The organism is uncultured Marivita sp. (assembly GCF_947488135.1).
Classification (GTDB): domain Bacteria; phylum Pseudomonadota; class Alphaproteobacteria; order Rhodobacterales; family Rhodobacteraceae; genus Marivita.
Genome location: NZ_CANKYW010000001.1, coordinates 338,939 through 564,097 on the forward strand (window position 1 = coordinate 338,939; position 225,159 = coordinate 564,097).

At 61.9% G+C, this 225,159-nt stretch carries 212 protein-coding genes, 3 tRNA genes, 1 pseudogene and 2 riboswitches (2 of these 218 only partly in view); of the genes and pseudogenes, 100 read left to right on the forward strand and 116 right to left on the reverse strand.

The window, feature by feature from the left end:
• The 3 genes in view from rpoD to Q1B16_RS01690 are tightly spaced (at most 19 nt apart) and all read left to right on the forward strand, a layout consistent with a single transcriptional unit that may run on beyond the window.
• Positions 1 to 650: the end of an RNA polymerase sigma factor RpoD gene (gene rpoD / locus Q1B16_RS01680; RefSeq protein WP_299784291.1), read on the forward strand. 1,336 nt of this gene lie to the left of the window's left edge; only the last 650 of its 1,986 coding nucleotides appear in the window; its start codon lies off the left edge, out of view; the stop codon is at positions 648 to 650.
• Between the two features lie 3 nt (positions 651 to 653).
• Positions 654 to 932 (forward strand): HlyU family transcriptional regulator, encoded by a 279-nt coding sequence (locus Q1B16_RS01685; protein ID WP_299784293.1) that lies wholly within the window; start codon positions 654 to 656, stop codon positions 930 to 932.
• A 19-nt stretch (positions 933 to 951) separates the two neighbouring features.
• A complete protein-coding gene (locus Q1B16_RS01690) occupies positions 952 to 1,188 on the forward strand; it encodes an RND transporter (RefSeq protein ID WP_299784295.1) in 237 nt (78 codons plus the stop codon).
• A 32-nt stretch (positions 1,189 to 1,220) separates the two neighbouring features.
• Here Q1B16_RS01690 and Q1B16_RS01695 read toward each other — a convergent pair whose 3' ends face one another.
• The 3 genes from Q1B16_RS01695 to yghX all read right to left on the reverse strand — a co-directional run bounded on the left by Q1B16_RS01695 (position 1,221) and on the right by yghX (position 3,094).
• Positions 1,221 to 1,418 carry a hypothetical protein gene (locus Q1B16_RS01695; RefSeq protein WP_299784297.1) on the reverse strand — a complete coding sequence of 66 codons (198 nt, stop codon included), beginning with the start codon at positions 1,416 to 1,418 and terminating at the stop codon, positions 1,221 to 1,223.
• An 11-nt stretch (positions 1,419 to 1,429) separates the two neighbouring features.
• Positions 1,430 to 2,104: an SDR family oxidoreductase gene (locus tag Q1B16_RS01700; protein ID WP_299784298.1), complete on the reverse strand. Its 675-nt coding sequence runs from the start codon at positions 2,102 to 2,104 to the stop codon at positions 1,430 to 1,432.
• Between the two features lie 84 nt (positions 2,105 to 2,188).
• Positions 2,189 to 3,094 carry a YghX family hydrolase gene (gene yghX / locus Q1B16_RS01705; protein WP_299784299.1) on the reverse strand — a complete coding sequence of 302 codons (906 nt, stop codon included), beginning with the start codon at positions 3,092 to 3,094 and terminating at the stop codon, positions 2,189 to 2,191.
• Between the two features lie 88 nt (positions 3,095 to 3,182).
• Here yghX and Q1B16_RS01710 point away from each other — a divergent pair, with 88 nt between their 5' ends.
• The 3 genes from Q1B16_RS01710 (at position 3,183) to ribD (ending at position 5,350) form a co-directional block, all read left to right on the forward strand.
• Entirely contained in the window at positions 3,183 to 3,587 is a 405-nt protein-coding gene (locus Q1B16_RS01710) for a secondary thiamine-phosphate synthase enzyme YjbQ (RefSeq protein WP_299784301.1), read from the forward strand.
• 161 nt (positions 3,588 to 3,748) lie between these two features.
• Positions 3,749 to 4,228, forward strand: coding sequence for a transcriptional regulator NrdR (nrdR, locus tag Q1B16_RS01715; protein ID WP_299784303.1), 480 nt, complete (start codon positions 3,749 to 3,751; stop codon positions 4,226 to 4,228).
• A gap of 9 nt (positions 4,229 to 4,237) precedes the next feature.
• Positions 4,238 to 5,350 carry a bifunctional diaminohydroxyphosphoribosylaminopyrimidine deaminase/5-amino-6-(5-phosphoribosylamino)uracil reductase RibD gene (ribD, locus tag Q1B16_RS01720; protein WP_299784305.1) on the forward strand — a complete coding sequence of 371 codons (1,113 nt, stop codon included), beginning with the start codon at positions 4,238 to 4,240 and terminating at the stop codon, positions 5,348 to 5,350.
• On the opposite strand, the gene Q1B16_RS01725 is transcribed toward ribD, so the two are convergent.
• The 3 genes from Q1B16_RS01725 to Q1B16_RS01735 all read right to left on the reverse strand — a co-directional run bounded on the left by Q1B16_RS01725 (position 5,326) and on the right by Q1B16_RS01735 (position 9,918).
• Complete coding sequence (locus Q1B16_RS01725) at positions 5,326 to 7,353, reverse strand: capsular polysaccharide biosynthesis protein (RefSeq protein WP_299784307.1); 2,028 nt, start codon at positions 7,351 to 7,353, stop codon at positions 5,326 to 5,328. The two genes, ribD and Q1B16_RS01725, sit on opposite strands and share 25 nt — an antisense overlap.
• An 8-nt stretch (positions 7,354 to 7,361) precedes the next feature.
• Positions 7,362 to 8,510 (reverse strand): polysaccharide biosynthesis/export family protein, encoded by a 1,149-nt coding sequence (locus Q1B16_RS01730; protein WP_299784309.1) that lies wholly within the window; start codon positions 8,508 to 8,510, stop codon positions 7,362 to 7,364.
• Positions 8,511 to 8,610: 100 nt separating this feature from the next.
• A complete protein-coding gene (locus Q1B16_RS01735) occupies positions 8,611 to 9,918 on the reverse strand; it encodes a capsule biosynthesis protein CapA (RefSeq protein ID WP_299784311.1) in 1,308 nt (435 codons plus the stop codon).
• Positions 9,919 to 10,025: 107 nt separating this feature from the next.
• Between Q1B16_RS01735 and Q1B16_RS01740 the strand changes: the two genes are divergently transcribed.
• Entirely contained in the window at positions 10,026 to 10,616 is a 591-nt protein-coding gene (locus tag Q1B16_RS01740) for a riboflavin synthase (protein ID WP_299784312.1), read from the forward strand.
• Positions 10,617 to 10,642: 26 nt separating this feature from the next.
• Here the strand turns inward: Q1B16_RS01740 and Q1B16_RS01745 are convergent, their stop codons facing one another.
• Positions 10,643 to 11,830 carry an MFS transporter gene (locus tag Q1B16_RS01745; RefSeq protein WP_299784314.1) on the reverse strand — a complete coding sequence of 396 codons (1,188 nt, stop codon included), beginning with the start codon at positions 11,828 to 11,830 and terminating at the stop codon, positions 10,643 to 10,645.
• Positions 11,831 to 11,933: 103 nt separating this feature from the next.
• On the opposite strand from Q1B16_RS01745, the gene Q1B16_RS01750 reads away from it, so the two are divergent.
• The gene (locus tag Q1B16_RS01750) at positions 11,934 to 14,381 is read left to right on the forward strand and encodes a ligase-associated DNA damage response DEXH box helicase (RefSeq protein ID WP_299784316.1); all 2,448 of its coding nucleotides are present in this window, start codon (positions 11,934 to 11,936) and stop codon (positions 14,379 to 14,381) included.
• Positions 14,382 to 14,524: 143 nt separating this feature from the next.
• Here the strand turns inward: Q1B16_RS01750 and Q1B16_RS01755 are convergent, their stop codons facing one another.
• The 3 genes from Q1B16_RS01755 to glyA form a co-directional block, all read right to left on the reverse strand.
• On the reverse strand, positions 14,525 to 15,382 hold the full coding sequence (locus tag Q1B16_RS01755) for a DMT family transporter (protein WP_299784318.1): 858 nt from the start codon (positions 15,380 to 15,382) through the stop codon (positions 14,525 to 14,527).
• Positions 15,383 to 15,639: 257 nt separating this feature from the next.
• Positions 15,640 to 17,202, reverse strand: a complete 1,563-nt coding sequence (locus Q1B16_RS01760) for a 2-isopropylmalate synthase (RefSeq protein ID WP_299784320.1) — start codon at positions 17,200 to 17,202, stop codon at positions 15,640 to 15,642.
• A 349-nt stretch (positions 17,203 to 17,551) separates the two neighbouring features.
• Complete coding sequence (glyA, locus tag Q1B16_RS01765) at positions 17,552 to 18,847, reverse strand: serine hydroxymethyltransferase (protein ID WP_299784322.1); 1,296 nt, start codon at positions 18,845 to 18,847, stop codon at positions 17,552 to 17,554.
• Between the two features lie 171 nt (positions 18,848 to 19,018).
• Between glyA and Q1B16_RS01770 the strand changes: the two genes are divergently transcribed.
• Complete coding sequence (locus Q1B16_RS01770; RefSeq protein ID WP_299784324.1) at positions 19,019 to 19,780, forward strand: NAD kinase; 762 nt, start codon at positions 19,019 to 19,021, stop codon at positions 19,778 to 19,780.
• Between the two features lie 87 nt (positions 19,781 to 19,867).
• On the forward strand, positions 19,868 to 20,680 hold the full coding sequence (locus tag Q1B16_RS01775) for a serine protease (protein WP_299784326.1): 813 nt from the start codon (positions 19,868 to 19,870) through the stop codon (positions 20,678 to 20,680).
• Between the two features lie 10 nt (positions 20,681 to 20,690).
• Here Q1B16_RS01775 and Q1B16_RS01780 read toward each other — a convergent pair whose 3' ends face one another.
• Entirely contained in the window at positions 20,691 to 21,173 is a 483-nt protein-coding gene (locus Q1B16_RS01780; RefSeq protein ID WP_299785960.1) for an Lrp/AsnC family transcriptional regulator, read from the reverse strand.
• A 112-nt stretch (positions 21,174 to 21,285) separates the two neighbouring features.
• Between Q1B16_RS01780 and hppD the strand changes: the two genes are divergently transcribed.
• Positions 21,286 to 22,380 (forward strand): 4-hydroxyphenylpyruvate dioxygenase, encoded by a 1,095-nt coding sequence (hppD, locus tag Q1B16_RS01785; RefSeq protein WP_299784328.1) that lies wholly within the window; start codon positions 21,286 to 21,288, stop codon positions 22,378 to 22,380.
• Positions 22,381 to 22,416: 36 nt separating this feature from the next.
• On the opposite strand, the gene Q1B16_RS01790 is transcribed toward hppD, so the two are convergent.
• Positions 22,417 to 22,797, reverse strand: coding sequence for a DUF805 domain-containing protein (locus Q1B16_RS01790; RefSeq protein ID WP_299784330.1), 381 nt, complete (start codon positions 22,795 to 22,797; stop codon positions 22,417 to 22,419).
• 75 nt (positions 22,798 to 22,872) lie between these two features.
• Positions 22,873 to 24,534 carry an NAD+ synthase gene (locus Q1B16_RS01795; RefSeq protein WP_299784332.1) on the reverse strand — a complete coding sequence of 554 codons (1,662 nt, stop codon included), beginning with the start codon at positions 24,532 to 24,534 and terminating at the stop codon, positions 22,873 to 22,875.
• Between the two features lie 155 nt (positions 24,535 to 24,689).
• Here Q1B16_RS01795 and Q1B16_RS01800 point away from each other — a divergent pair, with 155 nt between their 5' ends.
• Positions 24,690 to 26,087 (forward strand): 2-isopropylmalate synthase, encoded by a 1,398-nt coding sequence (locus tag Q1B16_RS01800; RefSeq protein ID WP_299784334.1) that lies wholly within the window; start codon positions 24,690 to 24,692, stop codon positions 26,085 to 26,087.
• Positions 26,088 to 26,135: 48 nt separating this feature from the next.
• On the opposite strand, the gene Q1B16_RS01805 is transcribed toward Q1B16_RS01800, so the two are convergent.
• Positions 26,136 to 26,528, reverse strand: coding sequence for a metallopeptidase family protein (locus Q1B16_RS01805; protein ID WP_299784336.1), 393 nt, complete (start codon positions 26,526 to 26,528; stop codon positions 26,136 to 26,138).
• Positions 26,529 to 26,570: 42 nt separating this feature from the next.
• Positions 26,571 to 27,500 carry an MBL fold metallo-hydrolase gene (locus Q1B16_RS01810; protein WP_299784338.1) on the reverse strand — a complete coding sequence of 310 codons (930 nt, stop codon included), beginning with the start codon at positions 27,498 to 27,500 and terminating at the stop codon, positions 26,571 to 26,573.
• 164 nt (positions 27,501 to 27,664) lie between these two features.
• On the opposite strand from Q1B16_RS01810, the gene gltX reads away from it, so the two are divergent.
• Entirely contained in the window at positions 27,665 to 29,002 is a 1,338-nt protein-coding gene (gene gltX / locus Q1B16_RS01815) for a glutamate--tRNA ligase (RefSeq protein WP_299784340.1), read from the forward strand.
• On the opposite strand, the gene Q1B16_RS01820 is transcribed toward gltX, so the two are convergent.
• Both Q1B16_RS01820 and Q1B16_RS01825 read right to left on the reverse strand, forming a co-directional pair.
• The gene (locus Q1B16_RS01820) at positions 28,999 to 30,243 is read right to left on the reverse strand and encodes a DUF2254 domain-containing protein (protein ID WP_299784342.1); all 1,245 of its coding nucleotides are present in this window, start codon (positions 30,241 to 30,243) and stop codon (positions 28,999 to 29,001) included. The two genes, gltX and Q1B16_RS01820, sit on opposite strands and share 4 nt — an antisense overlap.
• Entirely contained in the window at positions 30,243 to 30,806 is a 564-nt protein-coding gene (locus Q1B16_RS01825; protein WP_299784344.1) for a gamma-glutamylcyclotransferase family protein, read from the reverse strand. Before Q1B16_RS01825 ends, Q1B16_RS01820 begins: the two co-directional genes overlap by 1 nt.
• A 93-nt stretch (positions 30,807 to 30,899) precedes the next feature.
• Between Q1B16_RS01825 and Q1B16_RS01830 the strand changes: the two genes are divergently transcribed.
• The 5 genes from Q1B16_RS01830 to Q1B16_RS01850 all read left to right on the forward strand — a co-directional run bounded on the left by Q1B16_RS01830 (position 30,900) and on the right by Q1B16_RS01850 (position 37,072).
• Positions 30,900 to 31,370, forward strand: a complete 471-nt coding sequence (locus Q1B16_RS01830; RefSeq protein ID WP_299784346.1) for an Rrf2 family transcriptional regulator — start codon at positions 30,900 to 30,902, stop codon at positions 31,368 to 31,370.
• A gap of 36 nt (positions 31,371 to 31,406) precedes the next feature.
• A riboswitch (glycine riboswitch) is annotated at positions 31,407 to 31,493 on the forward strand.
• Positions 31,494 to 31,496: 3 nt separating this feature from the next.
• A riboswitch (glycine riboswitch) is annotated at positions 31,497 to 31,563 on the forward strand.
• Positions 31,564 to 31,651: 88 nt separating this feature from the next.
• Positions 31,652 to 32,776 (forward strand): glycine cleavage system aminomethyltransferase GcvT, encoded by a 1,125-nt coding sequence (gene gcvT, locus Q1B16_RS01835; protein WP_299784348.1) that lies wholly within the window; start codon positions 31,652 to 31,654, stop codon positions 32,774 to 32,776.
• Between the two features lie 19 nt (positions 32,777 to 32,795).
• Positions 32,796 to 33,155, forward strand: coding sequence for a glycine cleavage system protein GcvH (gene gcvH, locus Q1B16_RS01840; protein WP_299784350.1), 360 nt, complete (start codon positions 32,796 to 32,798; stop codon positions 33,153 to 33,155).
• A gap of 133 nt (positions 33,156 to 33,288) precedes the next feature.
• On the forward strand, positions 33,289 to 36,132 hold the full coding sequence (gcvP, locus tag Q1B16_RS01845) for an aminomethyl-transferring glycine dehydrogenase (protein WP_299784351.1): 2,844 nt from the start codon (positions 33,289 to 33,291) through the stop codon (positions 36,130 to 36,132).
• A 298-nt stretch (positions 36,133 to 36,430) separates the two neighbouring features.
• Complete coding sequence (locus Q1B16_RS01850) at positions 36,431 to 37,072, forward strand: NAD(P)-binding oxidoreductase (RefSeq protein WP_299784353.1); 642 nt, start codon at positions 36,431 to 36,433, stop codon at positions 37,070 to 37,072.
• A 22-nt stretch (positions 37,073 to 37,094) separates the two neighbouring features.
• On the opposite strand, the gene Q1B16_RS01855 is transcribed toward Q1B16_RS01850, so the two are convergent.
• The 3 genes from Q1B16_RS01855 to Q1B16_RS01865 all read right to left on the reverse strand — a co-directional run bounded on the left by Q1B16_RS01855 (position 37,095) and on the right by Q1B16_RS01865 (position 41,295).
• Positions 37,095 to 37,967: an inositol monophosphatase gene (locus Q1B16_RS01855; RefSeq protein ID WP_299784355.1), complete on the reverse strand. Its 873-nt coding sequence runs from the start codon at positions 37,965 to 37,967 to the stop codon at positions 37,095 to 37,097.
• Positions 37,968 to 38,074: 107 nt separating this feature from the next.
• Complete coding sequence (locus tag Q1B16_RS01860; protein WP_299784357.1) at positions 38,075 to 40,603, reverse strand: FtsX-like permease family protein; 2,529 nt, start codon at positions 40,601 to 40,603, stop codon at positions 38,075 to 38,077.
• Positions 40,603 to 41,295, reverse strand: a complete 693-nt coding sequence (locus Q1B16_RS01865; protein WP_299784359.1) for an ABC transporter ATP-binding protein — start codon at positions 41,293 to 41,295, stop codon at positions 40,603 to 40,605. The genes Q1B16_RS01860 and Q1B16_RS01865 overlap by 1 nt, the downstream gene beginning before the upstream one ends.
• A gap of 18 nt (positions 41,296 to 41,313) precedes the next feature.
• Here Q1B16_RS01865 and Q1B16_RS01870 point away from each other — a divergent pair, with 18 nt between their 5' ends.
• Together Q1B16_RS01870 and Q1B16_RS01875 are read left to right on the forward strand one after the other, a co-directional pair.
• Positions 41,314 to 41,988 (forward strand): arylesterase, encoded by a 675-nt coding sequence (locus Q1B16_RS01870; protein WP_299784360.1) that lies wholly within the window; start codon positions 41,314 to 41,316, stop codon positions 41,986 to 41,988.
• Positions 41,988 to 42,599, forward strand: a complete 612-nt coding sequence (locus Q1B16_RS01875) for an SOS response-associated peptidase (RefSeq protein WP_299784362.1) — start codon at positions 41,988 to 41,990, stop codon at positions 42,597 to 42,599. The genes Q1B16_RS01870 and Q1B16_RS01875 overlap by 1 nt, the downstream gene beginning before the upstream one ends.
• A gap of 6 nt (positions 42,600 to 42,605) precedes the next feature.
• Here Q1B16_RS01875 and Q1B16_RS01880 read toward each other — a convergent pair whose 3' ends face one another.
• Positions 42,606 to 42,812, reverse strand: coding sequence for a cold-shock protein (locus tag Q1B16_RS01880; protein WP_299784364.1), 207 nt, complete (start codon positions 42,810 to 42,812; stop codon positions 42,606 to 42,608).
• A 248-nt stretch (positions 42,813 to 43,060) separates the two neighbouring features.
• Between Q1B16_RS01880 and Q1B16_RS01885 the strand changes: the two genes are divergently transcribed.
• Positions 43,061 to 43,324, forward strand: a complete 264-nt coding sequence (locus Q1B16_RS01885) for a hypothetical protein (RefSeq protein WP_299784366.1) — start codon at positions 43,061 to 43,063, stop codon at positions 43,322 to 43,324.
• Positions 43,325 to 43,377: 53 nt separating this feature from the next.
• On the opposite strand, the gene Q1B16_RS01890 is transcribed toward Q1B16_RS01885, so the two are convergent.
• The 3 genes from Q1B16_RS01890 to Q1B16_RS01900 form a co-directional block, all read right to left on the reverse strand.
• On the reverse strand, positions 43,378 to 43,557 hold the full coding sequence (locus Q1B16_RS01890) for a hypothetical protein (RefSeq protein WP_299784368.1): 180 nt from the start codon (positions 43,555 to 43,557) through the stop codon (positions 43,378 to 43,380).
• Between the two features lie 133 nt (positions 43,558 to 43,690).
• On the reverse strand, positions 43,691 to 44,251 hold the full coding sequence (locus tag Q1B16_RS01895) for a L,D-transpeptidase (protein ID WP_299784370.1): 561 nt from the start codon (positions 44,249 to 44,251) through the stop codon (positions 43,691 to 43,693).
• Between the two features lie 256 nt (positions 44,252 to 44,507).
• On the reverse strand, positions 44,508 to 44,714 hold the full coding sequence (locus Q1B16_RS01900) for a cold-shock protein (RefSeq protein WP_299784372.1): 207 nt from the start codon (positions 44,712 to 44,714) through the stop codon (positions 44,508 to 44,510).
• Positions 44,715 to 44,954: 240 nt separating this feature from the next.
• Between Q1B16_RS01900 and Q1B16_RS01905 the strand changes: the two genes are divergently transcribed.
• From Q1B16_RS01905 to Q1B16_RS01915, 3 genes are all read left to right on the forward strand, one after another.
• Positions 44,955 to 45,302, forward strand: coding sequence for a DUF3140 domain-containing protein (locus Q1B16_RS01905; RefSeq protein ID WP_299784374.1), 348 nt, complete (start codon positions 44,955 to 44,957; stop codon positions 45,300 to 45,302).
• Positions 45,299 to 45,940: a Rho termination factor N-terminal domain-containing protein gene (locus Q1B16_RS01910; RefSeq protein WP_299784376.1), complete on the forward strand. Its 642-nt coding sequence runs from the start codon at positions 45,299 to 45,301 to the stop codon at positions 45,938 to 45,940. Before Q1B16_RS01905 ends, Q1B16_RS01910 begins: the two co-directional genes overlap by 4 nt.
• A gap of 79 nt (positions 45,941 to 46,019) precedes the next feature.
• Complete coding sequence (locus Q1B16_RS01915) at positions 46,020 to 46,442, forward strand: thioredoxin domain-containing protein (RefSeq protein WP_299784378.1); 423 nt, start codon at positions 46,020 to 46,022, stop codon at positions 46,440 to 46,442.
• Positions 46,443 to 46,595: 153 nt separating this feature from the next.
• Here the strand turns inward: Q1B16_RS01915 and ettA are convergent, their stop codons facing one another.
• The 4 genes from ettA to putA all read right to left on the reverse strand — a co-directional run bounded on the left by ettA (position 46,596) and on the right by putA (position 52,923).
• Entirely contained in the window at positions 46,596 to 48,251 is a 1,656-nt protein-coding gene (gene ettA / locus Q1B16_RS01920) for an energy-dependent translational throttle protein EttA (protein ID WP_299784380.1), read from the reverse strand.
• Positions 48,252 to 48,360: 109 nt separating this feature from the next.
• Positions 48,361 to 48,729, reverse strand: a complete 369-nt coding sequence (locus Q1B16_RS01925) for a GFA family protein (protein ID WP_299784383.1) — start codon at positions 48,727 to 48,729, stop codon at positions 48,361 to 48,363.
• Entirely contained in the window at positions 48,726 to 49,469 is a 744-nt protein-coding gene (locus Q1B16_RS01930) for a rhomboid family intramembrane serine protease (RefSeq protein WP_299784385.1), read from the reverse strand. The genes Q1B16_RS01925 and Q1B16_RS01930 overlap by 4 nt, the downstream gene beginning before the upstream one ends.
• Before the next feature lie 31 nt (positions 49,470 to 49,500).
• Complete coding sequence (putA, locus tag Q1B16_RS01935; RefSeq protein ID WP_299784387.1) at positions 49,501 to 52,923, reverse strand: bifunctional proline dehydrogenase/L-glutamate gamma-semialdehyde dehydrogenase PutA; 3,423 nt, start codon at positions 52,921 to 52,923, stop codon at positions 49,501 to 49,503.
• Between the two features lie 111 nt (positions 52,924 to 53,034).
• Here putA and Q1B16_RS01940 point away from each other — a divergent pair, with 111 nt between their 5' ends.
• From Q1B16_RS01940 to Q1B16_RS02000, 13 genes are all read left to right on the forward strand, one after another.
• Positions 53,035 to 53,505 carry an Lrp/AsnC ligand binding domain-containing protein gene (locus Q1B16_RS01940; RefSeq protein ID WP_299784389.1) on the forward strand — a complete coding sequence of 157 codons (471 nt, stop codon included), beginning with the start codon at positions 53,035 to 53,037 and terminating at the stop codon, positions 53,503 to 53,505.
• A gap of 30 nt (positions 53,506 to 53,535) precedes the next feature.
• Positions 53,536 to 54,081, forward strand: a complete 546-nt coding sequence (locus tag Q1B16_RS01945; protein WP_299784390.1) for a tetratricopeptide repeat protein — start codon at positions 53,536 to 53,538, stop codon at positions 54,079 to 54,081.
• 71 nt (positions 54,082 to 54,152) lie between these two features.
• Positions 54,153 to 54,238, forward strand: a tRNA-Leu gene (locus Q1B16_RS01950).
• A 247-nt stretch (positions 54,239 to 54,485) separates the two neighbouring features.
• The gene (locus Q1B16_RS01955; protein ID WP_299784392.1) at positions 54,486 to 55,514 is read left to right on the forward strand and encodes an ABC transporter ATP-binding protein; all 1,029 of its coding nucleotides are present in this window, start codon (positions 54,486 to 54,488) and stop codon (positions 55,512 to 55,514) included.
• A complete protein-coding gene (locus Q1B16_RS01960) occupies positions 55,511 to 56,620 on the forward strand; it encodes a dipeptide ABC transporter ATP-binding protein (protein WP_299784395.1) in 1,110 nt (369 codons plus the stop codon). The genes Q1B16_RS01955 and Q1B16_RS01960 overlap by 4 nt, the downstream gene beginning before the upstream one ends.
• Positions 56,621 to 56,623: 3 nt before the next feature.
• On the forward strand, positions 56,624 to 58,201 hold the full coding sequence (locus Q1B16_RS01965) for an ABC transporter substrate-binding protein (protein WP_299784397.1): 1,578 nt from the start codon (positions 56,624 to 56,626) through the stop codon (positions 58,199 to 58,201).
• 1 nt (position 58,202) lies between these two features.
• On the forward strand, positions 58,203 to 59,147 hold the full coding sequence (locus Q1B16_RS01970) for an ABC transporter permease (RefSeq protein ID WP_299784398.1): 945 nt from the start codon (positions 58,203 to 58,205) through the stop codon (positions 59,145 to 59,147).
• A 1-nt stretch (position 59,148) separates the two neighbouring features.
• The gene (locus tag Q1B16_RS01975; protein WP_299784400.1) at positions 59,149 to 60,042 is read left to right on the forward strand and encodes an ABC transporter permease; all 894 of its coding nucleotides are present in this window, start codon (positions 59,149 to 59,151) and stop codon (positions 60,040 to 60,042) included.
• Between the two features lie 12 nt (positions 60,043 to 60,054).
• Positions 60,055 to 61,836, forward strand: coding sequence for a gamma-glutamyltransferase family protein (locus tag Q1B16_RS01980; protein WP_299784402.1), 1,782 nt, complete (start codon positions 60,055 to 60,057; stop codon positions 61,834 to 61,836).
• On the forward strand, positions 61,833 to 62,582 hold the full coding sequence (locus tag Q1B16_RS01985) for a DUF1028 domain-containing protein (RefSeq protein ID WP_299784403.1): 750 nt from the start codon (positions 61,833 to 61,835) through the stop codon (positions 62,580 to 62,582). Before Q1B16_RS01980 ends, Q1B16_RS01985 begins: the two co-directional genes overlap by 4 nt.
• A 1-nt stretch (position 62,583) precedes the next feature.
• A complete protein-coding gene (locus tag Q1B16_RS01990; protein ID WP_299784405.1) occupies positions 62,584 to 63,324 on the forward strand; it encodes a GntR family transcriptional regulator in 741 nt (246 codons plus the stop codon).
• 21 nt (positions 63,325 to 63,345) lie between these two features.
• Positions 63,346 to 64,512: a M20 aminoacylase family protein gene (locus Q1B16_RS01995; RefSeq protein ID WP_299784407.1), complete on the forward strand. Its 1,167-nt coding sequence runs from the start codon at positions 63,346 to 63,348 to the stop codon at positions 64,510 to 64,512.
• On the forward strand, positions 64,509 to 65,441 hold the full coding sequence (locus Q1B16_RS02000; protein ID WP_299784408.1) for an acetamidase/formamidase family protein: 933 nt from the start codon (positions 64,509 to 64,511) through the stop codon (positions 65,439 to 65,441). Before Q1B16_RS01995 ends, Q1B16_RS02000 begins: the two co-directional genes overlap by 4 nt.
• 48 nt (positions 65,442 to 65,489) lie before the next feature.
• On the opposite strand, the gene Q1B16_RS02005 is transcribed toward Q1B16_RS02000, so the two are convergent.
• The 7 genes from Q1B16_RS02005 to Q1B16_RS02035 form a co-directional block, all read right to left on the reverse strand.
• Positions 65,490 to 66,455 (reverse strand): MvdC/MvdD family ATP grasp protein, encoded by a 966-nt coding sequence (locus tag Q1B16_RS02005; protein ID WP_299784409.1) that lies wholly within the window; start codon positions 66,453 to 66,455, stop codon positions 65,490 to 65,492.
• A 56-nt stretch (positions 66,456 to 66,511) separates the two neighbouring features.
• Positions 66,512 to 68,050, reverse strand: coding sequence for a trypsin-like peptidase domain-containing protein (locus Q1B16_RS02010; protein WP_299784410.1), 1,539 nt, complete (start codon positions 68,048 to 68,050; stop codon positions 66,512 to 66,514).
• Between the two features lie 101 nt (positions 68,051 to 68,151).
• Positions 68,152 to 70,689: a trypsin-like peptidase domain-containing protein gene (locus Q1B16_RS02015; RefSeq protein WP_299784411.1), complete on the reverse strand. Its 2,538-nt coding sequence runs from the start codon at positions 70,687 to 70,689 to the stop codon at positions 68,152 to 68,154.
• Between the two features lie 75 nt (positions 70,690 to 70,764).
• Positions 70,765 to 72,558 carry a heme peroxidase family protein gene (locus tag Q1B16_RS02020; RefSeq protein ID WP_299784412.1) on the reverse strand — a complete coding sequence of 598 codons (1,794 nt, stop codon included), beginning with the start codon at positions 72,556 to 72,558 and terminating at the stop codon, positions 70,765 to 70,767.
• A gap of 111 nt (positions 72,559 to 72,669) precedes the next feature.
• Positions 72,670 to 74,736: a S8 family serine peptidase gene (locus Q1B16_RS02025; protein ID WP_299784414.1), complete on the reverse strand. Its 2,067-nt coding sequence runs from the start codon at positions 74,734 to 74,736 to the stop codon at positions 72,670 to 72,672.
• 3 nt (positions 74,737 to 74,739) lie between these two features.
• Positions 74,740 to 75,858 (reverse strand): phosphatase PAP2 family protein, encoded by a 1,119-nt coding sequence (locus Q1B16_RS02030; protein ID WP_299784416.1) that lies wholly within the window; start codon positions 75,856 to 75,858, stop codon positions 74,740 to 74,742.
• 23 nt (positions 75,859 to 75,881) lie between these two features.
• Positions 75,882 to 77,498 (reverse strand): hypothetical protein, encoded by a 1,617-nt coding sequence (locus Q1B16_RS02035; RefSeq protein WP_299784417.1) that lies wholly within the window; start codon positions 77,496 to 77,498, stop codon positions 75,882 to 75,884.
• A 158-nt stretch (positions 77,499 to 77,656) separates the two neighbouring features.
• Here Q1B16_RS02035 and Q1B16_RS02040 point away from each other — a divergent pair, with 158 nt between their 5' ends.
• On the forward strand, positions 77,657 to 77,848 hold the full coding sequence (locus Q1B16_RS02040; RefSeq protein WP_299784418.1) for a hypothetical protein: 192 nt from the start codon (positions 77,657 to 77,659) through the stop codon (positions 77,846 to 77,848).
• A 69-nt stretch (positions 77,849 to 77,917) separates the two neighbouring features.
• Here Q1B16_RS02040 and Q1B16_RS02045 read toward each other — a convergent pair whose 3' ends face one another.
• Positions 77,918 to 78,694 carry a transporter substrate-binding domain-containing protein gene (locus Q1B16_RS02045; RefSeq protein ID WP_299784419.1) on the reverse strand — a complete coding sequence of 259 codons (777 nt, stop codon included), beginning with the start codon at positions 78,692 to 78,694 and terminating at the stop codon, positions 77,918 to 77,920.
• A gap of 127 nt (positions 78,695 to 78,821) precedes the next feature.
• Here Q1B16_RS02045 and Q1B16_RS02050 point away from each other — a divergent pair, with 127 nt between their 5' ends.
• From Q1B16_RS02050 to Q1B16_RS02060, 3 genes are read left to right on the forward strand one after another with little or no spacing between them, the layout of a single operon-like run.
• The gene (locus tag Q1B16_RS02050) at positions 78,822 to 79,562 is read left to right on the forward strand and encodes an amino acid ABC transporter ATP-binding protein (protein WP_299784420.1); all 741 of its coding nucleotides are present in this window, start codon (positions 78,822 to 78,824) and stop codon (positions 79,560 to 79,562) included.
• Positions 79,563 to 79,572: 10 nt separating this feature from the next.
• The gene (locus Q1B16_RS02055; RefSeq protein ID WP_299784422.1) at positions 79,573 to 80,343 is read left to right on the forward strand and encodes an amino acid ABC transporter permease; all 771 of its coding nucleotides are present in this window, start codon (positions 79,573 to 79,575) and stop codon (positions 80,341 to 80,343) included.
• Between the two features lie 23 nt (positions 80,344 to 80,366).
• Positions 80,367 to 80,723 (forward strand): carboxymuconolactone decarboxylase family protein, encoded by a 357-nt coding sequence (locus Q1B16_RS02060; RefSeq protein WP_299784424.1) that lies wholly within the window; start codon positions 80,367 to 80,369, stop codon positions 80,721 to 80,723.
• An 8-nt stretch (positions 80,724 to 80,731) separates the two neighbouring features.
• Here the strand turns inward: Q1B16_RS02060 and Q1B16_RS02065 are convergent, their stop codons facing one another.
• Complete coding sequence (locus Q1B16_RS02065; protein WP_299784426.1) at positions 80,732 to 81,316, reverse strand: TetR/AcrR family transcriptional regulator; 585 nt, start codon at positions 81,314 to 81,316, stop codon at positions 80,732 to 80,734.
• Between the two features lie 97 nt (positions 81,317 to 81,413).
• Between Q1B16_RS02065 and Q1B16_RS02070 the strand changes: the two genes are divergently transcribed.
• The 5 genes from Q1B16_RS02070 (at position 81,414) to Q1B16_RS02090 (ending at position 86,079) form a co-directional block, all read left to right on the forward strand.
• On the forward strand, positions 81,414 to 81,695 hold the full coding sequence (locus tag Q1B16_RS02070; protein ID WP_299784428.1) for a hypothetical protein: 282 nt from the start codon (positions 81,414 to 81,416) through the stop codon (positions 81,693 to 81,695).
• Between the two features lie 75 nt (positions 81,696 to 81,770).
• Complete coding sequence (locus Q1B16_RS02075) at positions 81,771 to 83,057, forward strand: homoserine dehydrogenase (RefSeq protein WP_299784430.1); 1,287 nt, start codon at positions 81,771 to 81,773, stop codon at positions 83,055 to 83,057.
• A gap of 85 nt (positions 83,058 to 83,142) precedes the next feature.
• Complete coding sequence (glpX, locus tag Q1B16_RS02080; protein ID WP_299784434.1) at positions 83,143 to 84,108, forward strand: class II fructose-bisphosphatase; 966 nt, start codon at positions 83,143 to 83,145, stop codon at positions 84,106 to 84,108.
• Positions 84,109 to 84,118: 10 nt separating this feature from the next.
• Positions 84,119 to 85,867, forward strand: a complete 1,749-nt coding sequence (recJ, locus tag Q1B16_RS02085) for a single-stranded-DNA-specific exonuclease RecJ (RefSeq protein ID WP_299784436.1) — start codon at positions 84,119 to 84,121, stop codon at positions 85,865 to 85,867.
• Between the two features lie 137 nt (positions 85,868 to 86,004).
• Positions 86,005 to 86,079: transfer RNA gene (locus Q1B16_RS02090), tRNA-Glu, on the forward strand.
• A gap of 80 nt (positions 86,080 to 86,159) precedes the next feature.
• Here Q1B16_RS02090 and Q1B16_RS02095 read toward each other — a convergent pair.
• From Q1B16_RS02095 to Q1B16_RS02130, 8 genes and pseudogenes are all read right to left on the reverse strand, one after another.
• Entirely contained in the window at positions 86,160 to 87,311 is a 1,152-nt protein-coding gene (locus tag Q1B16_RS02095) for a hypothetical protein (protein ID WP_299784438.1), read from the reverse strand.
• Between the two features lie 501 nt (positions 87,312 to 87,812).
• Positions 87,813 to 88,277, reverse strand: a complete 465-nt coding sequence (locus tag Q1B16_RS02100; protein WP_299784440.1) for a hypothetical protein — start codon at positions 88,275 to 88,277, stop codon at positions 87,813 to 87,815.
• Positions 88,274 to 88,615 (reverse strand): hypothetical protein, encoded by a 342-nt coding sequence (locus Q1B16_RS02105; protein ID WP_299784442.1) that lies wholly within the window; start codon positions 88,613 to 88,615, stop codon positions 88,274 to 88,276. Before Q1B16_RS02105 ends, Q1B16_RS02100 begins: the two co-directional genes overlap by 4 nt.
• Positions 88,616 to 89,465: 850 nt before the next feature.
• Positions 89,466 to 91,091 (reverse strand): S8 family serine peptidase, encoded by a 1,626-nt coding sequence (locus Q1B16_RS02110; protein ID WP_299784444.1) that lies wholly within the window; start codon positions 91,089 to 91,091, stop codon positions 89,466 to 89,468.
• A 12-nt stretch (positions 91,092 to 91,103) separates the two neighbouring features.
• Entirely contained in the window at positions 91,104 to 92,042 is a 939-nt protein-coding gene (locus Q1B16_RS02115; RefSeq protein ID WP_299784446.1) for a phospholipid phosphatase, read from the reverse strand.
• A 4-nt stretch (positions 92,043 to 92,046) separates the two neighbouring features.
• The gene (locus tag Q1B16_RS02120) at positions 92,047 to 93,696 is read right to left on the reverse strand and encodes a hypothetical protein (RefSeq protein WP_299784448.1); all 1,650 of its coding nucleotides are present in this window, start codon (positions 93,694 to 93,696) and stop codon (positions 92,047 to 92,049) included.
• A gap of 229 nt (positions 93,697 to 93,925) precedes the next feature.
• Positions 93,926 to 94,201, reverse strand: a complete 276-nt coding sequence (locus Q1B16_RS02125; RefSeq protein WP_299784450.1) for a hypothetical protein — start codon at positions 94,199 to 94,201, stop codon at positions 93,926 to 93,928.
• A gap of 470 nt (positions 94,202 to 94,671) precedes the next feature.
• Positions 94,672 to 95,597 (reverse strand): annotated as a pseudogene (locus tag Q1B16_RS02130) (IS110 family transposase).
• Between the two features lie 495 nt (positions 95,598 to 96,092).
• Between Q1B16_RS02130 and Q1B16_RS02135 the strand changes: the two are divergent.
• Together Q1B16_RS02135 and Q1B16_RS02140 are read left to right on the forward strand one after the other, a co-directional pair.
• Complete coding sequence (locus Q1B16_RS02135; protein ID WP_299785962.1) at positions 96,093 to 97,448, forward strand: trypsin-like peptidase domain-containing protein; 1,356 nt, start codon at positions 96,093 to 96,095, stop codon at positions 97,446 to 97,448.
• Between the two features lie 3 nt (positions 97,449 to 97,451).
• Positions 97,452 to 98,756: a replication-associated recombination protein A gene (locus tag Q1B16_RS02140; RefSeq protein WP_299784452.1), complete on the forward strand. Its 1,305-nt coding sequence runs from the start codon at positions 97,452 to 97,454 to the stop codon at positions 98,754 to 98,756.
• 4 nt (positions 98,757 to 98,760) lie between these two features.
• Here Q1B16_RS02140 and Q1B16_RS02145 read toward each other — a convergent pair whose 3' ends face one another.
• Positions 98,761 to 100,125, reverse strand: a complete 1,365-nt coding sequence (locus Q1B16_RS02145; protein ID WP_299784454.1) for a multicopper oxidase family protein — start codon at positions 100,123 to 100,125, stop codon at positions 98,761 to 98,763.
• 101 nt (positions 100,126 to 100,226) lie between these two features.
• Here Q1B16_RS02145 and crcB point away from each other — a divergent pair, with 101 nt between their 5' ends.
• The 7 genes from crcB (at position 100,227) to Q1B16_RS02180 (ending at position 107,139) form a co-directional block, all read left to right on the forward strand.
• Complete coding sequence (crcB, locus tag Q1B16_RS02150; RefSeq protein ID WP_299784455.1) at positions 100,227 to 100,607, forward strand: fluoride efflux transporter CrcB; 381 nt, start codon at positions 100,227 to 100,229, stop codon at positions 100,605 to 100,607.
• On the forward strand, positions 100,604 to 101,650 hold the full coding sequence (locus Q1B16_RS02155) for an RluA family pseudouridine synthase (protein ID WP_299784457.1): 1,047 nt from the start codon (positions 100,604 to 100,606) through the stop codon (positions 101,648 to 101,650). Before crcB ends, Q1B16_RS02155 begins: the two co-directional genes overlap by 4 nt.
• Before the next feature lie 97 nt (positions 101,651 to 101,747).
• Positions 101,748 to 102,470 (forward strand): ATP12 family protein, encoded by a 723-nt coding sequence (locus Q1B16_RS02160; protein ID WP_299784459.1) that lies wholly within the window; start codon positions 101,748 to 101,750, stop codon positions 102,468 to 102,470.
• A gap of 175 nt (positions 102,471 to 102,645) precedes the next feature.
• A complete protein-coding gene (locus tag Q1B16_RS02165) occupies positions 102,646 to 103,665 on the forward strand; it encodes an amino acid ABC transporter substrate-binding protein (protein ID WP_299784461.1) in 1,020 nt (339 codons plus the stop codon).
• A 128-nt stretch (positions 103,666 to 103,793) separates the two neighbouring features.
• Complete coding sequence (locus Q1B16_RS02170) at positions 103,794 to 105,008, forward strand: ABC transporter permease subunit (RefSeq protein ID WP_299784463.1); 1,215 nt, start codon at positions 103,794 to 103,796, stop codon at positions 105,006 to 105,008.
• 1 nt (position 105,009) lies between these two features.
• Positions 105,010 to 106,305, forward strand: a complete 1,296-nt coding sequence (locus Q1B16_RS02175) for an amino acid ABC transporter permease (protein ID WP_299784465.1) — start codon at positions 105,010 to 105,012, stop codon at positions 106,303 to 106,305.
• Between the two features lie 48 nt (positions 106,306 to 106,353).
• Positions 106,354 to 107,139, forward strand: coding sequence for an amino acid ABC transporter ATP-binding protein (locus Q1B16_RS02180; protein WP_299784467.1), 786 nt, complete (start codon positions 106,354 to 106,356; stop codon positions 107,137 to 107,139).
• A 54-nt stretch (positions 107,140 to 107,193) separates the two neighbouring features.
• Here Q1B16_RS02180 and Q1B16_RS02185 read toward each other — a convergent pair whose 3' ends face one another.
• From Q1B16_RS02185 to Q1B16_RS02235, 11 genes are all read right to left on the reverse strand, one after another.
• Positions 107,194 to 107,697 carry a histidine phosphatase family protein gene (locus Q1B16_RS02185; RefSeq protein ID WP_299784469.1) on the reverse strand — a complete coding sequence of 168 codons (504 nt, stop codon included), beginning with the start codon at positions 107,695 to 107,697 and terminating at the stop codon, positions 107,194 to 107,196.
• Between the two features lie 29 nt (positions 107,698 to 107,726).
• Positions 107,727 to 108,377 carry a ferredoxin gene (locus Q1B16_RS02190; RefSeq protein WP_366140125.1) on the reverse strand — a complete coding sequence of 217 codons (651 nt, stop codon included), beginning with the start codon at positions 108,375 to 108,377 and terminating at the stop codon, positions 107,727 to 107,729.
• A 2-nt stretch (positions 108,378 to 108,379) separates the two neighbouring features.
• Positions 108,380 to 109,249, reverse strand: coding sequence for an acetylglutamate kinase (argB, locus tag Q1B16_RS02195; protein ID WP_299784473.1), 870 nt, complete (start codon positions 109,247 to 109,249; stop codon positions 108,380 to 108,382).
• 91 nt (positions 109,250 to 109,340) lie between these two features.
• Positions 109,341 to 109,991, reverse strand: coding sequence for a ribosome biogenesis GTP-binding protein YihA/YsxC (yihA, locus tag Q1B16_RS02200; RefSeq protein WP_299784475.1), 651 nt, complete (start codon positions 109,989 to 109,991; stop codon positions 109,341 to 109,343).
• A gap of 1 nt (position 109,992) precedes the next feature.
• Positions 109,993 to 110,736 carry an MOSC N-terminal beta barrel domain-containing protein gene (locus Q1B16_RS02205; protein ID WP_299784477.1) on the reverse strand — a complete coding sequence of 248 codons (744 nt, stop codon included), beginning with the start codon at positions 110,734 to 110,736 and terminating at the stop codon, positions 109,993 to 109,995.
• Complete coding sequence (gene yidC / locus Q1B16_RS02210; RefSeq protein ID WP_299784479.1) at positions 110,733 to 112,547, reverse strand: membrane protein insertase YidC; 1,815 nt, start codon at positions 112,545 to 112,547, stop codon at positions 110,733 to 110,735. Before yidC ends, Q1B16_RS02205 begins: the two co-directional genes overlap by 4 nt.
• A gap of 133 nt (positions 112,548 to 112,680) precedes the next feature.
• Complete coding sequence (locus Q1B16_RS02215; RefSeq protein ID WP_299784481.1) at positions 112,681 to 114,210, reverse strand: bifunctional diguanylate cyclase/phosphodiesterase; 1,530 nt, start codon at positions 114,208 to 114,210, stop codon at positions 112,681 to 112,683.
• A gap of 58 nt (positions 114,211 to 114,268) precedes the next feature.
• Positions 114,269 to 115,138: a tRNA 2-thiocytidine(32) synthetase TtcA gene (ttcA, locus tag Q1B16_RS02220; RefSeq protein ID WP_299784484.1), complete on the reverse strand. Its 870-nt coding sequence runs from the start codon at positions 115,136 to 115,138 to the stop codon at positions 114,269 to 114,271.
• 41 nt (positions 115,139 to 115,179) lie between these two features.
• On the reverse strand, positions 115,180 to 117,630 hold the full coding sequence (gene hrpB, locus Q1B16_RS02225) for an ATP-dependent helicase HrpB (RefSeq protein WP_299784486.1): 2,451 nt from the start codon (positions 117,628 to 117,630) through the stop codon (positions 115,180 to 115,182).
• A gap of 40 nt (positions 117,631 to 117,670) precedes the next feature.
• The gene (locus tag Q1B16_RS02230) at positions 117,671 to 118,048 is read right to left on the reverse strand and encodes an excinuclease ABC subunit B (protein ID WP_299784488.1); all 378 of its coding nucleotides are present in this window, start codon (positions 118,046 to 118,048) and stop codon (positions 117,671 to 117,673) included.
• A 104-nt stretch (positions 118,049 to 118,152) separates the two neighbouring features.
• A complete protein-coding gene (locus Q1B16_RS02235) occupies positions 118,153 to 118,623 on the reverse strand; it encodes a hypothetical protein (RefSeq protein ID WP_299784490.1) in 471 nt (156 codons plus the stop codon).
• Positions 118,624 to 118,745: 122 nt separating this feature from the next.
• Between Q1B16_RS02235 and Q1B16_RS02240 the strand changes: the two genes are divergently transcribed.
• Positions 118,746 to 119,036 carry a zf-TFIIB domain-containing protein gene (locus Q1B16_RS02240; RefSeq protein WP_299784492.1) on the forward strand — a complete coding sequence of 97 codons (291 nt, stop codon included), beginning with the start codon at positions 118,746 to 118,748 and terminating at the stop codon, positions 119,034 to 119,036.
• Between the two features lie 212 nt (positions 119,037 to 119,248).
• A complete protein-coding gene (locus Q1B16_RS02245; RefSeq protein WP_299784494.1) occupies positions 119,249 to 119,797 on the forward strand; it encodes a transposase in 549 nt (182 codons plus the stop codon).
• Between the two features lie 196 nt (positions 119,798 to 119,993).
• Here the strand turns inward: Q1B16_RS02245 and Q1B16_RS02250 are convergent, their stop codons facing one another.
• Positions 119,994 to 120,374, reverse strand: a complete 381-nt coding sequence (locus tag Q1B16_RS02250; RefSeq protein ID WP_299784496.1) for a DUF305 domain-containing protein — start codon at positions 120,372 to 120,374, stop codon at positions 119,994 to 119,996.
• Between the two features lie 115 nt (positions 120,375 to 120,489).
• Entirely contained in the window at positions 120,490 to 122,673 is a 2,184-nt protein-coding gene (gene uvrB / locus Q1B16_RS02255; RefSeq protein WP_299784498.1) for an excinuclease ABC subunit UvrB, read from the reverse strand.
• A gap of 408 nt (positions 122,674 to 123,081) precedes the next feature.
• Here uvrB and Q1B16_RS02260 point away from each other — a divergent pair, with 408 nt between their 5' ends.
• A complete protein-coding gene (locus Q1B16_RS02260) occupies positions 123,082 to 123,393 on the forward strand; it encodes an ETC complex I subunit (protein ID WP_299784500.1) in 312 nt (103 codons plus the stop codon).
• Positions 123,390 to 123,857: a GNAT family N-acetyltransferase gene (locus Q1B16_RS02265; protein ID WP_299784502.1), complete on the forward strand. Its 468-nt coding sequence runs from the start codon at positions 123,390 to 123,392 to the stop codon at positions 123,855 to 123,857. Before Q1B16_RS02260 ends, Q1B16_RS02265 begins: the two co-directional genes overlap by 4 nt.
• Here the strand turns inward: Q1B16_RS02265 and Q1B16_RS02270 are convergent.
• Positions 123,849 to 124,379: a superoxide dismutase family protein gene (locus Q1B16_RS02270; protein WP_299784504.1), complete on the reverse strand. Its 531-nt coding sequence runs from the start codon at positions 124,377 to 124,379 to the stop codon at positions 123,849 to 123,851. The genes Q1B16_RS02265 and Q1B16_RS02270 overlap by 9 nt on opposite strands.
• 108 nt (positions 124,380 to 124,487) lie before the next feature.
• Between Q1B16_RS02270 and Q1B16_RS02275 the strand changes: the two genes are divergently transcribed.
• From Q1B16_RS02275 to Q1B16_RS02295, 5 genes are all read left to right on the forward strand, one after another.
• Positions 124,488 to 124,564, forward strand: a tRNA-Arg gene (locus Q1B16_RS02275).
• A gap of 207 nt (positions 124,565 to 124,771) precedes the next feature.
• Complete coding sequence (locus Q1B16_RS02280; protein WP_299784506.1) at positions 124,772 to 126,427, forward strand: mechanosensitive ion channel domain-containing protein; 1,656 nt, start codon at positions 124,772 to 124,774, stop codon at positions 126,425 to 126,427.
• 217 nt (positions 126,428 to 126,644) lie between these two features.
• Positions 126,645 to 128,153, forward strand: coding sequence for a flavin monoamine oxidase family protein (locus Q1B16_RS02285; protein WP_366140126.1), 1,509 nt, complete (start codon positions 126,645 to 126,647; stop codon positions 128,151 to 128,153).
• A gap of 21 nt (positions 128,154 to 128,174) precedes the next feature.
• A complete protein-coding gene (locus Q1B16_RS02290; RefSeq protein ID WP_299784508.1) occupies positions 128,175 to 128,615 on the forward strand; it encodes a cytochrome c in 441 nt (146 codons plus the stop codon).
• A 4-nt stretch (positions 128,616 to 128,619) separates the two neighbouring features.
• Complete coding sequence (locus tag Q1B16_RS02295) at positions 128,620 to 129,366, forward strand: c-type cytochrome (protein ID WP_299784510.1); 747 nt, start codon at positions 128,620 to 128,622, stop codon at positions 129,364 to 129,366.
• Positions 129,367 to 129,380: 14 nt separating this feature from the next.
• Here Q1B16_RS02295 and Q1B16_RS02300 read toward each other — a convergent pair whose 3' ends face one another.
• The 5 genes from Q1B16_RS02300 to Q1B16_RS02320 all read right to left on the reverse strand — a co-directional run bounded on the left by Q1B16_RS02300 (position 129,381) and on the right by Q1B16_RS02320 (position 137,799).
• Positions 129,381 to 131,429 (reverse strand): GH32 C-terminal domain-containing protein, encoded by a 2,049-nt coding sequence (locus Q1B16_RS02300; RefSeq protein WP_299784512.1) that lies wholly within the window; start codon positions 131,427 to 131,429, stop codon positions 129,381 to 129,383.
• On the reverse strand, positions 131,429 to 132,850 hold the full coding sequence (locus Q1B16_RS02305; protein WP_299784514.1) for a glycoside hydrolase family 68 protein: 1,422 nt from the start codon (positions 132,848 to 132,850) through the stop codon (positions 131,429 to 131,431). Before Q1B16_RS02305 ends, Q1B16_RS02300 begins: the two co-directional genes overlap by 1 nt.
• 115 nt (positions 132,851 to 132,965) lie before the next feature.
• On the reverse strand, positions 132,966 to 133,337 hold the full coding sequence (locus Q1B16_RS02310) for a response regulator (protein WP_299784516.1): 372 nt from the start codon (positions 133,335 to 133,337) through the stop codon (positions 132,966 to 132,968).
• Positions 133,334 to 136,876, reverse strand: a complete 3,543-nt coding sequence (locus Q1B16_RS02315) for a chemotaxis protein CheB (RefSeq protein ID WP_299784518.1) — start codon at positions 136,874 to 136,876, stop codon at positions 133,334 to 133,336. The genes Q1B16_RS02310 and Q1B16_RS02315 overlap by 4 nt, the downstream gene beginning before the upstream one ends.
• Positions 136,877 to 137,217: 341 nt before the next feature.
• Positions 137,218 to 137,799, reverse strand: a complete 582-nt coding sequence (locus tag Q1B16_RS02320; protein ID WP_299784520.1) for a VTT domain-containing protein — start codon at positions 137,797 to 137,799, stop codon at positions 137,218 to 137,220.
• A 200-nt stretch (positions 137,800 to 137,999) separates the two neighbouring features.
• Here Q1B16_RS02320 and Q1B16_RS02325 point away from each other — a divergent pair, with 200 nt between their 5' ends.
• A complete protein-coding gene (locus Q1B16_RS02325) occupies positions 138,000 to 138,869 on the forward strand; it encodes a formate/nitrite transporter family protein (RefSeq protein WP_299784522.1) in 870 nt (289 codons plus the stop codon).
• A gap of 85 nt (positions 138,870 to 138,954) precedes the next feature.
• Here Q1B16_RS02325 and Q1B16_RS02330 read toward each other — a convergent pair whose 3' ends face one another.
• From Q1B16_RS02330 to Q1B16_RS02355, 6 genes are all read right to left on the reverse strand, one after another.
• The gene (locus Q1B16_RS02330) at positions 138,955 to 139,752 is read right to left on the reverse strand and encodes an SDR family oxidoreductase (RefSeq protein ID WP_299784524.1); all 798 of its coding nucleotides are present in this window, start codon (positions 139,750 to 139,752) and stop codon (positions 138,955 to 138,957) included.
• Positions 139,753 to 139,820: 68 nt separating this feature from the next.
• On the reverse strand, positions 139,821 to 140,819 hold the full coding sequence (locus Q1B16_RS02335) for a Gfo/Idh/MocA family oxidoreductase (RefSeq protein WP_299784526.1): 999 nt from the start codon (positions 140,817 to 140,819) through the stop codon (positions 139,821 to 139,823).
• Positions 140,820 to 140,823: 4 nt separating this feature from the next.
• Complete coding sequence (locus Q1B16_RS02340) at positions 140,824 to 141,948, reverse strand: mechanosensitive ion channel domain-containing protein (protein WP_299784550.1); 1,125 nt, start codon at positions 141,946 to 141,948, stop codon at positions 140,824 to 140,826.
• Between the two features lie 6 nt (positions 141,949 to 141,954).
• Positions 141,955 to 143,556, reverse strand: coding sequence for a sodium:solute symporter (locus tag Q1B16_RS02345; protein WP_299784552.1), 1,602 nt, complete (start codon positions 143,554 to 143,556; stop codon positions 141,955 to 141,957).
• 12 nt (positions 143,557 to 143,568) lie between these two features.
• Positions 143,569 to 143,841: a hypothetical protein gene (locus Q1B16_RS02350; RefSeq protein ID WP_299784554.1), complete on the reverse strand. Its 273-nt coding sequence runs from the start codon at positions 143,839 to 143,841 to the stop codon at positions 143,569 to 143,571.
• Between the two features lie 167 nt (positions 143,842 to 144,008).
• On the reverse strand, positions 144,009 to 145,040 hold the full coding sequence (locus tag Q1B16_RS02355) for a sodium:calcium antiporter (protein ID WP_299785966.1): 1,032 nt from the start codon (positions 145,038 to 145,040) through the stop codon (positions 144,009 to 144,011).
• 100 nt (positions 145,041 to 145,140) lie between these two features.
• Between Q1B16_RS02355 and Q1B16_RS02360 the strand changes: the two genes are divergently transcribed.
• Genes Q1B16_RS02360 through Q1B16_RS02400 form a run of 9 tightly spaced genes read left to right on the forward strand, consistent with a single transcriptional unit; the run spans position 145,141 to position 154,640 of the window.
• Positions 145,141 to 145,830 (forward strand): gluconate 2-dehydrogenase subunit 3 family protein, encoded by a 690-nt coding sequence (locus Q1B16_RS02360; RefSeq protein WP_299784556.1) that lies wholly within the window; start codon positions 145,141 to 145,143, stop codon positions 145,828 to 145,830.
• A gap of 3 nt (positions 145,831 to 145,833) precedes the next feature.
• The gene (locus Q1B16_RS02365) at positions 145,834 to 147,618 is read left to right on the forward strand and encodes a GMC family oxidoreductase (RefSeq protein ID WP_299784558.1); all 1,785 of its coding nucleotides are present in this window, start codon (positions 145,834 to 145,836) and stop codon (positions 147,616 to 147,618) included.
• An 11-nt stretch (positions 147,619 to 147,629) separates the two neighbouring features.
• The gene (locus Q1B16_RS02370; RefSeq protein WP_299784560.1) at positions 147,630 to 148,454 is read left to right on the forward strand and encodes a c-type cytochrome; all 825 of its coding nucleotides are present in this window, start codon (positions 147,630 to 147,632) and stop codon (positions 148,452 to 148,454) included.
• 5 nt (positions 148,455 to 148,459) lie between these two features.
• Positions 148,460 to 148,957 (forward strand): c-type cytochrome, encoded by a 498-nt coding sequence (locus Q1B16_RS02375; RefSeq protein ID WP_299784562.1) that lies wholly within the window; start codon positions 148,460 to 148,462, stop codon positions 148,955 to 148,957.
• The gene (coxB, locus tag Q1B16_RS02380; protein WP_299784564.1) at positions 148,954 to 149,901 is read left to right on the forward strand and encodes a cytochrome c oxidase subunit II; all 948 of its coding nucleotides are present in this window, start codon (positions 148,954 to 148,956) and stop codon (positions 149,899 to 149,901) included. Before Q1B16_RS02375 ends, coxB begins: the two co-directional genes overlap by 4 nt.
• Positions 149,898 to 152,447: a cytochrome c oxidase subunit I gene (ctaD, locus tag Q1B16_RS02385; RefSeq protein ID WP_299784566.1), complete on the forward strand. Its 2,550-nt coding sequence runs from the start codon at positions 149,898 to 149,900 to the stop codon at positions 152,445 to 152,447. Before coxB ends, ctaD begins: the two co-directional genes overlap by 4 nt.
• A complete protein-coding gene (locus tag Q1B16_RS02390) occupies positions 152,444 to 152,773 on the forward strand; it encodes a hypothetical protein (protein WP_299784568.1) in 330 nt (109 codons plus the stop codon). Before ctaD ends, Q1B16_RS02390 begins: the two co-directional genes overlap by 4 nt.
• 17 nt (positions 152,774 to 152,790) lie before the next feature.
• The gene (locus Q1B16_RS02395) at positions 152,791 to 153,507 is read left to right on the forward strand and encodes a cytochrome c oxidase assembly protein (protein ID WP_299784571.1); all 717 of its coding nucleotides are present in this window, start codon (positions 152,791 to 152,793) and stop codon (positions 153,505 to 153,507) included.
• Positions 153,508 to 153,563: 56 nt separating this feature from the next.
• Complete coding sequence (locus Q1B16_RS02400) at positions 153,564 to 154,640, forward strand: AI-2E family transporter (RefSeq protein WP_299784573.1); 1,077 nt, start codon at positions 153,564 to 153,566, stop codon at positions 154,638 to 154,640.
• 6 nt (positions 154,641 to 154,646) lie between these two features.
• Here the strand turns inward: Q1B16_RS02400 and Q1B16_RS02405 are convergent, their stop codons facing one another.
• The gene (locus tag Q1B16_RS02405; protein WP_299784575.1) at positions 154,647 to 154,955 is read right to left on the reverse strand and encodes a hypothetical protein; all 309 of its coding nucleotides are present in this window, start codon (positions 154,953 to 154,955) and stop codon (positions 154,647 to 154,649) included.
• A gap of 133 nt (positions 154,956 to 155,088) precedes the next feature.
• On the opposite strand from Q1B16_RS02405, the gene Q1B16_RS02410 reads away from it, so the two are divergent.
• From Q1B16_RS02410 to Q1B16_RS02420, 3 genes are read left to right on the forward strand one after another with little or no spacing between them, the layout of a single operon-like run.
• Positions 155,089 to 156,708: a GMC family oxidoreductase gene (locus tag Q1B16_RS02410; protein WP_299784577.1), complete on the forward strand. Its 1,620-nt coding sequence runs from the start codon at positions 155,089 to 155,091 to the stop codon at positions 156,706 to 156,708.
• The gene (locus tag Q1B16_RS02415) at positions 156,705 to 157,370 is read left to right on the forward strand and encodes a c-type cytochrome (protein WP_299784579.1); all 666 of its coding nucleotides are present in this window, start codon (positions 156,705 to 156,707) and stop codon (positions 157,368 to 157,370) included. The genes Q1B16_RS02410 and Q1B16_RS02415 overlap by 4 nt, the downstream gene beginning before the upstream one ends.
• On the forward strand, positions 157,363 to 157,779 hold the full coding sequence (locus Q1B16_RS02420) for a sugar dehydrogenase complex small subunit (RefSeq protein ID WP_299784582.1): 417 nt from the start codon (positions 157,363 to 157,365) through the stop codon (positions 157,777 to 157,779). Before Q1B16_RS02415 ends, Q1B16_RS02420 begins: the two co-directional genes overlap by 8 nt.
• 49 nt (positions 157,780 to 157,828) lie before the next feature.
• Here Q1B16_RS02420 and Q1B16_RS02425 read toward each other — a convergent pair whose 3' ends face one another.
• The 8 genes from Q1B16_RS02425 to xylB all read right to left on the reverse strand — a co-directional run bounded on the left by Q1B16_RS02425 (position 157,829) and on the right by xylB (position 166,990).
• Positions 157,829 to 159,337 (reverse strand): mannitol dehydrogenase family protein, encoded by a 1,509-nt coding sequence (locus tag Q1B16_RS02425; RefSeq protein WP_299784584.1) that lies wholly within the window; start codon positions 159,335 to 159,337, stop codon positions 157,829 to 157,831.
• Positions 159,325 to 160,098, reverse strand: coding sequence for an L-iditol 2-dehydrogenase (locus Q1B16_RS02430; protein ID WP_299784586.1), 774 nt, complete (start codon positions 160,096 to 160,098; stop codon positions 159,325 to 159,327). Before Q1B16_RS02430 ends, Q1B16_RS02425 begins: the two co-directional genes overlap by 13 nt.
• Positions 160,095 to 161,099, reverse strand: a complete 1,005-nt coding sequence (locus Q1B16_RS02435) for an ABC transporter ATP-binding protein (RefSeq protein WP_299784588.1) — start codon at positions 161,097 to 161,099, stop codon at positions 160,095 to 160,097. The genes Q1B16_RS02430 and Q1B16_RS02435 overlap by 4 nt, the downstream gene beginning before the upstream one ends.
• A 25-nt stretch (positions 161,100 to 161,124) precedes the next feature.
• A complete protein-coding gene (locus Q1B16_RS02440; protein ID WP_299784590.1) occupies positions 161,125 to 161,955 on the reverse strand; it encodes a carbohydrate ABC transporter permease in 831 nt (276 codons plus the stop codon).
• A 2-nt stretch (positions 161,956 to 161,957) separates the two neighbouring features.
• Positions 161,958 to 162,824: a sugar ABC transporter permease gene (locus tag Q1B16_RS02445; protein WP_299784592.1), complete on the reverse strand. Its 867-nt coding sequence runs from the start codon at positions 162,822 to 162,824 to the stop codon at positions 161,958 to 161,960.
• A 139-nt stretch (positions 162,825 to 162,963) separates the two neighbouring features.
• Positions 162,964 to 164,271, reverse strand: a complete 1,308-nt coding sequence (locus Q1B16_RS02450; protein ID WP_299784595.1) for a sugar ABC transporter substrate-binding protein — start codon at positions 164,269 to 164,271, stop codon at positions 162,964 to 162,966.
• Positions 164,272 to 164,361: 90 nt separating this feature from the next.
• Positions 164,362 to 165,393, reverse strand: a complete 1,032-nt coding sequence (locus Q1B16_RS02455; RefSeq protein ID WP_299784597.1) for a LacI family DNA-binding transcriptional regulator — start codon at positions 165,391 to 165,393, stop codon at positions 164,362 to 164,364.
• 160 nt (positions 165,394 to 165,553) lie between these two features.
• Positions 165,554 to 166,990: a xylulokinase gene (xylB, locus tag Q1B16_RS02460; RefSeq protein ID WP_299784599.1), complete on the reverse strand. Its 1,437-nt coding sequence runs from the start codon at positions 166,988 to 166,990 to the stop codon at positions 165,554 to 165,556.
• Between the two features lie 114 nt (positions 166,991 to 167,104).
• Between xylB and Q1B16_RS02465 the strand changes: the two genes are divergently transcribed.
• Both Q1B16_RS02465 and Q1B16_RS02470 read left to right on the forward strand, forming a co-directional pair.
• Positions 167,105 to 168,319 carry a pyridoxal phosphate-dependent aminotransferase gene (locus Q1B16_RS02465; protein WP_299784601.1) on the forward strand — a complete coding sequence of 405 codons (1,215 nt, stop codon included), beginning with the start codon at positions 167,105 to 167,107 and terminating at the stop codon, positions 168,317 to 168,319.
• Positions 168,316 to 169,119 carry an aspartate dehydrogenase gene (locus Q1B16_RS02470; protein ID WP_299784603.1) on the forward strand — a complete coding sequence of 268 codons (804 nt, stop codon included), beginning with the start codon at positions 168,316 to 168,318 and terminating at the stop codon, positions 169,117 to 169,119. Before Q1B16_RS02465 ends, Q1B16_RS02470 begins: the two co-directional genes overlap by 4 nt.
• 5 nt (positions 169,120 to 169,124) lie before the next feature.
• Here Q1B16_RS02470 and Q1B16_RS02475 read toward each other — a convergent pair whose 3' ends face one another.
• The 3 genes from Q1B16_RS02475 to Q1B16_RS02485 are packed head-to-tail and all read right to left on the reverse strand — an operon-like array spanning position 169,125 to position 171,734.
• Positions 169,125 to 169,253, reverse strand: coding sequence for a hypothetical protein (locus Q1B16_RS02475; RefSeq protein ID WP_299786038.1), 129 nt, complete (start codon positions 169,251 to 169,253; stop codon positions 169,125 to 169,127).
• Positions 169,250 to 170,554, reverse strand: a complete 1,305-nt coding sequence (locus tag Q1B16_RS02480) for a c-type cytochrome (RefSeq protein WP_299784605.1) — start codon at positions 170,552 to 170,554, stop codon at positions 169,250 to 169,252. The genes Q1B16_RS02475 and Q1B16_RS02480 overlap by 4 nt, the downstream gene beginning before the upstream one ends.
• 1 nt (position 170,555) lies before the next feature.
• Positions 170,556 to 171,734 (reverse strand): formate dehydrogenase subunit gamma, encoded by a 1,179-nt coding sequence (locus Q1B16_RS02485; protein ID WP_299785968.1) that lies wholly within the window; start codon positions 171,732 to 171,734, stop codon positions 170,556 to 170,558.
• 269 nt (positions 171,735 to 172,003) lie between these two features.
• Between Q1B16_RS02485 and cls the strand changes: the two genes are divergently transcribed.
• Both cls and Q1B16_RS02495 read left to right on the forward strand, forming a co-directional pair.
• Complete coding sequence (cls, locus tag Q1B16_RS02490; RefSeq protein WP_299784607.1) at positions 172,004 to 173,407, forward strand: cardiolipin synthase; 1,404 nt, start codon at positions 172,004 to 172,006, stop codon at positions 173,405 to 173,407.
• On the forward strand, positions 173,407 to 174,084 hold the full coding sequence (locus Q1B16_RS02495) for an endonuclease/exonuclease/phosphatase family protein (RefSeq protein WP_299784609.1): 678 nt from the start codon (positions 173,407 to 173,409) through the stop codon (positions 174,082 to 174,084). The genes cls and Q1B16_RS02495 overlap by 1 nt, the downstream gene beginning before the upstream one ends.
• Before the next feature lie 529 nt (positions 174,085 to 174,613).
• Here the strand turns inward: Q1B16_RS02495 and fdh3B are convergent.
• The 6 genes from fdh3B to Q1B16_RS02525 form a co-directional block, all read right to left on the reverse strand.
• The gene (gene fdh3B / locus Q1B16_RS02500) at positions 174,614 to 175,207 is read right to left on the reverse strand and encodes a formate dehydrogenase FDH3 subunit beta (RefSeq protein WP_085640627.1); all 594 of its coding nucleotides are present in this window, start codon (positions 175,205 to 175,207) and stop codon (positions 174,614 to 174,616) included.
• Positions 175,208 to 175,221: 14 nt separating this feature from the next.
• Positions 175,222 to 178,188 carry a formate dehydrogenase subunit alpha gene (locus tag Q1B16_RS02505; protein ID WP_299784612.1) on the reverse strand — a complete coding sequence of 989 codons (2,967 nt, stop codon included), beginning with the start codon at positions 178,186 to 178,188 and terminating at the stop codon, positions 175,222 to 175,224.
• A 102-nt stretch (positions 178,189 to 178,290) separates the two neighbouring features.
• Positions 178,291 to 178,482: a twin-arginine translocation signal domain-containing protein gene (locus Q1B16_RS02510; RefSeq protein ID WP_299784614.1), complete on the reverse strand. Its 192-nt coding sequence runs from the start codon at positions 178,480 to 178,482 to the stop codon at positions 178,291 to 178,293.
• A gap of 79 nt (positions 178,483 to 178,561) precedes the next feature.
• Entirely contained in the window at positions 178,562 to 179,170 is a 609-nt protein-coding gene (locus tag Q1B16_RS02515) for a molecular chaperone TorD family protein (RefSeq protein WP_299784615.1), read from the reverse strand.
• Positions 179,171 to 179,172: 2 nt separating this feature from the next.
• Positions 179,173 to 179,856, reverse strand: coding sequence for a DUF3306 domain-containing protein (locus Q1B16_RS02520; RefSeq protein ID WP_299784617.1), 684 nt, complete (start codon positions 179,854 to 179,856; stop codon positions 179,173 to 179,175).
• Positions 179,853 to 180,419 (reverse strand): DUF3305 domain-containing protein, encoded by a 567-nt coding sequence (locus Q1B16_RS02525; protein WP_299784619.1) that lies wholly within the window; start codon positions 180,417 to 180,419, stop codon positions 179,853 to 179,855. The genes Q1B16_RS02520 and Q1B16_RS02525 overlap by 4 nt, the downstream gene beginning before the upstream one ends.
• A 126-nt stretch (positions 180,420 to 180,545) precedes the next feature.
• Here Q1B16_RS02525 and Q1B16_RS02530 point away from each other — a divergent pair, with 126 nt between their 5' ends.
• Positions 180,546 to 182,516, forward strand: a complete 1,971-nt coding sequence (locus tag Q1B16_RS02530) for a 4Fe-4S binding protein (protein WP_299784621.1) — start codon at positions 180,546 to 180,548, stop codon at positions 182,514 to 182,516.
• Positions 182,517 to 182,594: 78 nt separating this feature from the next.
• Here Q1B16_RS02530 and Q1B16_RS02535 read toward each other — a convergent pair whose 3' ends face one another.
• The gene (locus Q1B16_RS02535) at positions 182,595 to 183,356 is read right to left on the reverse strand and encodes a hypothetical protein (protein ID WP_299784623.1); all 762 of its coding nucleotides are present in this window, start codon (positions 183,354 to 183,356) and stop codon (positions 182,595 to 182,597) included.
• Between the two features lie 99 nt (positions 183,357 to 183,455).
• Between Q1B16_RS02535 and Q1B16_RS02540 the strand changes: the two genes are divergently transcribed.
• From Q1B16_RS02540 to Q1B16_RS02555, 4 genes are read left to right on the forward strand one after another with little or no spacing between them, the layout of a single operon-like run.
• A complete protein-coding gene (locus tag Q1B16_RS02540; RefSeq protein ID WP_299784625.1) occupies positions 183,456 to 183,647 on the forward strand; it encodes a DUF6494 family protein in 192 nt (63 codons plus the stop codon).
• A 2-nt stretch (positions 183,648 to 183,649) separates the two neighbouring features.
• Positions 183,650 to 184,714 carry an Mrp/NBP35 family ATP-binding protein gene (locus Q1B16_RS02545; protein WP_299784627.1) on the forward strand — a complete coding sequence of 355 codons (1,065 nt, stop codon included), beginning with the start codon at positions 183,650 to 183,652 and terminating at the stop codon, positions 184,712 to 184,714.
• A complete protein-coding gene (locus tag Q1B16_RS02550) occupies positions 184,711 to 185,418 on the forward strand; it encodes a biotin/lipoate--protein ligase family protein (protein ID WP_299784629.1) in 708 nt (235 codons plus the stop codon). Before Q1B16_RS02545 ends, Q1B16_RS02550 begins: the two co-directional genes overlap by 4 nt.
• Positions 185,415 to 185,894, forward strand: coding sequence for a DUF6505 family protein (locus Q1B16_RS02555; RefSeq protein WP_299784631.1), 480 nt, complete (start codon positions 185,415 to 185,417; stop codon positions 185,892 to 185,894). Before Q1B16_RS02550 ends, Q1B16_RS02555 begins: the two co-directional genes overlap by 4 nt.
• Positions 185,895 to 185,978: 84 nt before the next feature.
• Here Q1B16_RS02555 and Q1B16_RS02560 read toward each other — a convergent pair whose 3' ends face one another.
• Entirely contained in the window at positions 185,979 to 186,683 is a 705-nt protein-coding gene (locus Q1B16_RS02560) for a DUF1194 domain-containing protein (RefSeq protein ID WP_299784633.1), read from the reverse strand.
• A gap of 136 nt (positions 186,684 to 186,819) precedes the next feature.
• Here Q1B16_RS02560 and Q1B16_RS02565 point away from each other — a divergent pair, with 136 nt between their 5' ends.
• On the forward strand, positions 186,820 to 187,227 hold the full coding sequence (locus Q1B16_RS02565) for a cytochrome c (RefSeq protein ID WP_299784635.1): 408 nt from the start codon (positions 186,820 to 186,822) through the stop codon (positions 187,225 to 187,227).
• 1 nt (position 187,228) lies between these two features.
• Here Q1B16_RS02565 and pepT read toward each other — a convergent pair whose 3' ends face one another.
• The 4 genes from pepT to Q1B16_RS02585 form a co-directional block, all read right to left on the reverse strand.
• Positions 187,229 to 188,467 carry a peptidase T gene (gene pepT, locus Q1B16_RS02570; RefSeq protein WP_299784637.1) on the reverse strand — a complete coding sequence of 413 codons (1,239 nt, stop codon included), beginning with the start codon at positions 188,465 to 188,467 and terminating at the stop codon, positions 187,229 to 187,231.
• 141 nt (positions 188,468 to 188,608) lie between these two features.
• A complete protein-coding gene (locus Q1B16_RS02575; protein WP_299784639.1) occupies positions 188,609 to 189,160 on the reverse strand; it encodes a GNAT family N-acetyltransferase in 552 nt (183 codons plus the stop codon).
• Between the two features lie 183 nt (positions 189,161 to 189,343).
• Positions 189,344 to 189,571, reverse strand: coding sequence for a DUF1127 domain-containing protein (locus Q1B16_RS02580; RefSeq protein WP_299784641.1), 228 nt, complete (start codon positions 189,569 to 189,571; stop codon positions 189,344 to 189,346).
• Positions 189,561 to 189,785 carry a DUF1127 domain-containing protein gene (locus Q1B16_RS02585; RefSeq protein ID WP_299784643.1) on the reverse strand — a complete coding sequence of 75 codons (225 nt, stop codon included), beginning with the start codon at positions 189,783 to 189,785 and terminating at the stop codon, positions 189,561 to 189,563. The genes Q1B16_RS02580 and Q1B16_RS02585 overlap by 11 nt, the downstream gene beginning before the upstream one ends.
• On the opposite strand from Q1B16_RS02585, the gene Q1B16_RS02590 reads away from it, so the two are divergent.
• Positions 189,784 to 190,827 carry a LysR family transcriptional regulator gene (locus Q1B16_RS02590; protein WP_299784645.1) on the forward strand — a complete coding sequence of 348 codons (1,044 nt, stop codon included), beginning with the start codon at positions 189,784 to 189,786 and terminating at the stop codon, positions 190,825 to 190,827. The two genes, Q1B16_RS02585 and Q1B16_RS02590, sit on opposite strands and share 2 nt — an antisense overlap.
• A gap of 289 nt (positions 190,828 to 191,116) precedes the next feature.
• Here Q1B16_RS02590 and Q1B16_RS02595 read toward each other — a convergent pair whose 3' ends face one another.
• The 11 genes from Q1B16_RS02595 to Q1B16_RS02645 form a co-directional block, all read right to left on the reverse strand.
• Positions 191,117 to 192,217 (reverse strand): BMP family ABC transporter substrate-binding protein, encoded by a 1,101-nt coding sequence (locus tag Q1B16_RS02595; RefSeq protein ID WP_299784647.1) that lies wholly within the window; start codon positions 192,215 to 192,217, stop codon positions 191,117 to 191,119.
• Positions 192,218 to 192,279: 62 nt separating this feature from the next.
• A complete protein-coding gene (locus Q1B16_RS02600) occupies positions 192,280 to 193,212 on the reverse strand; it encodes an ABC transporter permease (RefSeq protein ID WP_299784649.1) in 933 nt (310 codons plus the stop codon).
• A 3-nt stretch (positions 193,213 to 193,215) separates the two neighbouring features.
• Complete coding sequence (locus Q1B16_RS02605; RefSeq protein ID WP_299784651.1) at positions 193,216 to 193,470, reverse strand: hypothetical protein; 255 nt, start codon at positions 193,468 to 193,470, stop codon at positions 193,216 to 193,218.
• Positions 193,467 to 194,555, reverse strand: a complete 1,089-nt coding sequence (locus Q1B16_RS02610) for an ABC transporter permease (protein ID WP_299784653.1) — start codon at positions 194,553 to 194,555, stop codon at positions 193,467 to 193,469. The genes Q1B16_RS02605 and Q1B16_RS02610 overlap by 4 nt, the downstream gene beginning before the upstream one ends.
• A gap of 153 nt (positions 194,556 to 194,708) precedes the next feature.
• The gene (locus tag Q1B16_RS02615) at positions 194,709 to 196,232 is read right to left on the reverse strand and encodes an ABC transporter ATP-binding protein (RefSeq protein WP_299784655.1); all 1,524 of its coding nucleotides are present in this window, start codon (positions 196,230 to 196,232) and stop codon (positions 194,709 to 194,711) included.
• Positions 196,199 to 197,140, reverse strand: coding sequence for a xanthine dehydrogenase accessory protein XdhC (gene xdhC, locus Q1B16_RS02620; RefSeq protein ID WP_299784657.1), 942 nt, complete (start codon positions 197,138 to 197,140; stop codon positions 196,199 to 196,201). The genes Q1B16_RS02615 and xdhC overlap by 34 nt, the downstream gene beginning before the upstream one ends.
• On the reverse strand, positions 197,130 to 199,541 hold the full coding sequence (gene xdhB, locus Q1B16_RS02625; RefSeq protein ID WP_299784658.1) for a xanthine dehydrogenase molybdopterin binding subunit: 2,412 nt from the start codon (positions 199,539 to 199,541) through the stop codon (positions 197,130 to 197,132). The genes xdhC and xdhB overlap by 11 nt, the downstream gene beginning before the upstream one ends.
• Before the next feature lie 22 nt (positions 199,542 to 199,563).
• A complete protein-coding gene (gene xdhA, locus Q1B16_RS02630) occupies positions 199,564 to 200,964 on the reverse strand; it encodes a xanthine dehydrogenase small subunit (protein WP_299784659.1) in 1,401 nt (466 codons plus the stop codon).
• Between the two features lie 202 nt (positions 200,965 to 201,166).
• Positions 201,167 to 201,628 (reverse strand): SRPBCC domain-containing protein, encoded by a 462-nt coding sequence (locus tag Q1B16_RS02635; RefSeq protein WP_299784660.1) that lies wholly within the window; start codon positions 201,626 to 201,628, stop codon positions 201,167 to 201,169.
• On the reverse strand, positions 201,625 to 201,954 hold the full coding sequence (locus Q1B16_RS02640; RefSeq protein WP_299784661.1) for a metalloregulator ArsR/SmtB family transcription factor: 330 nt from the start codon (positions 201,952 to 201,954) through the stop codon (positions 201,625 to 201,627). Before Q1B16_RS02640 ends, Q1B16_RS02635 begins: the two co-directional genes overlap by 4 nt.
• 72 nt (positions 201,955 to 202,026) lie before the next feature.
• Entirely contained in the window at positions 202,027 to 202,287 is a 261-nt protein-coding gene (locus Q1B16_RS02645; protein ID WP_299784662.1) for a hypothetical protein, read from the reverse strand.
• 234 nt (positions 202,288 to 202,521) lie between these two features.
• Between Q1B16_RS02645 and Q1B16_RS02650 the strand changes: the two genes are divergently transcribed.
• From Q1B16_RS02650 to Q1B16_RS02660, 3 genes are all read left to right on the forward strand, one after another.
• Entirely contained in the window at positions 202,522 to 204,192 is a 1,671-nt protein-coding gene (locus Q1B16_RS02650; RefSeq protein ID WP_299784663.1) for a mechanosensitive ion channel domain-containing protein, read from the forward strand.
• A gap of 75 nt (positions 204,193 to 204,267) precedes the next feature.
• Entirely contained in the window at positions 204,268 to 207,768 is a 3,501-nt protein-coding gene (dnaE, locus tag Q1B16_RS02655; protein WP_299784664.1) for a DNA polymerase III subunit alpha, read from the forward strand.
• Between the two features lie 74 nt (positions 207,769 to 207,842).
• The gene (locus tag Q1B16_RS02660) at positions 207,843 to 208,721 is read left to right on the forward strand and encodes a hypothetical protein (protein ID WP_299784665.1); all 879 of its coding nucleotides are present in this window, start codon (positions 207,843 to 207,845) and stop codon (positions 208,719 to 208,721) included.
• A gap of 32 nt (positions 208,722 to 208,753) precedes the next feature.
• Here the strand turns inward: Q1B16_RS02660 and Q1B16_RS02665 are convergent, their stop codons facing one another.
• The gene (locus Q1B16_RS02665) at positions 208,754 to 208,948 is read right to left on the reverse strand and encodes a SlyX family protein (RefSeq protein WP_299785970.1); all 195 of its coding nucleotides are present in this window, start codon (positions 208,946 to 208,948) and stop codon (positions 208,754 to 208,756) included.
• A gap of 219 nt (positions 208,949 to 209,167) precedes the next feature.
• Between Q1B16_RS02665 and hisS the strand changes: the two genes are divergently transcribed.
• Genes hisS through hisG form a run of 3 tightly spaced genes read left to right on the forward strand, consistent with a single transcriptional unit; the run spans position 209,168 to position 212,438 of the window.
• Positions 209,168 to 210,652: a histidine--tRNA ligase gene (gene hisS / locus Q1B16_RS02670; protein WP_299784666.1), complete on the forward strand. Its 1,485-nt coding sequence runs from the start codon at positions 209,168 to 209,170 to the stop codon at positions 210,650 to 210,652.
• A complete protein-coding gene (locus tag Q1B16_RS02675; RefSeq protein ID WP_299784667.1) occupies positions 210,652 to 211,749 on the forward strand; it encodes an ATP phosphoribosyltransferase regulatory subunit in 1,098 nt (365 codons plus the stop codon). Before hisS ends, Q1B16_RS02675 begins: the two co-directional genes overlap by 1 nt.
• The gene (gene hisG / locus Q1B16_RS02680; RefSeq protein ID WP_299784668.1) at positions 211,746 to 212,438 is read left to right on the forward strand and encodes an ATP phosphoribosyltransferase; all 693 of its coding nucleotides are present in this window, start codon (positions 211,746 to 211,748) and stop codon (positions 212,436 to 212,438) included. The genes Q1B16_RS02675 and hisG overlap by 4 nt, the downstream gene beginning before the upstream one ends.
• Positions 212,439 to 212,492: 54 nt before the next feature.
• Here hisG and Q1B16_RS02685 read toward each other — a convergent pair whose 3' ends face one another.
• The 6 genes from Q1B16_RS02685 to Q1B16_RS02710 all read right to left on the reverse strand — a co-directional run bounded on the left by Q1B16_RS02685 (position 212,493) and on the right by Q1B16_RS02710 (position 216,740).
• Positions 212,493 to 213,812 carry an AarF/ABC1/UbiB kinase family protein gene (locus Q1B16_RS02685; protein WP_299784669.1) on the reverse strand — a complete coding sequence of 440 codons (1,320 nt, stop codon included), beginning with the start codon at positions 213,810 to 213,812 and terminating at the stop codon, positions 212,493 to 212,495.
• 41 nt (positions 213,813 to 213,853) lie between these two features.
• Positions 213,854 to 214,636, reverse strand: coding sequence for an SDR family oxidoreductase (locus Q1B16_RS02690; RefSeq protein ID WP_299784670.1), 783 nt, complete (start codon positions 214,634 to 214,636; stop codon positions 213,854 to 213,856).
• Between the two features lie 75 nt (positions 214,637 to 214,711).
• Positions 214,712 to 215,578, reverse strand: a complete 867-nt coding sequence (yghU, locus tag Q1B16_RS02695) for a glutathione-dependent disulfide-bond oxidoreductase (protein WP_299784671.1) — start codon at positions 215,576 to 215,578, stop codon at positions 214,712 to 214,714.
• 95 nt (positions 215,579 to 215,673) lie between these two features.
• Complete coding sequence (locus tag Q1B16_RS02700) at positions 215,674 to 216,105, reverse strand: DUF1489 domain-containing protein (protein WP_299784672.1); 432 nt, start codon at positions 216,103 to 216,105, stop codon at positions 215,674 to 215,676.
• An 80-nt stretch (positions 216,106 to 216,185) separates the two neighbouring features.
• Positions 216,186 to 216,413 (reverse strand): hypothetical protein, encoded by a 228-nt coding sequence (locus Q1B16_RS02705; RefSeq protein ID WP_299784673.1) that lies wholly within the window; start codon positions 216,411 to 216,413, stop codon positions 216,186 to 216,188.
• A 120-nt stretch (positions 216,414 to 216,533) separates the two neighbouring features.
• The gene (locus Q1B16_RS02710) at positions 216,534 to 216,740 is read right to left on the reverse strand and encodes a cold-shock protein (RefSeq protein ID WP_299784674.1); all 207 of its coding nucleotides are present in this window, start codon (positions 216,738 to 216,740) and stop codon (positions 216,534 to 216,536) included.
• Positions 216,741 to 217,075: 335 nt separating this feature from the next.
• Here Q1B16_RS02710 and Q1B16_RS02715 point away from each other — a divergent pair, with 335 nt between their 5' ends.
• The 4 genes from Q1B16_RS02715 (at position 217,076) to Q1B16_RS02730 (ending at position 220,992) form a co-directional block, all read left to right on the forward strand.
• The gene (locus Q1B16_RS02715; RefSeq protein ID WP_299784675.1) at positions 217,076 to 219,367 is read left to right on the forward strand and encodes an adenosylcobalamin-dependent ribonucleoside-diphosphate reductase; all 2,292 of its coding nucleotides are present in this window, start codon (positions 217,076 to 217,078) and stop codon (positions 219,365 to 219,367) included.
• Positions 219,368 to 219,702: 335 nt separating this feature from the next.
• Positions 219,703 to 219,984, forward strand: coding sequence for an integration host factor subunit beta (ihfB, locus tag Q1B16_RS02720; protein WP_299785972.1), 282 nt, complete (start codon positions 219,703 to 219,705; stop codon positions 219,982 to 219,984).
• 6 nt (positions 219,985 to 219,990) lie between these two features.
• Positions 219,991 to 220,341 (forward strand): LapA family protein, encoded by a 351-nt coding sequence (locus Q1B16_RS02725; RefSeq protein ID WP_299784676.1) that lies wholly within the window; start codon positions 219,991 to 219,993, stop codon positions 220,339 to 220,341.
• A 9-nt stretch (positions 220,342 to 220,350) separates the two neighbouring features.
• Positions 220,351 to 220,992, forward strand: coding sequence for a phosphoribosylanthranilate isomerase (locus Q1B16_RS02730; RefSeq protein WP_299784677.1), 642 nt, complete (start codon positions 220,351 to 220,353; stop codon positions 220,990 to 220,992).
• A 76-nt stretch (positions 220,993 to 221,068) separates the two neighbouring features.
• Here Q1B16_RS02730 and Q1B16_RS02735 read toward each other — a convergent pair whose 3' ends face one another.
• Entirely contained in the window at positions 221,069 to 222,115 is a 1,047-nt protein-coding gene (locus Q1B16_RS02735) for a quinone-dependent dihydroorotate dehydrogenase (RefSeq protein ID WP_299784678.1), read from the reverse strand.
• The gene (locus Q1B16_RS02740) at positions 222,112 to 222,447 is read right to left on the reverse strand and encodes a DUF952 domain-containing protein (RefSeq protein WP_299784679.1); all 336 of its coding nucleotides are present in this window, start codon (positions 222,445 to 222,447) and stop codon (positions 222,112 to 222,114) included. Before Q1B16_RS02740 ends, Q1B16_RS02735 begins: the two co-directional genes overlap by 4 nt.
• Before the next feature lie 163 nt (positions 222,448 to 222,610).
• On the opposite strand from Q1B16_RS02740, the gene Q1B16_RS02745 reads away from it, so the two are divergent.
• Positions 222,611 to 224,170 (forward strand): bifunctional metallophosphatase/5'-nucleotidase, encoded by a 1,560-nt coding sequence (locus Q1B16_RS02745; protein ID WP_299784680.1) that lies wholly within the window; start codon positions 222,611 to 222,613, stop codon positions 224,168 to 224,170.
• A gap of 60 nt (positions 224,171 to 224,230) precedes the next feature.
• Here the strand turns inward: Q1B16_RS02745 and Q1B16_RS02750 are convergent, their stop codons facing one another.
• Positions 224,231 to 224,647: a helix-turn-helix domain-containing protein gene (locus tag Q1B16_RS02750; RefSeq protein ID WP_299784681.1), complete on the reverse strand. Its 417-nt coding sequence runs from the start codon at positions 224,645 to 224,647 to the stop codon at positions 224,231 to 224,233.
• 73 nt (positions 224,648 to 224,720) lie between these two features.
• On the opposite strand from Q1B16_RS02750, the gene Q1B16_RS02755 reads away from it, so the two are divergent.
• A protein-coding gene (locus Q1B16_RS02755) for a cation diffusion facilitator family transporter (RefSeq protein ID WP_299784682.1) crosses the window boundary here: on the forward strand, positions 224,721 to 225,159 show its 5' portion. The gene runs 209 nt beyond the window's last position; only the first 439 of its 648 coding nucleotides appear in the window; it begins with the start codon at positions 224,721 to 224,723; the stop codon falls past the right edge of the window.

Here is a 225,159-nt window from a genome sequence, read left to right on the forward strand (position 1 = left end):
GTCTGCAATTCCTGGACCTCATTCAGGAAGGCAACATCGGCCTGATGAAGGCGGTGGATAAATTCGAATATCGCCGCGGTTACAAGTTCTCCACCTACGCGACATGGTGGATCCGCCAGGCGATCACCCGCTCCATCGCGGATCAGGCGCGCACCATCCGTATCCCCGTGCACATGATCGAGACGATCAACAAGCTGGTCCGCACCGGTCGCCAGATGTTGCACGAGATCGGCCGCGAACCGACGCCCGAGGAACTGGCCGAAAAACTCCAGATGCCGTTGGAGAAGGTTCGCAAGGTGATGAAGATCGCCAAGGAACCGATTTCGCTTGAGACACCCATCGGCGACGAAGAAGACAGCCAGCTTGGCGATTTCATCGAGGACAAGAACGCGGTGCTGCCGTTGGACGCAGCCATTCAGGACAACCTCAAGGAAACGACAACACGGGTTCTGTCGTCGCTTACCCCGCGCGAGGAGCGGGTTTTGCGGATGCGCTTCGGCATCGGCATGAACACCGACCACACGCTCGAGGAAGTGGGCCAGCAGTTCAGCGTCACACGCGAACGTATCCGCCAGATCGAAGCCAAGGCGCTGCGCAAGCTCAAGCACCCCAGCCGGTCGCGCAAGCTGCGGTCGTTCCTGGATCAGTAAGCGATGTCGTTTCTGAAAAAACTTTTCGGCGGTGGGGGCGGGGCGGACACCCCGTCCAATACCGCTGAAACCCATAACGGCTTCACGATCATTCCCGAGCCGGTCAAAGACGGCGGCGCGTGGCGCATTGGGGCCCGGATCGAGAAAGAGATCAACGGCGAGGTAAAAACCCACCGCATGATCCGCGCCGATACGCTTCAAAGCTTTGAGGACGCCGCCAAGGCATCGCTCGACAAGGCGCGGATGCTGGTGGACCAGCAGGGCGACACAATCTTCCAGTGACCGCAGTCAAGGTGACGGGATGAACCGATTGCAGAGCCTTATGGCCTATCTGCCCTGGTCCATCCTCATCGTATTGTGCGCCACGCTCGGCCTCGCCCCCTTCGTGCCAGAGCCGCATATCTGGGAAAAGCTGAAGATGCTCGTCTCCGGAGAGTTGACGCAACCGGTCGACATATTCGACTTCCTGTTCCACGGCACGCCATGGCTTCTGCTGATCCTGAAATTCGCCTTACGAGGCTCATTGCCAAGCGAATAGAAAACCCCCCGCCGATGGGCGAGGGGTTTTCTTTACGTGCGATCCGCTTGGTTGGGATCGCTGGTGGTTCCCGGACCGGTCTCGGGGTCCGGGTTCGTTTGCTTCGGTCCGGTGGACTCCTGCGGGACGTCCTTGAACTTGTCGCGTCCGGGATAACCGGTGCGATCCGCTTGGTTTGGATCGCTCGTGGTGCCGGGACCTGTTTTGGGATCGGTGTTCTCGTCTGACATCGCGTCTCTCCTTAATTCGTGGGCATCAGGAAGACTTCCTGAATGGTTGCGCGCGGGTCGGCTTCCAAGGCGAACACGACAGAGCGCGCCACGTCCTCAGGCTTGAGCTTGTCCGGCTTCTCTTCGTCGAAGAACGGCGTATCCACCATGCCCGGTGCGATCACAGTACAGCGGCCTCCGAACTCGCGCATCTCCTGCGCGACGTTGCCACCGTAGCCGTGGACGAACCACTTGGATGCACCATAGACCGACCCTTTGATATGCACGCGGCCCGCGGCGGAGCCGGTCATCAGCAAGTGCCCCTTGGATGTCTTCAAATGCGGCATCGCGGCCTTGGTCGTCCAAAGGAGACCCATGATGTTCAGATGGATCATCTGGTGCCACTCTTCGGGATCGCCCGCGTCGGTGCCAGCCGCGCTCAGACCCGTCCCGGCATTGGCATAGGCAGCGTCCACTGATCCGAAATGCTGCGCCAGTTTGTCGAGCGCGTCTGTCTGCGAATCCAGATCGGTCGCATCGCCGGGCAGCGCCAGCGCATGTTCGCCAAGCTCATCCGCCAGCTTGGCAAGCTTGTCCTCCGACCGCGCGAAAAGGCCGACGTTCCAGCCATGTTCCACGGCCGCGCGGGCCGTGGCTTCTCCGATGCCGGTCGAGGCGCCGGTGATGAATAATGTCTTGCGGGGCATGACGTGTCCTTTGTGTTGATGTCCGTGTTCAGGCCATCAACGCGAAAGGGGCCAGTCCGGGTTCCCCCGGACCGGCAAATGAGATCAACTCAGATGTTCGTTGAAGAACGCGATGGTGCGATCCCACGCCAGTTCCGCCGCTTCCTCGTCATAGCGGGGCGTGCTGTCGTTGTGGAACCCGTGGTTCACGCCCGGATAGATATGGGCGGTGTATGTCTTGCCATGTTCTTGGAGCGCCGCCTCGTAGGCGGGCCAGCCTTCGTTGATCCGCTCGTCAAGCTCTGCGTAATGCAGCAACAAAGGCGCCTGGATTTTCGGAACGTCCTCCGCACTGGCTTGCCGTCCGTAAAACGGCACCGACGCGCCCAGTTCGGGATAGGCCACCGCCATCGCATTGCACACGCCGCCGCCATAGCAGAACCCGACACAGCCCACATTGCCCGTCGTGTCGGAATGATCGGCGAGAAACTCATAGGCCGCGAAAAAATCGTTCATCAGCTTTTCGCCATCGACCGTGCTTTGCAACTCGCGTCCTTCGGCATCGTTGCCGGGATAGCCGCCGACGCTCGACAATCCGTCGGGTGCCAGCGAGATGAAGCCGGCCTTGGCCACACGGCGGGCCACGTCCTCGATATAGGGGTTCAGACCGCGGTTCTCGTGGATCACGACCACCGCCGGGGCGGTGCCTTCAAGGTTGGCCGGCTTCACCAGATAGCCGCGCACCTCGCCATGCCCGTTCGGGGACGGATAGGTGATGTATTCGGGCACGATGTCCGGATCGTTGAAACTGACCTGCTCGGCCAGTGCGTAATTGGGCGACATCATGTTCAGCAGCGCCGCCGCCGTCAGTCCGCCAACGGCGAACTTGCCTGCCCGGTCAAGAAATTCACGCTTGGTGATCTTGCCATGCGCGTAATAGTCGTAAAGCTCGAGCAACTCCTGATCGAAGTCCTTGGCCGTCATGCGTTTGGTTGGGGTAATCTCGTTCATTCTAACGCTCCCTGATCGTCCGTCCCCGGATGTGGGGTGAGGATGCAATGACGATAGCCCTCGAACGCGCCCGGGGTATAATCAAATCATGCAAACGACCTTTCACATTCGCACAAACGGCCCCGGCCTTTACGAATTTACGCGCGATGTCGCGGGATGGGTTCAGGGCACCGGTCTTTTGACGCTGTTCATCCAGCACACATCAGCCAGCCTTCTGATCCAGGAAAACGCCGATCCCGAGGTGCAGACAGACCTGACCGCGTATTTCCACCGCCTCGTGCCGCCCACCACCGACCCGTCCATGTCCTACCTCACGCACACCTACGAAGGACCGGACGACATGCCCGCCCATATCAAGGCGGCGATGCTGCCGGTCAGCCTGTCGATCCCCGTTGCGGACGGAAGGATCGCATTGGGAACTTGGCAGGGGATTTACGTCTTCGAGCACCGAAACGCGGCGCACACCCGCCGGGTCGTGGCGCATTTGGGCTGACCGGGGCGCGACAGACGCGCCGATCTGATGCAGACAGACCACCACCACTTGCGGGGTGAAATCCGGGCTACCCAAAACTTCGCGGCTGACCTATAGTGACTGTGGATAAGTGGGGTTAACCCACAGTTCGAGGCAGAGACGAAAAAAGAGGGGAACGGCCAATGCGCTGCCCGTTTTGCGGAAATATCGATTCACAGGTCAAAGACAGCCGTCCCGCAGAGGACCATGTCGCCATTCGGCGCAGACGATTTTGCCCGGCCTGCGGGGGCCGCTTCACCACCTATGAACGGGTCCAGCTGCGCGATCTCGTGGTGATCAAGTCCAACGGACGCCGCGAGGATTTCGACCGCGACAAGCTGGAACGCTCGATCCGCATGGCGATGCAGAAACGCCCGATCGATCCCGAACGGATCGACCAGATGATCTCGGGGATCGTGCGCCGTCTGGAAAGCCTTGGCGAAACCGATATCGCCTCCAAGCAGATCGGCGAAATCGTCATGGAAACGCTCGCCCGGATCGATACCGTGGCCTATGTCCGCTTCGCAAGCGTTTACAAGAACTTCCAGGAAGCCGACGATTTCGACAAGTTCGTCAGCGAATTGCGCCCATCGGAAAAAGACAAACCCAAATCAGACGAGTGACCCGGCCTCATGCGCCCGGATGATGCGCGCCATATGGAGCGGGCGTTGGAACTGGGCCGACGCGGATTGGGCAACACCTGGCCCAACCCGGCGGTCGGTTGCGTCATTGTTCAACAGGACAAGGTCGTCGGCGAAGGCTGGACCCAGCCGGGCGGACGCCCCCATGCCGAAACCGAGGCGCTGCTGCAAGCGGGCGCTGCGGCCAAGGGGGCAACGGCCTATGTCACCCTCGAACCTTGCGCCCATCACGGCCAGACACCGCCCTGCACCGATGCGCTGATCGCCGCCGGGGTCGCGCGCGTCGTGGCACCCTTCGCCGACCATGATCCGCGCGTATCAGGGCAGGGCTTTGACCGTCTGCGCGCCGCCGGGATCGAAGTGACGACGGGCGTCGGCGCCGATGCGGCAGAGGTCGATCACGCCGGGTTCTTCTGTCGTGTCGCCACCGGCCGCCCGCGTCTCACCCTGAAACTCGCCACCAGCCTCGACGGCCGCATCGCCACGGCCAGCGGAGACAGCCAGTGGATCACCGGCCCGGAAACGCGGTCCTACGTCCACAGGTTGCGCGCCTGCCATGACGCGGTGATGGTGGGGGCTGGGACCGTGCGCGCGGATGACCCGCTCTTGACTGTGCGCGGCTTCGACGTGCCGCAACAGCCCGTGCGCATCGTCATCTCGCGCCGTCTCGATCTACCGCTTGACGGCAACCTCGCCCGCACGCTGGACATTGCGCCGCTCTGGCTTTGCCACGGCGAGGATGCGCCCGAGGATGCGCGGCTTGCATGGTCGCAGATCGGGGCCAAGCTGATCCAGGTGCCGCTCGATGGTCGGCAAGTGGACATCCCGGCGCTGATGCAGGCACTGGGTGACGAAGGTCTGACGCGTGTGTTCTGCGAAGGCGGCGGTGAACTGGCCGCCAGCCTCTTGTCCGCCGATCTCGTAGACAGGCTGGACCTGCACATGGGGGGCGTTGTCATCGGGGCAGAGGGGCGTCCTGCGCTGGGCGCGCTTGGGCTGGACCGCTTGGCGGATGCGCCGCGCTTTGCCCTGACCTCGGTGCGGCAAAGCGGTGACGATGTGGTTCAAAGCTGGACCCGTCAGCGCCGCCAGAGCCACGCGTAGCTCGCCATCACACCCTGTGCCTTGGCCAAGAGGCGCAAAGGTTTCGACGTCGGCACCGATCCCGTGCGCAACCGGTCGAGCACCACTTCGATCGGACAGGCCATGCCCGTCACCGGATCGAAGTAGCGCGGATAGGCGATCAAGGCCGCATGGGCCAAAGCTTCGAGGCTGATCACCCGTCCACGGCGGTCGGGCAGGGGGCACAGGTCCGTGGTCAGGCCCCAGCCCGCGTAGAACGGCACCCCGAGCGTCGTGACCCGAACCTCGCGCAGCAGGGCCTCGAACCCGGTGAGCGAGGTCATGGTCCAGACCGCATCGACCTGGCTCAGAAGCGCCGACATGGGCGCATCCGTCACAACCTGATCCGCCCATCGCGCGGCGTCCTTCACAGCGCCGGGCCGCAAACCGGCGGTCACGTCCGGGTGCGGTTTGTAGAGGATAACCGCATCCGCATTTGCATCGCGAACCCGTTGCAGCAGGGCTGCGTTGGTTGTGATCTCCGGGCTTCCCAGCACCACCGACGCGTCGTCTTCGACCTGTCCGGGAACCAGAATGACGGACCGCCCGTCCGCCGCGGGGATCGGGTATTCCGACGCGCCAGTCGCGTATTTCGTGATCCCGCCCGCGATGATCCGGTCGATCACCCGGCGCGCACGGTTCAGGGCGTGGTCTGGCAATCCGACGCTCTCGGAAATCAGCGCCTCGAGACGCGATGGGCGGGTTGGATCGAAATAGATGCCAAGATCGTCCAGCACCAGCGACAGCGGCGGTACGAGCTCGGCACCCAGCCCCTGTGACCGGATGAACCCGTCCTCGACACTCCATTCTCCCGCACGCGCAGCGGTTCCCCAAGCCATTACGGACGGTGCATCACCCGCCCTCGGTGCGCCGAACCTCATCGGTTTCTGGCTACCGAACATCGCTTGCATGTGCGGCCGTTTCCACAGCCTGATCTTCCGCCCGGTCCAGCCCTCGCGATCCTCGATCCACGCGCGTTGCGTCGCCTCCAGCGTGCCGACAACGCGCTCCAGATCGCAAAGACGGTCGGTATAGGGATCGTACCAGACCGGATAAAGCATCATCGCCCCGGCAAAAAGCTGGGCGCGGGTCAACGTGCGCTGGCGGCGGATCAATTGGTGTTCGTCCTCGGTCAGCCCCCAGCCCGCGTAGAACGGCGTGCCGAACACGCGCGGTTTGTGGCCGGCAAGGATCGCCTCGAACCCCATCTGCGATGACAGGGTATAGACCGCGATGGCCCCTTCCAGCAGGTCCATCGGGGCGTGGGCGCCGTCGATGAACGACACCCGCCCCTGCGCCTGCTCCGCAGTGAAGTGGCCCGAACGCTTGCCCGCCAGGGTTTCGGGATGCGACCGGATCAGGATACGCTGCCCGGGGTGTTCGGTCTGCGCGTAATACAGCATCTCGGCAAACCGCGCGCGGGCCATATCCGGGCCGGGAACCGACGCGAGGACCGACGCGTCACCCTCGACCTGATCCAGGACCAGCACATAGCCCGGTTCAGGCGGTTCAAGGTCGGAGTCATATGCGCTGTATTTCGCCAACCGCCCGTCACTGATCCGCGCCATCAAATCGCGCGCCGTGTTCAGAAGGGCCGTGTCATCCAGCGGGTCTTCGATCAGCAGCGTTTCAAGGTCTGAGGGGCGGGATGCGTCGAAATGCAGGCCCGTACGATCCAGCAACAGCCCAAGCGGCGGCTCCCGCTCCACCCGACCGGGATGCAGCGATCGCAGGAACGCATCCTCGACCCGCAGCACCGGCGCGTCGCGTCCCTCGGCGACGGCCACACCGCGCTCCGAACTGGGGGCCGCGCCCCAGACGCCGACCCAATCGCCGTCGGACGGGCGTCCGATGGACACCGACCAACTGGCAAGCTGAAGGATCCGCTTGATCCGCCCCTGTGTCAGGAATCCGCTGTTGTAGACGCACAAACGCCGGGAAGTCGGCTCCCCGGCGTTTGCATGTGTGAAAGAGGACGGATGCATCACCCGTGTCACTCGCCGAGAGTGCCACCCGTCGCCGCTGTCGTGAGACCCTGCGCACCTCCAAGCGTGCCGGTGATCGACGCGATGGTGCGGTTCCACTGAACGATGGGGGCTTCGGTCACGTAGATCAGATCGCCGTCCCGGATCAGGAAATCGCGCGCCATGAAAAGACCATTGGGTTCGGTCAGATCGGTCACGTAGATCATACGCTGCGCACCGACGAGGTCGGACCGGCCCAGAACCGCGTTTGCGATCTCGGCGGGTTCGTTGCGGAACACGAAGACACCCGTCGGATCGGCCGTCGAGGCGCTCAGACCGCCGAGTTGGGCCAAGGCCTCCACCAGAGACAATGTGCGTGTGTCGAAGGTCAGCCGGGTTTGCGATCCGGCAGCCCCGAGCGCCGTGAAGGACCGCTGATCGGCTTCGACCAGAATCCGGTCGCCGTCGCGCAAGGCGATGTCCAGTTTCGGATGATCGTAAAGATCCTGGAACCAGATCGTCTCGCTGTGATTGCCACGGGTCAGCGTGATCTGCGCGATCTCGGGCGAGGTTCCGACCCCACCGGCACTGGCCAGCATCGTTCCCAGCGTGCGCGCCGGGCGGGTGATCGGGAAGATGCCCTGCACCCCGGCCGAGCCGAGGATCGACACGGTCGCCCCGTCGCCCGCCGTGCGGCGCACCTCGACCTGCGGGTCGGGCGTCTGGTCTTCAAGCTGCTGTGTGATGATCCGACGGATCGCTTCGGGCGTGTTCCCGGCGGCCTTGATGCGCCCGGCATAGGGCACGAAGATGAAGCCCGAACCATCGACCTGCACGCTTTCCAGCGCCGTCGCGTTCGACGCTTCCCCGGCCAATAGCCCGTCGTCGACGTTCTCCCAGATCGTCAGACCCAGCGTGTCGCCCGGACGAATGATATCGGCGCTTTGGATGCCGGCATTCTTGAGGCTGTCGGAAAATCCAAGCGCGGGCACAACCGCCGTGGTCCGCGTGACCCGGTCATTGACCGCCACGACAAAGGCATCCCCCTCGCGCTGAACAGAGCCCGCAAAAATCTGCTTTTTGGTCGGCCCGACGCCGGGAAGCCCGCACGACGCCAGAAAGGATGCCGAAAGCACCACGACGATGGGCGTCGCCCACCGGAATTTCGAACTGAACACTGCTCGGTCTCCTCGACCAGTTATTGACTGCCTCGGTTTATATTTTTCGGGTAAGCTACCGGAATCCAGTCAGTTTGGCCAGTACTAGGGCTGGTGCCGTTCAGCGAACGACCCGCAACTGTTGCGCCTCGGTCTCGCGGCGCTGCAACCGCAGATCGTAAGGACCCGCCGTCGAGATCATGCGGTCGATGACCTGCCTGAGCAGTTGCGCCCGCCCTTTCGCGGAATAGAAGCCGCCCGGAATCTGGCTCGTTTCAAGCAGGAACTGCCGGTAGATCGCGTAGGCGCCCGGATCGGGCGGATGAGGATCGGCGAAGAAATCGGGCAGGGTCTGATGCGACACCAGCCCCGGCTTGTCATAGACGCTTGTGCCGAAACTGCGCACCGGCAGCCCCCGCCACAGCGCCTGATGCGCCGATGTGGAATTGACCGTGACGGCGGACCGTGCGGACTGGAGCAGGTAGGCGAGCTTACCGCCGCGCACGAAGTGAACACGGTCCATGACCCCATGCGCCGCCGCACTTGCGCGGATGGCGCTTTCCAGCGGTGCGCGCCCATCCTCGAGCGGATGCGCCTTGAAGACCAGACGGTGATGCGACGGCGCGCCTTGTGCGAAGCCCGAGATCACCATCTCGATGAAATCGGTCTGCGACGCAAAACCCGAGAACGCCCGAAAGCTCGCATCGTGTTCGAGTTGCAGCAACACCACGTGATAGGGGCGCCCGCCGCGCCTGATCCGTCGGGTCACCGCCCAGCGTTCGACCATATGGCGCGGGCGTCGCACCAGGCGCAGCACGTGCAGGCGAAACTCCTCGGCGACGCTCTGGTCACGGTGCGGGCGGAAGTTCGGAAAAGCCTGGTTTCGGAACAGGACATGCCAGTGATAAAGCGCCCCGTGCACCATATGCATCCGCAGATCGCCCCAGCGGTCGGGCGGCAGCGCGGGAACATCCGCGGTCCGGGTCAGGGCGCGCTCCATCTCGTCCAGCGTGATTTCCATCAACCTGGAATGACCATTCGATCCGTTGCGCTCATAGGTCGCCCAGTAGGGCCGCAGATAGCCTTCCTCGAACACGTGAACCGTAAGGCCGGCGTCCCGCGCGGCGGAGATCGCCTCGGCGTGGTGTCGGCGCACGTCACCGTAGACGACCAGATCTGTCGCTCCGGTCGTCGCGACCCAGTCGCGAAACTGCTTCGGCCACTCCTCTGCCGTGCCGCGAAAGGCCAGAAGCGTCGACCGATCACGCCATCGCGCGCCGTCCCCCGCATTGAACGCCACGCGCCAGCAGGCGGCCCCGGTTTCCGTCAAGCGCTCGGCCAATTCGCTGAAAAACGGGCCGTGCGGCCCCTGCAAGAACAGAAACACCCGCGCGGCGGCTGTGTCAGGCTTGCCCGTTGTGTTTGTCATGGCGTCGCAGTATCCCTCGGATCAGCGCGAGGCTACCACGGATGGTGGCCCTCTGAGAATGGCATTCCGCAAGATTTGGTGCGGAAGACGGTGATAAGGGCAAGATCATGTTTACTGGCATCGTGACCGATATCGGAGAGATCCGGAGCCTCGAACACCGCGGCGACCTGCGCGCCCGTATCGGCACCGGCTACGACACAGACAGCATCGACATCGGCGCGTCCATCGCGTGCAGCGGCGTGTGTCTCACCGTGGTGCAGCTTGGCCCGGATTGGTTCGACGTAGAGATCAGCGCCGAAACGCTGGACAAGACCAATATCGGGCAGTGGACCGTGGGCCAGAAGATCAACCTCGAACGCGCCCTCAAGGTCGGCGACGAACTTGGCGGGCATATCGTGTCGGGCCACGTCGATGGTCTGGCCGAGATCGTCGATATGCGGCCAGAGGGCGACAGCGTGCGCTACACGTTCGACGCGCCCAAAGCCCTTGCGCGGTTCATCGCGCCCAAAGGCTCGGTCGCGCTGGACGGCACATCGCTGACTGTGAACGAGGTCGAAGGCACGCGCTTCGGCGTCAACATCATCCCGCACACCCAAGAGGTCACGACCTGGGGCGCGTCCAGGGTGGGCGACAAGGTCAATCTCGAGATCGACACGCTGGCCCGCTACGTGGCGCGTCTGGCGGAGATGCAGGGGTAGCGAATGCGTCGACGCATTCGCGCGTTTCAGTCGACTGAAACGCGGCCCTCTGCCATCGCGGCGACCGCCCGGCGACCGATCGCCAATGTCACCAGAATACCCACTACGTAAGCCGTGAGCAGGAACAGGAACGGCCCCAACACCGGCGCGCCCTGGTAGAGCGCGATCAAGAGCGGCGTGCCACTCAGGTTGCCGAGGTTGCCCATCTGCGCCAGCGCCCCATTGGCCAGCGCCCGTGACGGCGCATCGGCGTTGATCTGCGGCACGACTGCGAACCCTGCGCTCTGGATCAGCGCCATGCTGGCGAACAGCAACAGCACGCTCCATGTCGTGAACCCGGTCACCAGGATCACCACCGCCATCCCGGCGCACAGGGCGAAGCCCAGTGTCAGGACCGGCAGGGCCGGACGGCGGGACAGGACGAAGACCCCGACCGACAAGGCGACCGCGATGGACACCAACGGGGCCGTCGCGACGAACCATGTCGGCGCTGTGCCTTGCGTCAACAATGGCAGGGCAGTCAGCACCGATACGAAGGTCAGCGTATAGCAGAGCCACGCCAATGCAGGCGTGGCGATTCCCGGCGTCGCATAGGCGGTCAGGTGCCTTCGCAGAACCGACACGCGCGCGCTGGGCGGCACGGTCGCGATGATGGCGCGTGGCAACACGAGCATCACCGCGCCGCAAGCGAGCGCCATCCACGCCCCGTGCGCGGCGAGCACGACCGGCAATCCGCCCCAAGCGATCATCACGGGCGCCGCAACGGCCGTAAGCGCGAAGGCCACACCGAAAAACGTGCTCCACAACGTCAGCGCGGCGGGGCGGTAGCGGTCGGGCGTCGCCTCTGCGATCAGGGTCGGGGCGGCCACCACGATCAGCAGGTGCGATGCGCCTTCCAGAACGCGGCTTGCCATCATGACCGGCAGCGCGGGCAGTGTGGCCTGCCACAGCGACACGGCAGCACCCAGCGCCAGTGCGCCGACAAGCGCCTTCCGCGCCCCGATCCGGGACACCACGATTCCGGCGACCAATCCCAGGATCAGACCCACAAGGCTGATCAGCGACACGGTCAACCCGAGCAGGGTTTCGCCTTGCCCGGCATAAACCTCGGTCAGGGTGACGAAACTCACCGCCAGCTTCGAGAATTGCCCCGCCGCGCCAAGCCCCGCCAGATAGAGCGTCAGGGTCAGAAGAAGCGGATGGGGTGTGCGCATGGGTCGGGCCTTTCGGACGTGCGCGGACCATCTGCCATCCGCGCAGCACCTGCAATCCGCGCCAAGCGTTTTTCTTTGCGCGCGCGCAGCATATGTAAGGGGCATGACCGCCTTGCCCCCCTCGCTTCAGACCTGGTTCGACAGCCGTGGTTGGAGGATCCACCCGCACCAGCAACAGATGCTGGATCGCGCGACGGACCCGTGCCTGTTGCTTATCGCGCCCACGGGGGCCGGCAAGACGCTCGCGGGGTTTCTGCCGACCTTGGTCGACCTCGCCGAGACACCGCGCGACGGGTTGCACACGCTTTACGTCAGCCCGCTCAAGGCGCTGGCCGCCGATATCAAACGCAACCTGCGCACGCCGATTGACGAGGCCGGTTTGCCGATCCGGGTGGAGGACCGCACCAGCGACACCTCGGCCCATATCAAGAAACGCCAGCGCGCCGACCCGCCGCATATCCTGCTGACCACGCCGGAATCGCTGGCGCTGCTCACAAGCTACGAGGATGCGCCGCGCATGTTCAAAGGTGTGCAGCGCGTTGTGGTCGACGAAATCCACGCGCTTGCGGAATCCAAACGCGGCGACCAGTTGATGCTGGCCTTGGCCCGGTTGCAGGCCATGTGTCCCGATCTGCGCCGCGTCGGTCTATCCGCCACGGTCGATGACCCGGCAGCCATCGCGCGCCTGCTGGCCCGGCACCCGGACCCCTGCGAGATCGTGCTGGCCGATCCGGGGCCGGAGCCGGACATCTCCATGCTGGTGACGGACGAAGCGCCCCCTTGGTCCGGCGGTGGCGCGAAATACGCGATCCCGGCGGTGCTGGAACAGGTGAAACGCCATAAGACCACGCTGATTTTCCACAACACCCGCGCGCAGGCCGAGATCTTCTTTCACAACCTCTGGCTTGCCAATGAGGACGCGCTGCCCATCGGCATTCACCACGGCAGCCTTGATCGCGGGCAACGGGAAAAAGTCGAGGCGGCGATGGTCCGCGGCGACCTGCGGGCGATCGTCTGCACCGGATCGCTGGACCTTGGCATCGACTGGGGCGACGTGGACCTCGTGATCCAGATCGGCGCACCGAAGAACGTCAAACGTCTGGTGCAGCGCATCGGTCGCGCGAACCACCGCTACAACGCGCCGTCGAAGGCGTTGCTGGTGCCCGCCAACCGTTTTGAAGTGGTGGAATGCGTCGCCGCATTGGAGGCGGTCAAGGCGCATGACCTTGACGGCGAATGGCGGGGGCGGGGCCCGCGCGATGTGCTCTGCCAGCATATCCTGATCGCCGCCTGTTCCGGCCCCTTCGACGCCGATGACCTTTATGCCGAGATGACCGCCGCCGGGGCCTATGCCGACCTGAGCCGCGCCGAATTCGACGCCTGCCTGAATTTCTGCGCCACCGGCGGCTATGCCCTGCGGGCCTATGACCAGTGGCAGCGCCTCAAGCAACTGCCCGATGGCCGCTGGCAACTCCGCGATCCTCGTTCGGCGGCCCGCATCCGGCAGAATATCGGCACCATTCAGGACACCGACACGCTCAAGGTCAAATGGCGCGGGCGCGGCGGCGCGCCCTTGGGCGAGATCGAGGAGGGGTTCGCCGCCACGCTGACCCGTGGGGACACCTTCCTGATCGGCGGGCAGATCGTGCGCTACGAGGGTCTGCGCGAACTCACGGTCGAGGTGACGCGCGATGCGGGCAAGAAGCCCAAGATCGCCACCTTCATGGGCACCAAATTCGCCACGTCGACCCAGCTTTCCAACCGCATTGTTCGGATGTTTCAGCAGGATGATTGGCCCGAATTGCCGCGCCACACGCGCGACTGGTTGCACATGCAGCGCCGCGTCAGCCGCCTGCCCGAACCGGGGCGGCTCTTGATCGAAAGCTTCCCGCATGACGGGCGCGAACAACTGGTGGCCTACGGCTTTGCCGGGCGCAACGCGATGCAGACGCTCGGGCTTCTGCTGACCAAACGGATGGAGGAAGAAGGCCTTGCCCCGATGGGGTTTGTCGCCACCGATTACGCGGTGCTGATCTGGGGGCTGGACGCAGTGATCGACCCCGCGCCGCTCTTCGATATCGAGGCGCTGGAGGCGGGTCTGGAAGGCTGGCTGGCCGGGAACGCAGTGATGAAACGCACCTTCCGCGCGTCCGCGACCATCGCCGGCCTGATCGAACGCAACCTTGGCGGCCAGCGCAAGACCGGGCGGCAGGCGACCATGTCGTCGGACATCCTCTACGACACGCTCTTGAAATACGATCCCGACCACCTGCTCATGCAGATCACCCGAGAAGAAGCGATGCGCGGGCTGGTCGATTTCTCCCGCATCCGCGAGATGGCCGAACGGGTGGGCGACCGGATCGACCTTCTGCGACTCGACCGCGTGACCCCCCTTGCCGCGCCCCTGTTTCTTGAGCCGGGACGCGTGCCGGTGCGGGGTATGGCCGATGAGCGTCTGCTCGAGGAAGAGATCACGCGACTGATGGAAACTAGCGGCCTGGCGCAGGTCGAGCCCGCCCCAAGCAAGCCGAAATGGCGGGTGCCGTATTAACGATTTCCGTCAATCGCGCGCATGGGCTGAAACTGTCCCCGTGGGGACAGACGCGGACTCAAGGGGTTAGACCGCGGGGCTTTTGCCCGGCACGGTACTGTCCGTGGAAGAAAGGTTAACGTCACAGGCTTCACAGGTGCCTGTCACGCAAAGCCAAGAAGAACGACACCGCTCAGGATCACACCGGCCCACATCAGCCGTCGCCGCAAATCGCCTTCGCCCAGCAGGACGCTTCCAGCGAGGACACTTAGCAGGACGCTGACCTCGCGGATCGGCGCGACATAGGCGACCGGCGTAAAGGTCAGCGCGTAGAGCACGAGGATATAGGCCAGCGGATTGAACACCGCGATAACCAGAACGCCGCGCCGGTGGTCTCGCCATTGCTGGCGCACGATGTTCCAACGCCGCCGCGCGACGGGGGCGAGGAGCAGGATCCGACCAACACTCGATGCGTAGTCAAGAAGCAGAGGCGGCACGAGCAGGGTCGCCACTGTGTAGGCATCCCACGCCGTGTAGCTGCCGATCAGCGTGCCTGCGGCCAGCCCGAAACCAAGCGACGCGGTCAACCGCTGCCCGTCGGGCCGGAGCCCACCGGTGAGCATCAGCACGCCGAAGATGATGATCGCCGCACCAATGAGCATCTGGGATGAGACAATCTCGCCCAGCCAGATGACCGCAAAAGTCGTGGACAGGATCGGTCCGGTGGCCCGCGCGGTCGGATAGACGAGGGACAGATCGCCATGCCGATACCCGGCCTGAAGCAACAGGAAATACCCCAGATGCAGCACCGCGCTACCGAAGATGAACGCGAGCCCCGGAAGGCCGATCTGCGGTTGCTGAACCACCATGATCAACAGCGCCAAAGGCAGGTAGAGGATGACCGACAGGACGGAAAACAGCCAGATCAGCTCTGGCCCACCGTTGATACGCTTCACCTGATAATTCCAGGTGGCGTGACAAACAGCGGCAAGTAGGACGAGGATCAGACCGGCGAGCGTCATGTAAAGACCTTTCAGCAGAGGGTAAGACGTGTGTCATCACGCCCTGTCCATCCCCTCTGGTCTTTTCGCCCTCGGGTGTCTGCCACGTGGCTCTTATCGGCGCTCGGTCCTGCTTGCCGGTGGCAACGGATCCCTAGCCGCACATGGATAGGCTGGGTTCAGGATGCCCCGATTTCGCCCGCTGATGCAAGTCAGGCCGGGCTGACGCCCGGCCTGTTCACTGTCGCTGCGAAGTCCGGGCTTCAACCCGGCATCTCTCACGTCACATCGCGGTAGGAGATTTCCTTGACGTCCTTGCCCGTTTTGCCGCGCCGCACGATCAGGCGGTTGAGCGCGTGGATATAAGCCTTGGCCGACGCGACCACGGTGTCGGTATCTGCCGACTGGCCCGTGGCGATCATGCCGTTCTCTTCCAGCCGCACGGACACGGTGGCCTGCGCATCGGTGCCCTCGGTCACGGCGTGCACCTGGTAGAGTTGCAGCTTTGCCTTGTTCGGATGCAACTGCCGGATCGCCTTGAAGGTGGCATCCACCGGGCCGTCGCCCTCGCTGACGGCGGACTTGTCCTCACCGTTGATCTCCATCTCGAGCGTCGCCTCGGCCGGTCCGCCGGTGCCGCACAGCACCTTGAGGTTCACCAGTTGCAGCGCGTCGTCGCCTTCGGTCGTCGCGGTCACAAGGGCGAGGATGTCGTCGTCGAACACCTCTTTCTTGCGGTCGGCCAGATCCTTGAAGCGGACGAAGATATCCTTGAGCTGGTTATCCCCCACGTCGACGCCCAATTCCTTGAGCTTGGCGCGCAACGCGGCCCGGCCGGAATGTTTGCCAAGCGGCAGGGACGTGCCTGCGATGCCCACATCCTCGGGGCGCATGATCTCGAAGGTTTCGGAGTTTTTGAGCATCCCGTCCTGGTGGATGCCCGACTCATGCGCAAAGGCATTCTTGCCGACGATGGCCTTGTTGAACTGCACCGGAAAGCCCGACACGGTCGCCACCCGGCGTGAGATATGCATGATCTTTTTCGTATCGATGCGCGTGTGGTACGGCATAATGTCGTTGCGCACCTTGAGCGCCATCACCACCTCTTCCAAAGCAGTGTTGCCCGCGCGTTCGCCCAGCCCATTGATCGTGCACTCGATCTGCCGCGCACCCCCGGCAACGGCAGCCAGCGCGTTGGCGGTCGCCATGCCCAGATCGTTGTGGCAATGCGTGGCGAAGACCACCTCATCCGCGCCGGGCACCGTGTCGATCAGACGGCGGATGAGATCCGCGCTTTCCACCGGTGCGGTATAGCCCACCGTGTCGGGAATGTTGATCGTGGTCGCCCCCGCCTTGATCGCGATCTCCACGACGCGGCACAGGTAGTCCCATTCCGTGCGCGTGGCGTCCATCGGCGACCACTGCACGTTGTCACACAGGTTGCGCGCGTGGGTCACGGTCTGTTCGATGCGGTCGGCCATCTCGTCCTGCGTGAGGTTCGGAATGGCGCGGTGCAGCGGTGAGGTGCCGATGAAGGTGTGGATGCGCGGCTGGCGCGCGTGCTTTACCGCCTCCCAGCAGCGGTCAATGTCGGGCAGTTGCGCCCGGGCAAGACCGCAGATCACGGCATCCTTGGAGCGTTCCGCGATCTCACTCACGGCGCGGAAATCACCTTCGGAGGCGATGGGAAACCCGGCTTCGATGATGTCGACGCCCATCTCGTCCAGCAATTCGGCAATCTCGAGCTTTTCGTCATGGGTCATAGTCGCGCCCGGGGATTGTTCGCCGTCGCGCAAGGTGGTGTCGAAGATGACCACCCGGTTCTTGTCAGTCTCTGTCATGTTCTGGTCTTTCTTGTCTTGTCCCTAACCGTCGGCGCGAAGCGGTTATCCTCTGAGCGGTCGCGCCGGGACGGCCGCGCTCAGAGGCGGATTAGGAGAAGACGGCTGGCCAGCGCAAGAGGCGCGCGTGTGCGCGTGCGAATTGCGATATGGGCCAATGCGTTCATGGCTCTGACTATACAAGGCAATTCGCGAAAGAAAAGCCACCCGCGCACAAAAAGACGTCCGGGTGGCTGACGGGCATGCCGGCTTCTTTGGGCCCCAAGTACCTCGGGGGTTTGGGGGCAGCGCCCCCAAGCGTTTCCGTCAACGGAAACGGCACGATGCGTCGACGCATCGTGCGCCCGGGTCAGAGGTCGGGATAGATCGGGAAGCGGGCACAAAGTGCGGCCACTTCACCGCGCACCTTATCCTCGACCGCCGCATTGCCGTCTTCGCCATTGGCGGCCAGACCGTCGACCACCTCGATGATCCAGTCCGCGATCTGGCGGAACTCGGCTTCGCCGAAGCCGCGTGTCGTGCCCGCCGGAGAGCCAAGGCGGATGCCCGACGTCACGGTCGGCTTTTCGGGATCGAACGGCACGCCGTTCTTGTTGCAGGTGATATGCGCGCGCCCTAACGCTTTTTCGGTGGCATTGCCCTTTACGCCCTTGGGACGCAGATCGACCAGCACCACATGGGTGTCGGTGCCGTGGGTCACGGTGTCCAGACCGCCCTTGATCAGCTGATCGGACAGCGCCTGCGCGTTGCGGATGACGTTTTGCTGGTAGGTCTTGAACTCGGGGCGCAGCGCCTCGCCGAAGGCCACGGCCTTGGCGGCGATCACGTGCATGAGCGGGCCACCCTGGATGCCCGGGAAAATGGCCGAGTTGAACTTCTTGGCCAGTGCCTCGTCATTGGTGAGGATCATGCCGCCGCGCGGTCCGCGCAGGGTTTTGTGTGTGGTCGTGGTGGCCACATGCGCGTGCGGGAAGGGCGAGGGGTGTTCGCCCGCCGCCACCAGACCGGCGAAATGCGCCATGTCCACATGCAACCACGCGCCGACACTATCCGCGATCTCGCGCATCCGGGCAAAGTCGATCTGGCGCGGGATGGCAGAGCCGCCCGCGATGATGAGCTTGGGCTGGTGTTCGGTCGCCAGCGCCTGAACCTGGTCGTAATCCAGCAGGTTGTCCTCTTCGCGCACGCCGTACTGGATCGCGTTGAACCATTTGCCCGACTGGTTGGGCGCGGCACCGTGTGTGAGGTGACCACCCGCGTCGAGGCTCATCCCAAGGATCGTGTCGCCCGGCTTCAGCAGGGCGGTGAACACGCCCTGGTTCGCCTGAGAACCCGAATTCGGCTGCACGTTTGCAAACTCACATGCAAAGAGTTTGCACGCCCGTTCGATGGCGAGGTTCTCGGCCACGTCGACGAACTGACAGCCGCCGTAATAGCGGCGGCCGGGATAGCCTTCGGCGTATTTGTTGGTCATCACCGATCCCTGCGCCTCCATCACGGCGCGGCTGACGATGTTTTCCGACGCGATCAATTCGATCTCGTCGCGCTGGCGGCCCAGCTCATCGGTGATCGACTTGAAAAGGTCCGGATCGCTGTCGGCCAGCGACTTGGTGAAAAAGCCGGTTTCGCGGTGCGGGGCATTCATGGGCAGAGCCTCCTGGAAGCGGGTTTTGAGTTGGCGACTACGTATCCGAATTGTGGCAAAAGGCAAAGGTTGGAAAGCGACCACGCGCGACAAAGCCGCGCCATGGCTGGTGCGTGGCAGAGCTTTGTGCTTGTTTCGGAACGGCACGACCCCGATAGGAACACATATCTCATGTCATTGCGCATCGCCTTTGCCGCCAGTCCCGCGCCGATCGCCCAATCCGCGAGGGCCGGGCTGACACGTCGCTACGGCGATCACGCCGAGGACGGCGCCGATGTGATCGTTGCGCTGGGCGGGGACGGGTTCATGCTTTCCACCCTGCACCGCACGCAGGATCTGGCCGCACCGGTCTACGGGATGAACCGGGGCACGGTCGGCTTCCTGATGAACGAATACTCCGAACATGACCTTGAGGCACGGCTCGAGCAGGCGCAGGAAGAGGTCATCAACCCCCTGTCGATGACAGCCACACGGCAGGACGGCAGCACCCAGCGGGCGCTTGCGATCAACGAGGTGTCTCTGTTGCGGGCGGGGCCGCAGGCCGCACGGCTGCGGATCAGCGTCGATGGCAAGGTGCGCATGTCCGAACTGGTTTGCGATGGCGCGCTTGTCGCCACGCCTGCGGGCTCGACCGCCTATAACTATTCGGCGCATGGCCCGATCCTGCCCATCGGGTCGGACGTTCTGGCACTCACCGCGATGGCCGCCTTCCGACCCCGGCGCTGGCGCGGCGCGCTGCTGCCCAAGACCGCAGAGGTCACGTTCGAGGTGCTCGATCCCGACAAGCGCCCGGTCATGGCCGAAGCCGACGCCCGCGCGGTGCGGGATGTGATGCGGGTCGATATCCGGTCGGAGCCATCGATCGCGCACCGGGTGTTGTTCGATCCCGGCCACGGGCTTGAGGAACGGCTGATCCGGGAGCAGTTCGTCTAGGGCCTCGTGTCGCCGTGAAACCGCCCATTTTGTGCCATCTCGCTCCCCTAGGTTGTGCGCGATATGCCAGCCAGGGGATCGGTCTTCATGCGAATCTTTCAGCGTCTTCTCGTCGTGGGGGCTATCCTTGCTGCCGGTTTGGCCCATGCGCAGGAACGCGACCGGCTGGATCACCGCGGCGAATTGCTGGGCTGGGAAGGGGTCGGGCGGCTCGACACCGGCACGGGCACCTGTACCGGCACGCTGATTTCCAAGGATTTGGTGCTGACGGCGGCGCATTGCGTTGTCGACGCCCGCAAGGAAAACGTCCTGCCCGCCGACAAGATGCGGTTTCACGCCGGGTTGGCGCATGATTTCACCGCCGCAAGCCGCAGGATCAACAAGATCGTTCTCGCGGACGGCTATATCGGCGCGCAAGACGTGTCCCTGACCGAACAGGTCCGCACCGATCTTGCGTTGCTGCGTCTGGACGTTCCGATTTTCAGCACCGAGGCCGAGCCGTTCAAGCTCTATTCCCGGCGGGCAGAGCCGGGGCCGGTGGTTCTCGTGTCCTACGGGCAAGGGCGCAACACGTCGCTGCAACGGGAATCCGGCTGCCGCCACAAGGAGACCTTTCTCGGGGGCGTCATGACCTTTGATTGCGACGTCACTTTCGGGTCGTCCGGCGCGCCGGTGTTCGTTCGAGATCAAGGCCTATTGCGCATCATGTCGGTGATTTCGATGATGTCCGAGGCACCGGGACAGGACAAGGTGGCCATCGGCATGTCGCTGCCTTCGGTGGTCGAAGCGATGAAACGCGAGATGCGCAACGATGCGGCCCGCGCGCCGGTCAGCGCCGGGGCGCGGCGTGTCACAATCGGCGAACGGGCCGGCGGAGCGCGGTTCGTGAAGGTGGACTGAGCATACGCGCTTATGACGGCAAAGGCAGCGCGGTGTCGTCCTTGACCTGATCCATCACGATCTGGCTGTGCACTCGTCCAATGGAATCGTGGGGCAGCAGCACGTCCTGCACCAACCGGTTCAGGGCGCGCAGGTCCGTGCAATACACCCGGAAAATGTAATCGGCCTCGCCGGTCAGGGTCCAGGCGGCGACGATTTCCGGCGTGGTCGCCACAAGGCGTTTGATCGACTGGTGGGTGCCGCTGCTTTGCGACCGGGTCTCGATCTGGATGAAGGCCTGCACGGTCAGCCCCAGCTTTTCGGGGTTGAGGCGGGACGGTGTGCCGATGATGTATCCCTCGGCCTCGAGCCGTTGGCGGCGGCGACCGATCTGGGAGGCGGACATACCCAGATGGTCGGCCAGCTCCTGCGCCGGGGTTTGCGCGTCTTTCTGGAGTCGCGCGAGAAGCTGGATGTCTTTGGCGTCAAGCGAAATCATGCGGGAAATTTGCATCATTCTATCTCAGTGCGCAAGAGGCGTGCATGCGATGCAGAGATTTGGTATGACTTCGAGCGCCCATTGCACCGAAACCGTCGTATCTTTTGTGGAAACAAAGGAGGATGCCATGGGCCCGTTTCCACACGACGCACCGAAAGCCACCATTTCCGAAAAGAACCCTGCCGGAACTGACGGGTTCGAATTCGTCGAATTCGCGCACCCGGACCCGGATGCGCTGCGCGATCTGTTTGCCAAGATGGGCTACACCCACACCGCCACGCACAAGACGAAGAAGATCGAGCTGTGGCAGCAGGGCAATATCACCTACGTTCTGAACAACGAACCGGGCAGCCATGCCATGCGCTTTGTCGAGGAGCATGGTCCCTGCGCGCCGTCTATGGGGTGGCGGGTTGTCGATGCCAAACATGCCTATGACCGGGCGGTGAGCCTCGGGGCCACGCCCTATGACGGCGACGGCAAGGCGATGGACGTTCCGGCGATTGTCGGGATCGGGGGATCGCTGATCTATTTCATCGACCAATATTACGGACAGAACCCCTATAACGCGGAATTCGACTGGGTGGGCAAAGCCAATCCCGAAGGCGTCGGGTTCCACTACCTCGACCACCTCACGCACAACGTGCATCGCGGGAACATGGATGTCTGGTTCGATTTCTATGGCCGCATCTTCGGCTTCAAGGAAATCCGGTTTTTTGACATCGAGGGCAAGTTCACCGGGCTTCTGAGCCGCGCGCTCACCTCGCCCTGCGGGCGCATCCGCATTCCGATCAACGAGGATCGGGGCGAGACCGGGCAAATCGTCGAATACCTCAAGCGGTACAAGGGCGAGGGTATCCAGCACATCGCTGTGGGGGCGCGTGATATCTATGATGCGGTGGACGAGATCGCGTCACGCGGGCTCAAGTTCATGCCCGCGCCGCCTGAAACCTATTACGAGCTGAGTAAGGATCGCGTGGTCGGTCATGAAGAGCCGATCGATCGGATGAAGAAACATGGCATCCTGATCGATGGCGAAGGTGTCGTCGGTGGCGGTGAGACGCGCATCCTGCTTCAGATCTTCTCGAAAACTGTCATCGGGCCGATCTTCTTCGAATTCATCCAGCGCAAGGGCGATGACGGGTTCGGCGAGGGCAATTTCAAGGCGCTCTTCGAAAGCATCGAAGCCGACCAGATCGAACGCGGTGTGCTGAAGGCCAGCTAGGACACCGCGTCCTGCACCCGAGCCGTTCCCGGTCGCTTACCGGATCGGGAACGGCTCGGGTGCGCCGTAGGCGTTGGCGTCGGGGTCGCTGGGTTGCACGTAGAAATACAAAAGCACGAAGAACCCGACCACCGGGATGAGCGCGATCAAGAGCCACCACCCGGATTTGCCGATATCGTGCAATCGGCGCGCTCCGACGGCAATGTTGGGCAGCAAAAGCGCCAGCGACAGAAGTGCCGAGATGGGTTGGCCATCCTCCGGGCCACTTCCGAACAGGATCGCGTCGACAGCCCCTGCGATCAGTATGGTGATGAAGACCGCAAGCACCCACCACCAGAATTCTGGACGGGACGCACGGCCTGAAAAGGTCGCGTATTTCGACAGAACGATGTTTACGGCTGTCTTGATCTTTTCCATGTGAATAACTCCCTGAAAATGGTGTCAGTCACATGGTGGCCGATGGATTTCGCCTGTCAACGGGGATCAGGCACCCTAGCTCGGATCACGCCAGCGGTTAACGATGGGATAGCGCCGATCCAGCCAGAAGGCGCGTTTCGACAGGCGCGGGCCGGGGGCGGATTGGAAGCGTTTGTATTCGCTGATGTAAAGAAGGTTCTCCACCCGTTTGGCATCCTCGCGGTCATATCCCGCCGCCACGCAATCGGCGATGGAGCCGTCTTCGTCCACGAGGATGTTCAGGATGCCGTCCAACACCGGGTAATCGGGCAGCGAGTCGCTGTCCTTCTGATCCGCGCGGAGTTCGGCCGACGGCGGTTTGGTGATGATCCGGTCGGGGATCACGTCGCCTTCGGGCCCCTTCATCCAGTCACGATGGTTCGCGTTGCGCCAGCGGCAGGCCTCGAACACGCGGGTCTTGTACATATCCTTGATCGGGTTGTAGCCGCCCGCCATGTCTCCGTAGATCGTGGCATAGCCGACCGCGACCTCGGACTTGTTGCCGGTGGTCAGGAGCATCTCGCCGAATTTGTTGCTGAGCGCCATGAGCAGCAGGCCGCGAATGCGGGACTGGATGTTTTCTTCGGTCAGCCCTGCCTCGGTGCCTTCGAACAGCGGGGCGAGGGTTTCGGTCACGGCGTCGCGGGTTTTACCGATTGGTAAAAAATCGTACCGGCAGCCGAGGTTTTCGGCCACGGCCTTGGCATCTTCCAAAGAGGCTTCGGAGGTGTATTCCGAGGGCAGCATCACGCAGCGCACGTTTTCGGCGCCCAGAGCGTCCACGGCGATGGTCGCCACGATGGCGCTGTCGATCCCGCCGGACAGGCCCAACAGCACCTTCTTGAAGCCGGTCTTGGCCATGTAATCGTGCAGACCCATGACCATGACGCGGTAGTCCTGCTCCATCGCGTCGGGATGCAGGACAAAATCGCCCTTCGCCGCACGCCAGCCGGTTTCGTTGCGGTGCATATCGACATGGCTGATCATCTCGTCGAACACGGGTAGTTGCACCACCATTTCGCTGGGCGGGGTCAACACGAACGATCCGCCGTCGAAGACCTGGTCATCCTGACCGCCCACCATGTTCAGGTAGATCACGGGCAGGCGCGACTCGACCAAACGCGAGATCATGTGATTCAGGCGTGTTTCGTACTTGTCGCGGAAATAGGGGGACCCGTTGGGCACAAGGATGAACTCGGCGCCGCTTTCCTCCAGCGCCTCGACCACGTCGGGATACCATGCGTCTTCACAGATCGGCATCCCGATGCGCACACCGTTCACCGACACCGGACCCTGCATCATGTCGCGCGAGAACAGGCGGACTTCGTCGAAGACGTTGAAATTGGGCAGGAAATACTTGTGCACCACCGCCGCGATCTTGCCGCCCTGCAACGTGAAATAGCTGTTGTGCAGCTTGAGGTCCTCGCCCACGCAGGGCCCTCCGATGCACAGCGCAGGACCGTCGGCACAATCCTTGGCGAGCTGGGTGATCGCCTCATTGGCGGCGGCCACGAAGGCGGGCTTCACGATCAGATCCTGCGCCTGGTAGCCGGTGATGAACATCTCGGGCAGGGCCACGAGATCGGCCCCGGCGGCTTTGCCTTCCTCCCAGGCGGCGCGGGCCTTGGCGGCGTTGCCTGCCAGATCGCCCACGGTGGGGTTCAACTGCGCCAGAGTGATGCGAAACCGGTCCGACATGGGGCGGTCCTTCCTTTCCCGAGATCGCCGGTGACATAGCAGAACACCGCGCGAGGGAAAGCACCTTGTCGGATAAGACATTGTCTGACCCGGCCCTCTCGCTTAGGTTTCGGGCACAGGGTCATGGCAACGGACATGAGTGGGATACCAGAAAAATGAGACCGGGCATCACAGGCATTCTGGGCGCAGCCGCCGCCCTGAGCATCGCGTTTGCAGCACAGGCGCAGGACGGCGAGGTTCAGACCAAGCAATATGACGATGGCGGGGTCTACGAAGGCACGTTCCAGAACGGCTTGCAGCACGGCACCGGCACTTATCGCCTGCCCAACGGGTACGAATACACCGGCGACTGGGTCGAGGGCGAGATTCGCGGCAATGGCGTCGCGCGCTTTCCCAACGGGTCGGTCTACGAGGGCCAGTTTGCCAAGGGCAAACCCGAAGGGATCGGCAAGATCGTGTTTGCCGATGGCTCGACCTACGAAGGGTCCTGGCTGGACGGCAAGATAACCGGGCAAGGTGTGGCGCTCTACGCCAACGGCGTGCGCTACGAGGGCAGTTTCCGCAACGCGCTGCACCATGGGCGCGGCACCATGACCAGCCCCGGAGGCTATGTCTACGAGGGCGATTGGGTCAACGGCGTCAAGGAAGGCAACGGGACGATCACCTATCCCGACGGGTCCATCTACGAGGGCCGTGTCGCCGATGGCGACCGCGAGGGGCAGGGCAAGCTGACCATGCCGGATGGGCTGATCTACGACGGGATGTGGAAGGATGGCCAGATCGACGGGGTCGGCACGCTGACGCAATCGAACGGCGATGTCTATGAAGGCGCGCTTGTGGCCGGTCGTCGGGACGGGCAGGGCAAGGTCACCTACGCCAATGGCGACATCTACGAGGGCGATTTCAAGGACGACCTTCGCCATGGGCAAGGCACCTTCATCGGCACCGACGGCTATCGCTACGAAGGCGCCTGGGTTGCGGGCCAGATCGAGGGAACCGGTAAGGTCACGTACCCGGACGGCTCGGTCTACGAGGGACAGTTCCGCGGCGATCTGGCCAATGGCGAGGGCAAGATCACCTATCCGGACGGCTCCACCTACGAAGGCGATTGGGTCGATGGAGTGATCGACGGGACAGGTCGCGCGGTCTATGCCAACGGGCTGGTCTACGAGGGTGAGTTCAAGAACGCTCGCAATCACGGGGTGGGGGTCATGACCTATCCCGATGGCTACAAGTACGAGGGCGAATGGCAGGACGGCCAGCGCCACGGTCAGGGCACCGCCACCTATACCGATGGCACGGTCTATGTCGGCCAGTTCGAAAACGGACAGCGCCACGGTCAGGGCGAAATCACGATGGCCGACGGTTTCACATATGTTGGCGCGTGGCAAAACGGCGAAATCAGCGGCCAGGGTGTCGCGACCTATGCCAATGGCGATGTATACGAGGGCATGTTCCTTGACGGCAAGCGGCAAGGCACCGGGACGATGCGCTATGCTTCGGGGGAAGAAGCGACTGGCGAATGGGTCAACGGGGCACTGACGGACGGGTAGGGTTGGAGTTTGCAAACGTCCTGCACAAGTTTGCAAAGTCCTTGGGCGCTATTCCCACCAGCGGTCGATCTCGGCGATCTCGTCATCGGTCCAGCCGAAATGATGCGCGATTTCATGCACGACGATATGCGTTACGAGATCCTGTAACGTGACCGATCTCCGGTCGCGCCATTCCGCGAGGATCGGTTCGGCATAAAGCCACACCTGATCCGGGAACGGGGACGGATCGCCTGCCGATTTCTCGGTCAGGGGGATGCCGTCGTAAAGCCCGGTCAGTTCCAGCGGGTCGTCAATATCGAGTTCCGCCAGAATGTCTTTAGGTGGCCAGTCAGTGACCTGAAGCAGGACATCCCGACATAGATCCCGAAACGGCAAAGGCAGCCCGGTCAGGGCTGCCTCGGCATAGCGTGTGATGTCGTCGATATCGTCCTGCGCGGTCATGCGCGTATCAGCACCGCGCAGGGGGGCCGCGTCAAGTTGCGATCAGAGATAAAGCTGATAGCTGTGCGGCACGTAGTGGAAGCCTTCGCCACGGGTTTCGACATAGCCGACACCGGGGAACGGCATGTGGTAGCCGATGAAAGGAATACCGTCCGTGGCCAGCATGCCCAGCACGTTGCGACGCGACGCGGCGGCGGCGGCCTTGTCCATGTCGAAGCGTACTTCCCAATCGGGGCGCGCCAGCGACCAGACATAGTGGTTGGCGAGATCGGCGAAGATCAAAAGCTGCTGGTCGTCGCTGTCGAGCATGTAGGTCATGTGACCCGGCGTGTGCCCGAACGCGGCCATCGCGGTGATGCCCGAGGTCACGCTGTCGCCATCGCCGAGGAATGTCATCTTTTCCGCCAGTGGTGCGACGTTGTTGGCGAAGCCTTCGTTGTCGGTGCCGGACCAGTGGTCGAATTCGACCTGACCGGTGATGTAGGCGGCATTCGAGAAGGTCTCTGCGCCATCGGTCATCAAGCCACCGATATGATCGCCGTGCATGTGGGTCAGCACCACATGGGTGACGGCGTCCGGCGCATAGCCTGCCATCTCCACTGCCTGCGCGGTGGTCGCCCCGTTGAGGCCAGTGTCGAACAGGATCAGTTCGGACCCGGTGTTGACGAGGGTCGGAGTGAAGAAGAATTGCGTCTGGTCGACCGGGATGTGCGCCTCGTTCGACACTTCGGCAAAGGTCTCTGCATCGACATTCATGCCAAAGGTGCCTTGCGGTTCATCGGCGGTGCGGGTGCCGACGAGCAATGTCGTCACTTCGAAATTGCCGACTCCGATGCGGTTGGCGCGCGGCACTTCGGGTGCGGCCTGCATATGGCCTTCGGCGCGGGCTTTGGTGACGCCAAGCCCGCCCGCCATCGGCATGGCGGCGGCACCTGCCAAGAGTGCGCGGCGTGAAATGGAAAAGTCTGTCATTTGGATACTCCCCTCGTTGATGCTTTTGTTGTAGCAGCAGTTTACGCTGCGGCATGTCCTTTCACGGCTTCGTGACTGTGCGCAGGTGCAGGGGATTGGTGCGCGGCTTTCTGGACAAAGCCATCCCGGTATGGGAAAGCGCGACCCAACAGGAGATGCATTCCATGACCACCACCCGCTTCGCGCCGTCGCCCACCGGTTACATCCATGTCGGCAACCTGCGCACCGCCTTGTTCAACTACCTGATCGCCCGCAAATCCGGCGGCACGTTCATCCTGCGGATCGACGACACCGATCCCGAGCGGTCGAAGGAAGAATATGTCGATGCGCTCAAGCAGGATCTGGAATGGCTCGGCCTGACCTGGGACCGGGTCGAGCGGCAGTCGGAACGGCTGGACCGCTATCACGCGGCTGCCGACACGCTGCGCGAGATGGGGCGGTTTTACGAGGCGTTCGAGACGCCGACCGAGCTTGACCTGAAGCGCAAGAAGCAGCTCAACATGGGCAAGCCACCGGTCTATGACCGCGCCGCGCTGGCGTTGTCGGATGAGGAAAAGGCAAAGCTGCGGGCGGAACGTGGCGACGGTGTCTGGCGCTTCAAGCTGGATCAGGAGCGGATCGAGTGGACCGATGGGATTTTGGGCGATATCTCGATTGACGCGGCCAGCGTCAGCGACCCGGTGCTGATCCGTGCGGACGGGCAGATCCTCTACACGCTGGCATCGGTGGTGGACGACACCGAGATGGGCGTGACCCATGTGGTGCGCGGGTCTGACCATGTGACCAACACCGCGACGCAGATTCAGATCATCCGCGCGCTGGGCGGCACGGTGCCGTCCTTTGCACACCATTCGTTGCTGACCGGGCCGCAGGGTGAGTCGCTGTCCAAGCGGCTGGGCACGCTGGCGCTGCGCGATCTGCGCGAGCAGGGGGTGGAGCCAGAAGCGCTGCTCAGCCTGATGGCGCGGCTCGGGTCGTCGCAGCCGGTGGAGCTGCGCATGTCGCTGGACGAGATCGCAGAGGGGTTCGACCTGAGCCAGTTCGGATCGGCGCCGACCAAGTTCGACTTCGAGGACCTGTTCCCGCTGACCGCGCGCAAGCTGCACGCGATGGATTACGTCGCGATGAAAGGCGACCTGACCGCGCTGGGCATCCCCGAAGACAAGGCCGAGGCGTTCTGGAACGTGGCGCGCGAAAACATCACGACGCGCCGGGATATTGCGGCTTGGTGGGACCTGTGCGCCAACGGCGCCGAGCCAATGGTCGCGGAGGAAGACGAAGAGTTCATCGCCGAAGCCATGACGCTGTTGCCCGAAGGCCCGCTTGGCCCGGATGCCTGGAGCACCTGGACCAACGCCGTGAAAGAGGCGACGGGGCGCAAGGGCAAGGGGTTGTTCATGCCGCTGCGCAAAGCGTTGACGGGACAGGAGCGGGGGCCGGAAATGGCCGATATGCTGCCGCTCTTGCAGACGATCCCGGCGCGGAAACTGGCGAAGGGCTAGGCTTCGGCCTTGCCTTTCAGGCGGTCTTCGGTTTCCGGGTCGTCGATGCGACGGTCGATGATCGTGAGCGCCCGGTCCTGCGTTGCGCGCGCCGCCTCTGCCAGTTCGTTCCAATCGCTGCGCGACAGACGGCTGGTTGCGTTCAACACCTGTGACATCACGTCGAACCGTCCGCCGCCATCTTCCATCAACGCTGCAAACCCATCCTGCAACAAATCTTGCGCCGACACCTTGCCCGCAATGATGTTGGTATAGCGGGGTTCAGTGTCTCGGTCGGGATCGGTCATGCGCAGGCCAAGATCCCAAAGTACCCGTTCGAGCCGGTGAATGACGTCAATGGCTGTGCCCGGATCATTGACCCCCGGCGACAGCGCGCGGGACGCGATCTCGGACAGGATCACGAGGCCGAAACGGGCATCCTGTTCGTGGCTGCGGTCCTCTCCGATGGTGAATTGATCGGCCAGCACGCCAAGGTCGATATCGCCCGAGACCCGTGCGAGGGGCATTCCCTCGAGAACCCAGCGTCCCGGCGGGGCCAACACCCACAGTGTCGCCCCGGCCTCTTCAAGAGTTTCATCAAGCGCCGCCATGCTGATGTGCTGAACGAACCCGGACCGGCGCGCATAGACAGTGGCCGCGTCATCCGGGGCTTTGGGCGCATCTTCGGCAGGGCGGGCTCCGAGGTTCGGCGCGTCGGCCATGCGGTGCAGCGGCGGCGTCGCGGCGGTTTCCACCTTCATCAGCGTGTGGTCCATGCTGCCCAGAAGGCTGAGATGGGCGATCCAGCGCAGGATGGCGATGATGATGAGCAGGATACAAACGAGCGTCATGCCGAACACCACGACGGACGCGCCTTCGCCATAGAGACCGGCGCGGAACATCACGATGGAAGACAGCGAGAACAGGAACGCGCCGACGAAGACCGACAGCACGTTCTGCGTGGTCATGTCCTGCATCAGGATGCGGTAGGCGCGCGGCGTGGCCTGACCGGCGGCGGCCCGGAAGGCCTGAACCATGATGCCCAGCGAAAAGGTCGTCACCGCGAGCATCGACGAGGCGAGAATGTTCAGGATCGGCAGGACCGCTTCTGGCGGCAACCGCTCTTGCAGATCCGCCGGGATTGAGCGGTCGAAAAACGGGGCGAGGGCCGCGATCACGAGGGCGACGATGCCGAAAATCGAGATACGGACACCCGGCTTGTGCCACAACCGTGTCAGCCAGAGCCAGATGCGTTCGCGCATCAGGCGAAGACCCGGGCGCGCATATCGAGGAGCATGTCATCGACGAAGCTGCGTTCGCAGGCGGTCAGTACCTGCGCGCGGGGGTAGACGGGGGCCTCCCGGTCGTTGCGCACCGGCGTGTCCCAGCCTTCGGTCGTCTGGATGAAGCGGGTGGCCCCGTCTTCGCCGAATTCGCGCAGATAGCCTTGCAGGACCGCGTCGACATAGCTGAGCAGGATCGGATGATCGGCGTCGGGGCGCACCGCGTTCTCGGGGGGGATCGCGTAGATCGAGATATCGCGCACATCGGTGGCGGCGTGGTGCACCGTGTCGGTCACGGCCAGCCGGGTATAAGAAAACTCGCGCGCATCGAGCGCGACCCAGTCGTCGTTCGGCACCGGCGCGATCACCCCTTCGATCACGGCACCCGGTTCGGCGATCACCGACAGAAACGCGGCGGGACGGTTCGGAGCCCGCCGCCAGATCCGCCGCCAACCGGTGATCCGGGACGGGTGGATCGGTGCGAATTCATGGGTGTTGCGGTTGACCAGCGATCCGTAGCCAAAGAAATGCGGATGTTTCACAGGGGGATCTTGTTCTTTGCGAGTTGATGTATATCAAAGACAGCTTTGCACAAAAGATTAGCGTTGACCAACCGATCTGAAAGGATGCCTGTCTTGCGTGTCACCAAACGAACCAACATTGCGATGCGTGTCCTCATGTTCTGCGCGGCGAATACCGGGCGGCTCGTGACCAAGTCCGAAATCGCAGAGCGCTGCAACGCGTCGGAAAATCACCTCGCTCAGGTCATCAACCAGCTGGGCCAGCTTGGGTTCCTTCATACCCAGCGCGGACGCAACGGTGGGTTGTCGCTCGGTCGTCCGGCGGATGAGATCAATATCGGCGACGTGTTCCGCGTGCTCGAGGCACCAGTGCCATTGGCCGAATGTTTCGCCGATGTGGACAACACCTGTCCGCTCAAGGATGCCTGTCGGTTGCGGACGGCCCTGACCGACGCGGTCGAGGCGTTCTACCGGTCGCTCGATCCGATCACGCTCGACGCGCTGGTCTGCACGAATGTCGATCTTCTGGACATTCTGAACCCCGACCGCGCCTGCACGGCGCGCGAGGCCGCGCTCGCGGTTTGACCCTTGAGGCCGATCTGAAAACGGTCTACGACTGCCGTATCCACGATGGGAGAACCGGTTTGACCGGTGCCGAAGGAGCAACCGCCCCCGGAAACTCTCAGGCAGACGGACCGTCGCGGACATAGACTCTGGAGAGATTTCGGGCCCGACCCGGAACGCCGAAGGGATAACGATCTCAGGCGAAAGGACAGAGGGGGCATAGGACGACCGCGCGACTGCGCGGTATGGAATATGCCGGTTGTCGTTTCACAAGCACCCGGTTGAACACGAAGGGATGCCGCGTGAGCGATCTGAAACGCACTCCGCTCTACGATCTGCATGTGTCGCTTGGCGCGAAGATGGTACCGTTTGCGGGCTACGAGATGCCCGTTCAATACAAGCTTGGCGTGATGAAAGAGCACCTCCATTGCCGGACTGCGGCGGGGCTGTTCGACGTGAGCCATATGGGTCAGGTGATCCTGCGCGCCGATGATCCTGAGGCGGCAAAGGTCGCGTTGGAGCGCTTGATTCCGCAGGATGTGCTGGGCCTTGGCGAAGGGCGGCAGCGCTACGGGTTTTTCACCAATGACGATGGCGGGATCGAGGACGACCTCATGTTCGCCAACCGGGGCGATCATCTGTTCGTTGTGGTCAACGCCGCCTGCAAGGAGGCCGACGTAGCGCGGATGCGCGCGGCGATGGAGCCGGGCGTCACGGTGAAGCTTCTGGAGAACCGTGCGCTTCTGGCCTTGCAGGGCCCGAAGGCGGAAGCGGTGCTGGCGGAGCATCACCCGTCGGTGGCCGAGATGCGCTTCATGGATGTAGCGACGGTGCCGCTTGCGGGCGCCGAATGCTGGGTCTCGCGGTCGGGATATACCGGCGAGGACGGATATGAGATATCCGTCCCTGTGGCTGCCGCCACAGAATTGGCGCAGGCCTTGCTGGCGCACGAAGAGGTGGAGGCCATTGGCCTTGGCGCGCGCGATTCGCTGCGGCTTGAGGCGGGGTTGTGCCTTTACGGTCATGACATCGACAGCACGACATCGCCGGTCGAGGGCGGCCTGACCTGGGCCATCCAGAAATCCCGGCGTCGCGGTGGTGCGCGGGAAGGTGGCTTCCCCGGCGCCGCGCGTATTCTTGAAGAACTGACCGACGGCGCGGCGCGGAGACGCGTTGGGTTGCAGCCCGAAGGCCGCGCGCCCATGCGCGAAGGCACGAAGCTTTTCGCGAGTGAGACCTCGGATACCCCTGTTGGCATCGTGACCTCGGGCGGCTTTGGCCCCAGCGTGAACGCGCCGGTGGCGATGGGCTATGTCGAGACCGCCTTGTCCGACACCGGAACTGCGCTTTTTGGCGAGGTCAGGGGCAAACGCCTGCCGGTTACAGTTGCATCACTGCCCTTCGTCGCGGCAGGGTTCAAACGATAATCACACCAAGAGGGAACTCATGAAATTCACCGAAGAACACGAATGGCTGCGCGTCGAGGGCGACGAGGTGGTCGTGGGGATCACGGCACATGCGGCCGAGCAGCTGGGGGACGTCGTTTTCATCGAACTGCCCGACGAAGGTACGACCGTCAGCAAGGATGACGAGATCGTGGTGATCGAGTCGGTCAAGGCCGCGTCGGATATCCTCGCGCCGCTGGACGGCGAAATCACCGAAGTGAACGAGGCGCTGGTCGAGGAGCCGAGCAAGGTCAACGAAGACCCCGAAGGCGAGGCGTGGTTTTTCAAGATGAAGATCGAGGACATGTCGGCGCTGGACGACATGATGGATGAAGCCGCCTACAAGAAATACATCGGTTGATTTTTGAGGGGCGGTTTGGTCCGCCCTTCGCATCGCCCCGGCTGGACGGCCCTTTGGCTGCCGTAGCGCGGGCATATTTGGAAAAAGAAGAAGCAGGGGACGGCGCGCCGTTCCGAGCCGCAAGGAGAGCGACATGGGTTACGATGCCATCGACTATCTGCCATATGATTTTGCCAATCGGCGACATATCGGTCCGTCCCCTGCCGAGATGGCCGAGATGCTGGCGACGGTCGGTGTCAGCAAGCTCGACGATCTGATTTCGCAGACCGTGCCGGAAAGCATCCGTCAGGCAACGCCGCTCGATTTCGGCAAGGCGCTGTCGGAGCGGGAGCTTCTTTACCACATGCGCGAGACCGCGTCGCAAAACGTTGTTCTGACCTCGCTCATCGGGATGGGGTATCACGACACGGTCACTCCGCCCGCGATCCAGCGCAATATCTTCGAGAACCCGGCCTGGTACACCGCGTACACGCCGTATCAGCCCGAGATCAGCCAGGGGCGTCTCGAGGCGCTGCTGAACTATCAGACAATGGTCAGCGATCTGACGGGGCTGGAGATCGCCAATGCGTCGCTTCTGGACGAGGCGACGGCCTGTGCCGAGGCGATGACGATGGCGCAGCGCGTGGCGAAATCGAAGGCGACCGCGTTCTTCGTCGATGAGAACTGCCATCCGCAGAACATCTCGGTCATGAAGACCCGCGCGGCCCCTCTGGGGATCGAGGTGATCGTGGGCGATGTCGCCGACATGGACCCGGACAAGGTGTTCGGTGCGATCTTCCAGTATCCCGGCACCTATGGGCACCTGCGGGATTTCACCGACGACATCGCGCGGCTGCACGGCGCGAAGGCGATTGCGATCATGTCTGCCGATCCAATGGCGCTGTGCCTGCTCAAGGAGCCTGGCGCGATGGGCGCGGATATCGCGGTGGGCTCGACACAGCGTTTTGGCATTCCGCTGGGCTATGGCGGCCCACACGCGGCTTATATGGCGACCAAGGACGACTATAAACGCGCGATGCCCGGGCGGATCGTCGGCATTTCCATCGACAGCCACGGCAACAAGGCGTACCGGTTGTCGCTGCAAACCCGCGAGCAGCATATCCGGCGCGAGAAAGCGACGTCGAACGTGTGTACGGCGCAGGCGCTTCTCGCGGTGATGGCGGGGTTCTATGCGGTGTTTCACGGGCCGAAGGGCCTGCGCGCCATCGCGCAGCGCATCCATCGCAAGACGGTGCGTCTGGCCAAGGGGCTGGAGGCGGCAGGGTTCAAGGTGGAGCCCAAGGTATTCTTCGACACGATCACCGTGGATGTGGGCCTCTTGCAGCGCGGCGTGTTGCAGGCGGCGGTGCGCGAAGGGCTGAATCTGCGGCCGGTGGGCAAGACGAAGATCGGCATTTCGCTCGACGAGAAATCGCGCCCTGCGACCATCGAAGCGGTCTGGCGCGCGTTTGGACTGGTCAAGGCGGACGACGATCTGACGCCGGAATACCGTTTGCCGGATGCGCTGCTGCGGACCTCGTCCTACCTACAACACGACGTGTTTCATATGAACCGGGCCGAGACCGAGATGATGCGCTACATGCGGCGTCTGGCGGATCGCGATCTGGCGCTGGATCGTGCGATGATCCCGCTTGGATCCTGCACGATGAAGCTCAATTCGGCGGCGGAAATGATGCCGGTGAGCTGGCGCGAATTTGCCGATATTCATCCCTATGTGCCCGACGATCAGGTGCGCGGCTATCACAACCTGATTGCCGACCTGAACGCCAAGCTCTGCACCATCACCGGGTACGACGCGATTTCCATGCAGCCCAATTCGGGCGCGCAGGGCGAATATGCGGGGCTTTTGTCGATTGCCGGGTATCACCGCGCCAACGGGCAGGGGCATCGCAACATCTGTCTGATCCCGGTCAACGCGCACGGCACCAACCCTGCATCGGCGCAGATGGTCGGCTGGAAGGTGGTTGCGGTGAAGTGTGACGACAACGGCTCCATCGACCTTGATGATTTTCGTGCCAAGGCCGAGCAGCATTCCGAGACCCTCGCCGGCACGATGATCACCTATCCGTCGACTCACGGTGTATTCGAAGGCACGGTGAAAGAGGTCTGCCAGATCACCCACGATCACGGTGGGCAGGTCTATATCGACGGGGCGAACATGAACGCGATGGTGGGTCTTTCGCGCCCGGGCGATCTGGGCGGCGACGTCAGCCACCTGAACCTGCACAAAACCTTCTGCATTCCGCATGGCGGCGGCGGGCCGGGCATGGGGCCGATCGGTGTGAAGGCGCACTTGATTCCGCATCTGCCGTCGCATCCGTTGGAAGGCGCCGGCGCGGTGTCCGCGGCCCCCTTCGGGTCGCCATCGCTCCTGCCGATCTCTTGGGCCTATTGCCTGATGATGGGCGGCGAGGGCCTGACCCAGGCGACGCGCGTGGCGATCCTGAACGCGAACTACATCGCGACGCGGCTCGAAGGCGCGTTCGACGTGCTCTATCGCGGCGAGAAAGGCCGGGTGGCGCATGAGTGCATTCTGGATGTGCGCCCGTTCGAGAAAAGCGCAGGCGTCACGGTCGAGGATATCGCGAAACGCCTGATGGATGCGGGCTTCCACGCACCCACGATGAGCTGGCCCGTGGCGGGCACGCTGATGGTGGAGCCGACGGAGTCCGAAACCAAGGCGGAACTTGACCGCTTCTGCGATGCGATGCTGGCGATCCGCGAGGAAATCCGCGCCATCGAGGCGGGCGAGATGGACCGCGAGGTCAACCCGCTCAAGCTGGCGCCGCATACGATGGAAGACCTCGTGAAGGATTGGGATCGGCCCTACACCCGCGAACAGGGTTGTTTCCCGCCCGGTGCGTTCCGTGTGGACAAGTATTGGCCGCCGGTAAACCGGGTCGACAATGCCTATGGCGACCGGCATCTCGTTTGCACCTGCCCGCCGATGGAGGATTACGCGGAAGCGGCGGAATAACCGGATGCGGGTCTGAGCGCGTCGCATTGTCTCAAAATCGGGAAGGTCTGTCAGGGGCGAGGAGTGAGGAATTCGCCCGCCCCTGTGCAACCAAAGACCGAGTGCTACGTTGCTCAGGTATGAAACAGATACTCCGCACTCTCAGACGATTGACGACAGGACTTGGCGGCAGAGTTCTTGCCGCCGAGCAAAAGGCAATTCCCGTGGTAACGGTTGCGCCATATCGGGGCAATCTCGCGCTCAACCGTGACCGGTCACAGCACCGGCGCTACACCTCGCATTTCGAGGACATGCAGAATTGAGCGCGCCCATCCTGATCATGGGCGCAACCTCGGGCATTGGACGGTGCGCGATGGACGAAGCGGTCCGGCGCGGCCTATCGGTACGTGCCTTCGCACGCAGCGCGGACACGCTTGAGGCGACCGATCTCGTCGAGCCCTGCAAGGGCGACGCGAAGAACGCAGAGGACGTTGCCCGTGCGCTTTCCGGCGCACGCGCGGTCATCTACGCTTTGGGCATCCAGGAACGCATCGCAATGCTGTGGGAAGAGGAAACGCTCTTTTCCGAGACCACCGGCGTTCTGCTGGACGAGATGGCCAAGGCCGATACCTCACGGTTGATTGTCGTCACCGGGTTCGGGGCAGGCCGCAGCAAATCCGCGATGAGCTGGGTCGAACGGACAGGCCATCGGGCCATCCTCGGCAAGCCCTATGCTGACAAGGATCGTCAGGAAGAGATGGTCACGGCGTCGCCTCTGGACTGGACGATTGCGCGTCCGGTGATCCTTACCAAGGGCGCGCGTTCCGAAAATTACAAGGTTCTGCGCGACCCAAAGCAATGGCGGAACGGGCTCATCTCGCGCGCCAGCGTCGCGCATTACCTGATCGATGCGGGCGAACAAAATCTGGATGTGCGCGCCGACGTGGTGTTGGCGCGCTGATCCGCTATTTCCGAAACCCAGACTAGGCGGCGGAATCGTCCTGGAGCAGGAACGACATCGCATCGCGCACCCGGCCCCATGTCGCGGCGTCGGGTGCGCACAGAAGGTATCCCTCTCGCATGTGCGCACGGTATTGCGTGCCGTCGAGACACGCGACATGACCACCGGCACGCTGCACGATCAAGGCGCCTGCGGCATGGTCCCACGGGCTCAGTGCTGAGGACAGGACAAAATCGACATGACCCAAGGCCACCATGCGGAACTCATGGGCGGCACAGCGGAGCATATAAAGCCGTTGGAACCGCGTCATGAGCCCTGTCATCGCAACGCGCTTGTCTTCCGGCAGATTGTAGAGCGAGACGAAGCCGCTCAAATCCTCGACCGGTCCACCTTTGGATACCGACACGCTCCGGGGCGGACGACGCGGCGCGATGACCTGCGCAGCGCTGCCCTCATCCGCGATCAGAACTTCGTCGGTCACCGGGTCGTAGATCAGCCCGAAGATCGGCACACCGAACCGCGTCATGGCAAGGATCACGCCAAAGGTCGCGAGCCCATGCGCGAAATTCCACGTGCCATCCACCGGGTCGATGGCAAAGCCCATCTCGGCATCCGCCAATTGGGCGATCTTTTCCTCGGTCATGCTTTCCTCGCCGACAATCAGCGCGTTCGGGAACATCGCCAAAAGGCCGCGCACGATCATCTTTTCCGCTTCCTTGTCGGCTGCCGTGACGACATCCATCGGACCTGATTTCTCGTCGATCTCGCTGCTGCCGAGCGTGCGAAAGCGCGGCAGGATCTCAGCGCGGGCGGCGCGTCGCACGAGGTTGATGATCTGGGTGCGTTGGGCCGGCGTCAGCGGGGCCGGGATCGTCATGGGCAGGCTATCGGACATCTGGCGACTCGTTTATTGCGGCGTGTGCCTCTGCCCATGCCAAGGGAACGGCGTCAGGGCAAGGCGGTATATCGCCGTTCATCTGCCCGCGCGGCCCAGCGCGGCGGTTACTCGCGTGCGCGCAGGACTTGAGCGGGGCGGGCGGCCAACGGTCGCCAGGCGAACATCAAGCCCGCGAGCAAGGTCGCCAGAACGCCGCCGATGACGATGCCGAGCGCCGAGGGCCAGACGACGGCAAAGCTGGAATCCATGATGAAGGTCATGACAGCCCAACTTCCCAGAATGCCAGCCCCAATCGCGACGACCCCGGCACCGGCCCCAAGAAGCGCGGAGCGCAGGGCAAAGCTTTGCAGGATGCGGGCGCGGCTGGCCCCGAGGGTTTTGAGCACGGCGGCCTCGTAAGTCCGGGCCCCTTCGCCCGCGGCGGCTGCGCCGATCAGGACAAGAAACCCGGTCAGCAAGGTCGCGGCGGCCCCCCAGCGCACGGCGGCGCCGATCCCTTCCAGCAACAGGCTCACCCGGTCGATGGCATCCCGCACGGAAATGGCGGTGATGTTCGGGAACGCGGTGGCAAGCTCACGCAGGATGCGAGCCTCGTCCTCTGGCGGGGCGTAGACGGTCGAGATGAACGTGTGCGGCGCGCCTTGCAGGGCGTTGGGCGTCAACGTCATGACGAACCCCATCCCGGCGGTGGAAAAGTCCACGTCGCGGAAGCTTGTGATCGTCGCGGTGATATCGCGGCCGAGCACGTTGACCGTCAGCTCGTCACCAAGGTTCAGACCGATCTCCTCGGCCTCTTCGATGGCAAAGCTGATCTCGGGCGGGCCATCGTGGTCCGGCGCCCACCATTCGCCTGCGACGATTTGAGTGTTGGTGCCCGGCTCGGAGGCATAGGTCAGGCCACGGTCCCCGGTGACGACCCAGTGATCGCCAGCGACCTCGCGGGCAGGCACGCCATTGATGCGGCTGAGCACGCCGCGCAGCATAGGCGCTGTGTCGATCCGCGCGACGGCGGGATCGTTTTCCAGGATCTCGCGGAATTGCGGCATCTGTTCGGGCTGGATGTCGACAAAGAAATAGGCCGGGGCGACTTCGGGCAGGTCACGGTCGATGGCAGTGCGCAGGTTGCCGTCGATCTGGCCCACGGCGGCCAGAACCGACAGGCCAAGGCCCAACGACAGCACCACGGGTGCCGCCGCATCGCGCGGACCCCCGATGGAGGCCAGCGCCCATCGCCAGACGGGGTGTCCGCGCGTCGCCTTGGTGGAACGTTTTGCCAGCCAGCGGATCGCGATGGATGCAAAGACCAGAACGATCAGCGCGCCGATCAGGCCTCCGGCGGTCCAGAGCGTCAGGAACGGGCTGCCCGAGAAGAACGACGCAACCCCCACCAGCCCCAAAAGCAACAGAACGGTCGCGATCACGTAGCGCCACGCCGGGAGCGCCTTTGCCCCGTCCAACGCATCGCGGAACAGCATCGCCGGGCGCACCTCTTCGGTGCGTGCAAGCGGCCAGAGCGTGAACACGAGCGCGGTCAGAATGCCGTAAAGCGCGGCCTCGGTCAGCGGGGCGGGATGGATGGTGAAGATCGCGGGCACCGGCAGCGAGGCACCGATGAGCGGGCCGAAAAGGATCGGCACAAGCGCGCCCAGCACAAGCCCCATCGCGATGCCCAGCAAGCTGAGTACGCCGATCTGGATGAAATAGGTCTGGAAGATCGTCGCACGGGTCGCCCCGAGCGTGCGCAGGGTGGCGATGACGGAGGTTTTGCGCGCGAGATAGGCACGCACGGCGGCTGACACGCCGATGCCACCGACGGCAAGGCCCGACAGACCGACGAGGATCAGGAACGCACCAAGCCGTTCGACGAAACGGGCCACGCCGGGCGCTCCGTTGCGCGCATCGCGCCAGCGCAGGCCGCTGTCTGGGAATTGCGCCTGCATCGCGTCTTCGAGCGCGTCGAGATTGGGATCGGGCGGCAACAGCAGCCGGTATTCGGTTTCGTAAAGCGTCCCGGGCTGGAGCAGACCGGCATCGCGCAGCGCATCGGTCGTGACGATGGTGCGTGGCCCGAGCGAGAAGCCCGCCGCACCGCTATCGGGTTCGGTGACGAGTATCGCGGACAGGATGAAGTCACTGGTTCCCAGCCGAAAGCTGTCGCCCGCAGACAAGCCAAGCCGGTCCGCCAGCAACGGCGCCATGACCGCGCCCGGCTGCGTGCCATCGCCTCCCAGCGCCTCGGCCAGCGGCATCGCGGGGTCGAGGACGACTTCGCCGGTAAGCGGATAAGCCTCATCGACAGATTTCACCTGTGTGAGCGCACGTTCGGACACGCCATCCGGGTCCTTTACGACCATCGACCGGAAATCCGTGATCTCGGATATCTCGGTCGAGATGTTTTCGAGCCAGGCGCGTTCCTCTGGTTCGGCAAAGCGGTAGGTGAATTCGACCGAGGCGTCGCCGCCCAACAGGACCGATCCCTGCTCGGACAGACCCGCCTGAATGGCCGAGCGCACCGAGCCAACGCCCGCAATCGCGGCGACACCAAGTGCGAGACAGGCGAGGAAGATGCGAAAGCCCTTGAGGCCACCGCGCAATTCCCGGCGGGCGAAACGGGCCGCAGTTGCTAGCGCCATTATTCCGCCGCCTTCAATGCCTGGTCAGAGATATGTCCGTCGGTCAAACGGATCACGCGGTCGCATTTCGCGGCCAATTCGCGGCTGTGCGTGACCAGCACAAGTGTCGCGCCGTGGCGGTCGCGCAGTCCGAAGAGCATGTCGATAATGGCCTGACCGTTCACGCCATCCAGATTGCCGGTGGGTTCATCCGCCAGCAGGATCTCGGGGCGGGTGACGGATGCACGGGCCAAGGCCACGCGCTGTTGCTCACCGCCCGACATCTGCGCCGGGTAGTGATCGGCGCGGTGTCCAAGGCCAACCGCCTCAAGCTCTGCCGCGGCGCGATCATAGGCGTCTTTCTCGCCGGCCAATTCCAGCGGTGTGGCCACGTTTTCCAGCGCGGTCATGGTCGGGATCAGGTGGAAGGATTGAAACACGACGCCCATGTGATCGCGGCGAAAGCGCGCCATCTGGTCCTCGTCCATTGCGGTCAGGTCCTGACCCAGCGCCAGAACGCTGCCCGAGGTGGCGTTTTCCAGCCCACCCATGACCATCAGAAGCGAGGATTTGCCCGACCCGGACGGGCCGATCAGGCCCAAGGTCTCGCCCTTGTGAACGGAAAGCGTGATCCCATGCAGGATCTCGACCATTCCGGCATTGCCCTTGAGGCTGAGCGTGACATCTTTGAGGTCGAGAACTGGCTGGGTCATGGGATACGGAGCTTTATCATGTTGCATTGGTTCACATATGGGGCATCGCAGGTGTTGAGCAAGGTGCGCGTGGCGGCTGTGTGTCTTTGCACAGTGACGGCCGCGCAAGCCGAACCTGTCGAGATCCTTGCACTGGGTGACAGCCTGACCGCCGGGTACGGCCTGATCGATCAAGAAGGCTTCGTTCCGAAGATGCGGACCTGGCTTGAAGAGCAGGGACTGGATGTTCGGCTGGTCAACGCAGGCGTGTCGGGCGACACCACCGCCGGGGGGTTGTCGCGGGTCGCATGGTCGCTGACGCCATCGACCGACGCGCTGATCGTGGCGCTGGGTGGGAACGACCTGTTGCGCGGGTTGGATCCGTCCGTGTCCCGCGCCAATCTCGAAGGTATCCTGAAAGTGGCGCAGGAGAATGATCTCGACGTGCTTGTCGTGGGAATGGAGGCGCCCGGAAACTACGGCCCGGAGTACAAGGCCGAATTTGACGCAATGTACCCGGAATTGGCCGAAGACTACGGTGCGCTGTACTTCCCCCGCTTTTTCGAAGGGCTGTACAGCGTCGGCGAAACGCCTGCCGAGTTGCGCGAGGTCATGCAGTCGGATGGCATTCACCCCAATGCCGAAGGCGTGGACCTGATCGTCGAGGCGATGGGACCGGCGGTGGCAGAGCTGGTCGAGCGCGCGTCGGACTGATGCCGGGTCGGCTGTTCCTTACCCGCGATGTGGGCGAGCTAGCCGCCATTGCGGGTGTGGATGCGCCGGAGACGAACCTGCCGCGCCGCAATATCCAGCCGGGGCAGGAAATACTGACCCTGACCTTGGAGGGCTTCCAGCACATGCGCTGGGGTATGATTCCGTCGGGACGCAAAAACGCGCGGGGGCGGCCGGTGATGGAAACCATCATCAACGCACGATCCGAAACCGTATTCGATAAAACCGCCTTTGACGACATGCGCCGCGCGGTGGTGCCGGTGGATGGCTGGTACGAGTGGACCGGGGCCAAGGGGCGCAAAACCGCTTGGGCCATCACAACCAAGGATGGGCGCCCTTTGTGGTTCGCGGCGATCTACGATGTCTGGAACGGTCCGGGCGGAGTGTCGGTGCCACAAGTGGCCACGCTGACCTGTCCACCCAATCGCGATGTGCGTGACATTCACGATCGCATGGGCGTGTTGCTCTCGCCTGAAGACATCAAGCTATGGCTGACGGGCGACCCGGACGTCGCCCGCAGCTTGTTTCGGCCTTGGCCTGATGGTCGCCTTTCGGTGTCCGAAGCCAAGGATGTGGACTGGTCTCAGCCCTGATCGAAATCAGGCAAGCGCGATGTTGACCGCGGATTCCCGACCGTCACGACCCGCTTCGAGATCGTATGTGACCTTCTGATCATCCGCGAGGCCGGTCAAGCCGGACCGCTCGACCGCGGAAATATGTACGAAGACATCCTTGCCGCCGCCTTCGGGCGCAATGAAGCCGTAGCCTTTTGTCGTGTTGAACCATTTGACGGTGCCAGTGGCCATCCGTTCTACTCCTGTCTGTCTTGTCTTCCGCCGGGCAAGAAGGCGCGACGGGCGCGGTCAGTCAAAATCGCTTAACTGAGCCGTGTCGGAGCAGTGGTCGAATTTGGTAACTTTGCGCAACAATTCTTCGGGTGATTCCAAACGTGACGCAAGGGAAAATGGGGGTCGTCGCATTGATGTGAGACGGGCTTGCCTTGGGTCTGATGCGCCCCATGTTTTACTGACATTTGACCACGGGGAGAGTGAACATGTCAGGGATGGATGCACGGATGGCCGCAAAAGAAGAACAACAATCGCTCGATGCGCGCTACGCCGAAGCACGTGCCGAAATCGAGCGTAACCGTCTGATCGAAAACGGACAATCCGGCGCACTCTTGTTCGCGGCCATGGCCTATGGCGAGGCGATGGAAGAGAACAAGCTGTTCCGCACCGCATCGCATTGGGCAAAGCTTGTTTGCATCGCAGCGGTGTTCATCATCCCCAACCTGCTGGTCATTCACGTCCTGCTTTAACACCCAAAGGCATCGGCAGTTTTTTGCACGCGGGTCCGGGTTCGGTCCCGCGTTTACCCCTCTGCGGTCTCAGCTTGGCATAGGCTGGCCGCGTACAGCGTCAGCGCCGTGAATGTCAGGGAGGTGAGCAGGAACACGATCAGCGCGGTTGACGCAAGCGTGCCGATCATCAAGGCAAAGGCCGCTGCGACCCAGCCCAGGACGCTTCCCGCAATGAATGTGATTGCCGCCATGCCAAAGCCCCTTTGTCCCAGTTAGCACGCTCATTCTTAACGCCCGATTAAAGGCTGCGGATCGTGCAAGCAGTGTGGCGGCGCAGTGGAAAACCGGTGGCCGTTCTGGCGCGGCCACCGATGTGGGATTGGATCAGAGAACCGTGACCACCGTTCCGATGGGCACACGTTCGTAGAGGTCCATGACGTGTTCGTTCAACATGCGGATACAGCCGTTCGACACGGATTGACCGATCGACCTTGGCGCCGTTGTGCCGTGGATGCGGAAGAACGTGTCACGTCCGTTCTGGAACAGATAAAGCGCCCGCGCGCCGAGCGGATTGTTGGGGCCACCGGGTTCGACGTAGTCGTTGTCGACGAACTCGGAATAGGTCTGCGGCTCGCGCTCGATCATCTCGTCCGTCGGGCGCCACGTGGGCCACTCCTTCTTGACGGCGATCTCGGCGGTGCCGGTGAATTCGAGCCCCGCACGGCCCACGCCGACTCCATAGCGCCGCGCCACACCGGGCTGGGTCACATGATACAGGAAATGGGCGCGCGGCAGGATCAGGATTTGACCGGGCGCGACATCGGATTTGATGCGCACATTCTGCGGGCGATAGATGGGATCGATCTGAAAGCCTTGTGCGGTTGCAAGACTGGGCACAGCCAGTCCGGCAGCCGACGTGGCCAGGAAATGACGTCTGGAGAACATTGGCAGCACTGGTCCTTCTGATTCACGGCGTGCGTGGTGAAACGCGTCGGCAAGTTTGCCATCGCTAGGAGACGAAACAAACAAGGCGACGCCGGGTTTCGTCGCAAAACCGGAAAAAATGCGACACAAAGGTCACAAACGAGGGGGGGGTCACCCAAAGGTGACCGTTTCGTTGCCCAAAACAACCCGGCCCAAAGAAAAACCGCCCGGACGCGGAAGCGTCCGAGCGGCTGTCGATCCGAAAATCGGTGTTGGCTTACGCCAGCGCGAGGTTGATGGCGCTTTCGCGACCGTCACGGCCCGCTTCGATGTCGAAGGTCACCTTCTGATCGTCGCTGAGACCTGTGAGGCCAGACCGCTCAACAGCGGAGATGTGGACGAAAACGTCCTTGGAGCCGCCATCGGGTGCGATGAAGCCGTAGCCTTTGGTGGTGTTGAACCATTTCACTGTGCCAGTGGCCATGTGAAGTTTCCTTGTGTTGTCCGTTGCCCACGACATGCGGCAACCCGGCAAAGTCACGTCTGGATCGAAAGCTGCGTGCCGGTGTCGGAAAACAGAAGGTCGAATAGAAGATCGTTAGCGCGACTCCTATGACAGAATGCGGCATGCCTGGCAAGGGGCGGCTCTCTCGACGGGCGAAAATCCGCGGGAACCTTCGCGGCACATGCGCGCTTTTCCTGACAAAGGAAAGGACGGCGAAACATGTCATCATCGAAATCGAAAGACCAGATCTGGGACGAATGGACCGAACTCGTCAACATGACCAAATCCGAGCTGGAAGAGTGGCTGGACACCGAGGAATCGAAATCCGTCGGCGACAGCGATTCCGGCGAGAGCACGGGCCACAAGTCGGGCCGACGGATCATCGAGATCAAGGACACCCGCAAGGACGACCTGACCGATGACCAGTGGGATCACATGGCGACTGTGGTCGGCTACGTGAAGCGCCACCTGTCCCAAGGCGGTCCGGACGACGATGTGAAGCACTCGGCATGGCGCTATTCGCTGATGAACTGGGGCCACGATCCTTTGAAGGAGGACGGATCATGAGCTCGGCCAAGAAAACCGATCCCGATCTCTGGGAAGAGGTCAAAGAGGAATTCATGCAATCCGACAAGGGCGGCGACCCCGGCCAATGGTCGGCGCGCAAGGCGCAACTGGCCGTGCAGGAATACAAAAAGCGCGGTGGCGGGTACGAAGACGATGGCCCGGACCAGGAAGACACCGATCTTCACGAATGGACCGAAGAAGACTGGGGCACGAAGTCGGGCGACACCTCAGACAACACCGGCGAACGGTACCTTCCCAAGAATGTGCGGATGCTGCTGACAGAAGACGAGTACGCACGCTCGACCCAGAAGAAGAAGGACGGCGCTCAGCAATTTGTCGATCAGCCGGACGACGTCAAAGACAAGGTGTCCTACATCAAGGAAAACGGCCCGACCAAAGACATGCTCATGGAACGTGCGCAGGACCTCGGCATTGAGGGCCGCTCCTCGATGGACAAGGACGAATTGCTCGACGCGATCGAAGACGCCACTGACGAAAACGGTCGCGGCAAGGGGTCCGTCGCCGCTTTGGAGCAAAAGTCCAAGGATGAGCTTTACGAGATGGCGCAAGAGCGGGACATCGACGGTCGGTCCGACATGACGAAAGACGAGTTGGTCAAGGCTCTGTCGGACGGGTGATGTTTGAACCTGTTCCTCTTGCAGAGACCACGTTCCGCCATCATATAGAAATTGTGGAATATATGAACGGAGGCCCGTCATGGCTGGCAAGAAACTCACCTGTCTCGACTGCGGTCAGGTCAATCGCGTGCCAGAGGACCGTCTTGACGCGGGCCCCAAATGCGGCACCTGCGGCGCGGCTTTGATGCCCGGCAACGCGATCGAGGTGGATTGGCCCAAGCTCCAAAAGGCGGCCCGCACGGACGAGGTGCCCTTGGTGGTCGATTTCTGGGCGCCTTGGTGTGGCCCGTGCAAAATGATGGGCCCCGAATTTTCCAAGGCCGCCGGGACGCTGCAGGGTCGCGCGCGACTGGTGAAACTGAACACCGAGGACTTCCCGCAATCCGGCCAAACCTACGGTATCCGTGGCATTCCCACGATGATCCGCTTCGTCGGTGGCCGTGAAACCGCCCGGCAATCGGGCGCTATGCGGGCGGATCAGATCGTGGGTTGGGTGGGGTGAGTTGACGCCAATTTGACGATCCTCGGAGCGAGCTAGGCTCGCGTTCGGTAATTGGCGCTGGCGTCCATGCGCAATTCCGGTCTTCGCACACGCCTGACCTTTCAGGGGCAGCGCGCAACCGGTGGCCGGACTGTCGCCCGGCCACCGATTGTCTTATCTGGCGAACTTCTTGAACTTCACTCGCTTCGGCTCAACCGCATCCGGTCCCAAGCGGCGTTTCTTGTCTTCTTCGTAATCTTCGAAGTTTCCTTCGAACCATTCGACATGCGCGTCGCCTTCGAAGGCCAGAATGTGCGTGCACAGACGGTCGAGGAAGAAACGGTCGTGAGAGATGACCACGGCGCAACCCGCGAAGGCTTCGATGGCGTCTTCGAGCGCGCGGAGAGTTTCGACGTCCAGATCGTTGGTCGGTTCGTCGAGCAGAAGCACGTTGCCGCCTTCTTTCAACAGCCGCGCCATGTGCACACGGTTGCGTTCACCCCCGGACAGCAGCCCGACCTTTTTCTGCTGGTCGCCGCCCTTGAAGTTGAACGACCCGCAATAGGCGCGCGAATTGACCTCGGCATCGCCCAGATTGATGATCTCTGCCCCGCCGGAAATCGCCTCCCAGACGGTGTCGTCCGGGTTCAGGTCGTCGCGCGACTGATCCACGTAAGCGAGTTGTACGGTATCACCGTACGAAACGTCCCCTTCGTCCGGTTTCTCCTGCCCGGTGAGCATCTTGAACAGCGTCGATTTACCCGCCCCGTTTGGACCGATCACGCCGACGATGCCACCTGGTGGCAGGCTGAATGAGAGGTCCTCGATCAGGAGCTTGTCGCCCATCGCTTTCTTCAAGCCATTGACTTCAATCACTTTTGACCCAAGCCGCGGGCCGTTCGGAATGACGATCTGCGCCCGCCCGACACGTTCGCGTTCGGACTGCCCGGCCATCTCTTCGTAGGCCTGAATACGCGCCTTCGATTTCGCCTGCCGCGCCTTCTGCCCCTGCCGCATCCAAGCAAGCTCGCGCTCCAACGTCTTCTGCTTGGCCTTGTCCTCGCGCGCTTCCTGTTCAAGCCGTTTGGCCTTTTGTTCCAGCCACGCGGAATAGTTGCCCTCGTAAGGAATACCGCGCCCGCGATCCAGTTCGAGGATCCAGCCCGTGATATCGTCCAAGAAGTAGCGGTCGTGTGTAACGATCAGAATTGTGCCTTTGTATTCAACGAGATGGTTCTGAAGCCACGCAATGGTTTCCGCGTCGAGGTGGTTGGTCGGTTCGTCGAGCAACAGCATATCAGGCGCTTCGAGAAGCAGCTTGCACAAGGCAACACGGCGTTTCTCACCGCCCGACAGCGTGGTGACATCGGCCTCGTCCGCAGGGCAACGCAACGCCTCCATCGCGACGTCGATCTGGCTGTCCAGATCCCAGAGGTTGTTGCTGTCGATCTCATCCTGCAACGCCGCCATTTCGTCAGCGGTTTCATCGCTGTAGTTCATTGCCAACTCGTTGAAGCGATCCAGCTTGGCCTTCTTTTCGGCCACCCCCAGCATCACGTTTTCACGCACGTTCAGCGACGGATCGAGCTGCGGTTCCTGCGGCAGATACCCCACCTTCGCGCCCTCGGCGGCCCAGGCCTCGCCCGAGAAATCGGTGTCGAGACCAGCCATGATCTTGAGCAGCGTCGATTTACCCGCGCCATTGACACCCACAACACCGATCTTCACGCCGGGGAGGAAGTTCAAGTGGATGTTTTCAAATGTTTTCTTGCCACCGGGATAGGTCTTGGACACCCCGCTCATGTGGTAGACATACTGGTAGGAGGCCATGATCGCGTTCCTTTGAATTTCGGTTTTGCCGAGGGATACACGCGCAGGCGGAGCCGTGCAATCGCGCGTGTTCAGGCTTTGTTTGGAATTGGGTGCGAGACTGTGCGGATTATTGATCCGAGGGGTGATTCACGCCGTCATGCCAGCCGATTGGCTCATAATCCTTGGGGTTTACGCCCTCTATGCCGCCCATGTTGACGCCGTATTCATCGGGGTCAGACCGGCGCCGGTGATGCGTGTAAATCCCGCAGGTCTTGCAGAAATAGTGTTTCGCCGTATGGGTGCCGAACGAATAAAGCGTGAGGTTCTCAGCGCCCTTGATCACGGCCAGGTCGGTCTTGTGCACAGACGCGGTCGGGGTCCCCCGGCGGCGGCAGTAGGTACAATCACATCTGCGTGCCGCCTCCAACCTTTCGCGAAGCCGAACCGAAAGCTCGACCGCGCCACAGTGACAGGTGACTTTAAGCGTATCGTTCATTTGCGCCGGACTTTCGGAATGCGGGTCCGCGACAGCGCGTATGTCGCTTCCGGATGCGGCGGATGGCCTTCGGTCCGTGACCAGAACGCAGGTCCTCCAAGGCGCAGCCACAGCGGGATTGTCAGGGCGAGGCCGATCACGAAGCCGCCGACATGCGCCCAATAGGCAACGCCGCCTTCATCGGCCGCCGTGCCGAAACCACCGAAGATCTGCATCGCGAACCACAGCCCCAGCATGATCCAGGCCGGGATGGGAATGATGCGGAAGATGATCACGATGATGATCAGGATGTCGACCTTGGCTTTCGGAAAAAGGAGAAGGTATCCGCCCATCACACCAGCGATCGCACCCGAAGCGCCGACCGTGGGAACCGGAGAGCCCGGGGCGCTGATGTAGTGAATGAACCCTGCGCCCAAGCCTGCCGCCAGGTAAAACAGCAAAAAGCGCACGTGGCCCATTTCGTCTTCGATGTTGTCGCCGAAGATGAACAAGAACAGCATGTTGCCGATCAGGTGCATCCATCCGCCGTGCAGAAACATCGAGGTGAAAAACCCGCCGAACCCCTGGCCCTCGCTGACGAGGGCGGGGATCAGGGCGTAGTCGAAGTAAAAGCGCAGGATCTGCTGATCGCTTTGCATCAGCGGCCAATAGCTCAGGAAAATGCCCACATTCGCGACGATCAGCGCGTAAGTGACATAGGGCGTGCGGCCGGACGGGTTGTGATCGCGGATTGGAAACATGCCGCGACAGTTGTGGCAAAGCGGCGGCGCGTCAAGCCGCACCGCTCAGCAGTTGTGCGTTTCCGCCCGACGCGGTTGTGTCCACGCAGACATGGCGTTCCTGGCAGACATGCCCGGTGTCCGGCAAGCCCGTGATCAAGGGCAGGATCGGGCCGTCGCGAGCGGACAAAACCTTGCGCACTGCGCGCGCCGTGGTCTCATCCCCCCACCAAAGCACCCCGTGGACGGGCAGGTCAGTGAGCCAATCCGCGTCAATGTTGCCTTGCGCGGTGATCGCGACGCCGCCAAGGGTTTCGACCGCCTGCGCCTGCGCCTTCACCGCGTCCTGTCCGGGCCCGAGGCACAAGATGGGTCCGCGCGCCAATGTCGTCAGGACGTTCGATTCGCCAGTGGGGCCGGGCAGCGCGGTTTCCTCGACGGGCACATCGGTCTTCGCGGCTTTGGCCACCTTGACCAGACGACCGCGATCATCGGTGGTTGTCCAATCGCCACCATTCTGCGGCGCGGGATGTTTGCGGAACCGTGCGAGGTAATTCGGTCCACCAGCCTTGGGTCCTGTGCCGGACAGGCCTTCGCCGCCGAAGGGCTGGCTGCCGACGATGGCTCCAATCTGGTTGCGGTTGACATAGATGTTCCCGGCTTCGATCCGGTCCGAAATATGTTGCACCCGGTCGTCGATCCGCGTTTGCAATCCGAAGGTGAGGCCATAGCCGGTGGCGTTGATCGCATCGATCACGGTGTCGATATTCTTGGCCTTGAAGGTCGCGATATGCAGCACAGGGCCGAAGATTTCCCGCTCCATTTCGGCGATGCCATCGACCTTGATCAGCGTCGGAGGCACGAAGGTGCCGCCACCGGGCAGGGACAGACGGTGAAGCACGCGCCCATCGGTTTCGGCCGCGTCGATGTAGGAGATGATGCCGTCCCGCGCCTCAGCGTCGATGGCGGGGCCGACATCGGTGCCGTAGGTCCACGGATCGCCGATCACAAGCGCGTCCATCGCGCCGGTCAGCATCTCGATAAACGATTTGGCAATGTCTTCCTGTACATAAAGGCACCGAAGGGCCGAACAGCGTTGGCCCGCCGACTGGAAGGCGGATTCGACGATGGCCTGCACCGCCTGTTCGGGCAGGGCAGTGCTGTCCACGATCATGGCGTTAAGACCACCCGTTTCCGCGATGAGCGGCGCGCCGGGATCAAGGTGGTCGGCCATGCTGCGATGGATGATCTGCGCTGTTTCGGTGGAGCCTGTGAAGGCAACGCCTTTGACCGCGGGGTTCGAGGTGAGAGCCGCACCTACGTCGCCCGCGCCGGGCAAAAGCTGCAACGCGCTGCGGGGTACACCAGCCTCGTGCAGCAGGGTTGTTGCGCGATGCGCGATCAGCGGCGTCTGTTCGGCGGGTTTGGCCAAGACGGCGTTGCCCGTGGCAAGGGCGGCGGACAACTGGCCGGTAAAGATGGCAAGGGGGAAGTTCCACGGACTGATACAGGCAAAGACACCTTGCGGGTCAGGCCCTTCGGCGCAGGCGGCATAGTAGCGCAGGAAATCCACGGCTTCGCGCAGTTCGGCGACCGCGTCCGGCAGCGACTTGCCCGCTTCGCGCGCCAGAAGTGCGAACAATTCGCCGTAGTTCGCTTCATAAAGGTCCGCGGCGCGGTTCAGGACCGCCGCGCGTTCGCTGGCCGGTGCCGCCCATGGCTCGGCCGATGTGCAGGCGGATGCCGCAGTTTCCGCACTGGCCCAGGTGACGTGCCCCACGATATCGCCAGGACGTGCCGGGTTAATGACCTTGTCTGTGCCTGCCGTTTCGGCCTGCTGCGCAAGCAGGGGTGCCGCCGTCCACTGCGTTGACGCAAAGGGCCGACGCGCCTCTTCAATCGCGGTGCGGGTGGGGCGGTGCGTCAGATCCCAGCCTTTCGAGTTCGGCCGCTCCGGCGCGAAAAGCTCGGGCCCGGTCGGAAGCTTGGGTGTGGGCGTCGCATCGAACGGGTCCGCCGCAACTTCGGACGCGGGGACGTCTGTGTCGACGATCTGGTTCACGAACGAACTGTTGGCCCCGTTTTCAAGCAGCCGCCGCACGAGATAGGCCAGCAAATCGCGATGCGCGCCCACAGGCGCATAGATCCGGCAGCGCGTGCCCTCGGCGTCCTTGACGATGTCGTGCAACGCCTCACCCATGCCGTGCAAACGCTGGAATTCAAAGGACGTCCGGTCCTCTGCCATATGCAGGATGGCTGCCACCGTATGCGCATTGTGCGTGGCGAATTGCGGGTAGATTCGGTCGGTCATGCCAAGCAGCTTGCGCGCATTGGCGATGTAGCTGATGTCGGTGTGGTGCTTCGCGGTGAAGACCGGAAAGGCGGGAAGGCCCACAACCTGCGCGCGCTTGATCTCGGTGTCCCAGTAGGCGCCCTTCACCAACCGGACCATGATCTTGCGATCCAGCCGCGTGGCAAGGTTGTGCAACCAGTCGATCACGTGTCCCGCGCGCTGCCCGTAGGCCTGCACGACAACGCCGAACCCATCCCATCCCTTGAGCGACGGCTCGGACAGGACCGCTTCGATCACGTCGAGAGAGATCGACAGGCGGTCTGCCTCTTCCGCGTCGATGTTCAGCCCGATCCCCGCAGACCGCGCCAGCTGCGCGAGGGTCCGAAGGCGCGGCACCACTTCGTCCATCACGGTGTCGTGCTGCGCTTCCTCGTAGCGGGGATGAAGTGCCGACAGCTTGACCGAGATGCCGGGATTGTCGCGGATGTCCTTCGATTTTGCTGCCTCGGCAATGGCACTGATCGCGCGGGAATAGGACAGATGGTAGCGGCGCGCGTCGGTTTCGGTGCGCGCGGCTTCGCCCAGCATGTCGTAGGAATAGGTGTAGCCTTTCGCTTCCATCTTGGACGCCCGCGTCATGGCGGACTGGATGGTTTCGCCAAGAACGAATTGCGCGCCCATCTCCTTCATGGCGCGACCGACGGCGGTGCGGATCACCGGCTCGCCCAGCCGCTTGATCGCCCCGCGCAGATGACCAACGGGGCCGGGTGCATCGTCCTGCAACACCTTCCCGGTCAGCATGAGCGCCCAGGTCGAGGCGTTCACAAGCGGCGAGGTGCTTTCGCCCAAATGGCTGGCCCAGTTCGAGGGTGCGATCTTGTCTTCGATGAGCGCGTCGATGGTGGCAGCGTCCGGCACGCGCAAGAGTGCTTCGGCCAGGCACATGAGGGCAATGCCCTCTTCGGTCGAAAGACCGTATTCGCTCAGGAACACTTCCATCAGGCCGGGCCGGGAATCCTCGCGGATGGCGGTGACGAGCTTGGTCGCGCGGGCCTTGATGGCATCACGATCCTCTTGCGTCAGCTGCGCCGCGCCGCGCAACCGTTCTAGAACGCGCGCCTCTTCGGCATAGGTGTTTTCGTCAATCGCGGGACGCAGGTTTGGTATCTCATCACGGGGCATGGAAATCTCCGGTCATTTGCCCTAATCTAGCGGAGTTTTCGAAGTTCAAGCGTCGTATTCAGCGGAGATCGCACAGCGTTTGGACTGATTTTTCGCGATTGGGCAGGCTAAATGGATATCAGTGACCTCGATAGATTCGACAGGGCCATATTACAGGAAATGGCGCGGGACGGGCGTGTGTCGATCACCGAGCTGTCACGACGCATCGGGCTGTCGAAATCTCCCACACAGGCGCGGCTGCGGCGGCTCGAGGAAGTGGGGGCGATCCAGGGCTATAGGGCCTTGCTTGACCCGATCCGATTGGGGCTGGATCACATCGCGTTTGTCGAAGTGAAGATGACCCAGACTCGCGAGGCCGCTTTGTCTGCGTTCAACGAGGCTGTGGCCAAAATCCCCGAGATCGAACAGGCGCATTTGATTGCGGGAAATTTCGATTATCTGCTGAAAGTGCGCACCGCGAATATGCGCAGTTATCGCAAGGTGCTTGCGGAAAAGATTTCGACCCTGCCGCATGTCGCGGCGACCTCCACCTATGTCGCCATGCAGGCGGTCAAGGAAGAGACCTTCGGCAACGTGGCTTGACCGGCGTTCGAGAAGGCTACCTAATACCTCATGCGGTATTTAATTTATGTTCTCGCCTTTGTTTCCGCCCACAGCGCGGCAGCGGATGGATGCCCGGTCGCTCCGGATCATTCCGGGGAACTGGATCGCTTGTATTCGGAAGTGCAAAGCGCCCCGAACGAGATGGTCGCGCGGGCCTATTCCGATCAGATGTGGGACTTGTGGCTGGAGGCCCCGGATGAGCCTTCTCAGATGATGCTGAACTCGGCGCTGAGCGCGATGCGCGTGGGCGATTACCTGCGGGCTATGGAGCGGTTGGATACGCTTGTCGGCTACTGCCCTTTCTATGCTGAAGGCTACAACCAACGCGCTTTCGTTCACTTCTTGCGCGGCGATTTCGAGGCGGTCCTGCCGGACGTCGACCAAGCGATTAGCCTTAATCCAAGGCACACCGGAGCGTTGGCTGGCAAGGCGCTGACGCTGATCGAGCTTGGACGCAATGAAGAGGCGCAGGCCGTTTTGCGGGAGGCCGTTGCGCTGAATCCCTGGCTAAATGAGCGGTTCCTCATCATAGAGCCCGAAGGCGACGATCTGTAACGCAAGCCGTTGCGCGGCATGTCACGGAAAACATTGTTTTCACCGGTGACGCCCGCTAGGGATAGCGGCATGCGGGCGTGATGGAATGGTAGACATATCGGACTTAAAATCCGAAGGCCCTAGCGCCGTGTGGGTTCGAGTCCCACCGCCCGCACCATCCTTGATCGGACTACCGTCGTTCTCCATTTAAAACGGCTACTGCTGTCATGCTTGCCAGCCGGTATCGCGATATCTCCAACCGCTGACGTTCTGCGCTGTCCAGTTTGCTTAAATTTTGTGCGATATCTTGGCTTGCCTTGAAATCTTGCACGCCTGACTTGACAGGGAACTGTCCCTGCGCATTCTGTACCAATACAGGATTGGTTTGCCTTGGTGCAAATTTCAACGCGGGGAAATAGCGGTCAGTGGACACCAGCGGCGCGGTCATCGACAGGACGGACCAATCGGGGTTGGATGACGTGCTCGTTCTCAAGGACCTCGTGCTGCGCTTCCGCGGGCAGGAAAACGATGTTGTCGATGGCGTGTCGCTCACAGTGCGAAAGGGCGAAGTCCTGTGCGTGGTCGGAGAATCAGGCTGCGGCAAAAGTGTGACCGCGATGGCCTTGATGGGCTTGCTACCGAAGGAATCGGCGCGTATTTCCTCAGGAAATTTGACAATCGGTGTAGATCATTTCGACTTGTCGAAAGATGCCCTGCCGAACGAGATGCGTGGCAACACGGTTGCGATGATCTTTCAGGAGCCGATGACATCGCTCAACCCCGCCTTTCGGATCGGCGACCAGATCGGAGAGGCGGTGCTCCGGCATCGGGGCGGCACGCGGGCCGAGGCATTGGCCCGAGCGGAAGAGATGCTGACGCGTGTCGGGATCGCGAACCCGTCGCAACGCTTGCATGAATATCCGCACCAATTGTCCGGTGGTATGCGCCAAAGGGTGATGATCGCGATGGCGTTGGCGAACGACCCCAGCATCCTGATCGCGGATGAACCGACGACGGCGCTCGATGTCACGATCCAGGCGCAGATCCTCGATCTGATCCGCGACCTGCGGGACGAGACCGGAATGGGCACCATCATGATCACGCATGATCTGGGTGTCGTCGCGGAGATCGCGGACAGCGTTGCAGTCATGTATGGCGGGCAGGTGGTCGAGCAGGGGCCGGTTGCCGAGGTGTTCAACAATCCGCAGCATCCCTACACCATCGGTTTGATGAGCGCGATGCCACGGCTTGATCAGCCGGGTGGGCGCTTGGCCATCGTGCCGGGCACCGTTCCGACCATTGCCAATATGCCGGAAGGCTGCCGGTTCAGAAGCCGCTGCGCATTCGCCACGCCGACCTGCGCGTCGCGTCCGGCGTTGGCGGACATTGCAGATGGGCATGCGGTGGCCTGCCACTACGCACCGCTCGAAGATCACGTCGCGGTGTCGGCATGAAGAACGACGTCATCCTCGAAGCGGTCGATGTGGTCAAGCATTTCGGGGATGGCGGCGGCTGGCTGTCGCGGTCACCGGTTGTGCAGGCTGTCGACGGCGTGTCACTTCAGGTGCGGCGCGGGGAAACCTTTGCCATCGTCGGCGAAAGCGGGTGCGGGAAGTCCACACTCGCCCGGCTTCTTTTGCGCCTTCTGACCCCAACCTCCGGCAAGGTCATGTTCGACGGGCATGAAATCAGCGGGACGAAAGGGGCTGCGCTGAAAAAGTTGCGTGGCGACATGCAGTTCATCTTTCAGGACCCGTTTTCGTCGCTCAATCCGCGTATGACGATTGGCAAGCTGGTGGGCGAGCCTCTTGAGGTTCATGCACCGGATCTCAGCGCGCAGGAACGCCGGGACAAGGTTGCCGAATTGCTGCGCAAAGTCGGTTTACGCCCAGAACATGCGGGCCGCTATCCGCACGAGTTCAGTGGCGGACAGCGCCAGCGGATCGGCATCGCGCGCGCATTGGCCTCGGGGCCGAAACTGGTGATCGGCGATGAGCCGGTCTCGGCGCTCGACGTGTCGGTGCAGGCGCAGGTCATCAATCTGCTTGGCGATCTGTCGCGGGATCTTGGCCTGACACTGGTCATCATCGCACACGATCTGGGCGTGATCCGCCACATGAGCGATCGCGTCGCGGTGATGTATCTGGGACGCATCGTCGAAAGCGGCCCCACAGCCGAGGTCTACGCAAAGCCGCGTCATCCTTATACGCAGGCTCTGCTCGCGTCGATCCCGTCGATGGGTGGAAAGCCGGAAGACCATAAAGCCAACGTTCTGGGCGAAATGCCCAGTCCATCGGCGCCGCCACCGGGGTGCCGGTTCCACACGCGCTGCCCCTTTGCGCAAGCCAAGTGCAAGACCGACACACCTGTTCTGAGCGCCGCTGAAAGCGACGATCACCGCGTGGCCTGTCATTTCTGGGACACGCTGGACACCTCGGCTCCGCTTGCCGCCACCACTCAACAATCCAAGGCCGCAGAAGCCCGGTTCGCCCTTTATCGCGCTGCGACTGAGGGCGGGACCGTCACCCACAAGACCCAACAAACGACAGAGAGGACCTGACTTATGTCACATCTGAAGACCGCCATGATCTCGGCGCTGCTGGGCGCGACCGCGCTGACGGCAAGCCCCGTTGTCGCCAAGGATCTGCGTATCGCGCTACAATCCGACGCCGACGTTCTGGACCCCGACCAGTCCCGCACCTTCGTGGGCCGGATTGTCTATACCTCGCTCTGCGACAAACTGGTGGACATCACGCCAAACCTCGACATCATTCCGCAACTGGCGACCGAATGGACCACATCCGAGGACGGCACGGCGATCACGATGCAGCTGCGCGAAGGCGTCGTCTTCCACGATGGCACACCGTTCAACGCAGAGGCTGTCGCCGCCAATATCGAGCGGTCGCAAACGCTGGACGAGTCCCGCCGCAAGTCGGAACTGGCGTCGATCACATCGACCGAGGTGACCGGCGAATACGAGATCGTGCTCAATCTTGCGGGCCCCGACGCGACGCTGATGGCGCAGCTCGCGGACCGCGCGGGGATGATGGTTTCGCCGACCGCCGCTGCCGAAGCTGGTGCCGATTTCGGACTGAACCCGGTCTGTTCCGGCCCGTTCAAGTTCGAGGAGCGAGTGGCGCAGGACAAGATCGTGTTGTCCAAGTTCGATGATTATTGGAACGCAGATGAAATCCATTTCGACAGCGTAACCTTCCTGCCAATCCCGGACACCACAGTGCGTTTGGCGAACTTGCAATCGGGCGATATCGACATGATCGAGCGTCTGGCGGCAACCGACCTGCCGCAAGCCCGTGCGGCCGAGAACATCGTCGTCGATAGCGCGGTATCGCTGGGCTACCAGGGGATCACCTTCAACATCAACAATGGCGAAAAGGGCGACAACCCTTGGGGCAATGACAAGCGCCTGCGCCAGGCGCTGAGCCATGCCATCGACCGTGAGGCGCTGAACCAGGTGGTGTTCGACGGAGCCTTCGCCGCCGGGAATCAGCCATTCCCATCTTCTTCGCCTTGGTACAATCAATCCCTGCCGATCGAAGGAGCGGACATGGAAAAGGCCAAGGCGCTGCTGGCCGAAGCGGGTTATCCCGATGGTATCTCGCTTGAGGTGCAGGTGCCCAACTCCACCGAACCTCTGGCCGTGATGCAAGTGGTACAGGCAATGGCAGCAGAGGCGGGCATCGATATCAGCCTGACCTCCAAGGAATTCGCGACACTCCTCGCGGATCAATCGGCAGGCGATTACACGGCGAGCCAGATCGGTTGGTCCGGTCGCGTCGATCCGGACGGCAACAACCACCAATTCGTCACCACCGATGGCGGGATAAACGATTCCAAGTTCTCGGACCCGAAAGTGGATGAGTTGATGAATGCCGCTCGCGTCGCCTCCACGACCGAAGAGCGCAAGGCGTTGTATGACGAGGCGATGGTGATCATGCTCGATGAGCTGCCGCGCCTGTTCCTGTATCACCAGACCTGGATCTGGGCCTACAACGACGCGCTTAAGGGCTTCACCCCCTATCCCGACGGCATGTCCGTCTGGAAGGCGTCACCTGGGAAGAGTGATCTTGCCGTTCCCGCGCTGCCGACCGGGCGGCGCGGGGTTTTGAACCGAGGGGCCTGACATGCTGCCGTTCCTGTTGCGACGTATCGTGATCGCGATACCAACCATCATCCTGATCTCGATCTTCGTGTTCCTGCTGCAAAAGCTGCTGCCGGGCGATCCGCTTCTGGTGCTGGCGGGAGAGGAACGAGATCCGGAAGTGCTGGAATTCCTGCGCGAGAAATACCGCCTGAACGATCCGATCTGGCGGCAATACCTCGCGTGGATTGGAAACGCCCTGCAAGGCGATCTTGGGATTTCCCTGCGCACCAATCAGCCTGTGGTGGAACTCATGGTGCAGAAACTGCCGGTGACGATCCAGCTTGCGGTGATGTCGATGATTTTTGCGCTTCTGATCGGGATTCCGGCGGGCATCCTGTCGGCGGTCAAGAAGGGCACAGCGACGGATTATGTCGCCAATGTCGTGGCGTTGTCCGGGCTTTCCATCCCGAACTTCTGGTTGGGGATCATGCTCATCCTGCTGGTTTCGGTGAAATGGCAGCTGCTGCCCGCATCAGGTTATGTGCCGCTATCCGAGGATTTCTGGCAATCCATCAAGACCATGCTCATGCCCGCCTTCGTGCTGGGCACGGCCTTGGCCGCGACGCTGATGCGGCACACGCGGTCGTCGATGTTAGGCGTGTTGAGCGCGGACTACGTTCGTACGGCGCGGGCCAAGGGATTGACGGAACGGGTCGTCATCTTGAAGCACGCGCTGCGCAATGCACTGACACCGATCGTGACGCTGACGGCGCTTTTGTTCGGGGAACTGGTGGCGGGTGCGGTATTGACCGAGCAGATCTTTACGATCCCCGGTTTCGGCAAGCTGGTCGTGGATGCGGTGTTCAACAGGGACTATGCGGTGGTGCAGGGGATCGTCCTTGTCACGGCCGTCGGGTTCATCGTGATGAACCTGTTTGCCGACGCCATGTATTACGTCTTGAACCCGCGGTTGAGGGGGCAATGACATGACCGATGCCGCAACGCCATCGACCATCACGGCTGCCACCGACCCGGTCTTGGCTGCAAAGCCGGAAAACCGCGTCTGGAAAAAATTTCGCAGCCACAAAAGCGCGCTGTTCGGCGGGTTTCTCGTCGCGTTCTTCGTCATCATCGCACTTGCCGCGCCGATCCTGCCGATCCCCGATCCCTCCGCCACCGATTGGGGCGCGGTGCGCAAGGCGCCAAGCTGGGATCACTGGATGGGCACCGACGAGATCGGGCGCGATGTGATGTCCCGCATGATCTGGGGCGCGCAGGCGTCGTTGCTGGCGGGTGTCGTGTCCGTGGGGATCGCCGTCATGCTGGGCGTGCCTCTGGGGATCGTGGCGGGGTATTTCGGCGGGTGGACCGATGCCATCATCTCGCGCTGTACCGAAGCCGTGCTCGCCGCGCCGTTCCTGATCCTGGCCATCGCGCTGGCCGCCTTTCTTGGGCCGTCCCTGACGAATGCCATGATCGCCATCGGGATCTCTGCGACTCCGATCTTCATCCGCCTGACGCGCGGTCAGGTCATCAACATCAAATCCGAGGATTACGTCGACAGCGCCCGCGCCATCGGACTGCCGACGCCAAGGATTCTCAGCCGCTATATCCTTCCCAATGTGCTGCCGCCGATCCTTGTGCAGGCAACGCTGACGATCGCCACTGCGATCATTGCCGAAGCGTCGCTGTCCTTCCTCGGCCTTGGGCAACAGCCCCCTGCGCCAAGCTGGGGATCCATGCTCAACACGGCAAAGAACTTCCTCAACCAGGCACCCTGGATGGCCATGTGGCCCGGGCTTTCGATCTTCTTCGTCGTGCTCGGATTCAACCTTTTGGGCGACGGGCTGCGCGATGCGCTCGACCCCCGCGAACACTGATCTGGAGTAACTATGTCCGACTTTACCACTCGCCCCGAAATCCGAGGCACGTTCGGTGTCGCTACGTCGACCCATTGGATCGCATCTTCGGTCGGGATGAGCATCCTCGAGAAAGGCGGCAATGCGTTTGATGCCGCCGTGGCGACGGCCTTGGTTCTACAGGTCGTGGAGCCGCATCTGAACGGGCCGGCTGGCGATATGCCGGCGATCTTCTATTCCGCGGACACCGGCAAGGTCGAAGTGCTTTGCGCGCAGGGCGTGGCGCCCGAAGCCGCCACGATCGAGCATTACACCGAGCAGGGCCTGACCCTGATCCCGGGCTCGGGACTTTTGGCGACGGTGGTACCGGGGGCGTTCGACGGCTGGATGCTGATGCTGCGCGATCACGGCACGATGACCCTACGCGAAGTGATGCAACCCGCCATCGACTACGCCTGTGACGGGCATCCCGTGCTGCCAAGGGTGGCCAATACGATTGCCGGACTGGCCGAGTATTTCGCGGTGGAATGGCCAACCTCCGCTTCCGTCTGGACACCGGATGGCAAAGCACCTGAGCCGCACGCGCTTTTCAAGAACCCGGATCTGGCGGCGACCTATGACCGTCTGGCGTCAAGCGAAGGCGACACTCGCGAGGCGCAGATTGATGCCGCGCGCAAGGCGTGGCGCGAAGGTTTCGTGGCCGAGGCTATTTTTGACTACCTCAAGGACGCGCATGTGATGGACGTGTCCGAGGCGAAACATTCGGCGGTCTTGGCCCCCAAGGACATGGCCGATTGGCGCGCGACCTACGAGGAACCGCTGTCATACGATTACCACGGCTGGACCGTCCACAAGACGCAAGCGTGGTCGCAGGGGCCGGTGCTGTTACAGGCCCTGGCGATCCTCAAAGGGTTCGACCTCGGCGCGATGGACCCGAACGGGGCAGAGTTCGTGCACACCGTGATCGAGGCGATGAAGCTCGCCTATGCCGACCGCGAGGCCTATTACGGCGACCCGGATTTCAGCGAGGTGCCGATGGAGCATCTGCTGAGCGAGGAATACAACGCCGAACGGCGCAAGCTGATCGGTGCGAAAGCGTCGATGGAGCAGCGCCCTGGTCGCGTGCCGGGATTTGAACATCTCGCCGACGCGTACATCGAACGGTCCAAGCGTGACTTCAAGGTCGGCAATGTGGCGGCGCAGGAACCGACCATGTCGCACCTCACCGAAAAGCGCGGCGATACGGTGCATCTCGACATCATCGATCGCTGGGGCAACATGGTGGCCGCGACGCCTTCGGGCGGCTGGTTGCAAAGCAACCCCGTGATCCCCGGCCTTGGCTTCCCTCTCAATTCCCGCGCGCAGATGTTCTGGCTGGAAGACGGGCTGCCCACGTCGCTCGCCCCGGGCCGCCGCCCGCGCACGACGCTGACGCCTTCGTTGGCGGAAAAGGACGGCACGCAGCTCGTCTTTGGCACTCCGGGTGGCGACCAGCAGGACCAGTGGCAGTTGATCTGGTTCCTGCGCTTCGTGCATTTCGGAATGGGCTTGCAGGAATGTATGGACCAGCCTCTGTTTCACTCGATGCACTTCCAGGGCTCGTTCTTCCCGCGCGAGGTCAAGCCCGGCGAGATGATGATCGAACCGAATGTCGGCGAGGACGTGATCGCCGACCTGCGCGCGCGGGGCCATATCGTGACGGTGGCAGACCCCTGGACCGTGGGTCGCCTGACCGCTGCAATGCGCGAACCCGACGGGATGCTGCGCGCGGCGGCGACGCCACGGTTGATGCAAGCCTATGCGGTGGGTCGATGACCTTCTCCCTGATCGCCCGCGATACCGATGGCAGCATCGGCCTGATCGTCGCCAGCAAGTTCTTTGCCTGCGGTGCGGTGGTGCCGTATGTCTCAGACAAGGTAGCCGTCGCGAGCCAAGCGTTCTGTAATCCGATCTGGGGCACCGAAGGCCGCTCCCGCATGGAGAACGGCGAAAGCGCGGACGCGGTGCTTGCCGATCTGGTGGCGCGTGACGAAGGCCGCGCGATCCGGCAGGCGCATATGATGGATGCCCAAGGCCGGTCTGCCGCGCACACGGGCGATGATTGTGTCGACTGGGCAGGCCACCTGATCCGTGAGGATCATTCCGTTGCGGGCAACATGTTGACGGGAGCAGAGGTGATTGAGGCCACGTCTGCCGCCTACGCCGCGAACGCCGATCTGCCCTTCCCCGACCGGCTTATCGCCGCGATGCAGGCCGGTGAGGCGGAGGGCGGAGACAAGCGCGGGCGGCAGGCGGCGGGGCTGGTGATCCATCAGCGGCAGTCGCATCCGTGGCTTGACTTGCGGGCAGATGATCATGCCGACCCGTTGGGCGAATTGGCCCGGCTCTGGGACGTTGCGCAGGAACGCTATGTGCATTTCGCCAAGGGAATGCCGACCGCGGAACGGTTCTCGGGCTATCCGACACGCGACGGGATCGACGCTGACATCGCCGCTGCTGAAGCGCGCCGCAAGGCCGAAGGCCGCCCCAGCCGGTCCCATGCCGTCGAGACGGGGCTTTGACATGAACGTGATGCCGCCCTCGGGACCGACCGCACAGGTGCGCGACAGGCTGCTGGATCTGATCAAGTCGGGCGATCTTGGTTCGGATGGCAAGCTTCCGACCGAACGCGCGCTGTCCGAACGGTTCGGTGTCGGGCGGCGATTCGTGCGGCAAGCGCTGGATGCGCTTGAGGCCGAAGGCCTTGTCTGGCGCAAGCAGGGCAAGGGCACCTTCGCCGGTCAGCCTCTTGACCCGATGGGAGACCTTGCCGCGAAGATCACCGGAGAGACCAACGCGCTCGAGGTGATGGAAGCGCGTCTGTGTATCGAGCCGGAACTGGCCGCTCTTTGCGCCCAGCGGATGCAACCCGACGAGGTGGCGCGGCTACGGATGCTCGCGCAGCGTCAATGGGAGGCCGAGGACGCGCAGGCGATCGAGCTTTGGGACGGATCGCTCCACCGGCTGATCGCGCAATGCGCCCGCAACCGCCCGCTGCTCACCGCGTTCTCGTTGCTGGACAAGATCCGGTCGAACCCGGATTGGGTGGCGATCCGGGCCAAGGGGCGTGACATGGCCTCGTTGCAGGTCACGCATAATGAGCATCTCGCACTGATTGACGCCATCGCAGCGGGCCATGCTCATGCGGCGCGAACGGCAATGCGCGACCACCTCGAAACCCGCTTCAACGCGCTCCGCGGCGAGCTTGAAACCGCCGCCGCCGAACAGGGCGAGACTTTCTTCGCCGCGACGTCCAAAACCTGAAACACCCAAACCGGAGGATTTATGCCCATCCGCAATCGTTTTGCCGAATTGCACCCCGACATCACCGCCTGGCGGCGGGACCTGCACGCACATCCCGAGTTGCAGTATGACCTACCGCGCACCGCCGGCATCGTCGCCGACAAGCTGCGCGCCTTCGGCTGTGACACGGTTGTCGAAGGGATCGGGCGAACGGGTGTCGTCGCGCTGATCCAGGGCAAGACTAACACCTCCGGCAAGACCATCGCGTTCCGCGCCGACATGGACGCGCTGCCGATCTATGAGGCGACAGGGGCGGCGCACGCCTCGAAAACGCCGGGCAAGATGCATGCCTGCGGTCATGACGGGCATACGGCGATGCTGCTGGGGGCGGCGCAGTACCTCGCCGAGACCCGCAATTTCGACGGAACGGTCGCGGTTGTCTTTCAGCCCGCCGAAGAGGGCGGCGCCGGGGCCGAAGCGATGGTGCAGGACGGGTTGATCGATAAGTTCGGTATCTCCGAAATCTACGGCCTGCATAATTCACCGCTCTTGCCTCTGGGCCAGTTCGCAATCCGACCGGGCGCGTTCTACGCTGCGGTGGACAGTTTCCACATCAATGTGCGCGGCAAGGGCGGGCACGCGGCGCGGCCCAATAACACCGTGGACACGACGCTGGCGGCGTCTGCCATCGTGATGGCGTTGCAATCGGTGGTGTCACGCAACACCGATCCGCAGCAGCCGCTGGTCGTCTCCGTCACCTCTTTCCGCACGGAATCCGACGCGTTCAACGTCATTCCCGAGCACGTTCTCCTGCGCGGCACGGTGCGCAGTTTCGACATGGAGGTGCGCGGCCATACGCTTGACCGGATCGAAACCATCGCCAAGCTGACCGCCGAGAGCTATGGAGCCGACGCCGAACTGGGCTTCGATGAGGAGCCCTATCCGGTCATGGTCAACCACTATACCGAGACGCTGCACTGTATCGACGCGGCGCGCGAAGTTGCTGGCGACTGCGTCACCGACGCGCCGCGTACCACGGGTGGCGAGGATTTCGCATACATGCTGCAAGCCTGTCCTGGCGCCTACATCCAGCTTGGCATCGGGCAGGGGCCGGGGCTGCATCACCCGGAATATGATTTCAACGACGACGTGATCCCGACCGGTTGTTCCTATTGGGTGACACTCGCTGAACAGAGGCTTCCGGCATGATCATCGAGGCTGGTCCGAAAACCTGCCATTGGGGGTATTTCGACGCGACGCTCGATCCGGTGATGACGGTGGCGAGCGGTTCGGAAATCACGATGAACTCGGTGTCGGGCGGTCCGGCAATGCTGCCGGGCGACGGATATCATGTCCCGCCCGAACTGCTCGAGATCCACGCGGGCGGCGTTCCCGCCATGCCCGGACATATCCTGACCGGACCCGTCGCCATTGATGGCGCGATGCCGGGCGATGTCTTGCAGGTCGATATCCTGGACATCCAGCTGCGCCAGGATTGGGGGTACAACGTCATCCGCCCCTTGTCCGGAACGCTGCCGCTCGATTTCGACGATACGCACCACGTCACCATCCCGCTTGACCGCGCAAAGAACGAGGCAACGATGCCGTGGGGGCTCAAACTGCCGCTTGCGCCGTTCTTTGGCGTGATGGCCGTGGCACCGCCGCCTGCCTGGGGACGGATTTCCACCATCGAACCACGCGCGCATGGCGGCAATCTCGACAACAAAGAACTGGTTACGGGGACGACCTTGTATCTTCCGGTCTTTACGGAAGGCGCGCTCTTTTCCTGTGGCGATGGGCACGGCGCGCAAGGCGATGGTGAGGTTTGCGTCACCGCCATCGAAACCGCGCTGCAAGGCCGGTTCCGCCTGACTGTCCGTCGTGATTTGGACATCACCTATCCCGAAGCCGAGACCCCGACTCATTACATCACGATGGGGATGCACCCCGATCTGGACACCTGCGTCGAGATCGCCCTACGTCGGATGATCCGGGTGGTGGCAGATCGTGCCGGGATCACCCATGCCGAGGCCTACATGCTCTGTTCGCTGGCGGGGGATTTGCGGATCACCCAGACGGTGAACCGCGAAAAGGGGGTCCACATGATGATGCCGAAAGCGTATCTCGAACGGACGTGAAAACCCATGCTGGCGGAACCGCTTGGGAACAGCGGTTCCGCCAATGCGTTAGGCGACGAGATGAACGCGGTCTTCGGCAACCTTGTCGATCAGACAATCCGCGATGGCTTTGCTGATCGGCTGACCCGTCTGGTCTTCGACGAACAGCCACTGACCCGCGGGATTGATTTCGAGGAACACCTCCTCGCCGTTCGGTCTGCGCCGCAGGTCGATCGCTCCGTAGGTGAGACCGAGTCGTTTCATCAAGGCCCGGATGCCCGCCTCCGTCTGCGGGGCCAGGATGGTCGGGGTGATGTCGACATTCATGTCCATCCGGAAATCGACGCGATAGGCCGTCTTCTGGCTGTCGATGGCGGCGGCGAAGATGTGGTCGCCGACGACGGTCACGCGCAGATCGCATGTCGCTTCGATATATTCCTGGAAAATCACCGGCGCGTATTTCACCGCGTCGATCTTGTCCAACTCGTCCGCCTTGAGAAGCCGCGTTTCCCGCCAGGCATCTTCGCTGCCCTGGAATGGCTTGTAGATCGTGCGCTCCACGCCTTCGCGGTCGATGAACGCGCGTGCCGCTTGCGGATCGGTGGTGATCAGCGTTCGGGGAAGAGACAGCCCGGCAGCGCGCGCCACGTCCAACTGCCACGCTTTGCGGCTGGCGTCCTGATCGCGGCTGGGGACGTTGATCCATTTGGCATCGAGCGACAGCCACAGGCCCTGAATGGCCTCGTCGACTTCGTGAATGGCGAAATTGTCGAGCACCGGATCGGTGACATCAGGGTGCATGCCGTAGGGTTGGGGGCGGCGCCACCAGACTGACGTTACTTGCGACAAGTCGATGGGCTGGTTCCTGTAATGCAGGATCCGACGGGCGTTCGGCATCCCGGCCTCGAAAACCAGTTGCGCGTCTTTGGGAAAGTCGGCGAGGTTGAGGAGCAGCGCCTCATGGCCGCGTTCCGCGATGTGTTGCATGACGTGATGGGCGTGAATGTCATCATCGCTGGATAGAATGAGTATCATTGGAATTCTCCTGACAGGCTGGAGGGAAAGGGCGGTGACGCCCTTTCCCGTCGCGCTCAGTTCGTGGGATCGTCGAACAAGGCCTCGATCTCGGCCATCTCGGCGAGGATCTCTTCGGCCATTGCAGACAAGTCCTCATAGTAAGCGACAAGCTCTTCGATCTGGGCCGCCTCGCTATCGTCGGTGTAGGTCTGTTGTAGGCCAGCCATCGCACCAGTGGCATGGTGCGGTGTCGCCATGACGAAGGGCATCGCGCCGCCTTCACCGAACAACCCACCCCGCAGGTTGCCGAACCGATCCGGGATGCGGTCCGAGAACTGTTTGTCCAAACCACTGGCTTTGCGATCCCCGATGGGATCGGTTCCCCGGTCGGCGATGAAGCTGGTCGGTCCCTGATCCAGAAGAACACTCGTCGGACCACGATCCAGAAGGATGTTGGTCGGCCCGCGATCGTCGATGATCGAGGTCGGCCGTCGATCCCTCAGAACGTTGGTTGGCCTGAGATCATCGACCACGGTGGTCGGTCGCCGGTCTCGCAGGATGCTCGTCGGCACCTGATCAAAGGACGGGAGGGTCTGGATCCGGTCATCTCGAACCGTGGTAAGGCGATCGGCCACGACGGTGGTGATCCGGTCGGCGACCGTGCTCGTGATGATATCCCGGATCGTGTTCGTATGCGCGCCCAGCCCCTGGATCGTCGGAGAGGCGGCCCGCATCCGGGTCACCCGAAGTCCGAAGTTCGACCCGGTCATCGCAGCGTTGCAGCCTCCGTTGGTATGGATGCCGACAATGCAGCCATCACTGGCCCGCAGAATCCCCGATCCCGAATTGCCGCCCAGCGTGTCGATGTCGTTATACCGCACACGGAAGTCGTCGAAGTTGGTGATCGGCCCGGCTTCGATACGTTTCGGCTGACCGGCGGGGTGGCCGATGATGCAGATCATGTCGCCGGTCGTGCCGTCATCTTCGGCCAGCCGGGTGACACCAAACTGTTGTCCGGGATTTCCGGCCAAACGGACGATCGCGAAGTCCAGACCATCGAGACGGTATTCGATCAGCTCTTCGACGGCGAAGGAAACGGGGCTTTGCTGCACGCCAGCGCTGTTGACCTGAAAGTTGAACTCCACGTTCATCCGTGTCGCGATCTCCTGCGACGAGATGATGTTCGACGTGCCGTTCACCCGCGGCCGGTTCCAACCGCCGCCGGTCTGATCGAAACAATGACCCGCGGTCAGGAAAAGGTTGTCTGCGATCAAAGTGCCCGTGCACCAGCGGACCCCCGCGACATTGCCGGGATTGGTGTAGACGCTGGCCAGATTGGTGTGCCACCGCAGCACGCCGACCGGGCTTTGATGGGTGTCGACAAACGCGCGGGTGACGCCGAGACTGCCATCGTATTGTTCGACCGGCTGACTGTCATCCGTGGTGCCGCATATCGTTTCGCGGATATCGCCATAGTCGAGCCGATCTGGCGTCAGCGACTCTTCCGTCATCTTTTTCTTGAGGCTTTCGATCTGATCGAAATTCGGAACGAAAACCGGATCGTTCGGGCTGTCCTGTACGTGACCGACGCCCTCTTTCTTTGATTTAGCCATGTCAAAAATCCTTGTTGAAATAGTGTCTGAAATCGCGACCGGAGCGTTGTTCGGGAGAGAAACAACCTGGCCCGGTCGCCCGCCAGCCAGAGGCGCCGCCCCTAGGACGAGACTGAAAAAGGGGGGCGGTCCGAGGTTCCTATGGAAATGTCAACACGTAGCGGGATGGTGATGCTTGTCGTCTGGCCGAACTCGATGGCGCGTCTGTCCGGCGTCTGTTCGACCGGCGCGCGTTCTTCGGATGCCGAAGGACGCAACTGAAAGCCGCCGGTGTGGACCGCGTCCCGCCCGATGGCGAGCACTTCTTCGACGAGATCGGCGCCAGGCTTGCCGTCACGCGCCAGATGATCCGCCACCGTCTTGAGATGCGCCACCAGCCGCGACACGCGGATGCCTTCGTTGGCGACCCATTTGACGGTCTTCATCTCCGGGTCAGCGGACGGGTTCCAGATGCCGCCGTCGATGGTCACGTAGTGACCCGTTTCGGTCTGATCTGGCACGCCGGAGTGATGCAGCGCGATCACCTCCCAGAGGTCGCTGAATACGGGCGCGCCCGATGATCCCGGCTGCGTGTCACCGGTGTAATGCGCAACGTGATCGCTGTCCGGGGGCAGGGCGGTCAGCAGGCTTTCGCGGAAGACCACCTGTTTACGCCCTGCCAACGGGTGCTGGACGATGTTGACCGGCTGTCCCTTTCGGATCTTGCCTTCGACCCCGATCAGCGGCAGATGGCCGAAATCGGTCAGGGGAATGCCATCCTCGCTGGTCGGGGCAACCGCCACGATGGCCATGTCCAGCCGTTCATTGGCGTGAAACAGACGATGCGGCTCGAGTGTGAAGCAGTGCCCTGTCGTCTGGCGGCTGTCGATCTCGAGTTCGTAGCGAAACTGAACCGACGCGCGGCTTGCTGCGAAATCGTTTGGCAGCACGTGATGATTGGTCATCAGGACACCGGGGGCGATGAGAAATCCCGTTCCGAACCCCTGACCTGTCGAGGTCGATACGATCCGCCCCACCGCGCGCGCCGCGACCAGGGCTCGCTTGATGAACATGACGGACAGGAACTCTTCGGCTTCGCCGATCACCCGTTCGAGAACGGCCTCAATCGCTCCGGTCGGAGGCATGGCGGCCCGATCGGCGCGTTCCAGACTGTCCAAAGCGGTTTCAAGCTCGCGGCTCAGTTTGCGGCCCTGGCCATTGGCGCTTGCCGCATCGACCATCGTCAACAGACGGCGGGTGTAAGCGTCGATTCGTTCGGGCGTTTCTGCGCGCAAAGGCTTGGCCTCGTGCTGTGACTGGACCACCGACTTGCGTTCTTCGTCCGACGCTTTCCAGCGTAGGCTCGCCGCGTCGACGATGGCGCGCGGATAGGCGCTTTGGTCCGCATTGGGTGTCTCCGAAATAACCGCCCCGACCGGAGGCGCGACATCGGCCTCGCCAGACAGAAACGGACCCGCGAAATCCGTCTCGCGGAAAGGCGGCATTGCCGACAGCGTTTCGAGCCGCAGGTCCGCGCTTGTCACATCCGGCATGACGGTTTCGACCGCACGAATACGGGGGGAAGTGTCGAGCGCGTGGGTCGCACCCGTGCCAAGAAGGTCAATCGTGCCCGCGATCACATCGGACCGGTTGCAGAGCCAGCCATGTGCGCCCTCGCAGAAGTAGCGCGGCACATCGCCCATTTCGGCAAGATCGCGCGGAACGGTTCCGTCGCCATCCAGCGACCTATGGTAAACAAACCCTTCGGGCGACTTGCGCGCGCCGGTCACGGTGTCTTCACCGGTGCCGATGATCTGGTGAAAGCGGTCGTCGGGCGTGGGAAGCTCTCCACGCCCGAGCTTTGCCGCGCGCAGCGCATTGGCGGTCGGCGGGACGGCCGTGTTGGGCCAGAAGGGGCGACTGAAGTAATCCTCGTCCGGTCGCTTTTCCGCGCTGGGCATCATTTCGATCAGGCCGGGAAAGCCGCGCAGGTACTTTTCGACGATCGTCTTTCGATCCTGCGTGAGATCGGCAAATCCAAGCGGACCGAGCATTCCGTGGCTGAGATCGAAGACCTGCACCGGGGAATAGGATCCGTGATTGGGCGTGCCGATTGTGACAACGCGCGAGATAAGCGTTTTGTCCGCATCCTCAGCGGCCATCTGGCGCGCCACGAGCCCGCCCATCGAGTGACAGACCAGCGAGACGTCCTTCAAACCACGGCTCCAAATCCGGTCGATCAGCATCTTGCCAGCAACGGCCGGGGGTTGGCGCCAGTCGAATGGCATGAACTCCGCATCGAACCCGGCCAGCTTCAGCCGCAATTTCATGCGCAGATACGGGGCGAGCACAGTTCCGGTCGCCGCAACGGTTGCGCCCCATTTCAGCTTGGCGATCCCGCCCGTCGCAAGGTCGGAGGGATGGATCCAGACCAGATCGGCCTGTCCGTTGCGAATTGCGCTCAGGCGGGACCCCATGATGCCGGGCAGGATAAACGCCTTGGGTCGCAGTGCTTCCAACACTGGAGCCTCTCGGGCGATCTCCTGGGCCAGTTGCGACAGGTCCTCGTAAAGGGCGTCGCCGAATTCAGCGCGCAGGGTCTCTTGATGCTCCCCTGTCCGCAGGAAGGTTTCGATCTGAAAATCGTCATAGGGCAGCATGGCGCGTTCCTGTCATGGTGTCGGGTGTCTGGGTGGGGCCGGTCCCCGGGAGGAAAAGGACCGGCCCCGGGGCGGTCAGGCGAGGACCGCCGCAAAGCGCATCCATCTCTCGATCGTGTCGATGGGATCGCCATCCGGAGTGCGCAGTGGGCTTTGTTCGGGCGAAAACTCTCGTGACAGCGCGGAATCCGCGTCATCCATGAGTGCCCCGATAAAGGTGCTGGCCACGATCCAACTGCCCATCTCGCCAAGACCCGGTCCGGGCGTGCCTTCGGCTTCGGCCAGGCAGTAGAACCAGAGCGGCGTTGCGCTGTTGAACGCATGGCCGTCCAAGAAGGCGGCAAGGTCGGGCTTGTTGTCGAGCCACGCGCGGACGTCGTTTTGCGGGCCGCTTGTGACGGCACCGATACTCTGAAGATGCGCGTGCAAGGCTTGACCGTTGGGCAGGCGCAAGCTCTTTCCCCGGCGCAGATTGCGGCGTGCGAGATTTCGGAACAGCGCGCGCAAGGCGGCCCCATCGGGTGTTGCCGCGTCGAAATCGGCCCCTTCGTTCGCCATATCGCCAAGCGGAGGCGCGATCACCGTGTCGACTGCGCGAGCGACGCGCTGCGGTCCGCCATCGTTGAAGCTGTCGTCCGGTGTTACGAAGCGGGACCAATCGATGACCCAGTTCTTGGGGATGCTGTTGATATTCAGCCCGAACCTGGCGCCGATACCACCGCCGCCGGTGAAGGCGAAAATCTGATCGAACGGAGCCGTTCCGTTGGGCCGTCCGAACGTCCGGTTGTAGTCGTAGATATTGCGTACCATCGAGTGGCCAAAGCGATAGGCCGCGACCGAAAATTCGAGCGGAATGCAATTGCCCACGACACGCCCCGGATTGCGCGCGGCATAGTCGGCGCGGAACTGATCGTAATGCGCATTTCGGGTGTCGAGGATGCGCGAAACAACGGCGGGGTCGCAGATCTCCTTGAGATAGCCATGCACGACAAGCCACTGGTAGTGCAGCTTGGTCAGGGACTTTGCCGCGTCGAAATCAGCGATCCAGCCGGTATCGTTTTCGTTCAGGAAGTCGACCACCTTGTTGTGGAAACGAAGGAAGCTCAGGTGGAACTGCGCGATGATGATATTCTCATCGTTGCGCATGTCCCCGATCAGGGCGCGCTTGGGCAGACCTGCTTCGAACTTGGCGAAGGCCTCATCGGTCATCTGCGCGCGGGCAATATCCAACGCGGCGTCGCGCACTTTCTGCTCGACCTGATGAAACCGTGGCAGATCGCGGTGCGGGTCAAGCGTATCGTCGGGCAGGGGGCCCGGATCGACAGCGGTTCCGACGCGCATCTTGGCGGTGTGTACGGGATGGCGCAGTCCGGTGCGCAGCACCGACGCGGCGTGTTGAATGGAAGGATCGGCAAATGTGCCGACCGGCAGGCCACCATAGACCGAGTCGAGATCGAAACGCGGCGTGCGGGCGTTCTTGAGTTTGCGCTCGATGTCCTGACCGGAAGCCTTCGGCGTCGGATCGTCTATCCCAGTCATCTCGCTTTCGCGGTCGGTGCGGGCGGTCAACTCGTGGTCGAGGAACTGTCCCCAATACGTGACCACCGGTGCCATCGCGCCATCCGGCGTTGCGTCGACCGTGTCCTGGTCGGGGACCATCAGATCGCCCAACTGATCCAGATCGGCATCCGGCACGTCGGGCAGGTATTGGTCGGCAGCACCACCCGGCGGCAGCAGAAATCCGAAATCGGCAGCTTCGTCCACGGCGATATCGCCATCGGCCGGGCGCAAGGCTTCGAGCAGCTGGGGTTTTTCGGTGGGTGCGCGTTTCGCCTGCGCCCCACCGTGTGATTGCATTTGGAACGTCATTCTCTTCACTCCGAGGGATCGTGCGCGGCGCTGGCAGGGGCCGCTCGACACATTCCCTAGGGTAAAGATTTGGTTGACGTGGGGTGAGTGAGGACGCTGTGAACTCGTTTTTCACACCCCGAGGAATGGCGTCTCCTCTGATCGTTTCATGGCTTCACCGCAGACCGGAGGGACGCGGAATTTCCCCGTGCGTGCAAGCGTTTGCGCGGGCGGTGTGTCCTCGCCGTAAATCTCCGTGAACCCCGCACAGGTGGGTTGGCCGTTCAGGAAGTTGAGCGCGATGAGCCGGGTCGCCGTTGCTGCAGCCGCGCTGGTTCCGACGATACGCGCACCCGATCCTGACAGCACGCCGATCGACGGCAGGCCGGGCCGGAACCATCCTTGATCGGCGGTTGCAGTCGCACCGGGCAGGTTGGCATCCACGAATGGTACGCCTTGTGCATCCACTGCGATAGAGGCGCTGCCGCTGTAGCGCGCGGGTTTCAGTGTGGATTGCATGTACCCCGCGATCCGGAATGCCGAAGGTGCGGTCCCGATACCGTTAAGGCAGCCATAGCCTCGGACCGGCGTCAGCGCCGGAGGCTCCAACGAGCGGGGTGGTGCGGGATGCGCCAGATCGACAAGATAGCTTTGCTGCCCGCCCGTGCCGAGCTGCGTCGGATCGTCGTCCCGCTGCACCCAGATGTCGACATGCTGCTCAGGCCCGAGCGGAGTCATCCCGGTGTTTATGGTGATCGTCCACAGACCCACTGGCGCGCGCCGCCCGACCCCAAGATTGCCGGCTGTCGGGATCAGCGCCAGCATGACACGCCAGCGGTCGTTCAGGTGCTTGTCGGCCGACAGTTGGCCGATGTTCTTGCCGTCCATTTCGAGTTCGATGAACCTGCGGGGATCTCCTCCTGTCAGCGTCGGGTCGGCAGTCACCGGGATCGTGCATTCCAAACCCGCATCCGTGCCCGTAGGTGGGCTGACGGTCACGGTCCAGCCTTCCGGATCGAGATCATCGGGAAGCCAAATCTCCAGATAGCTCGACGTGCGGTCATCGGGCTTCAACTGCCAGCCGATGCTATAGGTGCCGTCCGCTATCTCTGTCGCGGAAATCCGGGCATGCATGTCGTTGTCAAAGTTATTGCCCGTGGGCATGACCAGTTCCGTGCAAGGTTGTTTCTTGCGCCGGTCCATGATCAGTCTATCGACCGCCCTCTCGAAGCTGGATTTGCCGTCGTGGCGATTGGCGCTCCAGCCGTAGCTGAAGTTGATGACGAGCGGGATCTCTTCGCCATCGAACGCCTTTGCGATCATCCGCGCACGGTTGAAGATGTATTCAACCGCGCTGAGCATCATCATCTCCTTACCGAAGCCGGACGTGTCCCATGCAATCGTATTGGGCAACTGCACGGCGAGAATGGCTGCGTCGTCGGGCATGTCCATCGCGCCGACATACGGATCATTCCCGGCGGCGATGCCTCCGATATGCGCGCCATGAGTGACATGCTGCATCAGGACCGTGTCGATTTCGGGCAGATCGCGATCAATCGCACCGGCGGCCTGATAGGCGCGAATTTCGCGCTCGCCGAAATCCGAACGCAGCGCGTCGATCTTTGTGCTTGTGATTTCGCGACCGAAGGGGACCGCGGCCGATGCCTCGGCACCTGCCGCCTGAAGCCAGCAGAGATTGATGCGGGTGTCTCCGTCGCTGTCCCTGAACGCGCGGTGCAGGAACGGAATACCGTCGTCGATCACGCCGATGATCACGCGCGGTTTGACCTTGGGCGGTTGCCATCCCTCGGGCGTCGCGTCCCTGTGATAGGTCTCGGGCCAAGTCGCTGGATCGATCGGCATGTTGAGCCGGTAGCGCGTTCCGTTCAGCGCATTCAGACAGCGCGCGAGTTCGGCGTCTTCCTGCCCGGCCGACGCCTCTGGATCGACGGCCTTATTCCACATCGCGAAAGGGGTGATCTCGGGCGCATCTTTCCAAAGCGGTGGAATGCGGATTTCCACATCGTCCGTGTCGGCGAGCATCCCTTTGCCCTCCATCAGCGCCGTAATATGCGTCGTGGGTCCCTTGCGGATTGCCGGGAACGCGAAGGGGCGACCCAGATCTTCGGAGAAGATCCAGCGTTCGTAGGGGCCGGTATACTTGTCGATGCGTTCTTCATCGTGGCGGTGCGGAAACATGGCTCAGGCTTTCTGCGCTTCGGCAACGGCGCCGGACCAGAGCCACGAGAAGGTGGGCCTGGCATCCAGAGAAACGGTTGCCCCCGTGCGCGTCAGCCCCTTCGTTGTGGCAATGGCGGGATCGCGCTGGTCCTCGTCGAAAAAGTCGTTGTCTTTGGCGCTGTAGGCCAATGCGTCGAAGGACGCACCCGCTCCTGCGCGACTAAGCACGACCTGACCGACGATGCGTCCAAGCGCAGCGCCCGCCCAGCTGTCGATCGGGTAATGCACCCCCGCCACCGTACGGTTTACCGCGATGCGTTCGGCCAGACCCCGCAGTGCGTTGATCCGCTGTGTGCCGTCGGAAAGGCTGTCCCACGCCGTGATCAGCGCTTCGAGAACGGTCAACACGGCATAGGCCTCGGTCGCGTGTGCCGAGGGAAAGCTGCCATGTCCCGGGGTCGGAATCATGGGCATCAGCCGCGCATCGAGTTGGTCTGGTCTGCGGATGGCCAGATGGTTCTTCACGATCATCGCGGCATGTGCCCCCGCGACCTGCGTGGCCGTGATCAGCTCAAAGGTCTTCTTGTTCTGGCCACTGTGCAGCCCGAGGATCATCGCGAAATACGCGGTGGGAAAACCAAGCTGCGAGGTGATTTCCGCGCTGCGATCAGCGCGCAGGGTCGCGTAGTCCGACACCAATCGGCACTGCGACCGCAAGAGCGTGTTGGACGGGCGATCGAGCGTCAGGCAGTCATGGCCATCGAACGACAAGGTGACACGATCCGGAGCGCCGCCGGTCCCCTCCTGCGCGTTCGAGCCGATCCCGGCAAGGAACTCGCTCACGTATAACGACCCACGTACCCAGGTCGCCAAACCGTTCAGGTTCGCCGGGTCGTCGAAGCCAAGTTCCTTGTCTGTCGGGGTCGTTCCACCTTCGGTCAGGTGCCGCAATCCTTCGGCCGTGGTCTGAAGCCCGTAGGTTGTCATGGGGTCGTACCCGCCGGGGTCTTCGCTGCCCAGAAATCCTCCAAGGCCGCTGAAATTGGTTCCGCCACCCAAGCCGCCCAGACCACCCAATCCACCGAGCCCGCCTAATCCGCCAAGCCCGCCCAATCCACCTAATCCGCCATACTGAGCCATGATCGTGTATCCTTTTTAATGGGTTAAGAAATTCCTGAAGCTGAAAGCGCGTTAATCACGAGTTTGCCGATCTTGCGGTCGGCCGAAGGATGCGTCTTGCGGTAGTCTTCCAAATTGAATGACGGGAAGCGCCGCATGAGGTCCTGTGCCGCTGCATGGGCCTCGTCCCCGCGATCGAGCGCGTGCAACGCGACGATCCGTGTCCGCAATGTTGAAATATGTCTGTCGTTCGACGCCAGCGAACGATCGGCCAGTTCCAAAGCCTTCTCATACTCGCCCCCGGCGAGATGCGCGGAGCTTGCCAAGCTGTCGAAATAGTATCCGAACGGATCGATGGGTGACAGGTCGCGGGCCATCGTGGTGGCCTTGATCGCCGATTGGCCTTCGTCGGAAAAGGTCATCAGAGACCCGCGAAGCAACCACGCCAGGCTTTCGCTTGGATTGATCTCTTGCGCGGCGGAGTAGCGCCGTTCCGCCAGATCCATGTTCTTGAGGATATTGCCGTGCACGAAACCATCGATGGTCAGCCCGAAGCTGGACTGCGGATCGAGGTCGAGCGCGCGAGCGGTACAGTCGAGCGCCTTCTGCGTGTCTCGCTGTCTGTCTGTGCTGTAGTACTTGAAGATGCTCAGCACGTACCATTTGCCCAGCCACGCGAACACATGCGGGTTGGCCGGGGCGCGGGCGGCAGCTTCGTCAAGGAACTGCCGGGCGCGCAGGAAATCCCCCAGTTTGGGATGATGCATCGCAGTGGCTCCGGCGATCAGGAGCTTATGGTCTGGCAGTTCTGGCAATGGTGTTTGGCGGCCTGCGTGCAGCGTCGTCTCTGCGATGGACCGTCCGACCGTCTGAACGATATTGACCAGCCATCCGGCAGCCTCTTGCGAGAAATGTCCGACGGGGCAGGACAAGTGCCGGTTCCACAAGAGCGTACCGGTCTGCACGTCGGTGAAATCCACATCCGCAATCAAAAGATCCCCTTGCCTGCGCATCGCGCCGGTCATCAGGTAGTCGACATCGAGCGTGTCGCGGACATTGACGATGTCGATAAACCGCTGCGCCATCGCCCGCCCCGACAGGTGCGAGATCACCGACAGCAGGCTGGACCGAGACATCATGCGACTGGCTTCTTCCGCGATCCAGTCTCCGGCGATGGCCAGTTCCGCATCACCGGGCGGTACGGTCAACGGCAGGGCGCAGACGCGCGGCCTGATCCGGACCGGCCCCCGCTTGTTCGAGATAAAGCACAGCGCCTTGACCGCGCTCGGATCGCTACGAATGCTGTCTCGCCAGGCGACGAATGACGGCTCGCGGACGTTGAGGTCATGTAGGAACGGGCCGTCGGACGGGTGGCCGATCACCTTGACCCGGCTCATGTCGATTTCGATTTCCTTATTCGTCACCGTCAGGATCGTGTCGAAATCCGCACCGATCTTCTTGCGCAAATCCGAAAGCGCACGGCGCAGGTTCTGATGCCCGCTTTCGTAATCGGCGAACCCCCAAAGCGTTTCCTGCAAGAAGCTGCGGGAGCGGCGGTTCAGTGGCGCCGTCACGAGCAGCGCGAAAAGCGCCCTGTGCTTGGCGCCCGTGATCTCTTCCGCAGACGCGTCAGCGCGCCGCAGAACACAGCTTCCAAACAAGGAAATTTCCAACCCGGCGGCCACCTTAGCCTCTCTCTTTACGTAGGGGGATGCTATCTTTGCTTCGCGTCAGAACCAAGCCGTTCACACTTATTTCACAGTAGCTCGCGAACCTCACCTGCTAACCTTTCGGAAAGGCAAAGGAAAAGGACGGATCCATGTCCGAAAAAAAGGCGCAAGTGGTGATTGCGGACGTTGTCGATTTCTACCGACAGTGGCCAGAGTTGAGAGAACGCGCCGAGCAATTGGTCGAAACGCGTGAGATGGCGCAAGAGGACGCCGAACTGCTCCACTGGATGATCAAGATGGTCGATATGGTCGGACCCAACGACATCATCCGCGAAAAATGAGTAGTTCGGGAAAACAAAAAACCGGCCCTGAGGCCGGTTTTTCCTGTTCTGTTTTGCGGCGGGTTCGCGTCACAAGCCCCATTTGGCGGCGGTCGCCTCGAAAAAGCCTTGCGCCTTTTTCAACTCGATCCAGCTGTTGACGTAGTTGATCCAGACCTGATCGTCCTGCGGCAGCAGCATCGCGATAGGTGTCGGCGCGCGCGGGCCATCGGTTTCGATCTGGCGCAGGTTTGGAAACTTGGTCAACAGGGTGGAGCCTTCAATATTCGACGTCACGAACACGTCCGAACGACCTGAAAGGACTTCCTGAAATCCTCGCGCGGGCGCTTCGACCACAGCGATTTCGGCCTCGGGGAACCAGTCGCGCACCATACCTTCAAAGCTCGTTCCGAGCGTCGTGGCGACCTTGACGTCGCCCGAATTGATCGACTCCCAACCCGAGAAGCGGTTGATCTTGTCCTCTGTCGTGAAGGGGAAGATCTCGACCGAGATGTAGCTGTCGGAAAACCCTGCCGCCTTCATGCGCGCCGGGCTGATCGAGGCCGAGCCGGTCATGTGGTAATTGCCAGCGACCACACCATTGACCAGCGTTTTCCAATCGGTCGGCACAAATTCCAACTCGACCCCGAGATCCGTTGCCAGCTCGGTCATGACGTCGATGTCATATCCCTGGTAGCTGTTGGTCGCGGGATCACGGACCGACATCGGGTTCCAATCGCCGGTGGTCCCGACTTTGAGAACGCCGCCGCTCAGAATATCCTGCAACGCGGACTGCGCCGTTGCGGGCGCGGCGAGAAAGGACGCGGCAAAGGCAGCGGCCAATCCCAGTGATTTCAAAAAGCGCATGGGTATTTCCTTTTCGTGGATGACTTGGTGAGGTTACATAGGCCGGAAGCTCTGATGACCATTGCGTTCCGCGAATATTCTGCGTGCGTTCCATGTTACGAGCAGCATCGACGGAACGGAGCCTCGCATGAACGCTGAACGCGTCATAGAAATTAAGTCGCTGAACAAATTCTTCGGGGATTTCCAGGTCCTGACGAATGTCGATCTGAGCGTCAGTCTCGGAGAGCGTATCGTCATCTGCGGACCTTCGGGATCAGGCAAATCCACTTTAATCAGATGTGTCAACGGATTGGAACAATTTGAGTCCGGACAAATCCGTGTGGATGGCATTTCCCTCAATGATCCTGGCGGAGTCGATCGCGTGCGCTCCGAAGTCGGGATGGTGTTCCAGCAGTTCAACCTGTTCCCGCACTTGACCGTTCTGGAGAACCTCACGCTGGGCCCGATGAAAGCTCGCGGACTGTCCCGCAAGGCAGCTGACGCACTGGCCATGCAGTTGCTCGAACGGGTGCGGATACCGGAACAGGCGCATAAACGCCCGCGCGACCTGTCGGGTGGCCAGCAACAGCGCGTGGCGATTGCGCGGTCGTTGTGCATGAAGCCGAAGATCATGCTGTTCGATGAACCGACGTCTGCGCTCGACCCAGAGATGATCTCGGAGGTGCTCGATGTCATGGTGGAGCTGGCCGAAGACGGGATGACGATGCTGGTGGTGACACATGAGATGGGTTTTGCCCGCAAGGTCGCTGATCGCATGGTGTTCATGGATGGCGGCGAGATCGTTGAGACCGGAACGCCATCGGCGGTGTTCGAAGCGCCCAAGTCACAGAGGTTCAAGGACTTCCTCGACAAGATATTGCAACATTGAGGCACCGCGGATGACACGAGGCGTGAAACTCTGGGCGCTGCTGGCAGGTATGCTGCTTCTAGCGGGATGTTCCGGCACCGGAAATTGGGGCTGGTACGTCATCGACCCCAGTACGCCACAGGGGCAATCCAATGTGAAATTCCTGATCGGCGGGTTCTGGGCCACCATTCAGCTATCCCTGATCGCGGCGGCACTGTCGATGACGATTGGACTGCTGGTGGCGTTGCCGGGCATGTCTGCAAACAGGTGGATCAGATTGCCGTCACGGGTTTATATCGAATTCGTGCGGGCGATCCCGTTGCTGCCGATGCTTTTTTGGGTGTTCTACGGTTTGCCGGTTGTGATGCGCTCGCTCGGGTTTCCCATAACGATCGACGCCTTCTGGGGCGCCATCATCACGCTCGCGATTTCCGACAGCGCATTTACCGCGGAAATCTATCGGTCCGGCATTCAGTCCATCCCCAAGGGTCAGACTGAAGCAGCCCGTACAGTTGGCCTGACATACAGCCAGACGATGCGCTACGTGGTCCTGCCACAGGCCATCCGCCGCATCCTGCCGCCCTTGGCCAACCAGTTTATCTACATCGTCAAGATGTCGGCATTTGCGTCGGTCATCGGGATGCAGGAACTCACTCGGCGCGCGAATGAATTGGTGGTCACGGAGTACCGGCCATTGGAAATCTACACGCTGTTAATACTCGAATACCTCGTGCTCGTTCTCATCATCAGCTTTTTCGTGCGCTGGCTGGAACGGAAGATGGGCGCGGACGAAAGCCGCTGAACATTTGCCAGAAGGAAAAAACCATGAGCTGGTCGGATTTCATGAAAGACACCGTGGCCCGTCTCGACGTGATGCAGAAGGAAACGCCCGAGACCTTTGCGGGCTTCAACCAGATGGGTCGCGCGGCGAGAACCAACGGGGCGCTGGACGAAAAGACCAAGGAACTGATCGCGCTCGGCATCGCGATTGCGACCCGCTGCGACAGCTGCATCGCGTTTCATGTCAAATCGCTGGTCCGGCTCAAGACACCGCGCGCCGAATTCTGCGAGGCATTGGCGATGATCGCCTATATGGGCGGCGGTCCCTCCGTTGCGTTCAGCGCAAAGGCGCTCGAGGCGTATGACGAGTTTTCCGGGGGACCGGCCGGTACGTCCGTTTGAACCGTTGCTCAAGTCACCGCTTTGCGCACCATGTCCCAATAGATCGCCTCCACCTCGGACAGCGACAGGCGTCCTGCGCTGCGATACCAGGTGTTGACGCCCGTGAGCATGGCGATGATCGCAAGTGTGGTGATCTTGGTGTCCGCCACGCGAAAGACATCGTTATCCCGCCCGTCGCGCAGGATCTTTTCGAGCTCGCTTTCATAGCGGCGGCGCAGGTCTTCGATGGTCGCGAAATTCTCGGGCGTCAGATTGCGCAGTTCCATGTAGGAAATGAACACGGCTTGCGGCCGTCCGAGGTGGAACCGGATGTGAAATCGGGTGAAGCGTTCCAGCCTGCCAAACGCATCCTCTGCTGACGGCTCCTTTGCCCAGGCGTCAAGAAGGTCATCCATGTGCCCGCGCATCAGGTCGAAAAGCAGTGACTGTTTGTCGGTCGTGTAATTGTAAAGCGCCCCGGCCTGGACGCCGACCTCTTTGGCGATCTGGCGCATGGAAACGGCGGCGTAGCCATGCCGGGCAAACAGCGTCAGCGCAGCCTCCCGCACCCGAGGGCCGGTAATGTCAGAATGTGAGCCCGCCGTTCGTGCCATGATCCGCAGGTTATCTGAACACTCGTTCAAATCAAGGCTGGAGGTTGCGCGCGCGCCTGCGCTGCGGCATGACAGAGACAGAAATGGGAGCACGCATATGTGGCGGGTTTGGATCATCCTTGGCGTGGCATTGACCGCCTGCGCGGAGTTTCCCGAGGTGGACGCCGCCCTCGCCTCCGACGGGGCCTTTGCTGAGTATCCCGACTTGCTGCCTTTCGAACAATTGCTCGATGCGCCGGAACCGCGTCTGACCGACAGCGATGATGACGCCCTGCGCGCCCGTGCCGCCGGTCTGCGGAACCGGGCAGATGGATTGCGTGGTCCGGTTATCGAACCGCAGACCCGTGACCGAATGAACGACGGCGTCGCCCAACCCTGATCACGCCCGTTGCAGCGCCGATCGCAAGGCGCTATTGCGGGCGAAATCACGCCTGACTGCATAAGGATTGCCCGAATGACTGAACCTCTGCGCCTTGGAATTGCAGGTCTGGGGACCGTCGGTGCGGGCGTCGTGAAGATCGTCCGCCAGAAGGCTGCGCTGCTGGAAACACGGGGCGGTCGTCCGATCTCAATCTCTGCTGTCTCCGCGCGCAACCGGGTCAAGGATCGCGGCGTTCCGCTTGACAGCTATGACTGGGAAGACGATCCCGTCACCCTCGCGCAGCGCGATGATGTGGACGTGTTCGTGGAACTGGTCGGCGGCAGCGACGGCCCCGCCAAAGCCTCGACCGAGGCCGCTCTGCGCGCGGGCAAGGATGTCGTCACCGCGAACAAGGCGCTACTGGCGCATCACGGTCAGGCGCTTGCCGAAGCGGCCGAGGCATCCGGCGCAGTCCTGCGGTTCGAGGCGGCGGTGGCCGGAGGCATTCCCGTCGTGAAAGCCCTAACCGAAGGTCTTGCCGCCAATGATATCCAACGCGTGATGGGCGTCATGAACGGCACCTGCAACTACATCCTGACGCGGATGGAATCCGGTGGCCTGACCTATAAAGAGGCATTCGCCGAAGCCGACGGGCTTGGCTATCTCGAGGCCGACCCGAACCTTGATGTCGGGGGCATCGACGCGGGTCACAAACTGTCGCTTCTGGCGTCGATCGCGTTCGGCACGCAGGTCGATTTCGATGCGGTGGAACTCGAAGGTATCGGCCGCGTCAGCATCGAGGACATCCGCCAGGCCGCCGATATGGGTTACAAGGTCAAGCTTCTGGGCGTGTGCCAGATGACCGGGCGCGGGCTGGAACAGCGCATGTCGCCCTGCCTTGTTCCGGCGACCTCACCCTTGGGTCAGCTCGATGGCGGCACGAACATGGTGATGATCGAAGGCGATCAGGTCGGACAGATCGTCATGAGTGGGGCCGGAGCGGGCGAAGGCCCGACGGCAAGCGCGGTGTTGGCCGACGTGATCGACATCGCGCGCGGAACCCGCGTGTCGACCTTTGGTCAGCCGTCAAGCAGCCTGATCAAACCCAGACCTGCAACGACCGCGACGCCGGCACCCTATTACCTGCGCCTCATGCTTCTCGACAAACCGGGTGCTTTGGCCAAGGTCGCCGCAGTCCTGGGCGAGGCAGGAGTTTCGATCAACCGTATGCGTCAGCGCAGCCACGATCAGAACACCGCGCCCGTCCTGATCGTCACCCACAAAACGACCCGCGCCGCGCTGGATAACGCGCTTGCTGCGATGGTCGGAACCGGTGTGGTCGAAGGCGAGCCCGTCGCCCTGCGGATCGAGCAGGTCTGAAAGCTTTAGCGCAATCAACCTTGTCAGCCCTGGGCCACAGGCTTAACAGGCTTTGGAAAGACCATTTTCGTGACTGGAGAATTTCATGACCACGCGCGCTGATTTTAACGACCGGATGTTGTCCCTGGGACTGGCGCGAGTGGCAGAGCAAGCCGCCATTGCGACTGTAAATCTCATCGGCCGTGGCGATGAGAAAGCCGCCGATCAAGCGGCTGTCAACGCGATGCGGGAGCAGTTGAACCTGCTCGACATCGCCGGTGTCGTCGTGATCGGCGAAGGGGAACGCGATGAGGCGCCGATGCTTTACATCGGCGAAGAGGTCGGCACCGGGACCGGACCCGGTGTGGACATCGCGCTGGACCCTCTTGAAGGCACGACCCTGACAGCCAAGGACATGCCGAACGCTTTGACCGTGATCGCGATGGGGCCACGCGGGTCCATGCTGCACGCACCGGACGTGTACATGGACAAGCTGGCAATCGGTCCGGGCTTTGCCGAAGGATTGGTGACGCTGGACATGACACCGCGCGAACGCGTCGCGGCGCTTGCCAAGGTCAAGGGGTGCAGCCCGAGCGACATCACCGTGTGTGTTCTCGAACGTCCGCGCCACGAAGACATGATCGCCGAAATTCGGTCGACAGGCGCCGCGATCCGCCTGATCACCGATGGCGACGTGGCCGGTGTCATGCACTGCGCAGAACCGTCTCAGACCGGGATTGATATGTATATGGGCACCGGCGGCGCACCCGAAGGCGTGCTTGCGGCGGCGGCACTGAAGTGTATGGGCGGCCAAATCCAGGGGCGGCTCGTCTTCCGCAACGACGACGAAAAAGCGCGCGCGGCCAAGGCCGGGATCACCGATCTCGACAAGATCTATTCCCGTGACGAGATGGTGACCGAAGACGTGATCTTCGCCGCCACCGGCGTGACCACCGGATCGCTCTTGGCTGGTATCAAGCGCGAAGTCGGATTCTACACCACTGAAACTCTGCTCATGCGGTCGAAAACCGGGTCGGTGCGCCGCATGACCTACCGGAACCCGATGCACTGATGAGGCACACGTGACCGGCTATCTTGGCGTTGACCGGTCGCTGACCGGGCGGCGCTGGATCGGTCCGGCGCCCGAAGTGACAAGGCAGGCCGAAGCGCTCGTGCAGCAGACGGGCCTGCCGCCCGCGCTGTGCCAGACCCTGTCGCGACTGGGTGTGGCTTCCGATGACGTGCCGACATATCTCGAGCCGACCCTGCGCGCGCTGCTTCCCGATCCGCGATCCCTGCGCGATATGGAGCGGGCTGCGGGTCGCCTCTTGCAGGCCGTCACCAAGAACGAACGCATTGCGATCTTTGCCGATTACGATGTCGATGGCGGGGCCTCGGCGGCGCTGCTGATCGACTGGCTGCGCCAGCTCGACCGCCGCGCGACGCTGTATATTCCCGACCGGATCGACGAAGGCTATGGCCCGAACGAGCCCGCGATGGCCGATCTCGCCCGCAACCACGACCTGATCGTCTGCGTCGATTGCGGAACGCTCTCGCATGGCCCTATCGCCGCAGCGGAGGGCGCGGATGTCATCGTCCTCGACCACCACCTTGGTGGAGAGACATTGCCGGATGCCTATTCGGTCGTGAACCCCAACCGTCAGGACGAGGACGGAAGCCTAGCCCATCTCTGCGCGGCGGGTGTCGTGTTTCTTGCCTTGGTCGAGGCAGGGCGGCAGATGCGAGAGGCCGGTCAAAAAGGCCCCGACCTCATGTCGATGCTCGATCTCGTTGCCTTGGCGACCGTTGCGGATGTTGCACCGCTCAAAGGCGTGAATCGCGCCTTGGTGCGGCAGGGTCTCAAGGTCATGGCACAGCGTGCGCGCCCCGGTCTGGTGGCGCTCTGCGATGTGGGGCGTCTCGACAGCGCGCCCAAATCCTATCACCTCGGCTTCGTGCTCGGACCTCGGGTGAATGCCGGGGGCCGGATCGGCAAGGCCGATTTGGGGGCGCGGCTTCTGGCCTGCACCGATCCCCACGAGGCACAGGCCATGGCCGAACGTCTGGACGCGCTCAACACCGAACGCCGCGAGATCGAGGAAGCGGTCCGCGCACAGGCGCTCGAACAGGCCGAAGACCGTGGCTTCGACGCGCCTCTGGTCTGGGCCGCTGGTGAGGGATGGCATCCGGGCGTTGTCGGTATTGTCGCGTCGCGATTGAAGGAACGCACGAACCGCCCCTCCATCGTCATCGGGTTCGACGGGAACGATGGCAAGGGATCGGGGCGCTCGGTCAGCGGGATCGACCTTGGCGCAGCGATCCAGAAACTGGCGGCAGAGGGGCACCTGCTCAAGGGCGGCGGTCACAAGATGGCCGCGGGCCTGTCCCTGACCCGGGATCAGCTTGAGCCCGCGATGGCACGGCTTTCGGAGTTGCTGGCCAAGCAGGGCGCGGACCAGCTTGGCGCATCGGACCTGCGCCTGGATGGCCCCTTGATGCCGGGGGCCGCGACGCCCGAGTTGGTGGATATGCTGGAAAACGCGGGCCCCTTCGGCGCCGGGGCGGCGGCACCGCGCTTTGTCTTCCCCGAAGCGCAGATCGGTTTCGCCAAAAGGGTTGGCGCGTCCCATCTCAAGGTGAACTTCGGTGACGGCATCGGAGCGCGCGTGGACGCTATCTGTTTTGGTGCGTTCGACGGTCCCCTCGGTCCCGCGCTCGAACAACACGCGGGCGCGCGATTCCATCTTGCCGGTCGTTTGGAAATCAACGAGTGGGGCGGCCGCCGTGCGGTTCAACTGCGCCTGGAAGATGCCGCGCGCGTCGCGGAGTAAAGCGGGCAAGCCTCTGTTTTTCAATACTTTTGGCGGGCTGTCCGCCTCGCGCGGAAACTTCCGAAAAATCCTCGAAAATCCATGAATTTCCACTTGCATGGCCGCGCGGCTTTGCCTAAACACCGCTCACCAAGCGTGGCCCGTTCGTCTATCGGTTAGGACGCCAGGTTTTCAACCTGGAAAGAGGGGTTCGATTCCCCTACGGGCTGCCACCTTCCAGATTTTTCCTTTTTTTACTGGGCTTTACAGCGCTCAGTGTCCCACTATTTTCGGTGCGTGGGACACTTCGGGCTTAAGCGGCCGCCTCGGCGCGCTCAAAAGCGCGCTCGGCGAGCTTCGCCCGGTCCACGCGCTTAGTGTAAATCGCGGCAGTTTTAGGATCACTGTGAGACAGGTAGGCCATGACTTCGTAAACCGAGCCTGACGCCTCGGCAATCTCCTCTGCGCGGCGCTTGCGGATACCATGCTGCGATCGGGTCGCACGCATCTTCGTCTTCCCATTGTCTTCCTGGATGGGGTTGCCCTCTTCGTCCACCACAGGCTCGCAGAGACCCGCCGCGATGATCCATTTACGGACAGCGTTGTCGAGCGATCCTGACGACGCAAAGGGCGTTCCCTTCTTGGTCAGAAGGTAGGCGGCAGCGTTCGCGGGAAGATTGGCCGCCTCCAGCATGAAGTCCCAAGGTAGCGGAAGTTGGACCTCCGATGAGCCCTTCTTCGACGGCTGAAAGCGAATGTAGAGACGCTCTTCGCGCGTCATCTCGTGCCTGGGTCCGAGAATGTGCATGTCGCCGATGCGACCTGCCGTCGCATTCGCGAGAAGAAACCAGCGACGGGCCATCGTGCCCGGCCTGTGGTGGGCGAGGAACTGTTCTGCGTCGGCGTCACTCCAAGGCTCTGCGCCGCCCTTCTCGACGTGTCTGCTCTTTACCTTAAAAATTGGGCTGTTGGGCGGATAGCCATGATCCTCGCCCGACTTATACGCGGCCCGGAGAGCTTTCAGGCACGTGTGAGCCGCTCCGGTCCGCACACCGAAGGAGTCGCGGATATGGGCGAAGGCTTCACGCGGAAGGTTCGCCTTCATCGCGCCCATTCGAATCTTCTTATTAGGCGAAAGGCATTCTCGCGCCTGTGTTAGACCGGTTTTGCGGCTGGCCAGAGTAAGCGGCTTCAGGTTACCGGCTTTGACCTGAACCTCCATCCACTCGATGAACTTCTCGCAGAGTTCGTCGAGCGTGTTCTTTGCCGGTTTGGGCTTCTCATTCACGATCAGCTTCAATCCGGCCCTCGCGGCCAAATAGTGGTGCTCGAAATCGTCGTGGTCGGGACCCACCGGAATGGTGATCTTCTTTGTCTTCTGCCCGTCAATGCGGACACGCCAGCGAGGTTTCCCCGCCGGCGTTTTTTCCTCACAAAGGCCTTCGTAGTTCTTGCTGATCTTCATGTTCCGTCTTCCCAAGTTGGGGCTTCGTCGGCACAGGATGCGACATTCGGCCGCTTTCGTGTTGCAGGATGCCCCCAAAGGCGCTTCATTGGAATTGTCGGCAACATCAACACTGAAAGACCCATCCGCGTTAACCCGCACAGCACCCGGCTGAAGGCCCGCCGCGATCATTGCATTGATCACGTTGGAGACTGAGGATCGGGATGGCTGAGCAGCAGGCATGTTCTTTACTTCCGTTGAGGGAAGAATAGTGGGTGGATCGCGTTCGAAAGAGTCGTCGAAATCCCAAAATAAATTGCGCCAGAGCAAGGAATCCAATCCAACCCATTGATTGAAATTGAAAATTTCTCGTTGCCTGTGCTGAGGCTTTGCTATTGGGCGTGCCGACTGGAGCAGCAAAAGGAAGGATGCCGACACGCCAGCCCCCGGTGATCCATCCGGCGGCTTGGACCCTTGAGGGTCCTCAACAGGAGGGCGCCCGCAGTGGGGCGCCGCCCAGGATCAGTATTCCAGAAGCTCATTTGCAATGCGCATGGCACGCAGACCGAAAAGCACGGCGGTTATCGCTTCTTGGACGCTTCGCAGTTCCTTTGCGCAGCGAATGAGGGCGTGCGTTGCATCGTCTGCGTAGCAGACTTCATAGCCGCCGCGGACGTGGTTTTCGTCTGCCTCCCAGCCGACATATGTCTCCGATCGGATCCTGGCAGCAAGCGTTTCGATGAATGTGTTCAGATCTTCCACAAAAGTCTCATCGAAGACTTTCCGGCGCTCGAGCCGCCGGGCGACATGCTCGGGAAAGGTCCGCCTTGCCGGCGGCCAAGCCGGTACGACTGTGTCACGCAAGCTGACGGCTGCGATCTGTGCCTTCGCGAGAGCCTCGGCGACGAGTCCAGTCAAGAGATCCTGGTTTATCTCGCCATCGAAGATATTGGCGCGGGGAGCCTCCGCTATAGTTGCGATGCTCATGCTGCCACCTGCTCTGCGAGGATCGGTTCCAGCGTTTGACGATACGTCGAAATCGCGTCATGGAGACCGTCAGCGAGAAGACAGATTGCTTCGACGACAGGGCTGGCGGGGTCAACCGTAGCGAACCGTGCGGCCTCGATCTTGTCCAAGTCGTGGACATTTTTCAGCAGCAGCAGGTCGAGCAGGTTGTCAAGTCTCCCCAGCGTGCGCCGCGAAGGGACTTGGCAGTCAGCAAGACCATCCAGAACATCCTGAGCAAGTTTGAGGCTAGGCCGGCCGCCGAGCAGGGAGGCTGCGTGGAGTAGCGCGTCGGCGTTTTTGCCGACGTGCGCGCGCAAATCTGCGCGAGCCGTGCCCTTGCTGCGGCGGCCCCATGCGTATCATCGAGATCTTCCGCCGCGGGAAAAAACCGATGTCGCGCGCCCCACCAAGGGAGCAGGCGGCATGACACACAGCCTGTCCGATGCCAGAAAACGCCACCGGCTGCCTCCAGCAGGCTCGGCCCGAACAGGCTGTGCCAGTCCATATTCGGCGCGATACACGGCAGCAATCTCGCCGCAACCAGAAGCTTTGTCGGGATCATCGAACGAGTTTGCGCCTGTCTCAGGCACCATGCGCACCTTCAACCGAACCCCTGATCCAGCCTTTGCCCCAACCCTCTGCGCACTTCCCCCATAGATTGCACCAAGACCCCCGCGGCTTCCTCCTTGGGAGGTTTTCCAACGCGGGTCGTGGTCGCGCGAGCGCGAAGCGTTCCGCCGCAACCCGCATCAGAAAACCTTCACCTGACCGGTTCTCCACACGGCAACCCAGCGCTGTATTGCGGCATCTCTAAAGCAGCCGTTTGTGATGCGCAAAGTACGGTGCCGGAACGCGTGCGCTGGCTTCTCAAACAGCGGCGTTGTCCCGGAAGACGTTTCGGCTTGCGTGTTGGAACCCTCATTTTTGCTTACCTTTGAGCGCGCTCTCCGAAGCTATCATTCGGTTGCGCGGTAACACCGTTTGGAGCGCGCTCCGAGCGGGCCCGCGGCGGCGATGCTTGTTATCGTGTGGCGCCTACGTCGGGCCGACGATAAGGTTTTGTTCGCTGGCCCCAAGGAATCGTCACTCTTACTGCCAATCTTCCCGCTGTCAGTGCTTGCCGCTCAGCCTGGAACGAGGTCTATGTCGTCGGTCAGAAAACCCCACTTATCCCGACGCATATGTGGCCGCTGTCTCGATAGCTTTTTTAGCGTCAATTGCATTCGTGATTTTGCCAGGGTGTTCCTGCAAGACTGATTGTGCATTTGGATCCGAGACGTCCTTGGCTGTCATATAGGTGCGCCTTAAAATACAACTCACCTCGCCTGCCGAAAGCCTTCTCCCTGCGGCCCGATGCATTTGAGAGACGACGCCGGCGACGATCGATGACGCTGCCGACGTGCCGCCGAACAGGGAATAGAGCGACCCTGGCCGGTTCTGCGATTGCTTTTGCTCATTCTTTGCGCCGGGGTCGATACCAGGATCGTTGAGGTCTCGGCTTTCATGGGGATCTGACGCATATCCATAAGGACCGGGTGTGTCGATTGCGAGAACCTTGTAAGGGCAGTATCGCCCGCTCCCGATCAATCCGGGCCCGCCAATCTTGCTGCCCCGCCATGACAGCTCGTCGTATCGGACATCATCTGTTGACATCTCTTCCCGATCGTCACTGGGCGCATAGATGAAAACTTCGTCTTCGATGCTTTCGCCCACGAACTGCCTTCGCCCAGCGCAATAGGTCGCGCGCTGGCCAAACGCCGTTACGGCCCCGACCACGATCAATTGCGGGGCGGCGTTGTTGTCCTGGGAAAGCCGCGCAGGGTATTCCAATGGCCCCGGGCCGGAGTTGCCGGCAGCGACGACGACAGGGATCTCTTGGCTGACGTCACGAAGTAATGCTTCGAACACATCCTTGTGCCGACCGCGCACGCGATCGTTTCGGAAGCGGGTCAGGCGCGGATCGTCGGACTCGGCCTCCCCGGGGATCATGTCCTCGACCGAACGCGGCAACAGGATCACGTCTGCGTCACAAAGCATTGCGTACAGAAGCGCGGAAGTCAGAGGCCAGTATTCGTGGCTGTAGACCGTATTTATTGGGATAATCTTGGCGAAGGGGTCGACCCCGGAATAACGAATGGCATTCGGATTCGGTTTCCTGGGTTCTGGATCCGCTTTAGCGTCCGGAGCCGGTTCTTTAACTTCATTGCATCCCATTGTCTTCTTGTCATCTTTGGCCGGCACGATGTCAGCGAAGTTCGCATTCGCGCCCACAAGACCCGCACAAGCCGTGCCATGTGCGGCGAAGCGAAAATTAGGGTCGACCGCATTGGGACGCGCGGCGGATCCTTCCGGGTCCAGCCTTGGGTCCGGCACGGGTACGCCTACCTCGATTAACTTGCGGCGCGCAGCTTTTTCGTCTCCTTCCGCGTCGAACCCGTAGCGATGAGCAAGCACCAGAAAAAAGTCTTTTTCCTTGCCAAACGGCCCGCTGACGCGAGTTTCGTTGAGCTCGCTTTCGTGCCCATAATAGGATGTCAGTGACGCCCAGCTCGAGAAGTCCGCGCGCTCCGTCATCCGCAGTCCAAGCAGGTTCGGATGCTCGTCGCAGGCTCCGTTATCTATGATCGCCACTTTGACATCGCATTTGACGCTATCCTCCGGCCGCGTACCGGCCTTGGGGAATTGTCCTTCCAAGAACTCGCCCATGTCGGTCATCAAATTGATTGCAATCAGATGCCACAGGTAGTGCAGACCAGCGTCGTCAATTTCGCATTTCTTGGCGCCTTTAGCCATCTCATCCCCCTTTCAATACCATTCCCGCTGAGCGGCGGCCATCTTGTAGCGGCATACCTGAAAAAGATACGGCGCGAACATCCGGGCAAGCTCTTCGCCTGCCCGGGTATCGGATTCGTAATGCAATCCGGCATATTCCCGATTTTCGCCAATGCGTTGTGCGACGTGAAAAAGCTCTATCGCACCGGGAATCTCGGGAATGGCGCGGTTGATCGCGTGGGCCACCGAGAACGACTGGAAGGCATGATTGCTTGGATAGGATGCATGCGGCGGATTTGGCAGGAATGGCCGCAACGTCGGATCCACTGCGTTCGGGCGAGGGCGGGCGAAACGTGCCTTGAACACGTATCCGACGCGCTCCGTGACCTGCAGAACGGTTTGAATCAGATCGATCGTCGCCGGAAACGCACTCGCAAACTCTTCGATCCCAAGCGGTCTCAGTAGATCTATCGGATCGTTTGCCGTGATTTGCCGCCGGACCTCAGACTGGCGCAAGCGGTCGCGTCGCAGCGCCCGCTCCTTTTCGTGCAGCTCGTAAATTTCCTCCGTCGTTCGCTCACGGCCCGGCGGCAAGGCCAGCGGCAGGCGCTCGTACGGGTACTTCGACGGCGTGTCACGGTCTCCACTGTCAAGAAGTGCGATCTCGCGCAGTTCGATCCATGTCGAAAGCACTGCGTCCCCAAAGGCCGGAACGCTTTGGCTGTCTGCTGCCATGGCCATCGCCATCGCGCCAGGACGCATGGCCATGGCCATCGCCTGCGGCCTACTCATGGCCATGGCCATGGCCATGGCTCTCGGACCGCCCAGCGCCCGCGCCTGGACCAGAGAGACGCTGCTGCGGTTCCCAGATAAAGGATCTTCGCCGACTTGGATCGTCACCAATGCACCCGTCCGTGTCAGGCGCAGGCTCCTGTTCTCGACATATCCAGTTCGATCTCCATCACCACTCATCTTGTCAAACCTCCACGCTCCGCAATCGCTCGAATCCGTCCAGCAACAAGGCGCGCGCACCTTCCGAAGGGATTGGAAATTCGTACTCGCGCATTTGGTCTATGCTGAAACCGCCAGCTTGTTCGTCCAGTTCGTTCAATCGGGCTCGGGCGCGCCTTATGTCGCCGCGTAGGCTGTGCGTGGCCACCAGATACCGAAGATTAGGCAGGAATTGGCTCTGACAGCCCTTCTGGGCGGCCCGCGCTGCTTCGCCAAAGCGGGCGGCCTCATCCAGTCGTCCGCTTGCCAACTCGACGATGGACCGAACCGTGAGGAGACCGTATCCGTAGGGGCCATTTCGACCGAGCGCCGCCGCGCGTTTCGCATCATGTCGGGCCGAAGACAGCCGCCCGGTGTAATATCCCAGCAGCGCGCGGCTGTGGTAATAAAGCGCATTGTCCGGCGGACAACTGTCGAGCGGGCGAATGATTGTCTCGGCACGCTCAAAGTCGCGGAACACGAAACTGTAGACATGCGTCAGAAGCGAGCGTGTAAGCGGATTATTCGGATCCTCTTCGAGCGCCCGGCGCGCCAAGGTGTCCGCGTGCGCACGGAGATCAGCTCCGCGCCTTCCGCGAGTCCGCTCGAGTTCGAAGGCGCTGAGAAACGCATACCATGCGAAATAGGTACCGCGAGGATCAATTTCGATGGCGTTGCGGAAAGACGCGGCAGACCGTTCGAGCGAGGGTTTTGTCAGTTTGAAGATAGATGCAATCCCGTCCATCGCCGCGCGCGCAGCAACCAGGCGATCATCACCCAGCACCGGCGGCACCTTTCGAAACAGGCAATCGGTGATCTGGTCCGTGATCTCGTTAACGGCGACCGCAAAGGCGCCACGTTCCGCGCCGCTTGCATTGATCTCGAAACGCCTACCCCAGAGGCTTTCGTGGTCGGCGACGCGCATGCATGAAATCGATATGACGACCCGCGATCCCCACGAAACCGATTCGAACTTCAAAAACGCGTCTGCCTCGGCTCGAGTGACCTCGGCGGCGGTGGGCCTGTCCAGCAATTTGTAAACATCGTAGGCCCGCAACGAGTCGATCACGCGCCCGCGCAGCAAGCCGCCGAACAGTTGCGCGACGTGATCGCCCCCCGCAGTCAGCGTTGGCAACACGGCCACGTGCATGCGGTGCCATTGCCTGTGCACCGTCGGCACTGCCGACTCGAGACACGGATCCCGGGACAGACCCTGGCGGGTGAGGCGGAGCCACTCCTCAAATTGAGGATCCCGGATATCGATCCCGGCGAGCAGCTCTTGTCGTGGTACTGGGGAGGCCTCGCTTGGCGGCTCATGGAATACGTCGACGCGCAGGCGATCAATAGCCAGCGCTACCGGCCCGCCGCTTGTCTGCAGCACCTCACACTCGCCATCTCTATTAAGCGCGTGCCGCAGTTCGGACAGTGCCTTTTTCAGGCTGTCGCGTCCGTGAGCAGGGCCGCGATCGCTCCATAGCAGATCCTGCAAAGCCGCCCTATTCCAGGGTTGGCCATGCGATAATGCAAGGATCGCAAGAAGTCCCTGAGCCTTTGCCGAGCGCGGTGTAACATCCACACCGTCGGGAGTGCAGAGCCTCAAAGGCCCAAAAAGCTTCAGTTTGAAATGGGTGGCCATGGCAAGGCTAATATCCGCTTCAATAACTTCGAATTACTGAGAGTACTGTCGCACGAATCGATCCCGTTGTGAAAATATTGATGACGTTGCGTCAAGAATTCCCGTTTTTTTCCCGGTTCCATAATCGTTCGATTGCCGCCCGGAGCCACTCGCGAATGCAACCTCCAAGGATTTTCTTTGAGAGCTCGGCGTGGTCGGCAATCCTTCAAGACCGCCGACCACATGAAGCTCACCGTACCGCTGTCGACGCCACGGGTGAGGCCCTCTCCTCCTCGATGATGCGGCGAACCTGATCGCGGAACGCGGCCTTCTTGCGATCGATTAACATCATGCGCAAAGCCCGCTCGTCCGACGGCGTTTGGTAAATCTGGCCGAGCTCGCTAAGCGAGTACTTCCCCGGCTCGAGATCGAGCGACTTGCGCAAAACTGCGCCGGGTTCGGCGAAGGCCGGGCTCGCGACAGCCAGAGCGACACCAACAAGGGTTGCTTTTATGAACATCATCATTCTCCTTTGCTTTCGTCGTCCAGGCACCCTGCCTGAACTGAAATCAACGATACCTTTGACGGCGGGAAGAAGCCGTGAGGCAGACGGCGACTGCGCCGGGAAAAAAATGAGAATAGGCAGTAGACTTTTTTATTGCGCTCACGTTTCCGGCAGTTGAACTCACCCTTCATGAGGCCACCAGCGCGACAATACGCCAAGCTGACCTTGCGCGCCGGCGCAGCGAATGTCGTGTTGTGGATGGCTTCCGCATAGCAAGGCTTAAATGAGATTGCAGGTACCTTTTCGAAGCTGTCTTGTGTCCGGCCTGTTTGCGCGGTTCTTACCGCTGGCCCTGATGGGATCCGCAGATAAGGTTCCAATCTGCTTCGCGGGCAATTGCGCACTGGACATTCGGCGGAGCGTCCTGATCGTTGCGGTTGAAGTGTATACCATCACATCGTTGGTCTTGCTATCTCTTGGTGCGAGCCGACTTACGCGGCGTGCAGTTTGTAGGGCTCGTCCCTTGTCAGGACCGCCCACACGATCCGGGCCGTCTTGTTCGCCATGGCGACGGTTGCAAGCCGGGCTGGCTTCCTTTGCAACAACTTCGTCTGCCAAGGATCGGCGCGCTCTGGGTGGTTGGCGACTTGCCGCACGCGCGATGTCATGCCAATGACGATGACTGGCGCAGATACCGAGCGCCCATTTTGGTGATCTTTCCCAATTGCTCCTTGCCGCCAAGGGAGTGGTTGCGCGATGTCAGCCCCAGCCACGCGGCGAATTCTTGTCCGCTTTTTGAATTGGCGGCCAAAGCCAATCGTGGCAACTACGGCATAGGCTGTCACTGGTCCCACACCAGGAATGGTCTGTACGAGTTGCGCCTGGCGTCTGAGCCGTACTTGAAAGCGCAACATGATTTCATACCAGTCGAGGCGATTGTGCAGATCGACCAGCTGTCGGCTGAGGACGCGCAGAACGTCCGTCGCGAGCTCGGACAATTGCGTATGGCTGCATTCGAGACGGACTTTGCAAACGCGATGGCACGGGCGACACCATGAGCGATGGTGATCCCGAACTCCACTGCAAGGCTCCGGACCATGTTGATCAGCTGCGTACGCTGGCGCACGACGAAATCCCGGGCGCGATGCAGCGATAGAAGTGCCTGCTGCTGCTCGGTCTAGATCTTGACAAAGCGCATGGTCGGAAGGGTCACCGCCTCGCAGATCGCCTCTGCATGAACGGTATCGGAATTGCTCTGCTTCACGCAGGGCTTGACGTACACCGGTGGCATCAGTCGAACAGTGTGACCGAGCTTAGAAAGCTTTCGGGCCCGGTGATGGCTCGATGCGCAGGCTTCGATGCCAACAAAACAAGGGTCCAGGCACTGGAATAACGCCAGGACCTGCGCCCATCTCAATGGTCGGTTGAAGGCAACGTCTTCGGTCGCGGTTACTCCATGGGCTTAAAAGATGTTCTTGGCCAGGTCGAGGCCGACGGTGGTAACTTGCATGGGGTGAACGTCTGCGCGCTATTGAGCGTGTGATGTGGGCATTCGACCGAGCGAAACAACCCGACTGACATCATTAAAAAGATTGCTGACCCTATCCGCCACGAGACGAGTGAACTAACCGACGCCGGAAGCACGATGAAGTCGGAAAGAACCTTTTTACGATATTGTCGGCATTTACCGCGTGGGACACTGTAGTCCTAACCCTTTGTTCCGCATAGATGGTGCTTACAGCATTGGTGGGACACGTCGGCCTTTATTCCTTGGGTTTTTCGGGCTGATGGCAATCCCCTACGGGCTGCCACCTTTTCCTTACAACATCGCAGACTTGCAAACGCGGGCCTTACTCGACATATCCGGGCTATGGGTGTGACAAGACGCATTCTCACGGTTCTTGCCGTTGTTCTGGCCGGATTTGCCGCGGCCGAGACATCGGACGCGCCGCGCGTGCCGACTTCGGCCGCCGAAATCAGCCTGTCCTTCGCGCCGCTGGTCAAAGAGGCGGCTCCGGCGGTCGTAAACATCTACGCCCGCCGCGTGGTTCAGGCGCGGCGTAGCCCGTTCGAGGGTGATCCGTTCTTCGGCGGCTTGTTCCGTGATTTCGGAACGACTCGCCCCCGTGTGCAGAACTCGCTTGGGTCGGGGGTGATCGTTTCGTCTGACGGCTACGTGGTTTCGAACTACCATGTGGTTGGGCAGGCTGACGACATCCGCGTGGTACTCAATGACCGCCGCGAATACCAGGCGCGCGTCCTGATCGGGGACGAGGATTCCGACCTTGCCATCCTGAAAGTCGACGCCGAGGATATGCCCTTTCTCGAATTCCGAGACAGTGACACGGTCGAGGTCGGTGAGCTTGTTCTTGCCATCGGCAATCCGTTCGGCGTGGGGCAGACCGTGTCGTCGGGGATCGTGTCGGGCCTTGCCCGATCCGGTGCGGCGACCGGCAGCGCACGGGGGTATTTCATCCAGACCGATGCGCCCATCAATCCCGGCAATTCGGGTGGCGCTCTGATCGACATTGCGGGGCGCATGATCGGGATCAACACCTCCATTCTCACCCGATCAGGCGGGTCGAACGGGATCGGTTTTGCCATTCCGGCAGCGCTGGTCGCGCAGTTTCTTGAACAGGCGCGCGACGGCAAGACGGTGTTCGAACGCCCTTGGGCGGGCGCGACGGGGCAGCCTGTTGACGCTGATCTCTCGGACGGCCTGGGCCTGTCACGACCCGAGGGCGTGATCCTCACGGCGCTGCACCCCGCCAGTCCTTTGTCAGCAGCCGGAATGACCGTAGGCGATGTCGTCGTCGAGGTCGCGGGCCAGCCCGTGAACACCCCCGCCGAGATGGTGTTCCGCATGTCGGTGCGGGGCTTAGGCAAGACAGTCGACATGGGCTACCTGCACGAGGGCGCGTTGAAGCGCGCGACGGTGGCGCTGATCGCGCCGCCCGACGATCCCCCGCGAGACGCGCGCGTTCTGGGAGAGCGCGAGGTGCTGACCGGCCTCGAAGTCGCGCGGATCAACCCGGCGGTGTCCGCAGACCTGAACCTTCCTTTGACCGCCGAGGGCGTGGTGGTCGTTGACCCGGGCCCTTTGGGGCGGCGCGTCGGGCTGCAAACCGGCGACATCCTGCGGGGCATCGGGCGCATCGCGATTACCCATCCCGATGATATCGGCCCGGCCTTGCGCCGCGCCGCTCCCAGCATCGCCATTCAGGCAGAACGCCGAGGACAACGCCTGATCCTGCGGTTCCGGGCCTGACCGGTGGCGGATCTTTTCGATACCGATGACACGCCTGACGACGCGCCGCGGCCACTGGCGGATCGGCTCCGGCCCAGGAAATTGTCCGAAGTAATCGGGCAATCGCAGGTGATCGGGCCGGAGGCGCCGCTGACCGTGATGCTCGAGGCGGGCAGCCTTGGGTCGGTTGTCTTCTGGGGGCCACCCGGCGTGGGAAAAACCACGATCGCGCGGCTGCTGGCGGATGAAACCGATCTTCATTTCGTTCAGATCAGCGCCATTTTCTCGGGCGTTCCGGAACTGCGCAAGGTGTTCGATGCGGCCAAGCAACGGCGCAAGGCAGGACAGGGGACGCTGCTTTTCGTGGACGAAATCCACCGTTTCAACAAGGCGCAGCAGGACAGCTTTCTGCCGCATATGGAAGACGGCACGATCCTTCTGGTCGGTGCCACTACGGAAAACCCGTCCTTCGAGTTGAACGCCGCTCTGCTCAGCCGGGCCCAGGTTCTGGTGCTCGAGCGGCTTGACCTGGCCGATCTTGAAAGGCTTGCGCAGAGGGCCGAAGTGGAACTGGACCGCACCCTTCCGCTTGATGGCCCGGCGCGGGAGAACCTGCTCGAGATGGCGGATGGCGACGGGCGTGCGCTGCTCAACCTGATCGAACAGGTGATGGCGTGGAAAACGGACAAAAAGCTGGATAGTGCGGCGCTGGCGCAACGTCTGATGAAGCGGGCCGCGCAATACGACAAATCCGGTGATGCGCATTACAACCTGATCTCGGCGCTGCATAAGTCGGTGCGCGGGTCCGACCCGGACGCGGCGCTCTACTGGTTCGCGCGGATGCTGGATGCGGGGGAAGATCCCCGTTACCTCGCGCGCCGCATTACCCGGATGGCGGTCGAAGATATCGGCCTTGCCGATCCGCAGGCGCAGGCGGTCTGCCTGCAAAGCTGGGAAACCTTCGAACGGCTTGGCAGCCCCGAGGGCGAATTGGCGATTGCGCAGGCGCTTGTCTACATCGCCCTGGCTCCGAAATCGAACGCCGTCTATGCCGCTTACAAAGCCGCGCGCCGTGCCGCCAAGACGACCGGATCGCTGGTGCCGCCCAAGCACATTCTCAACGCACCGACCAAGCTGATGAAAGAACAAGGCTACGGGTCGGGCTATGCCTACGATCACGACGCCGAGGATGGGTTCTCAGGACAGGACTATTTCCCCGAAAGCATGGGCCGGTCCGAGTTCTACGCACCCGTCGAACGCGGGTTCGAGCGGGACCTGAAAAAACGGCTCGACTATTTCGCGCGCCTGCGGTCCAAGCGGAACGGGTGATCCGTCACGCCGTGACCCTGATCCATGTGCCCATCCCGGCCTGATGGTGGGCCAGCATGTGACAGTGTAACAGCCAATCACCGGGATTGTGCGCCTGAAACGCGATCTCGCGGGTTTCCTGCGGGTTGAGCAAGACGGTGTCGCGCAGCGGGCCGAGCCTACCATCCTCGTATACTTCGGAGAAATGCATCCCGTGCAGATGCATGGCGTGCGGAAACGCGGTGTCATTTGCCATCCCGATACGGACGCTTTCGCCAAGGGAGAGATCCAGCAACGGCGCGTCAGGCCGCCCGGCAACACCATTGAGTGCCCAGAAAAGACCCCGCCCGGCCAAGTCTCGGGCGTCCAGTTCTTGCCCGTCCACGCGCGCGGCGCGCATGCCGCCCATCGCGCCGCCTTCGACCAACAAGGTCGCGGTGCGCGCATTGGCAAGGTCGATGGGATAGTCCGGGTTGGGCGGCAGTGCATCAATCCTGTCGCGTGTCGCGACGGCCGGGCCTGAGATCGGGAAGCGCGCGATCGCGTATCCCCCGTTGCGTTCGTAAGTCACCAGAACCGCCTCATCCTCGGCCGAGGTGACATCGACGATCAGATCAACCCGTTGGGCCGGGGCAAGGACCAGTTCCTCGGGTATCCGCTGGGGCTGGGCAAGCGGCATCCCGTCCAGCGCGACCACCCAACCCTCCACTCCCATAAGCCCCAGGGTGAAGGTGCGCGCATTGGCGGCGCTGATAAGCCGTAACCGCAGACGCTCACCGCGTTTGACGGGGTAGGCCGGGTCGATCAGACCATTGGCAAGCCACAGGTTTCCGATCCGGCCTGCATGGCTGAGATCGTGAAAATTGTCGAATGCGGCGAGTGTGCCGTCCTGGTTGAGCCGGATATCATCGAGAACGAATGTCAGATCCTGATCGACATCCGGCGGATCGGTTTCGTCGATGATCAAGGGGCCGTACAGTCCGCGCTCGACCTGCTCCATGCTCTTGGCGTGGCTGTGATACCAATAGGTGCCCGCATCGGGCAGGGCGAAATCATAGGCGAACACCTCGCCGGTCCCGATGGGCGCTTGCGTCAGGCCCGGCACACCATCCATCGCGTTGTCCAGACGCAACCCGTGCCAATGCACGGCGGTGGCTTGCGGCAGCGTATTCTCCACGTCGATGGTCAGACGATCCCCCTGCCGCGCCCTCAGCGGACGACCGGGAAACGCTGCGTCAAAGGCCCAAAGATCGGTTTCGGGATATTCTGCCGGAAGAACCTGTTGCCGATGCGGAGCCGCGATCAGTCTCTGCGTGGCTGGTTGCGCAAGTGATGCCGATGACAGCAGCGGCGCGGCTGCAAGACTGCCGATGAACTGACGACGATCCATAGATGTCCCCTTCAAAACGATGAACGAAAGGTAGCTGACGCTAGCTAAAGCGCAACGGGGCTTTGCTTGACATCCCCCAGGCCGCGCGCGACAGAGCGTGCATGTTGACCACCCTGACACTCGTGGCCCTTGGCGGCGCTCTTGGTGCGAGCCTTCGCTACCTCACCGGGCTGGGCGTTCTGCGCCTGTTCGGGCATGGCGATTTCCCGGTCGCGATCCTGACGGTCAATGTCGTCGGGTCGTTCCTGATGGGGGTCTTCGTTGTGGCCGCTGCGCATCGCGGGCTGACGCATCTGTCGCCCTTCGTGATGACGGGTGTGCTTGGCGGGTTCACCACGTTTTCGGCGTTTTCGCTGGAAACGATGACGTTGATCGAACGCGGGCAACTCGGATCAGCGGCTCTATATATCACCCTGTCGGTCGGCCTTTCGGTCGGCGCGTTGGCGGTCGGCCTTTTGGCTGCGCGGAGTGTCCTTGCATGAGCCAGGTTCAGAAAATCACAGTTGGGCCAGGGGACGCGGATCAGCGGCTGGATCGCTGGCTGAAACGGCTGTTCCCGCATCTGGGGCAGGGCCGTATCGAAAAGATGTGCCGCAAAGGCGAGCTTCGTGTAGACGGAGGCCGGGTCAAGGCCAGCACGCGACTGGCCACCGGGCAGGAGGTGCGCATCCCGCCTCTGCCGGAACCCGGTGAGGTCAAGTCCCGCCCGAAACCCAGCGTGTCCGACAAGGATGCCGCCATGATGAAGGCGTTGGTCCTATACAAGGACGACCACATCATCGCGCTGAACAAGCCACCGGGCCTGCCGACCCAAGGTGGCAGCAAGCAGACCCGCCATGTCGACGGTCTCGCCGAGGCGTTGACCTTCGGTCTCGATGAAAAGCCGCGCCTTGTACACCGGCTCGACAAGGACACGTCGGGGGTGCTCTTGCTCGCTCGCACGAGGGCAGTTGCCGGTGCCTTGACCGAAGCCTTCCGTGCGCGTGAAACCCGCAAGATCTACTGGGCCGCCGTCGCCGGCGTTCCCACCCCGCCGATGGGCACGATCAAGTTCGGTCTCGTCAAGGCGCCCGGCCACGGCAAAGGCGGCGAAAACGAGAAGATGCGCGTCCTGCATCCGCGCGAAGTGGCCACGACCGAAGGCGCAAAACACGCAACCACCGATTACGCGGTGCTGAGCGCGCTTGCCAAACGGGCGGCGTGGGTGGCGTTGGTCCCTGTCACCGGGCGGACGCATCAGCTACGCGCTCATATGGCAGCCTTGGGACATCCGATTATCGGTGACGGAAAATACGGCGGATCGGGTCAGGAGAACCTCGGCGACGGGTGGGGTGCCATGATGGGCGGCGCGGTAAGCAACAAGCTTCATCTTCATGCACGTTCGCTTTCGTTCAAGCATCCGGTGACCGGATCGAAAGTGACCATCACCGCGCCTCTGCCCGAGCATATGCAGCGCACCTGGGGGTTCCTTCAGTGGGACCCGCGCGATGTACCTGCCGATCCGTTCGAGGAAATCGACGAATGATCCTCTCGACGTCGCGTTTGACGCAGACTGTTTCCGTCACGGTCAGCTTCGGCGGACGGCCAGCTACCCAAAGACCTGCCTGAAGGGAGAACCACTCATGAGCGAATGGGCCCCCAAACGTTTCTGGAAAACCGCCGATACCGTCGAAGTCCCTGGCGGCTATGGCGTGGTTCTTGACAGTCGTCCCGTGCGAACCCCGGCCAAGGCCGTTCTTCACGTTCCGAGTGCCGCGTTGGCACAGGAAATCGCCGCCGAGTTCGACGCGCAGGAAGATCGCATCGATCCGCGCACGATGCCGTTCACCCGCATGGCGAATGCAGCTGTGGATAAGGTGTCGATCCAACGTTCCGAAGTTGCCGATATGCTCGCCGAATACGGGGACAGCGATCTTCTGTGCTACCGGGCCGACGCGCCCGACGAACTGGTCGCCCGACAGAACCAGCAATGGGATCCGCTTCTGGACTGGGCCGCGCAGGCGTTGAATGCCCGTCTGGTGCCTCGCGTTGGCGTTATCCACGAGCCGCAGGATCCGGCGGCCCTGTCCGAGCTCCGGACCAGAGTGCACAAAATGTCGGCATTCGAACTGGCGGCCTTTCACGATCTCGTGTCGATCAGTGGCTCTCTGGTGATCGGGTTTGCCGCCAAGGAACGAGCCGTCCCGGCCACCGAGCTCTGGGCAGTCTCAAGGGTCGACGAAGCCTGGCAGGAAGAGCAATGGGGCAGGGATGATGAGGCTCACGAGATGGCCGAGTTGAAGAAGGCCGCCTTTTTGCACGCCGACCGTTTCATGCGATTGATCGACAGGCAAAGCGCATCCTGACGCAAGGGAAAGTCAGAGGCTCTGGTCAAAAATTAGGCTATTCGGCTTGACCTCTGCGCGTGAATCCTAACAAAATTGACTCCATCGTCGGTAGGGTTCACCCTACTTTCGTAGCATGGGCGGACATTCGCTCGTAAACCGCGCGCAACGCGCGGGCTAACAGGAAGAGGTAAACATGAAAAAAATTGCAATTCTTGGCGCGATGACCGCGGCTGGCCTTTCGGCTGGCGTTGCGTCTGCTGCCACGCTTGACGACGTGAAGGCGCGCGGCAAGCTGAACTGCGGCGTGACCACCGGTCTCGTCGGATTTGCAGCTCCGAACGCAAACGGCGAATGGGAAGGCTTCGACGTCGGCGTTTGCCGTGCTGTTGCCGCTGCCGTTCTCGGAGACCCGACCGCGGTTGAGTTCGTCCCGACAACCGGTAAGACGCGCTTCACCGCGCTTGCTTCGGGTGAAATCGATCTGCTCGCACGTAACACAACCTGGACATTCTCGCGCGATGTCGACCTCGGCTTCGAGTTCGTTGGCATCAACTATTACGACGGTCAGGGCTTCATGGTTCCGAAAGAACTGGGCGTGTCCTCTGCCAAGGAACTCGACGGCGCGACAGTCTGCATCCAGACCGGCACCACGACCGAGCTGAACCTCGCGGACTACTTCCGCAAGAACAACATCAGCTACGAGCCGGTTCCGATCGAAACCAACGCCGAAGCGCAGCCGCTCTACCTCGAAGGGGCGTGCGACGTCTACACGACCGACGCATCCGGCCTTGCCGCGACACGCGCCGCGTTTGAAAACCCGGGCGACCACGTCGTTCTGCCGGAAATCATCTCGAAAGAACCGCTGGGCCCGCTCGTGCGTCACGGCGACAACCAATGGGGTGATATCAACCGCTGGGTCCTCAACGCGCTGATCGCGGCCGAGGAACTGGGTGTCACATCCGCAAACGTCGAAGAACTGGCATCGGCAGCGGGTGAAAACCCCGAAGTCAACCGTCTGCTGGGCACAGAAGGCACGCTGGGCGAAATGCTTGGCCTCGATGCCGACTGGGCTGTTCGCGCCATCGCTGCCGGCGGCAACTACGGTGAACTCTTCGAGAAGAACATCGGTGAGAACACACCGATCGGTCTGGCACGCGGTCTCAACGCACAGTGGACCGAAGGCGGCCTGCTCTACAGCCCGCCCTTCCGCTAAGATCGAAACTTCGGAAAAGGGCGCGGATCACTCCGCGCCCTTTTTCAAATCAAAGAACAAGCCTTCGGAGACGGCATCAGAGCACGTGAAGTGCCGCCAGCGAACTCCGGAAAAACAGGGATAAGAGAATGTCGACAATTACAGACCCACCGGCGGGGTCGTTTCGGCTGTCTATGCTGATCAACGACACGCGTTACCGGTCGTACACGTTCCAATTCATAGCGCTGGTCCTATTGATCGTGGCCTTCGCGTATCTTGGCCTGAACCTTATTGCCAATCTGCAAGCCGCCGGCCTGAATATTTCATATCAGTTTCTCGGGGAACCCGCCGGGTACGACATCAACCAGACCCTGATCCCGTATACCAGCCAGTCCACCCATTGGCAGGCGTCACTGGTCGGCGTTCTGAACACGCTGCTCGTCGCGCTTCTGGGCTGCCTCATGGCCACGGTGATCGGCGTGTTCGTCGGCGTCATGCGCCTGAGCAACAACTGGCTCGTGCGCCAGCTGATGTCGATCTATGTCGAGATTTTCCGCAACGTTCCGGTGCTGATCTGGATCCTGATCATCATGGCGATCTTCATCGCCGTGTTGCCGCAGCCCCGCGATTTCCGCGGTGAAGATGCCGAGGCGTCGATGGTGCTTGGGGCCTTCGCCTTCACAGGGCGTGGCTTCTACTCGCCGGCTCCGATCTTCGGTCCGGGCTCCGGTGTGGTGGTTGCCGTGTTCCTCGCCTCGATCGCGGGTATCTTCGCGTTCCGCAACTATGCCAAGAAAGCCCTCTACGACCGTGGCCAACTGATCCCGACACTCTGGCCGTCGATTGCGATCTTCTTTATCCCGGTCATCCTTGCCTACTTCGTCATGGGCCGACCGATCACTCTGGATTACCCGTCGCTTCAGGGCTTCAACTTCCAGGGCGGCATCTTCATGCGCAACTCCCTGATTGCGCTCTGGTTCGCCTTGTCCATCTACACCGCGGCCTTCATCGCCGAGAACGTGCGCGCCGGGATCCTTGCCGTGAGCAAGGGCCAGACAGAGGCCGCCGCATCTCTGGGCCTGCGCCCGCGTCGGATCATGAACCTTGTCGTTCTGCCGCAAGCGCTGCGTGTCATCATCCCGCCGCTGATTTCGCAATACCTGAACCTCACCAAGAACTCGTCGCTGGCGATTGCCGTGGGGTACATGGATCTCACCGGGACGCTGGGGGGCATCACGCTCAATCAGACGGGCCGCGCGATCGAAGCGATCTTCCTGTTGATGTTGTTCTACCTCGCCATCTCTCTTGCGATTTCGGCGATCATGAACGTCTACAACAACGCCGTAAGACTGAAGGAGCGCTGAGATGTCGGACACACACGCACAGACAGTTGCCTTCGTCAGGGACACCATGCTGCCCGAGCAACCGCCCCCCGCATCCGAGGCGGGCGTCATCAAATGGATGCGGGAAAACCTTTTCAAGGGCTGGTTCAACTCGCTCCTGACGATTGTCTCGCTCTACTTCATCTACAAGATCGTCAGCGGCGCGTATCCCTGGTTTGCCAACGGTATCTGGACCACCAGTTCGCTTGCGGAATGCCGCGAAATGCTGGGCGGCATGACCGGGGCCTGTTTCTCGGTCCTGACCGAACGCTGGAACCAATTGCTGTTCGGGTTCCAATACCCGTCCGACGCCTATTGGCGCCCGACGCTGGCGTTCTTCGGGCTGATCTTGGCTCTCGTTCCGGTGCTCTACCCAAAGGCAGCTCGACAGTTGTTGATCGTCACCGGCCTTTACCCGTTCGTCGCCTATTGGCTGATCTGGGGCGGGACGCTTCTTATTCCGCTGATGGTGCTGGCGGGTCTGATCGCAGGCTACTTCGCGTTCAAGCAATTCGAACGCCAAAGCTTTGCAATGGGCCTGCTCGCGGGCGCCGTGGCGACGATCGTTGTCATCTGGGCCGGGGGCATCATCCCTGCGTCGATGCCCGATGTCTTGGCACTTGAGGCCGTTCAGTCGCGCAACCTTGGGGGGTTCATGCTCAACATGATCCTCGGCACGGTCTGCGTGTCGCTGTCGCTGCCGTTCGGCATCCTTCTCGCTCTTGGGCGTCAGTCCTCAATGCCGATCATCAAATGGATCTGCGTGATCTTCATCGAATTCATCCGGGGTGTGCCGCTCATCACGTTGCTCTTCGTGGCGAACGTGGTTCTGGCCTATTTCTTCCCGCCGGGGTCGAACATCGACCTTGTTCTGCGCGTGATCATAATGATCACGATGTTCGCATCGGCCTACATCGCCGAGGTCATCCGAGGCGGCCTCGCGGCGCTTCCGCGCGGGCAGTACGAGGCGGCGGACAGCCTTGGTCTTGATTACGCGCAAGCGATGCGGCTGATCATCCTGCCACAGGCGCTGAAGATTTCCATCCCCGGGATCGTGAACGTCGCGGTGGGCCTCTTCAAGGACACCACGCTTGTGTCGGTCATTTCGATGTTCGATCTCGTGGGCATGATCCGCGGCCCGATCCTTGCCTCGACTGAATGGAACGGCGTGTATTGGGAACTCTGGGGCTTTGCGGTCTTCGTGTTCTTCATCGTCTGCTTCAGCATTTCCAAATATTCGCAGTGGCTCGAGCGTCAGCTTGCCACCGATCATCGATAAAGCCCTCAAGTCGCAAAAGCGCTAGGGTAATAATCAGGAGGCCTGACAATGGCTGAAACAATGCTTCAAAACGCCCCCGTGGATCGTACGGTCTCGGATGAGGTGGCGATCCAGATCCAGAACATGAACAAGTGGTACGGCACGTTCCACGTTCTGCGCGACATCGACCTTACGGTCTATCGCGGCGAACGGATTGTCATCGCGGGCCCGTCCGGATCCGGCAAATCCACGCTCATCCGCTGCATCAACGCGCTCGAGGAACACCAGAAGGGCTCGATCACCGTCGATGGCACCTTGCTGTCCAACGACATCAAGAACATCGACACGATCCGCTCCGAGGTCGGGATGGTGTTCCAGCACTTCAACCTGTTCCCGCACCTAACCATCCTGGAAAACTGCACGCTCGCCCCGATCTGGGTCCGCAAGACACCCAAGCGCGAGGCCGAGGAAACGGCGATGCACTTCCTCGAAAAGGTCAAAATCCCCGAGCAGGCCAACAAGTACCCCGGTCAATTGTCAGGCGGTCAGCAGCAGCGCGTGGCGATCGCCCGTTCGCTCTGCATGAAGCCCCGGATCATGCTGTTCGACGAACCGACATCGGCGCTCGACCCCGAGATGATCAAGGAGGTGCTCGATACGATGGTGAGCCTTGCCGAAGAGGGTATGACGATGCTCTGCGTGACGCACGAAATGGGCTTCGCCCGTCAGGTCGCGAACCGCGTGATCTTCATGGACGCGGGTCAGATCGTGGAGCAGAACGAACCCGAAGAGTTCTTCAACAATCCGCAGAACGAACGCACCAAGCTTTTCCTGAGCCAGATCCTAGGCCACTAAAAGACGCCACCTGTTGAACGAAACGCCCCGGAGGATGTCCGGGGCGTTTTGCGTTCAGGGCGTTCCTGTGGCAATCACTTCGCGCGGCACAGCAAAACCGTCGCATCGGCCCATGCCCATACGCACATCCGCCCAGTCATCAACGTCGAACGAAACCAGGGTAGTCGCGCAGGTCGGGTAATCCGAAAAGCGCGAATGGTCTGGCGCCGACGACACCAGTTGATGTGCGCAGTCCGCGATGCCGTAGTTGTGCCCCAGCAACAGCACCGTGTCGGCAGAGGCGGTTTGTAAGACCGACAGGATGTCCTCGGCTTCGGAGAGATACAACGCCCGCTCGAAACGCGTGGGACATTCGGGCAGATCAAGCAGATCGAGCGTCTGACGCGTGCGGGTGGCGGTCGAGCACAGAACCTCGTCCGGCACCCAACCCTGCGCAACCTGCCATGCGCCCATCGCCGGTGCGCTTTGCTGTCCACGCGTATTCAACGGACGGCTGTGATCATCGCCGGTCGCCGACCAGTCCGATTTCGCATGTCGCATGAGGATCAATCGTTTCACGAGGACGCGGCCTTTCGTTGGACGTTGGATCACTCTCCCAAAAATGCCCGCATGTGGAAAGCGGATTGTTCCGGCAGGCGCCCGAACCTTTGCGAGACCGGACAGGCCCGGCGCACCAGGCATCCCTCGCGACACGCTGCTCCCTCGGGCGACCTGATATGCGCCATGCAGGCGGGTACATCGTAGGCCTGTCCCTCGACCAAGGCTCCGACCGGGCAGGCGGTCTTGCAAGGTGTCCCGGCGCAGCTGTCGCAGGGGGCGCGGAGTGGGGATAACGGAAGTTCAATCCTCTCACGCAGTGCGAGGGCCGCGCGAAAGCTGATGAAAAGACCCGCCGTATCATGGACCAGGAGCCCCACCGGTGACGGCCAGCTCTGGCCGGTGCGCTCTGCCCAAAGCAGGAAGGGCGCGTAAGGTGGCCCGTCATAAGGAAAGATACCTGTGCCGCCAAGTGGCGTCGCAAGTTCGCTGACCACCCGCTTTGACCAGCGGTCCAACGGATGCGCTTGCCCGTCGCGATACTCTGGCGATGCTGTGAAGATCGCCCAGAAGTTGGGCTCATCGGGGCCGAGCAGGACCAGTGTACCTGTGTCTGCAGGAGCGCCATCGCCGCCGCCGGGATGAAACGCGCCCCGAACCGCCAGACCAAGCGACCGGGCGGCCGTGTCCAGTTCAGACACACTCACCGCAAGGGACGGATCAAAGACCCCGCGCCATGCTCGGTGAACAGCTCCAGAAGACAGGCATTCGGCACCCGACCGTCCAGGATAACCACCGCCCGCACGCCCTCTTCGATGGCCTTTAGCGCAGTTTCGGTTTTCGGGATCATACCGCCCGCGATCGTGCCATCCTCGATCATGGCGGTCACTTCCTCCGGGGTCATGGAGGTGACGACATTGCCGCTGCCGTCCTTCACGCCACTGACATCGGTCAACAGCAAAAGCCGGTCGGCCTTCAACGCCCCGGCAATCGCTCCGGCAGCGGTATCACCATTGACGTTGAATGTCTCGTTCGGTTGCATCCCTGTCGCGACCGGGGCCACGACCGGGATGATGCCCGCCTTGAACAGATCGCGCAGAACCTGCGGATTCATCTCGACCGGGCGGCCGACGAACCCTAGTTCCGGGTCATCCGCCTCGCAGACCATGAGGTCATCATCCTTACCCGACAGGCCTACGGCGCGTCCACCTTCGTCCATGATCGCCTGCACGATGCGCTTGTTGACCAGACCGGTCAGCACCATTTCCACGACCTGCACAGTGGCCTTGTCCGTGACCCGCTTGCCGCGCACGAATTCCGATTGGATGCCCAGCTTGGTCAGCATGTCGTTGATCATCGGCCCGCCTCCGTGCACCACGATCGGGTTGATCCCGACCTGGCGCATCAGAACGATATCGCGCGCAAATTCAGCCATCGCGTCATCGTCGCCCATCGCGTTGCCGCCGAATTTCACGACGACGACCGCCCCCGCGTAGCGCTGCATATAGGGCAGGGCCTCGGACAAGGTGCGGGCGGTTGCGATCCAGTCGTGGTTCATATCTCGGGATTTCATCTGGTTGTTCATCCTTGCCAGAACGCGGCCTGACCCTGACCTTGTGTGCGACATGCCCGATCAGGAGGCAAGCCGATTTGCAATCCCGACCCTAGCTGATCCCGGCGATGATGCTGCGCAAGGTCGCGATGCCGTCGCCCTTTTCGCTGCTCGTCAGAACCAGCTCGGGGTAGGCGGCCGGGTGTTTCGCCAGCTTGTCACGCACCTGCGCCAGCAGGCTGTCGCAATGCGACGGTTTGATCTTGTCTGCCTTGGTCAGAACCACCTGAAACGTCACGGCGCTTTTGTCGAGAAGGGTCATGATCTCCTCATCGACGGGCTTGATGCCGTGTCGGCTGTCCACCAGCACGAAAGCGCGACGCAGGCTGGCCCGCCCCGAAAGATACTGCTTGAGCAATGCCTGCCATTTTTCGACCACCTGCACGGGCGCATTGGCATAACCATAGCCGGGCAGGTCGACGATGTAGCGTTCATCGCCAAGCGTGAAATAGTTGATCTCTTGCGTCCGTCCGGGCGTGTTCGACGCACGGGCAAGCGCCTTACGTCCGGTCACGGCGTTGATGAGCGACGATTTCCCCACGTTCGATCGCCCCGCGAAACAGACCTCGATCCGGTCATCCGCCGGAAGGCCGGACATCGCAACGACGCCTTTGAGGAAATCCACCTCACCCGCGAAAAGCTTGCGCCCGGTTTCACGGCTGATCTCGTCCGGCTCTTCGGCCAGAGGGAAACGAAGCTGCATGTCAGACACGGGTCACCTCATCGCCAGCTTTGATCTCGCCACCTTGGATCACCTCGGCCCGGACCGAGAAATCCTGATGCCCCCAACTGGCCAACGCGCCCAGAACATCGGCGTCCCGCAATCCCGTGTCGGGATTGCTATGCGTCGACTTGCACCGATCCGTGCGTTCCCGCACCCGCAGCACCGCGTCGCCGATGCGGATTTCACGATCGTCCCAATCGAACTCTTCCCACGGTGCAAGACCGTCGATCCAGATATTGCCCCGCCACCGCAGATGCGACAGGGGCCGACCGACGCGCTGCTCGACCGCGCGGTGCGAGGCATGGTTGCACAAGGTCACGCTGGGAAAATCGCTGTCGGTGAATGCCTGTGCCTGACCCTTGACAAGCCGGGTCGGCTGCAATGCATCATCGGGGGCAAGGGCCTTTGCCCATGTGATGAACAGGTCGCTTTCGGTTTCGGGATCGAAGGTCAGTGCGTCCTGATCCGGATGGTGCAGCGTGATCCGGCCGGATGCGGGATCGTGGCGTGCGGAGATTGCCATCAAACTTGGCAATTTCGCCACGCGGCAGAAATTACCGCACGGTGCCCAAGCGCTGCCATCTACCTTCGACCGTTCGTGCGCCACGGCCCAAAGCCGGTCCAGCGGCATCGCCTTGCCGGGTTCGAGGGTCACCGACATCAGCGCTTCCCGACCGTGGCTCTTGATCGGATGCCGCCAGATCTCGGTGACTGTCGCCGTCATTTTTCGCCCGTTTTGGCGCTGCGCTTGATGCTCGATTTGATGTTTCCGAACACGTCCGGCTTATACCCTTGCGAGCGCATGATCAGGTACTGCTGCGTGAACGTGATCGTGTTGTTCGCGATCCAGTAGACCACGAGACCGCTTGCAAAGCCGCCCAGCATGAACATGAACACCCACGGCATCCAGGCAAAGATCATCGCCTGGGTCGCATCAGTGGGCGCCGGGTTCAGCTTTTGCTGCAACCACATCGAAATGCCCAGAAGCAGCGGCAGGATGCCGATAAAGACAAGCGCCAGCAACGATCCCGGTTCCGGCGCGGCCCAGGGCAGTAAACCGAAGAGGTTGAAGATCGATGTCGGGTCCGGCGCGGACAGGTCCTGGAACGGACCGAGCCAGGGCGCGTGGCGCAGTTCCAGAGTGACGAAGATCACCTTGTAGAGCGAGAAGAAGATCGGGATTTGCAACAGGATCGGCAGGCAGCCAGAAGCCGGGTTCACCTTCTCCTTCTTGTACATCTCCATCATTTCCTGCTGGAGCTTCTGCCGGTCGTCGCCCGCGCGCTCCTTGATCTTTTCCATCTCCGGCTGAAGCTCTTTCATCTTCGCCATCGACACGTAGGATTTGTATGCCAACGGGAACAGGATGGCCTTGATGATCAGTGTCAGGCCGATGATCGCCCAGCCCATGTTGCCGATCAGCAGATTGAGATGGTGCAGCAGCCAGAAGATCGGCTTGGTCAGGAAAAAGAACCAGCCCCAGTCAATCGCGTCGATGAAACGGTCGACGCCGTTGTTCTGGTACTCGCGGATGGTTTCCCATTCCTTGGCCCCGGCGAACAGCTGTGTGGTCACTTCCTGCGTCTGACCGGGGGCGATGGTCACTGTCGGCTGCACCGCCTCGGTCTGGTAGATATTGCTGGCGTCGTTGTACTTGGCCACCTGCCGGAACGGCGTGCCGGTATCCGGAATCAGCGTCGTCATCCAGTAGTGGTCGGTAAAGCCGATCCAGCCGCTTTCCGCCACCTGCGTGACCTCGGCCCGGGCGCCCTCGGTCGGGACCACCGGGAAATCGGTCATGTCGTCGTAGTCGATCTCGGCAAGCGTGCCGTCCGCCATCGCGACGACGCCTTCGTGCAGAATGAAGAAATTCTTCAGGTCCGCAGGTTCGCCATGCCGCGCAATCAGGCCATAGGGCGCGACCGATATCGCGGTGTCGGTGGTGTTCTCGATCGATTGGGTGACGGTGAACATGAAGTCGTCGTCGACCTCGATCAATCGGCGGAAAATCGTTCCGTTGGGGCTTTCCCAGCGGAGCGTGATCGGGCTGTCCGTGGTCAGCCTGTCACCGCTTTCGACGGTCCAGTCGGTCGTGACACTGGGCACGTCCTCGAGCGTCAGGCCACCGCCGGGTGCCCAGCCGAAAAGCGCATAATAAGGGCTGGCGGTGCCGACCGGATTGAGAAGATGCACCACGTCGGAATTCGGCTCCACGCTGACCCGGTAGTCCTTCAGGGACAGGTCGTCGATCCGGCCGCCGGCAAGCGAGATCGAGCCGGTCAAACGGTCGGTTTCGATCTCCACGCGCGGCGCATCGGCGACCGCCGTGGGGCCGGCCTGCGTGGCTGTGGAGGTGTCGACCGGGGCCGCATCCGGGGTGGTTGCGATCGGCGCGGTCTCGGTCTGGCTCGCTGGCGGCAAGGCCGTTTCAGGATCGAGCGCCGGGTCCGGTGGCGGGAACAGCACAAACCAAACGAGAATGACCGCAAAGCTCAGCGCTGTCGCGATTAAAAGATTCTTGTTCTGATCGTCCATAGGGGACCGCCGCCTGTGGTTTTTGGATTACCGCTGCGTTCAACAGGCACTGTGCCTGAAGGTCAAGCGGATTCACAGGCAAGTTCGGCCTATGCGGCATTTGTTCAGCAGGTTGTGAAGCCGAGGTTGATGACTATTTGACCCGCCGTAAACGGACCCCATTGGCGGGTTCTTCGCGCCCCTGTCGTTCAGCCAGCCATGCGCCGATATCGCCTGCCGATCCCGGTTCGGCGAAAAGAAATCCCTGTGCGTGACCACAGCCAAGGTCCCGCAGGACACCGTGCTCACCCAACGTTTCGACACCGCATCCGACAGTCTGCATCTCGAGCCGGTCGGCCAGCCCGATGATCGCGCTCAGGATGCGTTGCCGATCTTCCGACAGGTCCGAGCCCATAACCAACTGCCTATCGATCTTCAGCCGCTGAAACGGAACGCTTTGCAATTGGGAGACACCGCACGTCCCGGTGCCGAAATTGTCGAGGTCGATCGCGCATCCGATCTCGGACAGGGCGATCAGGTTGCGTTGGCTGATATCGTCATTCGAGCCGCGCAAAACGGTTTCTGAAATCTCCAAGACAAGGCGATGCGCGAGGACGCCGCTTCGATCCAACGCGACCGCGATATGATCAGGCAGATCCGGATCAAGCAACTCGGCTTCGGACAGGTTGACGCTGATCGTCGGGACCGACAGGCCCGCACCATCCCAAGTCTGAAGCGCGTTCAGAGCTCGTATCACCACCGATTGGCCGAGCCTAACCATCTGTCCGGTCTCCATTGCCGCAGGAAGAAACGCCGCCGCAGGGAGGATTCCCCGTGTTGGATGATCCCATCGCGCCAGTGCTTCCATGCCGGTCACATCGCCCGTCCGAACGCTGACCTGTGGTTGAAAGAAAGCCTGTATCTGGCCCGCATCCAGCGCCCCGGCGATGTCATCCTGCAAATCGCGGCGGGCCTTGTGTCTGCGCGACAGCTTGTCCGACCAGACGCGCGTTGTCGGCGTGCCCGACTCCACCGCATCGGTCAGCGCCTGTATGGCGGAGTCGAGCCATATGTCCGCCGTCACGTTTCTCCCGAAATTCAGTGATGACGCGATTCCGATGTTCACTGTCACATACTGGCTGACGCCATTGATGGAAATCGGCTCTTCTGCGGCGAGGCGCAGTCGCTTGGCCAGATCGAGGAGGCTGTCCAGCTTGAGCCTGAATCCCGGCGCGATGAGGAGGGTGAATTGGCAATCACCCGACCGGAAGACATGGTCCGATTGCCGAAGCGCCGACGTCAGACGCGTTTCGATCACGTCGCGCGCCTCATCCGCGCGGGTCGGCCCGAAGGCGTCAGAGATCGCATCGAGCCCGGATATCCGCAGTTGGAGGCAAGCGGTTGTCTGGCCGTTGTGCAAAGCCATCGCAAGGAAATCCTCCGCGACCTCTTCGACCGAGGCCGTGTCTTCCAAATCGGTCCTGCCACCATCCGACATCTGTCCGAACCCACCGGTCAGGGCATAGACCAAGGGCGTGAGTAGGGCGCAGAACACCAACAGGACTTCGCCGCCCCCCCAGTAGGCGGCCAGCGATATGGCCGGCAGAAAGGCCAGCATTTGCGGGCCTTGCAGGCCACGCCGGATCAAAAGCTTCAGGTTCTTCGCATCAAGTCCAGGTCGCATAGCCATCGTGCCCCGAATTCGTTTCGAGGACGATGACAGAAAACCGGTGACTCAAGGTTTAACGCAGAACAGGAATTTCCGAAGAATTCTCATTATCCTGGGTTGCAGATGTCCGAAGCCCTTTGAAATCAAAGAGATCACTGTCCAGGAGATGCGACGGGCGCGCATTGGTCAAGGCCCGGAACATGACTTGCCGACGGCCCGGGCTGTTCTTTTCCCAACCATCGAGGATCGCCTTGACCTGTTGCCGTTGCAGCCCGTCCTGGCTGCCGCACAGGTCGCAGGGAATGATCGGATACCGCATCGCTGTCGCGAATTTTTCGCAATCGGCCTCGGCGACATGGGCGAGAGGGCGGTAGACGAAAAGATCGCCCTCTTCGTTGACCAGTTTCGGCGGCATGGTCGCAAGCCGTCCTCCGTGAAAAAGGTTCATGAAGAAGGTCTCTAGAATATCGTCGCGATGGTGGCCAAGCACCACGGCAGAGCACCCTTCTTCGCGTGCGATCCGGTAGAGATTGCCACGCCGAAGCCGCGAACAGAGCGCGCAGTAAGTGCGCCCCTGCGGGACCTTATCGACGACGATGGAATATGTGTCCTGGTATTCGATCCGATGGGGAACCCCCATTTTCTCCAGAAACTCGGGCAAAACCGTCGCCGGAAATCCCGGCTGCCCTTGATCGAGATTGCAGGCCAGAAGCTCCACCGGCAAAAGGCCGCGCCATTTGAGCTCGTGCAGCACCGCGAGCAGGGTGTAGCTGTCCTTGCCGCCCGACAGGCACACCAGCCAACGGGCATCGCGTTCGATCATGCCATATTGCTCGATCGCTTCGCGCACATTCTGCACGATGCGCTTGCGCAGCTTCTTGAACTCGGTGGTTTTGGGTGCACCGTAGAACAGCGGGTGAATGTCGTCGGCATCATCAAGCATGTGCTGGATCTACGTTGGAACCGGCAGGCCGACAAGTCCCGTCAGCGCGCGCGCGGTTTGGCGCGCAGGGTGGGGTCTGCCTCGGTCGGGTCTTCGGGCCAGGGGTGTTTCGGATAGGCCGCGCGCATGTCCTTGCGTACATCCGCATAAGACCCGGCCCAGAAGCCCGGCAAATCCATAGTGGTCTGCACCGGACGGCGGGCGGGGGACAACAGTGTCACACGTAACGGTGTCCTGCCGACGCAGGGGTGGGTCTTCTGGCCGAACATCTCTTGCAGGCGCAGGGCGATCTCGGGATGGTCCCCGGAATAATCAATCGGGATCTCGCGGCCCAGAGGGGTGGTGAACTTGCCCGGCACGGATTGATCCAAGGCCTGCATCTGTGGCCAGTCCAGCATGGCGCGCAGGGGACCCAAAAGGTCGAAACGTTTCCAGTCCTCGGCGCTGCGAACCCCGGTCAGGTGCGGCAGCAACCAGTCGTCCAGAGACGTCAGCAGCGCGCCATCGGACATATCCGGCAGGTCCTGCCCGGCTTCTCGAGCCAATGCCACGCGGGCAATGAAACGCCGCGCTGCATCCGTCATCGCCGGGGCAAGCCCGAGGTCGCGCACCCCGTCCAGCATCGCTTCCGCCACCGCCTCGGGAGGCGCGTCTTTCCACACCCGGTCGTCCAGCGCGATCGCACCCAGCTTTTCCTGCTGCCGCGACACCACGCGCCGGTCGCGCTTCGACCAGGCGCACAGGTCGACCCATGTGATCTGGTCGGAAAACAGCGCCCGAACCGCGCTTTCGGTGATCTGCACGGCCTGTCGGATGCGGGCTTCGCGCGGGTTGCCGTCCAGATCCGTCGCCACGATCAGGCGCGCACCGGCCAGCGCATCGCAGTCCTCCATCACCGCGCCCTTGCCGCCCGACAGTTGATAACGCGGGGCGTCGCCCTTGCGGCGCAGACCGATCCGGTCTGGATAGGCCAGTGCTGCCATTTCCGCGGAGCTCAACCCTTGGGTTGAACCAGCAGGCGCGGCATTCGCCAGCCGTTTGGTCTCGGTCCGGATCCGGTCCAGCGCGCCGCGATTGAGCGTTGCGCGCCGTGTCTCGGCAAAGCGCTTGGGATCGCGCAGCGCCTTGAGCCGCAGGGTCAGGTCAACCCCGCCGCCCTGCACCGGGTCGCGATCGGCCATTAGCGCGGCAAGCGGTGCCGCGTCTTTCCCGGCAACAGCCACCATATGAGCCAGCCTCGGGTGCAGCGGCAAACCCGACAGCATGCGCCCGTGGTCCGTGATCCGGTTCTGCCGGTCAAGCGCGCCCAGCATCCGCAGCAGCGCCTGCGCCTCGGCATAGGCCCCTTCGGGAGGCGGGGTCAGGAACGGCAGATCCGCCGGCTGTGCGCCCCAGAGCGCCAGTTCCAGCGCCAGGCCGGCCAGGTCTGCCGCTTCGATCTCTGCCGGGGGAAAGGCGCTCAGGGCGCCGTCTTCGCCCTTGGTCCACAGCTTGTAGGCCACCCCTTCGGCAACCCGCCCCGCACGTCCTGCGCGCTGCGTCGCCTCGGCCTTGGTGACCTTTTCCGTCACCAGCCGCGACATGCCAGACCCCGGATCGAACCGGGCGCGGCGGGCAAGGCCGCCATCGACCACCACGCGAATGTCCTCGATGGTCAGCGAGGTCTCGGCGATCGACGTGGCCAGCACCACCTTACGCCCATGCGGTTCGGGGCGGATCGCGTCCTGCTGTGCCTTGAAGGGCATGGCACCGAACAGCGGGCGGATATGGCAATCGCCGGGCAAACGTCCGTTCAGCGCGGCCTGCACCCTTCGGATTTCGCCTTCCCCTGGAAGGAATGCCAAGAGACCACCTTCGGTCTCCGCAATCGCCTGCGCGATCAGATCAGCAGCAGCGGTCTCAAACCGTGTCCCCTTGGGGACCGGTCTTTCGAGCCAGCGGGTGTCCACCGGAAAGCTTCGCCCTTCCGAGGTGACGATGGGCGCATCCATCAACGCCGCCACCGGCGCCGCATCGAGCGTCGCGGACATCGCCAGCAGGATCAGATCGTCCCGCAACGCGCCGGTGATTTCGAGGCAAAGCGCAAGGCCCAGGTCGGCGTTCAGTGATCGTTCGTGAAACTCGTCAAAGATCACCGCTCCTATGCCCGAGAGTGCCGGGTCGGATTGGATCATCCGGGTCAGGATACCTTCGGTCACAACTTCGATCCGGGTTTTGTTGGAAATCTTCGCCTCGCCCCGCACGCGGTAACCGACTGTTTTCCCGGCGGTTTCCCCAAGTGATTGCGCCATGCGTTCTGCCGCCGCACGGGCGGCCAGGCGGCGCGGTTCGAGCATGACGATCTTCTGCCCGGTCAGCCCGGCCTCCAGCATCGCCAATGGCACACGCGTGGTCTTGCCCGCGCCAGGTGGGGCCTGCAACACGGCCCGCCCCTTGGTGCGAAGGTGCTCCAGAAGCTCGGGCAGGACAGGGTCGATGGGAAGACGGGTCATGTCGTCTTCTAGGCCGGTGCGACGCGCCGGGGCAAGCGGATCAGCTGTCGTCTTCGGGAAGGGCTGCGATGCAGGCGGCGGCACCACGTTCGGCGGCGCGTTGCAGGCTTGGTAGATCGCGGGCCAACTGCGCATCGCGCCGTTGCAGCGTTTCGCGGTCGATGGGAACGCGGCGGGTCACGGGATAGGTTTCGCGGTCCCAACAGGGCACCCAGCCGCCCTTATGGGTCTTGCAGCGGGTAAACACGCGGCGGGTCTGGTATTCGGTGACGTAATCGAACCCGCGTGACAGTGATTTCGCGATCTCTGACCGCTCCTTGAGGGCCGCGCGATAGGGCGCTGCCGCATCGTTGATGCAGCGATCCTGCGGCGTCGCGCAGGCGGCAAGAAGCAAAAGGATCGGGATCAGGCGCAGCATCTTTCAACGCTAGCCGAAGCGCATCAACCGGGCAATGGGATTGATCGACGCGTGCCAAGGGGCGTCACGCAAGCGTTTGAAATCAAGGGCTTGATCAGCGGGATTCAGGAGTTGTTAATCTTTGTCCCCATGGGGACAAAGACAAATTGGTCCGCCGGGCAGGCGCGGAAGGCCGCGACCGCAGGGGCTGCACCGTCAAGCGATACCGAAACCTCGAGATCATCCAGCACAGCCACCGCGCGGCTGTTGAATTCGAGTCCGTTCAGAACATTGCCAAAGCCACGGTCCCGCACCGTCAACGTCTCCGGGGAGACATCGCCGACGACATGACGGTCGGTGGAAATCACTTGCCCGCTTGGGCCTTCGAAACGAAGCGAAAACACTGGCGCATCGGGCCAGCCTCCGTCCCGTTCAAGATGGATCGCGTATTCCTCGATCATTGGGTCATACGTGACCGTAACCGTCATGTCCTGTCCCCGGTGGGACAAGGTGCAGATCGGGTCGGGTGTGAACTGCCATGCCATCGCGGGGAGACCGGCACAGGCAAAGACAAAGGCAAGGGCAATCCGGTTCATGCAGGTGAGGTAGCGTACGTTTCGTACGGTTCCAACGTACGGTTGCCGACATTCATACGACAGGGGGTGAAAAACGCGGGAGACTGATTAGCTCTAGGGCAATCAAACCCGAGGAGAGCCCCATGAAATGCCCCATCGACGGAACCGCCCTTGTCATCACCGATCGCTCGGGGGTCGAGATTGACTATTGCCCGCAATGCCGAGGCGTTTGGCTGGATCGCGGGGAACTGGACAAGATCATCGAACGCAGCGCCGCCTTCGCGGCACCGCCCCCGCCGCCGCCCTCCCAGCCAGAACCGCAGCGCGGATACGAGGAGGGTTCGTATCGGGACGACGACCGGTATCGCGGGGATCAGGGCTACCGCAGGAAAAAGAAGCGCGGCGGGTTTCTCGAAGATCTCTTCGACTTCTGAGACCGGGTCGGTTAGGTCGGGCAGGCTTGTCCGACCTTGGGAGACCGTCATGCGGATATGGATCGCGATTGTCAGCCTGCTGGCCCTGACCGCCTGCGGAGTGCCGTTTGTGCCGTTTATCTAGGGGGTGACACAGACAGGGACGGGTCGTTTGGTATAAACGCCACTAGTCTGTTCACCGGGCCTTTACGAGTCTGGGTCATTGTCGGCCCATGTCCCGATACCGCCGCCTGCGCGTTCCCGGCGCAACCTATTTCTTTACCGTGACCTTGGAACAGCGTGGCTCGGCCATGTTGACGGCGGAGATTGCCGCTCTGCGCTCCGCCTATGCCGCGACAGTGGCGGAAATGCCGGTGCTTTCGGACGCTTTCGTCGTTCTGCCGGACCATCTGTACGCAGTCTGGACCCTGCCAGACGGAGACAGCGATTTCCCCGAGCGGTGGCGCAAGATCAAACATCGGTTCACGCGGGCGGTGAACAACAAGGTGGGCAGACATGCCCACCCTACGCGATCGGCCAGCAAGCTGCGCAAACGCGAGGCGGGTTTGTGGCAGCGGCGATACTGGGAACACTTGATCCGGGACGATGCCGATTACAGGGCGCATGTCGCTTATTGCTGGGGCAATCCTGTGAAACACGGTCTCGTGTCACGTGCGGTGGAGTGGCCGTATTCGTCGATCCATCGGGATATTCGTCTTGGCCGGGTCGATCCCGAATGGTGCGGGCGCTTCGCCGAAGGTCAATTCGGCGAACCTTCGTAGGGTGGGCAAGTCTTGCCCACCATGGTCGACTGGATCGCGATTGTGAGTACGTTTCCCCTGACCGCCTGCCTGTGCCTTTCGTGCCGTTCATCTGAACACCTGTCAGCCAAGCACGCGCTGGTTGTCCACTCACGCGGATCGGTGGAGCACCAGATGAGCATCGGAGGATCGGTCTGCCCCTGCGACAAGCAGCGGGTCAATGACCAAGGACGCGCAACCGTTCCTGCATCCATTCGATTTCGACCGTTTGCGCCGCGATAACGGCTTCCGCCAATTTGCGAACTTCCGGGTCGGTACCGTGTTCGAGCACAATCCGGGCCATGTCGACGGCGCCTTGATGATGCGGGATCATGCCCAACAAGAAATCCACATCGGCGTTGCCGGTATAGGTGATGGCCATGTCCCGATGCATGACATCGTTCGCTTCCATGAAGGCTTGTGTCGAGGCGGGCAGACTTTGATCCACTGCCACGCCATGCCCGGAATGCGCCGTCGCGCCTGTTTCCGTGGCGTGACCCGGATGGACCGAGGCGAAAAGCAATCCGATCAAGGCAAAAGAGTATAGGCGGCGGGCCATGGAGGTGACTCCCTCAAGGAATGTTATGCGTCAAGATCGCACTTTCCAGTGACCGAAAGGCAAGCGACGTTTGAGTGATCAAACGCACAACTGCGTGAACGGTGACGCCGAAGGATTACCGCTTCTTCCGCCGCTGCACATTGCCTCCGCGTTGTCCCGGTCTGCCTGCCGTGCTGCGCCCCGACGCCTTCACCGCGGCGTCCGCTGCCGCCTCAACCGCGGATTGGCGGGCAAGGGGATCGTCGGCGATGGCCAGATCGACCGCCTCCAGGCGCTTGACCTCGTCCCGCAGACGCGCGGCTTCCTCGAATTCGAGGTTTTCGGCCGCCTTGCGCATGTCCGCGCGCAGACCGTCCAGAACGGCTTGCAAATTGGCCCCGGCCAGCGGTTTGTCCACCTTGGCGGTGACGCGGTTAATGTCCACGTCGCCTTTGTAGAGACCTTGCAGGATGTCATCGACGTTCTTCTTGATCGTCGCGGGCGTTATCCCGTGTTCCTCGTTATAGGCGATCTGCTTGGCGCGGCGGCGGTCGGTTTCGGCGAGCGCGCGTTCCATCGACCCGGTGATCCGGTCGGCATACATGATGACCCGACCGTCGGCGTTGCGCGCGGCGCGTCCGATGGTCTGGATCAGTGAGGTTTCCGAGCGCAGGAAGCCTTCCTTATCCGCATCCAGAATGGCGACCAGCCCGCATTCGGGAATATCCAGACCCTCGCGCAGAAGATTGATGCCGATCAGCACATCGAACGCCCCCAGACGCAGATCGCGCAGGATTTCGATCCGTTCGATGGTGTCGATGTCCGAGTGCATGTAGCGCACGCGGATGCCCTGTTCGTGCATGTATTCAGTCAGGTCTTCGGCCATGCGCTTGGTCAGCGTCGTGACCAGCGTGCGGTAGCCATCGGCGGCGACCTTGCGCACCTCGTCCAGAAGGTCGTCGACCTGCATCTCCACGGGTCGAATCTCGACCATCGGATCGAGAAGACCTGTGGGACGGATCACCTGTTCGGTGAAGACACCGCCCGTTTGTTCGATCTCCCACTTGGCGGGGGTGGCGGACACGAACACCGATTGCGGGCGCATGGCGTCCCATTCCTCGAACTTGAGGGGACGGTTGTCCATGCACGACGGCAGGCGGAAGCCGTGTTCGGCCAGCGTGAACTTGCGCCGGTAGTCGCCTTTGTACATGCCGCCGATCTGCGGCACGCTGACATGGCTTTCGTCGGCAAAGACGATGGCGTGGTCGGGGATGAATTCGAACAGGGTGGGGGGCGGTTCTCCCGGCGCGCGGCCGGTGAGGTAGCGGGAATAATTCTCGATCCCGTTGCAGACGCCTGTGGCCTCGAGCATTTCCAGATCGAAATTGGTGCGCTGTTCCAGCCGCTGCGCTTCGAGCAATTTACCTTCGGCGACCAGTTGATCGAGCCGGATGCGCAGCTCTTTCTTGATGCCGATCATCGCCTGCTGCATCGTCGGTTTCGGCGTGACGTAGTGGCTGTTGGCGTAGATACGGATGCGTTCGAATGTGTCGGTCTTTTCGCCGGTCAGCGGGTCGAATTCCGTGATGCTTTCCAACTCATCGCCGAAGAAGGACAGCTTCCAGGCGCGGTCTTCGAGGTGCGCCGGGAAGATCTCGAGGCTGTCGCCGCGCACGCGGAACGACCCGCGCTGAAACGCCTGATCGTTGCGGCGGTATTGCTGGGCCACCAGGTCGGCCATGACCTTGCGCTGGTCATAGCTTTTGCCGACATGCAGATCCTGCGTCATCGCGCCGTAGGTTTCGACCGAGCCGATACCGTAGATGCAGGACACCGAGGCAACGATGATCACGTCGTCACGTTCCAGAAGCGCCCGGGTGGCCGAGTGGCGCATCCGGTCGATCTGTTCGTTGATCTGCGATTCCTTCTCGATGTAGGTGTCGGATCGCGGAACGTAGGCTTCGGGTTGGTAATAGTCGTAGTAGCTGACGAAATACTCGACCGCGTTGTCCGGGAAGAACCCTTTGAATTCGCCGTAAAGCTGCGCCGCGAGCGTCTTGTTGGGTGCGAGGATGATCGCGGGGCGCTGGGTTTCCTCGATCACCTTGGCCATCGTGAAGGTCTTGCCGGTGCCAGTCGCGCCCAGAAGCACCTGGTCGCGTTCGCCGTTCAGCACACCTGCGGACAGTTCCTTGATCGCCGTCGGCTGGTCGCCCGCCGGTTCGAATTCGGTGTTCATGCGGAACCGGATGCCACCCTCGAGCTTTTCGCGAGCACGGACATCGGGGGCCGGGGCGTGGAGGATCGGGATATCGGACATGGGTCACCGGGTGGATTCGACTGGGTGGCCAAAGACGTGCGGCCACGCGGGAGAAAGTCAAAATGGGGGGGCGGAGCCCGAATTGCAACCTAAGTCGTAGATGGCTTGAAACCGCAGGTTTTCAAAGCGTTTGGCGGGATGCGTCAGGGGGTGGTCCGGCCCAAAGTGACGCACACGGCTTTTTTTCTTTTAAAGTTGTATGAAATCTGTACCTTTTTCCTGCAAGCAGTTGGTAACACCTGTTTCGGGCGGCACTCACCCACCCCTCGCTCCCCGCCGTTCGGAGGCCGTTGATACCCTGCTTGCACCGATCTCCCGTTTGCCTGCGACACTTTCCATGTGCCGAACCGCTTGCGCGCGAGGCCAATTTTGACCATATCTGCCTCACAGACAGATCAGGTGAGAGCCATGCGCGCCCGAATTTACCAGCCATCGAGAACCGCCATGTCGTCCGGCACGGCCAAGACCCATCACTGGATCCTGGAATTCGCTCCCGAAAGCCCGCGCGAGATTGATCCGTTGATGGGCTGGACCTCGTCCTCGGACACCCAAAGCCAAGTCCGGCTCAAGTTCGACACGCTGGATGCCGCCAAGGCCTATGCCAAGGAACACGGCATCGAGGTGATTGAGTTCAGCCCGCACAAGCGCAAGCCGAATATCCGGCCGCGCGGCTATGCCGAGAATTTCGCAGTGGATCGCAGAGGCGCCTGGACCCATTGAACGGGTCGTTTCGCATTGACCCTGTCGTTGCCCTGACCTGGGACGTGGCCGATCTGGTCAATCGACATTTCGAAATGATGCGGTCGCAATCACCGGCCGAAAGCTGCCACGTGATGAGCGCCGATGACCTGTTCGCCGCCGGTGCGCATGTCTACGCCCTGCGGGACGGGGACACGATGCTGGGCATCGCGGCGCTGAAGCCGCTGGACGACACCCATGGTGAACTGAAATCCATGCACACCAAGGCCGAATCCCGTGGTCTCGGGGTGGCCTCGGCGCTGGTGATGCACATTCTATCCGAAGCGCGGAACCTTGGCATGACGCAGATCAGCCTCGAAACAGGATCGGAAGCGCCCTTCGCGCCGGCCCGTCGGCTGTACGAACGGCACGGCTTCACCTATTGCGCGCCATTCGGCGATTACGTCGAAGACCCGCTCAGCGTTTTCATGACCCGGTCAGTCTGACGCCGGGCCATCGGCTTCGGCCCGTCGCACGAATGCGCCGCACGCGATCCGGTCGCCAGCATCGCCGGAGGGTTGCGACGTGTAGTCGTCCTGACCGGAGTGGACGATGATCGCTGCGCCGTCCTCGTCGAAAATCATGTTCTCGATTTCGAGCCGGTTGTTGAAATGCTCGACATTTGCGGTGCCGTCGCTGTGTACGATGAGATTGGGCAGATCGCCGGGATGCGGTCCGTCTTCGGTCATCACACCATGCGCGGCATCACCTGCCAGATGGCCCCCCGCCGACGAGAAATCGTCAGCCGAACAATCGCCCGTTTCGTGGATGTGAAGGCCATGCCCGCCTTCGGGCAGATCGGTCAGGGCGACGATCACACGCACGTAACCCGAGGCGGTGTCGCGCAGATAGACCGAGCCGACACTTTCGCCGTCGCGGTTCTGAACCTCGGCTGCAGCGATGTCCTGAGCATGAAGCGGCGTCGCGGCTACCGCGGACAAGGAAAGTGCAAAGAGCGCATGTTTCATGGGATATCTCCTCTGATTAATTGAGAGAGTGAAACGCTGCACTCGGTGTGCCGTTCCGATTTACCCCTTTGACGAACCGACCGGTCTGTCGTAACCGATTTCCCGTGCGGTCCCTTAGCTCAACTGGATAGAGCAGCTGACTTCTAATCAGCAGGTTGAGGGTTCGAGTCCTTCAGGGATCGCCAGTTTCCGCTTTTCGAATTTCAGCGCCAAGAACATGCGCTCGCGCAGGCGCAGCTTCGGCTTTCAGGGAACTCGGCTCTTGTCAGACGGTTGGAATACCAGAGAAGCCTGTTCTGACGCCCGGAAGCCGAATGTCATTTATTTTGCCAGCATTCACGAAATTTGCACGGCGTTTCGTGACGCGAGGTGTGTGCGCGCTTGGGATGCTGTTGAGCCTACTGCTTCTTGTTGCACACGCGCAGGAGGCTCCTTCCGAATGGTATCCGGCGGATGAAATCAACGCAGGATTGCCCGATGTTCAATCCGGGCGGCTTGATCGAAGCTCACCCCGGCAGACGCTTCGCGGCTTCCTCCAAGCGACTGACGCCGGCGATTTCGGTCTGGCGGCGCACTATCTGTACCTGTCAGAGATCGACCCGGCAAACCAAAGCGACCTCGGCAAAGACGCGGCCCGTCACCTTTCTTCCGTGATCGCGCGGCAGGTCTGGATCGACTGGAGCGATCTTCCGGCGCGACCGGATGCGATGATTGAAGGAACGGCAGGATCGGATCCGCGCGAAGGTCAGCCGCGCCTCAATTTGCGCATCGCGTCTTTCGAGACAGCCAAAGCCGCCTACGACATTCGTCTGGCCCGCTACAAACCAGAGGATCAACCTGCCATCTGGCTTTTTACGCCGCAAACGGTGGACAACGCGAATGCGCTATACGAATTGTACGGCCCACGGCCTTACGAACGCTGGATTCCCGAGGCGCTGAAGCGCGAATTCGCGGGTTTGTGGTTATGGGAGTGGATCACGCTCCCGATTTTTGCATCTGCCCTGTTATTCATGGGGTGGTTGGCCCGCAAGGGCGCTTTGCGTCTTGCGGAGAAAACCGACCGCCATTGGCTCAGCAAGGGACTGGAGCGCAGCGGCTTGCCTCTTGCCATTCTCATCATGGCGGGGACGGCGCAACTTTTTCTAAGCCACGTTTTGTCGTTCTCCGGCCCTGTGCAGGCATTTTTGCGACCGGCGCTTATCATACTGATGGTCTGGGGCGTTGGCATGACGGCCTTGCGCGTTGTCGATGCTGTCCTCCAACGCATCACGGTTCGTTACGTCGGTGAGATCGACGACAAACGCGGCGTTGACGAGCGCGAGCTTTATACGTCGATCTATGCCTTGCGCCGATTGATCGTACTCTTGATGATCGGCATCGCGGTGTCGATCGTGCTGGCGCAGATGAATTTGTTCGAAAGTGTGGGCCTTACGCTTTTGGCGTCCGCCGGTGTTCTCACCGTTGTTTTCGGCATCGCGGGCCAAGCGGTGTTGGGCAACATCCTCGCATCGTTGCAAATCGCGTTCGCAAAGCCGGTAAGGATCGGCGACTCGGTTCTGTTCGAAGGCGATTGGGCCTATGTCGAAGCGGTGTTCTATACGTTCTTGCGATTGCGAACCTGGGACCATCGGCGGATCGTGGTGCCTGTGACCTATTTCGTGTCCAAGCCATTCGAGAATTGGTCGGTCGCCGAGGCACGGATGATGAAGGTTATCTCACTTCGTCTCGATCCTTGCGCGGATGTCGATGAATTGCGTGCGCGGTTCGAAGACATGGTCGGGGATGACCCGGACATCTCGGAATCGGACAGCGCTATCACTCGCACGACGGATCAATCCGCCGACGGGTTGGAGGTGAGCTTCTACGCGATGATGGACGACCCCTCGACCGGATGGACCGTGCAATGCCGATTGCGAGAGCAGTTGATGGCTTTCATCAAGAACGACCGCCCGACCTGGCTTCCGAGGGAGCGGGTGCAGGAGGTTACGCCGGGACGCGACCGCGAGTCGACCGGACTTACGGCGTCGTCGCTCACGCCGAACGGGTGATGCAGGGCGTCTTCCGCGAGATGCCGCAAGCTTCGTGGACCCAATCCGAGAAAGGCAATTTTTTTGGGAACCAAGCAGCGCCTTATCTGCGTTTTCCCTAGGTAAGTCGAATTTCTTGCCAAGGTGATCCATGTCACACGAGCCCTTTCGTCCATCCCGCCGAGCATTGTTGCAACTGATAGGCCTGACCGCAGGGTCGAGCGCCATGATGAGCGCGATGACCAGTCTTGGTCACGCCCAACAAAGTCCCTATCGCGGTCCGCCCGACCTTAACGGCGCACCCGAAGGAACAAGCGTCGTCGTGTTGGGCGCGGGTCTTGCCGGGATGTGCGCTGCGATGGAACTGCGGAACGCGGGCTATTCGGTCCAGATACTCGAATATCAGGACCGGGCAGGCGGACGCTGCTGGACCCTCAAGGGCGGAGACACCATCGAGGAATTGGGCGGCTATTCACAAAACGTCGAATTCTCCGATGGGCAGTACATCAATATCGGACCCTGGCGAATCCCGCATCACCACTTGGCGTTGCTGGATTACTGCCACCGATTGAACGTACCGCTTGAGGTATTCGTTCAGGAAAACCAAAACGCCTATCTTCACTCCACCCAGCATTTTGGCGGCAAGCCTGTCCGTTACGGTCATGCCTGGGCGGATTACGTCGGCGGGATCACCGAACTGCTGGCCAAAGCCGCCGACAAGGGGGCGCTGGAGCAAGCTGTCAGTGTCGAGGATACGGAAATCCTTTTGGAGTCGCTCAAATCCTTCGGCATCTTGGACAAAAATTATCGTTATACCGCCAGTCTCGATACCGCTGAGTATCGTGGCTACCCCGACGCGGGTGCGCCCGGCGGAGGATTGTGGGACGCCGCGCCTGAACCGTCAGAGCCGATTGCCCTCAACGAGCTTCTGCAATCGCGCTTCTGGCAATACATGCGCAACCACACCACCTACCGTCACCATGCGCCGATGTTCCAGCCGGTCGGAGGGATGGAGGAAATCGCGCATGCCTTTGAGCGCGAGGTCGGCGATCTGATCACGCACAACGCCCGCGTCACGCGCGTGGTGCAGGGCGAAGACGGTGTGACCGTGGATTATGAACCTGCGCGCGACGGTGGTGAGGGCGGCCAGGTTACGGCGGATTACTGTATCTGCACGATTCCGTTCACGGTGCTGAGCCAGCTTGACATCGACGTGTCGCCCGAGATGCGTCGCGTCATGCGTCAGTTGCACTATCACGAGGCCGTCAAGGCAGGGCTGGAAATGAAGCGGCGGTTCTGGGAGCGGGACGAGCAGATTTACGGCGGCATTACTCTCACCGATCTGCCGATCGCGGAAATCGGCTATCCGGCAAACGAAATGCATTCCGACGGTCCCGGGGTGCTGCTCGGGGCCTATGTCTATGGCCCACAAGCCTATGTCTACAATTCCATGTCGCCGCAGGAACGGCTTGAGTCGGTCTTGTCGCAAGGCGAGCAGATCCATCCGCAATACCGGGACGAGTTCTCAAGCGGTGTCGTTTTGAGTTGGCACCGCGTGCCGTGGATGCTCGGCTGCTACAGCAATTGGGACGATCGCGGGCGCGATTACGAGATCGCGGCAACGATGGATCAGCGCTTTGTTTGCGCGGGCGAGCACATCTCCTACCTGCCGGGATGGCAGGAGGGGTCCCTGCTATCGGCGCTGGATGCGGTCCGCCAGGTGCATGAACGCGCGACCAGTCAGTAACTGTCGGAAAGGATCAAGAGCATGAAACATGCAACATCTTTCGCCGTGGTGCTTCTGTTGTCAGGGGGCGCGGTTTTGGCGCAGAACGACGGAAACGAGGCTCAACAGGGTGGGCATGATCTTGGCGCAACAACCGAGAGCTTCACCGACACGGATGGAGCCACATTGTACCGACGGGCCTGTTCGGGGTGCCACGGTCCAGATGGCGGGGGTGCCTATGGCGCAGCGGCGTACCCGGCATTGGCAGGCAACGCGCGCATGGGGTCTGCACGCTATCCCATCAACCTGATGATCGAAGGTAACGGAGCGATGCCGTCATTTGCCGACTGGCTGAACGACGACCAGATCGCGGCCGTTGCGAATTTCTTGCGGAGCAATCTTGGCAATGATTACGAGGGTGAGGTCACTGCGGACGAGGTGGCGCAAATGCGCGAGGAATTTGCCGACCTGGATGGGGGCTGAGATAATGGCGGTCCGTTCTTCCAAGCGGTTTGGCTTGATTGTGGCCACGGCTGTGGCGTGCAGTGCCCCAATCTCCGTATTCTCGCAGGAGTCGCATTCGGTCGCGAGCCTTGACCCCAGGATTACCCCAGAGACCTTTTCCGAGGACCGTATCGCGACCGGACGCGACATTGCCAAGGGCGGCTCGCAAGCAGGTGGGGTGGGCATGAAGTGCATGGCGTGCCATGGGCTTCAGGGCGCAGGTGGTGGCGACATTCCACGCTTGGCGGCGTTGCCCTATGACTATCTCGTATCGCAGCTTCAATCCTATCTCGATGGTGGTCGGGTGAGCGCCGTGATGGCTCCGATTTCGGCGCAACTGACGGCGTCGGAAGCGCAGGCCGTACTGGCCTATTACGCGGATCTGCCCGCGCCCGACATCGATCCGCCGTCCGATCTGGACTGGCAGCTTGCCAAGGCCGGTGAGGTGCTGGCCTATGCCGGGCGCCGGTCTGCGAGCGGGACTGAAGTGACGGCCTGTGTGATGTGCCACAACGCGGCGGGTGATCTCGACGAAGTTCCGATTGCGCCCCCGCTGGAGGGGCAGCCTACCGGATATATCGAGGCCCAGCTCACTGCGTGGAAAACCGGTCAGCGCAGGGGCGATCCGCTTGGCACGATGGCGCGGATTGCAGAAGCGATGACCGATGAAGAAATTTCCGCCGTTGCCGCGTTCTATGCCAGTCGCAACCCGGCCGAAGTTGCAGACTAAGCGTCATCTACACGCTATCGCATCCCTTGGCTTGTGACGGTGATCGGTAAGGTCTGACCGTCATTCGCAAAGGAAATCATCACCTCATTGGCGGTCTCTAGCGTTGGAAACACCCGGAACGCCGCGCTGCCGCCGGTGTCGGTGAAGAGCGTGACGAACGACCCGTCTATGAACAGGTCGAATTCGCGGGTCTCGGACGGCAAATCGGCCCAGAGAATATCCGACCGGCTGTGCGGCGTCAGAGACGACTTCGAGAAATCGAGCGACAGACGCTGATCGTCGGGATACCAGGTGAGGATCGTCGCTTCCTCAAGGTCCGGGGTGGCACGAAGGGCGATGCGGATGGGCACTGTGCTATTGGCATCGAGCGTCAGTGTGACCCGACCGTGGTCGAGGCCCGACGCGACGCTTTGCCAGTCCGGACCAAGCATCGCCTGATCTTGCTGCGGGTCAGTGAAGAGCGAGCCGATATCGGGCATCGGGCGGTGACACAGCCGTTCGCGGCTTTCGCACAGGGACACGATCCGGGGCAGGCCGAAGCCGTGAATCCACCCCGCCTCCAACCGCTCTTCTCCGGTGCGGTTTTCCTCGGGCACGACACCGGTGGCGACATGCGAGCTGTCGTCGTAGCGGGCGAAGGTGTGGGCCAGATGGGTGCGGTACAGGTCCAGGAGCTGCGGTTTGGGGTCTTGCGGCGCGAAACGGGTGCCGTCCCAGTCGCCAAGCCAGTATTGCGTCCGTGCCGGTGTGCCGGGCTGCACCGTGGTCACGAAAAGCGCCCAGAGATCGCCGACCGGGAAAAGCTTGGGCACTTCCCAATAGACGCCGAACCGCTCGATAGAGCCTGTGTCGAGCGGCCCGGTAAAGCGCCAGTCGATCAGGTCGTCGGACCGGAAAGTGAGGATCTCCGGGCGGGTGCGGTCGGCGGTGCCGGAGCCGATGAGCATCAGCCAGCCATCCTCCTGCCGGATCAGGAACGGATCGCGCATGTCCTGATAGCCGGGGGGTGTCTTGGCGATCACCGGGTTGCGCGGGCTTTTCTGCAAGCCGGCCCCGTCATCCTGCGCCAGACCGACCCCGGCCCATTGGCCGTTGACGCCGGTATAGACCGACGTGACCGTGCCACCTGGTGCTTCGAACGTGTCGCCGACCCAGACGCCCTGGCTGTCGAAGCCCGGCGTCGGCCAAAGCGCCTGCGGGCGGGGTTCCCAGGTGATCATATCGGTGCTGACAAGATGCCCCCATTGCATGAGGTCCCACCACGGTCCGTTCGGATTGGCCTGATAGTAAAGATGCCATTCATCGCCGCTCTTGAAGAACGCATGCGGCTCGTTGGTCCACCCGGCAGGCGGGATCGGGTGGTATTCGGGGCGATTGGGGTCTCCCTCGAACCGGGAGGCGACGATGGAGAGATCAGGCTCGGAAAAGGGCAGGGGCCCGTCGTCGGTCGGTGCGCCGATCCGGATGTCGTCCATAAGTCCATTGAAATGCCCGGTCGGATAGGTCCCATCGACGAGGGCAGCATCGGGGTTGTTGCCGATGCGCAGTTCTGTGCCAAGTGTGGTGTCACCCGGCAGATCGTGGTTCCGCCGCGCCACGGTGTCGCCGTTCAGGATCAGGCGCAATTCGTCGGTGTCGACCACCAATTCGACCCTGTTCCAATCGAACAGCGTCACCGGTGTGTCGGACAGGAGCGAGATTTCCACGCCCTCAGGCGTTTCGAGATGTGCGATCGGATAGCCCCAGCGGTTCATGCCCAGCCGCAGGTTCGTGTCCCCCGTCAGACGCACCAGACCGGCAGTGTTCGGCGCGTGCGAGCGTGGCGCGATCAGCGTCGAGATGGAGACCGGCAGGGAAGGGGCGGCGATGGTCCCCAGCACCTCTGTCGAATAGCCGTCGAAATCGAAGGCCTGACCGCTGGCGCCGGGTTTCATCTCGACCGGGTGGTAGGGCGACACCACGCGTCGGTCGCTCAGGCCGGTGTCGGCGTCGAAATCGATCACCACCTCCGCCCCGGCGGGCGCGGCCAGCGCCAGACAGGCGAGAACCGCCGCGTGGCGCATCACCGGGACCCAGAGAGCGCCGTGTCGGGCGCGGCGAGCAAAGTCGATTGGCCTTCTTTCATTCCGATCTGCACCAGCGGGGCAGGGGCACCGATGAACTCTTTCTCGCTGTCGGGATCGTCGGCGAACCCGTAGGGCGTGTTGACATAGCTCATCACCTTGCCATCCGGCAGCACGAGATAGGAATAGGTCTGGTTCGGCGCGGCGGGCGGGTTGCCCAGCACCAGCCCAGTGCCGTTCATCGCGGTATAGGTGCCGCGAATGTCGCCATCGGCGTTGTAGAACCCGTAAAGCCCTTCCGGCCCGTTCAGGCCGTCGGCAAAGGTGAAACTGTGGGTCGAGAAGAACACATAAAGCCCGTCGTCGCGCACAACGACATGCGGCCGTTCAAGCTGGGACGACACGCCGGGCGCGGCGATGATCGGGCGTTGCAGGGTCCATTCCCCGTCGATCTTCTCGGCCAGTCCGACAACGCCGTTGAACGGGTCGGGCATGCCCGCGGCGTTGGCGGTGAAAAGGATGTATTCGCGGCCCGTTTCGTCATCGAGCCAGTAATGCGGATCGCGCATGCCGTAGATGACATTGCCGGGGATATAGGCGGCCTCGGTCACGTAAATCTCGCCATCGGCCTCGAGGATCATCTCGTGCTCACCGAAATCCGAGAAGGACACGCCGGTATCGCCGGCCGATACGGAGGCGGTGACCATCGCCATGCGCTGTTCGGTGTTAGGACGGCCCGCGCCGGGGTGGCTGTTGCTCATGGCGCGCGGCGGATCGTCGGCCTCGAGGCTTTCGGCATTCAGCGCCCCGACGGCGGTGTAGTAGAAGGTGATCTCGTTGCTGTCGGGATCAAAGATCGTCGAGCCCGCCCATTGCCGCGATCCCAGCGCCTCGGTCCGTTCAAAGGCCACGCCGCCGGGAATCCAGTTGCCGTCGCGGGTGTACCAGTAGCGCCAGGTCGAGCGGGTGTAGAACGGGTAGTCGGAACCCGCGTCGGTTTCGCTCGACAGGCCCACCATGAGAACCCAGTCATCGATCACCGCAACCGCCCCGTCCGGCGTGCGCACGGGCCATGCGTCCCAGACGTAGACGCCTTCTTCGAAGGGTTCCGTGTCGGGCAAAAGATAGGGGAAGGTGTTGCTGTCGTTGAGCTGGATGCCCCGCGCGGCCGATGGCGACCAGCCCGACACGTAGGTGCCCTTGAAGCGGAAAGCGTCGGGCGTCTGCTTGGCCTCGGGAATGTCGATAGTAGAGAAATCCGCGGTGCCAGCGGCGGATCCGACCTGACTGCCATCACTTACGGCGGAGGGCGGCGAGATGTCGGTGGACTGGGACGACGCATCACTTCCGGGCGAGGCAGTCACCGTCGTTCCGGCAATACAAATGCAGAAGGCGAGCAGCGCGCTGTGAGGCGAAGTCATGGCAGCAATCCTTATGACGTGATTGCAAACTCAACGCGGCCTCACGGGATTTTGTTCCGGTCGTGCCGGGCAGCCCCATCTGGTCAAGGCGCGTTGGCCGACAGGACGATCATCGTCACATGGGCGTCAGAGACCCCGCCTGTCTGATCGCTGCCATCAACTCACCTTCGTTGACGGGCTTGGTGAGGCGCTGCATGGAGGTCAGTTGTTCCGGCACATCGACCACGCTGGGCGAGTAACCGGACAAGAAGACAATCGGAACACCCATCTCATGCAGCTTGATCGCCACGGAAAAGCTGGTTTCCTCCCGACCCAGGTTCACGTCGAGCAACGCGATGTCCGGTGTGTCGTTTTCAAGAACGGTTTGCGCCTCTGCAACGGATTGGCAAGGCCCCAAGACCTTGTATCCCTGCGCTTCCAAGGTCATTTCCATGTCCATTGCGATGATTGCTTCGTCTTCGAGTAAAAGAACCTTTTGCGCGTTCATTTCTCCCCCCGTAGGTGAAAGCGTGCCGAAAAAGTTAACCCCTCGGGACCAAAATGGTTCCGTACTTCGGCCTTCAAGTCCCGGGCCAGAACCTTTTCGAAGACAACGCTGCCGAAGCCTTGCCTGTCTGGGCTCGTTTCGATTTTGGGGCCATCGATTTCGGACCAGGTGAGGAGAATCTCACTTTCGTCGTCCGAAATTTGGGACATTTCGGTTTCGATGACGACCTTTCCGTTCGGCACGGACAAGGAGCCGTACTTGGCCGCGTTTGTGGCAAGCTCGTGCAGAGTCATCCCGAGTGACAGCGCTTCGGACGCACCAAGTTCAAGGTCCGGGCCATGACGGATCAACCTTCTGTTGTTTTTCGACGAGTAGGGGGCCAGTTCCGCCTCAATCATATCGTTGAGGGATACGCCGGCCCACCTGACGCTGGTGAGCAGATTGTGCGTGCGGGCGATCGCCTGAAGGCGCTGGGTCAGACGTTTTTGATAATCGGCCGCGGAATCGTCATCCCGCAGCAATAGCTTTGAAATTGCACTGATGGTCGCAAGGGTGTTCTTGACGCGGTGTTCCAGTTCGCCAAGCAGAAGCTTCTGCTGCTCGGCCTGTTCCGACAGTTTTCGGGTAAGGCGGCGTTCATCGGTGACGTCGCGCACGCATGCCCCAACGGCGAAAACCTCGGCCCCGTCGTCAACCGGATAGTAGTCGACCAGGTATTCTCTCAAACCTGCCCCGGGGGTTGCGACTTGCACTTCGAGGTGGTTGATCGACTTCCCTGTTTCGAACACCTGGTTCAAGTATTTTATGATTTGAGCATCGGGCTCGTCGAAGACTTCATAAATCGTTTTTCCAAGGTGGTCTTCGACCGAAAAACCATTGATCTTCGCCAATGCCTCGTTGATGCGGATGTATCTCAGGTCGCGGTCCTGCAAACACAGACCGACCGGGGTCGTGTCATATAGTTTTTCCAGTTCGGCGAATTGTTCCGCCAGTTCTTGCTGATTGCGCTGGAGAGTTTCCTCGAATTTTTTTCGTTTGGTGATGTCGACGAAGGAGAGGACATAGCCGTCGATCACATTCTCGGTCGTGCGGTACGGCTTGATCCGTAGGAGGAAGGTTTCCCCCGAGGCTTTGACATGCACCTCGCGCTCTAGCCCTTGCAGGCTTTCGTCTACCTCGGCCGCGTCTTCGGCGAGTCCAGGATAATCCATCTTCGAGGACAGGTCCGAGATCGGTCGCCCTATATCGCGGCGGCGAATGCCGAAAAGCCGCGTGGTGGCCGGGGTGAAATTGCGTACGCAGAAATTGCGGTCGAGGAAAAGAACCGCAACATCGGTACTTTCGAAGAGGTTTTTCAGATCGCTGTTGGCGCGCGTCAGCAGCCGATTATTTTCCTGAAGCTCGGAGTTGACGGTTTCCAGCTCCTCGTTGATCGACTGCAATTCCTCTCGCGATGTTTCCAGTTCCTCGTTCGAGCTTTGCAGCTCTTCGTTCATCGAAAGCAATTCTTCGTTGGTGCTCTTGAGCTCCTGGCTCGATGTTTCTGATTCCTGAAGGATCGCGGAAAGTTGCCGCCGAAGATTGAAGTTTTCACTTTCCAGCATGTCCTGATCCGCGTTCTCGCGCCGTTGGACCGCGACACCAAGAGACCCCGCTTCGATGCTGCGGACGCGGTTCAGCGACAGAAGGAACAGTGACTCGTCTCGTTGCGTCGGACCAAGTTGGATATCGACAAAGGCGGCGGGGCCTTCATCGTCGATCATCACATCCTGCACGCTGACCATCTCGCCGCTGTCGCGCGCCTGTTTGAGCGCATTGCGCACCGGAAGGCGCAATTCGCGGCGCAGAAACGTGTCGATATTGCTCGATGGCACACCTGCGTTCGGCTGTACGAATTCGGTCATGCGTTCCGAAAGATAGGCGATCTCGCCGCTGCCGGTGATCAGAGCATAAGGCGCGGCGAACCGTTTAAGGTATTCACGTTCGGCGAGAGTTTCCCGCGCGATCTCGCTATGGGCGGCGGGCGCAACCTGTGTTTCGGTGATGCGGGTACGACGCCCGAGAGCTTGCAGGCGTGGCAAGGGATCGTTCAAGGCCGAATATTTGGTCGAGGCGCTGGCGTTCTTGGCGAATATCTTGTTGGTTCGGTCGACGACCGTGAATAATTCCCAATCGTCGCCGACCCCTTCCGAAGGTCCCAGCACAAGGTGGCCTTCTTCACGCAAGGCAAAGTGCATGCGAGGGATCACACGATCCTGAAGCTCTGACGAGAGATAGATCAGGAGGTTGCGGCAGGAAATGAGATCGAGCCGCGAGAAGGGTGGATCCTGCGCCAGATTGTGCGGCGCGAAAACACAGCATTCGCGCAAGGCTGGACTGGCCCGGTATTGACCGTTCTCGATCGAGAAGAACTTTTCCAGCTGGGTTTCACTCAGAGCTTCTACCGCTGAGGGAGAGAACACCCCGTAGCGCGCTGAGGTGAGGGCCGGAACGTCAATATCCGTTCCGAACACCTGCAATGTCTTGTGCTCTTTTTGCGCTTCCATTTCCTCGAGAAAAAGAATGGCGAGCGTGTAGGCCTCTTCTCCGGTCGAACAGCCGGGCACCCAAATCCGGACATGCGTCTGGTTTCGCTGCAACAAGGGGCGCACGACCTGTTTGCGAACAGCATTCCAGACTTCGGGATCGCGGAAAAACCGCGTGACCCCGATCAGGAATTCCTGCGCGAGAAGCTCGGCCTGGGCGTCATCCTCTTGCAGCTTTTCCATGAACTGGTCGACTGTCTGTGTCCGCAACAGCGCCATGCGTCGTTCTATTCGACGCACAAGGGTTCCGGGTTTGTATTCGGAAAAGTCGTTTCCCGACACTTCGGCAAGACGCTTCGCGATTCCGGGCAAATGGCGCTTTACCGCATCACGCAATTCTTCTTGCGTCTTGTCATCCATCTGTTCGCGGCGGTGATTGATGATGTCTTGCAGACGTCCCGCGATCCGCGACACGGGCAGGATGAAATCCACCAGCCCGGTCGCAACCGCGCTGTCGGGCATGCCGGGAAACCGTGCTCCGGTGCTTTCCTGAACAAGGGCGAACCCGCCTGCAGCCTTGATCGTTTTCAATCCCTCCGAACCGTCGGTGCCGGTTCCGGACAAGACGACACAATAGGCATCGCGCTTTTTGACTTGTGCCAGCGAGTTGAAGAAGATGTCGATCGGGCGAAACGCGCCTCGGTCCTTTCCGCGCTCGGACAACTTGAAATGATCGTCGGTCAATTCGAGCGTCGCGCCCGGGGGGACGATGTACACGTGATCCGGACGAGCCGCTTCGCCATCCTTGATTTGAGTGACCGGCACCGGCGACTCCGGCTGGAGGAGTTGATGCATGATCGACTCCTGATCGGCGGCCAGATGCTGTACGATAACGTAGCACGCCCCAAGGTCAGGCGGGATCGTCGCGACGAACGCCTTGAGGGCTTCCAACCCGCCGGCGGACGCACCGATACCGATTATCGGTGTACCGAATTGAACAGACCCATCACTCATACGAATAGCCCAAAGAAAGCGTACCAGAGACGCAAACGCGATCTGGCATTTCCGAATGGCAACCGTTGCATGTCAAGAATATCTGACACATTCGCGCCTGGGAGTCTAGTTGATCGCTGCCGCGCGGCGCAACCGTGAGGAGAAGATGGGCTGGATTCCCGGTTTGGTGGCCGTTCTGGTGCCGTAGCGTAATCCGATCAGTTTTTTTCGCTAAAAAAATAGGCGGTTTTGCGGCTCGTGGCGGCAAGACCGCCACGAGGTGCTTGCGCGGTCCAAGACCTGCGGTGCGCTGTATCCTTGGGCAAAAAGTCTTGGACCCGGACGGAAATTCTGGACTGTCTCTAGAACAATTGCATGATGCCCCAGACAAGCACGAAGATCAGGATCAACCCGGGGACGAGATATCGTTTGGGAATTTGGAACTCGGCTATGCGAGGGCCGACAATCTGCGCCAATACGGCAAGGCCGAAATAACGTACACCGCGGGACAGGGCGATGGCCGAAAGGAAGACGACAAAATTGCCTTTTATCGCCCCGGCACCCAAGGTCGCGAACTGCATCGGAGCGGGTGAGAAAGAAACCAGGAAAACCGTCCAGAACAGGCCATTGCCATCCAGCTTTTGGCTCATGTCGGTGAATCCCTGTTCCAGCCCGAGCGCCTCGAGCGCCGGTCGTACCACCGGTTCGGCCAGCCACGCGCCGGCAAGGTAGAACGTGATCGCACCGAGCAGACACCCAATCCAGATTGCCGTGGCGATTTTCAGAGACTGTTTCGGGTGCCCGACCATCAATGGGGCCACCACCGTCTCAAGGGGTATTGGAACCACTGTGCTTTCGGCAAAGGACATTGTAGCCAATCCGGTGCGATGTCGTGCAAGCCTGCCCAACACATCGTCTTTCGATTTTTTGAGTTCCGTCGTCACGGCAAAGCTCCAGTATTCTAAAAAATATCTTCAGACTCGAAACGCGGGAGAACTGCTTTCAGTTCATACATCTCAAGATCGACGCGAATGTTTAGCTCGCGACCATTCCGTTACGGCGCATGACAACTTGGGTTGCGCCCCCTCTTGAGAACGGCTGCTCCTGCTCATGGAACCCGTATTATGCCAGAGCGTTTACAGGCATGGCCCCAAGCGACAAAAACCAGACCGATCGCCCCACCGACACGCGGACGCAAGAAGAGGAAGCGCACGTCAAAGATGCGTCTCGCCTCTCGGCGCGGCTTATCTACGAGGTGATCCGTCGCGATGGCGAGGAAGAATTGGAGCGCCCGACGGCCTCGCTGATCTGGTCCGGGCTTGCCGCGGGCATCCTCATCAGCCTGTCTGTCATCGGCGAAGCGACTCTCCGGACGTACCTGCCGGAGACGCGCAGTGCGTTTCTGGTCGAGAACCTTGGGTATTCGCTTGGGTTTCTTGTCGTGATCCTTGGCCGGATGCAGCTTTTCACCGAAAACACGATCACAACCGTTCTTCCGGTGATGAAGCGAAAATCGCTGTCCTGTTTTCTTTCGATGCTGCGCTTATGGGCAGTTGTTCTTGTGGCCAATATCGTAGGTGCGTTCATAGCGGCGTATTTCATGACGGTATCGGGAGTTTTCTCCGCAGAGATGCAAAACTCGCTGATGAACTTGTCCCAACACGCGGTCGGAATGGGCGCGGCACAAAGCCTTCTGCGAGGTATCCCGGCGGGAGTTCTGGTGGCGTCGATCGTATGGATGATGGCGTCGTCGCATAGCGATGGATTCTTTATCATCCTGGCGTTCACCTGGATGATCGCAGCTGGTGACTTCACGCACATCATCGCGGGTTCGGTCGAGATGGCCTATCTCATCTGGCTCGGAGAGTTGGGAGCCGCGCCCGCACTGATCGATTTTTTCCTGCCGGTTCTTGTCGGCAATGTCGTAGGCGGAACAGTCATCTTCACGATGCTGGCGTGGGGGCAGGTGAAAAACGAAGTGGCCCACGGAGCCGAAGCAAACAAAGACCGTTAAATCCAACGAGGCACCGACCGGTGGACTGGCCGCGCTGGATGCTAAGGTCAGAAACGCGGTCCAGTAATCCGTAAAATGCCTTGGCTTACGTGGCCAAAGCGCCGACAGAGCCGCCGTCAACACGGTAATTTGCCCCGACAACGAAGCTCGCCTGCGCCGAGCAGAGAAACGCAATGGCTGCGGCCACTTCCTCTGGCTTTCCGCGCCGTTTGAGTTCGAGGTAAGGGCGTTCCTCGTCAAGGAAGCTTTCGACGGCCTCGTCGCGGGTCACGCCCTGCTGGTCGGCGCGCTTGTCCATCATGCCATCGGTCATCGGAGTTTCAATGAAGGCCGGGGACACAGCATTGACCAATACGCCGTTCCGGGCGGTGACACGCGACAGACCCTTCGCAAAGTTGAGCAAGCCCGCCTTGGCGACGTTATAGACCGCTTCCTCGGGGTAGGGCTGCACTGCGTTTTCACTGGTGATAACCACTGCGCGCCCCCAGCCTTTGCGTTCCATCGGTGGGATGAACTTGCGCATGGTGCGTACGACGGACATGAAATCGGTGTCCCACGCGTGTTGCCAGTCGGAGTCGTTCAGTTCAAGAGGATGACCTTTCGCCCCTGTAACCCCGGCGGCGCAGACAAGAATATCGGGCATCTGGAAACGCTCTTCGACCGAAGCGGCCAGTCCGTCAACCTGGCGCGGATCGGTGAGGTCGGCTTGCAAGGCATTGACGCCGTCTCCGAGATCGGCGGCGGCCTTGGAGACATCATCGCCCTTGAGGTCCACGAGGATTACCTTGACGCCTTCGGCTTGCAGCGCCTTGGCTGTCGCGCGGCCGATCCCCGACGCTCCACCTGTGATGAGGGCGGTTTTCCCTTCGATTCCGAAATCCATGGTGCTTCCTTCATATCTGAGATGTTGGGTTGTCCTCTCGAAAACGTTTCAGAGAAAACCGTGGTTCCCTAATCGCAAAGCCGAAGTCCCATGGCATCCAGCACCGTGTTCACACGGGCGGCCTCAGCCGCTGCCACGAGCCCCTCAGCAGGGCGGTTCGCGAGCGCGTCGAGGAATGGCTCGATCCCGGCACCTGCATCAAGGCGCTCCAGCTTCATCTGAAGATTGGGCGCTGTGCCCGCATCCCGACTTTCCCAAACAGACAGCTGGTTGTTCACAAGGCGCGCATGGCCCGACTGTCCAATGATGTCGAGTTCAAGACGCATCTCGGTATCCGTCCAACCGGCCTCGATGACGCCCGTCGCACCGTTTTCGAATTTGACGACTGCGGCGCCGTGATCGTCTACAGACCAACCGAGCGTATTCCCCGTGACGGCGTGCCCCGAGGTGATGGGGCCGACGAGCCAGGACAAGGTGTCGATGCAATGCACGGCCTCATCCACAAATCCGTCGTAACAGGCGAGACCCGGATCGGTCATCCAACAATCAAGATCAAGCCAATCCGCATAGCCTCCGTCATGGGAAAATCGCATGCGTGCATGGCTGATTGTGCCGAGACGTCGTGTCTGAAGGATGTCGTGCAATCTGCGCAAGGTCGGGTTGGTGCGCATGAAGTAGGCGGTATACAGGCCCAGACCGGCCCGTTCGGCCTGGTCCGCCATCCTGTAAGCGGCCTCGGCACTGCCGCCCAACGGTTTTTCGCAGAACACCGGCAGACCGGCGTCCAGCGCGGCGCTGACATCGTCTTCATGGTGTCGCGTCTCGCTGCACACGATCACGCCGTCGCACATCTCTGCTGTCAACGACTTGAGGTCCGTAAGCGGCTTTGCGGCGAGCGTCTCGCAAAAGGACGCACAGCGTTCCGGGACGCGATCGTGAACCCAAGCGACAGACCATCCTCGCTGTGCGATCCGGTCGAGATGGTCAGGTAGGTGGACATGGGCCGCGCCCAGAAGGGCGAGTGTCCGGGTAGGTGCTTTGGCATAGGCCGCGTCGGATCGTAGCATGGTGTCAGACCGTTTTTTCTGGCTGTGATCTGGGTGTTTTGCCGCTGTAGGTTTCCAGTTCTCCACGCAGGCGCGGCAAGGCATCGGGATATTCTTTCTGGAACCAGTCGATCATCTTCTCGCGGATTTCGCAGCGCAAATCCCACGCTTGTGGCGACGTCCGTGCGCTCATGAGTCCGCGTAGGGTGATCGTGTCCTTTTCGGTGTCAGTGACTTGCAGGTTCACCACCTGACCGTCCCAATGCGGAGACTTCTCGACCAGCTCTTCCAGCTTGGTGCGCGCTTCGCCCACGGGGACCGTATAATCGAGATGCCAGAACACTGCGCCGATGATCGACGCACTTTCGCGCGTCCAGTTCTGAAAAGGTTTTTCGATGAAGTAGGACAGCGGCACGACCATGCGTCGCCAGTCCCAGATGCGGACAACCACATAAGTCGCAAAGATTTCTTCGACCCAACCCCATTCTCCTTCCACGATGACGACATCATCGAGGCGAATGGGCTGCGTTATTGCGATCTGGATTCCGGCGATTAGGTTGGCCAGCACTGGTCGCGCGGCAAGACCAAGGATCAAACCCGCGGCACCCGCTGAGGCAAACAGGCTCACGCCGTATTTCTGCACGCTCTCGAAAGTAAGCAAGACGGCAGCCGACGTCAGAATGACGAGCATGATTACCGCCGTGCGGCGAAGGACGCGCACCTGGGTCACGTATTTTCGCGCGGCAAGGTTATCCTCCGTGTCGAGGCGATACCGCCGCATCGACCGTTCCGAGAAATGATTGACCAGAAGGATCGCTGTCCAACCGATCAGGACGATCAAAAGGATCAGAGCGATGTGCTGCAGCCCGTCACGCCATGCACCGGGCAGCCGCACCATCGGCAGGACGATGACGAGGCTCGCCAACACGAATGCAAGTCGCATCGGACGACGGGCCCGGCGCACCAGTGACCCGGCCAGCCCGACATTCGCCCGAAAAATACGTTCCAGCGTGCGAAAGACCAACCAGTAGGCCAAAAGGCCCAGGCACATCGCCAAAAGCACAACCAGAGACGGCAAGAGAAAATCGGGCAAGGACGCTGCCCGATCTCTCATCGTCTCGATGACGGCGATTACGTCATTCCAGGCCATGCGGCGTTACCAGAACCAAATGACGAAACCGGCGGTCGCTGCGATCAGGAACCCTGCCCAAAGGGTCCGGTCCTGCCAGAGGGGTGTTTCCCATTTGGTAAACACTTCAAGCGTCTCTTTTCCTGACCAGACAAGCTCGTTGATATTCTCCTTGTCCTCGCGCGACGTCATTGCCGAGATGCCGACGTGGATTACGATCCCGAGGCACATCATGATGGACGACATGATCGTGTAATGAATTTCCGGCAGACCCAGATTGGCCCAGACTTCGGTAACTTCCTTCATGATGAACAGCGGAATACCGACGACCAGCCCGAGTACGATTGTCCAGAAGGCTCCGTTGCCGTTCAGCCAAGGAATGAACAGGCCGAGGATATACACCACCACGATGGTCGGGATGATATAGCTCAGCGAGGACTGGAAATAGCTGAACAGACTCTCGAACCCGGCGATCGACGGGGCATAGATCGCGCCGAACACCATGACGACGCCGGTCACGACACGGCCAAGCCAGACCTGGCGTTCTTCGCTCACATCCCAGATGGGCTCGATGAAATCCTTTACGACGAGTGTCGACGCGGAGTTCATGGCACTGTCGAGCGACGACATGATCGCGGCGATCAGCGCCGCCATGATGAGTCCGCGCAAGCCAATGGGCATCAACTCGAACGCGAGTGTGGGGAAGGCGAGGTCAGGGGTTTCCAGTTCCGGGTACAGTTTCAAGGCGATCAGGCCCGGCAGGATCATGAGAAACAGGTTCGGCAGCTTCAGGAAACCGGCAAACAGGGCGCCGATCTGGCCTTCCTTCAAATCCTTCGCGCCCAACGTTCGCTGCACCACGAACTGGTTGATCGTCCAGTAATAGAACCCGAGCAAAACCACGCCCCAAAGGCCCGTCCACGGCAGGAAATCATCATTTGCCGGCAGGATCAGTTTGGTTTTCTCTTCGGGGATGTCGACGAACAGCTCTTGCCAACCACCGATCTCGTTGAGGCCCAGCCAAAACAGGATGGCGGCAGCGACGATGAGCAGAATGGCCTGTACCGTATCCGTCACGACGACGGCTGAAAGGCCACCGAGAATGGTGTAAATGCCCGCCACAAGCGCAAGAACTGCCACAGCCGTCCAGAGGTTGAGGTAGCCGGTCACATTCGAAATCACCAGGCCACCGGCATAAAGAGCACCAGCGGTGTCGATAAACAGGATGGCCAGAATGGTGAATAAAGAAAACGCGCGGCGCGACCGCACGTCATAGCGCTCTTCGAGGAATTGGGGAACCGTTGAGATTTTCGCTCTGAGAAAAGACGGCAGAATAAAAATGGCAAAAAGGATCAATACAAGGGCGGCCGTCCACTCGTAGTTGAAGATAACCACGCCATTTGCATACGCGCCCCCCATGAGCCCGACGAAGCTTGACCCGGACATATTAGAAGCAAAAAGCGAGAAGCCAATCAAATACCACGGGAGCGATCGTCCGGCGAGGAAGTAGTCTTCGGATCCCCCGCTCGATTTCTTGGAGACGTACACGCCATGTGCGACGACACCGATAAAATAAACGACGACGATTGCATAATCGATCCAGTGCAGATCAAACTTTGCATCACCCATGATCTTGTCCTCTTAGCTCATGAATTTAGGGGATTTAGCGCGCCGGATCGAACCTCTGCGCTGCTCGTGTACCGGAATGGGAAGGGGTGAAAGAGCTTTAGCCCTAGGATTCCGTTTTCCATCAAACGTCGGGAATGAGTTTGCAAAAACAAACTCGCAAATTTTGGAGATCACGTTGATAAGAAGATAGACGTCATATCTGAAATCTCGAAAATGTAGGGTATCCTTCAGGCGGAATTTCTGCTGCACTTCTTCCGATGTATATTTTGAAATGAGATGTCTCATGGAGAGTCCCCCTCATCAAACCAGCCGAAAGACCAATCTCCGGCCTCGCAAAGTCTTAACTCCAGCGGGCGGAATGAAGTTTCACGGGAACTTGAAAAAACGTGTCCGGGGAGCAGGGATAACGGCTACCGGCCAATAAAACCGTTTCAAAACCGTCCGGGTGCGCCTCAACCGATGCCGGTCTGGACAGCAATTGCTCCTGCGTAAATGAGGAGGATCGCAAGACTTTCGCGACCAATCCCCCCGGGCCCTTGCCGTTCGCGATAGACCAGCCCAAGCAGCATGACAGCGGTCATGAGAAGTCCGACCGTCAGCCAGAAGAGGTCGCCGGTTTCGATAGCGTGGTAGATCGAGCCCTCCCGATAGCCGATATCGGACACGGTGAGGAACAGCGTGTCGAACGTATTGCCGCCAATGATGCCGCCGACGGCCAATTGCAGCGCACCACGACGGATTGCAGCAAGTGTGGTCACAAGCTCCGGCAAGGAGGTAACGACCGCGGTCATCAAGGCGCCAACCAGGGAAGCTGACACATCAAGCCTGTCCGTCAGTTCGGCGCCGACCCTGCTGACTGTCCAGCCCGCGACACCCATGACCAGCATAAGCCCCAGAAACCGTACGATGAGACCCTTGCTGGATTTGTCGGTGTCATCGTCGTTCTCGGGCGTATCTGACCGGGTGTCCCCGGTTTGCACGGGTTGCCACATCGGGGCTTCGCGCAACCGCGAGGTGGCGACCACTCCAAAACCGTAGACCAGAACCAGAACGAGCGAGGCCGGGTGCACACCCCAGATCGCAAATTCGGGCAGGGTGTAGGCGGCCAGCGGGACGCTGAGCAGCAAAAGCAGCAATCCGCATTGAAAGACATTGGCCAATTCAGCCGCGGCATGTTCCAGGTTCGCGCGTCGGTAAAGAATGTCGGCAATGGCGAGAAACGCGGTTTGCGCGGCAATTCCTCCGATGCCGTTCGAAAATGCCAGTGATGCCCGCCCATCGAGCGCCGCGGTGATCGAAACGATCGTCCCGGAAAACGACGTCGCCGCGCCAAGCAGCACGCCGCCCACGACCGCTTCTCCCAATCCGGTGCGGTCCGCGATCTGATCTGCAAGGCCGGTCATCCGCAAGCCTGCAACGAGGATCACCGCCGATGCGGCAGCACCAAATCCTAGCAAGACGGAAAGAGAAAACGTGTCGAACATGGAACCCGAACGCAGGGACCCGGACATTTGTTCAAACCGATCTTGGAACCGAAACAGGAGGATCGCGTTTTTCCGATGCAAACTACTCGGAGCACAGAAGATGTCGCAGCTATTTTCGCGCCGTGCCGTGCTGATGCAAATTGGGAGTGCGGTCATCGCAGGCGCGTCCTCGGTTCCGCGTCACGCATTCGCCGATCTTGACAGCCAACCATGGTTTTTTCTGACCGATGACGAAGCCAGATGGCTTGCCGCAATCGTTGATGTTTTCATTCCACAAGACGAATTTCCAAGCGCCAGTCAGGCTGGCGTTGTCGATTTCATAGATTTCCAGATGGCCACCGGATACGGGCAGGGCGAAGGGCTTTATCTCAAGGGACCGTTCCCGGAAGGCACACCCCAGCAAGGGTACCAGTTGCCTATGACGCCGGCTGAAATGATGCGGGCCGGACTGACCGAGTTGCGCGGCGAAACCGATCTGACCGCGATGCCGACTGCCGATCGTGCCGCTTGGGTGGACGATCTGTCCAATCGTGACAACATGCTGGGCGACGTGCCCTCATCGACATTTTTCGAAGAACTTCTGAGTTTGACCAACGAAGGGTATTTCGCTGATCCGATCTATCGCGGCAATGCCGATTACGCTGGCTGGCGCATGGTCGGCTTTCCGGGGGCACATGCATATTACACCGAACGGGTCGGCGACAACAAACCCACCAATCAGCCGCCTATGGGCATTGCGCATGGTCAGTTGAATCAGGTGTCGCCCCGCAAAATCGAACAGGGAGGGTAGGTCATGTCGCAACGGACGCTACCGAAAACCGATGTCGTCATTGTTGGCGGCGGCTGGACCGGGCTCACTGCAGCCTATGAGTTGGCCAATGCCGGGCAACGGTGCGTCGTCCTGGAGCGCGGACGGCATCGGCACACCGCGACATCCTTCGCCGGACCCGAGGAACATGACGAGCTGAAATACGCCCTGCGTTACACGCATATGCAGGATGTCAAGAAAGAGACACTGACCTTTCGCAACAACCGCGACCAGCAGGCACTGCCGATGCGCCGCCTTGGATCGTTCCTGCCGGGCAGCGGGTTGGGCGGCGCAGGCATTCACTGGAATGGCCAGATCTGGCGGCCCTTGCCTAGCGATCTTGAAATGCGGTCTCACTACGAAGACCGCTACGGCAGCCAATTCATTTCCGATGATTTGACGATTCAAGACTGGGGAGTGACCTACGACGAACTTGAGCCGCATCTTGATTTCTTCGAACGTATTTGCGGAGCGGCGGGATATGCCGGAAACCTGAATGGCGAGACCCGCGCCGGAGGCAATCCATTTGAAGGGTCGCGCACGGCCGACTATCCCAACCCCGCAATGAAACAGCCGATTTCCAACACGCTCTTCGGCAAGGCTGCGGAAAAGCTGGGGTACAACCCGTTTCCCATGCCATCGGCGAACGTCACACAAGCCTACGAAAACCCGTATGGCGCGCAGCTTCATCCCTGCACTTATTGCGGATTTTGCGAGCGGTTCGGCTGTGGTTACTACGCCAAGGCTGATCCCATCATCTGCGTTTACGACCGCATCAAGGATCACGAAAACTTCGAAATCCGCTTTGAGGCGCAGGTGCTGCAGGTCGAGAAATCCGCCGATGGGAAAACCGCGACAGGTGTCACATATCTCGATGAAAACGGTGTCGAGGTGTTTCAGCCTGCCGATACGGTCTGCCTGAATGCCTACGCGCTCTGGAATGTGCACCTGATGCTCGTCTCCGGCCTTGGCACGCCCTACGACCCCGAAACCCGCACCGGCACGGTGGGGCGCAACTACTCCTATCAAACCATTGCGGCGGTGGATGCGTTCTTCGATGACAGCATCACCACCAATCCTTTCATGGGGGCAGGGGCGCTTGGTGTGGTGGTTGACGACTTCAACGGCGACAATTTCGACCATTCCGAACTGGGCTTTCTTGGCGGTGGCTACATCGCCTGCAAGCAGTATCACGGTCGTCCGATCAGCTATCAGCCGGTGCCCGAAGGGACGCCACGCTGGGGGGCAGAGTGGAAACGTGCGGTGCGTGAGAATTATAACCGCCACGCCGATCTCGTGATCCACGGCTCATCGGTGTCGACCCATGAAAACTATCTCGATCTGGACCCGACATGGACCGACGCCTACGGACGCCCGCTTCTGCGGATGACATTCAACTTCCCCGACAATGACCGCAAGATGAGCGATTACGTCATGAACCGCGCGGTCGAGATCGCGCGCGAGATGGACAACGTGACCTCGGTCAAATCCGTCAATCTGGCCGCGGAAGGCAATGATTATTCCGTGGTGCCTTACCAGACGACGCACAATGTCGGCGGCGCGGTGATCGGGACTGATCCGGCCACGTCCGTCGTGAACCGCTACGGCCAGATGTGGGACCACCACAATGTGTTCGTCTTCGGTGCGTGTCTGTTTCCCCAAAACCTTGGCTACAATCCAACCGGGCCGCTGATGGGTCTGGCCTATTGGACGCTCGACCACATGAAGAACGATTACCTGTCGAACCCCCGCCCCTTGATGGACGCTTGAAGGAGGACCCGATGACACAGCGCAGATTTGCAAAAACCACAGGGATTGCCGCGACCCTGGGCGCCATCATCGCGGTCCCGTTCATGGGGTGGGCGCAAAACCAGGAAACGCAGCCCGCAATAGCCGCGTTGGAGGCAAACCTGACCGATGAACGCGCGTTGTTCAACGCAACCGTGGACGCGACGGTCGATGATGACCTGCTCGAACTTGGCCAATTGGTCGCCATGGGAGGCGCCGAAAACGGTGGTTCGGGCATGGCGTGCATCACTTGTCACGGTGCCAATGGTACAGGGGACGGGTCCGGGGCGTTCCCGCGTCTTGCCGGTCAGGCGGGATGGTACACGTACAAGCAATTGGTCGACTACGCGTCCGGCGCGCGACCCAATCAGGTGATGTCCGGCATCGCGCAGCGGCTGACCGAGCGCGAGATGGAAGCCGTCGCCGCCTATTACGCCGCCATTGATGCGCCTTATCGCCCGATACCGGGTGAAGCCGATGTGTCCCTGCTGCAATGGGGCGGACAGCTGGGTGCGGTCGGGTCGGCCGAAAAGGGCATTCCGGCTTGTGTGAACTGTCACGGTCCGTCCGGTATGGGAAATCCCCCGTCGGTTCCGTATCTCGCCGGGCAATACGCCAATTACATGACCTATCAACTTCAGCTTTGGCGCGAGGGGGGCCGAGACAATGACGCAATGAACGTCATGTCCGCGATCGCCTCTAAGATGACCGACGAAGACATGCGCGCCGTGTCGGAATATTACGCCCGCGTGAGGCCCGTCGTCGATGTGGTCGAAACGGTCCCGGCGAGCATCGACACGCCTGAAATCACGGAGTGATGTCCGTGACGAAGCTGGGTTCATACACCACGGTCGCACTCGTCGGCACCGCTTGTCTTGGCGCGATGGTTTGGTCTGCCGTCAAACCCGGTGACGGGCTTGGATCGCAGACGGTTGTCATGACGCAAGACGCGATCCGTGCGACCGCCGACTGGTTCCGAAGGGGACCAGCAGACGGAAAACCCGATTGGGAGGCGGCCTCCTACGATATGTACGATGCAGACCCCGATCGCGGGGCGGCTCTGATGCTCGAGCATGGATGCGGGTCCTGCCACGCAATTCCCGGCGTGGTCGGCGCCCGTGGATCGGTCGGGCCGAGCCTGGAGGGCTTCCGCGACCGCGCCTATGTGGCGGGGGTCTTGCCCAACCAACCCGGCGGGCTCGTGCGCTGGCTCGTAAACCCGCCCATGCATTCGCCGCAGACCGCGATGCCGGACCTTGGCGTGACCGAAGACGAGGCGCGCGACATGGCTTCCTATCTCTACACGTTGCGAGGCGGATGATGGAGCCGACGTCCGACAGCTCGACCCTCGACATCTACGGGTCTCAATCGACGCTGCGACCCTCCGGTCTGGGCGCAGAATTGACCTATGACCTGACCTTGGCCATGACCATCGGTTTCGGCGTCGTTTTCGTTTTTGTCATGCTGCTCTTGTGGGTGGCGTGGCGCCGTCAGACACCTGCCGGACATTGGTGGGTCTGGTCTGGCGGCATCCTGCTTCCCGTTGCGGCCATCGTGGTTCTGATGACCGCCTCCACCGCCATCCTTGTCGCCAGCACGCGCAGCGACGACGAGGCTTTGGTCATCGACGTGACCGGGTATCAGTTTTGGTGGGATGTCGTATATGACCCGGATGGGATCGCCCTTCGCGACGCGAACGAGCTTGTTTTGCCGGCGGGCCGGCCAGTGACCCTCCGCCTGAAATCGGATGATGTGATCCACTCGTTCTGGGTGCCGTCGATCTCGGGGAAGATGGACATGATCCCCGGTCGCATCAATACGCTGACCGTTCGTCCCGAAGAGCCAGGCCGGTATCGCGGCCAGTGTGCAGAATTCTGCGGCCTCAGCCATCCGCGCATGGCCTTCGAAGTGGTGGTTCTGGAACTCGATGCGTTCGATGAATGGTTGCTGACCACGCAAGGAGAGGCCCGCGACGCGGCACAGCCCGAGCTTCTGGCCGGCAAGCAGGTGTTCATCGACGCGGGCTGTTCCGCCTGCCATGAAATTCGCGGCGTCGCCGAAGGTGGCCGTCTCGGACCGGACCTGACCCGCGTCGGAGCGCGCGCCAGCCTCGGCGCCGGTATGTGGCGTATGAACCAAGGCAATCTCGCCGGATGGATCGCCGATGTGGGCGACATGAAACCGGGGGCGCAAATGCCGTCCTACAACCACCTGAGCGGGCCGGAACTGCGCGCCGTATCCGCCTATCTGGCGAGCCTGAGATGACCGACGCCCCCTATGATAACAATCCGGTTCCCGGACCGCGTGACGATGCGTATGACATGGCGCCGAAAGGAGAGCCGGACAAAAGCTTCGAAGAGGTCTGGGCAACGCCACCCGGCGTCAAGGTGCTGTCCTCGGTCAGCCACCGTGTTGTCGGCAAACGTTTCCTGATCACCGGCTTCATCTTCTTCCTGATCGCCGGTGTTCTTGCGCTGTTGGTTCGGTTGCAGCTTTTGGTGTCGGAAAACACGTTCCTCGACAGCGAGACCTACAACCAGGTCTTCACGATGCACGGAACGATCATGATGTTCCTCTTCGCGATTCCGATGCTGGAAGGGTTCGCGGTCTACCTGATCCCGCTGATGATCGGCGCGCGCGATCTGGTCTTCCCGCGTCTGGGCGCGTTCGGGTACTACTGTTACCTCTTTGGCGGCATCATTGTCTTGTCCTCGTTTCTTTTCGACGCAGCCCCTGCGGGCGGCTGGTTCATGTACGTGCCGCTGTCGACCAGCCAATACACCGAAGGGCTGTCCGCGGATTTCTGGCTGATCGGCATCACCTTGGCCGAAATCGCCAGCGTCACCGCAGCGGTTGAGATCATCGCGGCCATCCTGTGTTCCCGCGCGCCGGGGATGAGCCTGACGAAAATGCCGATCCTCATGTGGTATCTGCTCGTCACCGCCTTCATGATCGCCATCGGCTTTCCGCCCCTCATCATCGGGTCGATCCTGCTTGAGGCCGAACGCCTGCTGGGACTGCCATTCTTCGACATTTCGCTGGGCGGAGACCCTTTGCTGTGGCAGCACCTATTCTGGCTCTTCGGCCACCCGGAGGTCTACATCATCTTCCTGCCCGCTGCCGGCATGGTGGCGACCATGTTGCCGGTCTTCGTGGGAAAGCCGCTCTTCGGGTACGGATTCGCCGTCTCGGCAGTCATCACGATGGGCTTTCTGAGCTTCGGCCTCTGGGCGCACCATATGTTCGCGACCGGCTTGCCGATCATGTCGTTGTCGCTCTTCTCGGCCGCATCGACGATGGTGGCGGTGCCGACGGGGGTGCAGATCTTCTGTTTCATCGCCACGCTCACCCTGGGTAAACCGCGCCTCACCGTGCCGATGCTTTTCATCCTGGGATTTTTGTTCATCTTCGTTCTGGGTGGGCTGACCGGTGTGATGCTGGCGGCGGTGCCGTTCAACCTTCAGGCACATGACAGCTACTTCGTCGTGGCACACCTGCACTACGTCCTGATCGGGGGCTTCGTCTTTCCGATGTTCGGCGCGCTCTATTACTGGGTGCCGCATTTCACCGGGCGCATGATGTCCGAGACGCTGGGGAAATGGGCCTTCTGGCTGATGTTCCTCGGCTTTAACCTTGCGTTCTTCATGATGCATCTGACGGGATTGCGCGGGATGCCCCGGCGCATCGCCACGTACCCCGAAGGCATCGGCTGGGACCGGCTCAACATGCTGTCCACCGTGGGCGCTTTCATTCTGGCCGCCGGGATCGCGGTGTTCATCGTCGATTTCTTCCGTCATCAGCGCAGCGGACCCAAAACCGGGCGTGATCCTTGGCGCGCGGCGACGTTGGAATGGCTCTACGAGCCCCGCACGCCGGGTTACAATTTCCGGGCGATCCCAGCGATCCGGTCGCGCGAACCGCTCTGGGATCAGCCGGAATTGACTGACCGGCCCGCCGCAGAGGTGGACGGCGCGCTCCGCATCAGCCACGACCATCGACGTGAGACGATTGGCTGCGATCCCGTGACGGGTGAGCCGATACAGATCCTGCGTCTGCCGCACCCGACCTGGTTCCCGCTGATCTCCGCTTTGGGGCTGGCCGTTCTTTTCGCCGCGACATTGGCATCGCTATACTGGCTGTCAGCCATTGGCGGTCTGATCGCGCTGATCGGGTTGACTGGCTGGATTTGGGAGCCGTCCGACAGCGGCGTCACCCGCGAGACCGGGCTTGGCGAGGGGCTGTCCCTGCCGGTGAACGTGGTCGATCGCAAAAGTCACCTGCATGTGGGCACGATCGGCACCATTCTGATCCTCTACGCCCTTTTCGCATCGTTGCTCTTCGCCGGGCTGTTTCTGTGGAACGTCCAGCCCGAATTCGCCCAAGACACCGCACGGCCCGCGCGCATCTTCGCGCTCGTCTCTGCCGCTCTGTCGGTCATTCTCTTCGCGTTGAGCTGGATGACCGGACGCCGCGCGCTGTCGCAGGGATCGCTCGCGGCGGGAATGTTGATCAACCTTTTGACCGGCGTCGCCATCGTCGCCCTTGGTCTGTCGTTCTTCTGGGCGTTGCTGCCGGTCGATCCCTACAGCACCGCCTTCGCCGCCGTCGGCTGGGCGATGGGGGCTTATGTGGCGGCGCTTCTGGCGGTGTCGCTCTATTGGACGCTGTTCAACGCGCTGCGCAAGGCAACGGGCAATGTCGTGCTGGGTCAGGGCCTTCCGGATCTGCTGCTGGCCGCGTTCGGCAAGGCAACTGCCGTCATGGCAGGTATCACAGCCGTCGCGTTCCTGGTCGCGGGGACACCGCAATGACCCGACTGGTGTTTCATATCGCGGGTCCAATCACGCTCTGGTCGCTGCACTTCATCGCCATCTACGCGCTGATCTCGGCGGCTTGCGCGCCGCGAGGATTGATGGATGTCGATGTCATGCGCGGTGTCGCGACGATCAGTACTCTGCTGATCGGGATAGCCATGCTTGCCTGGCTGGTGCTGGCGCTGCGCCGGTCGCGCCGCATCCCGGACGACGCCGAAGAACGCCCGCTGGCGATCGCAGCGCTTTGGTCGGTGGGCATTTCGTTGATGGCCATCCTGGCAAACCTCTGGCCGGTGGCGACGCTTGCCACGTGTTCCGGCTGATCAACAAGGAGGCTCTCATGGACCCCTACACACCCTTCTGCGGCACCCCTCCGCTTCCGACCGAGCTTCTGACCCGCTGGACGTTCGATCCGGTATTGATCGCGGGCTTGATAGCCGCATTCGCAATCGGCATGAGGTACACAATAGAAAGAAAGCGCTTTACGGGGGCTTGGGCCCTTGTCGCCTTTCTGTTCATCTCGCCGCTCTGCGCGGCGTCTATGGCGCTGTTTTCCGCCCGCGTCGCCCAGCATATCCTTCTGACACTCGTGGCGGCCCCTTTGCTGGCCGCAGCCTTGCCGAAACTGCGGTTGCCGCCGATGCCCGTTGCCGTGGTGTTCGCCGTGCTGTTCTGGTTCTGGCACGCGCCCGCACCCTATCAGGCCACGCTGGAAAGCGATCTGACATACTGGGCGATGCATTTGAGCCTGTTCGGCAGCGCGACGCTTATGTTCGCCGCCTTCCGCGCGACGCCTGAGCAGTCGATTCCTGCCGCTGCATTGACCGGAGCACAGCTGACCCTGTTCGCTGTCGTACTGACCCTGGCACCAACGCCCTGGCACAGTTGGCATATGTTGACGACCATTCCCTATGAGCTCGGACCGTTGGCGGATCAACAATTGGCGGGGGCCATGATGTGGGTGGCGGGGGGCCTCCTCTTCCTCGCCGTCATCGGCAAGCTGGCGTTGACGTTTCTTCAGGAGGCTGACGTTCCGCCAGCCAAGAGCAGGCCATGACCGCCACACCATCGGGTCCCGCCGAACGAAACGCATCCCCGGGCTCGGAAAGGGCCGTGTTTCGCAGAGCGCAGGTCTGGATCCTGGGTGGGTTGTTCGTGATCGCGCTGGCCGCCGCCTTGAGAGCGATGGCGCCAGTTGCGATTCCGGTCGTCTTTGCCGTGCTCATCACATTGGTCATCGCGCCTTTGCATCAAAGACTGGTGCGCGTATTGCCACCGGCACTGCGCTGGTTTGCGCATCTTGGCGCGATCCTCGTTCTTCTTACAGTGATTGCTGTATTTCTTGCGGCGTTGGTCTTCGCTGCCGAACGCGTTTTGCAGGAAATGTCGTCTTTCGACGGTAATATGGAGACGCTGCTGCCCTCCGAGTCCGAAGCAACGGCCCTCGTGGGCGGGCAACTCAAGGATTTGGTCGGCACCATCAGCAGCGCGCTCAGTGGATGGCTGGTTGAGCAGATCACCACCGTCGCACGTGCCATCGCCGGTATGACGGGGATGTTCATCACGACCCTCGTGCTTGTCTTCTTTCTAATTCTCCTCGCTTTGACGGAGCGCGGAATATGGCGGGGGAAAATTGCGGCGCTTTGGCCGGAACAGGGGCAAACGGAATGGAGGGACGCACTGGTCACGATAACGCTCAGATTGCGGAAATTTCTGATAATCCGGACCGCAGTCGGCTTTCTGCAAGCGGCTCTCTACGTCCTGTGGCTTTGGCTGTTCGGCGTCGACATGCTGGTCGTTTGGGGTGTTTTGACCTTCATTCTGACGTACATTCCCAACCTAGGGTCCGTCATCGCAGGAACGCTGCCGGTTCTCTATGCGCTGGTCACCAAGGATTTGGCGACGGCGTTCGCTGTCGCGGCTGGATTGCTGGTCATCGAGCAAGTGGTCGGCAATTTCATCGACCCCAAGCTGCTGGGCAAATACATCGTTCTGTCGCCCTTCATCATTCTGGTGTCACTGCTTTTCTGGGGATGGCTGTGGGGGATCGCTGGCGCGTTCCTCGCCACACCCATCTTGCTCAGCCTTCTTATCGCGCTCAATCACATTCCGCCCCTGCGTCCGGTGGCTTTGATCCTGAGTGACCAGCGCACATCCGAAGATCTCGACCGCGCGCTGAATCAGAAATAGGCGCTATCAGGCTGTGAGCATCCAAATGACGACCAACAGGACCGGGCCAGCCACCAGCAGCGCGATGAGCGGGCCCCGCCCGCGTTTCGGTTTGTCCTGCGGATTATCAAGGACGCGCGGCGCGGTCTGAGCACCGGCGTCGCCCGGACCCGCGCGGACCTCACCGTTGCTGTCCACGACATATGCCGCGTCTGAACGGGCCTTGCCTGCATGGGCGTCGGTCTGGACGCGGTCTTGGTCCGGACCGGTGCCATGCTCGGTCGGGTCCACCGGATCATTTGCGGGGCGGGGTTTGTGTATCGTGTTCTGTGCCATGTCTGTTGCCTTTCCTTTTGACGAAGTGACTACCAGACAAACCGACGCTCGAGATGGCTGGTTCCGGTGAAACGATGGGAACTGCGCCTGTACCACGGGCGTTCCGTTTATATTGATGAGCGGAGTCTGCACGATGGTCACAACCCTTCCCCAAACCCCTGATCTTGTCGTTGTCGGAGCAGGCGTCGCCGGAGGGCTCGTTGCGAAGCAGGCGGCCGAAGCCGGGCTTCGTGTAACGATCCTGTGCGACGGACCCACGCTTGATCGCGCCGATCTGGTGGACCGCTTCAGGCAGGCCGATCCCCAAAGCCTGATGTCGCCCTACCCGGTCGTGCCGCACGCGCCCCAGCCACAGGTCAACCGTACGGGTGATTACCTGATCCAGAAAGGCCCCGACCCCTATGATCAGCAATATATCCGCGCCGTCGGTGGCACGACCTGGCACTGGGGCGCCGCGACATGGCGCTACATTCCCAACGACATGAAGCTGAGGACGCTTTACGGCGTCGGGCGCGACTGGCCCATCGACTATGACGAGATCGAACCCTGGTATTACGAGGCCGAGGTCGAGCTGGGCGTCGCCGGCCCCGAAAACGCGCCTTTTGATGCGCCCCGGTCAAAACCCTATCCCATGCCGGAGGCCCCGTTTTCCTATCTCGACCAAGTCTTTCACGACAAGCTGACTGCCCTTGGCTATGATGTGATCCACGCCCCGCAATGCCGCAACAACCAGCAGGTCTATGATGGGCGGCCACCCTGTTGCGGCAACGCGAACTGTATGCCGATCTGTCCCATCGGCGCGCAGTATTCCGGCAATATGTCCGTTGAAAAGGCGCAGGCCGCCGGGGCCGAGCTGATCACCAACGCGGTTGCGCATCATCTTGAAGTTGGCCCCGACAAACGGATCACCGCCGTGCGCTATCTCAAACCGGACGGGTCTGAATTTCGCCTAAAGGCGCAGACCTTTGCATTGGCCGCGAACGGGATCGAAGGCCCCAAGATCATGCTGATGTCGAAACAGGAACACGCGCCCGACGGCGTGGGCAATAGCTCGGACATGGTGGGGCGCAACCTCATGGACCATCCCGGGACAATGTCCAAGTTCGACAGCAAGGACCCGCTTTGGCCGGGCCGGGGCCCGAATATCCTGTCGGGTATCGTAAACCTGCGCGATGGCCCGTGGCGTGAAAGAATGGCCGCGCGCAAGCTGATGCCCGACAACAAGACCCATGTGCACGAAGTCACGGTCGAAGCGATCGAAGAGGGTTTGACAGGCGCCGAATTACGCGAGGCGATCCGCCACCGTGCCGCGCGGCGTCAGATCGTGTTCAGCTTCAACGAACAACTGCCCGACCCGTCGAACCGGATTGTACCGTCGTCCGAAGGTCTGACCGACGCGCTGGGCCTTCCGCGTCCTGAAATCCACTACAGGATCGACGATTACGTCCATCGCGCCGCCGAAGACACCCGCCGCCGCGTCGAAGAGATGGCCGTGGCGTTCGGTGCCACGCGCGACAGCGTCTGGCATAATGACGGCTACTTGCCGAACAACCACATCACAGGAGCGACGATCATGGGCGACAACCCGAATGACAGCGTCGTGAACCGCGACTGCCGGACGCATGACCATCCGAACCTCTGGATCGCGTCGTCTTCGACCTTTCCATCCGTTTCCAGTGTCAACGTGACTCTGACCATCGCCGCCCTTGCGATCCGCATGGGCGAAGCCATCGCGGCGGAGGCACGGCCATGACACGTTTTCTCCTCGCCGCAAGTGCCTGCGTCAGCGTGATGGTCGCGCAAGGTGCCACAGGACAGGGCGCGGATGTCCTGTTGAATTGCTCGACATGCCATACCGTCGGGTCCGGCTCTTCTATGGATGCCGCAACGCAGCGTGTGCCGTCACCCTATCCCAACCTCAACGGCCAGCCGGTACGCTATCTCGAGCGACAACTTGAGGCCTATCGGACGGGCTTGCGCCAGCATCCGCAGATGCAAGCGACAGCGACTGCGTTGGGTGACGGAAGCGCAGCCATGGCGCGCATGTATGCCGATGCCGCGCCACCCAAGCTTGCGTTGCAAGGCGATGTCAGCGCCTATCTGGAGGCGCAGAAACTGATTGCCGAAGGCGACTGGTCGCGGAGTCTGCCCTCGTGCGCCAGCTGCCATGGGATCAATGAAGAGGACCGCGCGCGCCTCGCTCCGCGTCTTCATGGCCATCCGGAGGGGTACCTTGCCCGCCAACTCCGCGCATATGCCGACGGAACGCGGCAATCGGATACGATGGGCCGGATGCGCAGCTTCGCATCGAGGCTGACAGACGCGGAAATCGCGGCTCTGGCCGCCTACTATGCCGCTTGGCGTGTGGAAGGCGCAGGCAGCACCGATGAAAACGAGGACCAGCCTGATGGATAATTCGACGATCTTCTCGCGCCGAAGCTTCCTGGGGGGCGTGTCCGCTGCGGCGCTCTTGCCCGGGCTGGCCAAAGCGCAAACTCCGCTCACCTTTGAAAGCTTCGCTGCCCGTGCGCGCGCTCTTTCTGGTTTTGACGCGATCCCTCGCGCACTTCTGAGCGGCGCGCGCTCGGCTTTGGCGGATACGGAAATAGACGCTTTTGTTTCGGAAGATGGCTCGTCCGACAACGCGGACAAAACCGTTTTGAAAGCCCTCTACACAGGTATGCATGCGCCTGCGGAGGGCACACCAGAGCGGTTCGCTTACGCGCAAGCGCTCATGTACGCGACGATCGAAGACGCGGTGAATGTGCCCAGCTATTGCGGGGGGCTGCCGGGCTATTGGTCCGAGAAACCCGACAACGTCTGAACGCGCCAAGACGAACGTTCAAACTAGCCCTGGCATTATGCAGAATGTTTCAGGGATTTTCGTTATCCACATAAGCGGCAAGCGCCGCGCGGGTGCCGTCTTTCCAGATGCGCGAAAGCCAGGCGTCGAACGAGTCGGCGAAGGCTGCGTTGGTGTGCAGCTCGCCGTAGATATGCGACTGTTCGAGCCAGACGCGCGGCGTTTCGCGGGCGCTTTGCGCGGCTGTGACGAGGTCGGACCAGATCGGGTCGTTGGGGTCGATCACGCTGCCGTCTTCGCGTGTGCCAAAGCACATCCGCGCCCAGAGCGCCTCGGTCAGGGCCAGACCCGAGATGCGGGTGTCGGCCGCCAGGGCATCGCGGACGATGGGCAGAAGGAAGCCCGCATGGCGGGACGCGCCGTCAAAGGCGACGCGGCGGGTGGTGTCGTGGATCTCTGGATTCGAGAAGCGTCGTTCGATCAAGCCCAGATAGGCCGCGGGCGTGATGCCGGGAACGGCGTCGACGTGGGGCGCGATTTCCTCAAGCTCTACCTTGCGGAAGAACGCGGCGATCTGCGGATCGCTCATGCAGGCGGCAATGGTCGGCACGCCCAGGATCTCGCCCGCATTGGCAAGTACCTGATGACCGGCATTGAGCATCCGGATCTTCATGGCTTCGTAGCTGTGCACGTGCGGTGTCAGCGTCGCGCCGACCTCTTCCCATTCGGGGCGTCCGGCGCAGAAATCGTCTTCGATCACCCACTGGCGATAATTCTCGTGCGTCACCGGCACGGCGTCATTCACGCCAAGCGCGCGGGCGCGGGCCAGTTCTGCCTCTCCGGTCGCGGGAACGATGCAATCCACCATGGAATTGGGAAAGCTCGCATGCGTGTCGATCCAATCGGCAAGATCGGGATCGGTGGCCTTGGCCAGACCGACGACGGTCTGCCGAAGAATTGCGCCATTGCCCTGAAGGTTGTCGCAGGACTGGCCGGTGAACGGTCCGTGACCGGCGGCGCGGCGCGCGCGCAACGCCGCGACCATGGCACCGAACGCGGTGCGCGGGCTGTCGGGGTTGGCGATGTCGTGCTGAATGTCGGGGTGGGAGAGGTCAAGCGCGCCCTTCGCGTCCACGTAATAGCCGCCCTCGGTCACGGTGAGCGACACGATGCGGATCGCGGGATCGGACATGGAGGCGATCAGGGGGCCGTTGCCTTCGGCCACGGGCACGAAGTCGATCATCGAGCCGATGACCTCGGCCGATGTGCCTGCGGGATCAAGCTCGATCAGGGTTGTCAGGCAATCCTGCGCCAAGAGCTTTTCACGCATCTTCGCGTCGCCCGGACGCACGCCTGCGCCGATGATTGCCCAGTCATGGGCAAGCCCCTTCTGCATCAGCCGGTGCAGATACCACGCCTGGTGGCCACGGTGGAAATTGCCCAGACCGATATGCACGATCCCGGCGCGCAGGGCGCTGCGGTCGTAGGTGGGGCGGGCAATTGCCCTGGGCAGTTTGTCCAGATTGGCCTGGCTCAGCGCCACGGCCTCGGTCTGGGTGTCTTGTTTCAGCTCATCCATTGTCCGCCATCCACATTGTAGCATTGGGCGACGACATAATCTGCATCGTCGCTGGCAAGGAACACGGCCATGCCGGTCAGGTCTTCGGCGCGGCCCATTCGGCCATAGGGTACGGCTTCGCCGACCTCGCGCTTTTTCTGGCCGGGGGCCTTGTTCTCGTATTTCGCAAAGAACGCATCGACACCGTCCCAGTGTTCGCCATCGACGACACCGGGCGAGATCGCGTTCACATTGATGCCGTGCTGGATCAGGTTGAGGCCTGCCGATTGGGTCAGCGAAATGATCGCCGCCTTGGTCGCACAGTAGACCGCCACCAAAGGCTCGCCGCGGCGGCCCGCCTGGCTCGCCATGTTGATGATACGCCCCTTGATCCCGGCGTCGATCATGTGCTTCGCGACCGCCTGAAGCGTGAAGAGCGTGCCCGCGACGTTGATGTCGAAGGTGCGGGCATAGTCTTCGCGCGTGATCTCGGTGATCGGGGCGGCGGTGAAGATCGCCGCGTTGTTGATCAGGATGTCGAGCCGGCCAAGCTGTTCGACGGTTGCGGCAACCGCGGCGTCGATGCTGGCTTGGTCTGTGACATCCATCTCGACCGCAATCGCGCTGTCGCCGATCTCGGACGCCGTCTGACGGGCGCGGGCGATATCGATATCCGCGATGGCGACACGTGCGCCTTCGCGGACATAAGCCTCGGCAAAGGCACGACCGATGCCGCGAGCGGCACCTGTGATCAATGCCGTCTTGCCGTCGAGCCGTTTCATGCGATCCGCAGTCCCTGCGCGTCGAACTTGTGCATCTGGTCAAGCTGCGGCGTCAGGTAGATCGTGTCGCCGTGCTTGGCCTGAATATCGCCCGTGATCCGGACAGTGACCATGTCGGCCAAGCCCGTGTCATGCACGTGGATGAAGGTGTCGGACCCAAGATGTTCGGCAACACCGACAACGCCCTTCCAGGTGCCTTCGGTTTTCGACACGTCGATGTGTTCGGGGCGGATTCCGGCCTTTTCGCCACCGTATTTCTTGGCCTCGGCGCCGCCAAAGATGTTCATCTTCGGGGAGCCGATGAAACCCGCCACAAACTCGTTACGCGGTCTGTGGTAGAGTTCCAGCGGCGATCCAACCTGCTCGATATGGCCTGCGCGCAGAACAACGATCTTGTCGGCCATGGTCATGGCTTCGACCTGATCGTGGGTCACGTAGATCATCGTGGTTTTCAGACGCTCGTGCAGTTCGCTGATTTCCAGACGCATGCCCACACGAAGCGCCGCGTCGAGGTTCGACAGCGGTTCGTCGAACAGGAACGCCGCCGGTTCGCGAACGATCGCACGGCCAATGGCGACACGCTGACGCTGACCCCCGGAAAGCTGGCCCGGACGACGGTCCAGATAGTCGGTGAGGTTCAGAACCGAGGCCGCGCCAGAGATGCGCTTTTCGATTTCCGCCTGGTCCATGCCTGCCATCTTGAGAGGGAAGGCGATGTTCTTGCGCACCGACATATGCGGGTAGAGGGCGTAGGACTGGAACACCATGGCCAGGCCGCGCTTGGCGGGAACCAGATCGGTGGCATCCTTGCCGTCGATCTCGATATGGCCGGTGGTGATGTCCTCGAGCCCGGCAATCAGGCGCAGGAGGGTGGATTTCCCGCAGCCCGAAGGCCCGACGAAAACCGTGAATTCACCGTCTTCGATGGTCAGGTCCAGAGGCGGGATGACTTGTACGTCGCCAAAGCTCTTGGTGACCTGTTTGAGTTGGATTTGTCCCATGGGTCAGGTTCCTTATGTCAGGTCTTTATTTAACGGCGCCGAAGGTCAGGCCGCGGACAAGTTGTTTCTGGCTGAACCAGCCAAGGATGAGGATCGGTGCGATGGCCATGGTGGAGGCCGCGCTGAGTTTCGCGAAGAAGAGGCCCTCGGGGCTGGAGTAGCTCGCGATGAACGCTGTCAGAGGTGCCGCGTTTACGGCTGTCAGGTTCAGCGTCCAGAAGGCTTCGTTCCAGGCAAGGATGAAGTTCAAGAGCATCGTCGACGCGATGCCCGGAATGGCCATCGGTGTCAGGATGTAGAGCACTTCTTCCTTGAGCGTGGCGCCATCCATCCGCGCCGCTTCGAGGATCTCGACCGGGATTTCGCGGAAGTAGGTGTAGAGCATCCAGACGATGATAGGCAGGTTGATCAGCATCATCACGATGACCAGACCGGCGCGGCTGTCCAAGAGACCCAGCTGAATGAACAGCAGGTAGATCGGATAAAGCACGCCGACCGCGGGCAGCATCTTGGTCGAGAGCATCCAGAGCAGGATGTCCTTGGTCCGGCGCGAGGGCACGAAGGCCATCGACCAGGCCGCAGGAACCGCGACGATCAGGCCGAGGATGGTGGACCCACCCGCGATCAGGATCGAGTTCCAGAGGAAGCGGGCGTAGTTCGACCGCTCCATCACGACGCTGTAGTTCTCGAGCGTCCAGTCGAAGCCGAGAAAGATCGGCGGGCTGGCGATGGCCTGTGCTTCTGTCTTGAAGCTGGTCAGGATCGTCCAGAGGATCGGGAAGAAGATCAGCAGGCCAACCGCCCAGGCAAGGCCGGTGTTGATCAGTTTGCGGCGGGGTGTAACAGCGCGAGCCATGATCAGTTATCCAGGTTCTTGCCGACGATCCGCATCAGGAAGATCGCGACGATGTTTGCGAGGATGATGGCGTAGACGCCACCGGCTGAGCCAAGTCCGACGTTCTGACTTTCAAGCACACGCTGGAAGATCAGGTAGGACAGGGTACGGGTTCCGAACGCGCCGCCCGTTGTGACGAAGATCTCGGCAAAGATGGCCAGAAGGAAGATCGTCTGGATCAGGATCACGATTGTGATCGCGCGGCTGAGGTGCGGAAGGATAATGAACCAGAACCGCTTGAGGTGCGGCGCGCCGTCCATTTCGGCGGCTTCGAGCTGTTCACTGTCGAGCGATTGTATCGCGGTCAGCAGGATCAGCGTCGCGAAGGGCAGCCACTGCCAGGAGACGATCATGATGATCGACGGCGTCGCTGCATCCGACAACCAGCTTACCGGATCGGCCCCGAAGAACCGCCACAGGTGCGAGAAAAGACCGTTCACGGGATCCATGAACATATTTTTCCAGACCAGCGCCGACACGGTCGGCATGACGAAGAACGGTGCGATGACGAGGATACGGACAACGCCCTGTCCCCACATCGGCTGGTCGAGAAGGATGGCAAGCACAATACCAAGGCAGACCGTGATGATCAGAACACCGAGAACGATGACCAGGGTCGTCTGAACTGCAGGCCAGAACGCGCTGGAACTGACGAAGCGGACGTAGTTGTCGAAGCCTGCCCAGCCAAGGTCGCCACCACGCAGCGGCAGATAGGTTCTGAACGAGAACCAGAGTGTCATGATCAGCGGGACCAACATCCAGCCCAGGAGCAGGATAACTGCCGGGGCCATCATTAGTCGGGCCGCTGATCGGGATGCTTTCGTCGCCATTGGGTACATCTCCTCCGTTGCCAGCCCGCCTTAGGGTACTGCGCTGCCAGAATTAGACCACAGTGAAGTGGGGATTTGTTTGGGGTATTCTGTGTCAGAGGGCGGCGCGGGGCCGCCCTCTGGGGATCAAGACAAGCGCTTAGCGGTAGCCAGCGGCTTCCATTGTCTCGTTGGTAATCGCCTGGGCTTTCTCAAGCGCTTCTTCGACGGACTGCTGACCGGCGTAGGCGGCGGAGAATTCCTGGCTGACTTCAGTTGCCATGCCGGCGAACTCCGGGATCGCGACGAACTGGATGCCAACATACGGCACCGGCTCTACGGTCGGGTTGTTCGGATCGGCAGCGTTGATGGAGTCCAGCGTCTTCTGTGCGAACGGAACTTCCTGATACTCAGGTGTCTCATAGAGAGACTTGCGTGCGCCCGGAGGAACGTTGGCCCAGCCTTCGTTTTCCGCAACCAGCTGGATGTATTCCTTGGATGTGGCCCACTCGATGAACTCTTTCGCGGCTGCTTCTTTCTGAGTACCCGCCGGGATGGCAAGTGCCCAGGCCCAGAGCCAGTTCGCGCGCTTTTCGACGCCTTCGGCGTTCGGTGCGAGTGCGAAGCCAACGCTGTCGGCCACGGTCGAGTCGTCCGGGTTGGTCACGAAGGATGCAGCAACGGTTGCGTCGATCCACATACCGCATTTGCCCTGCTGGAACAGGTTCAGGTTTTCGTTGAACCCGTTGGTCGCGTAACCTTCAGGACCGTAGTCGTTCATCAGGTTGACGTAGAAGTTGATCGCTTCGGCCCATTCAGGCTGATCGAACTGAGCGTTCCACTCTTCGTCGAACCAACGTGCGCCGAACGAGTTGCCGGTCACTGTGATGAAGGCACCGCCTTCGCCCCAACCGGCCTTGCCACGCAGGCAGATGCCGTTGATTTCTTCTTCCGGGTTGTCCATCGCAGCAGCCGCTTCGCGGATGAACTGCCATGTCGGTGCGTCCGGCATTTCCAGACCTGCTTCTTCCATCAGGTCCGTGCGGTACATGATCATGGAGCTTTCGCCATAGAACGGTGCCGCATAAAGCGTGCCGTCGTGGCTCAGGCCGTTGCGCATCGCGGGCAGGATGTCATCGACATCATACTCTTCCGACAGATCGTCCAACGGAACCAGCCAGCCGTTCGCACCCCAGATCGGGGTTTCGTACATGCCGATGGTCATGATGTCGAACTGGCCACCCTTGGTGGTGATGTCCGTGGTCACACGCTGGCGCAGCACGTTTTCCTCGAGGGTCACCCACTCGACTTCGTGGCCGGTCTTGGCCGTGAAGTCGTCGGTATAACCCTGCATGCGGATCATGTCGCCGTTGTTGACTGTCGCGATGGTGATGGTCTCTGCCTGTGCGGCGCCGACCGAAATAAGCGACAGTGCTGTCGCTGCACGAAGTGCGGTACGAAGGTACATCCGATTCCTCCCTGGTGTTGGATACCTATGCATACAGAACACTATTTCGTTTACCCGCGTCAATAAAAAATTTACCCGCGTAAACTTTTGTCAGGCAGAGTCCCGCATGATGAGCCGGGCCGGAAACAGGGTCTCGGTGCGGGTGCCCAGATGCCCCCCGCTTTCGATCAGACGGAACAATGTGTCGACCGCGTGATCGGATACAGCGTTGTAATCATGGGCTGCCGTGGTCAGCGACGGGCAGGTGAACCGCGAGAACGGGTGGTCGTCATGCGAGGCCACGCGCAGTTGACAGTCCGGCCCGCGCCCCACCTTCACACCGCTTTCGTAGCAGGCGGAAAGAAATCCGATGGCCAGACGATCATTGCTGCACAGCACGGTGTTCGTGGGAAGCGAATCGTCCGCGAGCACTTTGAGCCCACCTTGTTTGCCGATTTCCTCGAATCCCCACCCCGTACCTTCGACCTTGACCACATGCGGTTCCAGCCCGAGCCTTTCCATCATCGAAATATACGCGATGCGGCGTTTGTTGGCATTCGGGTTGGCGGGGGTCTTCATCTCGAAAAAGCAGGGCGATTCGCCCGTTCGGCTGAGATATTCGACCGTTTGGGACACGAAGCTGTGGTTGTCCGAGCCGATGAAGGCCTCGCCCATCCCGTCGAGATTGCTGTCGAACAGGACCGTGGGCACATTCTTGCAGAAGGTCTCGATCGCCGACTTGTCCGATTGCCGTCCGAGCGGCGCCAGGAGGACACCAGCCGGTTTCATCGACCGCAAACTGTCGAGGATCTCGTTTTCATGCGCGGGATCGCCGTGCGAACTGAACAGGGACGGGGTAAACCCCGCCTCGATGCAGCGGCCTTCGATGACGCGGACGATTTCGGCAAAGAACGGATCAGCGAGGTATGGAACCACGATGCCGATATTCTTGGTCAGCTTCCGGTTCTGGTTCATCGCGTAGATGTTCGGTCGGTAGTCGTACTTGTCCAACGCCGCCTCGATCCGGCCCCGCGTGGATTTGCGGACGCTGTTGGGGTCATGGAAATACTTGGACACGGTCGGCCGCGAGATCCCGCTGACGGCCGCGAACTCTTCCATGTTCCTGATCTTGGTGTTTGACATTCCGGACCTCTGCAAATCGCACCCGTCGAAACTTGACGTCTGCTTTACAGTTTCTTATCGCGCGCAAAAAATCAATAAGTCTTGTAAAAAAGCGCGTGGAGCGGCCAAAGCCGTGCAAGGATCGCCGGTTTATCAGGCAATACTCGGCGTAAGCCGTCCGTCAGTGGAGCGGTTTGACCGCACGGTAGAGCGCGCGATACCGTTCCAGCCTGTCGTCCAGACCCGGAATTTCCAGCAGATCGAACCAATCGGTGATCTCGGGTTCCTGCCCCAAATCGGACAGGGACAGCGCACCGATGCCACACCCGGCCAGACGCGCCGCACCCATCGCGGGGCCCGCGTCCGAACCCGTCGTGCGCCCGATGCGCATCCCCGTCGCGGTCGCGATCAGGTGCAGCAGGAAGGGCGATCTGCTCCCGCCTCCGATCGCGGCGAGATGCGGCAGATCGGCGATGCTGTCGCCAAAACTTTCTGCGGCGTCCGCGAAGGTGAAGGCCACCGCTTCGAGAACGGCCCGGCACAGCGCTGCGCGGTCGGTGCTGTCTTCCAGCCCGAAGAACCCGGCGCGGATATGCGGATCGCCATGCGGACTGCGCTCGCCCGTCAGGTAGGGCAGGAAGATGGGCACCCGCACCGGATCGGCGGTTTCGGCCAGCCCCACCACATCGCCCGCGCTGATCCCCAATTGTCCGGCCAGCCACGCGATGGGCCGCGCGCCGTTCAGCATCGCCGCCATCTGGTACCAGCGATCCGGCACCGTGTGGGCAAAGGCATGCACGAACTTGGCCGGGTTGGGCCGATAGACGTCACCCGCCACAAACAACTGTCCCGATGTGCCAAGCGAAATGAATCCGCGCCCCGCCTCTGTCGCCCCCAACGACACCGCGCCTGTTGCTGCGTCACCGCCACCCGCAACGACCGGAATACCCGCAGGCAAGCCGGTCTCGGACGCGGCATCGGCGGTCACATGGCCAACGATGTCTTGCCCGTCGGCCAAAGGCGGCAGCCACTCCAACTCGGTAGCCGAAGCCTCAGCGACACGTGCGCTCCAGTCCCGCGCGGATTGGTCGAGCCACAATGTCCCGGCGGCATCCGAGCGATCCGTGGCAAGGGCACCGTGCAGGCAAAGACCGATGTAATCCTTGGGTAGCAGGACATGCGCGATGCGTGCGTGAATTTCAGGCTCTTCCCGCGCCACCCACATCAGTTTCGGCGCGGTGAAGCCGGGCAGGGGCAGCACGCCCGCGATCTCTCCGATCTCTGGCAGGGCCTCGCGCAACGTGGCGCAATCGCTCGTGGACCGGCTGTCATTCCAAAGGATCGCGGGGCGCAGAACGGTTTTCTGCGCATCCAACAGCACCGCACCGTGCATCTGACCGGACAGCCCGACGGCCGTGACCTGTGCCAGAGATACCGTCTTTCCGACCTCTGTGAGGGCCTTGCAGGTCGCCGCCCACCACGCGTTCGGGTCCTGCTCCGACCAGCCGGGTTGCGGCGATTGCACCGTCAGATCCGCGCTGGCCGAGCCATGAATCGTGCTGCCATCGGTGCAGATCACCTTGACCGCCGATGTGCCTATGTCGATGCCCAAAAACATGCCGCAGCTTTACGTCAGCGCTAACAACGACGCAAGCCGGCTCCGGGCATAGGGATCTGGTGCGAGGCCGAAAGCCGGGATAGACAGAACGGGACCAACCGGGGGAGCGACATCATGAGCAGTCTTGACGCGAAATTTGCACGGCTTGGCGCGGAGAACGCGCCGGGACAGGAGGTTCGGCAGAACGCGGACAGTTTGAAATCGGTGATGCGGGGGGATGTCCTTCCCGGCGTTCCGGTTGATTTCTCACATGGCGATGTGGATGCGTTCGAACCCACGCCCGGCGCGCGGGCCGCCTGGGAAGAGGGGTTCGAGGCCGGTGCCGCGCAGGCCTATACCGAATACCGGGGTGCTGCCGCGATCCGCGAAGACGTGGCCGCAAGCCTGGCGGGTTTCACCGGCGCGCCGGTCGATCCGGTGGACGAGCTGATTATCACCCCCGGCACACAAGGCGCGCTGTTCCTGGCGCTGGGCGCGACCGTGGATCGCGGCACCAAGGTGGCCATCATGGAGCCGGACTATTTCGCCAACCGCAAGCTGGTGGCGTTCTTCGGCGGAGAGATCCTGCCCGTCGCCCTGCATTACCAAGACGACGCGCCTCAGCGTGGACCGGACCTTGAGCAACTGGAAGCCGCGTTCAAGGCCGGGGCCGAGGTGCTGGTCTTTTCCACCCCGAACAACCCCACCGGCGTTGTCACACAAGAGGACGCGATCACTGCTATCGCCCGGCTTGCGGCGCAATACGATGTCACCGTGATCGTCGATCAGCTTTACTCCCGGCTGCTCTATAGCGGTGAAACCTATACCCATCTGCGCGCCTGTGCGGAGCGACCCCGGAACCTCATCACCATTATGGGCCCGTCGAAGACCGAGTCGCTCAGCGGCTTCCGCCTTGGTGTTGCCTTCGGGTCGGCCCCGTTGATCGAACGGATGGAGAAATTGCAGGCCATCGTGTCCCTGCGCGCGGCTGGCTATTCCCAAGCCGCGCTCAAGACGTGGTTCCACGAACCCGAGGGCTGGATGGACACCCGCATCGCCCAGCACGAAGCGATCCGCGATGACCTATTGGCGATCTTCCGCGCCGCTGGCTTTCCGACAGCCTGCCCGCAGGCGGGAAGCTATCTCTTCCCCGAATTGCCGGAACTGGTGGTCTCACCCGAGGATTTCGTGCGCCTGTTGCGCGTGCAAGCCGGGGTCACGGTCACACCGGGATCGGAATTCGCACCGCACACGGCAAACAGCGTGCGCCTGAACTTCTCGCAGGATCACGCGGCCTCGGTCGCCGCTGCGCATCGGATCGTCGAGATGGTCGAAAGGTACCGCGCATGAAGATCGGCATCGCAGGCATGGGCGCGATCGGGCTTCGGGTCGCGCAGGAACTGGATCGGGGCGGCATCCCCGGCTGTGAGTTGGCCGGGATCAGCGCCCGCAACGCCGACCGCGCCGCAGAGGCGAATGCAACGCTGTCCAAACCCGCGCCGGTCTATGCGCTGGACGAGATTGCGGACCATTGCGATGTGGTGATCGAAGCCCTGCCGCCGCAGCTTTTCATGGACCTCGCGCAGCCGGTCGTGAAGGCGGGCAAGGAACTCGTGGTCCTGTCGGCAAGTCAGCTTCTTGGGCAGCAGGCGCTGTTCGATCTGGCCGCAGAGACCGGCGCGAGGATTGTCATTCCGTCGGGCGCGATGCTCGGCCTCGACGCGATCAAGGGCGCGGCGGTGGGTGACTTGCACTCGGTCGTGATCGAAACCCGCAAACCCGTCGCGGGCCTCGCGAAAGCGCCTTACGTGGTGGACAACAAGATCGACCTGAGCAACCTGACCGAACCGATGCTCGTTCTGGGCGGAACCGTGACCGAGGTCGCCCGCGTGTTCCCGGCCAATGTCAATGTCGCCGCCGCTGTCAGCCTTGCGGGCTTTGGCCCCGACAGGACGCGGATGGAGGTTTGGGCCGATCCGGCGCTCGACAAGAACAAGCACATTGTGCGGGTCACATCGGACAGCTCGGATTTCGAAATGACGATCCAAAACCGCCCTTCCGACGAAAACCCCGCAACCGGCAAGATCACCGCACTGAGCGTGATAGCACTTTTGCGGCAGAAAACGTCGGTGCTTCAGGTCGGAACCTGACAGGGTCAGTCCAGTCTGACATTCGACGGGGACGCGCCCTGCTCCTGGGCGCTCCATCCCATCTGGTCGAGGGTGAAATCTGCGCCAACGGCGATCACGGCGATGGCGACGAACCCAAACAACATGGCTTTCACTGCGAACTCTCCTTTGGCGCGGTTTCCCGACGCAGATAGGCCACGAGATCGGCGCGGTCCTGCGCGCCGGTGATCCTCTGCATCGGCATCTTGGTTCCCGGTATGTAATGCTCTGGCCCGATATCGAAAAGAGCATCAATCGTGTCTTCGTCCCAGACGATCTCCGACCCGTTCAGAGCGTCGGAATAGCTGTAATCCTCGACCGTGCCCGCCTGTCTGCCGAACAGGTCGTAAAGGCTCGGCCCCGCGCGGCGGGCGCTGCCGGGGGTCAGCGTGTGGCAGATCGAACATTTGCGCATGAACTGCCGTTCGCCGTTGGGCATGGTGTCAGCATCGGCCAGAAAGCCGGGGGTTCCGGTGGCCATCGGATCGGCTTCTCCCATCGCGGCGATGGGCCATGAATACATCCGCGGATCAAGCCCGCCCGCGTGGATGTTGGTGCCGCCCTGCGAAAACGCCAGCGCCCAGACCGGCCCGCGTTCCGTCGCACGGAAATCACGCGCGATGCGCCAGTCCGGTGTTTCGACCACCATGATATACCCTTCGCCGTCTCCCACGGCGAGGAGGTCCCCATCCGGGCTTGTCGCCATCGACAGGATCGGGCGGCGTTCCAGCGTCAGGTCGGCCAGCGTGTCGCCTGTTCCCAGATCCAGCACCCGTGTGCCTCCATCGACTGCGCCATAGGCGAGCCAGCCTGCGGCCTCGTTCAGCTCAAGCTCGTTTACGCCGAACCCATGTTCGACCACGCGCTGACGCTCGCTTTTGGAGGCAAGATCCCAAAGCCGGATGCTGCCATCGGCTGAGGCCGAATAAAGCGCGGTCCCATCGCGCGTGAACGCGACATCGTTCACTGGCCCGCTATGCCCGGTCAGGAACGCCGGGGCGCTGCCATCGGTGGGCCACAGCCCGATGGTGCCATCCCAACTGGCCGATGCGACGGTCGCCCCATCGGGGGACAGGGCCAATGACACCACCTTGCCTTTGTGTCCGGTCCAGACGGCATGTTCGATCCCGTCCGGGGACCAGACGCGCAGGGTGAAATCATCCCCGGCAGAATAGAGCGTGCCATCGGGGCCGAAGGCGACGGCGTTCACCGCCGCGTCATGCCCATCGAACCAGACCGGATTGGACCCCGACCAAAGCCCCAATGCGTTGTCGAAACTGACCGTCGCGATCTGGTCCTCGTCGGACACGGCGATCCCCATGATCGGGCCGCCATGTCCCTGAAGCGTGAAGAATTCGTCCGCCGCGAGCGGCCCTGCGCAGAGCAGAGCCGCCGATGTAGCCAGAGCGGCGCGCATCTTACTCGGCCGGGGTTGCACCGCTGGGCGCCTTGCCTTCGCGCTGCTTGACCTCTTCGACCCACAGGCTGTGGTGTTCCTTGGCCCATTGCTCTTCGACCATACCATTGCCCATCGCATCGAACGCGCCTTCCATACCGATGGAGCCGATGTAGATATGCGCAAGAATGATCGCCATCAGAACGAAGCTGACGATGGCGTGCCACAACTGCGCATATTGCATCTCTTCATGCGGTGTCATCGTTTCCGGCAACACGCCGAAGCCCAGCATCTCGGGCAAGCCGGTGGTGTTCAGAATGGCGAAGGTCTTGGCAAACAGCGGCAATTCGAAGGGAAACAGCAGCGAAAGGCCCGATACGGAAATCGACACGCCAAGCACGATGGTCGACCAGAAGATCAACTTTTGTCCCGCGTTGAATTTCTTGGCAGGCGGGTGCCCGCCACCGAAGAGGCCGCCGCCCTTGGCCAGCCACTTGAGGTCGGTCTTGTCGGGGAAGTTGTGGATCACCCACATCACGAAGATCATCACCAACGCCAGCATGAACGCCCAGGAGACGTTGTTGTGGATCCATTTCGACCCGGTCGCGAGCCAGGCATAGGCTTCGTGCCCGAAAGCCGGGATCAGGAACTTGCGCCCCATGAGCGACACGAGGCCAGTGATCCCCAGGAGGATGAACGATCCCGCAAGCAGCCAATGGCCGAAGCGTTCGAAATTCTTGAACCGCTCGATGCGGCGACCGGTCTTTTCACCGTCGATGCGGACACGGCCGCGGATCAGGTAGAACAGGGCAAGAAAGCCGAGCGTGCCAAGAAGCAGATACCCGCCATAGGTCAGCAGCGGACCTTCGCGGAACTGCAACCACCACATGCCGCGATCCTGGATCAGCACCTCGGCGGCAGGGCCGCGCACCTGCGTCGTGACATCCGCCGCGTTGAAACGCATCCCGCGCCACAGGTCGGGGTCGGACGCGCCGCCAAGGGTACCAAGCTGCTCGCTCAGCCCCGCTGCGGACTCTGGATTGCCGACATTCTCGGCGCGGTAGTCATTGTCGACGGGCAGGCCCTGTTGCCTGCGCATGATGTCCTCGAGCGTGGTCGCGCCGCCCGTTGCAGAGCGGTCGATTTCGGCCTCGGGGGCAACTGTTGTCGCCTCTTGCGCGTTGACTGATCCCGGGGTCATCCATGACATCAGGAACATGAAGGCCAGCACGGCCATGATACAACCGAGGATGATCTTTCGTACGTCACGCATGTCAGTGCGTCCTCCCGTAATGAGCGTTCGTGACGCTCGGCCTTGCGAAACACGGTCTTATTGGGTCAGGTTTGACCAACTCAGATGGCTGTATGGCGACAAAAACATACGCCGACCATACGACTTTTTAAGGATACTCAAGATGATGCCAACGGCAAGCCATTCCGACATTTCGGCGGCAGATGGGCCAAAGCGGCATGAGTGATTTTCTGACCTTCTCGAATGCCGCCATCGCTGCCGTCCTCGGGCTGCTGGCCCTGGTCGCATCGTACCGCGCGTTGCTCACATCCCGGACACCGCAGGGATCGACCGCGTGGATTTTGCTGATCCTGCTTTTGCCGCTCGTCGGTACGCTGCTCTATCTCGTTTTCGGTCACGCGAATTACAAACGCTTCGAACGCGAACGCCGGAAGTCCGATGAAGACGTGTTCGACATGGCTTCAGGCGACCAGATCGTGCACGCGCCCTGTCGGTTGGACGCGTTCGCCAAGATCGCCCGGCTGCCCGTGACCGAGGGCAACGCGATGTCGCTGCTCATCGACGGGCAGGCGACTTACGATGCGGTGCTCGAGGCCATCCGAAGTGCCGAAACGACGCTGTTCGTGCAGTTCTACACGATCAAGGATGACGATATCGGTGAAGCCTTGCGCGACGCCCTGATCGAACGGGCCAAGGCAGGTGTGTCTGTCTGGCTGCTGCATGATGAGCTGCCGTTCTTCGGGCTGCCGGGATACTTCAAGAAGCGGCTGGAGGACGCGGGCGTTCGCCTGGCCCGTCCGAAGGGGCCGCAACGGCTCTTGGGGCCGTTCCAGTTCAACTACCGCAATCACCGCAAACTGGTGGTGGTGGACAATAAGGTCGCGTTCACCGGCGGGTTGAACGTCTCGAAAACCTATGTCGGGCGTAATCCATCCATCGGCGCGTGGCGCGATACGTTTGCGCGCTTCGAAGGTCCCATCGTGGCCCAGCTTGCCCTGCATTTCTCGTCCGACTGGATGTGGGCCACGGGCGAGGATTTGAGCCAGGTGGCCTCCGAAACACCGCCGCCTGCGGGCGACCTCAAAGCGGTGGCGCTGGCGCCGTCACCGGCCGAGGAAATCGCGGCAGGCAATCTCTATTTCATCGCGCTCGCGCATGCGGCGCAGACACGCTTGTGGATCTCGACCCCCTATTTTGTACCGGACCGGGACGTTCTGACGGCGCTGCGCTTTGCGGCGCTGCGCGGGGTGGACGTGCGTATCCTCGTGCCGGGCCGCGCCGATCACTACATCACCTATTTCGCTGGGCTGGCCTATTTCGACGATCTGCGCTCGGTCGGCGGTGAGGTCTGGATGTACGATCCGGCCTTCGTGCATCAGAAGGTTGCACTGGTGGACGATGATCTGGCCTCGGTCGGCTCGATCAATCTGGATATCCGCTCGGGCCTTCTCAATTTCGAGATTACGGTCCTGACCGAGGGAAAAAGCGCCGCGTCGGAGGTGGAGGAGATGCTTGTCACCGATTTCGGCAATGCCACGCGGATCGATACCGACCTCGACGACCGCTCGATCTTCATCGGCATGGTGGCCCGTGTGGCCCGGCTGTTCGCCCCGGTGCTCTGATGCGGATTGCGAGCTATAACATCCGCAAGGCGGTGGGTCTTGACTGGCGGCGCGATCCGCTTCGGATCATCCGGGTGCTCGAAGGTCTCAACGCCGATGTCGTGGCGTTGCAGGAAGCCGACAAGCGGCTTGGCGCGCGGCCGGCTGTCCTGCCCGAAGACGCGCTATACGATCATACCGGCTTGCGGGTTCTCAACGTGACCAACGGACCGAGCTCTGGCTGGCACGGCAACGCGCTTCTGGTGCGCGACGGCTGGCGGATCGGCGCGACGGAGCGGCTCAGCCTGCCGGGGATCGAGCCGCGCGGGGCGCTCATCGCCGATCTGGAAGGGCCGTCGGAAAAACTGACGCTGGTCGGCACGCATCTGGGCCTGCGGCGCGGATGCCGCCAGTTGCAACTGGCTCATCTGCTCGAGGAATTGTCGGCCAAGACGGACCGCGCGGTGATCGCGGGGGATTTCAACGAATGGTCCCCGCGCGTCGGCTTCGACATTCTGGAACACGCCTTCGATGTGGTCAGCCCCGGGCGCAGCTTTCACGCCTCCCGGCCCGTCGCCCCGCTGGACCGCTTTGCCGTCGGGCGCGGTCTGCGCGTGGCGCGGGCGGGGGTGTTCGAGCAGGGGGAGGCGCGACGCGCGTCGGATCATCTGCCGATCTGGATGGATCTCGCGGTCTGAGCGCCGTGGCCGCATTTTCGAAAATGCGGGGGCAAGCGGCTTCGAAGCCGCTTGCCCCCCGACCGCACGCTGCGTTGCGATATCCTTAACCGGCACAACGGCATACCCCCGCCCACGATGCGCATCGAGCGGGAAGGGTCACTCCCATGCCGCGACACTTGAACTGACATTCTCTTGATCCCCTTTGTGGGAAGACCATGAGAAACCGGTTTCAGAAGGCCCCGACAGGGGTACAGGTCCCGGGACATCCCCGGCAGATAAGAGAACGGTCAGGCCCACAAGAGCGGCGCCGCTTCTTTTCTAATTCAACCGTCATCCTCGGGCTTGACCCGAGGACCTCGGGCCAAAGAGATCCTCGGGTCAAGCCCGAGGATGACGATCTCGCATGTCATGCCGAAACTCGGGGCCAGCGAGAATCTTGGGCATGTCCAACTCTTCCAAGACCTGGCTTCAGCCCGGCACGCCCAAAGAAAAAAGCCCCGGAGACAAATCCGGGGCTTTCCAACTGTCACTTGATCAGACTGACGGATCAGCCGTCCTTCTGGTCGTAGGCCGTTCCCCAGCCCCAGGCGCCCGATCCGAAACCGCGCGCCACGACGCGTTCGCGGTAGATCGCCGACACCACGTCACCGTCACCGGCGAGCAGGGCCTTGGTGGCGCACATTTCCGCGCAGATCGGCAGCTTGCCTTCGTCGATGCGGTTGCGGCCGTACTTGGCGAATTCGGCTGTGGAGTGGTTCTCTTCCGGGCCACCGGCGCAGAAGGTGCACTTGTCCATCTTGCCGCGCGACCCGAAATTGCCCGCTTGTGGGTATTGCGGTGCGCCAAAGGGGCAGGCGTAGAAGCAGTAGCCGCAGCCGATGCAGAGGTCCTTGGAGTGCAGGACCACACCCTCTTCGTTCTGGTAGAAGCAATCCACTGGGCAGACGGCCATGCAGGGCGCGTCGGAACAGTGCATGCAAGCCACCGAGATCGACCGTTCGCCGGGCTTGCCGTCGTTGATCGTGACCACCTTGCGGCGGTTGATCCCCCACGGAACCTCATGCTCGTTCTTACAGGCCGTGACGCAGGCGTTGCATTCGATGCAGCGTTCGGCGTCGACCAGGAATTTAGCTCGTGCCATGTTTCAGGTCCTCCTCAAGCTGCCATGATTTTGCAAAGGGTGGCTTTGGTTTCCTGCATCTGGGTCACCGAGTCATACCCGTAGGTCTGCGCGGTGTTGGTCGACTCACCCAGGACGTAGGGATCGGCGCCTTCCGGGTACTTGGACCGCTGGTCCTCGCCCTGGAAATGCCCGCCGAAGTGGAAGGGCATGAAGGCCACGCCCGGTGCGACCCTTTCGGTCAGCATGGCCATGACCTTGACCTTGCCGCCCTCGGGGCCTTCCACCCAGACCTGCGCCCCGTCACGCACACCCAGATCGTTTGCGTCGCGCGGGTTGATCTCGATGAACATGTCCTGCTGCAGCTCGGCCAGCCACGGGTTCGACCGTGTCTCGTCGCCGCCGCCCTCGTATTCGACCAGACGGCCGGAGGTGAGGATGATCGGGTAGTCCTTCGAGAAGTCGTTGGCCTGGATCGACTTGTACATCGTCGGCACGCGCCAGAACTTCTTGTCCTCGTAGGTCGGGTAGTCGGCCACGAGGTCGTAGCGGTTGGTGTAGAGCGGTTCGCGGTGCAGCGGCACCGGATCCGGGAAGGTCCACACGACGGCACGGGCCTTGGCGTTGCCGAAGGGCGCGCATTCGTGCTTGATCGCCACCCGCTGGATGCCGCCCGACAGGTCGGTCTTCCAGTTCACGCCGCCCACCTTGGCCGCGTAATCAGACGGGATTTCGCCCGTCTGCGACTGCTCGCCGGTCTCGGTCTGGCCGGGGCTGACATAGCCAGCGACCTTTTCGATCGACGCGCGTTCCTCGTCGGTCAGATCACCGTCCCATCCAAGGTCGATGAGCATCTGCATGGTGAATTCCGGATATCCGTCCTGAATTTCGGAATTCGCAGAGGCCACGCCCTCGGCCAGAAGGTTGTCGCCGTCCTTTTCCACGCCGAAACGGGCGCGGAAGGTCAGGCCACCTTTGGAAACCGGCAGCGACATGTCGTAGAGGTTCGGCGTGCCGGGATGGTTCATCTCGGCGGTGCCCCAGCAGGGCCACGGCATACCGTAGTAATCGCCATCTGCCGGACCACCCACGGCCTGCAACGTCGTGCGGTCGAAGGTGTGCTGGTTCGCCATGTGCAGCTTGAGCCGCTCGGGCGACTGGCCGGTATAGCCGATCGTCCACATGCCCTTGTTGAACTCGCGGGTGAGGTCTTCGACCACCGGCGTCACGCCGTCGTCTTCCAGCGCGATGTTGCGGAAAATGCGGTCGTGGAAGCCGAATTTCTGCGCAAACAGACCCATGATCTCGTGATCGGTCTTCGATTCAAACATCGGTGCCATGACCTGATCGCGCCATTGGATCGACCGGTTCGACGCCGTGACAGAGCCACGGGTTTCGAACTGCGTCGTTGCCGGCAGCAGGTACACGCCATCGGTCCGGTCATGCAGCACGGCAGAGACGGTCGGGAACGGGTCGATCACGACCAGCGTGTCGAGCTTTTCCATCGCCGTCTTCATTTCCGGCAAACGGGTCTGCGAGTTGGGCGCGTGGCCCCACAGAACCATCACACGGGTGTTGTCGGGCTGATCGAGGTTTTCCTTGTCCTCCAGAACACCGTCGATCCAGCGCGACACCGGGATGCCCGTCAGGTTCATCATCGGTGTATCGCCGACCATCTCCTGTGAGAACTGCGCCTTGAGCCAATCGAGGTCTTCTTCCCAGACGCGCGCCCAGTGGGCCCACGATCCTTCGGCCAGACCGTAATAGCCGGGCAGGGTGTCGGCGAGAACGCCAAGGTCAGTTGCGCCCTGCACGTTGTCGTGGCCGCGGAAGATGTTGGTGCCGCCACCGGCCTGACCCATGTTGCCAAGCGCAAGCTGAAGCACGCAATAGGCGCGAGTGTTGTTGTTACCGTTGGTGTGCTGGGTGCCGCCCATGCACCAGATCACGGTGCCGGGACGGTTGTTGGCCAGCGTGCGCGCAACCCGCTCAAGCTGCGAACCGGGGGTGCCGGTGACGCGCTCGACCTCTTCGGGGTTCCACTTGGCGACTTCTTCCTTGATCTGGTCCATGCCCCAGACACGGGTGCGGATGAACTCCTTGTCCTCCCATCCGTTTTCGAAGATGTGCCAGAGGATGCCCCAGACCAGCGCCACGTCGGTGCCGGGACGGAAGCGGACATATTCATCCGCATGCGCCGCGGTGCGTGTGAAACGCGGGTCGCAGACGATGACCGGCGCGTTGTTCTGCTCTTTCGCCTTGAGGATGTGGAGCAAGGACACCGGGTGCGCTTCGGCCGGGTTGCCGCCGATCAGGAAGATCGCGCGCGACTTGTGGATGTCGTTGTAGCTGTTGGTCATGGCGCCGTAGCCCCATGTGTTCGCCACACCCGCAACCGTGGTCGAGTGACAGATCCGCGCCTGGTGGTCGATGTTGTTCGTGCCCCAATAGGCGGCGAACTTGCGCATCAGGTAGGCTTGTTCGTTGTTGTGCTTGGCCGATCCCAGCCAGTAGACCGAATCCGGGCCGCTTTCCTCGCGGACCTCGAGCATCTTGTCACCGATTTCGTTGATCGCCTGCTCCCAGGAGATGCGCTTCCACTCACCGCCCTCTTTCTTCATCGGGTACTTGAGGCGGCGTTCCCCATGGGCGTGCTCGCGGACGGCGGCCCCTTTGGCGCAGTGGGCACCCAGGTTGAACGGGCTGTCCCAGCCGGGTTCCTGGCCGATCCAGACGCCATTGCTGACTTCGGCGACGACGGTACAGCCGACGGAACAGTGCGTGCAGACCGATTTGACGGTTTCGACCGCGCCGTTGACGGCGGATTGCGCGCTGGCTTGCGTGACCGCGCCACCCGTGGCGCTGATGGCTGCAAGGCCACCGATGGCAAGGCCCGATCCGCGCAGGAACGAGCGGCGGTCGACGGATTTGTGAGCGACTTCCGAGATCAGGCCTGTCCGCGCAGCGCGTCGGGTCAGCCCTCCGGTTTTCTTTCTTAGCATGGTATCCCTCTTAAGCTACCTCGGGCAGGGTGTGCCGTCGGCTGGGTTGTGTCCTGTGACCGGACCGTGTCCGATCCGCAGGGGGGAGGTGATGTACGTGGTTTAGAACCGGGTACTGGCGAGATAGGCGCGGGTATGCGCGGTGTCCTGCATCTTGCCGTCCGCCTTGGGCGTTTCCGCGGCTTCAGCCTGGGTGCCTGACACGGCGACTGCTGCCACGGCAGCGGGTGCTGCGGTGCCTGCCAGTTTCAGAAAATCACGGCGACTTGCGGACGCCTTTGTTTTCTCAGTCATGGAAGGTTCCTCCCTTCTTAGTGTTTGGTGCGGCGGGTCTGCCGCTGGATGACGGTCACCCGCCAGGTTCTATCCCGGCTCAGGCCGGGGTCAGTCTGAACGCTTCGCGTTCGATCTTCATGAATGCCTTTCCGACCGATCCGACCGCGCTGTAGAGCATCGCGGTCTTTGCGGTTTCCAGGTCGGCATAGAAATGGCCTGCCCACGGGGCGATGTGCCGGTTGAAGAAAGTCTTTTGATCCTCGAGCGTCGATGGCGTGGAAAACCGCCCGACGATCAGCCCGCCCATCACTTCCATGAGCGTCGCAATGTTGTCCTCGGGTTCATAGACATTGGGCGCGCGTTCGATCCGGCGCGCCGACAGGTCGCTGCGCAGCACGGCCAACGGCTTTTCGTGCAGGAAGCCCGTCAGGTAGAAGCTCGCATAGGGCAGCAATTCGCCACGGCCCAGACCGATGAACAGCTTGTTGAACTCGCGTTCGGCTTGCTGCGGCGTGGTGGTTTTCGCGCAATCGGCAAGCCGGGTGATCGCCTGACCCAGGTCAGTGTCGTCGCCGGTCAGGCCAGCGGTCTGCGACAACAGAAGTTCGTCGGGCGGAGCCGACAGGATCAGGCCGAGATAGTTGTAAAGATCCGCGCGAAGGCGGTCCTCTTCCGACACCGATGGCGTAGCCTCAGCCGCGCTCATTGTCATCCTGTCTCGCTTTCTATTCTGAAACGCATCCGGCGAGGACGCGCAGGTTCCTCTGCCATTGTATCCAAAGGTGTGCCGTCGGCATATTCATCGGCGTCGCGATCATCTTCTACCTTAGTCGTAGATGCAGGTGCAGAAATTGCATGATCCTGCATATTTTCCGGAATTGATGTTTTTTCCGGCGATCTTTCCGGGGTCTGGTCGCTCAAGGCGATTTCCGACAGATTCTCTGGGGTATCAATGCCTTCGCCCGCTTGGGCCGCGATCTTCGACCGTTCCTGTTCTTCCAATGCCTGTACGTGACGCAGCAATCCCTTGCCCACCTGGTAGGCCGTTTTCACCCCCGGCGCGTCGGTCGCCGCATTGGTGAAATCGCCGTCGTAATCGTTGAGCCCATCCAGATTGGCGAGCACGGGATTGAGCTTCCACAACTGCCGCATCGCGCGTCTGCGGAGGCGTTCGGGCACCGCCTTGTGCATGAACCCCGCGATATCCTGTCCGGGCTCGAGACTGTCCGGGTCTGGCAGGCCGAACTCTTCGAGGATCTCGGCGTCGGTCTTTTCTTCAAGCTGCTGTTGCGCCGCGCGGGTTTCGACCTCTTCGGCGCGTCGAGCCTCCTCGGCTTGCTCGGCCTCCACCCGCGCCTTGCGGCGGGACCAGAAATCCGATCCCCGGCTCATGACGGGCGGGCCTTTCGGGCGCTCGTGGGCGCGCGGTAGACATCGCTCACCTGCGCGATGCGCGGATCGCCCTTGCCGTCCTCGACCTTTTCCTCGTGATACCGCTTGCGCTTGCGCTTCACGAACGGCTCTTCGACGAAGTGCCGGTCGGTCCATTCCTGCACCCAGGCCACGAGGGCGGGGGGCATCGGCACCTTTTCCACCACATCCTCGCCGCCATCTGCGTATTGCATGGCTTCGTGCGGGTTGGCGGTGATCAGTTTCACCTTGAAGGGCCATTCGTCGTCGCCCGGTTGAAGCACGACATAGGCACAGACCACCGGCTCGGCGAGGCCGATGCGATAGGCTTCGGCATCGGTGCGCCAGAGCGTCAGGTTACGCGTGCCGACATGGTACTCGGTCACATCCCCGTCCTCGCGCAGCAGTTTCCAATGCGCCGGACCTGCGCCCGGCAACAGTGCTGTTGGGGAATACGCCCATTTCTGCCAACGGGTCACGCCCGGCCGGCGCTGCATCACAACGCCCACCGGCAGTTCGATCGAACGGCTGTCAGACTTGGTCAAACTGGGCTCCTCCCGGGTCCGGCCTCACGGGCGCGGTTGACATCTGCCTAGCATAGCCCTTGGGTATGTCAAAACATCAAACCTCCGAAAAGAGACCACGCAGGCACCCGCCGCGAAAGGGCCGACATGGGAACCAGATTGCTTCTTTGCGACTGCCTTGGCAGTCAAACCGTCGACGCCACAGCCATCGGCGCTGCGACATCGCTCGAACCGTCCAAAGTCTACACGAACCTCTGCGGCGCGCAGGCGGAAACCACCGCCAAGGCGATCGAGGCGGGCGATGTGATGATCGCCTGTGCGCAGGAAAGCGCGTTTTTCGAGATGCTGGCCGAAGAGCTGGGCGTCGATGCGCCCGCGCTGGTCGATATCCGCGACCGCGCCGGTTGGAGCGATCAGGCCGCCAAGGCAGGCCCGAAACAGGCCGCGCTTGCGGCTGAGGCGGTGCTGAACCTGCCGGTGCCCAAGGTTATCGACGTGGTCAGCGAAGGCACCTGCCTGATCGTGGGCGCGGGTGACGCGGTGTTCGCGGCGGCGGCGCAGCTGTGCGACACGCTGGCGGTGACGGTGTTACAGACTGATGGGTCGGACGTGCCGGTGGACCGCCGCTTTGACGTGGTGCGGGGGCGGGTGCGCAACCTGACCGGCGCCTTGGGCCAGTTCGAGGTGCGGATCGACGGGTTTTCGCAGCTTCTTCCCGGCGGGCGCGGCGCGTTTGCGTTCAGCGATCCCAAGGACGGGGCGGTGTCGGAATGCGATCTGGTGATCGACCTCACTGGCGATCCCGCGATGGTGCCCGCGCCGCACAAGCGCGAAGGCTACCTGCGCGCCGATCCGCGTCGGCCGGTCGCCGTGGCAGCAGCGCTGGCCGAGGCCGCGCAGATGGTCGGCACGTTCGAAAAGCCGCTCTATATCGCGCTGGAACCCGCACTCTGCGCCCACAGCCGCGCAGAACAGACCGGCTGTTCCAAATGCCTCAACATCTGTCCCACCGGCGCGATCACATCGGCGGGCGATCATGTTGCCATCGACCCGATGATCTGCGCGGGCTGTGGCGCGTGCGCGGCGCTTTGCCCGTCGGGGGCCATCGCCTATGACGCGCCGCCGGTGTCGGCGGTATTCCGGCGGCTGGACGCGCTGTCGTCGACCTACCGCAAGGCTGGTGGCACCGCGCCGCGCCTGCTGGTGCATGACGCCGACCACGGGGTCGAGATGATCGGCCTTGCCGCCCGCTTCGGTCGGGGCTTGCCCGCCGACGTGATCCCCTTCGCGACGGACAGCCTCGCCGCCTTCGGTCATGCCGAGATGATGGCTGCGCTGAGCTGCGGTTTCGCGTCGGTCGATGTCCTATTGGCCCCGCGCACCGAACGCGATACGCCCGAACATGAGGCCGCATTGGCCAACGCGCTGTCGGGTGGCGGCCGGGTGCAGGTGCTCGACATGGTCGATCCCGATGCGCTCAGTGATCATCTTTATGGCGGCGAGACACCGAAGCCCGTCGCCACCCCGAGCCTGCCCATCGGCACCCGCCGCCAGGTGGCCCGCGTCGCCGCCAAGGCGATGATGCCCGAGGCCGAATTGCTGCCGCTGCCGGAAAGTGCCCCCTACGGCGCGGTTCTGGTGGACAAAGAGGCTTGCACGCTGTGCCTGAGCTGCGTGTCGCTCTGCCCCTCCGGCGCGTTGGGCGACAACCCGGATCTGCCGCAGCTTCTGTTCCAGGAGGACGCCTGCCTGCAATGCGGGATCTGCGCCACCATCTGCCCGGAGACCGCGATCACGCTGGAGCCGCGCATGAACCTCACCGACGCGGCGTTCAATCAAGTGGTGCTGAACGAGGAAGAGCCGTTTGCCTGCATCGAATGCGGCGCGCTGTTCGGGGTGAAATCGACCATCGAGAAGATCACCGAAAAGCTTGCGGGCAAACATTCCATGTTCGCGACAAGCGATGCGGCGAAGATGATTCAGATGTGCGACAATTGCCGCATCCAGGCGCAGTACCATTCGCAGAACAACCCGTTTGCAATGGGCGCGCCACGCATCCCCCGCACGACGGATGATTACCTGAAAGAAACGCCCTACTCGAAACGCAAGGATCATTGAGCGGGCAAGCGCGTTCGAACGCGCTTGTTTCGCGATTTCGAAATCGCGGTGCAACGCCATCGGAGGGGCGTTCCCGCGTCAATCCTGCATCGACTGGATCGGACGCCCCAGATCAGCCGGGGCGATGCCCTGCACGAAGGCCATGATGTTCTCCAGATCGCCAAGTGTCATTTCCACGGCGTGGATCGGAGAGGGGCGGGTCGCATCAAAAGGCTCGGTCACATCCGCGATTTGCGTAAAGGCCGGATGCGGGTTCAGCACGTAGAACGCCTGGAACCGATCCTCCCAATCGCGCAGCGTGCGCAGAACGGCGAAGGAGGGCGTCGATCCGATGGAGTTCATGCGGTTCTTGTCGCTCACCACGTGGCAGCGGCCGCAATGGGACAGCGACACCTCTTCCCCCCGCAGGGCGTCGCCGTCATAGGACACCTCGACCACGACCTTTTGGACCTCCACTTCGGAGGTGAAGACCGTCGCGCCGTCGATCTCGTAGCTGTCCACGGTGTTGCGCCCCACGTCCGAGCGCAGCCAGTCGGCAAAGCGCTGCGCGTCGGGATCCTCTCCGGCATCGAAGCGCCAGACCCTGTCCAGCCCTTCGAAGGCGATGATCCCCGACTCCCCGAACCGGGCATCGGCAGGTGCATCCGGGCCGGTCAGCGTGATCCGTGTCTGGGTCTTGAGCGTGAAGCGCGGCAGGATGTAGCCCAGCAATCCGCTTTCGACGAGCGCTGCGGGCGCGTGCAGGGTGAACGCCTTGTCCTGCGCCTTTGCGGGCAGGGCAAGCGCAAGGCTCGCCATCGCGCCGAGGACAAAAGCCGGAATAGATCGGGTCGCGGTCATTCTGGTGCGCCTCCTCGCTTGAAAGCCTAAAGGCGGTGGCTTACACCCGTCAACGCTCTAGCTCGCCGATAAAGAGCGGATGCCCAAGGGAGAAAACCGATGAGCGACGATTTCAACATGTCCATGCGCAAGTTCCTCAAGCAGGTTGGGGTCACCTCCCAGCAGGCGATCGAAGAGGCGATGCGCAACGCCGAGACCAGCGGCAAGACCTTTGACGCCAAGGTGGTGCTGACCATCGACGGTCTGGACCTCGAGCATGTCGTGACCGGTACGATCAAGGGACAAGACTGACCGTGGCACTGACGCGTGATGCGGTTCTGGCCGCACTGAAAGCCGTGACCGATCCGGTCTCGGGACAGGATATCGTGGCCGCAGGTGTCGTGCGGGCGCTCAATGTAGATGGCGACGCGGTGCGTTTCGTGGTCGAAGTGGCCCCGGACAAGGCCGAAGCCTACGGCTGGGTGCGCCAAGCCGCCGAGGATGCGGTCAAGGCGCTGGGTGCGGCCAGCGTGTCGGCGGTGATGACCGCCCATTCCGCGCCGAAACCGCCGCCTGACCTCAAGGGCGGGGCCAAGCCGAAACCGGCGGGGCCAGAGAAAATCCCCGGTGTGGATCGCATCATCGCCATTGCCTCTGGCAAGGGCGGCGTGGGCAAATCCACCGTGTCGGCGAACCTTGCCTGCGCGCTCGCCGCCGAAGGGCGGCGCGTCGGGTTGCTGGATGCGGATGTCTACGGACCCAGCCAGCCACGGATGCTGGGCGTCTCGGGGCGCCCTGCCAGCCCGGATGGCAAGACCATCCTGCCGATGCGCAATTTCGGCGTGACGATGATGTCGATGGGTCTGATGGTGAACGAAGGTCAGGCCGTCGTCTGGCGCGGACCGATGCTCATGGGTGCGTTGCAGCAGATGTTGATGCAGGTGCAATGGGGCGCGCTGGATGTGCTTCTGGTGGACCTGCCGCCCGGCACCGGCGATGTGCAGATGACCCTGTCGCAGAAGGCGCATGTTGATGGGGCGGTTGTCGTTTCGACCCCGCAGGACGTGGCCTTGATGGATGCGCGCAAGGGGATCGACATGTTCAACCAGATGAACGTGCCGATTGTCGGACTTATCGAGAATATGTCCACACATATCTGCTCCAATTGCGGCCATGAGGAACACATCTTCGGCCACGGCGGCGTTGCGGCAGAGGCGGCGAAACTCGGCGTACCTTTGCTGGCCGAAATCCCGCTGCACCTCGACATCCGCAAGGCGGCTGATGGCGGCGCTCCCATCGTCGTGTCGAAACCCGACAGCGCACAGGCGCAGGCATTCCGCGATCTGGCGCGCAAACTGATCGACGCTGGCAAGGCATGACATCAGGCCCGTCGTTTCCGCCCCTGATGCAGGGCATCAACGCGGCGGGGGCGGACCCGTTCGAGGCGGCCTGCGCCGAGGCGGCGGCGGGCTGCGACGCGGGCACGATCCTGTATGACGCATCGCCGGATCGGGTGCGTGCCGCGATCGTTTTGGCGCCCGAAGTGCCGCTGGCGGATGCGGCGGCGATGCTGCCGCTGACCGGGGTGGCGGTGCAGAACGCGCTGGGCGCGCTTGGTCCGTCAGAGCTTGCCGTGCATCTGTGCTGGGACGGGCCGATCCGGGTGAACAGAGGTCTCTGTGGCACGGTGCGCGGGGCGACGGATACCTCGGATACAGGGACAGAGCCGGGATGGCTTGTCACCGGGTTCGAACTGATCTTCGCGCGCGAAAGCACTGCGGGTGGCGAAACGCCCGACGAGACCGACCTGATGAGCGAGGGCTGCGGCGACCTGACCCCAGTCGATCTGCTGGAAAGCTGGTCGCGGCATCTGCTCAACTGGATCAGCCGCTGGGAGAGCGAGGGCATGGGGCCGCTCCACGCCGAATGGTCCGGTCTGGCGCATGGGATAGGGCAGGACGGCACGTTTCTGGGCCGCTCGGGCCATTTCCTTGGCCTCGACGAAAAGCTTGGCCTCTTGCTTCGCACCGGCGGGCAGACCATGCTTCTGCCGGTGACCGACCTTCTGGAGATCCGTTCATGAACCTCGCCCGTGCCATCCATTTCGACGAAAGCGACCAGCGCGTGTTTCATTCCCCGGCGCGGACAGGGGAGTGGTGCATCTCGGGCGGGTTCGAGTTTTCCAACTGGTCGGAGGCCGATCTCGAGGGCCGCGCGAAGCAGGCGTTCACCAATGGCTGGCTGGGGGCCGAGACCTTTGGCCGGGTCAGCTTCGTTGCCGTGACGCAGATGGAACCGGCAGAGCATAAGGCTTTGGTGCAGGGCCTCGCGCAGCATTTCGTCGATATGTACGGCGCGCCGTCGGTCGACGCCGCGCGTCCGGTGGCCGAGGCGGAGATCGCCCATATGGCCGAGCTGTGCGACGAACACGCGCCGAACACGCTGCTGACCGTGAGCCGTGAATTGACCGAGGCGGGAGTGAAAGAGGCGTTCCGCGTGATCGAACCGCAAGAGGCGGACATGACGCTGCTCGCGGTGCACGGCTCTCTGGACGAGTAGAATAAGCGAGCGGTCATCCTCGGGCTTGACCCGAGGATCTCATGGGCCAGGGGTCCTCGGGTCAAGCCCGAGGATGACGTGCACTTAACGCATCCCCGCCACATCCCGCGTTGGCATCTGCCCCGAGATCTCGAGGATCAGCTTCCGCTTCACCGCTTCGGCAAAGGAATCGCGGTTTTCGGCCGTTACGACGAACGCCCCCAGCCCCCCGATGATCTGCGCCTCGTATTGCGCCTCGAGCCCGCCTTGCGCGCGGCCCGGATCGTCGGGGCGCAGGATCGGCAAAGCGTTGATCGTCACACCGGCTGCGACCACGGTCTCGCGCGCCTCGGCGATGGATGGCCCGGAGAAATTGCCTACCGAGTCGCCGGAAAAGTCGATCACCCGCCGCCATCCGTCGAAATCGTTGGTGTCCATGAGCCGCAACCCTTCCAAAAGGGCCGCCCCGATGGCGTTGCGGCCATAGGCCTGACGCGGCTTGTTGAGCAGTTCGGCAGCAAAAAGCGTCGCGCTGTCCGGCCCGTCGATGAGCGTCCAGTCGGCGACCACGGCCTGATTGGCGGCCCATTCCACGTAGGTGACGGCGATTGATCCATAGGCGGTGCTGGCGATCGCCGCCAGAACCTCGGGGTCGGTGATCGCCTGCGCATAGCCCTGACGCTGGAAATCGATCTCGCGCTGGTCGATGGAGCCGGAGGCATCGGCCAGCAGCACCAGTTCGAGATCGGTATCTTGCGCGAACGCGGGCGTGGACAGGCAGAACAACAGGGCAAAAAGGAAATAGCGCATTGACGGATCCTCATGACTGACTTGGCCAAAGCTAGCGCGTTCCAGCCGGACCGCAAAAGGCTTGATCCGGATCAACGCGGAATTGTGCGCGGTCTGTCAGGCTTTGCTTGAAACTGCGACATTTGGAGGACCTCCCATGCGACATGCCCTTGCTTGCCTTGCCCTTTTCGGACTGACCGCAACGCCGCTGGCGGCGCAGGATGTCGATCATGGCCGCAGCCTGTTCCAGACCCATTGTGCGAATTGCCATGGGGCGGATGCCAACGGGCAGGGGCCGCTTGCCCCGGCGCTGGTGCTGCAACCGGTGGACCTGACGAGGCTGGCATCGCGCCACGACGGTGAGTTCCCGTTGGAGCGCGTGCTCAACCGGATCGACGGCACCGATCCGCTGGTCAGCCACGGATCGCCGATGCCGGTCTACGGGCCCTATTTCGAGGGCGTGGCCAACACGCCGATGAAACTACCCAGCGGTCAGCCGATTCTGGTGTCAGAGCCGATTGCCGATCTGGTGGGATACCTGCAATCGGTGCAGGTCACCGAATAGATCACACAGGCGTTGCTGCGCGTTCGGCAATGCGCAGGCAGAGCGCCGTGGCCTGTGCCATGTCCTGCACCGATACCCATTCCAGTGGGCCGTGGATGTTCTGCATGCCCGTGAAGAGGTTGGGGCAGGGCACGCCCATCTCGGTCAGGCGCGATCCATCGGTGCCGCCCCGGATCGGGACGGATTTTTCGGGTATCTCGAGATCCGTCAGCGCCGCGCGGGCAAGCTCGACCGGGGTCATGTCCTTTTCCAGCCAGTAGCGCATGTTGCGATATTGCGGTGTGATGGTGCAGGTGATCCCGGCGCGGGGTTCGGTCGCCGCGATGGTGTCGCAGACCTGCCGCAAAAGCGCGCCCTTGTCCTCCAGCCCGTCCCGTTCGAAATCGCGCAGGATGAAGCGCAGCACCATCCTGTCGGCGTTGCCCTGCATGTCGACCGCGTGGATGAAGCCCTCGGTTCCGTCGGTGGTTTCGGGTGTCATGCTGACATGCGGCAGCGTGTCCACGATTTTCGACGCTAAGTGGATCGCGTTGACCAGCTTGCCCTTGGCGTTGCCGGGATGGATGGACACACCTTCCACCGTCACGACCGCGAAATCCGCCGAAAAGGTCTCGTATACGATTTCGCCAAGCTCTTGCCCGTCGAAGGTATAGGCGAAATCCACACCCAGATCGGCGGGCAGGTTCGCATCTACGCCGCGGCCGATTTCTTCGTCCGGGGTGAAGGCGATGCGGATCGTCGGGCGCTGGATTTCCGGCGTGTTCAGAAGATGCCGCGCTGCGGTCATGACGATCGCCATCCCCGCCTTGTCATCCGCGCCAAGCAGGGTCAGCCCCGAGGCCGTGACGATATCATCCCCGACCTTTTCCGCCAGATAGGGGGAGTCCTGAGGTGTGAGCACCAGTTCGGGGTCGTCGGGAAAGGTGATGTCACCGCCGTTATAGCCCTCGATCACGCGTGGCTTGACGCCGGTTGCGTTGAACTGCGGTGCCGTGTCGACATGGGCCAGGAACCCGATCGTCGGACCGGGCGCCGTGCCTGGAATCGTGGCAATGACGGTGCCATAGCTGGTCTTCGTCACGTCGGAGGCACCGATCTCGGTCAGTTCCTTGACCATCAGGTTCAGCAGCGCGTGCTGACACTCAGTCGAGGGCGTCGACGCGCTGTCCATGTTCGACTGGGTGTCGATGGCGCAATAGCGGATGAGACGGGATTTCAGCTCTTCGTGGAAGGTGTGCATGGGCGGCTCCTGTCGCTTCGGCAAATTAGGGGCCGGAGGGGCGGGGGAGAGTCAAGAGGTGTGCGCAGGAGAGCGGGACTTTGCTGCCGTCTAACCAGACCTGATTAATGGCTTCTTTCGATCCGAACTGCGTCTAAGCGCTTACCCAAAGTGCAGATACGAGTATCCCCTGGTTTCCGCGATGATCTCTTTCGCAATGGAACACGGTGTCGGCCAGCTAGGGTGTAAGACTGCTTCAACAGTCTCACAGTCAACCAGGAGCCGCGCATTATGCTTCGCTGCGAGATGGCGCATGTGGCTGTTATCCTTCAAACACATCATTTCAATTGTCATCACACCCCTATTCCGCGCCATTGCGAACATCTGTTCAAAGAGGGCATCGCCAATCCCGATGCTTTGCCACTCTGCCTCGACAGAGAAGGCGGCTTCGGTCCTTGATGGCCAGGCATGAAAGAGGCCGCGCAGCTCCACAATTCCCCTCAGATGCCCAGAGACAAATGCGCCACATGCGATGCTGTCGTACCGAAGAAGGTTTCGGGCGTATCTCAGGACCGACTCATCGCTCGCGCCGCCGCAAAACCTTGCCCGGCGCGTCTGAACATCCAGCCGAAGAAAATGCTCGCAAATATCTTCTTGGTCGGCGGAACGGAGTCGACGGACCACGAGGTCCTGTGGGGTTCTCTTATCGCGCATCCTTCGGGGCTCCTGCTTGGCAGGTTGGTTCGGGCCAGCACCCTCGGGAGGAGATGAAGACGCTGGCTCTCTTTGCGTTGGCGCTCCCTTTTGATGTGTTCGCCACCGCCTGTGCTGGCTTACTCTGGGAGGAGCGAGAACCAGCACGTTTCGTGTCTGCTTCTGACTTGAAGGCGTGCGCCTTTATTCGTCAGCCATCAGTTTCTCGGCATATGCCGGGATTTCGGATCGGGAGATACCGATCTGAGCGAGCTGGTAGTCGCTCATATGCGAAAGCGTGGAGAGCATTCGAGCCATTTGAAGCGCCTTCAAGGCCGCCTTCGCCTTGTTCCCAACCCACGCCAACAGCGCGATTGATGTAACGACGACGCGACCGCGTTCAGGTCCGGCTGTATGGGTGCTAAAGGCCATAGGCCGCCTCCATCGCCACTCTTTGGATATTGCCGCGCGGAATGCCCAGATCTCTCAGATCACGGTCGGACAGGACCGAGAGTTCGTGACAGGTTGCGCGATAGACCCGCCGCTTGGCCTGTGCCTTGCGAAAGTGATCCAGTTTTTGATGAAAGAACGTGCGGCCAGCATCGAAAACGACATCCAGCCCACTGTTTGATCGTGTGATTGCCATGATAGTGCCTCGTATATTGCCGCAGCGCAGTATTTATGCTGCACTGCAGAAGTACGCGCATTTGGTAGCGCTCACAATCTGGCGACTTGGCAATACCCCCATGCCGGATTGGAACAGCAAAGGGCATGACATGGACATTTCTGCACAAATGCTGATCTTTGCGACAGTCGTCGAGCACGGTAGTATTTCTGCTGCTGCGAGATCAATGGGGCAGACGCCTTCGGCCGTCAGCAAACAGATCGGACTCCTTGAGGATCAGGTTCATTACCGCCTGCTCAATCGGACAAGCATCGGTGTATCGCCGACGCAAGAGGGCCAAGAGTTCTACGAAAAATGCAAGGCCATGGCTGAAAAGTTCAGAGAGGCCGAAGCGATGATCCACAACCTGGATGGTGTACCGCGCGGAGAACTCAAAATCGCATCCACAGTTGCGTTCGGTAAGTCCCAACTGATCCCTGTGCTGCCTGAGTTCATGGAAGAGTACCCGGAGGTTCAGGTCTCGTTGGACCTGACGGATAGGGAAATCGATCTTCCTGCTGAAGGATTCGACGCGGCCATTTGCTTTGCTGAGCAACGCAAGCATCCCGATATGGTTGTAAGGCGCATCATGCAGAGTCGCAGGGTGCTTTGCGCCTCGCCAACGTACCTTGAGCGGTTTGGCGTACCAACAAATTTCGCCGAACTGTCCGGACACAATTGCCTTAGAGTTGCGGGTAAAAGCCAAAGGAACGCCTGGAACAGTGTTGAACCGATGACCGGAGACAGGTTTGAAGCAAATGGGAATTTTGAGGGCAACAGCACTGATGTTGTCTTTCGGGCCGCGCTTGCAGGGATCGGGATCGCGCGACTGCCCTGCTACATGGCAAATCGGAAGTTTGAGACCGGCGAACTCGTCCATGTCATGCCAGAATATGCGCCGCCCAGCACGGATATCGTTGTGATGTTTGCCGACAGGCGCAATCTCGCTCCGAAAACGCGGGCATTTGTTGATTATCTGGTGCGGCGATTTAACAACTTCGACGCCTACCGAATGACTGGGTAATATGCGATTGAAGCATTCGGTGGTCTTCGAACTAATCGGCCCCCAATTGCCGGGAATGGTCAAAAGAGCGTCGAAGTTGCAAGAGAACTGACCGAACACCGCAATCCAATAGCGTACATTGGTCGGTTGTGAAGCATCCGTTGTTCCGGGCTCATTTTGGACCTTCGCCGCCTTCTGAATGAATGTCATCGAACCGACGGCACCGAACGGTCATCTCGGCTCCCTGTCTCAACGCAAAAACGCCCGAGGTTTCCCCCGGGCGCTGTCGTCCTTCAATGACCTGTCGAAATCAGTTCGGAATATCGCCGGTGATGCCTTCGATGTAGAAGTTCATGCCCAAGAGCGTGCCGTCATCGGCGGTCTCACCCTCGGCGAGCCATGCGCTTCCGTCCTGCTTGTTGATCGGGCCGGTGAAGGGGTGGTACTCGCCTGCGGTGATGGCGTCGATCATCGCCTGTGCCTCGGCCTTCACGTCCTCGGGGATGGCGTCGTTCATCTCGCCGATCACGACTTCGCCCTCCGGCATCCCGGCCCAGCTGTCGACCTGCTCGTAGGTGCCGTCCATCAAAGCGCCGACGCGCTTGACGTAGTAGGGCGACCATTCGTCGATGATCGAGGCCACGCGCGGACCCGGTGTGCCGTCGTCGTTGGTGGTGAAGGCAGCCATGTCGGATGCCTGGCCAAAGCCCCAGGCGCTGCCGCCTTCCTTAGCGATCTCGGCCAGCGGCGCGGTGGAGTCGGTATGCGCGGTGATCACGTCAACGCCCTGATCGAGCATCGCGCGGGCGGCGTCGGCCTCTTTCGCGGGGTCGAACCATGTGTAGGCCCAGGTCACGACCAGTTCCACATCCGGGTTCGCCATCTTGGCGTGGTGATAATAGGAGTTGATGCCCATGATCACTTCGGGGATCGGGAAGGACGCGATATAGCCGATCTTGTTGGTCTCGGTCATCTTGCCCGCGATATGGCCCACCACGGCACGGCCTTCGTAGAAGCGTGCGTTATAGGTGGAGACGTTCGGATGCTCGCGCTTGTAGCCGGTGGCGTGTTCGAACTTCACGTCCGGGAACTTGGCGGCAACGGTATTGGTCGCGTCCATGTAGCCGAAGGAGGTGGTGAAGATGATGTCACAGCCGGAAATCGCCATCTGGGTGATCACACGCTCGGCGTCGGCGCCTTCGGGCACACTCTCTTGCCAGCGGATGTTGACGGCATCCCCGTATTCTTCTTTCACGGCCAGCGCGCCCTGGTGGTGCTGGTAGGTCCAGCCGCCATCGCCGATCGGGCCGACATAGACGAAACACGCCTCAAGCGGGTCCTGCGCAAAGGCGGGGGCAGCGGCCAGCGTGGCGGCCGCGGCTGCGGTGGCAAGCAGAGTTCTGCGGATCATAGATGGTCTCCCGGTTGGTGGGGGCGGCAGATGCCCCGTTGGTATGGCAGCGCCCGCTTTTCCTAGCGGGTCGCGTGAAAGGTTTGTCCAAGGTTCGCCGGCGCGTCATGGCTGCTGCGCTTGCGGTTGGACGAGATGAAAACAAGCACGAGGATCGTTATCAGATATGGCGACATCGACAAGTACTGCACGCCCCATGTCAATCCGGCGGCTTGCAGATTCAGCTGCAACACGGTGATGCCGCCGAAAAGATAGGCTCCGACCAGAACGCGCCCCGCGCGCCAGCTTGCGAAGACCACGATGGCAAGCGCGATCCAGCCTGCACCGGCGGTCATGCCTTCCGTCCATTGCGGCACGCGCACGAGGCTCAGATACGCGCCTCCCAGTCCGGCACAGGCCCCGCCGAACATGATCGCGGCAAGGCGTACGCGGATTACCTTGTAGCCAAGCGCATGGGCGCTTTCGTGGCTTTCGCCGACGGCCCGCAGGATCAGCCCGGCACGGGTGAACTTCAGAAACGCCCAGACCGCGATGACGATGCCGAGGCTGATATAGACCATGATGTCATGGCTGAAGAACATGCGCCCCACCACCGGCAGGTCACTCAGGATCGGGATATCGAGCTTAGGTAGCGTGACGGTCTTCATGCCCTCGTAGGGCTTGCCCAGCAGCGACGACAGGCCGAGCCCCACCAGCGTAAGGCCGAGCCCGGTGGCCACCTGGTTCGACAGGAACACCTGTGTGAGCACGCCAAAGGACAGCGACAGAACCGCGCCTGCCATTGCCGCCGTGACGAACCCAAGCAAAGGCGCGCCGGTGTTGATGGCGACGATGAAGCCGATCACCGCACCGGTGATCATCATGCCCTCGACGCCGAGGTTCAGGACACCGGATTTCTCGACCACCATTTCCCCGATGGCCGCCAACAGGATCGGCGTGGCCGAAATCATGATGGAGGCGACCAGAAGGATAGGGTTGATGTTGCTCAGGTCCATGGGTCAGCCCTCCAGAAATGTGGCAAGGTTGAAGCCTAGGACGGCCCAGATCATCGCCATCTGAACCCGCCAGAGACCCGGTGTGTAGCGGGCTCGTGAAAAACGGGTCTTGGCAAAGATCCAACCGAAGATCGACAAGGTGAGGACGAGCATCGCCAGGATGGGCAAGTTTCCGAGCCAGACGGCTGAAAGCCGCAGTGCGACTCCGGCCAGAAATGCGCTGACACCCTCTAGGATGTTGGTCCAAATCTGGGTCATGCCCGCACCTCGCCACTGCCGAACCGCACCCGGTAGTTGGTGAGCACATCGACCCCCAGCAGGAAGAAAAGCAGCATCCCCTGGAACAACTGGATCGACGCGCCCGGAACGCCGAGCATCAATTGCGCCAACTCGCCACCGATATAGGTGAGCGCCATCAACAAGCCCGCCAGCAGGATGCCCACCGGGTGCAAACGGCCCAGGAAGGCCACGATGATCGCGGTGAAGCCGTAGCCCGAGCCGAAGTCGATGGTGATCTGACCGGCCGGACCCGTCACTTCGAACAGCCCGGCCATCCCGGCCAACGCACCCGCCAGGCCAAGGCAGAACAGGACCGTGCGGGCTGGCGACACCCCCGCGAATTTCGCCGCGCGCGGGGCTTCGCCGGTCAGGCGGATGTTGAAGCCCTGGATGTGACGCGTCAGCAAGACGTAGGCCAAGATCACCGCGATGAAGGCGGTCAGGACCCCGAGATGCATCCCCGTATTCGGGATCAGTTCGAGGTTCTGCGACGACGACCATTGTGCGAGGTTGCGTGAACCGGGAAAGCCCATGCCTTCGGGGTTGCGCAGGATGCCGGATGATACCGAGGCTAGCAGGTTCTCGGCGACGTAGACCAGCATCAGCGACACGAGGATTTCATTGGTGCCGAACTTCACCTTGAGAAGCGCCGGGATCATCGCCCAGGCCCAGCCACCCAATGCCCCTGCGAGGATCATCAGCGGCAGGATCAGCACCGACTCCATCGGGTAGAGCGCGAGCCCCGCACCCGCCCCGAAGATCGCGCCCATGATGTACTGGCCCTCGGCCCCGATATTCCAGATGCCTGCACGAAAGCCGATGGATAGCCCGATGGCGATCAGGATCAGCGGCCCCGCTTTCACCAGAAGCTGCGGCCGCGAAAACGCGGCGAACGTCGGATCGAACAGCGGATCCCAAAAGATCGTGCGGATCGCCTCGAAAGGGGACGTGCCGATCAGGCCGAACATGATGCCGCCGAAGATCATAGTCAGAATCACGGCAAGAATCGGTGTCGCCACGGTCCACGCCTTCGATGGTTGTGGGCGCTTTTCCAGACGGATCATTGGATGCTCCCGCGATGCAGGACGTGGCAGGTGTTGGGCCGTGCATATTTGGAAAAAGAAGAAACCTGGGGGGCAGCGCGAGCATCACGCTTCTTCTTTTCAAAAATATGCAAATTCGACTTTGCAGATTTGCAAGGATACCGGCCTGTCGCGTCAACCGTCCACATGGGCCACCTCCATGTCATGCGCGCCGCCCATCATCAGACCGATTTCTTCGATGCTCAGATCCGCCACAGGCCTCAGGGCCGACAGCCGCCCTTCGTTGAGCGCGCCGAAACGGTCCGCGATTTCAAGCAGTTCGTCGAGATCCTGGCTCACCACGAGGATCGCGGCTCCTTTGGAGGCGAGATCAAGCAGCGCCTGCCGGATCGCCGCCGCGGCGGCCGCATCCACCCCCCAGGTCGGCTGGTTGACGACGAGGATATCCGGGTCCTGCGCCACCTCGCGTCCGATGACGAATTTCTGAAGGTTGCCACCGGAAAGCGCGCGCGCCGCGACATGGGTGCCGGGGGTGCGCACGTCGAAACGCTTGATCACGTCGGCGGCGAACCGGTCCGCGCGGGTCCAGTTGATGAAGCCGTTTTTCACCAACTTCTGCCGCCTCCCCGCCGTCAGCACCGCGTTTTCGGTCAGGCTCATGTTGGGCGCGGCGGCATGGCCCAAGCGTTCCTCCGGTGCCGTCAGGAACCCGGCCGCGCGCCTGTCCACCGGCCCGTCGCGGCTCACATCCGCGCCCTTGACCCAGATCGTGCCGCGCGGGCTGGTTCGTTCGCCCGACAGCGCCAGCAGCAATTCGTCCTGCCCGTTGCCGGCCACGCCGCCAAAGCCGAGCACTTCCCCCGCGCGCAGCTCAAAGCTGATGCCGCGCAGCGGTGTGCCGAAAGCGCCGGGCGCGGGCATGGTCAGGTTGTCCACCCGCAGGAGCACGTCTCCGGGCGTCAGGTGTTTTGACGCAGGCGACGCAAAGCTCGACCCGATCATCATTTCCGCCATTGCCCGCGCCGTGGTCTCGGACGGGGTGCAAGTGGCCACCTTCTTGCCCAGCCGCAGGATCGTCGCGTGATCGCACAGTGCGCGGATCTCTTCGAGCTTGTGGCTGATATAAAGGATCGCCGTGCCTTCGGATTTCAGCTTGCGCAGGGTCTCGAACAGGATCTCGACCTCTTGCGGCGTCAGCACCGAAGTCGGCTCATCCATGATAAGCAGCTGGGGGTTCTGCAACAGGCAGCGGATGATCTCGACACGCTGCCGTTCGCCCGCCGACAGCGTGCCCACGGTGCGCGACGGATCGAGCGGCAGGCCGTAGGTTTCCGATACCTCGCGGATTTGGCGGGCCAGATCGCGGCGGGGTGGAGGGGTTTCCATCCCCAGCGCGACATTCTCGGCCACGTCCAGCGCGTCGAAGAGCGAGAAATGCTGGAACACCATCGCCACGCCGGACTTTCGCGCGGCACTCGGCTCGGGCGGCGCATAGGGGGCGCCGCGCAGGGTCATCGTGCCGCTGTCGGGTTTCACCAACCCGTAGATCATCTTGACCAGCGTGGACTTGCCCGCGCCGTTCTCGCCCAGCAACGCGTGGATCTCGCCCTCGCGAATGTCGAAGGACACGTCGTCATTGGCGACGACACCGGGATAGGCTTTGGTCAGGCCCGAGAGGCTGAGAAGTGAGTTGGACAATCGGCACCTGCTTTGGTCGTTGATAAGCTCAATAGCTGCGCTGCGACCCCGACAGCAATCGCTTGCGGGTGTTTGCCAAGGGATTTTTGCCCAATCGGACAGCAAATGCGAGATATTTGAGCGTCGGAATGGCCCAGCTTGCGCAAACGCGAGTCAAACCGCGCCCATTTCGTGTCCGACCCGATCAGCCCGGCGAAGCCGAAGCCATGCCGCAGCAGGGCGTCGCACAGGCTCAGGTCGAGGGCGTGGGAATAGGTGACGATGATATGGGCGGCATCGCTCGGCGCGTGTTGCACGACGCGCAGCGGATCGCTGGCGGGCAGGGCGTTCACGCCGTCTGGGATCGTGTCGGGAAACCGGTTCGGCGCGGTATCGACCCAGGTGAGGCTGAATTCCGGGATTGGCTCCAGTACGTCGACCAAAGCTCGCCCCACATGCCCGGCACCCCAGATCCAAACGGGGCGCATGGGCCGCGCCAAGGGCTCGACGAACCAGCCCTGCACCATGCGCGGGCGCAGATCGACGCCCTGATTGCGGGCGCAGGTTGTCAGCCGCTTGACGGCCAATGGCATCTCGCCCGGACCGCGCGCGATGATGGTTTCCCCGTCAAGCGCGGCGAGGCGATCCGCGTCATAGATTTCGGTCAGAAGCGTCACCGCGCCGCCACAGCACTGGCCGAGTTCGGGACCAAGCGGATGACGGCTGAACCCTTCGCGGTGGAACGCCAGACCCGCCGCCTGATACTCCAAGGCACCGCCGCCGATGGTCCCCGACTGCCCGTCGTCCCAGACCAGCATCGCGGCACCCACCTCGCGGGGGGAGGACCCCTGAACCTCGGCAATCACCACCCGGGCAACGCGCCCATGTGCGTCGACGGCGGCGCGCAAGGCATTGAGATCAAAGGCCATCGCGCACCCGTGTGATGGCGGCCAGCACCCGTTCCGGCGTCGCCGGTGCGTCAAGCGCCGGGTATCCCTCACCACAGGACGCAATCGCATCCGACAGCGCCAGGAACACGGACATGCCCAGCATGAAGGGCGGCTCGCCCACCGCCTTCGAGCGATAGATCGTGTCCTCCCGATTGCGTCCGTCCCACAGCGCCACGTTGAACACGCGCGGCCGGTCCGAACAGGCGGGGATTTTGTAAGTCGACGGTGCATGCGTGCGCAGCCGGCCTGCCTCGTCCCAGACCAGTTCCTCGGTTGTCAGCCAACCCGCACCCTGCACGAAGCCGCCTTCGACCTGCCCGATATCGAGCGCCGGGTTCAGCGATGATCCCGCGTCATGCAGGATGTCGGTGCGCAGGATGCGGTACTCGCCGGTCAGCGTGTCCACCGCCACCTCGCTCACGGCGGCACCGTAGGCGAAATAGTAGAACGGCCTTCCCTGACCCTTGATCCGGTCCCAGCTCAGCTTCGGCGTGCGGTAGAACCCGGTCGCGGACAGGCTGACGCGCGCTTCGTATGTCAGTTGCGCGACCTGCGCGAAGCTGTAGCTTTCGCCCTGCACGGTCACATTGCCGTCAGCGAAGTCCACATCGCGCGCGTCGCATTGATGCAAACTGGCCAGATGATTGGCCATCCTGTCGCGGATCGTGTCGCAGGCGGCCCTGACCGCCATGCCGTTCAGGTCCGATCCGCTTGATGCCGCCGTGGCCGATGTATTCGGCACCTTGCCCGTATCCGTGGCCGTGATCTTCACCATCTCCAGCGGCACGCCAAAGCGATCGGCGGCCACCTGCGCCACCTTTTGGAACAGACCCTGTCCCATCTCGGTGCCGCCGTGGTTCATGTGGATCGAACCGTCCTGGTACACATGTACCAACGCACCGGCCTGGTTGAGATGCGTGAGCGTAAACGAAATCCCAAACTTCACCGGCGAAAAGGCGAGCCCTTTTCTGATCACCGCGTTTCCCGCGTTCCACTCCGCCACAGCCGCGCGCCGTGCGTCGTAGTCCGACGAGGCCAGCAACCGGTCCGTCAGGTCGCCGAGAATGAAATCCTCGACCACCTGGCCGTAAGGCGTGGTCTGCGGCGCGTCGGCGGCCTGGGCTCCGGTGTTCTCGACAAGCTCCTCCGATCCGCGGGAGGCGATGTCCTGCTCCTTCATCTTGCCCGGTAAACTCCCGGGGGGCGCCGCAGGCGCGGGGGGCTGGCCCCCCTCGACCTCAGCCGCATAGTAATTCGCCCGCCGTACCGCGACCGAATCCAGACCCAGCTCATGCGCGATGTGGTCCATCACCCGCTCGATCCCGAGCATCCCCTGCGGCCCTCCGAAACCGCGAAAGGCGGTTGCGCTCTGGGTGTTGGTCTTGAGCCGGTGGCTCTCGATCCGAACATGGGGCAGGTGATAGGCGTTGTCGGCGTGCAGCATCGCGCGGTCGGCCACCGGCAGGGACAGATCCTGCGCCCAGCCGCACCTTGTGTAGTGTTCGAACTCGATCCCGGAAATCACGCCCCGATCATCGAAACCGACGCGGTATTCGACGCGGAAATCGTGCCGTTTGCCCGTGATCATGAAATCATCGTCGCGGTCATAGCGCATCTTGGCGGGCTTGCCGGTTGCCGCCGCTACCACGGCGCAGGCGATGGCCAAGGCGTTGCCCTGGCTTTCCTTGCCACCGAAGCCGCCGCCCATGCGACGGGTCTCCACCCGAACCGCATGCATCGGAAGGTGCAGCGCGTGCGCCACCTTGTGCTGTATCTCGGTTGGGTGCTGGGTCGAGGCGTGCACCACCATGTCGCCGCCTTCCTGCGGCAGCGCCATGGCGGATTGGCCTTCGAGATAGAAATGCTCCTGTCCGCCCATCTCGATCACGCCGCTGATCTGGCGGGGGGCGGTGTCGATGGCCTCTCCCGGATCGCCCTTTTCCCAGATGCGCGGCCCGTCCTCGAACCGGCTATCGGCGGCCATCGCCTCTTCGATGGTGAGGATCGCGTCGCGTTCGGCATAGGTGATCTTGCCCAGACGCGCCGCCTTGCGCGCGGCGAGGTGACTGGTGGCGGCGACCAGGAACACGGGCTGGCCCAGGTACTGGATCGTATTGCCCGACAGCATCGGCTCGTCGTGGTTCGAGGGCGAACAATCGCAATCGCTTGGCAGGTCCTTCGCTTCCCAGACGCCCGCGACACCGGGTGCCGCGCGCACCGCGTCGAGGTCGATGGTGGTGATGCGCCCGGCGGCGATGGTGCTCAGCCCGAAGGCCAGGTGAAGCGTGGCCCTGGGCGTCGGGATGTCGTCGACATAGCGGGCTTGCCCGGTCACGTGCAGCCGCGCGGCGTCGTGGGGCAGGGGTTTCGAAATACTCATCTGCAAACCTCTGGTTTGACCGTCATGCCGAGACCTCCAGAACATTCGATCGGGTGCCCTGATCCTCGTGCCAGTAGCGCAGCAGCATGTTTTCGGCCGTGTGCAGACGATAGCCGGCAGAGGCGCGCATGTCCGACAGCGGGGTGAAATCCTCGGCCATTTTCGCCATCGCGGCGCGCACGGTTTTCTCGGACCAGGTGGCACCGGTCAGGGCGGCTTCGACGGCGCTGGCGCGCTTGGGGATGCCTGCCATGCCGCCGAAAGCGATGCGCGCCTGCGCAACCGAGCCATCCGTCACAGTGATATTGACCGCGCCGCAGACGGCGGAGATGTCCTGATCGAACCGTTTGGACAGCTTGTAGACCTTCAGCCTCGGTGCGTGACGCGGGATCGTGACCGCTTCCACGAATTCGCCCTTGGCGCGGTCCTGCTTGCCGTAGTCGAAAAAGAAATCCTCGAGCGGCATGTCGCGCGTGTGATCGCCCGCGCGAAGGTGCAGCGTGGCCCCCATCGCGATCAGCGCGGGCGGGTTGTCCCCGATGGGAGAGCCGTTGGCGATGTTGCCGCCGATCGTCGCCGCCGCGCGCACCTGGGCCGAGCCGTAGCGGCGGATCATTTCGGCGTAGGACGGGTTCAGATCGCGCACGGCGTCCAGCACCCGGTCCATCGTCACACCGGCACCGATGCGCAGGCTGTGGTCGCTTTCCGTGATCTGCTGCAAGTCGGCGCAGCGGTTGAGGAAGATCACGTCCTCCAGTTCGCGCAGCGATTTCGTCACCCAAAGCCCCAAATCCGTCGCCCCGGCGATCAGGGTCGCGTCGGGTCGCGCTGCGTAGAGCGTGGCCAGTTCGTCCAGCGTTTCCGGGGCGTCGAGGCCGGGGGGCTGTCTGCCCCCCGGACCCCCCGAAGGTATTTTTCGGCCCAAAGAAGCAGGGGGTGTGTCCGTCATCCAATCGGGGACGGGTGTGTCGGCAGCGGCCTCTGCCGCGCGGATGATCGGGGCGTAGCCGGTGCAGCGGCACAGGTTGCCCGCCAGCGCGTCGTCGTGGTTGCGGTCGCCGTTGAGATGCGCGACAGCCATCTGCACCACGAAGCCCGGCGTGCAAAAGCCGCATTGTGAGCCGTGATGCGCGATCATCGTCTCCTGCACCGGGTGCAGCGTGCCGTCCGCGCCGCCGATGCCTTCGACCGTGCGCACGGCGCAGCCGTCGATCTGCGGCAGGAACAGGATGCAGGCGTTGAGCCCGCGTGCGCCGCGCGCATCCGTGACCATCACCGTGCAGGCCCCGCAATCGCCTTCGTTGCAGCCTTCCTTGGTGCCGGTCAGGCCGCGCTCTTCGCGCAGCCAGTCAAGCAGCGTCGCCGTGGGGGACACGTTCCGCAGCTCCACGCTCTCTCCGTTCAGAAGAAAGGTGATATCCATGTGAAATAACCTGCCGCCTTACCATCATGCCCCGGTATCAGCGCGCCCTCGATGCGGCGTAGAAGGTGCGCGGGGTATCCCTGTTATGGTGGCAGGCTAGGCAAGGGGATGCCAGTTTGGCAAGTCGAATCTGCGGACAAGGGCGTCGGAGTGCCGGTCGCTGCCCGAATTCGCGGCGAAGAGAACCTGCGCTTTTGCCCGCTTATCCGAAAGCGCCGTCCGCGATGAGCCGCTCCAACCGGTCCAGCCCGCTGGTCCATCCCTGCTGGAAATCCGAGAGCATATCGCCGTCGGTCAGCGGTGCGAGGCCGACATCGACGGTGAGCGTCGTGCCGCCATTTGATGCGGACAAGGTGTACCTCACCAATGTCACCGCAAAGCGGATGCCGCCCGCGCTGATGGTTTCGGTAAAACAGGCGAGGTCTGGCGCGGCGAGGTGATACCAATGCGTGTGCACCACGAATTCGGGGTTATCTGCCGGTCCGCATCGGTGGCGTTCTTGTCCACCATCGCGCAAATCCGCCTTGTCCAGCACAAGAACGGCGTCGTCCGATGGCCCACCCCACACTTCGCGGGCTTTCGGGTCGGTCAGCAATGACCACAACCGATCCCGAGGGACGTTGATGCTGCGAGTCAATTGAAAATGGGCACCTGGCTGGGTCATTGTGGATTCCTCTCAAGGGTTTCTGCGAGCGCTTGCAGACGGTCCAGCCGGCCCTCCCAGAGTTTGCGTTGACGGCTCAACCAGTCTTCTGCCGCGCGCATCGGGGCGGCTTCGATGTGGATCATCCGGGTGCGTCCCGTCTTTTGCGACGTGACGAGCCCCGCGTCTTCCAGCTTGCGGATATGTTTCAGGAAGGACGGCAGCGCCATGTCATGCGTGGCGTGCAGGTCGGACACCGAGGCCGGGCCGTCGAGCAACCGTTCGATCACGGCCCGACGCGTCGGGTCGGCCATTGCGGAAAAAACGGAGTCAAGTTGGTTAGCCATGTGGCTAAGTAATCTATCCGGCGCTTCGCGTCAAGATTTACCTAGCCATATGGCTAACAATCGTGAAACCGTTCAGAACGGCAAGAACCCGTCACCAAGCTCGTAGGATTTGACCGCCAGAAGCGGCTGCGCACCATCGTAGGAAAACACAAAGACATGCGCCATCTCCGCCGCCAGCGTCATGCGGCAGAAATTCGCGTCACTGTCGAAGTCCACGGGGCAGGTGGCAAGATCGACATGCTCGATCGACGCCTCGAAGACGTCGTAGGTCAGCGCGCCATTGGCGAGATAATTGCTGCCGGTGTGGTGCGTTTCGCCAGGGCCCGAAGCCATGGCTGCGCTGCTGAGTGCGAGGGTTGTGATGAGGGGGAACACTGTCCTGTGCATAATCCTGATTCCTTTTGTCGGATTTATGCGCGTATTTCTTACTTTTTTAATCGGAATTGCAAGTTCAAAAAATATCAGGCTGTTTCGGGCGTCTCTTTACCCGGAGGTGTGACGGCAACCGGGAACGCAGCGCGGTCGGGTGCGTTTGCCCGTAAGTCATTGTGAAAACGAGGTTTGAATTTGCGAAGCGCGATTATCCTGCTCTTGGTCTGGTGGGCATGTTTTTTGCCCGAGGATGCAACGGCTCAGGAAACGGTGTTCGAAGTCGAGGAATTGAATGCGGGTTTGCCTGTCAGGCCTGACGGGCTCGACATCCTGACCCCGCAAACGGCGCTTGAGGCCTTTCTGAGCGCGGCCGATCGAAATGATTTCGATACCGCGCGCCACGTGCTCAATCTCAATGGCATCGATCCAAGCGCCCAGGCGATCCGGGGCTATGACCTTGCGCGCAAGCTCGATGCGATCATCGACAGGAAACTTGTCATCTCGTGGCAAGCGTTGCTGGAACGACCCGACTCGCTCGATGCCAACGCGCCCTCGGAGAACGTGATGGCCGGGCAGCCGCGGCGCAGTTTGCTGCTTGGCGTGCTGGAACTGTCCGACAGGCCGGTTGCGGTTCGCCTCAATCGGGTCCAGCCCGCTGACGGCCCGGCAGTCTGGGTGTTCTCGAGGCAGACCGTCGATGTCATCGACCCGCTTTTCGACCGCTTCGGTCCATCGGCGCTGGAGCAGGCGCTCCCGGAAGCGATACGGGCGAAGGGACCGCTTGGGCTTTTCTGGTGGGAAGTGATCGGTATCCCGGTGCTCGTCATCGCAGCGGGTGCCGTCGGGCTGGCGGTCTGGTCCGGATTCACAAGGATCGGACAACGGGTGGGGCACAGTTTCGCCGCGGGCGTCGTTCGAGGCCTGCGGCTGCCGATGACGTTGTTCGTCGTGGCCGGTCTTGTCTGGGCGTCGACCTCGTATGTGTTCATCGTGTCGGGTCTATTGTCGAACATTCTGGAACCTTTCGTCGTGCTGGCCTTCGTCGGCGGCGTGTTGGCGATGATCGTGAATGTCATCGACGCAGCCCTCGATCGGATCATGATCGCGCGGGTCGAAGAGCTGAGCTCGCCCGAGAACGAGAACAGACGGGCCTATGCGACAACCATCCTCGCCTTGCGTCGTCTGGTGGTCGTCAACGCCGTGATCGCGGCGGCGGGGATCACCTTGACCGTGGCGAACGTCTTTCAAACGCTCGGCTTTTCGCTTCTGGCCGGGGCCGGGGCGCTGACGCTGGTTCTTGGCTTCGCGGCGCGAGAGGCCTTGGGCAATATCCTGGGCAGCCTTCAGATCTCGCTCAACCGGTCTGCGCGGGTGGGCGATCAACTGATCTTCCGCGACACGCTTTGCACCGTGGAGCGCATTCAGTTCACCTTCGTGCAGCTCAAGGTGTGGGACGACACACGCCTGATCGTGCCGGTTCTGGATTTCATCAAGAACAGTTTTGTGAATCGCACGCTCGTGGACAACGGGATGACACGGCAGGTCGTGCTGACCTTGTCTCCGCGCGCCGATGTGGAGGCCCTGCGCACGCATTATCTGGACTGGGCGAAGGCGGATCCGCGCATCGGACCGGATGACGGCCTTGAGTGCTACGTCATCGGACAGGATGAATTCGGGATGAAGGTGCGGTTCTTGGCGCCGGTAAGCGATCCGCGGGACGGTTGGAATGTCGAATGCGCGATGCGGGAAGAAATGATCTCCGCGGCGCGCGGATTGTCAGACGATACCGGTCTGGACCTTCTACCTCATCTCGGGACCGCGGATGATGGCGAAGGTGCTTTCAGCGCGGACAGTGATACCGCCTGAGCGCGACCCGCAAATATCGGGTCATACACGCATCTAGGGGTTTCTATCGCCGCACGCCCTGCATATCGTCGGTGCATGGCTGATCCCCGATTCATTCACCTCCGCGTCCATTCCGAATACTCGCTGCTCGAAGGCGCGGTTCGGTTGAAGAAATTGCCGGATCTCTGCATCGCGAAGGGTATGCCTGCGGTGGCGTTGACGGATACGAACAACCTCTTTGCCGCGCTGGAGTTTTCGGTGGGGGCGGCGGGGGCTGGTGTCCAGCCGATCATCGGCTGCCAGGTGGATCTGCGTATCGCCGATCCGACGCCCGGACAGCGCGCCGATCCGCCCGCGCCGGTGGTTCTGCTCGCCCAGAGCGAGACCGGGTACGAGCATCTGATGAAGCTCAACTCCTGCCTTTACCTGCGCCGCGACGGGGAACTGCCGCATGTCACGCTGGATGAATTGCAGCACCATTCCGACGGGGTGATCTGCCTGACAGGTGGGCCTGACGGCGCGATCGGCCGGGTCTTGCAGCAAGGCAATCGCGGCGCGGCCGAAGCGGTGATGCACCGGCTGGCCGAGATGTTCGGCGACAGGCTTTATGTTGAGTTGCAACGCCATCCCGGTGACAGCGGATTGCCCGAAAACGAGCGTCTGACCGAACGCCCGTTCATCGAAATGGCCTACGCGATGAACCTGCCGCTGGTGGCGACCAACGATGTCTATTTCCCCAAATCCGACATGTACGAGGCGCATGACGCGCTGATCTGCATTGCCGAGGGGGCGTATGTCGACCAGCAGCAACCGCGCCGCAGGTTGACGCCGCAGCATTACTTCAAGTCGCCGCAGGAGATGGTGACGCTCTTTGCCGATCTGCCCGAAGCGATAGAGAACACCGTCGAAATCGCCCGGCGTTGCGCCTTCATGGCCTATCGCCGCGACCCGATCCTGCCGAAATTCGCCGATGACGAGGTCGAAGAGCTCAAGCGGCAGGCGCGGGCAGGGCTGAAGAACAGACTCGCCGTCATCCCCCATGCCGCCTCGGTCGAAGAGTACGAGAAACGGCTCGAATTCGAACTGGGCATCATCGAAGGCATGGGGTTCCCCGGCTACTTCCTGATCGTCGCCGATTTCATCAAATGGGCGAAGGATCACGACATTCCCGTGGGGCCAGGGCGGGGGTCCGGCGCGGGCTCTCTGGTGGCCTATGCGCTGACCATCACGGACCTCGATCCGCTGCGCTACCAGCTTCTGTTCGAACGCTTCCTGAACCCGGAACGTGTGTCGATGCCCGACTTCGACATCGATTTCTGCATGGACCGACGCGAAGAGGTGATCCGCTACGTTCAGGACAAGTACGGCCACGATAAGGTGGGCCAGATCATCACCTTCGGCGCGTTGCTGTCCAAGGCCGCCGTGCGCGATGTGGGGCGTGTCTTGCAGATGCCCTACGGGCAGGTGGACCGCCTGTCCAAGATGATCCCGGTCGAGGGCGTGAAACCCGTGAGCATCGAAAAGGCGCTCAAGGATGAACCTCGTCTGCGCGAGGCGGCGCGCGAGGAAGAGGTGGTGGACCGGCTTCTGACCTACGGACAACAGGTCGAAGGGTTGCTGCGAAACGCCTCCACCCACGCCGCCGGTGTGGTGATCGGGGATCGCCCGCTGGACGAGTTGGTGCCGCTCTACCAGGACCCGCGCTCGGACATGCCCGCGACCCAGTTCAACATGAAGTGGGTGGAACAGGCGGGTCTGGTGAAGTTCGACTTTCTCGGCCTCAAGACCCTGACGGTGATCCAGTACGCGTTGGACATGATCTTCAAATCGGGTCGCGACTTGCATATCGGTGCGGATGGAACTGAACTCTACCAGCCTGCCGAGGGCGCCGAGAACGACATCGGCCATATCCCGCTGGACGACGAAACCACCTATAAGCTCTACGCCGCCGCAAAGACTGTGGCGGTGTTCCAGGTGGAAAGCTCGGGCATGATGGATGCGCTGAAGCGCATGAAGCCGACCTGCATCGAGGATATCGTGGCGCTTGTGGCGCTGTATCGTCCCGGCCCGATGGAGAACATCCCGACCTACTGCGAGGTGAAGAACGGGTTGCGGGAACGGGAATCCGTGCATCCGCTGATCGACCACATTCTTGAGGAAACCCAAGGCATCATCGTCTACCAGGAGCAGGTGATGCAGATCGCGCAGGTCATGGCGGGCTACAGCCTTGGCGGTGCGGACCTGCTGCGTCGGGCGATGGGCAAAAAGATTAAGGAGGCGATGGACGCCGAACGCCCGAAGTTCGAGAAGGGCGCGGCGGAGAATGGCGTCGAGGCGAAGAAAGCCTCCGAGGTGTTCGACCTGCTTGAGAAATTCGCCAATTACGGCTTCAACAAATCCCACGCCGCCGCCTATGCCGTGGTCAGCTACCAGACCGCGTGGCTCAAGGCGAACCATCCGGTCGAATTCATGGCCGGGGTGATGAATTGCGATATCCACCTGACCGACAAGCTCGCGGTGTATTTCGAGGAAGTTAAGAAAGGTCTGGGTCTGCCCTGGGTGCCGCCCTGCGTGAATCGGTCCCAAGCCATGTTCGACGTGGCCGACGGGGCGCTGGTCTACGCGCTGGGCGCTTTGAAGAACGTCGGTGTCGAGGCGATGAAGCTGGTGGTCGAGGGACGTGGCAGCAAGCCGTTCGCGACGCTTTTCGACGTGGCCCGCCGCGTCGATCTCAAGCGCGTCGGCAAGCGTCCGCTGGAAATGCTCGCCCGCTCCGGGGCTTTCGACCAGCTTGATCCGAACCGCCGCCGTGTGTTCGAAAGCCTCGATGCGCTGGTCGCCTATTCCGCCGCCATCCACGATCAGCGCGCCTCGGCGCAGGTGTCGCTGTTCGGCGAGGCGGGCGACGATCTGCCCGAACCGCGCCTGTCGCCGGTGAGCGACTGGTTGCCCGCCGAACGTCTGTCGGAAGAGTTCAAGGCGGTCGGCTTCTACCTCTCGGGCCACCCGCTTGACGACTACATGACTGCGCTGAAACGCAAGGGCGCGATGACGCTTGATGACGTGCTGGCCAAGGCGCAGAACGGACCCTGCGTCGTCAAGATGGCGGGTGTGGTCGCAGGTCGGCAGGAGCGCAAATCCGCGCGCGGCAACCGCTTCGCCTTTGCCCAGCTTTCCGATCCGACCGGCGCCTACGAGGTCACGCTGTTTTCGGACACGTTGGAGGCCGCGCGCGATCATCTTGAGACTGGGTCCAAGGTCATGGTCACCTGTGAGGCCACGCTGGAATCGGATCAGTTGAAACTGCTCGGCCGGTCGGTTGCCCCCGTGGATATCGCCGTCGCCGACGCGATCAGCATGGGTCTGCGCATTTTTGTCGATGAACCCGACGTGGTCCCGCATGTCGCCTCGGTCCTCAGCCGCGCGGCGGACCAGTTGCCCAAGGCCGGCAAAGGGCCGATCCGGATCTGTTGCCTTAACGCCCCCGGTCTGCCGGGTGAGGTGGATGTCGCGCTGGCGCGGGAATTCCCCGTGACGCCCGAGATCAAAGGCGCGATCAAGTCGCTGGGCGGCGTGCTGGATGTCGAAGAACTCTGACCCCGACCGCCGACGGCCGCTGGACGGTCTTTCCGGCGCCCGATAGGGTGCCGGCAGGGAGTATGAGGGAATCCATGAGTCGTTTCGCTGCGATCCTTTTCGCTGCAAGCCTGCTTGCAGGCTGTGCCACCGATCCCCTGCGTGATGTGCCGCGCTTGTCGGAGGCGGATGTCAGCGACGCCGATGCTCAGGCCGCCATCCGCGCAGAGCCCGGGGACACTCCGCTTGCCGAGACATCGACGGGTTCTGCGCAGGACAGCGCCATCGGCGGTGCCGCGCCTGACGCGCCGCGCGGCGGCTTGCTCGGCTTCCTCAGCCGCGCCGCCCGCGAGGCGCAAACGCCCGAGGGCGAGGATGCCACAGACGTCGCCGCCATCCCACCGCAAACCCAAAGCGATGCTCCCGCACCGGGACTGTTCGGCGGTGGTCGCTCTTCCAACGGCCCCAAGCCCGGAGACCCGGATTACCAGATCGTCGAGATGGGAACTGTGCTGCCCTACGGCACATTGGCGCGGGTCTGTAATGTCCCGACGCGCCAATTGGGAACGCGCGTGGAACGGTATCCCGAACGCCGGAGCACCTACGCGATATACGATTCCCAACCGGGCAACACCGCGCCGCACACCTTCTACGTGACGGGGTTCGATGACGGCTGCGCGCGCCAGTTCACTGCCGCTTTGGCGATGTTCGGCAGTCCCGAAACCCATGAACAGCTGCGCTACGGCCTGCCGTCGCAGGTTCAGCCCTATTCATCGACCGACGCCGCCTACGAGACCCTCAAATCGCGGGTTTGCCGGGTCGGCAAGGGAAAGCCTTGCGGGTCGGCCATGTCCCGACTGGCGCGGGATACCGTGTTCGTCAGTGTCTACGAACGGTTCGGATCGAACCCGGTCTGGAAGACGATCCTGCTGCATGACGGCGAAGTGGTCGAAACGGATATCCGCGGCAACTGAGACCGGGCCTTGTTCGGAACTCGACGCCGCGCCTAGTAATGCGGGGGGCGCTCGTCCCCGAGCACGATCCCGCCGCTTCCTTCCGCCTCGCGATGTGCCTCACGCTGCATCAGCATCTCGACCCGCGCGGTCAGGCGGTCGATCTCGCGCGCCTGCGCGGCAACGGTTTCGGACAGGTCGTCGGTGACGCGCAGCAGATGCGCGATGCGTTCTTCGAGGGCGGTCATATCCATGCCCGACAGATGCGCATCCGCGCGGCCCTTGGCAAGGGGCAAATAGGTCAGCATCCGCACCCCATTGTTTCGCGCGCGAAACATTGGGTCCGAACCGGGCCTATTTCCGTTTAGTTAACCCTCTCGCACGGCCCGCACCCGCGCCGCTGCTTGCCCCGCTGGGTTCCAGCGTTTAGAGGAAGCGCGACACCCCAGCCCAGACGGGAATTGACCATGGCCAAAGAGAAAAAAGCCCCCAAGCCCAAGGCACAGACGCCCAAGGGCTTCCGCGATTATTTCGGCACCGAGGTGACCGAACGCGCCGAGATGCTGACGCAGATCGCCGGGGTCTATCATCGCTATGGCTTCGACGCGCTGGAAAGCGCGGCGGTCGAGACGGTCGAGGCGCTGGGCAAGTTTCTTCCCGACGTGGATCGCCCGAACGAGGGCGTGTTCGCCTGGCAGGAGGACGAGGACGACGGCAAGGGCGATTGGCTGGCCCTGCGCTATGACCTGACCGCCCCTCTGGCGCGGGTTTACGCGCAGCACCGCAACGACCTGCCGCTGCCCTATCGGCGCTACGCGATGGGTCCGGTCTGGCGCAACGAAAAGCCGGGGCCGGGGCGGTATCGCCAGTTTTATCAATGTGATGCGGATACGGTCGGGGCTGCGTCGGTGGCGGCTGATGCCGAGATCTGCGCGATGCTTGCCGATTGTCTAGAGACCGTGGGCATCCCGCGCGGGGACTACATCGTTCGGGTGAACAACCGGAAGGTTCTGAACGGTGTTCTGGAGTCGATGGGCCTGAATGACGATGGCCAACGCGACGCGGTTCTGCGCACCATCGACAAGTTCGACAAGGTGGGAGAGGCCGGGGTGCGCGAGCTTTTGGGCAAGGGGCGACTGGATGCCTCTGGGGCCTATATCGACGGTGTGGGCCTGAGTGACGGACAGGCCGAGCCTGTTATCGCGTTCTTAACCTCCAAGGGTGAGACTGCCGCGCAGACGATTGAGAATTTAAAGGCGGCGGTTGGTGACAGCGCGATTGGGGCAGAAGGTGTGGCAGAGCTTGAGCAGATCGCTGATCTGCTGGCTGCTGGCGGCTATGGCCCCGACCGGATCGAGATTGATCCATCCGTGGTGCGCGGCCTTGGCTATTACACCGGGCCGGTGTTCGAGGCCGAGCTTACCTTTGACATCATTGACGAAAAAGGCCGCAAGCGGCAGTTCGGTTCGGTCGCGGGCGGTGGCCGCTATGACGACCTGGTCAAGCGCTTCACCGGACAGGCGGTGCCTGCCACGGGTGTCAGCATCGGTGTGGATCGTCTTCTTGCCGCGCTGCGCGAAAAGGGCCGTATTGGCAGCCAGAGCCATGGCCCAGTGGTGGTCACGGTCATGGACCGCGACCGGATGGGCGACTATCAGGCGATGGTGGCGGAGCTGCGCAACGCAGGCATCCGGGCCGAGGTCTATCTGGGGAACCCGAAGAATTTTGGCAACCAGCTGAAATACGCGGATAAGCGCGAGTCTCCGGTCGCGGTGATCGAGGGCGGCGATGAAAAGGCCAATGGTATGGTGCAGATCAAGGACCTGATCCTTGGCGCCAAGATCGCCGAGAGCGCCAGCCTTGAGGAATGGCAGGACCGCCCCAACCAGTTCGAGGTACCGCGCGATCAATTGGTCGCGAAGGTGCGCGAGATCCTCGAAAGCTATGCCTGATGCCCGTGGTCGCCCCTGACAAATCGCGTGTCCGGCACGCGGCGGAACGGATTTGCGACGGGTTCGTCGCAGAGGGCGCTGCGCGGTTCGAGACCGATATCCTGCTGTCTGCCGAGGTGCTTCTGGACCTCTACGGCGAGGACATCCGCGCGCGGGCCTACGTGACGTCGGACCCGGATAAGGGCGAGATGATGCTGCGTCCGGATTTCACCGTTCCGGTGGTTCAGTATCACATGCAGGGCGATGGCGCGCCCGCGCGCTACACCTATTTCGGAGAAGTGTTCCGCAAACAGGAAGACCATCCCGAGCGGCGCAGCGAATTCCTGCAAGTCGGGTACGAGCAATTCGGCGATACCGATCCCGCCGAGGCCGATGCCGAGGTTTTCGGTCGGTTCTCCGACGTGCTCGCTCCGCTCGGTCTCAGGGCCGCCACGGGCGATATCGGCATCCTGATCGCCATGGTGGACGGCCTGTCGACCACCGAGGACCGCCGCGCGGCGTTGATGCGGCACATCTGGCGCCCGGCGCGGTTTACCGCGCTGGTCAAGCGCTTTGCCGGCCTTGCCCCGGTGCCCGCGTCCCGCACGGCGCTGCTGGCCGCGGAGGACCCGATGCAGGACACCGGCGTCATGATCGGCCTGCGCAGCGAGCGCGAGATCGCGGCTCGGATCGACGCTTTACGCGCGGATGCGGCGGAGGCACCAATGAGCGAGGACGAAGTCGCTCTGATTTCGGCGGTGCTCGGCGTCTCGGAGACCTGCCCGAACGCATTGGAACACTTGCGCGACATCGCGGTGGACATGCCGGGCCTGCTGCCCGCGCTCGACCGGTTCGAGGCGCGGTGTGACGCGATGGCGCGACGCGGCGTCGATGTGGAAAACCTGCCCTTCGAGGCGTCCTACGGGCGCACGTCGATGGAATATTACAACGGCTTCGTCTTCGGCTTTTACTCCGAAGCGCGTCCTGATCTGCCTCCGGTCGCGACCGGTGGGCGGTATGACGCGCTGACCCGCCGATTGGGGCAAGGGCGCGAAATCCCGGCGGTGGGCGGGGTGATCCGGCCCGATCTGGTGCTCGATCTCGGGGGGCTGCCATGACGATCAAGCTGGGCGTGCCGTCCAAGGGGCGGCTGATGGAAAAGACGTTCGACTGGTTTGGCGCACGAGGCGTAACCCTGACGCGGACCGGATCGGAGCGCGAATACGCCGGCGCGGTCGAGGGGGTCGAGGGGGTCGATCTCGTCCTGTTGTCGGCAGGTGAAATCCCGCGTGAACTGGCGGCGGGACGCATTCACCTTGGCGTGACGGGCAACGATCTGATCCAGGAGAAACTGGTCCAATGGGATCAGAAGGTCGAACCTCTTGCGGCGCTGGGGTTCGGTCACGCGAACCTGATCGTCGCGGTCCCGCAATGTTGGGTCGATGTCGACACGCTCGACGATCTTGATGGCGCCGCGGCGGCGTTCCGGGCCCGGCACGGGTTCCGTATGCGGATCGCGACCAAATATCACCGGCTTGTGCGGGACTACCTGCGGCGCGGCGGTGTGGCGGATTACCAGTTGGTCGACAGCCAAGGCGCGACGGAGGGCACGGTCAAGAACCTGACCGCCGAGGCCATCGCGGACATCACTTCCACCGGTGAGACGTTGCGCGCGAACCACCTGAAAATCCTTGATGAGCCGCCGGTTCTGGAAAGCCAGGCGACCCTGTTTCGAAGCCGTGTGGCTGAACAATCCGACGATGAGCGCGCCGCCTTGCGGGGGCTGATCGATCAGCTTAAGGTATAGCGCGGGCAAATCCTTGAAAGGATTTGGCAAAACGCGTTTTCGCGTTTTGGCGCGTTACCGGTAGTGTTGGAACAAATCCCGCAGGTTGACCTGCGCGCGCAGTCGGGTGGCAAGCAAGAACAGCCCGGCTGCCTTGCGCTGAAGGTAGAGCACGTCCGTCGGCGGAATGTGCTGGATCGATCTATCCCGGCCCAGGGCCATGCCACGGTCCCGTAGGTCGGATACGAGCGACGTGTCGCCGAAATCGAAACCTGCCGGATCCAGCATCGGAGCGTTGGCGCGGGCGACCATGTCCATGATCTCGGCGCGGGTGTTTTCGGGCAACGCGTCGGCCAAGAGGCCAAGCCCCTTGAGCGCCTCGGCAAGCGCAGTCAGGTCATTGGCGAGAGCGGGTTGCAGGATGTCGCGCGCGCGCGAGACGAGGTCGGGCGACAGGCGGCGCGTTGCTCCGAAGTCGAGAAGCACCAGTTTGCCCGTATCGGGTTGCCACCGGAAATTCGCGAAGTTGGGATCGGACTGGACGAGGTGAAAGCTGAACACCTCTCGCATCATCAGGGCGATCAGGCGCTCTGCCATTCGGTTGCGCGTGTCCTGATCGGCATCCTCCAGCGTGTCGATCGGCTCTGACGGAACGAAATCCATCGCGAGGATGTCACGGTTGGAGAGGTCGTCGTGGACCGTGGGCACAATGAAATCTGGGTCGTCCTTCAGCAGATCGCCGAACTGGCGCAGACTGCACGCCTCCTGATCGTAATCGGCCTCTTCGTGCAGTTGCTGGCGTGCGTCTTCGAGCAGGGGCTTGAGGTCGAGCTCCTTGGGCACCATCCCGGACAGACGCATCAGGCTGGCAAGGTTGCTGAGGTCGCTGTCGATGCTGTCGCGGATGCCGGGATACTGGACCTTGATGGCGAGGTCGCGGCCGTCGCGGGTCTGGGCCCGGTGGACCTGCCCGATGGAGGCGGCGGCGATGGGGCGAACGTCGAATTTTTTGAACCGTTTGGTAAAATCTGCGCCCCATGCGGTGGTGAGAACCGTTTTGAGCTGCGCGGGCGGCATGAAATGCGCTTGCGACTGAAGCGGACGCAGGACCGCGGCAAGCTCGGGCGTCAGCAGATCGCCCGCTTCGAGAGACAGCAATTGTCCCATCTTCATCGCGGCGCCACGCATCTGGGACAGCTGTTGCGTCAGGCGGTGCGCGTTCGAGGGCGTGAGGAACATATCGCGCGGCGTCGGACGCCGCCCTTGCAAGAGCTGTTTCGCGCCCGCTGCGGCGGCAGAGCCGAGCAATCCGCCCGCCAAGCCTCCCATCCGGGCGGCGCGGGCGGCGCGACCCGTGGGGACGGCACGGCTTCGGGGATCATCAGCGTCGGTCATGCGCGGAAAGGTAAGCCCCGCCGCGCATTCGGCAATGCAGGTCAGGCGGACTTTTTCTGCATCTCGCCGACCATTTTCAGAACGGTCCGGCGCGGCAGCATCGGCATGACCCAGTTCATCATGAAGCTGACCTTGGGATCATTCACCGTGACCAATTCCCCCCGGCGCATGGCATCGTAGCCGTGTTTGGCCACATCCCTGGCCGTTGCACCACCAGAGGAGACAAGCTTTGTGCCGTTCAGGTTGGCGCGGTCCGCGAATTCGGTTTCGACGTAGCCCGGCGCAAGAACCGTACAGGTCACGCCCTTGTCGCGCATTTCCTGATCGATGGCCTGGCTGAAGGAATTTACAAAAGCCTTGGTCGCGAAGTAGACGGCCTGGTTCGGACCCGGCGCAAAACCAGCGGTCGAGCCGACATTCAGGATGCGGCCTCCGCCCTGTGCTGCCATCCTTGTGGCAAAGCTGTGGGTCAGGGTGACGAGGGCCTTGACGTTCAGGTCGATCATCGCGTGCTCGTCCTCCAGATCGCGATCGACATGCGCACCCTGTCCGCCGAATCCGGCGTTGTTGATGAGAATGCCAACGGTGAGGCCCGCCGCGTCGATCCGCTCGACCAGATCGGATGGGCCATCGGCTGAGGCAAGGTCGGCCGGGAAGACATGAGCGGTGATGCCCTGCTTGTCTTCCAACTCGGCCTTGAGTTCCTTGAGCGCGTCCTCACGACGGGCCGTCAGGATGACGTCACCGCCTTTGGAGGCGTGATAGCGGGCAAATTCCTTGCCGATGCCCGAGGAGGCACCGGTGATCAGGGCTGTCTTGGTCATGGGACGGGTGTCCTTTCAATTTCATTGTCATTGTCAGTGGTGTTGACAGGACAATGCGCGACAGCCCGTTCCGTTTCATTCCGCGGCTTTGATCTTGTCCTGTGTCCGCGTTTTGAAATCGGACGCGTCATGGCGTTCGTGCAGTTGTTCGCTGGGATCACCGGACACGCGGTTGACCATACGACCCCGCTTCACCGGCTCACGCGCGTCGATGCTTTCGGCCCACCGCAGGACGTTGGTGTAGCTGGTCACGTCGAGGAATTCGGCCGCGTCGTAGAGACGGCCCAGGACGAGCCCGCCATACCAGGGCCAGATCGCCATGTCGGCGATGGTGTAGTCCGGGCCGCTGATGAAGTCGCGGTCGGCCAGTTGCCGGTCGAGCACGTCGAGCTGGCGCTTTGTTTCCATCGCGAAGCGGTTGATTGGGTATTCCATCGGTTCCGGCGCGTAAGCGTAGAAATGGCCGAACCCCCCGCCCAGATAGGGCGCGCTGCCCATTTGCCAGAAGAGCCAGCTCAGCATCTCGGCGCGATTTTCCTTTGGCCCGAGGAAGGCGTCGAATTTCTCGGCCAGGTGCATCAGGATCGCGGCGGATTCGAAGACGCGTACGGGCGTGTCGCCGGACCGGTCCATCAGCGCCGGGATCTTGGAGTTCGGGTTGATGTCGACAAAGCTCGATCCGAACTGGTCGCCATCGCCGATCTTGATGAGCCACGCGTCGTATTCGGCGCCCGAGTGCCCGGCGGCCAACAGCTCTTCGAACAGGATCGTGACCTTTTGCCCGTTCGGTGTCGCAAGGCTGTAGAGCTGGAACGGGTGCTTGCCGACCGGCAGATCCTTCTCGTGGGTTGGGCCTGCGATGGGGCGGTTGGTGCTGGCGAACTTTCCGCCGTTTTCCTTGTCCCATGTCCAGACTTTGGGTGGAGTATAGCTGTCGGTCATGTGCTGTATCCTGTTGTCAGATGCGTGGATGCAAACCTATGCCTTGTGCCCGGAAACACCAGTGCGCGTGTCCGCAGGGTGTGTGTGCGACCCGTTCAGAGCACGCCGATTTCGGCGAGCGCCCCTGCAAGCTCCGGGGGCAAGGTGTCATCGTTCAGGCGCGATTTGCCAAGGTCGGGCGGCGCGTCTTCGGGTTTGAGATAGCGCCAGCCCTGGAACGGGCGTTTCGGCGCGGTCGCGGTGCGGATGATTTCGGGATCGAGAACGATGCCGCAGCGGCGGATGCCATCGTCGCCGATGATCTCTTGCAGTCCGATGATCCGCTGGCGGGCCTGTAGCAAGCCTTTGACAACCCAGTAGATCGAGCCGCCGTTCAGCAGTTCGACCTCGCGTTTGGGCCACATGCGGGTGAGGTGATAGTATTGGCCATTCGCACGCTGTTTCGAGCGATGTTTCTGCCAATCCTCGATCTGCTCTACGCTGTCGGATCCGACCGAGAGTTTGATGAGATGAATGGTCCCTGCCATGACGTCTGCCCCCTGCATCGTAGGATCATAGCGGGCTACAGGGCGGGTTCAAGCCGCGTGCTGCGACCGGGCGCTGAGGCTCAGCCCTGTGTCTTGCGCGCGCGCGGTTTTGCCTTGGGCGCGGGTGCTTCGTCGGGCGCGGAGGCTTCGCGTTCCAGCCGGGTCTTGCGCAGGCGCTGGGTCTTCGCCTCGCGCTGTTCGGTTTCGGTGTCGAGCATCTCGCGGACGATGCGGGTGGTCTTGTCCATCACGGTTTCCGCCCGTGTCTGGGTTGCCTTGAAAAGTGTGTCTTTGTTCAGCTTGGCCATCGTTCAGTCTCCTTGACGGTGGGCGGCGCTGGGGCCGGGCCCGGATGGTTGGGGGGTGCGCAACGAAAAACGGGCGCAGTCCAAGGACCGCGCCCGCTTATCAGTCAATCAAGCAGTGGCTTATACCAGAGCAAGATTTGTCGCGCTTTCGCGGCCGTCGCGGCCACTTTCGATGTCGAAGGTCACAGCCTGACCATCGTCAAGCTGGTGCAGACCAGCGCGTTCGAGCGCGGAAATGTGAACGAAGATGTCCTTCGAGCCATGCTCGGGTGCGATGAAGCCAAAGCCTTTTTGGCCGTTGAACCATTTCACGGTGCCATTTGCCATCGTGTTGTCTCCTAGTATTTAGTCGCCACCCGCAACATGCGATGGCCCGGCTCAGTGTCGTCGTAGGATCGCCTGAGGCCGTTAGGAAACAGAAGGTCATCGGAAGAATCTTTGCCCAACGGATATGGGCGCTTTGGAAGCGGAATACAAGGACTGTCCTGTGTCGGGCCGAAATGAGTGCGCGCCGGGCAGGGTGTTGTGCCTTCATTTATCCACAAGGTTCTCCACAGATGGCGCAGGATGTGGTAGGGTCTTCATCCGGCCAATCTAGACGTTGTGGATTTGCCAAGACTTGCGCTATCTTGTCCGTCTGCCGCCACAGGGGAATCGCTGACATGTCTCGCTTTACCGCTCCGATTGCTGAACAGATCTGGGATATGAAATACCGCCTGAAAGAGGCGAATGGCACCGCTTTGGACAGCACGGTCGAGGACACGTGGCGGCGCATCGCGCGATCCTTGGCTGAGGTCGAGGCAGAACCGGAGGTCTGGGAAGAGCGGTTCTACGGCGCGTTGGAAGATTTCAAATACCTGCCCGCCGGGCGGATCACCGCCGGTGCAGGTACGGCGCGGTCGGTGACGTTGTTCAACTGCTTTGTCATGGGCACGATCCCCGACAGCATGGGCGGCATCTTCGAGATGTTGAAAGAGGCGGCGCTGACCATGCAGCAGGGCGGCGGGATCGGATACGATTTCAGCACCATCCGGCCCAAGGGCGCCGATGTGAAGGGTGTGGCGGCGGATGCGTCCGGGCCATTGTCGTTCATGGATGTCTGGGACGCGATGTGCCGCACGATCATGTCGGCGGGCAGCAGGCGCGGCGCGATGATGGCGACGATGCGCTGCGATCACCCGGATATTGAGGATTTCATCGGGGCCAAATCCGACGCCGCGCGGTTGCGGATGTTCAACCTGTCGGTGCTGGTGACGGATGCCTTCATGGAGGCGGTGAAAGCGGACGGGTCGTGGGATCTCCAGTTCGACGGAACCGTCTACCGCACGGTACAGGCGCGGGATCTCTGGAACCGCATCATGCGCGCGACTTATGATTATGCCGAACCGGGCGTCATCTTCATTGACCGCATCAATCAGGCCAACAACCTGAGCTACGTCGAAACCATCGCCGCGACCAACCCGTGCGGCGAACAACCCTTGCCGCCCTATGGGGCGTGTCTGCTTGGGTCGATCAACATGGCGCGACTGGTCACGGACCCGTTCGGGGACGCGGCGGCCTTGGATGTGGACGCGTTGAACGAGTTGGTCGCGACCGCCGTGCGAATGATGGACAACGTGGTGGATGCGTCACGCTTTCCTCTGGAGGCGCAGCGGGCAGAAGCGCAGGCCAAGCGGCGGATCGGGTTGGGTGTAACCGGCTTGGCCGATGCGCTGTTGATGCTGGGCCTGCGCTACGGGTCCGATGAGGCGGCGGCACAGACCGAGGCGTGGCTGCACGCCATCGCCCGCGCTGCGTATCTGGCGTCGGTCGATCTGGCCAAGGAGAAGGGACCGTTCCCGCTTTTCGATGCCGACAAATATCTTGCGTCCGGCACCATGCAGTTGATGGACGACGATGTGCGTGACGCGATCCGCGAACACGGTATCCGCAATGCGTTGCTCACGTCGATCGCGCCCACGGGAACGATCAGCCTTTATGCCGGGAACGTCTCGTCGGGGATCGAGCCGGTCTTTGCCTATGCCTATACGCGCAAGGTCTTGCAGAAGGACGGCACGCGCACCGAGGAAGAGGTGGTCGATTACGCCGTGCAGATGTGGCGCGAGAAATTCGGCGACCGGGAGCTCCCGGACTATTTCGTGAACGCCCAAACGCTGGCCCCGCTGGAGCACGTGAAGATGCAGGCGGCGGCGCAGAAATGGGTGGATTCGTCGATCTCCAAGACGATCAACTGCCCCGAGGACATTTCCTTCGAGGCGTTCAAGGACGTCTACATGGAGGCGTTCGAGACCGGGTGCAAAGGTTGCACCACGTACCGTCCGAACGATGTGACCGGATCGGTGCTCAGTGTGTCCGAGGACAAAAAGGCCGATGCGCCCGAAGTGGTGGCGTCGTCCGAAGAAGAGCCGCAGCAGCCGCATGGTGACGTGATCTATATGTCCGAACCTCTGGATCGGCCCAAAGCGCTGGAAGGCGCGACCTACAAGCTCAAGTGGCCCGACAGCGAACATGCGATCTACCTGACGATCAACGATATCATCGTCGGCGGACATCGGCGGCCCTTCGAGGTGTTCATCAATTCCAAGAACATGGAGCATTTTGCCTGGACCGTGGCGCTGACGCGGATGATCTCGGCGGTGTTCCGGCGCGGGGGCGATGTGTCCTTCGTGGTCGAGGAGCTCAAGGCGGTGTTCGATCCGCGCGGTGGGGCCTGGGTCAATGGCAAATACATCCCGTCGATCCTGGCCGCCATCGGCGGGGTGATCGAGCAGCACATGATCGCCATCGGCTTTCTTGCTGGCGAAGGGATGGGCCTCAAATCCGATCCGCAGGCGCAGGTGGTGAATCTGGCCGGCGGACGCGGGAAGGCGTGCCCGTCCTGTGGTCAGTACGACATGCGGATGATCGAGGGTTGCATGACGTGTGGGTCCTGCGGTCACAGCAAGTGCGGGTGAGGTGCTTACGCGTGCGGAAAAATGGGAGTTGTGCGTCAATTCAAGAGCGTTGATCGCGCCCTGGTTGTCGCCGGTTTTTGGGCTTCGCGCACGATTTCTATACTTCGAGACGCAGATGCATGATCGCGAATCGTAATGTGAACTCAATACCGGCCAATCGAAGCTCCGGCCGGTTTCCGCCGGGTTTCAGACTGCCAGACTGCCCTGAACCGCTTATTTTGCCTCAACTTTCTGCCTTTCGCATCAACGCCAAGGTTTCCGTCTCGATCAGTCCTGCGTATACTCCCGGCGTGGACCAGCGTGGAATAAGCGCGCGATCAGGGGGATGCGAGACGATGATACGGTCTGAATTGATTCAAAAAATTGCCGACGATAATCCGCATTTGTATCAACGCGATGTCGAGCGCATTGTGAACACGATCTTCGAAGAGATCATCGACGCCATGGCGCGCGGCGACCGGGTTGAACTGCGCGGCTTCGGCGCGTTCTCGGTCAAGAAACGCGACGCACGTATCGGGCGCAATCCGCGCACCGGTGAGGCGGTCGAGGTAGAGGAAAAGCACGTGCCGTTTTTCAAGACCGGAAAACTGCTACGGGACAGGTTAAACGGGAAGTAAACTCTGATGCGATACATCCGCTATGCATTTCTTGCGGCGCTGGCCATTGTGCTGGTGTCGGTGGCTCTGGCCAATCGCGGCATGGTCACGCTGCAACTCTTGCCGTCAGGTCTGGCTGATCTGATCGGTATGAACCGATCCATCGAGCTGCCGCTTTTCATCGTGATCTTCGGCGGGATCGTCGCGGGGTTGCTGATCGGTTTTGTCTGGGAATGGCTGCGCGAGCACAAGCACCGCGCCGCAGCGGCCCAGCGTCAGGCGGAGGTCAAGAAGCTCGAGCGCGAATTGCGCCGGACCAAGGCGGAGCGGGACAAGGACAAGGACGAGGTCCTCGCGCTCCTGGACGAGGCGAGCTGAGCAAGTCCCATGCCCTCTGACATTCGTGTGAAAATCTGCGGGCTGACCCGGCCCGAAGACGTGACTGCCTGTGCGACTGCCGGTGCGGCCTATATCGGGTTGAACTTCTTTCCCAAAAGCCCGCGGTTCGTTTCGTTTGAAACGGCGCGCGACCTGGCCGTGGATGTGCCCATCGGCGTTGGCAAGGTCGGTCTTGTGGTGAATGCGGATGATGCGTTTCTCGATGAGCTGATCGCCAAGGTGCCGCTCGATTTCATCCAGCTGCACGGCAGCGAGCCTCCGGAGCGTGTGGCAGACGTGCGCGAACGCTACGGCTTGCCGGTGATCAAGGCGGTGGGCGTCGCGGATGCAGAGGACGTTGCGGCGCTTGATACATTTGCCGATGTTGCGGATCAGCTTCTTGTCGATGCCAAGCCGCCAAAGAACGCGGTTATGCCCGGTGGCAACGGTGTCGCCTTTGACTGGCGATTGATTTCCGCGCGGCGGTGGTCTGTGCCCTGGCTTCTGGCGGGTGGTCTGACACCCGACAATGTTGCCGAGGCGATTGCCCTGACCGGCACGCGACAGGTGGATGTGTCCTCGGGGGTCGAGTCCGCGCCGGGGATCAAGGATGCCGGATTGATCCGTCGGTTTGTCGAGGCCGCGCGTTAGGGAATGTGTCGCTGACTTCCGTTTACGGAAAATAGGCAGCCTTGCCCGAGTTAATTTCGAACCAGAGAGTGTCGGGTCAGGTGGCCGTGCCGACGGCCTCTGACACGGACCCGAAACCATCACGTTCGAGCAGGGTGTCGAGCCCGTGGGCGATGTCCGGGACAAGGCCAAGGCCCCTATACACAAGCGCCGAATAGAGCTGAACCGCAGACGCCCCGGCCTTGATCTTGGCATAGGCATCTTCGGCAGAGGCCACGCCGCCAACGCCGATGATCGGCAGCTTGCCCCCGGTCGCACGGTAAAGCTGCGCCAACACGCACGTGGATTTTTCGAAGAGCGGGGCGCCGGACAGCCCGCCTTTTTCCTGCGCGTGAGGCGAGGTCAGCCCGTCGCGGTCGAGCGTTGTGTTGGTGGCGATCAACCCGTCGATACCAGAGGACAACGCAACCTCGGCCACATCGGCGATTTCTGCATCCGTGAGATCCGGCGCAATTTTCAGGAAGATGGGGATCGTTCGGTCAAGCCCATTACGTGTTTCCATAACCCCGGACAGCAGCGCACCGAGCGCGTCCTTGCCTTGCAAATCACGCAGCTTTTCGGTGTTGGGAGAGCTGACATTGACGGTGGCGAAATCCAGATGCCCGGCGCAGGTGGCCAAAACGGTGGCGAAATCGGCGGCGCGGTTGTCGCTGTCCTTGTTGGCCCCAAGGTTCAGACCGATGATCGCGTCGCGGGGCCGGTCGGCGAGCCGCGCCGCGATGGCGTGCATGCCGTCGTTGTTGAAGCCGAAACGGTTGATCACCGCGCGGTCTTCGCTCAACCGAAAAAGGCGTGGTTTGGGGTTGCCGGGCTGAGGGCGCGGCGTGGCCGCCCCCACTTCGAGAAAGCCAAATCCCGCTCGGCTCAGCGCGCGCAGGGCGGTGGCGTTCTTGTCGAACCCGGCAGCGAGGCCCACCGGGTTGGGCAGGGCAAGACCGGCGATCGAGGTGCGCAGGCGCGGGCTGGTGATTGTGCCGGTGGTCGGGGCGAGCCCGAGTTGCAGCGCCCGCAAGGCAAGCCCGTGCGCGGTTTCGGGATCGAACGCATGCAACAGGCGCAGTCCCGCCTGCTCCAGCGCGCTCATGTCAGGTCGTCCGGGAACGCATGGCCGGACGCCTCGAGCGGCAGCGGCTTTGCCCAGACCATATCGGACAGGCGCAGCGGGCCATAGAGGTGCGGGAACAGGGCGCCGCCCCGGGAGGGCTCCCACCGTAGGTCGCCAGTGAGTGTGCTCTCGTCATAGGCCAGAAGCATCAGCCCATCGACGTCGGCGAAATGCTTGGCTGCGGTTTCGCGGACCTGCTCGGCGGTGGAAAAATGCACATAGCCATCCGCCACGTCGATCGGCGCACCTTTGGTTTCACCTTGCGCCTGAAGCGCGGCCCATTCGTCGGAGCGGAGGATTTTGTATATCATGTCCCGCGATGTGCCGCCTGATCGGCGCGGCGTCAAGCACTGTCATCTGCCTGTTGATTTTGCGGCGTAAGCGCCAATTGCACGGCGCACCTTGCGTAAGTTTTGACTCCGTTCGCGCCGCGATGCACGATCACGCCATAACAATCCGACAGAGAGGACTCACATGTCTTACAGACTTCTTACAAGTGCCGCTGCGTTGGCGCTCAGCGCTGGTGTGGCACAGGCCGATTATTCCCTGACCATCCTGCACACCAACGACTTTCACGCGCGTTTCGAGCCGATCAGCAAGTACGATTCGGGCTGCTCTGCCGAGGACAACGATGCGGGGGAGTGCTTTGGTGGCTCCGCACGTCTGATGACGGCGATCGGTGACGCCAGGGCGCGCAGCAACAATCACATCCTCGTGGATGGTGGCGACCAGTTCCAGGGCACGCTGTTTTACACCTATTACAAGGGCAAGCTGGCCGCCGAAATGATGAACCAGATGGGCTATGACGCGATGACCGTGGGCAATCACGAATTCGACGATGGCCCCGAAGTTCTGCGCGGCTTCGTCGATACGGTGGAATTCCCGGTTCTGATGTCGAATGCCGACATCTCGGGCGAGCCGCTCCTTTCGGATGCGATCCAGAAATCGGTGATCATCGAACGGGGCGGAGAGCGTCTTGGCCTCATCGGTCTGACGCCGCAGGACACGCATGAATTGGCGAGCCCAGGTCCCAACGTGATCTTCACCGATCCGGTCGATGCGGTGCAGGGCGAGGTGGATCGCCTGACGGAAGAGGGCGTGAACAAGATCATCGTCCTGTCGCACTCGGGCTATAACACCGACATTCGCGTGGCGGAAAACACCACCGGCGTGGACGTGATCGTCGGCGGCCATACCAATACGCTTCTGGGCGATATGGAGGGCGCGGTTGGATCTTATCCCACGATGGTCGGCAACACAGCGATCGTTCAGGCCTATGCCTACGGCAAGTTCCTGGGTGAGCTGAACGTGACCTTCGACGACGAGGGCAACCTGACCGAAGCGGTCGGTGCGCCGCTCATCATGGATGCGGCCGTGGCCGAGGATGAAGCCACCAAGGCGAGGATCACCGAGGCGGCTGTTCCGCTCGACGAGATCCGCAACAAAGTCGTGGCCTCCACGGCCGAGGCCATCGAAGGCAATCGTGACGTCTGCCGGGCGATGGAATGCTCGATGGGCAACCTTGTCGCCGATGCGATGCTGGAACGGGTCAAGGATCAGGGCATCGACATTGCCATCGCCAACAGCGGCGGTCTGCGCGCCTCCATTGACGCGGGCGACGTGACCATGGGCGAAGTGCTGACCGTTCTGCCGTTCCAGAACACTTTGTCCACCTTCCAGATCACCGGCGAAACCCTGATCGCTGCGTTGGAAAACGGTGTGAGCCAGGTCGAGGACGGTTCTGGTCGGTTCCCGCAGGTTTCGGGCATGAGCTTTGCCGTCGACCTCACCAAAGAGCCGGGCAGCCGCGTTTCCGACGTCATGATCGGGGGTGAGCCGGTTGAGATGGACAAGGTCTACGGCGCCGTCTCCAACAACTTCGTCCGCAACGGTGGGGACGGCTATTCCATGTTCACCACGGCGCAGAACGCCTATGATTTCGGCCCCGACCTTGCCGACGTCACGGCGGAATACCTCGCCGAGAACGCACCGTACCAGCCCTATACGGACGGTCGTATCTCGATCACCAAGTAAGCTGCTAAAGGCGAACTTGAGAAACCTTGAAAGGCCGGGTCCACGCCCGGCCTTTTGCCGTCAGTGGGGTGTCTCGCACAGTCCGTGATCGGACAGTGAGGCCAGAACATAGCAGTCGCCCGTGCGTCCATCGCCCGAACAGCCCTGCACGATCCGTTCCAGTTCCTGCTCCAACGCCTTCAGTTTGGAGATCTTGCGCGACACATCGGCCAATTGGGTGCGCGCGATGGCGCTGGCTTCGTTGCAGGATCGGTCCGGGTGGGACTGAAGCGCGATCAGGGATTTTATGTCCTCAAGCGAAAAGCCCAGATCGCGCGCGTGACGGATGAACCCAAGCCGTTCGAGCCCGTCCTGATCGTATCGCCTTTGATTGCCCTCGGTCCTCCCGGCAGAGGGCATCAGACCGACCTGTTCATAGTAGCGTATGGTCGGCACTTTGACGCCGGTGAGCCTGGACAATTGACCGATGGAAAACATGCGAAATTCCTCTTGAACCTCTAGCCGCTAGAGGGATTACATCTTCGGCTGACCAAATATCAACGAGGGTAAAATGGCAGGATGTTGTGGCTCGGAAGCCAAATTCGATGGGGTGTCGTCTGATTACAAGCGACGCTTGTGGATCGTAATCGCCCTGAATGCGGTGATGTTCGTCGTAGAGATGACAGCCGGGCAATTGGCGCAGTCGCAGGCGCTTCAGGCCGATGCGCTCGATTTTCTGGGCGATGCATTGACCTATGGCATCTCGCTTGCGGTGATCGGTGCATCCGTTCGGGTGCGGACCCTGGCCGCCCTGGCGAAAGGGGTCAGTCTGCTCGCGATGGGATTGTTCGTATTCGGATCGACGGTGTATCGGGTGTTCTATTCAGGCGTGCCGGAAGCCGGGATCATGGGCGTGGTCGGGGTGCTGGCGCTCTTGACCAACCTTGCCAGCGTGATGCTGCTTGTGCGCTACAAGGATGGCGATGCCAATGTCCGCTCGGTCTGGCTGT

What these genes read in the sequence shown, in the direction of transcription:
- Q1B16_RS02030 (WP_299784416.1), bottom strand. Translation starts at nt 75,858, where the DNA reads ATGGCTCAGTATGGCGGATTAGGTGGATTGGGCGGGCTTGGCGGATTA.
- Q1B16_RS01685 (WP_299784293.1), top strand. Translation starts at nt 654, where the DNA reads ATGTCGTTTCTGAAAAAACTTTTCGGCGGTGGGGGCGGGGCGGACACC.
- Q1B16_RS02700 (WP_299784672.1), bottom strand. Translation starts at nt 216,105, where the DNA reads ATGGCAGGGACCATTCATCTCATCAAACTCTCGGTCGGATCCGACAGC.
- Q1B16_RS02240 (WP_299784492.1), top strand. Translation starts at nt 118,746, where the DNA reads ATGAAATGCCCCATCGACGGAACCGCCCTTGTCATCACCGATCGCTCG.
- Q1B16_RS02520 (WP_299784617.1), bottom strand. Translation starts at nt 179,856, where the DNA reads ATGAGCCGGGGATCGGATTTCTGGTCCCGCCGCAAGGCGCGGGTGGAG.
- Q1B16_RS02505 (WP_299784612.1), bottom strand. Translation starts at nt 178,188, where the DNA reads ATGCTAAGAAAGAAAACCGGAGGGCTGACCCGACGCGCTGCGCGGACA.
- Q1B16_RS02580 (WP_299784641.1), bottom strand. Translation starts at nt 189,571, where the DNA reads ATGGCCTTTAGCACCCATACAGCCGGACCTGAACGCGGTCGCGTCGTC.
- Q1B16_RS02290 (WP_299784508.1), top strand. Translation starts at nt 128,175, where the DNA reads ATGAAACATGCAACATCTTTCGCCGTGGTGCTTCTGTTGTCAGGGGGC.
- Q1B16_RS01980 (WP_299784402.1), top strand. Translation starts at nt 60,055, where the DNA reads ATGTCCGACTTTACCACTCGCCCCGAAATCCGAGGCACGTTCGGTGTC.
- Q1B16_RS02660 (WP_299784665.1), top strand. Translation starts at nt 207,843, where the DNA reads ATGAGTCGTTTCGCTGCGATCCTTTTCGCTGCAAGCCTGCTTGCAGGC.
- Q1B16_RS02160 (WP_299784459.1), top strand. Translation starts at nt 101,748, where the DNA reads ATGAGCGAATGGGCCCCCAAACGTTTCTGGAAAACCGCCGATACCGTC.
- Q1B16_RS02250 (WP_299784496.1), bottom strand. Translation starts at nt 120,374, where the DNA reads ATGGCCCGCCGCCTATACTCTTTTGCCTTGATCGGATTGCTTTTCGCC.
- crcB (WP_299784455.1), top strand. Translation starts at nt 100,227, where the DNA reads ATGTTGACCACCCTGACACTCGTGGCCCTTGGCGGCGCTCTTGGTGCG.
- ettA (WP_299784380.1), bottom strand. Translation starts at nt 48,251, where the DNA reads ATGGCCTCCTACCAGTATGTCTACCACATGAGCGGGGTGTCCAAGACC.
- cls (WP_299784607.1), top strand. Translation starts at nt 172,004, where the DNA reads ATGAGTGATTTTCTGACCTTCTCGAATGCCGCCATCGCTGCCGTCCTC.
- Q1B16_RS02605 (WP_299784651.1), bottom strand. Translation starts at nt 193,470, where the DNA reads ATGACCCAGATTTGGACCAACATCCTAGAGGGTGTCAGCGCATTTCTG.
- xdhC (WP_299784657.1), bottom strand. Translation starts at nt 197,140, where the DNA reads ATGGCCTTTGATCTCAATGCCTTGCGCGCCGCCGTCGACGCACATGGG.
- Q1B16_RS02015 (WP_299784411.1), bottom strand. Translation starts at nt 70,689, where the DNA reads ATGCTGCCCTATGACGATTTTCAGATCGAAACCTTCCTGCGGACAGGG.
- yihA (WP_299784475.1), bottom strand. Translation starts at nt 109,991, where the DNA reads ATGCAGCTTCGTTTCCCTCTGGCCGAAGAGCCGGACGAGATCAGCCGT.
- Q1B16_RS01865 (WP_299784359.1), bottom strand. Translation starts at nt 41,295, where the DNA reads ATGACCCAGCCAGTTCTCGACCTCAAAGATGTCACGCTCAGCCTCAAG.
- Q1B16_RS01820 (WP_299784342.1), bottom strand. Translation starts at nt 30,243, where the DNA reads ATGCGCGAACGCATCTGGCTCTGGCTGACACGGTTGTGGCACAAGCCG.
- Q1B16_RS02415 (WP_299784579.1), top strand. Translation starts at nt 156,705, where the DNA reads ATGACACGTTTTCTCCTCGCCGCAAGTGCCTGCGTCAGCGTGATGGTC.
- Q1B16_RS01775 (WP_299784326.1), top strand. Translation starts at nt 19,868, where the DNA reads ATGCGAATCTTTCAGCGTCTTCTCGTCGTGGGGGCTATCCTTGCTGCC.
- fdh3B (WP_085640627.1), bottom strand. Translation starts at nt 175,207, where the DNA reads ATGGCACGAGCTAAATTCCTGGTCGACGCCGAACGCTGCATCGAATGC.
- Q1B16_RS02050 (WP_299784420.1), top strand. Translation starts at nt 78,822, where the DNA reads ATGAACGCTGAACGCGTCATAGAAATTAAGTCGCTGAACAAATTCTTC.
- ttcA (WP_299784484.1), bottom strand. Translation starts at nt 115,138, where the DNA reads ATGCTTGATGATGCCGACGACATTCACCCGCTGTTCTACGGTGCACCC.
- glyA (WP_299784322.1), bottom strand. Translation starts at nt 18,847, where the DNA reads ATGAATGCCCCGCACCGCGAAACCGGCTTTTTCACCAAGTCGCTGGCC.
- Q1B16_RS01800 (WP_299784334.1), top strand. Translation starts at nt 24,690, where the DNA reads ATGAGACCGGGCATCACAGGCATTCTGGGCGCAGCCGCCGCCCTGAGC.
- Q1B16_RS01965 (WP_299784397.1), top strand. Translation starts at nt 56,624, where the DNA reads ATGTCACATCTGAAGACCGCCATGATCTCGGCGCTGCTGGGCGCGACC.
- Q1B16_RS02600 (WP_299784649.1), bottom strand. Translation starts at nt 193,212, where the DNA reads ATGGACCTGAGCAACATCAACCCTATCCTTCTGGTCGCCTCCATCATG.
- ihfB (WP_299785972.1), top strand. Translation starts at nt 219,703, where the DNA reads ATGATACGGTCTGAATTGATTCAAAAAATTGCCGACGATAATCCGCAT.
- Q1B16_RS01880 (WP_299784364.1), bottom strand. Translation starts at nt 42,812, where the DNA reads ATGGCCACTGGCACCGTCAAATGGTTCAACACGACAAAAGGCTACGGC.
- ctaD (WP_299784566.1), top strand. Translation starts at nt 149,898, where the DNA reads ATGACCGACGCCCCCTATGATAACAATCCGGTTCCCGGACCGCGTGAC.
- Q1B16_RS02425 (WP_299784584.1), bottom strand. Translation starts at nt 159,337, where the DNA reads ATGGATGAGCTGAAACAAGACACCCAGACCGAGGCCGTGGCGCTGAGC.
- yghX (WP_299784299.1), bottom strand. Translation starts at nt 3,094, where the DNA reads ATGAACGAGATTACCCCAACCAAACGCATGACGGCCAAGGACTTCGAT.
- Q1B16_RS02040 (WP_299784418.1), top strand. Translation starts at nt 77,657, where the DNA reads ATGTCCGAAAAAAAGGCGCAAGTGGTGATTGCGGACGTTGTCGATTTC.
- Q1B16_RS02100 (WP_299784440.1), bottom strand. Translation starts at nt 88,277, where the DNA reads ATGAGCATCGCAACTATAGCGGAGGCTCCCCGCGCCAATATCTTCGAT.
- Q1B16_RS02075 (WP_299784430.1), top strand. Translation starts at nt 81,771, where the DNA reads ATGACTGAACCTCTGCGCCTTGGAATTGCAGGTCTGGGGACCGTCGGT.
- Q1B16_RS02335 (WP_299784526.1), bottom strand. Translation starts at nt 140,819, where the DNA reads ATGCTACGATCCGACGCGGCCTATGCCAAAGCACCTACCCGGACACTC.
- Q1B16_RS02565 (WP_299784635.1), top strand. Translation starts at nt 186,820, where the DNA reads ATGCGACATGCCCTTGCTTGCCTTGCCCTTTTCGGACTGACCGCAACG.
- Q1B16_RS01915 (WP_299784378.1), top strand. Translation starts at nt 46,020, where the DNA reads ATGGCTGGCAAGAAACTCACCTGTCTCGACTGCGGTCAGGTCAATCGC.
- pepT (WP_299784637.1), bottom strand. Translation starts at nt 188,467, where the DNA reads ATGCACACCTTCCACGAAGAGCTGAAATCCCGTCTCATCCGCTATTGC.
- Q1B16_RS01990 (WP_299784405.1), top strand. Translation starts at nt 62,584, where the DNA reads ATGAACGTGATGCCGCCCTCGGGACCGACCGCACAGGTGCGCGACAGG.
- Q1B16_RS02065 (WP_299784426.1), bottom strand. Translation starts at nt 81,316, where the DNA reads ATGGCACGAACGGCGGGCTCACATTCTGACATTACCGGCCCTCGGGTG.
- Q1B16_RS02300 (WP_299784512.1), bottom strand. Translation starts at nt 131,429, where the DNA reads ATGCGCCACGCGGCGGTTCTCGCCTGTCTGGCGCTGGCCGCGCCCGCC.
- Q1B16_RS02205 (WP_299784477.1), bottom strand. Translation starts at nt 110,736, where the DNA reads ATGACGGCGACAGTCACCGAGATCTGGCGGCATCCGATCAAGAGCCAC.
- Q1B16_RS02420 (WP_299784582.1), top strand. Translation starts at nt 157,363, where the DNA reads ATGGATAATTCGACGATCTTCTCGCGCCGAAGCTTCCTGGGGGGCGTG.
- xdhB (WP_299784658.1), bottom strand. Translation starts at nt 199,541, where the DNA reads ATGAGTATTTCGAAACCCCTGCCCCACGACGCCGCGCGGCTGCACGTG.
- Q1B16_RS01970 (WP_299784398.1), top strand. Translation starts at nt 58,203, where the DNA reads ATGCTGCCGTTCCTGTTGCGACGTATCGTGATCGCGATACCAACCATC.
- Q1B16_RS02360 (WP_299784556.1), top strand. Translation starts at nt 145,141, where the DNA reads ATGTCGCAGCTATTTTCGCGCCGTGCCGTGCTGATGCAAATTGGGAGT.
- Q1B16_RS02585 (WP_299784643.1), bottom strand. Translation starts at nt 189,785, where the DNA reads ATGGCAATCACACGATCAAACAGTGGGCTGGATGTCGTTTTCGATGCT.
- Q1B16_RS01690 (WP_299784295.1), top strand. Translation starts at nt 952, where the DNA reads ATGAACCGATTGCAGAGCCTTATGGCCTATCTGCCCTGGTCCATCCTC.
- coxB (WP_299784564.1), top strand. Translation starts at nt 148,954, where the DNA reads ATGATGGAGCCGACGTCCGACAGCTCGACCCTCGACATCTACGGGTCT.
- Q1B16_RS02000 (WP_299784408.1), top strand. Translation starts at nt 64,509, where the DNA reads ATGATCATCGAGGCTGGTCCGAAAACCTGCCATTGGGGGTATTTCGAC.
- Q1B16_RS01900 (WP_299784372.1), bottom strand. Translation starts at nt 44,714, where the DNA reads ATGGCCACTGGCACAGTGAAATGGTTCAACACCACCAAAGGCTACGGC.
- Q1B16_RS02745 (WP_299784680.1), top strand. Translation starts at nt 222,611, where the DNA reads ATGTCTTACAGACTTCTTACAAGTGCCGCTGCGTTGGCGCTCAGCGCT.
- Q1B16_RS02165 (WP_299784461.1), top strand. Translation starts at nt 102,646, where the DNA reads ATGAAAAAAATTGCAATTCTTGGCGCGATGACCGCGGCTGGCCTTTCG.
- Q1B16_RS01895 (WP_299784370.1), bottom strand. Translation starts at nt 44,251, where the DNA reads ATGTTCTCCAGACGTCATTTCCTGGCCACGTCGGCTGCCGGACTGGCT.
- Q1B16_RS01890 (WP_299784368.1), bottom strand. Translation starts at nt 43,557, where the DNA reads ATGGCGGCAATCACATTCATTGCGGGAAGCGTCCTGGGCTGGGTCGCA.
- Q1B16_RS02330 (WP_299784524.1), bottom strand. Translation starts at nt 139,752, where the DNA reads ATGGATTTCGGAATCGAAGGGAAAACCGCCCTCATCACAGGTGGAGCG.
- Q1B16_RS02325 (WP_299784522.1), top strand. Translation starts at nt 138,000, where the DNA reads ATGGCCCCAAGCGACAAAAACCAGACCGATCGCCCCACCGACACGCGG.
- Q1B16_RS01810 (WP_299784338.1), bottom strand. Translation starts at nt 27,500, where the DNA reads ATGACAGACTTTTCCATTTCACGCCGCGCACTCTTGGCAGGTGCCGCC.
- Q1B16_RS02740 (WP_299784679.1), bottom strand. Translation starts at nt 222,447, where the DNA reads ATGATATACAAAATCCTCCGCTCCGACGAATGGGCCGCGCTTCAGGCG.
- Q1B16_RS02245 (WP_299784494.1), top strand. Translation starts at nt 119,249, where the DNA reads ATGTCCCGATACCGCCGCCTGCGCGTTCCCGGCGCAACCTATTTCTTT.
- Q1B16_RS01885 (WP_299784366.1), top strand. Translation starts at nt 43,061, where the DNA reads ATGTCAGGGATGGATGCACGGATGGCCGCAAAAGAAGAACAACAATCG.
- Q1B16_RS01725 (WP_299784307.1), bottom strand. Translation starts at nt 7,353, where the DNA reads ATGCATCCGTCCTCTTTCACACATGCAAACGCCGGGGAGCCGACTTCC.
- Q1B16_RS02705 (WP_299784673.1), bottom strand. Translation starts at nt 216,413, where the DNA reads ATGGCCAAGCTGAACAAAGACACACTTTTCAAGGCAACCCAGACACGG.
- Q1B16_RS02005 (WP_299784409.1), bottom strand. Translation starts at nt 66,455, where the DNA reads ATGATACTCATTCTATCCAGCGATGATGACATTCACGCCCATCACGTC.
- Q1B16_RS02120 (WP_299784448.1), bottom strand. Translation starts at nt 93,696, where the DNA reads ATGGCCACCCATTTCAAACTGAAGCTTTTTGGGCCTTTGAGGCTCTGC.
- Q1B16_RS02495 (WP_299784609.1), top strand. Translation starts at nt 173,407, where the DNA reads ATGCGGATTGCGAGCTATAACATCCGCAAGGCGGTGGGTCTTGACTGG.
- Q1B16_RS02645 (WP_299784662.1), bottom strand. Translation starts at nt 202,287, where the DNA reads ATGGCTTCGGGCCCTGGCGAAACGCACCACACCGGCAGCAATTATCTC.
- Q1B16_RS02110 (WP_299784444.1), bottom strand. Translation starts at nt 91,091, where the DNA reads ATGGCTAAAGGCGCCAAGAAATGCGAAATTGACGACGCTGGTCTGCAC.
- Q1B16_RS02735 (WP_299784678.1), bottom strand. Translation starts at nt 222,115, where the DNA reads ATGAGCGCGCTGGAGCAGGCGGGACTGCGCCTGTTGCATGCGTTCGAT.
- Q1B16_RS02350 (WP_299784554.1), bottom strand. Translation starts at nt 143,841, where the DNA reads ATGAGACATCTCATTTCAAAATATACATCGGAAGAAGTGCAGCAGAAA.
- Q1B16_RS02020 (WP_299784412.1), bottom strand. Translation starts at nt 72,558, where the DNA reads ATGACGTTCCAAATGCAATCACACGGTGGGGCGCAGGCGAAACGCGCA.
- Q1B16_RS02730 (WP_299784677.1), top strand. Translation starts at nt 220,351, where the DNA reads ATGCCCTCTGACATTCGTGTGAAAATCTGCGGGCTGACCCGGCCCGAA.
- Q1B16_RS01870 (WP_299784360.1), top strand. Translation starts at nt 41,314, where the DNA reads ATGTTGCATTGGTTCACATATGGGGCATCGCAGGTGTTGAGCAAGGTG.
- Q1B16_RS02310 (WP_299784516.1), bottom strand. Translation starts at nt 133,337, where the DNA reads ATGAACGCGCAAAAGGTTCTTTTACTCGAAGACGAAGCAATCATCGCA.
- Q1B16_RS02685 (WP_299784669.1), bottom strand. Translation starts at nt 213,812, where the DNA reads ATGACCGACGCTGATGATCCCCGAAGCCGTGCCGTCCCCACGGGTCGC.
- Q1B16_RS02125 (WP_299784450.1), bottom strand. Translation starts at nt 94,201, where the DNA reads ATGATGATGTTCATAAAAGCAACCCTTGTTGGTGTCGCTCTGGCTGTC.
- Q1B16_RS02540 (WP_299784625.1), top strand. Translation starts at nt 183,456, where the DNA reads ATGAGCGACGATTTCAACATGTCCATGCGCAAGTTCCTCAAGCAGGTT.
- Q1B16_RS01740 (WP_299784312.1), top strand. Translation starts at nt 10,026, where the DNA reads ATGTTTACTGGCATCGTGACCGATATCGGAGAGATCCGGAGCCTCGAA.
- hrpB (WP_299784486.1), bottom strand. Translation starts at nt 117,630, where the DNA reads ATGACCCGTCTTCCCATCGACCCTGTCCTGCCCGAGCTTCTGGAGCAC.
- Q1B16_RS02465 (WP_299784601.1), top strand. Translation starts at nt 167,105, where the DNA reads ATGAGCAGTCTTGACGCGAAATTTGCACGGCTTGGCGCGGAGAACGCG.
- gltX (WP_299784340.1), top strand. Translation starts at nt 27,665, where the DNA reads ATGACCACCACCCGCTTCGCGCCGTCGCCCACCGGTTACATCCATGTC.
- Q1B16_RS02640 (WP_299784661.1), bottom strand. Translation starts at nt 201,954, where the DNA reads ATGGCTAACCAACTTGACTCCGTTTTTTCCGCAATGGCCGACCCGACG.
- hisG (WP_299784668.1), top strand. Translation starts at nt 211,746, where the DNA reads ATGACGATCAAGCTGGGCGTGCCGTCCAAGGGGCGGCTGATGGAAAAG.
- Q1B16_RS01925 (WP_299784383.1), bottom strand. Translation starts at nt 48,729, where the DNA reads ATGAACGATACGCTTAAAGTCACCTGTCACTGTGGCGCGGTCGAGCTT.
- hppD (WP_299784328.1), top strand. Translation starts at nt 21,286, where the DNA reads ATGGGCCCGTTTCCACACGACGCACCGAAAGCCACCATTTCCGAAAAG.
- Q1B16_RS02270 (WP_299784504.1), bottom strand. Translation starts at nt 124,379, where the DNA reads ATGAAACATGCGCTCTTTGCACTTTCCTTGTCCGCGGTAGCCGCGACG.
- Q1B16_RS01750 (WP_299784316.1), top strand. Translation starts at nt 11,934, where the DNA reads ATGACCGCCTTGCCCCCCTCGCTTCAGACCTGGTTCGACAGCCGTGGT.
- Q1B16_RS02025 (WP_299784414.1), bottom strand. Translation starts at nt 74,736, where the DNA reads ATGTTTCCGCACCGCCACGATGAAGAACGCATCGACAAGTATACCGGC.
- Q1B16_RS02445 (WP_299784592.1), bottom strand. Translation starts at nt 162,824, where the DNA reads ATGGCGACGAAAGCATCCCGATCAGCGGCCCGACTAATGATGGCCCCG.
- Q1B16_RS01945 (WP_299784390.1), top strand. Translation starts at nt 53,536, where the DNA reads ATGCGGTATTTAATTTATGTTCTCGCCTTTGTTTCCGCCCACAGCGCG.
- Q1B16_RS01755 (WP_299784318.1), bottom strand. Translation starts at nt 15,382, where the DNA reads ATGACGCTCGCCGGTCTGATCCTCGTCCTACTTGCCGCTGTTTGTCAC.
- Q1B16_RS02480 (WP_299784605.1), bottom strand. Translation starts at nt 170,554, where the DNA reads ATGCGCGCCGCTCTGGCTACATCGGCGGCTCTGCTCTGCGCAGGGCCG.
- Q1B16_RS01975 (WP_299784400.1), top strand. Translation starts at nt 59,149, where the DNA reads ATGACCGATGCCGCAACGCCATCGACCATCACGGCTGCCACCGACCCG.
- Q1B16_RS02315 (WP_299784518.1), bottom strand. Translation starts at nt 136,876, where the DNA reads ATGAGTGATGGGTCTGTTCAATTCGGTACACCGATAATCGGTATCGGT.
- Q1B16_RS01860 (WP_299784357.1), bottom strand. Translation starts at nt 40,603, where the DNA reads ATGGCGCTAGCAACTGCGGCCCGTTTCGCCCGCCGGGAATTGCGCGGT.
- Q1B16_RS01710 (WP_299784301.1), top strand. Translation starts at nt 3,183, where the DNA reads ATGCAAACGACCTTTCACATTCGCACAAACGGCCCCGGCCTTTACGAA.
- Q1B16_RS02365 (WP_299784558.1), top strand. Translation starts at nt 145,834, where the DNA reads ATGTCGCAACGGACGCTACCGAAAACCGATGTCGTCATTGTTGGCGGC.
- Q1B16_RS01795 (WP_299784332.1), bottom strand. Translation starts at nt 24,534, where the DNA reads ATGTCGGACCGGTTTCGCATCACTCTGGCGCAGTTGAACCCCACCGTG.
- Q1B16_RS02710 (WP_299784674.1), bottom strand. Translation starts at nt 216,740, where the DNA reads ATGGCAAATGGCACCGTGAAATGGTTCAACGGCCAAAAAGGCTTTGGC.
- Q1B16_RS02045 (WP_299784419.1), bottom strand. Translation starts at nt 78,694, where the DNA reads ATGCGCTTTTTGAAATCACTGGGATTGGCCGCTGCCTTTGCCGCGTCC.
- Q1B16_RS02370 (WP_299784560.1), top strand. Translation starts at nt 147,630, where the DNA reads ATGACACAGCGCAGATTTGCAAAAACCACAGGGATTGCCGCGACCCTG.
- Q1B16_RS01745 (WP_299784314.1), bottom strand. Translation starts at nt 11,830, where the DNA reads ATGCGCACACCCCATCCGCTTCTTCTGACCCTGACGCTCTATCTGGCG.
- Q1B16_RS01940 (WP_299784389.1), top strand. Translation starts at nt 53,035, where the DNA reads ATGGATATCAGTGACCTCGATAGATTCGACAGGGCCATATTACAGGAA.
- Q1B16_RS02450 (WP_299784595.1), bottom strand. Translation starts at nt 164,271, where the DNA reads ATGTACCTTCGTACCGCACTTCGTGCAGCGACAGCACTGTCGCTTATT.
- Q1B16_RS02435 (WP_299784588.1), bottom strand. Translation starts at nt 161,099, where the DNA reads ATGGGACAAATCCAACTCAAACAGGTCACCAAGAGCTTTGGCGACGTA.
- Q1B16_RS01805 (WP_299784336.1), bottom strand. Translation starts at nt 26,528, where the DNA reads ATGACCGCGCAGGACGATATCGACGACATCACACGCTATGCCGAGGCA.
- Q1B16_RS02390 (WP_299784568.1), top strand. Translation starts at nt 152,444, where the DNA reads ATGACCCGACTGGTGTTTCATATCGCGGGTCCAATCACGCTCTGGTCG.
- Q1B16_RS02715 (WP_299784675.1), top strand. Translation starts at nt 217,076, where the DNA reads ATGTCTCGCTTTACCGCTCCGATTGCTGAACAGATCTGGGATATGAAA.
- putA (WP_299784387.1), bottom strand. Translation starts at nt 52,923, where the DNA reads ATGCCCCGTGATGAGATACCAAACCTGCGTCCCGCGATTGACGAAAAC.
- Q1B16_RS02060 (WP_299784424.1), top strand. Translation starts at nt 80,367, where the DNA reads ATGAGCTGGTCGGATTTCATGAAAGACACCGTGGCCCGTCTCGACGTG.
- Q1B16_RS01735 (WP_299784311.1), bottom strand. Translation starts at nt 9,918, where the DNA reads ATGACAAACACAACGGGCAAGCCTGACACAGCCGCCGCGCGGGTGTTT.
- Q1B16_RS02750 (WP_299784681.1), bottom strand. Translation starts at nt 224,647, where the DNA reads ATGTTTTCCATCGGTCAATTGTCCAGGCTCACCGGCGTCAAAGTGCCG.
- Q1B16_RS01780 (WP_299785960.1), bottom strand. Translation starts at nt 21,173, where the DNA reads ATGCAAATTTCCCGCATGATTTCGCTTGACGCCAAAGACATCCAGCTT.
- argB (WP_299784473.1), bottom strand. Translation starts at nt 109,249, where the DNA reads ATGAAATCCCGAGATATGAACCACGACTGGATCGCAACCGCCCGCACC.
- Q1B16_RS02555 (WP_299784631.1), top strand. Translation starts at nt 185,415, where the DNA reads ATGAACCTCGCCCGTGCCATCCATTTCGACGAAAGCGACCAGCGCGTG.
- Q1B16_RS02635 (WP_299784660.1), bottom strand. Translation starts at nt 201,628, where the DNA reads ATGACCCAGCCAGGTGCCCATTTTCAATTGACTCGCAGCATCAACGTC.
- xylB (WP_299784599.1), bottom strand. Translation starts at nt 166,990, where the DNA reads ATGTTTTTGGGCATCGACATAGGCACATCGGCGGTCAAGGTGATCTGC.
- Q1B16_RS02295 (WP_299784510.1), top strand. Translation starts at nt 128,620, where the DNA reads ATGGCGGTCCGTTCTTCCAAGCGGTTTGGCTTGATTGTGGCCACGGCT.
- Q1B16_RS02610 (WP_299784653.1), bottom strand. Translation starts at nt 194,555, where the DNA reads ATGATCCGTCTGGAAAAGCGCCCACAACCATCGAAGGCGTGGACCGTG.
- Q1B16_RS01960 (WP_299784395.1), top strand. Translation starts at nt 55,511, where the DNA reads ATGAAGAACGACGTCATCCTCGAAGCGGTCGATGTGGTCAAGCATTTC.
- Q1B16_RS02340 (WP_299784550.1), bottom strand. Translation starts at nt 141,948, where the DNA reads ATGGCCTGGAATGACGTAATCGCCGTCATCGAGACGATGAGAGATCGG.
- Q1B16_RS01985 (WP_299784403.1), top strand. Translation starts at nt 61,833, where the DNA reads ATGACCTTCTCCCTGATCGCCCGCGATACCGATGGCAGCATCGGCCTG.
- Q1B16_RS02095 (WP_299784438.1), bottom strand. Translation starts at nt 87,311, where the DNA reads ATGAAGATCAGCAAGAACTACGAAGGCCTTTGTGAGGAAAAAACGCCG.
- Q1B16_RS01770 (WP_299784324.1), top strand. Translation starts at nt 19,019, where the DNA reads ATGTCATTGCGCATCGCCTTTGCCGCCAGTCCCGCGCCGATCGCCCAA.
- Q1B16_RS02455 (WP_299784597.1), bottom strand. Translation starts at nt 165,393, where the DNA reads ATGTCAAACACCAAGATCAGGAACATGGAAGAGTTCGCGGCCGTCAGC.
- Q1B16_RS02395 (WP_299784571.1), top strand. Translation starts at nt 152,791, where the DNA reads ATGGACCCCTACACACCCTTCTGCGGCACCCCTCCGCTTCCGACCGAG.
- Q1B16_RS01790 (WP_299784330.1), bottom strand. Translation starts at nt 22,797, where the DNA reads ATGGAAAAGATCAAGACAGCCGTAAACATCGTTCTGTCGAAATACGCG.
- Q1B16_RS01875 (WP_299784362.1), top strand. Translation starts at nt 41,988, where the DNA reads ATGCCGGGTCGGCTGTTCCTTACCCGCGATGTGGGCGAGCTAGCCGCC.
- Q1B16_RS02410 (WP_299784577.1), top strand. Translation starts at nt 155,089, where the DNA reads ATGGTCACAACCCTTCCCCAAACCCCTGATCTTGTCGTTGTCGGAGCA.
- Q1B16_RS02180 (WP_299784467.1), top strand. Translation starts at nt 106,354, where the DNA reads ATGGCTGAAACAATGCTTCAAAACGCCCCCGTGGATCGTACGGTCTCG.
- glpX (WP_299784434.1), top strand. Translation starts at nt 83,143, where the DNA reads ATGACCACGCGCGCTGATTTTAACGACCGGATGTTGTCCCTGGGACTG.
- Q1B16_RS02355 (WP_299785966.1), bottom strand. Translation starts at nt 145,040, where the DNA reads ATGTTCGACACGTTTTCTCTTTCCGTCTTGCTAGGATTTGGTGCTGCC.
- Q1B16_RS01910 (WP_299784376.1), top strand. Translation starts at nt 45,299, where the DNA reads ATGAGCTCGGCCAAGAAAACCGATCCCGATCTCTGGGAAGAGGTCAAA.
- Q1B16_RS02470 (WP_299784603.1), top strand. Translation starts at nt 168,316, where the DNA reads ATGAAGATCGGCATCGCAGGCATGGGCGCGATCGGGCTTCGGGTCGCG.
- yidC (WP_299784479.1), bottom strand. Translation starts at nt 112,547, where the DNA reads ATGGACGATCAGAACAAGAATCTTTTAATCGCGACAGCGCTGAGCTTT.
- Q1B16_RS02690 (WP_299784670.1), bottom strand. Translation starts at nt 214,636, where the DNA reads ATGACCAAGACAGCCCTGATCACCGGTGCCTCCTCGGGCATCGGCAAG.
- Q1B16_RS02725 (WP_299784676.1), top strand. Translation starts at nt 219,991, where the DNA reads ATGCGATACATCCGCTATGCATTTCTTGCGGCGCTGGCCATTGTGCTG.
- Q1B16_RS02405 (WP_299784575.1), bottom strand. Translation starts at nt 154,955, where the DNA reads ATGGCACAGAACACGATACACAAACCCCGCCCCGCAAATGATCCGGTG.
- Q1B16_RS02485 (WP_299785968.1), bottom strand. Translation starts at nt 171,734, where the DNA reads ATGACCCCGGGATCAGTCAACGCGCAAGAGGCGACAACAGTTGCCCCC.
- Q1B16_RS01855 (WP_299784355.1), bottom strand. Translation starts at nt 37,967, where the DNA reads ATGTCCGATAGCCTGCCCATGACGATCCCGGCCCCGCTGACGCCGGCC.
- Q1B16_RS02535 (WP_299784623.1), bottom strand. Translation starts at nt 183,356, where the DNA reads ATGACCGCGACCCGATCTATTCCGGCTTTTGTCCTCGGCGCGATGGCG.
- Q1B16_RS02070 (WP_299784428.1), top strand. Translation starts at nt 81,414, where the DNA reads ATGTGGCGGGTTTGGATCATCCTTGGCGTGGCATTGACCGCCTGCGCG.
- Q1B16_RS02155 (WP_299784457.1), top strand. Translation starts at nt 100,604, where the DNA reads ATGAGCCAGGTTCAGAAAATCACAGTTGGGCCAGGGGACGCGGATCAG.
- Q1B16_RS02595 (WP_299784647.1), bottom strand. Translation starts at nt 192,217, where the DNA reads ATGATCCGCAGAACTCTGCTTGCCACCGCAGCCGCGGCCGCCACGCTG.
- xdhA (WP_299784659.1), bottom strand. Translation starts at nt 200,964, where the DNA reads ATGGATATCACCTTTCTTCTGAACGGAGAGAGCGTGGAGCTGCGGAAC.
- Q1B16_RS01995 (WP_299784407.1), top strand. Translation starts at nt 63,346, where the DNA reads ATGCCCATCCGCAATCGTTTTGCCGAATTGCACCCCGACATCACCGCC.
- Q1B16_RS02010 (WP_299784410.1), bottom strand. Translation starts at nt 68,050, where the DNA reads ATGGCTAAATCAAAGAAAGAGGGCGTCGGTCACGTACAGGACAGCCCG.
- Q1B16_RS02530 (WP_299784621.1), top strand. Translation starts at nt 180,546, where the DNA reads ATGGGAACCAGATTGCTTCTTTGCGACTGCCTTGGCAGTCAAACCGTC.
- hisS (WP_299784666.1), top strand. Translation starts at nt 209,168, where the DNA reads ATGGCCAAAGAGAAAAAAGCCCCCAAGCCCAAGGCACAGACGCCCAAG.
- Q1B16_RS02055 (WP_299784422.1), top strand. Translation starts at nt 79,573, where the DNA reads ATGACACGAGGCGTGAAACTCTGGGCGCTGCTGGCAGGTATGCTGCTT.
- Q1B16_RS02550 (WP_299784629.1), top strand. Translation starts at nt 184,711, where the DNA reads ATGACATCAGGCCCGTCGTTTCCGCCCCTGATGCAGGGCATCAACGCG.
- Q1B16_RS02145 (WP_299784454.1), bottom strand. Translation starts at nt 100,125, where the DNA reads ATGGATCGTCGTCAGTTCATCGGCAGTCTTGCAGCCGCGCCGCTGCTG.
- Q1B16_RS02560 (WP_299784633.1), bottom strand. Translation starts at nt 186,683, where the DNA reads ATGCGCTATTTCCTTTTTGCCCTGTTGTTCTGCCTGTCCACGCCCGCG.
- Q1B16_RS02285 (WP_366140126.1), top strand. Translation starts at nt 126,645, where the DNA reads ATGACCAGTCTTGGTCACGCCCAACAAAGTCCCTATCGCGGTCCGCCC.
- Q1B16_RS02170 (WP_299784463.1), top strand. Translation starts at nt 103,794, where the DNA reads ATGTCGACAATTACAGACCCACCGGCGGGGTCGTTTCGGCTGTCTATG.
- Q1B16_RS02230 (WP_299784488.1), bottom strand. Translation starts at nt 118,048, where the DNA reads ATGCTGCGCCTGATCCCGATCCTTTTGCTTCTTGCCGCCTGCGCGACG.
- Q1B16_RS02510 (WP_299784614.1), bottom strand. Translation starts at nt 178,482, where the DNA reads ATGACTGAGAAAACAAAGGCGTCCGCAAGTCGCCGTGATTTTCTGAAA.
- Q1B16_RS02665 (WP_299785970.1), bottom strand. Translation starts at nt 208,948, where the DNA reads ATGACCGCCCTCGAAGAACGCATCGCGCATCTGCTGCGCGTCACCGAC.
- yghU (WP_299784671.1), bottom strand. Translation starts at nt 215,578, where the DNA reads ATGACCGACAGCTATACTCCACCCAAAGTCTGGACATGGGACAAGGAA.
- Q1B16_RS01695 (WP_299784297.1), bottom strand. Translation starts at nt 1,418, where the DNA reads ATGTCAGACGAGAACACCGATCCCAAAACAGGTCCCGGCACCACGAGC.
- Q1B16_RS02115 (WP_299784446.1), bottom strand. Translation starts at nt 92,042, where the DNA reads ATGAGTGGTGATGGAGATCGAACTGGATATGTCGAGAACAGGAGCCTG.
- gcvH (WP_299784350.1), top strand. Translation starts at nt 32,796, where the DNA reads ATGAAATTCACCGAAGAACACGAATGGCTGCGCGTCGAGGGCGACGAG.
- Q1B16_RS02430 (WP_299784586.1), bottom strand. Translation starts at nt 160,098, where the DNA reads ATGAAACGGCTCGACGGCAAGACGGCATTGATCACAGGTGCCGCTCGC.
- dnaE (WP_299784664.1), top strand. Translation starts at nt 204,268, where the DNA reads ATGGCTGATCCCCGATTCATTCACCTCCGCGTCCATTCCGAATACTCG.
- Q1B16_RS02215 (WP_299784481.1), bottom strand. Translation starts at nt 114,210, where the DNA reads ATGCGACCTGGACTTGATGCGAAGAACCTGAAGCTTTTGATCCGGCGT.
- Q1B16_RS02675 (WP_299784667.1), top strand. Translation starts at nt 210,652, where the DNA reads ATGCCCGTGGTCGCCCCTGACAAATCGCGTGTCCGGCACGCGGCGGAA.
- Q1B16_RS02590 (WP_299784645.1), top strand. Translation starts at nt 189,784, where the DNA reads ATGATAGTGCCTCGTATATTGCCGCAGCGCAGTATTTATGCTGCACTG.
- Q1B16_RS02305 (WP_299784514.1), bottom strand. Translation starts at nt 132,850, where the DNA reads ATGACTTCGCCTCACAGCGCGCTGCTCGCCTTCTGCATTTGTATTGCC.
- Q1B16_RS02440 (WP_299784590.1), bottom strand. Translation starts at nt 161,955, where the DNA reads ATGGCTCGCGCTGTTACACCCCGCCGCAAACTGATCAACACCGGCCTT.
- Q1B16_RS02260 (WP_299784500.1), top strand. Translation starts at nt 123,082, where the DNA reads ATGCGCGCCCGAATTTACCAGCCATCGAGAACCGCCATGTCGTCCGGC.
- Q1B16_RS02515 (WP_299784615.1), bottom strand. Translation starts at nt 179,170, where the DNA reads ATGAGCGCGGCTGAGGCTACGCCATCGGTGTCGGAAGAGGACCGCCTT.
- ribD (WP_299784305.1), top strand. Translation starts at nt 4,238, where the DNA reads ATGCGCCCGGATGATGCGCGCCATATGGAGCGGGCGTTGGAACTGGGC.
- uvrB (WP_299784498.1), bottom strand. Translation starts at nt 122,673, where the DNA reads ATGTCCGATATCCCGATCCTCCACGCCCCGGCCCCCGATGTCCGTGCT.
- Q1B16_RS01760 (WP_299784320.1), bottom strand. Translation starts at nt 17,202, where the DNA reads ATGACAGAGACTGACAAGAACCGGGTGGTCATCTTCGACACCACCTTG.
- Q1B16_RS02345 (WP_299784552.1), bottom strand. Translation starts at nt 143,556, where the DNA reads ATGGGTGATGCAAAGTTTGATCTGCACTGGATCGATTATGCAATCGTC.
- Q1B16_RS02575 (WP_299784639.1), bottom strand. Translation starts at nt 189,160, where the DNA reads ATGCGCGATAAGAGAACCCCACAGGACCTCGTGGTCCGTCGACTCCGT.
- nrdR (WP_299784303.1), top strand. Translation starts at nt 3,749, where the DNA reads ATGCGCTGCCCGTTTTGCGGAAATATCGATTCACAGGTCAAAGACAGC.
- Q1B16_RS01905 (WP_299784374.1), top strand. Translation starts at nt 44,955, where the DNA reads ATGTCATCATCGAAATCGAAAGACCAGATCTGGGACGAATGGACCGAA.
- gcvP (WP_299784351.1), top strand. Translation starts at nt 33,289, where the DNA reads ATGGGTTACGATGCCATCGACTATCTGCCATATGATTTTGCCAATCGG.
- Q1B16_RS02235 (WP_299784490.1), bottom strand. Translation starts at nt 118,623, where the DNA reads ATGAACCGGATTGCCCTTGCCTTTGTCTTTGCCTGTGCCGGTCTCCCC.
- Q1B16_RS02175 (WP_299784465.1), top strand. Translation starts at nt 105,010, where the DNA reads ATGTCGGACACACACGCACAGACAGTTGCCTTCGTCAGGGACACCATG.
- Q1B16_RS01930 (WP_299784385.1), bottom strand. Translation starts at nt 49,469, where the DNA reads ATGTTTCCAATCCGCGATCACAACCCGTCCGGCCGCACGCCCTATGTC.
- Q1B16_RS01700 (WP_299784298.1), bottom strand. Translation starts at nt 2,104, where the DNA reads ATGCCCCGCAAGACATTATTCATCACCGGCGCCTCGACCGGCATCGGA.